Annotated in this window: 205 protein-coding genes, 3 tRNA genes and 4 pseudogenes (2 of these 212 cut by a window edge); 97 read left to right on the plus strand and 115 right to left on the minus strand. The window is 63.2% G+C overall.

Going from position 1 to position 229,415, the window contains the following annotated elements; all coding sequences use genetic code 11:
* Positions 1-392 carry the 3' end of a sulfite exporter TauE/SafE family protein gene (locus tag FAZ95_RS10360; protein WP_137332365.1) on the plus strand. Its footprint begins 403 nt before the window's first position, so the window shows 392 of its 795 coding nt (coding positions 404-795); its start codon lies beyond the left edge, outside the window; it ends in the stop codon at positions 390-392.
* A gap of 143 nt (positions 393-535) precedes the next feature.
* On the opposite strand, the gene FAZ95_RS10365 is transcribed toward FAZ95_RS10360, so the two are convergent.
* On the minus strand, positions 536-1,021 hold the full coding sequence (locus FAZ95_RS10365) for a Spy/CpxP family protein refolding chaperone (RefSeq protein ID WP_137332366.1): 486 nt from the start codon (positions 1,019-1,021) through the stop codon (positions 536-538).
* 403 nt (positions 1,022-1,424) lie between these two features.
* Between FAZ95_RS10365 and panE the strand changes: the two genes are divergently transcribed.
* From panE to FAZ95_RS10380, 3 genes are all read left to right on the plus strand, one after another.
* Positions 1,425-2,384, plus strand: a complete 960-nt coding sequence (panE, locus tag FAZ95_RS10370; protein WP_137332367.1) for a 2-dehydropantoate 2-reductase — start codon at positions 1,425-1,427, stop codon at positions 2,382-2,384.
* 51 nt (positions 2,385-2,435) lie between these two features.
* Positions 2,436-2,900, plus strand: coding sequence for an Lrp/AsnC family transcriptional regulator (locus tag FAZ95_RS10375; RefSeq protein WP_137332368.1), 465 nt, complete (start codon positions 2,436-2,438; stop codon positions 2,898-2,900).
* Between the two features lie 240 nt (positions 2,901-3,140).
* On the plus strand, positions 3,141-4,262 hold the full coding sequence (locus FAZ95_RS10380; RefSeq protein ID WP_137332369.1) for a saccharopine dehydrogenase family protein: 1,122 nt from the start codon (positions 3,141-3,143) through the stop codon (positions 4,260-4,262).
* 209 nt (positions 4,263-4,471) lie between these two features.
* On the opposite strand, the gene FAZ95_RS10385 is transcribed toward FAZ95_RS10380, so the two are convergent.
* Both FAZ95_RS10385 and cydX read right to left on the minus strand, forming a co-directional pair.
* Positions 4,472-5,092, minus strand: a complete 621-nt coding sequence (locus tag FAZ95_RS10385) for a P-loop nucleotide/nucleoside kinase family protein (protein WP_137332370.1) — start codon at positions 5,090-5,092, stop codon at positions 4,472-4,474.
* On the minus strand, positions 5,089-5,241 hold the full coding sequence (cydX, locus tag FAZ95_RS10390) for a cytochrome bd-I oxidase subunit CydX (RefSeq protein ID WP_137334502.1): 153 nt from the start codon (positions 5,239-5,241) through the stop codon (positions 5,089-5,091). The genes FAZ95_RS10385 and cydX overlap by 4 nt, the downstream gene beginning before the upstream one ends.
* A gap of 171 nt (positions 5,242-5,412) precedes the next feature.
* Between cydX and FAZ95_RS10395 the strand changes: the two genes are divergently transcribed.
* Together FAZ95_RS10395 and FAZ95_RS10400 are read left to right on the plus strand one after the other, a co-directional pair.
* Positions 5,413-5,874, plus strand: coding sequence for a DUF2846 domain-containing protein (locus FAZ95_RS10395; RefSeq protein ID WP_254699868.1), 462 nt, complete (start codon positions 5,413-5,415; stop codon positions 5,872-5,874).
* Between the two features lie 284 nt (positions 5,875-6,158).
* Positions 6,159-6,400: pseudogene (locus FAZ95_RS10400) on the plus strand (transposase domain-containing protein); the annotation flags it as partial.
* Between the two features lie 42 nt (positions 6,401-6,442).
* Here the strand turns inward: FAZ95_RS10400 and FAZ95_RS10405 are convergent.
* From FAZ95_RS10405 to FAZ95_RS39265, 4 genes and pseudogenes are all read right to left on the minus strand, one after another.
* Positions 6,443-7,666, minus strand: a complete 1,224-nt coding sequence (locus FAZ95_RS10405) for an MFS transporter (RefSeq protein ID WP_175425561.1) — start codon at positions 7,664-7,666, stop codon at positions 6,443-6,445.
* A 1-nt stretch (position 7,667) separates the two neighbouring features.
* A pseudogene (locus FAZ95_RS10410) lies at positions 7,668-9,238 on the minus strand (carbamoyltransferase C-terminal domain-containing protein).
* Positions 9,235-10,332, minus strand: a complete 1,098-nt coding sequence (locus tag FAZ95_RS10415; RefSeq protein WP_137332373.1) for a SagB/ThcOx family dehydrogenase — start codon at positions 10,330-10,332, stop codon at positions 9,235-9,237. Before FAZ95_RS10415 ends, FAZ95_RS10410 begins: the two are co-directional and overlap by 4 nt.
* A gap of 74 nt (positions 10,333-10,406) precedes the next feature.
* Entirely contained in the window at positions 10,407-10,562 is a 156-nt protein-coding gene (locus tag FAZ95_RS39265; protein ID WP_175425562.1) for a hypothetical protein, read from the minus strand.
* A gap of 205 nt (positions 10,563-10,767) precedes the next feature.
* Here FAZ95_RS39265 and FAZ95_RS10420 point away from each other — a divergent pair.
* Together FAZ95_RS10420 and FAZ95_RS10425 are read left to right on the plus strand one after the other, a co-directional pair.
* A protein-coding gene (locus tag FAZ95_RS10420) for an IS5 family transposase (RefSeq protein ID WP_137332374.1) occupies positions 10,768-11,720 on the plus strand; the annotation gives its coding sequence in 2 pieces (ribosomal slippage) (positions 10,768-11,566 and positions 11,566-11,720; 954 coding nt in all).
* Between the two features lie 391 nt (positions 11,721-12,111).
* Entirely contained in the window at positions 12,112-12,696 is a 585-nt protein-coding gene (locus FAZ95_RS10425) for a cupin domain-containing protein (protein ID WP_137332375.1), read from the plus strand.
* 82 nt (positions 12,697-12,778) lie between these two features.
* Here FAZ95_RS10425 and FAZ95_RS10430 read toward each other — a convergent pair whose 3' ends face one another.
* Positions 12,779-13,075, minus strand: coding sequence for a YciI-like protein (locus tag FAZ95_RS10430; protein ID WP_137332376.1), 297 nt, complete (start codon positions 13,073-13,075; stop codon positions 12,779-12,781).
* Positions 13,076-13,117: 42 nt separating this feature from the next.
* Positions 13,118-13,813, minus strand: a complete 696-nt coding sequence (locus FAZ95_RS10435) for a GntR family transcriptional regulator (RefSeq protein ID WP_137332377.1) — start codon at positions 13,811-13,813, stop codon at positions 13,118-13,120.
* Positions 13,814-13,990: 177 nt separating this feature from the next.
* Between FAZ95_RS10435 and FAZ95_RS10440 the strand changes: the two genes are divergently transcribed.
* From FAZ95_RS10440 to FAZ95_RS10465, 6 genes are all read left to right on the plus strand, one after another.
* Entirely contained in the window at positions 13,991-15,211 is a 1,221-nt protein-coding gene (locus FAZ95_RS10440) for a pyridoxal-phosphate-dependent aminotransferase family protein (protein ID WP_137332378.1), read from the plus strand.
* A gap of 74 nt (positions 15,212-15,285) precedes the next feature.
* Complete coding sequence (locus tag FAZ95_RS10445; protein WP_137332379.1) at positions 15,286-16,554, plus strand: MFS transporter; 1,269 nt, start codon at positions 15,286-15,288, stop codon at positions 16,552-16,554.
* 46 nt (positions 16,555-16,600) lie between these two features.
* Positions 16,601-19,651: an FAD-binding and (Fe-S)-binding domain-containing protein gene (locus tag FAZ95_RS10450; protein ID WP_137332380.1), complete on the plus strand. Its 3,051-nt coding sequence runs from the start codon at positions 16,601-16,603 to the stop codon at positions 19,649-19,651.
* 200 nt (positions 19,652-19,851) lie between these two features.
* Positions 19,852-20,580: an NAD-dependent epimerase/dehydratase family protein gene (locus FAZ95_RS10455; protein ID WP_137332381.1), complete on the plus strand. Its 729-nt coding sequence runs from the start codon at positions 19,852-19,854 to the stop codon at positions 20,578-20,580.
* Positions 20,577-21,032: a GNAT family N-acetyltransferase gene (locus FAZ95_RS10460; RefSeq protein ID WP_137332382.1), complete on the plus strand. Its 456-nt coding sequence runs from the start codon at positions 20,577-20,579 to the stop codon at positions 21,030-21,032. Before FAZ95_RS10455 ends, FAZ95_RS10460 begins: the two co-directional genes overlap by 4 nt.
* 26 nt (positions 21,033-21,058) lie before the next feature.
* Positions 21,059-21,727 carry an FMN-dependent NADH-azoreductase gene (locus FAZ95_RS10465; RefSeq protein WP_137332383.1) on the plus strand — a complete coding sequence of 223 codons (669 nt, stop codon included), beginning with the start codon at positions 21,059-21,061 and terminating at the stop codon, positions 21,725-21,727.
* On the opposite strand, the gene FAZ95_RS10470 is transcribed toward FAZ95_RS10465, so the two are convergent.
* Positions 21,714-23,582 carry an ABC transporter ATP-binding protein/permease gene (locus FAZ95_RS10470; RefSeq protein ID WP_137332384.1) on the minus strand — a complete coding sequence of 623 codons (1,869 nt, stop codon included), beginning with the start codon at positions 23,580-23,582 and terminating at the stop codon, positions 21,714-21,716. The genes FAZ95_RS10465 and FAZ95_RS10470 overlap by 14 nt on opposite strands.
* A gap of 59 nt (positions 23,583-23,641) precedes the next feature.
* The gene (locus tag FAZ95_RS10475) at positions 23,642-24,517 is read right to left on the minus strand and encodes an extracellular solute-binding protein (protein ID WP_137332385.1); all 876 of its coding nucleotides are present in this window, start codon (positions 24,515-24,517) and stop codon (positions 23,642-23,644) included.
* 304 nt (positions 24,518-24,821) lie between these two features.
* On the opposite strand from FAZ95_RS10475, the gene FAZ95_RS10480 reads away from it, so the two are divergent.
* The 5 genes from FAZ95_RS10480 (at position 24,822) to FAZ95_RS10500 (ending at position 28,448) form a co-directional block, all read left to right on the plus strand.
* Positions 24,822-25,316, plus strand: a complete 495-nt coding sequence (locus tag FAZ95_RS10480; RefSeq protein ID WP_137332386.1) for a molybdopterin-dependent oxidoreductase — start codon at positions 24,822-24,824, stop codon at positions 25,314-25,316.
* A gap of 98 nt (positions 25,317-25,414) precedes the next feature.
* Entirely contained in the window at positions 25,415-25,942 is a 528-nt protein-coding gene (locus FAZ95_RS10485) for a nitrogen fixation protein NifQ (protein ID WP_137332387.1), read from the plus strand.
* 97 nt (positions 25,943-26,039) lie between these two features.
* A complete protein-coding gene (locus FAZ95_RS10490; protein ID WP_137332388.1) occupies positions 26,040-26,534 on the plus strand; it encodes a GAF domain-containing protein in 495 nt (164 codons plus the stop codon).
* 66 nt (positions 26,535-26,600) lie between these two features.
* The gene (locus FAZ95_RS10495; RefSeq protein WP_137332389.1) at positions 26,601-27,203 is read left to right on the plus strand and encodes a TetR/AcrR family transcriptional regulator; all 603 of its coding nucleotides are present in this window, start codon (positions 26,601-26,603) and stop codon (positions 27,201-27,203) included.
* Positions 27,204-27,290: 87 nt separating this feature from the next.
* Positions 27,291-28,448: an iron-containing alcohol dehydrogenase gene (locus tag FAZ95_RS10500; protein WP_137332390.1), complete on the plus strand. Its 1,158-nt coding sequence runs from the start codon at positions 27,291-27,293 to the stop codon at positions 28,446-28,448.
* Between the two features lie 132 nt (positions 28,449-28,580).
* Here the strand turns inward: FAZ95_RS10500 and FAZ95_RS10505 are convergent, their stop codons facing one another.
* The 5 genes from FAZ95_RS10505 to FAZ95_RS10525 all read right to left on the minus strand — a co-directional run bounded on the left by FAZ95_RS10505 (position 28,581) and on the right by FAZ95_RS10525 (position 34,237).
* Positions 28,581-29,510, minus strand: coding sequence for a Gfo/Idh/MocA family protein (locus FAZ95_RS10505; RefSeq protein ID WP_137332391.1), 930 nt, complete (start codon positions 29,508-29,510; stop codon positions 28,581-28,583).
* Between the two features lie 61 nt (positions 29,511-29,571).
* On the minus strand, positions 29,572-30,660 hold the full coding sequence (yjfF, locus tag FAZ95_RS10510; protein ID WP_254699869.1) for a galactofuranose ABC transporter, permease protein YjfF: 1,089 nt from the start codon (positions 30,658-30,660) through the stop codon (positions 29,572-29,574).
* On the minus strand, positions 30,657-31,694 hold the full coding sequence (locus FAZ95_RS10515) for an ABC transporter permease (RefSeq protein ID WP_137332392.1): 1,038 nt from the start codon (positions 31,692-31,694) through the stop codon (positions 30,657-30,659). Before FAZ95_RS10515 ends, yjfF begins: the two co-directional genes overlap by 4 nt.
* A complete protein-coding gene (locus tag FAZ95_RS10520; protein ID WP_137332393.1) occupies positions 31,691-33,205 on the minus strand; it encodes a sugar ABC transporter ATP-binding protein in 1,515 nt (504 codons plus the stop codon). Before FAZ95_RS10520 ends, FAZ95_RS10515 begins: the two co-directional genes overlap by 4 nt.
* A 66-nt stretch (positions 33,206-33,271) precedes the next feature.
* Positions 33,272-34,237, minus strand: coding sequence for an ABC transporter substrate-binding protein (locus FAZ95_RS10525; protein ID WP_137332394.1), 966 nt, complete (start codon positions 34,235-34,237; stop codon positions 33,272-33,274).
* A gap of 407 nt (positions 34,238-34,644) precedes the next feature.
* Between FAZ95_RS10525 and FAZ95_RS10530 the strand changes: the two genes are divergently transcribed.
* Together FAZ95_RS10530 and FAZ95_RS10535 are read left to right on the plus strand one after the other, a co-directional pair.
* A complete protein-coding gene (locus FAZ95_RS10530) occupies positions 34,645-36,387 on the plus strand; it encodes an IlvD/Edd family dehydratase (protein WP_137332395.1) in 1,743 nt (580 codons plus the stop codon).
* Positions 36,388-36,702: 315 nt separating this feature from the next.
* Positions 36,703-37,113: a VOC family protein gene (locus tag FAZ95_RS10535; protein WP_254699870.1), complete on the plus strand. Its 411-nt coding sequence runs from the start codon at positions 36,703-36,705 to the stop codon at positions 37,111-37,113.
* A 39-nt stretch (positions 37,114-37,152) separates the two neighbouring features.
* Here FAZ95_RS10535 and FAZ95_RS10540 read toward each other — a convergent pair whose 3' ends face one another.
* Complete coding sequence (locus tag FAZ95_RS10540) at positions 37,153-37,770, minus strand: LysE family translocator (protein WP_137332397.1); 618 nt, start codon at positions 37,768-37,770, stop codon at positions 37,153-37,155.
* Positions 37,771-38,005: 235 nt separating this feature from the next.
* Positions 38,006-38,467, minus strand: a complete 462-nt coding sequence (locus FAZ95_RS10545) for an NUDIX domain-containing protein (protein WP_175425563.1) — start codon at positions 38,465-38,467, stop codon at positions 38,006-38,008.
* A gap of 317 nt (positions 38,468-38,784) precedes the next feature.
* On the opposite strand from FAZ95_RS10545, the gene FAZ95_RS10550 reads away from it, so the two are divergent.
* Positions 38,785-39,525: a hypothetical protein gene (locus FAZ95_RS10550; RefSeq protein ID WP_137334504.1), complete on the plus strand. Its 741-nt coding sequence runs from the start codon at positions 38,785-38,787 to the stop codon at positions 39,523-39,525.
* A 199-nt stretch (positions 39,526-39,724) separates the two neighbouring features.
* On the opposite strand, the gene FAZ95_RS10555 is transcribed toward FAZ95_RS10550, so the two are convergent.
* A complete protein-coding gene (locus tag FAZ95_RS10555; RefSeq protein WP_137332398.1) occupies positions 39,725-40,033 on the minus strand; it encodes a hypothetical protein in 309 nt (102 codons plus the stop codon).
* A gap of 146 nt (positions 40,034-40,179) precedes the next feature.
* Positions 40,180-41,706, minus strand: a complete 1,527-nt coding sequence (locus FAZ95_RS10560; protein WP_137332399.1) for a sensor domain-containing diguanylate cyclase — start codon at positions 41,704-41,706, stop codon at positions 40,180-40,182.
* Positions 41,707-42,034: 328 nt separating this feature from the next.
* Here FAZ95_RS10560 and FAZ95_RS10565 point away from each other — a divergent pair, with 328 nt between their 5' ends.
* Both FAZ95_RS10565 and lhpH (FAZ95_RS10570) read left to right on the plus strand, forming a co-directional pair.
* Positions 42,035-43,159 (plus strand): branched-chain amino acid ABC transporter substrate-binding protein, encoded by a 1,125-nt coding sequence (locus FAZ95_RS10565; RefSeq protein WP_137332400.1) that lies wholly within the window; start codon positions 42,035-42,037, stop codon positions 43,157-43,159.
* A 37-nt stretch (positions 43,160-43,196) separates the two neighbouring features.
* Positions 43,197-44,204, plus strand: coding sequence for a trans-3-hydroxy-L-proline dehydratase (lhpH, locus tag FAZ95_RS10570; RefSeq protein ID WP_137332401.1), 1,008 nt, complete (start codon positions 43,197-43,199; stop codon positions 44,202-44,204).
* Between the two features lie 44 nt (positions 44,205-44,248).
* Here lhpH (FAZ95_RS10570) and FAZ95_RS10575 read toward each other — a convergent pair whose 3' ends face one another.
* Genes FAZ95_RS10575 through FAZ95_RS10585 form a run of 3 tightly spaced genes read right to left on the minus strand, consistent with a single transcriptional unit; the run spans position 44,249 to position 48,490 of the window.
* Complete coding sequence (locus tag FAZ95_RS10575; protein WP_437437725.1) at positions 44,249-45,730, minus strand: efflux transporter outer membrane subunit; 1,482 nt, start codon at positions 45,728-45,730, stop codon at positions 44,249-44,251.
* 32 nt (positions 45,731-45,762) lie between these two features.
* On the minus strand, positions 45,763-47,355 hold the full coding sequence (locus FAZ95_RS10580; protein ID WP_137332403.1) for an MDR family MFS transporter: 1,593 nt from the start codon (positions 47,353-47,355) through the stop codon (positions 45,763-45,765).
* On the minus strand, positions 47,348-48,490 hold the full coding sequence (locus tag FAZ95_RS10585; RefSeq protein ID WP_137332404.1) for an HlyD family secretion protein: 1,143 nt from the start codon (positions 48,488-48,490) through the stop codon (positions 47,348-47,350). The genes FAZ95_RS10580 and FAZ95_RS10585 overlap by 8 nt, the downstream gene beginning before the upstream one ends.
* A 141-nt stretch (positions 48,491-48,631) precedes the next feature.
* Between FAZ95_RS10585 and FAZ95_RS10590 the strand changes: the two genes are divergently transcribed.
* The 3 genes from FAZ95_RS10590 to grxC all read left to right on the plus strand — a co-directional run bounded on the left by FAZ95_RS10590 (position 48,632) and on the right by grxC (position 51,312).
* A complete protein-coding gene (locus tag FAZ95_RS10590; RefSeq protein ID WP_137332405.1) occupies positions 48,632-49,393 on the plus strand; it encodes a CerR family C-terminal domain-containing protein in 762 nt (253 codons plus the stop codon).
* Positions 49,394-49,570: 177 nt separating this feature from the next.
* Positions 49,571-50,965, plus strand: coding sequence for a dihydrolipoyl dehydrogenase (locus FAZ95_RS10595; protein ID WP_137332406.1), 1,395 nt, complete (start codon positions 49,571-49,573; stop codon positions 50,963-50,965).
* A 92-nt stretch (positions 50,966-51,057) separates the two neighbouring features.
* Complete coding sequence (grxC, locus tag FAZ95_RS10600) at positions 51,058-51,312, plus strand: glutaredoxin 3 (protein ID WP_137334505.1); 255 nt, start codon at positions 51,058-51,060, stop codon at positions 51,310-51,312.
* A 112-nt stretch (positions 51,313-51,424) separates the two neighbouring features.
* Here the strand turns inward: grxC and bamE are convergent, their stop codons facing one another.
* Together bamE and FAZ95_RS10615 are read right to left on the minus strand one after the other, a co-directional pair.
* Positions 51,425-51,805 (minus strand): outer membrane protein assembly factor BamE domain-containing protein, encoded by a 381-nt coding sequence (bamE, locus tag FAZ95_RS10605; protein ID WP_175425564.1) that lies wholly within the window; start codon positions 51,803-51,805, stop codon positions 51,425-51,427.
* Positions 51,806-52,195: 390 nt separating this feature from the next.
* On the minus strand, positions 52,196-52,858 hold the full coding sequence (locus FAZ95_RS10615) for a DUF3313 domain-containing protein (RefSeq protein WP_137332409.1): 663 nt from the start codon (positions 52,856-52,858) through the stop codon (positions 52,196-52,198).
* A 207-nt stretch (positions 52,859-53,065) separates the two neighbouring features.
* Between FAZ95_RS10615 and FAZ95_RS10620 the strand changes: the two genes are divergently transcribed.
* The 4 genes from FAZ95_RS10620 (at position 53,066) to FAZ95_RS10635 (ending at position 57,298) form a co-directional block, all read left to right on the plus strand.
* Entirely contained in the window at positions 53,066-53,665 is a 600-nt protein-coding gene (locus FAZ95_RS10620) for a TetR/AcrR family transcriptional regulator (RefSeq protein WP_137334506.1), read from the plus strand.
* Positions 53,666-53,827: 162 nt separating this feature from the next.
* On the plus strand, positions 53,828-55,096 hold the full coding sequence (locus FAZ95_RS10625; protein ID WP_137332410.1) for a paraquat-inducible protein A: 1,269 nt from the start codon (positions 53,828-53,830) through the stop codon (positions 55,094-55,096).
* A 1-nt stretch (position 55,097) separates the two neighbouring features.
* Positions 55,098-56,717: a PqiB family protein gene (locus tag FAZ95_RS10630; RefSeq protein ID WP_254699903.1), complete on the plus strand. Its 1,620-nt coding sequence runs from the start codon at positions 55,098-55,100 to the stop codon at positions 56,715-56,717.
* Positions 56,714-57,298: a PqiC family protein gene (locus FAZ95_RS10635; protein ID WP_217497437.1), complete on the plus strand. Its 585-nt coding sequence runs from the start codon at positions 56,714-56,716 to the stop codon at positions 57,296-57,298. The genes FAZ95_RS10630 and FAZ95_RS10635 overlap by 4 nt, the downstream gene beginning before the upstream one ends.
* An 18-nt stretch (positions 57,299-57,316) precedes the next feature.
* Here FAZ95_RS10635 and lhpH (FAZ95_RS10640) read toward each other — a convergent pair whose 3' ends face one another.
* The 15 genes from lhpH (FAZ95_RS10640) to FAZ95_RS10710 all read right to left on the minus strand — a co-directional run bounded on the left by lhpH (FAZ95_RS10640) (position 57,317) and on the right by FAZ95_RS10710 (position 70,390).
* A complete protein-coding gene (gene lhpH, locus FAZ95_RS10640; RefSeq protein WP_137334508.1) occupies positions 57,317-58,324 on the minus strand; it encodes a trans-3-hydroxy-L-proline dehydratase in 1,008 nt (335 codons plus the stop codon).
* Between the two features lie 59 nt (positions 58,325-58,383).
* Positions 58,384-59,643, minus strand: a complete 1,260-nt coding sequence (locus tag FAZ95_RS10645) for a metal-dependent hydrolase family protein (RefSeq protein WP_137332412.1) — start codon at positions 59,641-59,643, stop codon at positions 58,384-58,386.
* Between the two features lie 10 nt (positions 59,644-59,653).
* Positions 59,654-60,949, minus strand: a complete 1,296-nt coding sequence (locus tag FAZ95_RS10650) for an MFS transporter (RefSeq protein ID WP_137332413.1) — start codon at positions 60,947-60,949, stop codon at positions 59,654-59,656.
* Between the two features lie 151 nt (positions 60,950-61,100).
* Positions 61,101-61,937: a LysR substrate-binding domain-containing protein gene (locus tag FAZ95_RS10655; protein ID WP_254699871.1), complete on the minus strand. Its 837-nt coding sequence runs from the start codon at positions 61,935-61,937 to the stop codon at positions 61,101-61,103.
* A gap of 195 nt (positions 61,938-62,132) precedes the next feature.
* Positions 62,133-62,834 (minus strand): hypothetical protein, encoded by a 702-nt coding sequence (locus tag FAZ95_RS10660; RefSeq protein ID WP_137332415.1) that lies wholly within the window; start codon positions 62,832-62,834, stop codon positions 62,133-62,135.
* 20 nt (positions 62,835-62,854) lie between these two features.
* Entirely contained in the window at positions 62,855-63,880 is a 1,026-nt protein-coding gene (locus tag FAZ95_RS10665) for an asparaginase (protein WP_254699872.1), read from the minus strand.
* A gap of 13 nt (positions 63,881-63,893) precedes the next feature.
* Positions 63,894-64,223: a non-heme iron oxygenase ferredoxin subunit gene (locus FAZ95_RS10670; protein WP_137332417.1), complete on the minus strand. Its 330-nt coding sequence runs from the start codon at positions 64,221-64,223 to the stop codon at positions 63,894-63,896.
* Positions 64,220-65,158 carry a dihydroorotate dehydrogenase gene (locus FAZ95_RS10675; protein ID WP_137332418.1) on the minus strand — a complete coding sequence of 313 codons (939 nt, stop codon included), beginning with the start codon at positions 65,156-65,158 and terminating at the stop codon, positions 64,220-64,222. Before FAZ95_RS10675 ends, FAZ95_RS10670 begins: the two co-directional genes overlap by 4 nt.
* Positions 65,152-66,036: a dihydroorotate dehydrogenase electron transfer subunit gene (locus FAZ95_RS10680; protein WP_254699873.1), complete on the minus strand. Its 885-nt coding sequence runs from the start codon at positions 66,034-66,036 to the stop codon at positions 65,152-65,154. Before FAZ95_RS10680 ends, FAZ95_RS10675 begins: the two co-directional genes overlap by 7 nt.
* Complete coding sequence (locus tag FAZ95_RS10685) at positions 66,033-66,632, minus strand: nuclear transport factor 2 family protein (protein WP_137332419.1); 600 nt, start codon at positions 66,630-66,632, stop codon at positions 66,033-66,035. Before FAZ95_RS10685 ends, FAZ95_RS10680 begins: the two co-directional genes overlap by 4 nt.
* Entirely contained in the window at positions 66,633-67,889 is a 1,257-nt protein-coding gene (locus FAZ95_RS10690; protein WP_137332420.1) for an NAD(P)/FAD-dependent oxidoreductase, read from the minus strand.
* Entirely contained in the window at positions 67,886-68,260 is a 375-nt protein-coding gene (locus FAZ95_RS10695; protein WP_137332421.1) for a cupin domain-containing protein, read from the minus strand. The genes FAZ95_RS10690 and FAZ95_RS10695 overlap by 4 nt, the downstream gene beginning before the upstream one ends.
* The gene (locus FAZ95_RS10700; RefSeq protein WP_254699874.1) at positions 68,257-68,610 is read right to left on the minus strand and encodes a cupin domain-containing protein; all 354 of its coding nucleotides are present in this window, start codon (positions 68,608-68,610) and stop codon (positions 68,257-68,259) included. Before FAZ95_RS10700 ends, FAZ95_RS10695 begins: the two co-directional genes overlap by 4 nt.
* Before the next feature lie 91 nt (positions 68,611-68,701).
* Complete coding sequence (locus tag FAZ95_RS10705; protein WP_137332423.1) at positions 68,702-69,094, minus strand: hypothetical protein; 393 nt, start codon at positions 69,092-69,094, stop codon at positions 68,702-68,704.
* A 15-nt stretch (positions 69,095-69,109) separates the two neighbouring features.
* Positions 69,110-70,390 (minus strand): aromatic ring-hydroxylating oxygenase subunit alpha, encoded by a 1,281-nt coding sequence (locus tag FAZ95_RS10710; RefSeq protein ID WP_137332424.1) that lies wholly within the window; start codon positions 70,388-70,390, stop codon positions 69,110-69,112.
* Positions 70,391-70,800: 410 nt separating this feature from the next.
* Between FAZ95_RS10710 and FAZ95_RS10715 the strand changes: the two genes are divergently transcribed.
* Positions 70,801-72,177, plus strand: coding sequence for an MFS transporter (locus tag FAZ95_RS10715; protein ID WP_137332425.1), 1,377 nt, complete (start codon positions 70,801-70,803; stop codon positions 72,175-72,177).
* 105 nt (positions 72,178-72,282) lie between these two features.
* A complete protein-coding gene (locus tag FAZ95_RS10720; RefSeq protein ID WP_254699875.1) occupies positions 72,283-72,927 on the plus strand; it encodes a maleate cis-trans isomerase family protein in 645 nt (214 codons plus the stop codon).
* Between the two features lie 22 nt (positions 72,928-72,949).
* On the opposite strand, the gene FAZ95_RS10725 is transcribed toward FAZ95_RS10720, so the two are convergent.
* From FAZ95_RS10725 to FAZ95_RS10755, 7 genes are all read right to left on the minus strand, one after another.
* Complete coding sequence (locus FAZ95_RS10725; protein WP_437437726.1) at positions 72,950-73,555, minus strand: TetR/AcrR family transcriptional regulator; 606 nt, start codon at positions 73,553-73,555, stop codon at positions 72,950-72,952.
* Between the two features lie 236 nt (positions 73,556-73,791).
* Positions 73,792-74,913 carry a porin gene (locus FAZ95_RS10730; RefSeq protein WP_137332428.1) on the minus strand — a complete coding sequence of 374 codons (1,122 nt, stop codon included), beginning with the start codon at positions 74,911-74,913 and terminating at the stop codon, positions 73,792-73,794.
* A gap of 225 nt (positions 74,914-75,138) precedes the next feature.
* Positions 75,139-75,858 carry an ethyl tert-butyl ether degradation protein EthD gene (locus FAZ95_RS10735; protein WP_137332429.1) on the minus strand — a complete coding sequence of 240 codons (720 nt, stop codon included), beginning with the start codon at positions 75,856-75,858 and terminating at the stop codon, positions 75,139-75,141.
* A 42-nt stretch (positions 75,859-75,900) separates the two neighbouring features.
* Positions 75,901-77,337, minus strand: coding sequence for an amidohydrolase (locus FAZ95_RS10740; protein WP_175425688.1), 1,437 nt, complete (start codon positions 77,335-77,337; stop codon positions 75,901-75,903).
* Between the two features lie 11 nt (positions 77,338-77,348).
* Positions 77,349-78,836, minus strand: coding sequence for an amidohydrolase (locus FAZ95_RS10745; RefSeq protein ID WP_175425565.1), 1,488 nt, complete (start codon positions 78,834-78,836; stop codon positions 77,349-77,351).
* Between the two features lie 99 nt (positions 78,837-78,935).
* Positions 78,936-80,249, minus strand: coding sequence for an MFS transporter (locus FAZ95_RS10750; RefSeq protein WP_254699876.1), 1,314 nt, complete (start codon positions 80,247-80,249; stop codon positions 78,936-78,938).
* 151 nt (positions 80,250-80,400) lie between these two features.
* Positions 80,401-81,351, minus strand: coding sequence for a LysR family transcriptional regulator (locus FAZ95_RS10755; RefSeq protein ID WP_137332432.1), 951 nt, complete (start codon positions 81,349-81,351; stop codon positions 80,401-80,403).
* A gap of 186 nt (positions 81,352-81,537) precedes the next feature.
* Between FAZ95_RS10755 and FAZ95_RS10760 the strand changes: the two genes are divergently transcribed.
* Positions 81,538-82,974, plus strand: coding sequence for an amidohydrolase (locus FAZ95_RS10760; protein ID WP_137332433.1), 1,437 nt, complete (start codon positions 81,538-81,540; stop codon positions 82,972-82,974).
* 68 nt (positions 82,975-83,042) lie between these two features.
* Here the strand turns inward: FAZ95_RS10760 and FAZ95_RS10765 are convergent, their stop codons facing one another.
* The 3 genes from FAZ95_RS10765 to FAZ95_RS10775 all read right to left on the minus strand — a co-directional run bounded on the left by FAZ95_RS10765 (position 83,043) and on the right by FAZ95_RS10775 (position 84,577).
* On the minus strand, positions 83,043-83,297 hold the full coding sequence (locus tag FAZ95_RS10765; protein WP_254699877.1) for a DUF4148 domain-containing protein: 255 nt from the start codon (positions 83,295-83,297) through the stop codon (positions 83,043-83,045).
* Between the two features lie 303 nt (positions 83,298-83,600).
* Positions 83,601-83,777: a hypothetical protein gene (locus tag FAZ95_RS10770; protein ID WP_175425480.1), complete on the minus strand. Its 177-nt coding sequence runs from the start codon at positions 83,775-83,777 to the stop codon at positions 83,601-83,603.
* 152 nt (positions 83,778-83,929) lie between these two features.
* Positions 83,930-84,577 carry a TetR/AcrR family transcriptional regulator gene (locus tag FAZ95_RS10775; RefSeq protein WP_137332435.1) on the minus strand — a complete coding sequence of 216 codons (648 nt, stop codon included), beginning with the start codon at positions 84,575-84,577 and terminating at the stop codon, positions 83,930-83,932.
* Positions 84,578-84,842: 265 nt separating this feature from the next.
* Between FAZ95_RS10775 and purU the strand changes: the two genes are divergently transcribed.
* From purU to FAZ95_RS10800, 5 genes are read left to right on the plus strand one after another with little or no spacing between them, the layout of a single operon-like run.
* Positions 84,843-85,715 (plus strand): formyltetrahydrofolate deformylase, encoded by an 873-nt coding sequence (gene purU / locus FAZ95_RS10780; protein ID WP_137332436.1) that lies wholly within the window; start codon positions 84,843-84,845, stop codon positions 85,713-85,715.
* A 23-nt stretch (positions 85,716-85,738) separates the two neighbouring features.
* Entirely contained in the window at positions 85,739-86,989 is a 1,251-nt protein-coding gene (locus FAZ95_RS10785) for a sarcosine oxidase subunit beta family protein (protein ID WP_137332437.1), read from the plus strand.
* 12 nt (positions 86,990-87,001) lie between these two features.
* A complete protein-coding gene (locus FAZ95_RS10790; RefSeq protein ID WP_137332438.1) occupies positions 87,002-87,331 on the plus strand; it encodes a sarcosine oxidase subunit delta in 330 nt (109 codons plus the stop codon).
* On the plus strand, positions 87,318-90,317 hold the full coding sequence (locus FAZ95_RS10795) for a sarcosine oxidase subunit alpha family protein (RefSeq protein WP_175425566.1): 3,000 nt from the start codon (positions 87,318-87,320) through the stop codon (positions 90,315-90,317). The genes FAZ95_RS10790 and FAZ95_RS10795 overlap by 14 nt, the downstream gene beginning before the upstream one ends.
* 19 nt (positions 90,318-90,336) lie before the next feature.
* Complete coding sequence (locus tag FAZ95_RS10800; RefSeq protein ID WP_175425567.1) at positions 90,337-90,903, plus strand: sarcosine oxidase subunit gamma; 567 nt, start codon at positions 90,337-90,339, stop codon at positions 90,901-90,903.
* 128 nt (positions 90,904-91,031) lie between these two features.
* Here the strand turns inward: FAZ95_RS10800 and FAZ95_RS10805 are convergent, their stop codons facing one another.
* Complete coding sequence (locus FAZ95_RS10805) at positions 91,032-92,162, minus strand: branched-chain amino acid ABC transporter substrate-binding protein (protein ID WP_137332441.1); 1,131 nt, start codon at positions 92,160-92,162, stop codon at positions 91,032-91,034.
* 306 nt (positions 92,163-92,468) lie between these two features.
* Between FAZ95_RS10805 and FAZ95_RS10810 the strand changes: the two genes are divergently transcribed.
* The 5 genes from FAZ95_RS10810 (at position 92,469) to FAZ95_RS10830 (ending at position 97,871) form a co-directional block, all read left to right on the plus strand.
* Positions 92,469-93,059 carry a TetR/AcrR family transcriptional regulator gene (locus FAZ95_RS10810; RefSeq protein WP_175425568.1) on the plus strand — a complete coding sequence of 197 codons (591 nt, stop codon included), beginning with the start codon at positions 92,469-92,471 and terminating at the stop codon, positions 93,057-93,059.
* Positions 93,060-93,151: 92 nt separating this feature from the next.
* Complete coding sequence (folD, locus tag FAZ95_RS10815; RefSeq protein WP_137332443.1) at positions 93,152-94,009, plus strand: bifunctional methylenetetrahydrofolate dehydrogenase/methenyltetrahydrofolate cyclohydrolase FolD; 858 nt, start codon at positions 93,152-93,154, stop codon at positions 94,007-94,009.
* 174 nt (positions 94,010-94,183) lie between these two features.
* Positions 94,184-95,326, plus strand: a complete 1,143-nt coding sequence (locus FAZ95_RS10820) for a porin (protein WP_137332444.1) — start codon at positions 94,184-94,186, stop codon at positions 95,324-95,326.
* Positions 95,327-95,595: 269 nt separating this feature from the next.
* Positions 95,596-96,843, plus strand: coding sequence for an aromatic ring-hydroxylating oxygenase subunit alpha (locus FAZ95_RS10825; protein WP_137332445.1), 1,248 nt, complete (start codon positions 95,596-95,598; stop codon positions 96,841-96,843).
* The gene (locus tag FAZ95_RS10830) at positions 96,840-97,871 is read left to right on the plus strand and encodes an FAD-binding oxidoreductase (RefSeq protein WP_137332446.1); all 1,032 of its coding nucleotides are present in this window, start codon (positions 96,840-96,842) and stop codon (positions 97,869-97,871) included. Before FAZ95_RS10825 ends, FAZ95_RS10830 begins: the two co-directional genes overlap by 4 nt.
* A gap of 12 nt (positions 97,872-97,883) precedes the next feature.
* Here FAZ95_RS10830 and FAZ95_RS10835 read toward each other — a convergent pair whose 3' ends face one another.
* Positions 97,884-98,726, minus strand: coding sequence for a LysR substrate-binding domain-containing protein (locus tag FAZ95_RS10835; protein ID WP_137332447.1), 843 nt, complete (start codon positions 98,724-98,726; stop codon positions 97,884-97,886).
* A 432-nt stretch (positions 98,727-99,158) separates the two neighbouring features.
* Between FAZ95_RS10835 and FAZ95_RS10840 the strand changes: the two genes are divergently transcribed.
* The 7 genes and pseudogenes from FAZ95_RS10840 to FAZ95_RS40880 all read left to right on the plus strand — a co-directional run.
* Positions 99,159-101,582, plus strand: coding sequence for a GcvT family protein (locus tag FAZ95_RS10840; RefSeq protein WP_137332448.1), 2,424 nt, complete (start codon positions 99,159-99,161; stop codon positions 101,580-101,582).
* 18 nt (positions 101,583-101,600) lie between these two features.
* On the plus strand, positions 101,601-102,350 hold the full coding sequence (locus tag FAZ95_RS10845) for an electron transfer flavoprotein subunit beta/FixA family protein (RefSeq protein WP_137332449.1): 750 nt from the start codon (positions 101,601-101,603) through the stop codon (positions 102,348-102,350).
* A gap of 11 nt (positions 102,351-102,361) precedes the next feature.
* Positions 102,362-103,303 carry an electron transfer flavoprotein subunit alpha/FixB family protein gene (locus FAZ95_RS10850; protein ID WP_137332450.1) on the plus strand — a complete coding sequence of 314 codons (942 nt, stop codon included), beginning with the start codon at positions 102,362-102,364 and terminating at the stop codon, positions 103,301-103,303.
* The gene (locus FAZ95_RS10855) at positions 103,269-104,423 is read left to right on the plus strand and encodes a glycine betaine ABC transporter substrate-binding protein (RefSeq protein WP_254699669.1); all 1,155 of its coding nucleotides are present in this window, start codon (positions 103,269-103,271) and stop codon (positions 104,421-104,423) included. Before FAZ95_RS10850 ends, FAZ95_RS10855 begins: the two co-directional genes overlap by 35 nt.
* Before the next feature lie 52 nt (positions 104,424-104,475).
* The gene (locus FAZ95_RS10860; RefSeq protein ID WP_137332451.1) at positions 104,476-105,402 is read left to right on the plus strand and encodes an ABC transporter permease; all 927 of its coding nucleotides are present in this window, start codon (positions 104,476-104,478) and stop codon (positions 105,400-105,402) included.
* Entirely contained in the window at positions 105,399-106,229 is an 831-nt protein-coding gene (locus tag FAZ95_RS10865) for a quaternary amine ABC transporter ATP-binding protein (protein ID WP_137332452.1), read from the plus strand. Before FAZ95_RS10860 ends, FAZ95_RS10865 begins: the two co-directional genes overlap by 4 nt.
* Positions 106,230-106,241: 12 nt before the next feature.
* Positions 106,242-106,325: pseudogene (locus FAZ95_RS40880) on the plus strand (tyrosine-type recombinase/integrase); the annotation flags it as partial.
* Positions 106,326-106,342: 17 nt separating this feature from the next.
* On the opposite strand, the gene FAZ95_RS10870 reads toward FAZ95_RS40880, so the two are convergent.
* The 5 genes from FAZ95_RS10870 to FAZ95_RS10890 are packed head-to-tail and all read right to left on the minus strand — an operon-like array spanning position 106,343 to position 111,879.
* Positions 106,343-107,812, minus strand: coding sequence for an NAD-dependent succinate-semialdehyde dehydrogenase (locus FAZ95_RS10870; RefSeq protein WP_137332453.1), 1,470 nt, complete (start codon positions 107,810-107,812; stop codon positions 106,343-106,345).
* Between the two features lie 11 nt (positions 107,813-107,823).
* Complete coding sequence (locus tag FAZ95_RS10875; RefSeq protein WP_137332454.1) at positions 107,824-108,843, minus strand: dihydrodipicolinate synthase family protein; 1,020 nt, start codon at positions 108,841-108,843, stop codon at positions 107,824-107,826.
* A 55-nt stretch (positions 108,844-108,898) separates the two neighbouring features.
* Complete coding sequence (locus FAZ95_RS10880) at positions 108,899-109,969, minus strand: ornithine cyclodeaminase family protein (protein WP_254699670.1); 1,071 nt, start codon at positions 109,967-109,969, stop codon at positions 108,899-108,901.
* A gap of 19 nt (positions 109,970-109,988) precedes the next feature.
* On the minus strand, positions 109,989-110,966 hold the full coding sequence (locus tag FAZ95_RS10885) for a LysR family transcriptional regulator (protein ID WP_137332455.1): 978 nt from the start codon (positions 110,964-110,966) through the stop codon (positions 109,989-109,991).
* Positions 110,953-111,879 (minus strand): LysR family transcriptional regulator, encoded by a 927-nt coding sequence (locus tag FAZ95_RS10890; RefSeq protein WP_137332456.1) that lies wholly within the window; start codon positions 111,877-111,879, stop codon positions 110,953-110,955. The genes FAZ95_RS10885 and FAZ95_RS10890 overlap by 14 nt, the downstream gene beginning before the upstream one ends.
* A 304-nt stretch (positions 111,880-112,183) precedes the next feature.
* Between FAZ95_RS10890 and FAZ95_RS10895 the strand changes: the two genes are divergently transcribed.
* From FAZ95_RS10895 to FAZ95_RS10945, 11 genes are all read left to right on the plus strand, one after another.
* A complete protein-coding gene (locus FAZ95_RS10895) occupies positions 112,184-113,098 on the plus strand; it encodes a SphA family protein (protein WP_137332457.1) in 915 nt (304 codons plus the stop codon).
* 56 nt (positions 113,099-113,154) lie between these two features.
* A complete protein-coding gene (locus FAZ95_RS10900) occupies positions 113,155-114,315 on the plus strand; it encodes an alpha/beta hydrolase family protein (RefSeq protein WP_137332458.1) in 1,161 nt (386 codons plus the stop codon).
* A 31-nt stretch (positions 114,316-114,346) separates the two neighbouring features.
* Positions 114,347-115,300 carry a VOC family protein gene (locus FAZ95_RS10905; RefSeq protein ID WP_137332459.1) on the plus strand — a complete coding sequence of 318 codons (954 nt, stop codon included), beginning with the start codon at positions 114,347-114,349 and terminating at the stop codon, positions 115,298-115,300.
* Between the two features lie 19 nt (positions 115,301-115,319).
* The gene (locus FAZ95_RS10910; RefSeq protein WP_137332460.1) at positions 115,320-115,676 is read left to right on the plus strand and encodes a Rieske (2Fe-2S) protein; all 357 of its coding nucleotides are present in this window, start codon (positions 115,320-115,322) and stop codon (positions 115,674-115,676) included.
* Positions 115,677-115,712: 36 nt separating this feature from the next.
* Complete coding sequence (locus tag FAZ95_RS10915) at positions 115,713-116,843, plus strand: FAD-dependent oxidoreductase (RefSeq protein WP_137332461.1); 1,131 nt, start codon at positions 115,713-115,715, stop codon at positions 116,841-116,843.
* 15 nt (positions 116,844-116,858) lie between these two features.
* Complete coding sequence (locus tag FAZ95_RS10920; RefSeq protein ID WP_137332462.1) at positions 116,859-118,049, plus strand: MFS transporter; 1,191 nt, start codon at positions 116,859-116,861, stop codon at positions 118,047-118,049.
* Between the two features lie 18 nt (positions 118,050-118,067).
* Complete coding sequence (locus FAZ95_RS10925) at positions 118,068-118,883, plus strand: cyclase family protein (RefSeq protein ID WP_137332463.1); 816 nt, start codon at positions 118,068-118,070, stop codon at positions 118,881-118,883.
* Complete coding sequence (locus FAZ95_RS10930) at positions 118,880-119,470, plus strand: cupin domain-containing protein (RefSeq protein ID WP_137332464.1); 591 nt, start codon at positions 118,880-118,882, stop codon at positions 119,468-119,470. The genes FAZ95_RS10925 and FAZ95_RS10930 overlap by 4 nt, the downstream gene beginning before the upstream one ends.
* Positions 119,471-119,587: 117 nt before the next feature.
* Entirely contained in the window at positions 119,588-120,607 is a 1,020-nt protein-coding gene (locus FAZ95_RS10935) for an IS110 family RNA-guided transposase (RefSeq protein WP_137332465.1), read from the plus strand.
* A 288-nt stretch (positions 120,608-120,895) separates the two neighbouring features.
* Entirely contained in the window at positions 120,896-121,903 is a 1,008-nt protein-coding gene (locus FAZ95_RS10940) for a fumarylacetoacetate hydrolase family protein (RefSeq protein WP_137332466.1), read from the plus strand.
* The gene (locus tag FAZ95_RS10945) at positions 121,900-122,850 is read left to right on the plus strand and encodes an NAD-dependent epimerase/dehydratase family protein (RefSeq protein ID WP_137332467.1); all 951 of its coding nucleotides are present in this window, start codon (positions 121,900-121,902) and stop codon (positions 122,848-122,850) included. Before FAZ95_RS10940 ends, FAZ95_RS10945 begins: the two co-directional genes overlap by 4 nt.
* Before the next feature lie 148 nt (positions 122,851-122,998).
* Here FAZ95_RS10945 and FAZ95_RS10950 read toward each other — a convergent pair whose 3' ends face one another.
* Together FAZ95_RS10950 and FAZ95_RS10955 are read right to left on the minus strand one after the other, a co-directional pair.
* Positions 122,999-123,424: a hypothetical protein gene (locus FAZ95_RS10950; protein ID WP_137332468.1), complete on the minus strand. Its 426-nt coding sequence runs from the start codon at positions 123,422-123,424 to the stop codon at positions 122,999-123,001.
* Between the two features lie 96 nt (positions 123,425-123,520).
* Positions 123,521-124,576, minus strand: a complete 1,056-nt coding sequence (locus tag FAZ95_RS10955) for a LacI family DNA-binding transcriptional regulator (RefSeq protein WP_137332469.1) — start codon at positions 124,574-124,576, stop codon at positions 123,521-123,523.
* 227 nt (positions 124,577-124,803) lie between these two features.
* Between FAZ95_RS10955 and FAZ95_RS10960 the strand changes: the two genes are divergently transcribed.
* The 7 genes from FAZ95_RS10960 to FAZ95_RS10990 all read left to right on the plus strand — a co-directional run bounded on the left by FAZ95_RS10960 (position 124,804) and on the right by FAZ95_RS10990 (position 133,646).
* Positions 124,804-125,949, plus strand: a complete 1,146-nt coding sequence (locus FAZ95_RS10960) for an ABC transporter ATP-binding protein (protein ID WP_137332470.1) — start codon at positions 124,804-124,806, stop codon at positions 125,947-125,949.
* A gap of 20 nt (positions 125,950-125,969) precedes the next feature.
* Positions 125,970-127,205, plus strand: a complete 1,236-nt coding sequence (locus FAZ95_RS10965; protein WP_137332471.1) for an ABC transporter substrate-binding protein — start codon at positions 125,970-125,972, stop codon at positions 127,203-127,205.
* A gap of 16 nt (positions 127,206-127,221) precedes the next feature.
* Entirely contained in the window at positions 127,222-128,172 is a 951-nt protein-coding gene (locus FAZ95_RS10970; protein WP_137332472.1) for a carbohydrate ABC transporter permease, read from the plus strand.
* 15 nt (positions 128,173-128,187) lie between these two features.
* Positions 128,188-129,039, plus strand: coding sequence for a carbohydrate ABC transporter permease (locus FAZ95_RS10975; RefSeq protein ID WP_137332473.1), 852 nt, complete (start codon positions 128,188-128,190; stop codon positions 129,037-129,039).
* Between the two features lie 87 nt (positions 129,040-129,126).
* Positions 129,127-131,130 carry a beta-galactosidase gene (locus FAZ95_RS10980; protein WP_137332474.1) on the plus strand — a complete coding sequence of 668 codons (2,004 nt, stop codon included), beginning with the start codon at positions 129,127-129,129 and terminating at the stop codon, positions 131,128-131,130.
* A gap of 426 nt (positions 131,131-131,556) precedes the next feature.
* On the plus strand, positions 131,557-132,438 hold the full coding sequence (locus FAZ95_RS10985) for a tyrosine-type recombinase/integrase (RefSeq protein ID WP_137332475.1): 882 nt from the start codon (positions 131,557-131,559) through the stop codon (positions 132,436-132,438).
* 5 nt (positions 132,439-132,443) lie between these two features.
* Positions 132,444-133,646, plus strand: a complete 1,203-nt coding sequence (locus FAZ95_RS10990; protein WP_137332476.1) for an IS91 family transposase — start codon at positions 132,444-132,446, stop codon at positions 133,644-133,646.
* A gap of 609 nt (positions 133,647-134,255) precedes the next feature.
* Here FAZ95_RS10990 and FAZ95_RS10995 read toward each other — a convergent pair.
* From FAZ95_RS10995 to FAZ95_RS11010, 5 genes are all read right to left on the minus strand, one after another.
* On the minus strand, positions 134,256-135,656 hold the full coding sequence (locus tag FAZ95_RS10995; RefSeq protein WP_254699671.1) for a sensor domain-containing diguanylate cyclase: 1,401 nt from the start codon (positions 135,654-135,656) through the stop codon (positions 134,256-134,258).
* A gap of 229 nt (positions 135,657-135,885) precedes the next feature.
* Complete coding sequence (locus FAZ95_RS39270) at positions 135,886-136,044, minus strand: hypothetical protein (RefSeq protein WP_175425569.1); 159 nt, start codon at positions 136,042-136,044, stop codon at positions 135,886-135,888.
* Between the two features lie 198 nt (positions 136,045-136,242).
* The gene (locus tag FAZ95_RS11000; RefSeq protein ID WP_137332478.1) at positions 136,243-137,727 is read right to left on the minus strand and encodes an ISNCY family transposase; all 1,485 of its coding nucleotides are present in this window, start codon (positions 137,725-137,727) and stop codon (positions 136,243-136,245) included.
* Between the two features lie 325 nt (positions 137,728-138,052).
* Positions 138,053-138,379, minus strand: a complete 327-nt coding sequence (locus tag FAZ95_RS11005) for a helix-turn-helix domain-containing protein (protein WP_137332479.1) — start codon at positions 138,377-138,379, stop codon at positions 138,053-138,055.
* Positions 138,363-138,617, minus strand: coding sequence for a type II toxin-antitoxin system RelE family toxin (locus tag FAZ95_RS11010; protein WP_137332480.1), 255 nt, complete (start codon positions 138,615-138,617; stop codon positions 138,363-138,365). Before FAZ95_RS11010 ends, FAZ95_RS11005 begins: the two co-directional genes overlap by 17 nt.
* A 404-nt stretch (positions 138,618-139,021) precedes the next feature.
* On the opposite strand from FAZ95_RS11010, the gene FAZ95_RS11015 reads away from it, so the two are divergent.
* From FAZ95_RS11015 to FAZ95_RS11040, 6 genes are all read left to right on the plus strand, one after another.
* The gene (locus FAZ95_RS11015; protein WP_137332481.1) at positions 139,022-139,387 is read left to right on the plus strand and encodes a hypothetical protein; all 366 of its coding nucleotides are present in this window, start codon (positions 139,022-139,024) and stop codon (positions 139,385-139,387) included.
* Between the two features lie 352 nt (positions 139,388-139,739).
* Entirely contained in the window at positions 139,740-140,078 is a 339-nt protein-coding gene (locus tag FAZ95_RS11020; RefSeq protein ID WP_137332482.1) for a DUF4148 domain-containing protein, read from the plus strand.
* 294 nt (positions 140,079-140,372) lie between these two features.
* Complete coding sequence (locus tag FAZ95_RS11025; protein ID WP_137332483.1) at positions 140,373-140,861, plus strand: adenosine-specific kinase; 489 nt, start codon at positions 140,373-140,375, stop codon at positions 140,859-140,861.
* Positions 140,862-140,988: 127 nt separating this feature from the next.
* Positions 140,989-141,792, plus strand: a complete 804-nt coding sequence (locus FAZ95_RS11030; RefSeq protein ID WP_137332484.1) for a 2OG-Fe(II) oxygenase — start codon at positions 140,989-140,991, stop codon at positions 141,790-141,792.
* Between the two features lie 194 nt (positions 141,793-141,986).
* A complete protein-coding gene (locus tag FAZ95_RS11035) occupies positions 141,987-143,102 on the plus strand; it encodes a CHASE domain-containing protein (protein ID WP_137332485.1) in 1,116 nt (371 codons plus the stop codon).
* Positions 143,103-143,210: 108 nt separating this feature from the next.
* Positions 143,211-143,864, plus strand: a complete 654-nt coding sequence (locus FAZ95_RS11040; RefSeq protein WP_137332486.1) for a phosphoribosyltransferase — start codon at positions 143,211-143,213, stop codon at positions 143,862-143,864.
* 133 nt (positions 143,865-143,997) lie between these two features.
* Here the strand turns inward: FAZ95_RS11040 and FAZ95_RS11045 are convergent, their stop codons facing one another.
* From FAZ95_RS11045 to FAZ95_RS11100, 11 genes are all read right to left on the minus strand, one after another.
* Positions 143,998-145,302, minus strand: a complete 1,305-nt coding sequence (locus tag FAZ95_RS11045) for an MFS family transporter (RefSeq protein WP_137332487.1) — start codon at positions 145,300-145,302, stop codon at positions 143,998-144,000.
* A 260-nt stretch (positions 145,303-145,562) separates the two neighbouring features.
* Positions 145,563-147,248: a SpoVR family protein gene (locus tag FAZ95_RS11050; RefSeq protein ID WP_137332488.1), complete on the minus strand. Its 1,686-nt coding sequence runs from the start codon at positions 147,246-147,248 to the stop codon at positions 145,563-145,565.
* Positions 147,249-147,319: 71 nt separating this feature from the next.
* On the minus strand, positions 147,320-148,585 hold the full coding sequence (locus tag FAZ95_RS11055; RefSeq protein ID WP_137332489.1) for a YeaH/YhbH family protein: 1,266 nt from the start codon (positions 148,583-148,585) through the stop codon (positions 147,320-147,322).
* Between the two features lie 132 nt (positions 148,586-148,717).
* Complete coding sequence (locus FAZ95_RS11060) at positions 148,718-150,640, minus strand: PrkA family serine protein kinase (protein ID WP_137332490.1); 1,923 nt, start codon at positions 150,638-150,640, stop codon at positions 148,718-148,720.
* 651 nt (positions 150,641-151,291) lie between these two features.
* The gene (locus FAZ95_RS11070; protein ID WP_137332492.1) at positions 151,292-153,814 is read right to left on the minus strand and encodes a penicillin acylase family protein; all 2,523 of its coding nucleotides are present in this window, start codon (positions 153,812-153,814) and stop codon (positions 151,292-151,294) included.
* Positions 153,815-153,928: 114 nt separating this feature from the next.
* Positions 153,929-155,743: a methyl-accepting chemotaxis protein gene (locus FAZ95_RS11075; protein WP_137332493.1), complete on the minus strand. Its 1,815-nt coding sequence runs from the start codon at positions 155,741-155,743 to the stop codon at positions 153,929-153,931.
* A 222-nt stretch (positions 155,744-155,965) separates the two neighbouring features.
* Complete coding sequence (locus FAZ95_RS11080; protein ID WP_137332494.1) at positions 155,966-156,994, minus strand: LacI family DNA-binding transcriptional regulator; 1,029 nt, start codon at positions 156,992-156,994, stop codon at positions 155,966-155,968.
* Positions 156,995-157,238: 244 nt separating this feature from the next.
* Positions 157,239-158,276, minus strand: a complete 1,038-nt coding sequence (locus tag FAZ95_RS11085) for an ABC transporter permease (RefSeq protein ID WP_137332495.1) — start codon at positions 158,274-158,276, stop codon at positions 157,239-157,241.
* The gene (locus FAZ95_RS11090; protein WP_137332496.1) at positions 158,273-159,853 is read right to left on the minus strand and encodes a sugar ABC transporter ATP-binding protein; all 1,581 of its coding nucleotides are present in this window, start codon (positions 159,851-159,853) and stop codon (positions 158,273-158,275) included. Before FAZ95_RS11090 ends, FAZ95_RS11085 begins: the two co-directional genes overlap by 4 nt.
* Before the next feature lie 205 nt (positions 159,854-160,058).
* Complete coding sequence (locus tag FAZ95_RS11095) at positions 160,059-161,012, minus strand: sugar ABC transporter substrate-binding protein (RefSeq protein ID WP_137332497.1); 954 nt, start codon at positions 161,010-161,012, stop codon at positions 160,059-160,061.
* 164 nt (positions 161,013-161,176) lie between these two features.
* Positions 161,177-161,458 carry a hypothetical protein gene (locus FAZ95_RS11100; protein ID WP_137332498.1) on the minus strand — a complete coding sequence of 94 codons (282 nt, stop codon included), beginning with the start codon at positions 161,456-161,458 and terminating at the stop codon, positions 161,177-161,179.
* Positions 161,459-161,858: 400 nt separating this feature from the next.
* Here FAZ95_RS11100 and FAZ95_RS11105 point away from each other — a divergent pair, with 400 nt between their 5' ends.
* The 3 genes from FAZ95_RS11105 (at position 161,859) to FAZ95_RS11115 (ending at position 163,728) form a co-directional block, all read left to right on the plus strand.
* Entirely contained in the window at positions 161,859-162,167 is a 309-nt protein-coding gene (locus tag FAZ95_RS11105) for a PsiF family protein (protein ID WP_137332499.1), read from the plus strand.
* Between the two features lie 245 nt (positions 162,168-162,412).
* Positions 162,413-162,856, plus strand: coding sequence for a hypothetical protein (locus tag FAZ95_RS11110; protein WP_137332500.1), 444 nt, complete (start codon positions 162,413-162,415; stop codon positions 162,854-162,856).
* 284 nt (positions 162,857-163,140) lie between these two features.
* Positions 163,141-163,728, plus strand: a complete 588-nt coding sequence (locus tag FAZ95_RS11115; protein ID WP_137332501.1) for a BPSL1445 family SYLF domain-containing lipoprotein — start codon at positions 163,141-163,143, stop codon at positions 163,726-163,728.
* 121 nt (positions 163,729-163,849) lie between these two features.
* On the opposite strand, the gene FAZ95_RS11120 is transcribed toward FAZ95_RS11115, so the two are convergent.
* The 10 genes and pseudogenes from FAZ95_RS11120 to mltG form a co-directional block, all read right to left on the minus strand.
* Positions 163,850-164,917 (minus strand): glycosyltransferase family 4 protein, encoded by a 1,068-nt coding sequence (locus FAZ95_RS11120; protein WP_137332502.1) that lies wholly within the window; start codon positions 164,915-164,917, stop codon positions 163,850-163,852.
* 320 nt (positions 164,918-165,237) lie between these two features.
* Positions 165,238-165,568: pseudogene (locus FAZ95_RS11125) on the minus strand (AAA family ATPase); the annotation flags it as partial.
* A gap of 11 nt (positions 165,569-165,579) precedes the next feature.
* Complete coding sequence (gene otsA, locus FAZ95_RS11130) at positions 165,580-167,022, minus strand: alpha,alpha-trehalose-phosphate synthase (UDP-forming) (protein WP_137332503.1); 1,443 nt, start codon at positions 167,020-167,022, stop codon at positions 165,580-165,582.
* Between the two features lie 17 nt (positions 167,023-167,039).
* Positions 167,040-167,396 (minus strand): Rap1a/Tai family immunity protein, encoded by a 357-nt coding sequence (locus FAZ95_RS11135; protein WP_137332504.1) that lies wholly within the window; start codon positions 167,394-167,396, stop codon positions 167,040-167,042.
* A gap of 105 nt (positions 167,397-167,501) precedes the next feature.
* Entirely contained in the window at positions 167,502-168,281 is a 780-nt protein-coding gene (locus FAZ95_RS11140; protein WP_137332505.1) for an ankyrin repeat domain-containing protein, read from the minus strand.
* A gap of 51 nt (positions 168,282-168,332) precedes the next feature.
* Positions 168,333-169,124 carry a TatD family hydrolase gene (locus FAZ95_RS11145; protein WP_137332506.1) on the minus strand — a complete coding sequence of 264 codons (792 nt, stop codon included), beginning with the start codon at positions 169,122-169,124 and terminating at the stop codon, positions 168,333-168,335.
* Between the two features lie 72 nt (positions 169,125-169,196).
* Positions 169,197-169,715: a GNAT family N-acetyltransferase gene (locus FAZ95_RS11150; RefSeq protein ID WP_137332507.1), complete on the minus strand. Its 519-nt coding sequence runs from the start codon at positions 169,713-169,715 to the stop codon at positions 169,197-169,199.
* 91 nt (positions 169,716-169,806) lie between these two features.
* A complete protein-coding gene (locus FAZ95_RS11155; protein WP_137332508.1) occupies positions 169,807-170,838 on the minus strand; it encodes a DNA polymerase III subunit delta' in 1,032 nt (343 codons plus the stop codon).
* Positions 170,839-170,887: 49 nt separating this feature from the next.
* Entirely contained in the window at positions 170,888-171,514 is a 627-nt protein-coding gene (tmk, locus tag FAZ95_RS11160) for a dTMP kinase (protein WP_137332509.1), read from the minus strand.
* A 3-nt stretch (positions 171,515-171,517) separates the two neighbouring features.
* A complete protein-coding gene (gene mltG, locus FAZ95_RS11165) occupies positions 171,518-172,528 on the minus strand; it encodes an endolytic transglycosylase MltG (protein WP_137332510.1) in 1,011 nt (336 codons plus the stop codon).
* 78 nt (positions 172,529-172,606) lie between these two features.
* On the opposite strand from mltG, the gene ygfZ reads away from it, so the two are divergent.
* Positions 172,607-173,683 carry a CAF17-like 4Fe-4S cluster assembly/insertion protein YgfZ gene (gene ygfZ, locus FAZ95_RS11170; RefSeq protein ID WP_137332511.1) on the plus strand — a complete coding sequence of 359 codons (1,077 nt, stop codon included), beginning with the start codon at positions 172,607-172,609 and terminating at the stop codon, positions 173,681-173,683.
* Between the two features lie 10 nt (positions 173,684-173,693).
* Positions 173,694-174,518 (plus strand): NRDE family protein, encoded by an 825-nt coding sequence (locus tag FAZ95_RS11175; RefSeq protein WP_137332512.1) that lies wholly within the window; start codon positions 173,694-173,696, stop codon positions 174,516-174,518.
* Positions 174,519-174,590: 72 nt separating this feature from the next.
* On the opposite strand, the gene FAZ95_RS11180 is transcribed toward FAZ95_RS11175, so the two are convergent.
* The 6 genes from FAZ95_RS11180 to FAZ95_RS11205 form a co-directional block, all read right to left on the minus strand.
* The gene (locus FAZ95_RS11180) at positions 174,591-175,046 is read right to left on the minus strand and encodes a GNAT family N-acetyltransferase (RefSeq protein ID WP_137332513.1); all 456 of its coding nucleotides are present in this window, start codon (positions 175,044-175,046) and stop codon (positions 174,591-174,593) included.
* Positions 175,047-175,101: 55 nt separating this feature from the next.
* A complete protein-coding gene (locus FAZ95_RS11185) occupies positions 175,102-176,061 on the minus strand; it encodes an alpha/beta hydrolase (RefSeq protein WP_137332514.1) in 960 nt (319 codons plus the stop codon).
* A 2-nt stretch (positions 176,062-176,063) separates the two neighbouring features.
* Positions 176,064-176,939 (minus strand): SDR family oxidoreductase, encoded by an 876-nt coding sequence (locus tag FAZ95_RS11190; RefSeq protein ID WP_137332515.1) that lies wholly within the window; start codon positions 176,937-176,939, stop codon positions 176,064-176,066.
* Positions 176,940-176,950: 11 nt separating this feature from the next.
* Positions 176,951-177,949 (minus strand): NADP-dependent oxidoreductase, encoded by a 999-nt coding sequence (locus FAZ95_RS11195; RefSeq protein ID WP_137332516.1) that lies wholly within the window; start codon positions 177,947-177,949, stop codon positions 176,951-176,953.
* Positions 177,950-177,979: 30 nt separating this feature from the next.
* Complete coding sequence (locus FAZ95_RS11200; RefSeq protein WP_137332517.1) at positions 177,980-178,477, minus strand: PaaI family thioesterase; 498 nt, start codon at positions 178,475-178,477, stop codon at positions 177,980-177,982.
* Between the two features lie 76 nt (positions 178,478-178,553).
* Positions 178,554-179,507, minus strand: coding sequence for a patatin-like phospholipase family protein (locus FAZ95_RS11205; RefSeq protein WP_137332518.1), 954 nt, complete (start codon positions 179,505-179,507; stop codon positions 178,554-178,556).
* Positions 179,508-179,899: 392 nt separating this feature from the next.
* On the opposite strand from FAZ95_RS11205, the gene FAZ95_RS11210 reads away from it, so the two are divergent.
* Positions 179,900-181,870 (plus strand): APC family permease, encoded by a 1,971-nt coding sequence (locus FAZ95_RS11210; RefSeq protein ID WP_137332519.1) that lies wholly within the window; start codon positions 179,900-179,902, stop codon positions 181,868-181,870.
* On the opposite strand, the gene FAZ95_RS11215 is transcribed toward FAZ95_RS11210, so the two are convergent.
* The 5 genes from FAZ95_RS11215 to FAZ95_RS11235 form a co-directional block, all read right to left on the minus strand.
* Positions 181,764-183,116: a tetratricopeptide repeat protein gene (locus tag FAZ95_RS11215; protein ID WP_137332520.1), complete on the minus strand. Its 1,353-nt coding sequence runs from the start codon at positions 183,114-183,116 to the stop codon at positions 181,764-181,766. The two genes, FAZ95_RS11210 and FAZ95_RS11215, sit on opposite strands and share 107 nt — an antisense overlap.
* 215 nt (positions 183,117-183,331) lie before the next feature.
* Positions 183,332-184,510: an acetyl-CoA C-acyltransferase gene (locus tag FAZ95_RS11220; RefSeq protein ID WP_137332521.1), complete on the minus strand. Its 1,179-nt coding sequence runs from the start codon at positions 184,508-184,510 to the stop codon at positions 183,332-183,334.
* 105 nt (positions 184,511-184,615) lie between these two features.
* A complete protein-coding gene (pncA, locus tag FAZ95_RS11225; protein WP_137332522.1) occupies positions 184,616-185,242 on the minus strand; it encodes a bifunctional nicotinamidase/pyrazinamidase in 627 nt (208 codons plus the stop codon).
* A gap of 74 nt (positions 185,243-185,316) precedes the next feature.
* Positions 185,317-187,413, minus strand: a complete 2,097-nt coding sequence (locus tag FAZ95_RS11230) for a 3-hydroxyacyl-CoA dehydrogenase NAD-binding domain-containing protein (RefSeq protein ID WP_137332523.1) — start codon at positions 187,411-187,413, stop codon at positions 185,317-185,319.
* Between the two features lie 209 nt (positions 187,414-187,622).
* Positions 187,623-189,278 carry a 3-(methylthio)propionyl-CoA ligase gene (locus FAZ95_RS11235; protein WP_137332524.1) on the minus strand — a complete coding sequence of 552 codons (1,656 nt, stop codon included), beginning with the start codon at positions 189,276-189,278 and terminating at the stop codon, positions 187,623-187,625.
* A gap of 104 nt (positions 189,279-189,382) precedes the next feature.
* On the opposite strand from FAZ95_RS11235, the gene FAZ95_RS11240 reads away from it, so the two are divergent.
* The 5 genes from FAZ95_RS11240 to FAZ95_RS11260 all read left to right on the plus strand — a co-directional run bounded on the left by FAZ95_RS11240 (position 189,383) and on the right by FAZ95_RS11260 (position 193,403).
* Positions 189,383-190,939: a protein adenylyltransferase SelO gene (locus FAZ95_RS11240; protein WP_137332525.1), complete on the plus strand. Its 1,557-nt coding sequence runs from the start codon at positions 189,383-189,385 to the stop codon at positions 190,937-190,939.
* A 143-nt stretch (positions 190,940-191,082) separates the two neighbouring features.
* Positions 191,083-191,511: a peptide-methionine (R)-S-oxide reductase MsrB gene (msrB, locus tag FAZ95_RS11245; protein ID WP_137332526.1), complete on the plus strand. Its 429-nt coding sequence runs from the start codon at positions 191,083-191,085 to the stop codon at positions 191,509-191,511.
* 183 nt (positions 191,512-191,694) lie between these two features.
* Positions 191,695-192,225: a septation protein A gene (locus tag FAZ95_RS11250; protein ID WP_137332527.1), complete on the plus strand. Its 531-nt coding sequence runs from the start codon at positions 191,695-191,697 to the stop codon at positions 192,223-192,225.
* Between the two features lie 3 nt (positions 192,226-192,228).
* Positions 192,229-192,543: a BolA family protein gene (locus FAZ95_RS11255; protein WP_137332528.1), complete on the plus strand. Its 315-nt coding sequence runs from the start codon at positions 192,229-192,231 to the stop codon at positions 192,541-192,543.
* Between the two features lie 80 nt (positions 192,544-192,623).
* Positions 192,624-193,403 (plus strand): peptidylprolyl isomerase, encoded by a 780-nt coding sequence (locus FAZ95_RS11260; protein ID WP_137332529.1) that lies wholly within the window; start codon positions 192,624-192,626, stop codon positions 193,401-193,403.
* Positions 193,404-193,481: 78 nt separating this feature from the next.
* Here FAZ95_RS11260 and FAZ95_RS11265 read toward each other — a convergent pair whose 3' ends face one another.
* Both FAZ95_RS11265 and purL read right to left on the minus strand, forming a co-directional pair.
* Complete coding sequence (locus FAZ95_RS11265; protein ID WP_437437739.1) at positions 193,482-194,036, minus strand: GNAT family N-acetyltransferase; 555 nt, start codon at positions 194,034-194,036, stop codon at positions 193,482-193,484.
* Complete coding sequence (purL, locus tag FAZ95_RS11270) at positions 194,033-198,103, minus strand: phosphoribosylformylglycinamidine synthase (RefSeq protein WP_137332531.1); 4,071 nt, start codon at positions 198,101-198,103, stop codon at positions 194,033-194,035. The genes FAZ95_RS11265 and purL overlap by 4 nt, the downstream gene beginning before the upstream one ends.
* A gap of 377 nt (positions 198,104-198,480) precedes the next feature.
* On the opposite strand from purL, the gene FAZ95_RS11275 reads away from it, so the two are divergent.
* The 3 genes from FAZ95_RS11275 to pgi all read left to right on the plus strand — a co-directional run bounded on the left by FAZ95_RS11275 (position 198,481) and on the right by pgi (position 203,411).
* Positions 198,481-199,782, plus strand: coding sequence for an FAD-dependent oxidoreductase (locus FAZ95_RS11275; protein WP_137332532.1), 1,302 nt, complete (start codon positions 198,481-198,483; stop codon positions 199,780-199,782).
* 140 nt (positions 199,783-199,922) lie between these two features.
* Entirely contained in the window at positions 199,923-201,512 is a 1,590-nt protein-coding gene (locus tag FAZ95_RS11280) for an NAD(P)H-hydrate dehydratase (protein ID WP_137332533.1), read from the plus strand.
* Positions 201,513-201,788: 276 nt separating this feature from the next.
* The gene (gene pgi / locus FAZ95_RS11285; RefSeq protein WP_137332534.1) at positions 201,789-203,411 is read left to right on the plus strand and encodes a glucose-6-phosphate isomerase; all 1,623 of its coding nucleotides are present in this window, start codon (positions 201,789-201,791) and stop codon (positions 203,409-203,411) included.
* 100 nt (positions 203,412-203,511) lie between these two features.
* Here pgi and FAZ95_RS11290 read toward each other — a convergent pair whose 3' ends face one another.
* Positions 203,512-204,198 carry an ABC transporter ATP-binding protein gene (locus FAZ95_RS11290; RefSeq protein WP_137332535.1) on the minus strand — a complete coding sequence of 229 codons (687 nt, stop codon included), beginning with the start codon at positions 204,196-204,198 and terminating at the stop codon, positions 203,512-203,514.
* 85 nt (positions 204,199-204,283) lie between these two features.
* Here FAZ95_RS11290 and FAZ95_RS11295 point away from each other — a divergent pair, with 85 nt between their 5' ends.
* Positions 204,284-204,913, plus strand: coding sequence for an arylesterase (locus FAZ95_RS11295; RefSeq protein ID WP_137332536.1), 630 nt, complete (start codon positions 204,284-204,286; stop codon positions 204,911-204,913).
* Between the two features lie 159 nt (positions 204,914-205,072).
* Here FAZ95_RS11295 and FAZ95_RS11300 read toward each other — a convergent pair whose 3' ends face one another.
* From FAZ95_RS11300 to tig, 8 genes are all read right to left on the minus strand, one after another.
* A complete protein-coding gene (locus FAZ95_RS11300; RefSeq protein ID WP_137332537.1) occupies positions 205,073-207,004 on the minus strand; it encodes a SurA N-terminal domain-containing protein in 1,932 nt (643 codons plus the stop codon).
* Positions 207,005-207,091: 87 nt separating this feature from the next.
* Positions 207,092-207,168: transfer RNA gene (locus tag FAZ95_RS11305), tRNA-Asp, on the minus strand.
* Between the two features lie 336 nt (positions 207,169-207,504).
* Positions 207,505-207,580: transfer RNA gene (locus FAZ95_RS11310), tRNA-Val, on the minus strand.
* A 61-nt stretch (positions 207,581-207,641) separates the two neighbouring features.
* A complete protein-coding gene (locus tag FAZ95_RS11315) occupies positions 207,642-207,914 on the minus strand; it encodes an HU family DNA-binding protein (protein ID WP_007585907.1) in 273 nt (90 codons plus the stop codon).
* Positions 207,915-208,181: 267 nt separating this feature from the next.
* The gene (gene lon / locus FAZ95_RS11320; protein ID WP_137332538.1) at positions 208,182-210,599 is read right to left on the minus strand and encodes an endopeptidase La; all 2,418 of its coding nucleotides are present in this window, start codon (positions 210,597-210,599) and stop codon (positions 208,182-208,184) included.
* A gap of 184 nt (positions 210,600-210,783) precedes the next feature.
* The gene (gene clpX / locus FAZ95_RS11325) at positions 210,784-212,055 is read right to left on the minus strand and encodes an ATP-dependent Clp protease ATP-binding subunit ClpX (protein WP_137332539.1); all 1,272 of its coding nucleotides are present in this window, start codon (positions 212,053-212,055) and stop codon (positions 210,784-210,786) included.
* A gap of 193 nt (positions 212,056-212,248) precedes the next feature.
* Positions 212,249-212,902: an ATP-dependent Clp endopeptidase proteolytic subunit ClpP gene (gene clpP, locus FAZ95_RS11330; protein WP_136896416.1), complete on the minus strand. Its 654-nt coding sequence runs from the start codon at positions 212,900-212,902 to the stop codon at positions 212,249-212,251.
* Between the two features lie 145 nt (positions 212,903-213,047).
* Positions 213,048-214,400 carry a trigger factor gene (gene tig, locus FAZ95_RS11335; protein ID WP_137332540.1) on the minus strand — a complete coding sequence of 451 codons (1,353 nt, stop codon included), beginning with the start codon at positions 214,398-214,400 and terminating at the stop codon, positions 213,048-213,050.
* Positions 214,401-215,007: 607 nt separating this feature from the next.
* Between tig and FAZ95_RS11340 the strand changes: the two genes are divergently transcribed.
* Both FAZ95_RS11340 and FAZ95_RS11345 read left to right on the plus strand, forming a co-directional pair.
* Positions 215,008-216,150 (plus strand): glycerate kinase, encoded by a 1,143-nt coding sequence (locus tag FAZ95_RS11340; protein WP_137332541.1) that lies wholly within the window; start codon positions 215,008-215,010, stop codon positions 216,148-216,150.
* Positions 216,151-216,249: 99 nt separating this feature from the next.
* A complete protein-coding gene (locus FAZ95_RS11345) occupies positions 216,250-216,702 on the plus strand; it encodes a MarR family winged helix-turn-helix transcriptional regulator (protein ID WP_137332542.1) in 453 nt (150 codons plus the stop codon).
* A gap of 72 nt (positions 216,703-216,774) precedes the next feature.
* Here FAZ95_RS11345 and FAZ95_RS11350 read toward each other — a convergent pair whose 3' ends face one another.
* From FAZ95_RS11350 to FAZ95_RS11360, 3 genes are all read right to left on the minus strand, one after another.
* On the minus strand, positions 216,775-217,770 hold the full coding sequence (locus tag FAZ95_RS11350; RefSeq protein ID WP_254699672.1) for a 2-dehydropantoate 2-reductase: 996 nt from the start codon (positions 217,768-217,770) through the stop codon (positions 216,775-216,777).
* A 5-nt stretch (positions 217,771-217,775) separates the two neighbouring features.
* Positions 217,776-218,531, minus strand: coding sequence for a class II aldolase/adducin family protein (locus FAZ95_RS11355; RefSeq protein ID WP_137332543.1), 756 nt, complete (start codon positions 218,529-218,531; stop codon positions 217,776-217,778).
* 301 nt (positions 218,532-218,832) lie between these two features.
* Positions 218,833-218,919: transfer RNA gene (locus FAZ95_RS11360), tRNA-Leu, on the minus strand.
* Positions 218,920-219,171: 252 nt separating this feature from the next.
* Between FAZ95_RS11360 and FAZ95_RS11365 the strand changes: the two genes are divergently transcribed.
* On the plus strand, positions 219,172-220,005 hold the full coding sequence (locus tag FAZ95_RS11365) for a squalene/phytoene synthase family protein (RefSeq protein ID WP_137332544.1): 834 nt from the start codon (positions 219,172-219,174) through the stop codon (positions 220,003-220,005).
* 25 nt (positions 220,006-220,030) lie between these two features.
* Here FAZ95_RS11365 and FAZ95_RS11370 read toward each other — a convergent pair whose 3' ends face one another.
* From FAZ95_RS11370 to FAZ95_RS11380, 3 genes are all read right to left on the minus strand, one after another.
* Positions 220,031-221,269 carry a DUF1501 domain-containing protein gene (locus tag FAZ95_RS11370; protein WP_137332545.1) on the minus strand — a complete coding sequence of 413 codons (1,239 nt, stop codon included), beginning with the start codon at positions 221,267-221,269 and terminating at the stop codon, positions 220,031-220,033.
* A 111-nt stretch (positions 221,270-221,380) separates the two neighbouring features.
* On the minus strand, positions 221,381-223,063 hold the full coding sequence (locus FAZ95_RS11375; RefSeq protein WP_137332546.1) for a DUF1800 domain-containing protein: 1,683 nt from the start codon (positions 223,061-223,063) through the stop codon (positions 221,381-221,383).
* 210 nt (positions 223,064-223,273) lie between these two features.
* Positions 223,274-223,633 carry a hypothetical protein gene (locus FAZ95_RS11380; RefSeq protein WP_437437698.1) on the minus strand — a complete coding sequence of 120 codons (360 nt, stop codon included), beginning with the start codon at positions 223,631-223,633 and terminating at the stop codon, positions 223,274-223,276.
* A gap of 220 nt (positions 223,634-223,853) precedes the next feature.
* Here FAZ95_RS11380 and ompR point away from each other — a divergent pair, with 220 nt between their 5' ends.
* The 3 genes from ompR to FAZ95_RS11395 all read left to right on the plus strand — a co-directional run bounded on the left by ompR (position 223,854) and on the right by FAZ95_RS11395 (position 226,680).
* Positions 223,854-224,588: an osmolarity response regulator transcription factor OmpR gene (gene ompR, locus FAZ95_RS11385; RefSeq protein WP_437437699.1), complete on the plus strand. Its 735-nt coding sequence runs from the start codon at positions 223,854-223,856 to the stop codon at positions 224,586-224,588.
* Between the two features lie 45 nt (positions 224,589-224,633).
* A complete protein-coding gene (locus FAZ95_RS11390; protein WP_137332548.1) occupies positions 224,634-225,983 on the plus strand; it encodes an ATP-binding protein in 1,350 nt (449 codons plus the stop codon).
* A gap of 190 nt (positions 225,984-226,173) precedes the next feature.
* Positions 226,174-226,680, plus strand: coding sequence for a peroxiredoxin (locus tag FAZ95_RS11395; RefSeq protein WP_137332549.1), 507 nt, complete (start codon positions 226,174-226,176; stop codon positions 226,678-226,680).
* A 35-nt stretch (positions 226,681-226,715) separates the two neighbouring features.
* Here the strand turns inward: FAZ95_RS11395 and ispF are convergent, their stop codons facing one another.
* Together ispF and ispD are read right to left on the minus strand one after the other, a co-directional pair.
* Positions 226,716-227,204, minus strand: a complete 489-nt coding sequence (gene ispF, locus FAZ95_RS11400; protein ID WP_137332550.1) for a 2-C-methyl-D-erythritol 2,4-cyclodiphosphate synthase — start codon at positions 227,202-227,204, stop codon at positions 226,716-226,718.
* A 52-nt stretch (positions 227,205-227,256) separates the two neighbouring features.
* On the minus strand, positions 227,257-227,991 hold the full coding sequence (ispD, locus tag FAZ95_RS11405) for a 2-C-methyl-D-erythritol 4-phosphate cytidylyltransferase (protein WP_137332551.1): 735 nt from the start codon (positions 227,989-227,991) through the stop codon (positions 227,257-227,259).
* Positions 227,992-228,223: 232 nt separating this feature from the next.
* Between ispD and mfd the strand changes: the two genes are divergently transcribed.
* Positions 228,224-229,415 carry the 5' end (the start) of a transcription-repair coupling factor gene (gene mfd / locus FAZ95_RS11410; protein ID WP_137332552.1) on the plus strand. The gene runs 2,297 nt beyond the window's last position, so the window shows 1,192 of its 3,489 coding nt (coding positions 1-1,192); its start codon is at positions 228,224-228,226; its stop codon lies off the right edge, out of view.

Raw genomic sequence — 229,415 nt, forward strand, 5'->3', positions numbered from 1 at the left:
CGCGGCTCACGCTGTCGCCCAGGTGGGCCAAGCCCGCGGGGCTGGCCATCGGCTTCGGCGCGGCGGTGATGGAAAGCATTGCGTCCGTGCCGGGCCCGCTGCTCGCGATGTACCTGATCGCAACCGGCGCCACCGGCAGGGCGTTTACGAAGCAGATCGCGATCATTCTCGTCATCTCGATCGTCACGCTCGTCGTGGCGTTCGGCGGCGGCCTGCATGCAAGCTGGGTCGATCTCGCGATTTCGGCGCTTGCGAGCGTGCCCGTCATCGCCGGCATCGTGCTCGCGCGGCCGTTGCGCGACCGGCTGCCGCCCACCGCATTTCGAAGCGTGGTGCTCGTGTTTGTCGTCGCGGCCGCCGTGCAGATGATCTGGAAGTCGGGCGTGCTGTAAGGAGATAAGAAAACGCCCGCCGAAAGGGGCGGGCGTTTGCGGCAAGCATTGAAGCGCCAGGTGCGTAAGGTGCGCGTTTGGCGGCGCCGGCGCGAAGATCGTCTCGTCACCTAGCGGGGCTGCGCACCGGCGTCTTCAACGCATTACTGCTCGGCAACGTCGTCCGATTTCGACGACTTCGCAGCATGGCCCTTCTTGCCGCCATGCTCCTTGCCGTGCTGACGGAACGTCTCGTCGGCCAGCTTCTTCTGATCCGGCGAGAACGAGGTGTAGAGCGGCTCGAACGCGGCGACGAGCTTGGTCATGCCGTCGGCATGCGCCTGCGCGATTTGCGTGTACTGCTTCATGTCGTCGAGCGCCGACAGGTTCTTGTCAGCCGTGCGCTGACGGTACAGGTTGCCCATCGTCTCGCCGTTCTGGCGCATCACGTCGGCAAACTGCTGCCACTGCGTTTCCTGAGCCGGCGTGATCTTCAATTCCGAGTGCAGCGTGGCAATGCGTTGTTCGGTCCGAGCCTCATGTCCCGCCGTTGCCGACGCGGCAACCGGCGCTGCGGCGGGTGCCGAAGCCTGCGCGAAAGCGCCGCTCATGGCGAACGTGGAGGCGAGGATAACCAGTGCTTTTTTCATTGAAACTCCTACTTGACGTGTGGGATGGAACCCCGGCGAAGCGGTGCGTTGCCGTTAGGCACGGCCTTTCGCACCGGCGTTCTTCGCCGATCGCGCTCTTTGTATCACGATATCTCCCCAATACGGCCGGAATGCGACAACTGCTTACAACCGAAACGAATTACAACGGAAACAAGTCGGACTGAGACGGTTGAGCGGCTCGCCGCCATGAAAATGACGTCACTGTCGCCGCCGTCGTGCGGCCGGAAGCGTCATTCGCGAAGGAAATTGAAAGCGGACGGGCCGTGCCGGCACCTCCCGGCGTGACGCCTGACTTTATATTACAGTGGTCATCTTTCGGCGCGCGGGCCCGCCATGTCTCACCGACGGTGTTCGCGCAAACCAGCAAGTGAGAGGAACGACGATGCGAATTCTCGTAGTGGGCGCCGGCGCGACCGGCGGATATTTCGGCGGGCGGATGGCGTTGGCTGGCCAGGATGTGACGTTTCTCGTGCGCGAGAAGCGCGCCGAAGCGCTGAAGCGCTCGGGGCTCGTCATCAAGAGCCCCAAAGGCGACGCCACGCTCACGAAGGTGCAGACCGTGCTCGCCGACCGCATCGACGCGCCCTACGATCTCGTGCTGCTCAGCTGCAAAGCCTACGATCTCGACAACGCGATCGAGTCGTTCGCGCCGGCCGTCGGCCCGTCGACGGCCATCCTCCCGCTGCTCAACGGCATGCGCCATCTGGACGTGCTGCGCGAACGCTTTGGCGCGTCGAGCGTCTTGGGCGGCATCTGCCTGATCTCGGCGACGCTCGATGCGAACCGCGCGATCGTGCAAATGACCGACATGCATGCGATCGGTTTCGGCGAACTCGACGGCAGGCGCTCCGAGCGAGTGGAAGCGATCGCGAAGGCGCTCGGCGCGGGCGGCTTCGATGTCGACGCGAGCGAAACCATCGTTCAGCAGATGTGGGAGAAGTGGGTCTTCCTCGCGACGCTCGCGGCGACCACCTGCCTGTTCCGCGCGACCATCGGCGACATTCTGAACGCACCGGATGGCCATGCCGCGATCGCCGCCGTCTTCGCCGAATGCAGCGCGATCGCGCAAGCCAACGGCTATCCGATGCGCGCGCCGTTTGCCGAGCGCACGAAGGGGATGCTGTTCGGGGCGGGTTCGCCGCTGTCGGCGTCGATGATGCGCGACATCGAGAACGGTCAGCGCACCGAGGGCGATCACGTGCTCGGCGATTTGCTGGCCCGCGCGCATGGCGCTTCACAAGTGGAAGGCGGGCTGTCGGTTCTGCGCATCGCGTACAACCACGTGAAGGCGTACGAAGCGCGGCGCGCACGCACGGCGGCCGCGGCGTCCACGGCGTCGTAAAGCCGGGCGATAATCCGGCTCTTCCACCGACAAAGCCCCGCTTAACCATCGATGAGACCTCCGCGCCTCGACCAGCTCGACGAACTCGATCGCAACCTGGTTGCCTTGCTTCAGGCCAACGCACGCGAAAGCGTCGCGAATCTCGCGCGCCAGTTGGGCGTCGCGCGGACAACCGTGATCGCGCGCATCGAGCGGCTCGAGCGCACGAACGTGATCGCGGGCTACAGCGTGCGGCTCGGCCAGGACGTGCTCGACGCGAGCATCTACGCGTACGTCGGCATCATCCTCGCGCCGAAGTTCGGTCCCGATGTGTTGAAGCGCCTCTCGAAGATGCCGGAGGTGCAACTGCTGTGCGCGGTCAGCGGCGAGTTCGACTACGTCGCCTGGCTGCGCGCCGATTCGCCCGACCGCCTCAACGACTTGCTCGATCAGATCGGCGGGCTCGAGGGGGTCGAGCGCACGACGACGTCGATCATCCTTGCGCGCAAGATCGACCGTGGAATGATCGGCGGGTAGGCGTTTCCGAACTCGCGGGCGCTCTCGCGCCACCGTCCGCGTTTGCACAATTTTTACGCATCTTCGTCGGAATGACGAAGTTCGTCGTCATTCCGACGAACTTCGTAGTCAGAGCGCAGCATTTTGCGTCTATAAACTGTTTTTGCGCATCCCTACACTGTGTGCAGAGTTTTCACCCGCCGCCTTTTACCGCAGGCGGCGGAAACCATCCACGACACACAGAACAATCAGGAGAAGCGCATGAAAGTTGCCATCGTCGGTGCCGGTTTGATCGGCCACACCATTGCCCACATGCTTCGGGAGACGGGCGACTACGAAGTCGTCGCATTCGATCGCGATCCGCAGGCGCTTGCCAAGCTGTCCGCCCAGGGCATTCCCACCGAACGCATCGACTCGGCCGACGCCAACGCGCTTCAGAACGCGGTTCAGGGCTTCGACGCACTCGTCAACGCGTTGCCGTACTACCTTGCCGTCAACGTGGCGGCCGCCGCGAAGGCCGCGGGCGTCCACTATTTCGACCTCACCGAAGACGTGCGCGCGACCAACGCGATCCGCAGCCTCGCCGACGGCGCGACGCACGCGTTCATGCCGCAGTGCGGCCTCGCACCGGGCTTCATCGGCATCGCCGCGCACGAGCTCGCGAACCGCTTCTCGGAGATTCGCGAAGTGAAGATGCGTGTCGGCGCGCTGCCCGAGTTTCCGACCAACGCGCTCAAGTACAACCTGACGTGGAGCGTCGACGGCCTCATCAACGAATACTGCCAGCCGTGCGAGGCGATCCGCGACGGCCGCACGCAATGGGTTCAGCCGCTCGAAGGTCTCGAGCACTTCTCGCTCGACGGCATCGAGTACGAAGCGTTCAATACGTCGGGCGGTCTCGGCACGCTGTGCGAGACGCTGTCGGGACGCGTCGAATCGCTCGACTACAAGTCGGTCCGCTATCCGGGCCACCGCGCGCTGATCCAGTTCCTGCTCGAAGAGCTGCGCCTCGCGAGCGACCGCGACACGCTCAAGTCGATCATGCGCCGCTCGGTGCCGTCGACCGCGCAGGACGTCGTGCTGATCTTCGTCACCGTGACGGGCATGCGCGACGGCCAGCTCGTACAGGACGTATTCACGCGCAAGATCTTCGCGAAGACGGTGTACGGCGTGCCGATGAGTGCGATCCAGATCACCACGGCAGGCGCGATGTGCGCGGTGCTCGACCTGTTCCGCGAAAAGAAGCTGCCGCAAAGCGGGTTCGTGCGCCAGGAGCAAGTGTCGCTCGCCGACTTCCTCGGCAATCGCTTCGGCAAGCTGTACGACGGCGCGAGCACGCTCTATGAGGGCGCGACGACGCTTAAGGCGGTGGAAGCCGCTTGAGGAGGGTCGCTTGGGAAGGGCAGCTTAAGAAGCTGTGTGCTGGTGTTATCTGAGAGAAGCGAGCGCGTCGGGTTCGGCTGAAGGGCCGGAACCGCGCGCCCTGCGAAAAGAAGAATTCGGCCACGTACTCGCTATTGAGTACGTGGCCGTTGCGTTTTCCAGGCGAGGCTTTTGCCGCTTGCCGTGATGGACAGGGGTTGAGTGCGGCCTTAGGCGGGGCCAGGCGGCATCATCGTCGCCGGCCGCGACGGCGTCTGCACGATCTCACGCAGCAGCGCATCGAAATCGGCCGTGCTCGGCGCGGTATTGTCGAACATGATGAGCCCCTCGCGCGCCACGCCGCTCGGCACGAAGCGGCGCTGCCGGTACTCGTCCCAATGCGAGAGCTTGTACGCGTCGTTCGGATTGGCGCGCGCGACGATGCGCGCATGCGCGGTCTCTTCGGACGTGAGCACCCAGACGATGCGGATCACGACGTCGTCCGCGACGCCGAGCCATTGACGGTCGAAGAGCCGGCGGTCGCGAATCTCGCGTGAAAGCGGTCCGATCACGACCGCGCTGATGCCGAGTTCGAGATTCTCGCGCGCGGTGTCGATGAGGCCCCGGTACTCGGGGTCGCGCAGATGCTGGAGAAAGAGCGGGCTGTCGCGGTCGTTCGCGTCGCCCGTCAGCGCCTGCATCGCGGCGGCGCTGTAGTGGCCGTAGAGCGTGTCTTTATCGAGCAGGCAGAACGCGCCGCCCGTTGCGCGCATCAGCGGCCCGATCAGGCGCTTGGCGATCGTCGTCTTGCCCGTGCCCGCGTGGCCGCAAAGGAAAACCAGATAGGTCACGAATGCTTGTCCTTGGCGTCGCTTGCCTGAGCGTCGGCGCCTTCGGCGGCATCGTGTGCGAAGGTATCGTTCGCATCGAGCCACATCACGTTGATGATGCCGAAGCCGAGTGCGACGCCGATGCCGAGTATCCAGGCGAAGTACCACATGGCGTTCTCCTTGATGGGGTCACGTTCGATCATGATCAAAGTCGCCTGACCGCGCAATAGGGAAAGGCTTAGGGCCTGTGCGCGCGGACGGACGCACGCGCGCACGGCGAGCCGCTACACTCTCTCGCATTCGACAAGAACGACGGGGGCGGCATGCGCAGGCAAACGGCAATGAAGGCGAGGGCGGCGCGGCGTCCGAGCACGGCGGGGGCGATCGCGGCGGCAATCATCGCCGCTTCGCTCACCACCGCGACGCTCTTGGCCGGCTGCGAGGCGACGCCGGCGGCGCCCGTCGCATTCAGGCTAGTGCCGGCCGACCGCATCCTCACGCCGGTTCTCACTCAGCCGGCCGCCGACAAAGTCGCCGTCGACGTGCGCCGCGAGCGCACCGACAACGTGATCGTGCGGTTTCGCGACGCGCTCGTTTATGTCGACGGCGTGCAGGTCACCGATCTGCAGAACGGCGAGCATGTCGTGTTTTATCTGAGCCCGGGCGTGCACCGGCTCGCGGTGTCGACCCAGTTCGATCCGGTGATCGAGATTCGCTTTACCGTCGATGCCCGCTATACGAATGTCGCGAGCGTGGCGTTCGACAAGGACCATCGCATCGGCTTGCGGCGCGTGCCGCATTAGCGAGCCGCCTCCGCGGCGAATTTCGGCGCGGGCGTGATCAGGCATTTTGGCGAGTCGGCGTGCGTTTGCACGCGATTCCCGGCGCCTTTGCGTTAACATGCGGCCGCTTGCCGTGCGAACACCTATCTTCGAGGAGGGGCATCCGATGAACTCAGCCCGGCCTTTGGGGATCAACGGAACGGAAACTGCACATAAGCGCGCTCACCCAGCTTTAGTTCGATTCCCAGTTCGTCCGGTGGGCGCTTTCTGATCTCGCTGACCAGTCTTCGTGTTGTTTCCGCTCAATGGGCAAGAAGAACTGGATGTTCTGCTGGACCGAACTGGGCGCCCGGCAGATCGGCATCGCGCAAAGTTTGTTGGTGACGTGCAAGCTGTGCACGACATCGATCCCTACGAATATCTGGTCGACGTGCTGCAGCGCGTGGGTCAGCATCCGGCTTCACGCGTGCATGAACTCACGCCGCGGATGTGGAAATCGCTCTTCGCCGACAACCCGCTGCGCTCGCCCCTGCATCAGATCGCTTGAGATCGAAAGTACGTCGGTAAATTACCGACTACGAACCTGTTGTTACCCCTCCGGTTGCAGAATCCTTAAGGGAAATACACTGGCACCCACGCAGGCGATGCATAGTCCCACCGCACCCGCACCGATAAATGCCCAAGGAGTACCGAAGTGTTGGGCAATCCACGACCCAACTATCGGGCCGCCGACCAATGCACAAAGTTGTAGGCTACGTACCGTCGATGAAAGGACGCCAAGCATTTCTCGCGGCGATTCCGTTTGCAGCGAGATTGAATAGGCCATCACGCCACCGGCATAACAGAATCCATTTAATAGCCATAACACACAAAGAACAGGCAAACTGAGCCGCTCATAGGAAATCCCTAGAATTCCTGCTGCGATGACAGTCATGCTGAATCCGCACAGAAACACCAGCATAACGCGAAATTCGTTCGTACGAACCAGCATCCGCTTCAGGACAAGTGCACATGCAATTGCGCCAGCGGCGGTGCAACTGACAATTGTTCCAAAAGCACTGGCCGGAAGACCATGCTCTCGAAGCAAGAGGACCAGTATTGAATCATACAATCCAAGCGTAAGTGAAAGAGCAAGCATGAGAGTCAGGGTGACAGTGAAGCGCGGTTTTCCTAGGATGGTTTCCCAAAGCACTGGAAAATTTGGCAGACGATTTCTGGCCTCATGATCTGCAGACTTCCATCCAATAGTCGAGCCAATTCGTACAGTACAACCCACCGACGCACAAGCCAGCACGGCTGTGAATAAAAATCCCCCTCTAGAATGAGAGACAACCGCCAAGGCTGCACCGAGCAACGGCGACGCAATTTTGGTACATTGATCAACTAATGAGGTTAATGTCGTCGTCGATACAATCTGTTCGTCAGTTAGCAACCGCCGGACGAGAATTTGCTCGGCAGGCACACCACCCAGATTGCTGACGCCCTTTAGAAGTACCATAGTAATAAAGAAGCTCTCGTTGGGTGCAATGGCAAGCAGAAGTGAGGTAATAAGCCTTCCGGTCGAACTCGCAAGCATGACGAGTGCTGGGGAATTTCGATCGGCCAAAACACCGATGAACGGGCCAAGCAGGAGGCCTGGTAAGCCATAAAGTGCAGCTGCGATTCCAAGGGTACGAGGCGCGGCATTATAGTTAAAAGAAAGCACTGAAAAGATCAGCGTGAAGTCGATCCAAATCGCGATGGAGTTGAAAAGACGAGAGGCAAAGAATGAGAGGTAGCCTTGAACACTAAAAAGCGATCGCATTGTTCTCATTTTATGCCGATCTCGCATCCTGATTATTCAAATAAAGCTTATTTTTAACAACAAAGCCGTCCAGCCCACTCTCCCTGGCATACCTTGCCAAGTCACTAGTCTTATTAATAAATCCGGCGCCATTGAAATTAAGCGATGTATTGCACAGGACGCCATATCCAGATATGCGCTCAAAAGCCTTCAATAATGAATATATTTTTTGATTCTGCGACGAATCACCGTCTGAGGACGGGCTGAGCCATCTACATGGGTAATCGCTTGAAGTTGCGGATTCTGTACTTGTGAAAAAAATAGCATGTGGGGGCTTGGTCGGCCGATTTTGAAAAAACGACCAGCACTTTCCTCCAGACAGATGGGGGCGATCGGCCTGAAGTTCTCCCTGCGTTTGATGACGTTTAATCGGTCAAGCGTGTGCTTCGAGAATGGTGCGGCCAGAATGGACCGATTGCCAAGAGCTCGTGGACCTATCTCTGCCCGGTCTTGTGCCCACCCAAGGATTGCCCCTCGATGCAGAAGCTCCGCAATCTCGGAGAACACCATTTGCTTAAGAGCGAATCCTTCGATAACGTGTACATCGTCGTCGAACATTTGGCCAGCATATACGCTCCACTGAATCTTCGCGTCACCGGACAGGCGATGTTGGGCATCGATGGCTGTGCCTATCGCTGACCCAACGTCATTTGGGCAGGGGGGGACGAAAACATCGCTGAACAGTCCACTGTTTAGCCAGTTACTGTTCCAGTCACAGTTCAGTCCGCAGCCACCACTAATGAGAAGAGGAGCATTGTCTAGTACGAAGGGCCGTATCCGTTCGAGAAATGTGTCGAAGATTGTGTCCGACAAATGCTTTGCAACCTGCTTGAATTCAGGGCTTTCAACCCCTATGTTGAAATATGGTGAAGACTGAAAGAGCGATTTATCCAGATAATCGAGAGCAGATGCCGGGTTTAGTATTGCATGTAGAAAGTCGTCCTCGACATGTGTCTTTGTGGCGCACCGTCCAAAGGCGGCCAGTGCCATCAGTTTTCCCGCATCGCCAAGCCTGACCTGACCACGACGCAGCATGAATGTCGGGTCTGCCACGCCATAGGCGAACGCGTAGCGGATACCGGGATCGGACATTACGTCACACAGCTTCGTAATGTGGACATTTCTGTCAATTCGATAGAAGGCGCCAATGTGTCCTTCCCACACGAGTGCGTAACACGGCTGACCTTGCGGGAATGGAGACAGCCCATACGCACACATCAGATGAGACCGTTCATGTGATGAAGTGACAAACCTAACACGTTGTCCTAAAAAATTGATTTCCTTCTGCTGTGGTGGCTCTACGCCTATGTATCCAGCACCGATTTTTTGTCCACGCGGGTCAATCCCGGTAGCCCAACCACTCAGTGCGATTACGTCCGGGATCCCATAAGTTGCTGATAGAGAATCGATTAGTAGTTCGGCACCAACTGGCGCGTAACGGGGCCGTGAGTCTTTTTCAGCCTCGTAGGAATATTTCAGAACGCGGTCTTCAATGCAGGAAATGTGACCGTCGTGGCCAGGTTTCAAGGCAAGAATAATCATTCAGAGCTTCCCCGCTGACGCTCACGCATACGGTCAAGCGCACGCAGTGCTTCGGGCGCGAACGGAGTACCATTTCCGATTCCCGCGCCGAAGAAAAATAGTACTGATTCGCGCATTTCGTCAACTGCCAGCAACTTGTTGATTTCTCTATCGAGGAAATATCCAGTTAGCCAAGAGTCCAGTCCCAGTCCTGTAGTCACTAACTGAAAGGTTTGTGCCAGGCATCCGACGTCGAGTAGCGCGACCCTGTAGGCTCTCGAGTGTGGGTACTTCCACCACATCTTGTCGAAGCAGGATGTTACGAATACTCCAAAGGCTAAGTCCTTTGCAAACATTTGTGCGCATAGGAGGCTGCCTATGGTCTCGCCGTCGATGTCGGGAGTAACTAACGTTAGTTGGTGCGAGAACGATCGGTAATGGTATATGCCTGCTGCGAGCCCTTTTACGTTCAGTGCTACTAGATAAGCCTCACTTGGCTGAAGCGATCCTCCAGATGGAGATGTACGTCGATACCCTACCGGTAATAGACCAGCTTCCCGCATGTCTTGACGGGTATCGCCGTGGACCGCACCGAAAGTCCAATAGAGGGAATTGGCCACGGTCTGGAGCGTTACGGGACTGGGGGTAAACGAGCGTGAAGTCTTGCGGGCCATTAGTGCATCCGCAAGTGTTGGAACAACTTCGAAATGTTTGTCCGGAGCAGGGAGGGCGATCGGATCGCCGTCGCGAGCATATCTGGTCTCTGGCACCTTATCAATGATTGACGCACAATACGCGACATACCCCTCGTAGCTGTCATCAACTGGTAGATTTGCGCCTTCGTCAAGGACGATCTGGGTACCAACATGGAATATGTGTGATAAGCAGTCCCAGCCCCATTTTTTGAAATCCCGGCCGTCTTCCTTGAAAATTCCACTGTTGGCGATATCCGAATCGACAGATGAATTCGATATCGCGGAGCCGTTCGAAATTTCCAGGATTCTCTGGATATGCTGATGTCCAATTTCGTATTGAGAGTGGGAGCTATAATCCCACAAAATCAGCTTTCCGTTAATTATCCTTACAAAGATAGTAGGGTCCTGCTTCAATGCCATGTCGCTCGCCCTCCCTTGAATACTATTCGGCGCGAGACGGTCGACTGAAGCCGACCGCCTATATTGCCCACCCTTTATTTCAGGGGCGCACCGAGTGTGTTGTAGGCATCGTTGGACTGAAACGACAGGGTTGGCTCGATCGCGATTTTTTGCATTACAGGCGCGGCAAGGCTGTTATATGCGTCATTGGACTGAAATGAGAGGGTCGGTTCGATGTTGATTTTTTGCATGATGAAAATCCTTAGTCTCAGATTAAGTGAATATATCGTGCGCCCAAATATCAATCGACGCATTCATATGTTATGGAGTGCTTAATTTGAGATAAATAGGGAAAATACTTAAGTAGTCAACCTAGTGTCGTTGCTAAGGAACCTCTGCACAACTCGGCTGCGGTTGCGCTTGCTATGAATCGTCGAGCCAGCGAGCATGTAGCACATGAAACAAACTGACCTTGGCCTGAACTTGTCGACGCGCAAGCGCGAATTCCTGGATGAGATGAACCGGGTGGTGCCGTGGGCCGATCTGGTGATGCTGATCGCCCCATATGCGCCGGAAGGCAAGCGCGGTCGTCCGCCGTTCGCGGTCGAGGCAATGCTGCGCATCCACTTCCTTCAACAATGGTTCGGCCTGTCGGATCCGGCGATGGAAGAAGCGCTGCACGACGTGCCGCTGTACCGCGAGTTTGCAGGGCTGGACAACTGGACGATGCGCTTGCCCGACGAGAGCACCATCCTGCGGTTTCGTCACCTGCTGGAGAAGCGCAAGCTGGCTGCACAGATTCTCGCGCTGGTCAATGACATCCAGCGCGATAAGGGATTGATGCTGCGCGCGGGCACGGTGGTGGACGCGACGCTGATCAGCGCGCCGAGTTCGACCAAGAACGCTTCGGGTGAACGCGACCCGGAGATGCATCAGAGCAAGAAAGGCAACCAGTGGTATTTCGGCATGAAAGCGCACATCGGCGTGGATGCCGAATCCGGGCTGTTGCACACGGTGCGTGGCACATCAGGCAACATCAGCGACGTGCTCGAAGCCAACAGCCTGCTGCATGGCGAAGAAACCGACGCGTTTGGCGATGCGGGCTATCAGAGCGTACACAAGCGCCCGGACGCCCGGGCCGGCGTGAACCGGCACGTGGCGATGAAGCCGGGGCGTCGCCGTGTTCTCGACAAAGGCAAGCCGCTTGACGCGCTCATTGATCAGGTCGGGCGAATCAAGGCCCGCATCCGGGCCAGGTCGAGCATCCATTTCGAGTGAACAAGCGACAATTCGGCTACACCCAGGTTCGCTATCGAGGGTTGAAGAAGAACACCGCACAACTCATGACCTTGTTCGCACTGTCCAACCTGCGGATGGCGCACGGCGCGCTGCTGGCGGCCGGAGTATGAGCGCGCTTCTCGCTCGTGCCGATGCCTGGCTCATAGCCCGCGAATGCCGCTCGGAGCCTGCCGGACAGCTTCGCTCTGGGCCGATAGGTCGGCATCGTGGCGCATTCAGCTCCCTGTTAAACGATCAAGCACACTCCATTCGGGTTTGTGCAGAGCATTCCTAATGCCATTAAGATTGAAGAGGCCCAACGCACCGAAAGTGGTTCTGTCGCAATAAGGAATATTGCAATTTTATAACCACCAAATATTGTGGTTTGATCATCAACTCGCACCGTTATCTGGTAGTTAAGTGAATTACGAATTCCTTATTGCGACAGAACCCGGCGCCGGCCCACGCTACGAAACACTGATCCACCGTCACGTCGCGGACGCCACAGAACCGTCAGCACTTATGTGCACTTTTCGTTCCATTGATCCCCAAAGGCCGGCCCGTCACGCAAAACATCAGCTCATCGAGCGATTCGGACTGATCCCGCATCCCGAAGGCGGCCATTACCGCGAGACGCATCGCGATCCCGCACGCGTCGCGAGGATCACGGGCACAAACGACGAGCAACGCATCGTGACTAGCGAGGCTTCGCGTTCGGCCTCGACCTGCATCTACTACATGCTCTGCGACGGCGCGTATTCGGCGTGGCACCGCATCCGTTCGGACGAGATCTGGCATTTCTACGCGGGCGACCCGCTCGATGTGCACGTGCTCGATGACGCCGGGCAACTCGTCACGCACCGACTTGGCAACGCGCTGCTTCGCGATGACGCGGTTTTTCAGGCGGTCGTGCCGGGCGGGTGCTGGTTTGCCGCGGAATGTCCCGCTCTCGAGGGTGAGGCGGAGGCGGGTTTCGCGCTCGTCGGCTGCACGGTGGCGCCCGGGTTCGAGTTCAGCGAGTTCGAGCTGGCCGATGCCGATGCGCTGGTCGCCGCGCATCCGAGCCACGCGGCGCTGATCCGGCGTCTCACGCCGCGCGTGCTGTGACGGGCTGGGCGTCGATGTGCTGCTTTGGCGGTGTTTCAGGAATGCGGGGCGGCTTTGATCCGCTTTTGATTCGCTAATCCACCTAGCGCACCGGCGTTGACGCGTGCTCACCGACCACGGTCGTCCACGGCCTCACTTTCCAGCTCGTGACCAGCCCGTTGCGAACATACGGATCGCGAGCCACGAACGCTTCGGCAACCTCGGCCGATTCCCCTTCGAACAGCAGCACCGCACCGTCTACCGGGTCGGCCAGCGCTCCGGCCAGCAGCAGCTCGCCGCGCTCCACAGCCTGCCAAGCGAGCTCGAGATGTTCCGCACGATATTGGCCGCGACGTTCCAGATAATCGGCTGCGACCTCGTACATCAGCAGGAAATGCATGGGTTTTCTCCCGGTGGATGTGTTGACGCGCGTTTCTGTGGGTTATGACTCCGATCCCACCTGCATCACCGCGTCCCGCTTATCGAGCAAGTGCTGCCGCAGAATTTCGGCGAGCCGCTTGCCGTCGCGCGTTTCGAGCGCCTTCAGCATTTCCTCGTGGTCGTGCACCGCGCTGTCCCACTTCTGCGCATGAAAGTTCGAACGAAAGCGCAGCGCCTGCAGCCGCCGGTTGATCGACATGTAGGTCTGGCGCAGCACCGCATTGCGCGCCGCTTCGTTGATCCGGTTGTGAATTTCCTGATTGCGGCTGTAGTAGCCGGGCAGGTCGTTTTGCGCGCGGCACGCGAGCATCGCGTAGTGCAGCGCTTTGATCTCCGCCAGTTCGGCCGGCGTGATCCGCTGGGCCGCCAGTTCGCCTGAGAACGCCTCCAGGCCGCTCATGACCTCGAATGTCTCCCAGATCTCGGCGTCGGTCATCTTCGACACCGTCGCACCGCGGTTCTGCGATATCTCGATCAACCCTTCAGCCGCAAGCACTTTCAACGCTTCGCGCAGCGGCGTGCGCGAAATGCCGAGCCGCTCGCACAACTCTCGTTCATTGAGCTTCATGCCCGGGGCAAGCACGCCTTCGACGATGAATTCGCGCAGATGGTCGACCACGGTGTCGTGCAGGCGCTGCCGCTCGACTTTCGGCAGGAGTCCCAGGGGCGCCGCAGCTTCGGAATTGGTGGATTGCATGCAAAATCCTTTATCTAATATTTCCGATATCTTACCGCAGGCCCCATTTTTCGCGCGGAAACCCGCGTCGGGAATACCCTGATCATATATCTCAAATTTTGCCTTTCCTCGCGTCGGTGTCGCTGATACAGTATTTTGCATGCAAAATTCAATCGTGCTTCATGTGAGGAGAACAAAGTGCTGACACTCGATTTTCATCCTGCTGGCCGTCATTTTTTGCAAATCCCGGGGCCGAGCCCGGTGCCCGACCGCATCCTGCGGGCGATGAGCTACCCGACCATCGACCATCGCGGTCCCGAGTTCGGCGCTCTCGGGCTGCAGGTGCTTTCGGGGATCAAGAAGATCTTCAAGACGCAACACCCGGTGGTGATCTATCCGGCATCGGGCACGGGTGCCTGGGAAGCGGCGCTCTCGAACACGCTGAGCCCCGGCGACACCGTTCTCATGTACGAGACCGGGCACTTCGCGACGCTCTGGAAAAAGATGGCGGAAAAGCTCGATCTCAAGCCCGAGTTCCTCGGCCTGCCGGGCATCGAAGGGTGGCGGCGCGGCGTCGACGCCGCGCGGATCGAAGCGCGTCTGCGAGCCGACACCGCACACACGATCAAAGCCGTGTGCGTCGTGCACAACGAGACGTCGACCGGCGTCACGTCGAACATCGCGGCGGTGCGCCAAGCGATCGATGCGGCGGGACACCCGGCGCTGCTGTTGGTCGACACGATCTCGGGTCTCGCGTCGGCCGATTATCGGCATGACGAGTGGGGCGTCGACGTGACGGTTTCCGGCTCGCAAAAGGGCCTGATGCTGCCGCCCGGCATCAGCTTCAACGCGATCTCGCCGAAGGCGATCGAAGCGAGTCAGACGGCGAAGCTGCCGCGCAGCTTCTGGGATTGGAGCGAGATCGTCGAGATGAACAAGACCGGCTATTGGCCATACACGCCAAACACGAATCTGCTGTATGGCCTCGCGGAATCGATTGAGATGATCCTCGGCGAAGGACTCGACAACGTGTTCGCGCGTCATCAGCGCCTCGCCGAAGCGTGCCGCCGCGCAGTCCGCGCATGGGGGCTCGAGATCCAGTGCGCCGATCCCACGGTCTACAGCCCGGTGCTGACTGGCGTGATGACGCCGGAGGGCATCGACGCGGACGCAGTGCGCAAGACGATCTATGACCGTTTCGACATGTCGCTCGGCACTGGCCTCGGCAAGCTGAAAGGGCGCATGTTCCGCATCGGCCACCTTGGCGACTGCAACGACCTCACGCTAATGGCGACCCTTTCCGGCTGCGAGATGGGCCTGAAGATTGCGCGGGTTCCGTTGGCGGCGAGCGGCGTGGTCGCGGCGATGGATTACCTCGGATCGAACGCTGCGAAGCCGAATTTGAAGGCGGCTGCCTGAAGCTGACGTCGGGCACAGCATGAGGTTGGCCTAAGCGCGAAAGCGCTAAGGCTAACTGACTAAGGAGACAAACGATGAAACGCATTCGTGCGAGCAGTATCGTGTTGTTGATGTTGTGTGTGATGTATTTCATTACGTATCTGGACCGCGTGAACGTCAGCACCGCAGCGGCCGGGTTCGGCAAGGAGTTCGGCCTCTCGAAGACGGAGATCGGGCTCGTCTTCTCCGCGTTCGCGTATCCCTATCTCGTGTTCCAGATCATCGGCGGCTGGGTCAGCGACCGCTTCGGCGCGCGCAAGACGCTGATCTTCTGCGGTGCGCTGTGGGCGTCCGCAACAGTGCTGACCGGCTTCGCGGGCGGCCTCGTCTCGTTGCTCGCCGCGCGCGTGCTGCTCGGGTTCGGCGAGGGCGCAACGTTCCCGGCGGCGACCGCGGCGATGTCGCGTTGGGTCGCGAAGGAAAAGCGCGGCTTTGCGCAAGGCATCACGCACGCGGCGTCGCGCGTGGGCAATGCAGCGGCGCCCGCTGCGGTTGTCTTTGTGATGGCGGCATATGGATGGCGCGAATCGTTCTATGCATGCGCGGTGCTAAGCTTTATCTGGGTAGTCGTTTGGGCGATGACGTTCACCGAATACCCGAAGGACCATCCGCGCATCACGGAGCAGGAACTGGCCGTGCTGCCCGCGCCGAAGCCGAAAGCGGCGAGCGTGCCTTGGGCCAAGCTCTTCAAGCGCATGGCACCCGTCACCATCGTCTATTTCTGCTATGGCTGGACGCTGTGGCTTTTCTTGAGCTGGATTCCGCAGTACTTCCTGCACAGCTATCACCTGAACCTGCAAAAGTCGGCGCTGTTCGCGTCGAGCGTGTTCTTCGCCGGCGTGCTCGGCGACACGCTCGGCGGCATCGTCACCGACAAGATCCTCACGCGCACCGGCAGCCTGAAGCGCGCACGCAGCTGGATGGTCGCGATCTGCATGATGCTGACGCTGCTGTCGTTAATTCCGCTCTTTCTTTCGCACGACCTATACGTGTCGCTGGCGTCGCTGTCGGCGGGATTCTTCTTCTCGGAGATGACGATCGGGCCGATGTGGGCGATTCCTATGGACATCGCACCCGAACACTCGGGCACCGCAAGCGGGATGATGAATACGGGATCGGCGCTCGCGGCGATTCTGTCGCCGGTATTGTCTGGATTCCTGATCGACAAGTTCGGCAGTTGGGAGCTGCCGTTCTTCGGCAGCATGCTGTTGATGGGAATCGGCGTCGTGCTCGCGTTCCGGATGCAACCGGAGACCAAGTTTGCCGTCGAGCCGGCGGGGCATGTGGGTGAACTGCACGCGTAGCGGATTCTCGTGCGACTCCTGAACATTCAGCGCTAGTAGGAGTGTCATGAAACAGCATGTTGCTTCGCTCGTGGCCCAACCGATCAAGCTGGTTCCGTCCGCCGCCCGGCATAGCGGTTCGCTTGCCGTCAAGCTCGCGAAGGAACTGCGCGGCGACGTCTACTTCGATGCCGCGAGCCGCGGACGGTATGCCACCGATGCCTCGATCTATCAAATCATGCCGATCGGCGTCGCGGTGCCGCGCGACCAGGCCGATGCGCTCGTCGCGCTCGATATTGCCCGCGACCTGAAAGTACCGGTTCTCGCGCGCGGCGCCGGCACGAGCCAATGCGGGCAAACGGTCGCCGAGGCGCTCGTCATCGACAACAGCAAATGGCTCAACGCGGTCGTCGATTTCGATGAGGCCGCGCGCACGGTGACGGTCGAGCCCGGCATGGTGCTCGATCACCTGAATGCATGGCTCAAGCCTCACGGGCTGTGGTTTCCGGTCGATGTATCGACGGCCGCGCAATGCACGATCGGCGGGATGGCGGGCAACAACTCGTGCGGTTCGCGCTCGATCGAGTACGGCAACATGGTGCACAACGTGCTCTCGATCGATGCGGTGCTCGCGGACGGCTCACAGCACCGGTTCGGTCCGATGATCGAGGCGGGCAGCGCGCCGCGCATGCAGGCGATCGTTGGCGCGCTCACGCAAATCGCGACGCGCGAACGGCAGGAAATCGCCGAGAGGATGCCGAAGGTGCTGCGGCGCGTCGCCGGATACAACATCGATCTGTTCGACTGCCAAAATCCACGCGCCTATACCGATGACGGCTCGGCGAATCTCGCGCATCTGCTCGTCGGCTCGGAGGGCACGCTTGCCTACAGTCGCCAGCTGACGCTGAAGCTCGCGCCGCTGCCTGCGCACAAAGTGCTTGGCGTCGTGAACTTTCCGACTTTCTACCAGGCGATGGAGCTGACGCAGCACATCGTCAAGCTCGGGCCGACGGCGGTCGAACTGGTCGATCGCACGATGATCGATCTCGCGATCGGCAATCCGGCGTTTCGCCCCGTGATCGAAAGTGCGCTGACCGGCGATCCGCAGGCCATTCTGCTCGTGGAATTCGCCGGCGAGAGCCGCGATACGCTGCTTGCCCAGCTGGACAAGCTCGTCGAATTGATGGGCGACCTTGGCATGCAAAATTCGGTCGTCAAAATGCCGGATGCCGGCGCGCAAAAGGCACTGTGGGAAGTGCGCAAGGCGGGCCTGAACATCATGATGAGCATGCGCGGCGACGGCAAGCCGGTGTCGTTCATCGAAGACTGCGCGGTGCCGCTCGAGCATCTGGCCGAGTACACGAGCCGCTTGACCGACGTCTTCCACAAGCACGGCACGGAAGGCACTTGGTACGCGCACGCAAGCGTGGGGACGCTGCACGTGCGGCCGATTCTCGACATGCGTCGCGACGGCGCGCAGAAAATGCGTGCCATTGCCGAAGAGGCGGCCGCGCTCGTGCGCGAATACAAGGGCGCTTATTCGGGCGAGCACGGCGACGGATTGTGCCGCGGCGAGTGGGTCGCGTGGCAATACGGTCCGCGCATCAACGAGGCGTTTCGCGAGATCAAGCGGCTCTTCGATCCGGAGAACCGCTTCAATCCGGACAAGATCGTGAACCCGCCAAAGATGGACGACGCAGTGAACTTCCGCTTCGCGCCGGGCTATCGCGAAGCGCCGCTCGCGCCGGCGCTCGATTGGTCCGCATGGAATGTCACGCGCAATCCTCTGACGGGCGAGGAGAGTGCGCCGGGGACGGGTGGCGACCTGTCGGCCGGGCTCGCGAAAGCGGTCGAGATGTGCAACAACAACGGGCATTGCCGCAAGTTCGACGCGGGCACGATGTGTCCGAGCTATCGCGTGACGAAGGACGAGCAGCATGTCACGCGCGGCCGTGCGAATACGCTGCGGCTCGCCATCTCGGGTCAGCTTGGGCAGGACGGGCTCGCGAGCGCCGAGGTCAAGGACGTGCTCGATCTGTGCGTGTCGTGCAAAGGCTGCAAGCGCGATTGTCCGACCGGCGTCGACATGGCGCGCATCAAGATCGAAGCGCGTGCCGCGTGGGCGAGCAAGCACGGCATGCGGCTGCGCGAAAAGATGGTGGCGTTCATGCCGCGCTATGCGCCGCTCGCGAGCCGGTTCGGTGCGGCAATCGGGTTCGCGGAATCGGTGCCGGGGTTGTCGGCGCTGGTGAAACGCGCGTTCGGGTTCGCGCCGCAGCGTTCGTTGCCGCGGTTTGCAAAGCCGTTCCTAAAGAACGGACAAGCGAATGCGCAAGCGTCGTGGCCGTTGCGTGAAGACGGCAAGGAGGTGCTGCTCTTCGTCGATACGTTCAACAACTACATGGAGCCGGAGAATGCGCGGGCCGCGCAACGCGTGCTCGAAGCCGCTGGCTATACGGTGTACTTGAGTGCAAGCGGGGACGGCAAGCCCCTCTGCTGCGGACGCACGTTCCTCGCAGCGGGACTCGTTAACGAAGCGAAGGCCGAAGCACGCCGCACCCTGGGTACGCTCAAGCCTTTCATCGCACGCGGCGTGCCGGTCGTTGGGCTGGAGCCGTCTTGTCTGCTGTCGCTGCGCGACGAGTTTCTCGGCTATGGATATGGCGACGAAGCCAGGCGTCTCTCCGAGCACGCCTTTCTTTTCGAGGAGTTTCTGGTTCGTGAGCAACAGGCGGGACGGCTCGAACTCAATCTGAAGGCGCTCGACACGGACCGGGCGCTCGTGCACGGTCACTGCCATCAAAAGGCGTTCGATGCGTTTAGCCCCGTGCAGACCGTGCTCAAGTGGATTCCGAAGCTCGATGTCTCGACGGTCGAGTCTTCCTGCTGCGGCATGGCGGGCAGCTTCGGTTACGAGGCCGAGCACTATGCAACATCGATGGCGATGGGCGAGCTGTCGCTCTTGCCGGCGGTGCGCGAGGCCGGTGCCGACGTGCTCATCGTCGCCGACGGAACGAGTTGCCGGCATCAGATTCACGACGGGGCGAAGCGGCAGGCAATGCATGTGGCGCGGGTTCTCGAAGCGGCGTTGACGGAGGGGGGCACGCGGCTGTCGTAATTCAACGTTCCGGCTGATTACCCTGGCGGCGATGTCGCGGCTTGTCCGCGAATCCCGCCATTTTTTTATCGAACAGTCTCGTGATCGATAGCTGTCTCGGGCGATCCGCGATCTTTGTCAGAGTTCGAACATAATATTCGAGCTCTGATACCATTCGACCTGAACCCGCTGCAAAGTCGCGGCGCAAGGAGGTTGAATTCATGAACCGATGTCTGTTTCTCGCCGGCGCCACGGGCGCCATTGGCAGGCGTCTTGCACCGCTTTTTGTGGCGGACGGATGGCGCGTGATCGGCACGACTCGTTCGAAGGCGAAAGTCACCGCGTTACGGGCGATGGGCGTGGAGCCCGTCGTCGTCGATGTATTCGATGCCGTAGCGCTTGGCGAAGCGGTGAAGGACGCACGTCCGGATGTGGTCATGCACCAGCTGACCGACTTGCCGCCCGGCCTCGATCCCGCGCAGATGGAAGCGGCCAGCGCGCGCAACGCACGCATTCGCGAGGAAGGCATGCGCAATCTGATCGACGCCGCCCTTCGTGCAGACGCCAAGAAACTGATCGCGCAGAGCATCGCCTTCGCCTACTCGGAAGGTCCGCTGCCGCATCATGAGACCGATCCGCTGAACGTCGACGGGGAAGGGCGCGCGGGCGTTTCGGCGCGTGCGGTCGCCAGCCTCGAAACACAGGTGCTCGAAGCGCCGCTAGGGGGCATCGTGCTGCGTTACGGGCGGCTCTACGGCCCGGGGACGGGCTTCGATACCGCAACGGGCGCGGGGCCGGTCCATGTCGATGCGGCGGCTTACGCGGCGTATCGCGCCGTCGCAGCGGGCGTACCCGGCATTTACAACATCGCCGAAGACGACGGCGCCGTATGCAGCGACAAGGCAAAACAATGGCTCGGTTGGAATGCGAGTTGGAGGAGCGGACAATGACACACACCACCGAGGTGAAAACACCCGCCCTAGACATTCGCTACGCCGACACCCAGGAGGACGTGACGCTTTGCTATGCGTTGATGAGGCAGTTGCGTCCGCATCTTGCTTCAGAGCGTGAATTCGTCGAACGCTGGCGCCGCCAATCCGCGGACGGCTATCGCTTGCTCGCGATATGGCAGGGCACGCAGCCGGTCGCGCTCGCGGGCTTCCGAGTGCAGGAGAATCTGATTCATGGCCGCTTCTTCTACGTGGACGATCTCGTGACCGACGAATCGCAGCGCGGCTCGGGTCAAGGGCAGCTGTTGATGGACCGCCTGAAATCCGAGGCGCGCTCGCTCGATTGCGCGAAACTCGTGCTCGATACGGCGCTCGCCAATTCGCTCGGCCAGCGTTTCTATTTCCGTCAGGGGCTGCTCGCCAGGGCTCTGCGTTTCTATTTCGATCTTTGACCGCAAACGGTAAGAGGAGTCAGAGCATGAGCGTTTTGTTGCACATCAGTGCGAGCACGCGCGGTGACGCATCGCATAGCCGCCGGGTTGGACGTGCGCTAGTCGAGGCATTGAGGCACGCGGCGGACGTCAGGCTTGTCACGCGCGACTTGGCACGCGAGCCGGTGCCGCACGCGGACGCGGCGTATTTCGACGCGATGCTGATGCCGCAAGCGGAGCGGGGCGCCAGCGAGACCGCGGCGCTCACGCTGTCCGAAACCTTGATTGAGGAACTCGAAAGCGCCGATGCCCTCGTGATCGACACTCCCATGCACAACTTTACGGTGCCTTCGGTGCTCAAGGCGTGGGTGGATCAGGTCGTGCGTGTCGGGCGCACGTTCAACACCACGCCGAACGGCAAAGTGGGATTGCTGCGTGATCGTCCGGTGTTCGTCGTCGTTGCTTGCGGCGGTTCGGTGGCGGCGTCCGACACGCACACCGAATCCGACGCGACAACGAGCACCGGCTCGCATCGAGGGCAAACGGATTTCATCACGCCGTATCTGCGCTACGTGTTCGCGACGATCGGCATCACCGACGTGCGCACGCTGAGGCTGGAGGCATTGCGCCGCTCGGAAGCGGAGTTCGCGCACGCCGAGGCGTTCAGCGCGCGATGGATCGCGGCGCAGGCCGCGGAATTCGCTAAGTCGCACTAACCGTTTTTTCGAGCGCACTCTCGCGGGCTGCGCCGATCGCCCAGACCGAGACGCCGGCCGGGTCGATATCGAAGCGATGCTGCGTATCGACTTGCCAACGCGGGTTGTCACTCGCCACGTCGAAGCGCACGCCGCCGATTTCGATTCGCACATAGCGCTCGCCACGCCGCATTTCGACGGCCTCGATCGTCCCGGTTTGCGCGCCGTCCGGGGACGCGCAGATCGCATGCGACGACACGCGCCACATCACGCGCTGCCCGGCGGCAAGCGCTTCGTCCGTCACCGGCACTACCCAATCGCGGCCGATTTGCACCTCACCCTGCGCGCGCACGATGCCTTCGCCGACATTGCTCAAACCGAGCAGGTCGGCCACACGCATCGTCGCGGGCTTTTCGAATACCGCTTCGATCGGCCCTGCTTGCAGCAGACGGCCGTGTTCGATGACGAGCACTTCGTCGGCAAGCAGGGCGGCTTCGTCCGGGTCGTGTGTGACGACGATCGTCACTGCGGCGATCTCGCGCTGCAACGCGCGCAGCGACTGCTGCAGACGGCGGCGGCGCGGCGTATCGAGCGCGGCGAACGGCTCGTCGAAGAGCAGCAGCTGACTGTGCCGCGTGAGCGCACGCGCGAGCGCCACGCGCTGCCGCTGACCGAACGAGAGCTCGTGCGGCAGACGCGCGACGAGCGTCGCGAGCCCGAGGTGCTCGACCCAGTAGCGCGCGCCGGCCGTGTCGGCATCGACCGGAAAAGCGAGCTGCTGCGCGACCGTCATATGCGGGAACAGGCCGTAGTCCTGCGGCATATAACCGATCTGGCGACGCTCGGGCGGCAGCGCGCCAAGATCGGTTGCGCCGAGCCGCAGCGTGCCGTTCTCGTTGCGCTCGAGCCCCGCGATCACGCGCAGCGCAAGCGATTTGCCCGATCCCGACGGGCCGATGATCGCGAGCCGGCGCGTCGCCGCCGTGTAGGCAATGTCGAGATCGAACGGACCCAGGCGGCGGGTCAGGCGGAACGCGAGCCGCAGATCGTCGGCGGCAGCGCGCGGTGCGCGACCCGCGGGCGACACTTCGTCGTCGCCATTTTCGGCGGGCAGTACACCGATGCGCTGACGGCGGGTATAGATCGACAGCGCCGCGCAGACGATCGCAATCACGAGCGTCGGCAACAGGAGCGGCATCATCGCCGGCAACCCCTGGCCGCCGAACACGACATACGTATAAACCGGCAGCGAATACGGGTGATACGCGACCATGACGGTCGCGCCGAATTCGCCGAACGCACGCAGCCATGCGAGCGCAAGACCGGCGCTGATCGCGGGCCACGCCACCGGCAGCGTGACCCGAAGAAAGCGGCTGCCCGCGTGATGGCCGAGCGTCGCGGCGACATCGTCCAGCACCGGATCGACAGCGGTGAACGCCGATTTCGCCGCGATGATCAGGAACGGCGCCGCCACAAACGTTTCCGCGAGGACGATGCCCGTGAACGAATCGGTCAGGATGCCGCCCGTGAGGCGGCCGACGGGGCTATACGGCCCGAACAGGAACAGCAGCAGCACGCCGCTCGTGAGCGGCGGCAGCGCGAGCGGCAGCTGCACGACGAAGCCGAGCAGCGCCACTTTGCGCGAACGGGAGCGCGCGAGGAAATAGCCGAGCGGCACGCCGCCCGCGAGAATGACGAGCGATGCGACGCTCGCGCTTGCCGCCGACACGGCGACCGCCGACCCCATCGCCGTCCAGTCGACGCTCGCCCAATCGGCGCTGCCCAATTGCGGCACGCTCGCGACGAACGGCGCGCACAGGTACACGGCGAGCAGTGCGGCAAGCCAAAAGAGGGGGCGGGCAGCGAGTGACTTCATGACTTCCTGACCGGTGTCGGCGATGGCGGCGGCGATGATGACGGCAAAGCGCAGTGAGCTTAGCGCGCCGCGTCGATCATGGCTTGCACGGACGACGGAATCGCCTCCGTGCTGCCGGCCACGGCCGGCTTGACGACATCGACGCCATGCTCCGCAAGCAACGCGCGGCCCTTCGCGCTCAACAGGAAATTGACGAAACGCGCGGCGCCAGCCGTGTTTTGCGCGTCGTTGAGAATCGTCAGCGTGTAGCTCGCCTTCGCTTGCAGTTCAGGCGCCGGACGGATCGCCGGAATCTTCAGATCCGAGGTCTCGGTCGAGTAGAAGAAGCCCGCGTCGAGCTGCCCCGACTGCAGGCGCCCGACGAGCGTCTCCTCGGGCAAGACCTGCGCCGGGTTTTCCGTATCGCCGAGCGTCTTCTGCACGAGGTCGGGCTGACGATACAGATCGGCGGCCTTGGTCACCATCTCGACCGTGAACGCGCCCTTCGGATCGAGCTTCGGATCGGTGCGGCCAATGCGGATGCCCGGCTCCTGCAGGACCTGATCCCAGCGCTTGGTCTTGAAGTCCGCGGCGAACTTGCTCTTCGGGTTGTAGCCGATCATGAGCGGCGACTCGGCGAAGTTGACGTACCAGCTCACGTGATCGCCGTTGGCCGCGCCCATCAGGCTGGTATTGACCTTCGGGCTCGCGCTGATGAAGACGTCGCCGCGACGCAGCTTGCCTTTGATCTCGTTGGCGATCTTGTTCGACCCAGCCGCGTAGCCGCGGAATTGCAGGCCCGTTTCCTTTTCGAAGGCGGGGCCGACGCTGCGCTCCATCAGGTTGACGAGCGACCCGGCGTACAACACGTTCACGGTGTTCCCTTGTGCGAATGCGGGCGCGGCTGACAGGGCGCCGGCGACGAGCGCGGCGGCGGTCACCAACTTGCGAATCATTGTTTTTCTCCGTGGCGTTATAAAGGACGCAATATTACGCTTGCTCGAGCGCATTTCGCATGCGTAAGGCATGTCTTCGGCGCGCTGCTGCGACGATTGGCTGCACTTGCCCGGGGCCTGGAACCGCCCGGATTGCGGCGTCGGCGCTGATTCAAGGCCCCAACCCCACGCTTGGAATACAAGATTCAATATGTTGAATATGGTGTGGCGAGTGCGGTGCCGGTTTATGCATCGAGCGTAATATATGCATCGACATAGCGGTAGCCCGGAATGCCCGTACTGATCAGCAAGGAAAGAAAGCGCCATGCCGACGACGATGAATGCTGCAAGCGCACTGGACGAACCCACCGTCGAGTCAGCCCTTTCGATAACGGGCCAGGTTCGCCAGCCGCTTTCGCTCAGTCTCGATGACTTGCGTGAGTACGAAAGCATCGTCGCCGCGCCTTTCGATTTGCGCTGTTTCACCACCAAGCGCTTTATCCGCAACGTCGGCGGGTATCGGGGCGCGCGTCTGACGGACCTGATCGAAAAAGCGGGCTTGCTCAACGAATCGCCGACCGATTTCAAGCGGATGGTGTTCATCGCCGCCGCGCACGACGGATATGCGGTCACGTTCTCGTGGCACGAGCTGTTCAATACGCCGATCGGCGAAAACGTGCTCGTCGCGTACGAATGCGATGGACGGCCGCTTGCGGTCGAGGAGGGAGCGCCGATCCTGTTTTCCGGCTCGGATCGCCATTCCGCGCCGCGCCACGTGAAGCGGCTCGCGCGCATCGTTGCGCGTTTGCTGGCGCCGTGACATCCGAAACCGCACCATCCGGAGCCTCCGGCAAGCTTGCGCCGAGGCTTGAGGATGACGCCCTTGCAAGCGCTTGTGCGGCACGAATTGCCGCTTTGATGTCGAATGCGACGGACGCGAATTCACCGGACACGCGTCTTTTTGCCAAGCTGATCGCGGCGCGCGAAATGCGCCGCGAGACCGCGCTTCTGGGACTTTCGCCGAACCAACTGCGAGCACTGTTCGCCCGGCACTTTGCGGGGGAACCGGCGCCGTTCGGCGGCGTCGCTGCCGTACTTGGCGATGCCGCCCAAGCAGACTTCGTGAGCGCGCTGCGCGCAATGCTGCTGAGCTATGCCAGCGCGACGGTCGACCTCGGCGATGCGCAATGCCTCGCTTCGATCATCGCCCATGCATGCCTGCGCCCCGATCACCTATGGCGAGACCTCGGTCTAGCTGGGCGCAACGACGTCACTTTCATGCTCGAACGCTATTTTCCGGCGCTCGTCGCGGGCAATGTCGCGAACCTGCGGTGGAAGAAATTTCTCGCCCAGGAACTCGCGTTGTCACAGGGGAGGGAACCGGGGCCAGCGCCAGGCTGCCCCGGTTGCGAAGACTACGGGCATTGCTTTCCGCACGCGTCGTGATGTGCATTCGCCCGGGTTCAGCACAGTGCCTCAAGCTGCCGTAAACTGCGGCTCTCCCATTGCCGCCGTTTCTCCTCTTTTTGCAGGCACCGCTCCCATGTTTTCCGCATCTGTCGATTCCCAATTGCCCAAAGCCGAGCTGTACCAGGAACTGGCCGTCCAGGCCCGCGCGCTAATCGGCGGCGAAACCAGCCGGATCGCTAACGCCGCGAATTTCTCGGCGCTCGTGTTCAACGCGCTGCCCGACCTCAACTGGGCGGGCTTCTACTTCTTCGACGGCAACGAACTCGTCGTCGGTCCGTTCCAGGGCAAGCCGGCTTGCGTGCGCATCGCGCTGGGCAAGGGCGTCTGCGGAACAGCCGCGGAAACGCGCCGCACGCAGGTCGTGCGCGACGTGCATCAGTTCGAGGGCCACATCGCTTGCGATTCCGCGTCGCAATCGGAGGTCGTCGTGCCGCTCGTCGCCGCCGACGGTAAGCTGATCGGCGTCTGGGACGTCGACAGCCCGCTCATCGCGCGTTTCGACGACGAAGACGCAAAGGGGATGGAAGCGCTGTGCCGGGTTTTCGTCGAAGCGGGCTGGTCGGCCTGACCAACGTGGTGCGGCGCAATATTGCCTCTAGACGACCGGTCTAATTTTCGGATATCATCCGTTTCGATGAAATCCGCGAACGCCGTCGAAATGCGGCAGCACATCCTCGACACCGCACGGCCGATCATGCTCAGCAAGGGCTTTTCGGCTGTCGGCTTGAACGAGATCCTGTCGGCTGCCGGGATTCCGAAGGGCTCGTTCTATCACTACTTCGAATCGAAGGAAGCGTTCGGCGGGGCCCTGCTGGAAAGCTATTTCAGCGCCTATCTCGAGCGCATGGACGAACTGTTCGTGCGTCCGGGCGGCACCGCCGCCGAGCGCCTGATGAGCTACTGGGAGGATTGGCGCGATGACCAGGAAAGCGACGATATCGCGTGCAAATGCCTGGTCGTCAAACTAGGCGCGGAGGTGTGCGATCTGTCCGAGCCGATGCGCGCGGTACTGCAGGAGGGTACCGAGCGGATCGTCGCCCGGATTGCCGGCTGCATCGAAGCGGGGGTGGCCGACGGCTCGCTGAAGGACTTCGACGACCCGCATCGCACCGCCGCGACGCTTTACGAACTGTGGCTCGGCGCCACGCTGCTGGACAAGATCGGCTACAACCGGCAGCCGCTCGACGCCGCCATGGCGGCGACGCGCATCATCCTTAACCTTCCCGGACCGCTATAAACGACAGGGCAAGCATGCCCGCCCAGGAGACGCCATTTTTTTGCCGCAAAGACTAGACGACCGGTCTAATTGATGGAGAAATACCAGATGCAGAATTTTGAATACCACAACCCCACCCGCATCGTATTCGGCCAAGGCGCGATCGCGCGCGTGAACGACCTCGTGCCGGCCACGGCCCGCGTGCTCGTGCTGTACGGCGGCACGAGCGCGAAGAAGAACGGCACGCTCGACGAGGTCAAGGCAGCGCTCGGCGCGCGCGAAATCCGCGAGTTCGGCGGCATCGAGCCGAATCCGACCTTCGAAACGCTGATGGAAGCCGTCGCGGTCGTGCGCCGCGAGAAGCTCGACTTCCTGCTGGCGGTAGGCGGCGGCTCGGTGATCGACGGCACGAAGTTCGTTGCCGCCGCGGTGCATTTCGAAGGCGACCCGTGGACGATCCTCGAAACCCATGGTGCGAACGTGACCGGCGCTTTGCCGTTCGGCTCCGTGCTGACGCTGCCCGCGACGGGCTCCGAAATGAACAACGGCGCCGTGGTAACGAGAAGGGCGACGCAAGCGAAGCTCGCGTTTCGCCACGTGTCGGTGTTCCCGCAGTTCTCGGTTCTCGATCCGACCAAGACCTACACCTTGCCTCCCCGGCAGATCGCGAACGGCGTGGTCGACGCGTTCACGCACATCGTCGAGCAATACCTGACTTATCCGGTGAACGGATTCGCGCAGGACCGCTTTGCCGAAGGGTTGCTGCAGACGCTGATCGAAATCGGTCCGAAGGCGCTGGCCCATCCGCACGACTACGCGATCCGCTCGAATCTGATGTGGGTGGCGACGCTTGCGCTGAACGGGTTGATCGGCGCCGGCGTGCCGCAGGATTGGGCAACGCACATGGTCGGTCACGAGCTGACCGCGCGTTACGACATCGATCACGCGCGCACGCTCGCGATCGTGCTGCCGTCGATGCTCCAAGTGCGCCGCGACAGCAAGCGCGCGAAGCTCCTGCAATACGCCGAACGCGTTTGGCAGATCACGTCAGGCGATGACGACGCGCGCATCGACGAAGCGATTGCCCGCACGCGCGCGTTCTTCGAAAGCCTCGACGTGACGACGCGCCTTGCCGACTACAACGTTGGCGCGGATGCGATCGACGGTCTCGTCGCGCAATTGGAGGCGCACGGCATGACGCAGCTCGGCGAGCACAATGACGTCACGCTCGACGTGAGCCGGCGCGTGCTCGAAGCTAGTCTCTAAGAGGCGTCGCAGGCCACCTCCGGCGGCCTGCGTTTCAGACAGATGCGCGAGCACCGCTTTCAGCACGGTCTCGCGCATCACTTCTTTCCAGTACGCAAGCGCGGCGTTGTCCGTCGTCGCCTCGCCGGGAAGTCAGTCCTCGAATGGCTCGATTTCGCGCCGACGCCCGAGAAGGAATGCATCGGCGACATGCCGGAACGGGCGCACGTCGACGTCTTGCGCGCCGTGATCGATCAGCCAGCGGAAGCGTTCGTAGAGACCTGGATACTCGCGCTCCGGTCCTACATTCATCGGCTCACCGGCGATCCGCAGGCGCTTGCCGCCCTCGGAGAGTTGCAGCGCGCCGTCGTCGGTCAGCACGTCGATTTCCCACTGTTCGACCGGGCCATGGCGCCAATCGAGGTCGACGTAGACCGGCACGCCGCGCTCATCGGCGAATTCGAGTTCCGCTGCGATCGGCGTTTGCACATTGGACGGCACTGACAGCAGCGCCGAGCGCAGCACGATCTCGCGCGGCAGGATGCGCGTCACGATCGATAGCGCGTTGATGCCGGGATCGAAGACACCAAGGCCGCCTGGTTCCCAGATCCACGCCTGACCGGGATGCCAGCGGCGCACGTCTTCTTTCCAGCGGACTTCGACCGAGCGGATCGTGCGATCGGCGAGCCAGTGACGCGCCGTTTCCACCGCGGGGGCGTAGCGGGAATGCCACGTTGCGAAGAGCGTGCGTCCCGCGTCGACGGCCATCGCGCGCAGCACTTCGACTTCGTTGAGACTCGCGCCGGGCGGCTTTTCGAGCATCACGTGCTTGCCCGCTGCCAGCGCGGCGCGCGCCTGCTCATAGCGCACTTGTGGCGTCGCGCACAGCGACACGGCATCGAGCGACGGTTCTTCCGCCAGCAGGGCGTCGATGTCCGCATAGTTGCGAACGCCATCGACTTTTGCGTTGCGGCTCGCGCAAGCGATCAGCTGGAAGCCGTGGCTGGCGGCAATGGCAGGCAAGTGTTGGTCGCGCGCAATCTTGCCGACGCCGACAATCGCAATCGAGAGTTTGGTGTTCATCGTTAAGTCAAGGTTATTGATGTCCCCAGTGCAGCGCGAGCGGATTCGCTTCGCGCGGCACTCAGCTTCGCGGGGCCATCGCGGCGAAATCGACTTTGTCGCCCGCGTCGGGATTCGGCCGGCGCGGCTCGGCATGCGTCTTCACTTCGGCGCCGAGCCCTGTGCCGTTCGACTTGCGGCGCGCCGCGTGCCGTTCGATCACGCGCTGCAGCAGACAGAACACGCACAGCAAAGCGCCGATCACGATGCGCGTCCACCACGAGCTGAGGGTGCCGTCGAAGGTGATCAGTGTTTGTATCGTGCCGAGAATCCCGACGCCGAACACCGACCCGATCACATAGCCTACGCCGCCTGTGAGCAACGTGCCACCGATCACGGTCGCCGCAATCGCGTCGAGCTCCATGCCCTGCCCCTGGAGGCCGTAGCCCGACAACAGGTAAAGCGTGAACACCACGCCGCCGAGCGCCGAACAGAAACCGCTGAGCGCATACACGCCGATCTTCGTGCGCGCGACCGGCAGCCCCATCAAGAGCGCCGAGCGCTCGTTGCCGCCGACCGCATACACGTTGCGCCCGAAGCGCGTGAAGTGGGCGACGTAGATCGCGACCGCGAGCGTCGCGATCGCGATCAGCGCGCCCGAAGTCAGCGAGCCGCCGCCGATGTGCACGCTGAACGCCGAGAGCGCATGAAAGGTCGGTTCGTTGATCGTGATCGATTGCGTCGTGATCAGGAAGCACGCGCCGCGCGCGAGGAACATGCCGGCGAGCGTGACGATGAACGGCTGCAGCCGGAAGAAATGGATCAGCGCGCCCATCGCGGCGCCGTACAGCGCGCCGAACAGCAGCACAGGCGGAAGCACGGCCCATACCGGCCAATGAAAACGCTCGGCGAGCACCGCGCAGAAGATCGTTGTGAGCGCAACGACCGCGCCCACCGACAGATCGATCCCGCCCGACACGATCACGAACGTCATGCCGATCGCGACGATCAACAGGAATGCGTTGTCGACGAGAAGGCCGAACAGCACCTGCAACGAGAAGAATCCGGTGTACATCACCGAGCCGAAACCGAAGAGCGCGGTGAACAGCGCCACGGTGACGACGATCGGCAGCGTGCGGGGATCGACCAGGCGGCCCACGACATTTTTCATTTTGCGCTCCCCGTAAGCGGCCTCGTGGCACCAAAGCCGATGACGCGCAACAGATATCGAGTGAAGAGTGCGCGCGCGCTCGCCGATTGAATCACGCTGACGAGCAGCACGACCACCGCTTTGACGACGAGCGTCGCTTCCGGCGGTACGCCGATCGAGTAGGTCGTATAAGTGAGCGTCTGGATGATGAGCGCGCCGACCACCGTGCCCGCGAGGCTGAAGCGCCCGCCGAGCAGCGAGGTGCCGCCGAGCGTCACCGCGAGGATCGCATCGAGCTCGAGCAAGAGGCCCGCGTTGTTGCCGTCCGCGCTGCGCACGTTCGAGCTTGCGATCACGCCGGCAATCGCCGCCGTGAGCCCCGAGAACACGTAGACGCTGAAGACGATCGCGTTCGAGCGCAAGCCGACGAGACGCGTCGCGACCGGATTGATCCCGATCGAGCGGATAAAGAGCCCGAGGGCCGTGCGGCTCATCAGCAATGCGGTGACGGCTGTCGCGCCGATCGCGATCCAGACGGAGCAGGGCACGCCTGCGAGATAGCCGTCGCCGAGCACGAGATAGCCATGCGCGTCGATCGGGATGATCTGGCCGCCCGTGAGCAACTGCGCGACGCCGCGGCCGGCCACCATCAGGATCAGCGTCGCGATGATCGGCTGCATGCCGACGAACGCGACCAGGAGCCCGTTCCAAATACCGGCGAGCACCCCCACGCCGAGCGCGGCGAGCACGGCCGTGCCGACCTGCGACGGATCGGCGGCGAGCACGGTAGCCGCGGCGGCGCCCGCAATCGCCACGATCGCGCCGACCGAAATATCGATGCCTTTGGTCGCGATCACGAGCGTCATGCCGAGCGAGACGATCACGAGCGGCGCGCCACGGTTCAGGATATCGATGGGTGCGCCGAACAGATGCCCTTCGAGGATCGAAATCGCGAGGAAATTCGAACGATGCGCGAGATCGAGCAGGATCAGCAACACGAGCGTGATCACAGGCCAGAACAGCGAATGCCGGAGCATCGCCTTGAGTGATTTCATTCAGCGTCTCCCGCAATCAACCGATAGACCTGGTCTTCCGACAACGCATTGCCCGCGACTTCCGCCACCTTGCGGCGATCGCGCAGCACCGCGATCCGGTGGCTCACGCGCACGACCTCGCTCACCTCCGACGAGATGAACAGAATCGCGAGTCCTTTCGCGCACAACGCGAGCACACGGTCCATGATTTCGAATTTCGCGCCGACGTCGATGCCGCGCGTCGGCTCGTCGAGGATCAGCATTTTCGGGTCCGTCGCGAGCCAACGCGCGAGCAGGACCTTTTGCTGATTGCCGCCGGAGAGCAGGCCGATCGGCTGTTCCGCATCGCTCGCTTTGATGCCGAGCTTGGCGATGTAGTCGTCGGCGATCGCGCGTTCTTTCGCGCGGCCGAGCACACGCCACCAGCCGCGTCGCGCCTGCAGCGCAAGAATGATGTTCTCGCGAATCGAGAGCGCCGCAATGATGCCTTCCTTCTTGCGGTCTTCCGGGCAGTAGCCGATGCCTTGATGCACCGCGTCGCGCGGCGAGCCGAGCTTCACCGGCTTGCCCGCGACGTTCACGGTGCCCGTATCGGCACGCTCGGCGCCGAACAAAAGGCGTGCGGTTTCCGTGCGTCCCGAGCCCAGCAAGCCGGCCAAGCCGAGAATCTGCCCAGGCTGCACGTCGATATCGACGGGACTCATCAGTCCGCGCCGGCCGACGCCGCGCATCTCGACGAATGGTGGCGCTTCGCTCTTGGAAACGGGCGCTTCGGTCGCGGCATGCTTGAGACGCTCGCTCATCCGCTCGTGGCCGACCATCTTCGAGACGAGCCGTTCGACCGGCAAATCCTTCGCCACGTATTCGCCTTCGCGCTCGCCGTTGCGCATCACCGTGATGCGGTCGGAGATCGCGTACGTCTGCTCGAGAAAGTGCGTGACGAAGAGAATCGCGTAGCCCGATTGCTTGAGTTTGCGCAGCACGTCGAAGAGGCGGGCGACTTCGCTGTCGTCGAGGCTCGACGTCGGCTCGTCGAGAATCAGCACGCGCGCATCGACGGACACCGCGCGCGCGATCGCCACCATCTGCTGCACGGCGATCGGATACGCGTCGAGCGATTTGGTCACATCGAGCGAGACGTTCAGCTCGGCGAGCGCGGCTTCAGTGCGCGAGTGGATCGTCTTCCAGTCGATCATTCCGCGCCGCTTCGGCTGGCGGCCGGCGAACACGTTCTCGGCGACCGACAGGTTGGGGCACAGATTGATCTCTTGATACAGCGTCTGGATGCCGGCCGCTTCGGCTTCGAGCGGCGTGGCGAATTGCACGGGCTCGCCGCCTAATCGCACCTCGCCCGCATCGTGCGCGTGCACGCCGGTCAGCACGTTGATCAGCGTCGATTTGCCCGCGCCGTTCTGACCCATCAAGGTGTGGATTTCACCGGGAAAGAGCCGAAAATCGACGCTCTTCAGCGCGTTGACACCCGGAAACGATTTGGTGATGCCGATGGCTTCGAGAATAGGCGCGTCAGTCATAGGCTTGGCAAAAAAGAGTCGCGGGCCGGCTCGCCGCTAGATCGAGCCGGGCCCGCGAGAAGCGCCTCAATACTTGCGTTGCGGCAGGACCTGCGCCGCGACACTCATCGGGAACACCGTTTCGTTGGTCACGATGCGCTTGGGCAACTGCTTGCCCGCGACGACGTCCTTCACGGCCGTCATCAACTGTGGTCCGAGCAGCGGGCTGCATTCGACGTCCACGTTGATCTTGCCTGCGATCATCGCTTCGAAGCCGCCCTTGGTCGCGTCGAACGAGACGACGTTCACGTCCTTGCCCGGCTTCATGCCGGCTTCTTCCATGGCCTGGATCGCGCCGAGCGCCATGTCGTCGTTGTGCGCGTAGACGACGTTGATTTGCTTGCCGTAGGTCTTCGCAAACGCTTCCATCACCTGCTTGCCGCCGGCGAGCGTGAAGTCGCCGCTTTGCGACGCGATGATCTTGAACTTCGGATCGTTCTTGATGATCTCCATCAGACCCGAGTGACGGTCGTTGGCCGGGGCGGAGCCGACCGTGCCTTGCAGCTCGGCGATATTGATCGGGCCCGGGTCGTTCTTGTAGTGCTCTTCGAGCCATCGGCCGGCGCGGCGGCCTTCTTCGAGGAAGTCGGAGCCGATCATCGTGACGTAGAGCGATGGATCCTTCACGTCGATCGAGCGGTCGGTGAGAATCACCGGGATGTGTGCGTTCTTCGCTTCGGTCAGCACCGGCTCCCAGCCCGATTCGACCACCGGCGAAAATGCGATCACGTCGACTTTCTGCGCGATATATGAGCGGATCGCCTTGATCTGGTTTTCCTGCTTTTGCTGCGCGTCGGAGAACTTCAGGTTGATGCCGGCGTCTTTCGCGGCCTGCTTGACCGACACCGTATTGGCCGTACGCCATGCGCTTTCGGCGCCGACCTGGGCGAAGCCGAGCGTGATTTGTTTCTCTTGTGCGTAGCTGCCGAGGGCCACTAGCGCGAGCGCCGACCCGAAGAGCGCGCGAAGCGCCAGGCGTCTGATGTGTTTCATTTCCGTCTCCGATTTATTGGGTTTATTTCGGCGCGGTGTATCTAAGTCCGGCATCAACGGTAGAGCAATGTGATGACGAACGTGAGCGCCACTTTCACAACAGGCCCGATGGGCGAATGCTGTTCCGGACGCATGCTTCCCGAACGGTCAGCAGACGCGGCAATAGACATACTATATGCAGCGACTCAGTCGGTTTCGACTAGCATTTTCCCTACCTTGCCCCCATGAATAGTCATGCTATTCATGTAGTGTATCTCGCGCTCGATTCCGCTAAATAGCGGGATTTCGATCAAACAGCGCGAATCAAGGTGCCAGGTGCCGATTAGAAAGTTTAACTAGAACGAATTGTCTACCCGCCAAGGGTTTAATTAATAGTATGACTATCAAGGGCAAGTCGAAACGAAAACATGACCAACAAACAACGCAAGCTCCGCTCCGCCCAATGGTTCGGCAACGCCGATAAAAACGGCTTCATGTACCGCAGCTGGATGAAGAACCAGGGCATCCCCGATCACGCGTTCGACGGCCGGCCGATCATCGGCATCTGCAATACGTGGTCCGAGCTCACGCCGTGCAACGCGCACTTTCGCAAGCTCGCCGAGCACGTGAAGCGCGGGGTGTTCGAGGCGGGCGGCTTTCCCGTCGAATTCCCGGTGTTCTCGAACGGCGAATCGAACCTGCGGCCCACCGCGATGTTCACGCGCAACCTCGCGAGCATGGATGTCGAGGAGTCGATCCGCGGCAATCCGATCGATGCGGTCGTGCTGCTCGTCGGTTGCGACAAGACCACGCCGGCGCTCTTGATGGGCGCGGCCAGTTGCGACGTGCCCGCGATCGTGGTGTCGGGCGGGCCGATGCTCAACGGCAAGCATCAAGGGCGCGATATCGGTTCGGGCACGGTCGTGTGGCAACTGAGCGAGCAGGTGAAGGCGGGCAAGATCACGCTGCACGAGTTCATGTCGGCGGAGGCGGGCATGTCGCGCTCGGCGGGCACCTGCAACACGATGGGCACCGCCTCGACGATGGCCTGCATGGCCGAGGCGCTCGGCGTCACGCTGCCGCACAACGCGGCGATTCCGGCGGTCGATTCGCGCCGCTATGTGCTCGCGCATCTGTCGGGCATGCGTATCGTCGAGATGGCGCTCGACGATGTGCGGCTCTCCAAGCTCCTCACGCGCGAGGCGTTCGAGAACGCGATTCGCGTGAACGCGGCGATCGGCGGCTCGACCAACGCGGCGATTCACTTGAAGGCGATCGCGGGGCGCATCGGCGTCGAGCTGCAATTGGACGATTGGACGACGATCGGACGCGGCACGCCGACGCTCGTCGATTTGCAGCCCTCGGGGCGCTATCTGATGGAGGAGTTCTATTACGCGGGGGGCTTGCCTGCGGTGCTGCGGCGGTTGGGCGAAGCGGGGCTGCTGCCGCATCCGGATGCGCTGACTGCGAACGGCCATACGCTCTGGGAGAACAGCCAAGCCGCGCCGATCTACAACGACGAGGTGATTCGTCCGCTGGAGAAGCCGCTCGTGCCGGACGGCGGACTGTGCGTGCTACGAGGCAATCTTGCGCCGAACGGCGCGGTGCTCAAACCATCGGCGGCAACGCCGTCGCTCCTGAAGCATCGCGGCCGCGCGGTGGTGTTCGAGAACTTCGACGACTACAAAAAGCGCATCGCCGATCCCGAGCTCGAGGTCGATGCGAGTTCCGTGCTCGTCATGAAGAACTGCGGGCCGAAGGGTTATCCGGGCATGGCCGAGGTCGGCAACATGGGCCTGCCGCCGAAACTGCTCGCGCAAGGGGTGACCGACATGGTGCGCGTCTCCGATGCGCGCATGAGCGGCACGGCGTACGGCACGGTGGTGCTGCACGTCGCGCCCGAAGCGCGCGCGGGCGGCCCGCTCGCCGTCGTGCGCAATGGTGACTGGATCGAGCTCGATTGCGAAGCGGGGCGCTTGCATATCGATATCGATGACGCGGAAATGACTGCACGACTCGCCGAATGGAAGCAGGCACAAGCGCGCAAGCCCGGTGAAACGAGCGGCTATGCGCAGCTCTACGTCGAGCACGTGCTGCAAGCCGACGAGGGCTGCGACTTCGATTTCCTGGTGGGCTGCCGAGGCGCCGACGTGCCCGCGCATTCGCATTAGGACGCTAGAGCACCAGGCGCGGATGATCTGGACGAACATCGCCAGATCGTTCGGATCGAGCGCTATATTTATCCAAAAATGGACTAAACAAATCCTGTTTGGTCGTCTAGTGTGAGACGACTTCAAGCCCCATACTGATGGAGTCGCACAGTAAGAGGCCGTTTCTGGACCGCCGGTCAAAAGCACGGGCGGGTTGGCCGATCCGCCGTGCGAGCGGACAACGTTGCGATCGAGTGTGTAAACGCCATCCACTGATTGCAAGAGGAGCGTTAAATCGCTAACTCCACCAAGCCGCGCGCCATCGGCTTCAACCATGTGGCGCTAGAAGTTGGCGATATCGAGGAAGCGCTGGCATTCTACGGAAGCATTTTCGACTTTCAATTGCGCGGCAAGAGCAAGACAATGGCCTTCATCGATCTTGGCGACCAATTCATCGCGTTGCAGGCGGGACGCAAACAGCCCCCCGATGATGGCCGGCATGTCGGCCTCGTTGTCGATGACAAGGAGGCGGCGCGCGCCGCCCTCAATGCCGCGGGTGTCGAGCCGCTCGATGGTCCGTTTCTGGATTTCCGCGACCCTTGGGGCAATCGCATCGAGATCGTGGGCTATGACAATATCCAGTTCACCAAGGCTCCGAACGTTCTGCGCGGCATGGGCCTGACGCAATTGACCAAGAACGAAAGCGCGAAAAAGGAGCTCGCGGAAAAAGGAATGGCGGAGAGCTAGAGTCCTTTATTGGCGATGGTCTCGTTTCTGAGCACTTTGCTATCGAATCGCCTGCCGGATTCCGAGCGCAATAATCACGCCGCCACAGGCTCGGTCGATCCATGCCTTGGCGCGGCGATACGCCGTCGCAACGGTTGCATGAGAGAGAACAAGCGCGACTGCTCCGTACCAGCATGTCGCAATTGCACCAACAGTAGCGAGCATGGCAAAGAACGTTGGCGTGGACACGTGGGCGGGCGCCGCCGAGGAAAACACGGCTGCGTAAAAAGCAATGGACTTCGGGTTCGCAATGTTTGTCGCGACGCCCTGCAGGAAAGCGGAACGGAATCCAGGCGCCTTCAGAGGCTGAGGTGTAGTTGCATGACTTGCCCCTGCCGATGCAACTAGCCTCAGCCCAAACCAGATCAAATACGCCGCGCCGGCGAGCTTGATGCTCATGGCAAGCCACGGGAAGATGGCGAACGCCATCCCGATACCCAAGATGGCACAGGTCGCCCAAAATAGATTGACCGTCACGATTCCGGCGACAAGCGCGAGTGCATCAGAGCGTCTGCCTGAAACTGCTTTGTGAACGACTGCGACGAAGTTCGGGCCGGGTATGACGACACCAACTGCATAAACAGAGAAGACCGTTGCAACGGCGGAGGAATCGATCACTTGTACCTCGGGAGGATTGTGGTCGTAAGGAGCAAAGAGAGCGCTTCAACGGTCACTATTTTGAACCATGCCGCGATAGAGCATTATTGATCGGCTGTCGCTGCACTCTCTGGTACCCGTTCGATCCATCGCGTGACTAGCGTATGTAGCCGGGTGACGACTCAGCGACTAAAGCTGGCTTTACCTGGCCGAATCAGGAAGCCGAGTCGACCGGCTAGGCCACCCCTCCGCACGCTTAGAATGCCCGAAACAAATCGTCTTTGGGATACGGTAGTGCCAGTTCCGGCATGTCGTGCCTTCCGAAATACCGGATGGATTTGGTTTCGGCGTCCGTGGGGACTCCGGAACCACCGATAATCGCGCACTGAAACAGCGTCACGACACACTCGACGCGGTCGCCGCTTGGATACGTGTATCGGAACGCCCGGCCGCCGAATACGCCGAGAATGCCGTGGATGCGGACCGCGTATCCCGTCTCCTCCATGACTTCCCGGATGATGGCTTCCTGCGGGCTTTCTCCTAGCTCAATTCCGCCCGCGGGCTGACTCCATGCCTCATCTGACGATTTTTCCTGTAGGAGCAACTTGCCTTCGTGATCGTGAATCACAGCTGCAACGGAGGGACTCAATATCAGATCGCTACCGACCTTTCTCCTCAGCCGACTGATGTAGCTTTCGTTATCAACATGCAGTGACACCGTTACCCCCCATGGATTTGTTGTTGTCCGATTGTGGACGATGTAGGCGGTGAACAGGCATCTTCGGATGCCTGAGATACGATCCGGGAATATCCGTCGAACGGCGGCAGTACTGCAAGCAGGACACACGACGGATGATCAACATGGACATCAACGACACGGCCGTGCACGCGGATTGGCAGCCAACACGACTGGCCCGATGGATCGTCGTTCGACTGAAAAGTACCGACGTATCCGGTGCCATCGCGGCACGCGTTCGGCGCAGGGGGCGCGATCTTTCGGAGGGCCGTCTGCCCCACCCGCGAAGTGGGGGTGGCATGCAACCCGTTCTGCGCCGCGTTCAGCTCGGGTCGGGCCTGGTCATGTTGACCTATCTCTTTCTCCACCTGCTGAATCACGCGCTCGGGATCTGGTCGCTCGACCTTGCCGGACGTGGTCTCCTACTGGCGCTGCGGCTCTGGCGCAGCGTGCCGGGGACGATCGCGCTGTACGGTGCGGCGTCGCTGCATTTTGCGTTGGCGTTGCGCACGATATACGAGCGCCGCCGCTGGGCGATGGCGCCCGCCGAATGGATCCGCCTTTGGGCTGGGCTCAGCCTGCCACTGCTCCTTATCCGCCATGCGGTGACCACTCGACTCGCGTCTTCGCTGTATGGCTTCGAGCCTAACTACGAGCGCGTGATCATCGTGCTGCTATCGAGCGGTACGCAAGGGCTGCAGCTTGCGCTGCTCGCGCCCGGCTGGATACACGGATGCCTCGGAGTGTGGTTCCGCTTGCGCCACTATCCGCGGGTTCGCCGGATGAAGTACGCGTTGCTGGCGCTCGTCGCCCTGTTGCCGCTGCTATCCGCTGCGGGCTTTCTCCACATGACCCGAGCCGTGGAGGGGAAGAGCCTCAAGCTTCCGGCCGCTGATCCGAAGCTGGCGACCCATCACTTGGCACTTGACGCATGGCGCCACGATCTCGTGACCCTCTATATCGTCCTGATTGTCAGTGCGTTGACCTTAGGCCAGTTGCGCAACTGGCTTGAAAGCCGAAGACTGCAGAAGTCGCACTGAATGATTTGCCACAAGCGATGGCGAGGAAGAGGCTCGGGGAAACAAAAGGCCGCGGTCCGTGAGGGCTGCGGCCTTTGGGTCGATCGTATTGACTAGCGTCTGCTAGTCGCGACCCTGTGGCGCCAGTCACAATTACGCTTGGCCTACGTGACTGAAGCGCTTGTGCTTACTTACGCCCGGCTGTCATCCTTAACTGCTGTTAATAATTCGTTGGCGACTTTGTGGTCGGGGTCGCCAGCGTGTTGTTGGTCCCGAAAGCGGCGGCGCCGGGCGTCGCGCTATTGTTCGTGCTGTTTTGCTGGCCCGAATTCGGCGACCCGGCACCCATACCGTTGTCCGAGTTGGTGGCGCCAGGCGTGCCGTAGCCGCTCGTTGCATTGGCCGGCGTCGGTGCAGCGACGGGCGACTTTGTGGTCGGCGTCGCTAGCGTGTTGTTCTGTGCATAAGCACCGCCCGACAGTGCGAGTGCGGCGACGGCCGCGATTAATGTGCTGCTTGTCTTCATCATGATCCGTTCCTCGTTGATTGGACTGGAATACCGACACAGACGATCGCCGCCTGCTTGACCGTGATTTGAGCAATCACCGTGCCGCGTGCTCCTATCCGCACTGAAACGATGTGCGGCGCCGCGAGCGGCTTTCGTCAGCGCATAGTTTAGGCGCGTACGTCAAATGCTGCTTTGCCGCTGCCGGTGCGTGTATGCGCGCGCCAAACCGGGCTCGCCTTGACGCGATTGCACTCCTTGGCCTCATACATCGCGGCGTCGGCCTTGCGGACCAGATCGTCGGCCGTCTCGTTGGACTCGAGCACGGCTACACCGCAGCTTGCCGTCATCCGGTAAGGCTCTTCTTGCAGGACGACAGGCTCGTCCAACGCGTCCGTCACTTGTTGAACGATCGACGCTGCAACCTCGCCCGCATTCGGCTCGGCGGTTTGCACGAGCACCAGGAACTCATCGCCGCCGACGCGCCCGATTCGTCCGTGCTCTCCAACCGCGGCGCGCAGCCGGTCCGCGAGCGCAGCGAGCACGGCATCCCCGGCCTGATGCCCGCGCGTGTCGTTGAGTTGCTTCAAGTTGTCGAGGTCGACGAAGATCACCGCCACGTGACCCACCGCGTCGGGCGCGGCGACTGCTTGCTCCACCAAGTCGGAGATCCGGCCGCGATTGAGAAGCCCGGTGAGCCGGTCCACGCGCGAAAGCCGCTCCAGCGCTTCGCGGCCCGCCAGCAGCTTGCGGATCAGCGTCATGATCCAGACGGCAAAGCCGACCAGCATCGCCGAGATGGCGATGGCCATCGTCACGTAGACGCGCCGCATCCGGTAGTAGTCGTCGAGCACATCGTCGACCGACAGTCCCGCGACGGCCAAGAGCCCATACTGGTCGATCGTGCTGCCCGCGAAGATCCGCTCGACGTGATCGAACGGATCGACAAACGTCGTATCGGGTTCGTGCAACAGGACGTCGTAACCCGCAGGCAGCGATTGTCCCGCCGTGCTGTGCGCATCTTCCGCGCGGCGCGAGAGCATGAAACCATGACGCGACAGCACCGCGATCATGCCGTGCTCGCCGAGCGCGGTGCGATTGTAGAAACCGTCGGTGAGGTAGGCCGGGTCTTCGGAGACGACGACCACGCCGTCGAAGCTGCCGTTCGCGTTGTTCAAGCGCCGCGTCGCCTGCACCGACCAATGCTTCGAGATGCGCCCGATCACCGGCCGGCTGATGAAGAGCCCGACATCGGGATTGAACCGGTGCACGCGAAAGTGCTCGCGGTCGCTCAGGTCGACGTCGCCGCTCGCGGAGAGCGTCGACATCACGACATGCCCATTGGGGCCGACGAGCGTCACCTGCAATGCGGTATCCGAGCTGATGAGGCCATGCGTCTCGTAGCTATGCAGGTTGAACGGCTGCGATGCGTCGTGCGCGCTCTCGTAGCCATACTTCACGAGTAGCGCGATCTCGTCGACGTCGTGAATCGTTTTCAGTGTGTGCGTGCGCAACGAATCGGCGAGCGTGCTCGCGGCGAGGTGCGCGTCGCGCAGCACCGCGGCCTTTTCGATTTCGAGGCGCAAGAGAATCGTCCCCCACAAGACGCACAGGACGAGCCACGTCAGCACCGGGATCAGAAACAGCGCCCGGGGCTTCTGATCGTCCCGCTCAAACACTCGCACGGTCGGGCGCATGCGCTCCTCGTAATGACTTGTCTAGCTCTTGAGTGTGAGCGTGCCGGGAAAACCCTGGTGCGTTGAAAAGAGCCGGATTATCCGCTCGATTCGATGCATTGGCGCCTTGCAGCGTCTATTTGTTCGACGAATAGGCGCTAGTCCGCACGTTTTGTCCCCCGGTGGGTGGCGTCAGCCGCGTCCGCGCGATGGCCTTCGCCGCCAATCGTCATACGGTTGCGCGCAAGGCCATGCTGCGCGGGTGACGACCGCATTTACCCTTCGTTGCGTTACCGCCGCTCAGCGCCTACATTGCTTCTTCCAAACACAAATAGGAACAGGAGACAGCATGCGCCACTACCTTGCCACTGCTTTGGCCGTCATGTCGGCCACGGGGATGATCGCAAGCGCCCACGCACAGGAGGTCGTGACGATCGGCCACTCGGCGCCGCTCACCGGGCCGCAGTCCGTGAACGGCAAGGACAACGAGAACGGCGCACGGCTCGCGATCGAAGACCTCAACAAAGCAGGCATGACGGTTGCAGGCAAGAAGGTGACCTTCAAGCTCGATTCCGAGGACGATCAGGCGGACCCGAAAGTCGGCGTCCAGGTCGCGCAAAAGCTGGTGGACAGCGGCGTCGTTGCCGTGATGGGCCCGTACAACTCGGGCGTGGCGATTCCCGCTTCGCGCGTCTACAGCGGGGCCGGCGTGCCGATGTTGCCGGTCGCGTCGAACCCGACCTTGACCAAGCAAGGCTTCAAGAACATCTTCCGGATCGGCGCAAGCGACGTGCAATTGGGCGGCACGATGGCGACGTTTGCGGCCGGCACGCTGAAGGCGAAGACCGCCGCGATCGTCGACGATCGCACCGCCTACGGACAGGGCGTGGCCGACGAGTTCGCGTCGGTCGCGAAGGCGCACGGCATCCAGATCGTCGATCGCGAGTTCACGAACTCGCAAGCCACCGATTTCCACAGCATCCTGACCACCATCAAGGGAAAGAACCCGGATGTGATCTTCTTCGGCGGCTACGCGGCACAGGGCGCGCCGATGGCCAAGCAGATGATCCAGCTCGGCTTGCGCGCGAAGCTGCTCGGCGGCGACGGCATCTGCTCGGCGGACATGGGGCACGTGGCGGGCGACGCGGCGTCGATCGTCTACTGCGCACAAGGCGGCGTGTCGCTCGACAAGACCGCCGCGGGCCGCGACTTCCTCAAGCGCTACAAGGACGCGTACCACACCGACACGCAGGTCTACGCGGTCAACTACTACGACGGCGTGAAGATGCTGGCCGACGCGATGGTGAAGGCGGGCACGACGACCGACAAGGCCAAGCTGACTTCGGCGCTCGCGAATGAAGACTACAAGGGCGTCGCGGGCACCTACTCGTTCGACGAGTACGGCGATCTCAAGGGCGCGCCTACGACGGTCTATGTGATCAAGAACAGCTTGCCTGTACCCTATGGCGAATAAACCCAGGCATCCCCGCGTCGCTTAACGAAACTCACTCATGAAAATCACCCGATCCATTTCGACGGTAGAAGTCCATACAGGTGGCGAAGCATTCCGAATCGTGACGAGCGGCTTGCCGCGCATGCAGGGCGATACGATCGTCAAGCGCCGCGCATGGCTCAAAGAAAACGCTGACGAGATCCGCCGCGCGCTGATGTTCGAACCGCGCGGCCACGCCGATATGTACGGCGGCTACCTCACCGAGCCGGTCAGCGAACACGCCGACTTCGGCGTGATCTTCGTCCACAACGAAGGCTATAGCGACCATTGCGGACACGGCGTCATCGCGCTCGCGACCGCGGCTGTCGAATTGGGTTGGGTGACGCGCACGAGCCCCGAGACGCGGGTCGGGATCGACGCGCCGTGCGGCTTCATCGAAGCGTTCGTCAAGTGGGATGGCGACCATGCGGGGCCGGTGCGCTTCGTCAATGTGCCGTCGTTCATCTGGAAGCAGGACGTGACGGTCGAGACGCCGTCGTTCGGCAAAGTGACCGGCGATATCGCGTATGGCGGGGCCTTTTACTTCTATACCGATGGCGAGCCGCATGGGCTCGCAGTGCGGGAGTCCGACGTCGAGCGCCTCATCCGGTTCGGCGCGGAGGTCAAGGAAGCGGCCAACCAGGCGTTCCCGGTCGTGCATCCGGAGATTCCGGAGATCAATCACATCTACGGCACGATCATCGCGAACGCACCGCGTCACGCGGGTTCGACGCAGGCGAACTGCTGCGTGTTCGCAGATCGTGAAGTCGACCGGTCGCCGACCGGTTCGGGGACCGGAGGGCGCGTCGCTCAGCTATACCTGCGAGGGCGAATGTCGAAGGACGATACGCTCGTCAACGAGTCGATCGTCGGGACCATTTTCAAGGGACGCGTGCTGCGCGAAACGACGGTGGGCGATATCAAAGCCGTGATTCCGGAAGTGGAGGGCAGCGCCCATGTGTGCGGCTTCGCGAACTGGATCATCGATGAGCGAGACCCGCTCACGTATGGGTTTCTTGTGAGGTGAGCTTGCACGGTCTTGGGCGCCGAGGCTGGCGGTAATCGCCAGCCTCACTCCACCCGAGTCTGCCAGCCGAGCCCAAGGCTCTTTTGCAGCGACACGAAGTCCTTCAGCAATTCGGCTTGGCCCGCAACCACATCTTGCTGCGCGGAAAACTGCGTGCGCTGCGTATCGAGCAAGTCGATCAGCGTGGCCACGCCGGCCGTGTAGCGCTGCTGCATCAATACAGCGGAGCGATCGGCGGAACGCTGGACCTGCTCAAGACGCGCCAGATGCTCACGCTGATGGCCGTAGCGCGACAGCGACGTATTCGCGTCTTGCAGCGCCGCGAGCACCGTGTGCTCGTACTTCGCGCTCGCTTCGTCGCGCGATGCCTCGGCGCCGCGCACGGCGGCGGCCGTGCGCCCGAAGTCGAGCGCGTTCCATTGCAAATAGGGCGCGCCGATCCACGAGAAGTTTTGTTTGCGCAAGAGATGCCCCGGATCAGCCGCCGTGAATCCCAAGTCGCCGAACAGCGTCACCTTCGGGAAGTAATCCGCGACGTGCTCGCCGATTTGCGCGTTGCTCGACGCGAGACGCCGCTCGGCCGCACGGATATCGGGGCGCTGCTGCAGCATCGTGGCCGGGTCGCCGACCGCCACCGTCGCGGGCAGCGCCGGCAGCGGCTGCGGCGCGGACAGTTCGGCATCGAGCGCACCGGGCGCTTGTCCGGTCAGCACGGCGAGCTGATCGAGCGATTCGACGATCTGCGCTTCGAGCGGCACCAGTGCGGCACGTGTGCTCTCGACCTGGCCCGACAGGCGCTCGACGTCGACATCGGCCGCCGTACCGCGCGCGCGGCGCTCTTCGGTGAGCGTGAGCATCTGCTGCTGGAGATCCGCCGAGCGCTGCCCCAACGCGAGCCGCCGCTGCACGTCGCGCAGATCGATATACGCCTGCGCGACCTCCGCCGCGAGCGAGACTTGCGTATCGGCGAGATCGGCATTGACCGCGTCGGCTTCGGCCGATGCCGCCTCGATTGCGCGCCGCGTGCCGCCGAACAGATCGATTTCCCACGAGGCATCGAAGCCCGCGGTGTACAGCTGCAGCGGGCCGCCGCCGGAGCTCTGCGACGAGCCGCTGCCGGACTGGAAGAAGGAAGCCAGGTCGGGCTCGCGAGTGCGCAACGCCGCGACAGTCGCGGAACTCTTCGGCAGCTCGTTGGCCTGTTGTTGCCGCAACTGGGCGCGCGCTTCGCGCAGACGCGCCTGTGCCGCGTGCAAGTCGGGGTTGTGCGCGAGCGCGGCGTCGATCAGCGCGTCGAGCTGCGGATCGCCGAGCGTGCGCCACCATGCGCTCGGCGCGCGCGTCGCCGCGGCACCCGTGGCCGGCGTGCGCACGAACGTGTCGGCCTGCGCGGCGCTCGCCGCGACGGGCGGGGCGCCGCGATAGTCGGGGCCGACCGTGCACGCGGACATCGCCCACGCCGCGAGCAGCGTGAGGGGCAACGACGGAAGGAGCGAAGGAGAGCGGCGAAATGACATCGGTGACATCGGTGGATAGGGGCAAGAAATTCGATGAGACGTCAATGGCCGGATGACGACGCGCCTGCCCCCGGTGCAGCCGACGACCTGAGCAGCAGCGCGAGCGGGATGCACGCGAGGAGCGCGATCGCGAGCACGTAGAACGTCTCCGAATAGGTGATGACGGCCGCTTGCTGCTGAATCTGCGCGGCGAGCTGGCCGAGCGCCTGCATCTTTGCGTAGGCCATGTCGCCTGTCTGCGCGAACCAGCTTGCGGCGTTCGCGGCGATGCGGTCCTGACCGAGCACGGAGTTGGCCGTGAGCGATTCGCGGATCGCGGCGGTATGAAACGTGCTGCGCCGGTCGATGACGGTGCCGATGATCGCAAGCCCCACCGACCCGCCCAGATTGCGCGCCATGTTGTAGAGCCCCGCGGCATCGCCCGAATCCTCGCGTGACACGGCCGCCATCGACGCCTGGTTGAGCGGCATCATCGCGAGCATCTGACCGACGCCGCGCAGCAATTGCGACCCGTAGAAGTCGTGGCCGACGCTTTGCGCCGTGAGGCTGATGTCGAGCAGGCAACTCCCCGCGAAGCACAACAGGCCGCCGATCACGAGCACGCGGAAATCGACCTTGCCGAGCAGGCGCGGCAGGATCGGCATCATCAGGAACGCCGGGACGCCGGAGATCAGCATGATGCCGCCCGACTGTTCGGCGTTATAGCCCGCGATCAGGCTCAGGAACTGCGGCACGAGATACGACACGCAATAGAGCCCGGCGCCGACCGCGAACACGATGACGATGACGCTCGCGTAGCGCAGGTTGCGCAAGAGCGAAAGGCGCATGATCGGCTTCTTCGCCACGAACTGCGAGATGCCGATCAGCAGGAAGCCCAGCGCCGTGAGGCAACTGAGCACGACGATCTGATTCGATTCGAACCACTGCTTGCGCTGGCCTTCCTCGAGCACGACGGTCAGCGACGAAAGCCCGATCGACAGGCCCACGATGCCGATCCAGTCGGCGTTGACGAAGTCGTGCCAATGCGGCTTGTCGGCCGGCAGGCCCGCGATCAAGAGCGTGATCAACGCGAGGCAAACCGGCAGGTTGATGAAGAAGCACCACGCCCACGAGATGTTTTCGGCGAGCCAGCCGCCGAGCACCGGACCGAGCAGCGGACCCAGGAGCACGATCAAGCCGAACACCGTCATGCCGATCGGCATCTGCGCGCGGGGCAGGCGAGTGCGGATGATGGTCTGCGCGGTCGGGATCATCGCGCCGCCCGTGAAGCCCTGTCCGATGCGCCCCGCGATCATCACGGGCAGCGTGTGCGAAAGGCCGCACATCATCGAAAACAGAATGAACAGCACCGCGTTGGCCAGCAGAAAATTGCGCAGGCCGAACACGCGCGTGAGCCACGCGGCGAGCGGAATCATCACGATTTCCGACATGAGATAGCCGGTCGAGATCCACGTGCCCTCGGTGCCCGTCGCGCCGATTTCGCCCTGGATCTGCGGCAGCGCGGAGTTCGTGATCGAGATGTCGAGCGTCGCCATCAGCGCGCCGAGCGCGCCGGCGGCCACCGCGATCCAGTCGGCCGCGCTGGCGCGCTCGGGGTGGGGCGCGGCGCCTTGCGTCGCGGCCGCGTTAGCCATGGGCGTTCTCGGCGGCGATCCGCTTGTCGCCTTCGCGCGCCGAGCGGGTATCGACATCGACTGTCACCGACAAGCCCGGCAGCAGCACGGCGCGCGTTGCCGGCCCCGTCTCGACGCGAATGCGCACGGGCACGCGCTGCACGATCTTCGTGAAGTTGCCGGTGGCGTTCTCCGGCGGCAGCAGCGCGAACTGCGCGCCGGTGCCGGGCGCGAAGCTGTCGACCACGCCATGCAGTTCCTTGCCTGGCAGCGCATCGACGTGCAGCGTCGCGGGCTGGCCGACGCGCATGCGCCCGACCTGCGTTTCCTTGAAGTTGGCTTGGAGATAGAGGCTCTGCACGGGCACCACCGTCATCATGCGCGTGCCCGGCTGCACGAATTGCCCGACGCGCACGGTGCGGTCGCCGACGCGTCCCGCAATCGGGCTGTAGACCGTCGTGTCGTTCAAATCGAGGCGCGCCTGACGGATGCTCGCACGCGCCGCTTCGAGCTGCGCGCGAGCCTGCGCGATCTGCGCCGTGGTGGCGCCGATCTGCGTCTGCGCGGCGGCGACGGCCGCGGCGTTCGCCGCGAGCGTGGCGCGTGCCTGATCGCGCGTGTTGACGAGGCTCGCGAGCCGCTCGTGGGTTTCCGCGCCGGTCGCGGCGAGCGGCGCATAGCGCTTCACGTCGTCATCCGCGTGCTGCGCGCTCAAGCGCGCGACCTGCTCCTGCGCCTTCGCTTGGGCGACGTTTGCTTGCTGCTGCTGAATTTCGGCTTGCGCGCGCTGGATGTCGGCCTCGCGCGCATCGATGGTCGCTTCGGCCTGATCGAGCGATGCCTGATACTGCCGGCTGTCGAGCCGCGCGAGCGGCGCGCCGGCCGGGACCGCCTGATTGTCGGCAACGAGCACGTCCGTGACATAGCCGCTGACCTTTGGCGCGATCGTGACGCTGTCGGCCTGCAGGTAGGCATCGTCGGTGCTTTCGATGAAGCGCCCGACCGTCCACCAATGCGCGAGCCAAAGCGCGCCCGCGATCAGCGCGACGATGCCGGCGATGAGGAGAAAGGGGCGCCTTTTGGAGCGTTGCGGGCCGGATGGTCCGGTCTCCTGCGAAACGGTGCTGCGCGGCGGGGCTTCTGTTGTTGCGGACATGACGTCGATCTCGTTAGGTGAAGCGAAGCGCGCACAAATTATTCCACCCGGAACAATTGTGTCAAGTGATATATTTTTGCGGTAAGGAATGTGGTATTCAATATGTGGAATGTTGAATTCGAGGGGAGGGGAATTCGTTAAATGAGCGAAACCAAGCGCCTGCGCCGGCCGGCGGAAGGCGGATATGCGCGCGGCGACGAGACCCGCATGCGCATCATCACGGCGGCCATCGACTTGTTCGGCGAGCACGGCTTCGCCGCCGCCTCGACGCGCGACATCGCGGCGCGCGCCGGCGTCAACGCGCCCGCGCTGCAGTACTACTTCGAGAACAAGGAGGGCGTGTATCGCGCCTGCGCCGAGTATTTCGCCGACCAGGTGCGGACGACCTTCGAGCCGGTCATCCGCAGTGCTTCAGAAGCGCTGGAAGGCGGCGCTGACGTCGCGCAGTTGATCGACGCGTTCATCGCGATCCAGGAGCGGATCGCGGACAGCATGTTCAAGATGCCCAAGTCGCCGAGCCAGCGGCTCTTCTTCGTGCGCGAACAAGGCGGACACGAGCCGCCGATCGCGTCCGAGATTCTGCAGGAGCGCGTGCGCGGGCCGTTGAATACCGTGAGCGTGGCGCTGCTCGCGAAAATTACCGGCACCTCGCCCGACGATCCGGTGACTCGGATCCGCGTGCTCAGCCTTTTTGGCCAGTTGATGCTGTTCCATCTGTCGCCGCGCTCGGCCCTGCATCACTTGGGCTGGCAGGAAATCGACGCGGAAAAAGGCGAACTGCTCAAGGGCACGGTGCGCGTGCAAACGCGCGCGCTGCTGGAGATGTGGAGCGCGGAGCGTGAGGCGAGGGAAGCGATGGCCCCGACGCCCGCGCGCAAGAAAATTCCGAAGACGCGTGGTTGAAAGCGAGCCGCGCCAAGCCTCAGTCGCGTGAGACGATCGAGCATGATATTGAACCGTTGCGGCATTCACGCACTCACGAGTCATCCCTACACTGCTGTCATGTCGTAACGGATGACTGGCCGAAGAGGCCCGAGCGGCCATCCGTTACATCCCGGCAATTCGAGTAGGGATACGGAAATGCGCACCATTCAATCAGACGTCGCCATCATCGGCGCAGGCACCGCGGGACTTGCCGCGTACCGCGCGGCCAAGGCGGAAGGGGCTTCCGCCGTCATCATCGAAGGTGGCCCGTACGGCACGACCTGCGCGCGCGTCGGCTGTATGCCGTCGAAGCTCCTGATTGCAGCCGCGGAGGCGGCACACTCGGCAAGCCACGCGGCACCGTTCGGCGTCGATATCGGCAGTGTGCGGATCGACGGCGAGGCAGTGATGGCGCGGGTGCGTCGCGAGCGGGACCGGTTCGTCGGTTTTGTCGTCGACGGCGTCGAGGCGCTGCCGAACGAAGACCGGCTCGTCGGTCATGCGCGCTTCATCGACGACCAGCTGCTCGAAGTCGGCGACCACACGCGGGTGCAAGCGAAGCGTGTGGTGATCGCCACCGGCTCGAAGCCCGTGATCCCGGACGTGCTGCAAGGGCTTGGCGACCGTGTCGTCGTGAACGACGACGTGTTCGACTGGCAGACGTTGCCGCGCAGCGTCGCCGTCATGGGACCCGGCGTAATCGGACTCGAGCTCGGGCAAGCGCTCGCGCGACTCGGCGTGCGGGTGAGCGTCTACGGCGCGCGTGGGGGCGTGGGACAGCTGACCGATCCGAAGCTCGTCGAGGCGGCCCGCACGATTTTCAGCGAAGCGTTTCATTTCGAGCCGCGCGGCACGATGCTGTCCGCGACGCGGGTCGAAGAGGGTGTGCGGCTGCGCTTTCAGCGCGCCGACGGGACCGTCACCGAGGACACTTACGAGTACGTGCTCGCGGCCACCGGACGCCGGCCGGACGTCGCGAAACTGGGGCTCTCGAACACGTCACTCGAACTGGATGAGCACGGCGTGCCGCGCTTCGATCCCGAGACGCTGCAGGCCGGCACGCATCCGGTGTTCATCGCCGGCGACGCGAATGGGATCGTGCCGCTGCTGCACGAAGCGGCCGACGAAGGACGGGCCGCCGGCCGCAACGCCGGACGCTATCCGGACGTGACGCCGATCGAGCGCAGGGCGCCGCTCGCGATCGTGTTCTCCGATCCGCAGATCGCGCTGGTCGGCGCGCGACATCGGAACCTGCCGCCCGAGACCTTCGTGACCGGCGAGGTGAGCTTCCAGGACCAGGGCCGCAGCCGCGTGATGCTGAAGAACCAAGGGCTCGCTCATGTCTATGTCGACCGCGTGACGCGGCGTTTCGTCGGTGCGGAGATGCTCGGGCCGGCTGCCGAGCACATCGGCCATTTGCTGGCGTGGAGCCTGCAGATGGGGCTGACAGTCGACGAGATGCTGGCGATGCCGTTCTATCACCCGGTTGTCGAGGAAGGTCTGCGCACAGCGCTGCGGGATGCTGCGGCGAAGCTCGCCGCCGACGCTTGAAGCATGGCGTCTGGATACGCAAGCACCAGCAAATAGACTCAGCATCACGCCGCGCGCCGCAGCGCGTTTTCTCTGCAAATATCGGAGTTTCTATGTCTACCGTGACCATCTACACCAAACACGGCTGCTCCTACTGCGAATCGGCAAAGGCGCTGCTCCACCGGAAAGGCGTGGTTTTCGACGAGGTGAATCTCGACGGCAAGGCCGACGTCGCCAAAGCGCTGTTCGCTCGGCTCGGCCGACGCACCGTGCCGCAGATTTTTATCGGCGAGACGCACGTCGGCGGTTGCGACGACTTATATGCGTTGGAACGGCAGGATCGGCTCGATGGGCTTTTGGCGGTTTGAACCGGGGCTGGCGCGAACGCGACATAGCTGGCCACGGGCCAGCTAACCCACCGCCTGCGCGAAGAAGCGCCGCGTCGTTGTATTGAGACGGACGCTGGGATCGTCACAACACTTACTGCTCTCGATGCATCACCGGGCCGAGCCTCGAGGAAGCGGTATTCACGGTATTCAATATGCCGTCCGGTCCGAATTGGAAGCTGATCGTGGAACTGCGGGGGGTCGTGCCACCGACAAACGGCGCGATGGCTGGAATCCATTGCGCCGTAGCCGATTGGGGTTCGGTGAACGCATAAGTCAGGTACGTCGATCCATCCGGCAATGTGGACGTCGCCGACGGCGTGCCCAGTCTCGCAACCACCTGCTGCTGCGTCGTCACTCCGAGCCTGAAGTCAGCTATATCGTCGGGTTTGATCACCTGATCCGTCGAGACGCAGCCGACCAGCAAACAAACGTACACGACCGACAGAATCATCAAGGGTCGCAGGCTTTTCATACCTATTCCTTCGTCGAATACTTGAATCGGCTTGGTGTACATCGACGTCTGACCGGGTCATCGTGGGGCGGCGTGAAGACCTGAAGAGAAACCTACCACGAACGTGATGTAGCCAATGCCTAAGAAAACGCCGGCCAGCGTGCCATACACGTTCCTGGCGACGGCACCGCTTCGGAAATGAAACGGAATCCCCACCAGAAGGTACGCGACCGAAAAGACGACGGTGACCATCAAAGGAGGGGGCGCGAATGAAACAACAAGATCAGCTAAAGCGTGCATTCGCAAACCTCGGAGAAGCCCGGAGCCGCCGCCTTCTCTGCGCGGCGAGTTCCGGTGACTCATACGGTGCAGGCACTGAGCGCCAGGCAAAATCTTTAGCCGGCGCGTTTCTCAATGAAGCTGGGCGACCAACCCGTCAGCGCCTTTGTCCAGGCCGGTCTTCGCCGCACCCAATGATCCGAAGGCCGCCACGAGGTTCATTGCATTCGGGTACTGCTTCGAAATATAGGCCTTCAGCAGGTGGCCGTTGCTGCTGTCATAGATTTCCACGGCATAGGAAACCGAGCCGCTGAATGCACCTTGGCCGCCACGGACCGACTGCACGCCGTTGTAGAGATTACCCGCAAGGTCGAAATGCATGAACTGCCCGACAAAGGGCGTTGTCTTTTCTGCGCCGGTCAATGTCAGCTTGACGCGCAGCGTGTTAGGGCCGGGCTGCTTCGCGAGTTGGAACCGTGTGGCCAATTTCTCCGAAAACGTCTTTCCCATGTAGTCGGCAAGCTCGGCCCGGTCGTCGCCCTTCATGTCGCCGAACTGGTTGTCGCTGCCCTGATACACGACGACCGGGTCCAGCAGAACCTGCGTGTATCGCGACCAGACCACAGGGGCTGTGTATTTGTAGGGCACCTTGCTTGAATCGTCATCGCGGTTTTGCTGCAACTGCGAGGAAGAGGGGATACCTGTATAGGGGACAGGCTGCACGCCGGCGCACGCGGCCAGGGTCAGCACTGCCGCGGCGGTGAAAAGAAGCGAGGCGACGTTTTTCTTGGGCATTTTGCATTCCTTGAGGGGCAATTCGAGCTAGGGAGGCCCTCTGTTCTGGGCGGAACCAACGAGACCGAACAGTAGCACCGCGCTTATTTTTTGTAAACCGTCTATCCGGATTGTTTTTTGAGTCGACGACACGCTACAATCCACCCGTCCGGCTCAGTGAGCCCCAACGCCACCGCCGCAATCGTCGCGACATCATCAATATCGACAATGGATAACCAGACCCGTTCGGAGATTTCCCGCAGGAAGGCAATTGACGCCGCGCTTACCATTTTGACGCGGGACGGTGTCGGCGGACTGACGTTCGATTCGCTGTCGCGAGAAAGCGGCATCAGCAAGGGCGGGCTCCTGCATCAGTTTCGTACGCGGCACGGTGTGCTGTGCGCACTGCTTGACTATCAGCGACAGCAGTTCGAGCAGATCAAGCGTGACTATCTGGAGAAGGAAGGCGCGACCAAGGCTGAACCGATTCTGGCGGCCCACATCGCGATCTACCGGGAAGCCATCAAACAGCCGCGTTCCGTTGCACGGGCCGGTCTCGCAGCGCTGATCGAAAGTCCGAATTTGCTTGAAGACGTCGAGACGACGGATGCCGAGACCATTAAGGCGTTGCAGGACGAAGCGGTCGATCCGGATTTGTCGCTGTTGCGATACTTCGCTGCCAGCGGCCTCGCATTTCACACGTTGATGGGCATGTCGCCGTTGAGCGAATCGGCTCGCAACAGACTGTTCGGCCGGCTCCTCGACGAAGAGAGCTGGCAAGCTCAGGCGTCGCCTCCCAAACGTCGTTCCAAGCGCTCCGCGGGCTGACCAGCGTCCCGTGCGAATGTAGAGGGCAGAGTCCGTCTGCCCGATAGTCTGGTTTAAAAACAAACCGTCTACCCGGTTTTATAGCTTGAATTGCGCTGTTAGCCTGGCACCTCTCATGAGTTGCACCGCAGTGGGGTGCGTGCTCGAAGCCGGATATCGAAGATGAATGAAGCGAAACTTATCGCGTGTCACGAATGTGATTTGCTCCAGTGGAAGGCGCCGCTATCCGAATCGGGTACTGCGCGCTGCCCTCGTTGCCGCACGATCCTCTATCGAAGCCTGCCGGCAACGTACGATCGCGCATTGGCGCTCACATTGGCTACCGCAGTCTTGTTTGCGGTTGCCAACTGTTTTCCGATCGTCGAGCTTTGGGTCAAGGGCGCATTTGTCGAAACGACGCTGTTCGGAGCGGTTTCGTCGCTGTGGGGCGACGGCATGTGGCCGTTGGCAGGTCTTGTCTTCGTGACGACGATCCTGATGCCTTCCCTGAGCATCGCGGCAATGGTCTATCTGCTTTTGCCGTTGCATATGGGCGGTTCGCCTTACCGCGCCGAGTTTGTTCTGCGCGCACTCAGACACGTTACGCCTTGGGGGATGGTCGAAGTGCTCATGCTCGCCATGCTGGTCGCGATCGTCAAACTCGAGCACTTTGCGACCGTCGTTCCGGGTTTCGGGATCTGGGCATTCGGCGCGGTGATGGTTCTGTTTGCCGCTTCGGCTGTTTCGTTCAATCCGGCTGATGTATGGGCACATATCGACGGCGTGTCAAATGAGAACGTCGTGTCGCTCGTACCGGAGAAGAGTGGCACGACGCCGACTGCGGCTCGTGCCGGTCTATTCGTGTGTCACGACTGTGGTCTGGTGTCAAAGCCGCTCGCTCATGCCCATGTGGGGATCTGCCCGCGTTGTGGCGCGGTATTGCACTTGCGCAAGCCCGGAAGTCTTGCACGCACTTGGGCATTTCTGGTGGCCGCAATGGTCCTCTACATTCCAGCCGTCCTACTGCCGGTCATGGTGAGTACTACCGTATTCGGCACTCGATCCGACACGCTCCTGAGCGGTGTCGTATTGCTCTGGAACGCCGGCTCATGGGCGCTTGCCATTGTCGTTTTCATAGCGAGCATCGTGGTGCCCATGCTCAAAATCGTGTCACTCGCGTATCTCGCCTGGAGCACGCAGCTGCGCTCCCCCAGCGTCCCGCAAAAACGAACACATATCTACCGCGCAGTAGAGCTTGTCGGCCGCTGGTCGATGCTCGATATCTACGTCATCACCATTCTGGTCGCGCTCGTCCAGTTCGGTCCGGTGGCGACGATCGAAGCGGGTCCTGGAGCGATCGCCTTCGGGGCGGTGGTCGTGTTGACCCTATTCGCCGCCTCGTCGTTCGATCCGAGGCTGATATGGGACGCACTAGAGTCAGAGGGTGAATAAGGTGTTGGGTCAGAACGATCACGAAAACGCAGCAACCTTTCCGACAGCCGTCGCTGTGAAGCGGTCGAGGTGGCGAGTACAGGCCGTGTGGCTCGTGCCGCTGGTGGCCGTCTTGATTGCGGGCGGCTTGGCCGTGCAGTCGATCATGCAAAGAGGCCCAACCATCACCATCAGCTTTGCCACAGGTGACGGTATCGAGGCCGGTAAGACAAAGATCAAGTTCAAGAATGTCGACATTGGCGTAATCAAAAGTCTTGCGCTTTCCGATGATCACAAGACAGTGCTGGCCAGTGCTGAAATGTCTCGCAGCGCTGCCGGCATGCTTGTCGACGATACCCGCTTCTGGGTCGTTCGACCGCGCATTGCGGGAGGCACGGTATCGGGCATCAGCACATTGATATCCGGCTCTCACATCGGCATGGACATCGGGACTTCGCAAAAGGCGCGACGCAATTTTGTCGGTCTCGAGTCGCCGCCGGTCGTGGCCTCTGGCACGCCAGGCCGAGAGTTCGTGCTCAAGAGCGCCAACATCGGCTCGCTCGATATCGGCTCGCCCGTATTCTTTCGGCGGCTTCAAGTCGGCCAGGTCATCTCGTATGCGCTTGACCCCGACGGCGCGGCAATGACCCTGCACGTCTTCATCAATGCGCCTTACGACAAATTCGTCACGAACGACACCCGCTTCTGGCACGCCAGCGGAGTGGATGTGACGCTGGACACGAGCGGCGTGAAGATCGACACCGAATCCATGGTGTCGATCCTGGTCGGCGGCCTTGCATTCGAGAACCCGCCGGAGACGGCCATCCGGCGTGAGGCTGGGGCGCTCCAACAGTACGAACTGTTTGCCACACGCGCTGAGGCGATGAAGCCGCATGACACGATCGTCGATAAATATGTGTTGAACTTCAAGGAGTCGGTGCGCGGATTGACGGTTGGCGCACCCGTCGACTTCCGGGGGATCGTCATTGGCGAGGTAACGGCGATTCACGCGCACTTCGATCGAGCGACCAAGGAGTTCAGTATTCCCGTCGAGGTGAACGTTTATCCGGAGCGCTTGATCTCGCTCGACAACTGGGAATACAACCTTGGAAGCACATCGCCGGAACGAGAGCAGTTTGCGGACTACTTGATATCAAAAGGGCTGCGGGCGCAGTTGAGGACAGGGAGTCTTCTTACCGGACAACTGTATGTCGCGTTCGACTTCTTCCCCGCCGCGCCGAAAACGAACGTGGACTGGAGTCAAAAGACACCACAACTGCCAACGGTGCGGGGTAACTTGCAGGGCTTGCAGGAATCCATCACCAGTCTCGTCGCGAAGCTCAATGAGATTCCGTTTGATGGGATCAGCAGGGACCTGCGCAAAACGCTCGGTGATGCGGACACGCTGCTGAATACGATCAATACGGATATTGCGCCTGACGCAAAAGCGACGCTGGCGGCCGCGCGAGAGGCGCTTACGTCGGCCAATCGCACGCTGCAAAGCGACTCTCCGTTGCAGCAAAGCACGGCCGAAACCATGCAGGAGGTGTCACGGGCGGCAGTCTCCATTCGCTCGTTGGCGGAATATCTCGAACGTCATCCGGAAGCGCTGATCCGTGGCAAGACCGAGGACAAACCATGAGCCGATATCGTGCGTTCGCTTTGGGGATGATCGTGTCGACCCTTTTGGCGGGATGCGCGACGTCGCCGGCCTCCAGGTTCTATACGCTGAGTCCCGTTCAAGTTGCCGAACCGCGGCCGAGTGTCAAGCCGATTGCGATTTCGATCGGTCCGGTTACGGTTCCGGAGCTGGTCGATCGACCGCAAATCGTCTCTACGATTGACGCGAACCGTGTGTCCATCGACGAGTTCGCTCGCTGGGCCGATCCGCTGAAGCGTCAGATTGCGCGCACGCTGGCGGCGGATCTCATGCAACTCATGCCCGGTTCCATCGCGTCGGCGTTTCCGCAGCGTGCGAGTGACAACAGCTATCGGGTATCCGTCGACGTACAGCGCTTTGATTCGCCAACCAGCGGCGACGTGACGTTGGCGGTGATCTGGTCGGTGCGCCCGCCAAAGGGGAATGCAGTCGAAGGGCACTCGATTGTTCGCGAGGCCGTAAGCGGGTCTGGATACGATGCGTTGATCAGGGCGCATAGTCGGGCGCTCGCGTCGGTGGCCAAGGATATTGCTGTAGCGATGCAGTCTGCTTCAGGTCAGTGAAACGACACGGAGTGGAACCTAGCGAACCAGGAAGCCGCCCTTGAGCGAATCGCGCGAGTCGACAATCCAGTTCGCGAATCCGCAGATGAACGCGGATCCTGCGACTTCCGGAATGACCGCCTTGAACTGCGCGAGCTGTGTCTCGCTGACGACTTTCGCCTTGAAGATCGAACCGATCACCGATTCATTGACGAGTTCGTCGCCCATGCGGATCTGGTTTCGGAGATAAAGCTGGGCAACGCGGCCAGCAGTGCCTGAACCCGTCGGCGACCGGTCTACCTCGCGGTCGGCGAACACGCAGCAGTTGGCCTGGGTCGAGCCCGGGAAGCGCGGCGTGCCGTGGATGATGGTGCCGTAGATGTGGTTGATTTCCGGAATGAGCGGATGCTCGACCCTGACGTCGCGGTTTGCGGCAATTTTCACTTCCGAGCCGAACTGCTTGAGCTTCTCAACCGAGGACTCGCGAATTTCCAGACCGAAGGGTTCGCCACTGGTGTAGAAATAGAACGCGCCGCCGAACACGATGTCGCCGGTTACCTTTCCAAATGTCGGCGTGTCGACGGTCAGGTCGTGCATGAAGATGAACGACGGCACGTTAATGAAGCGTACCCCTGACGCATGCTCGCCATCCCATCGGACAAACGCTTCGATGAATCCACAGGGCGCATCGATGCCGACCCGGGTCTCCGGTTCCGTGCGCGTGACCCACCCCAGTTCGACGGCAGCCGTTGCGAGCGCAATCACGCCGTGTCCGCAATGGTCGCTGTAACCCTCGTTGTGCAAAAAGATGATTCCAAAGTCGGCGGCCGGCGTGACAGGCGGAGTCAGGTAGCCGCCGTACATGTCCGCATGACCGCGTGGCTCCCACATCAGAGTCTTGCGAATGTCGTCGATGTTTTCCCGCGCCCACGCTCGACGCTCGACGATGCTGTTGCCTTCTAGACGAGGCAAACCGGACGTAACGATACGGAAAGGCTCACCGCCCGTATGGACCTCGACCGTGCTGATGGTTCTGCTGAACTTCATGCCGTGACAAATATCGAATAAAGAATCAACGCGCGACACCGGAGGCGCGCGCAACGTATTCACTCTGTGACGACTTCGAGCAGCCGGCCTGCTTCCTTCACGCACACGCCGGCCTTGATGACGACCGGGATATGCTCGCCCTGTCCCAGCAGAAGGGAAATGTCTTCCACTGGGTCACCGTCGATCACCACCAAGTCGGCGATCGCACCGACCGACACGGTGCCTCGCAAGCCGGCTTCGCGGGTGATTTCGGCGGCAACGCAGGTCGCGGAGCGAATGGCTTCGACGTTGCCCAGGATCTCTGCTCTGACTGCGAACTCGTCGGACTGAAAAGCGTGCAACTCGCCCAGCATGTCCGAACCGAAGCCGACCGTCACGCCTTCGCGCGCCATGAGGGCAAGCGCCTGTCGGCCGACCGAGCGTGCGCCGTCGATCTTGGCAAGCGACTCGGCAGGAAAGCCGAGCGCGGACCCTTGCTCCATGAGACGTTCCAGGGTAGCGAGCGTAGGCACCACAGCCACACCACGCTTGGCCAGCAGGCGAGCAGTCTCCTCGTCGATGAGATTGCCGTGCTCGATACATTTGACGCCGCACTCGACCGCGCGCCTGATGGCTCGGGAGGTGTAGGCGTGAGCCATCACATAGGTGCCGGCAGCTTCCGCCTCCTGGACCGCGGCACGGATTTCCTCCTCCGAGTACTGCGTGTTCGAGATGGGATCGTTAGGCGAAGCAACCCCGCCCGACGCCATGATCTTGATTTGCGAAGCGCCTTTGAGGATCTCTTCACGCACGGCGAGTCTCATTGCGTCGACACCATCCACCACACGGGCGATGGCACCCTGACGGCCGAGGCATCCGCAGGCATCGTCGAGCCGATCATTGCGCTGACGGAAGTCCCCGTGGCCGCCAGTCTGCGACAGCGCCTTGCCCGACGACAGGATGCGCGGCCCCGGAAGCACACCGCTGTTGACGGCCTCGCACATCCCGAAGTCCGCGCCCCCGGCGTCACGAACGGTGGTGAATCCGCGGTTCAGCATGCCGCGCAGAATGGGCAGCGTTTTGAGCGCGGCGAGGAAGTTCGGCATCAGCGCGTTGGCGCCCAGATTCGTGTGCGAAGCGACGACGTGAACATGCAGGTCGATGAATCCGGGCAGCACGGTGCGCCCGGGAAGGTGCATTCGACGTGCATTGGCGAACGACACCGGTACGTCTCCGATCGCCGAAATCTTTCCCTGGCTGATGCAGACGTTGACATTCGTGCGGCGTTTTTTCGTTGCAGGGTCGAAGACGTTGACCCCTTCGAGTATCAACATGCTCATGGGTATTTCCTCAAGACTGGTGCGGCTTCATCAGCCACGTGCCGAACAGGCTGACCACGGCGGCGAAGATGATGTAATAGGAAGCGGACCCGGCGTCTCCCGTGAGTTGGGTGAGCCAGGTGATGATGAAGGATGCGAAGCCGCCGAAGAGGGTGACCGCGCCGTTATAGGCCAGCGACAGTCCGGTCGTGCGGACGCGGCTGGGGAACATCTCCGTGAAGAGGGCGAGGATCGGCCCGGTGTATGCAGCAATCAGCACACCGAAAACGACCTGGAACGTCAGCAACGTGGCGAAGTCGGGCGACTTGATCAGATGCGAAAACAGTGGGTAGCACGCGACCAGAATGACGAATGCAGCAATCGAGAGCACACGTTGCTTCCCGATTCTGTCCGACAGCGCGCCAAATATCGGCGCCATGACCATCAGCACGACGCCGCTGATGATGCCCGACGTGAAACCCTCGCGCTGGGACATATGCAGATACTTCACGACGTAGGTCGGGATGTAGAACAGGATGACATACGTGCAGACCGTCCACAGCACCACCATCAGCAGGCTGGAGAGCACCTGGCGCGGCTGCTCGCGAATGACGTCGCGCAGCGGTGTGCTCGCATGATGCTTCTCCGATACGAATTCGGGTGTTTCTTCGATTCGCAGGCGGATGTAGTAGCCAACCGGCGCCACCAGCATGCCGACGACAAAAGGAATGCGCCAACCCCATGCAGTCAACGAGTCTACGGACATGCTCGACGTGATGAGCGTGCCGGTCAGGCTGCCGATGACCACGGCGAAACCGATGCTCGTCTGAATCCAGCTGGAATAGAAAGCGCGCCGCTCAGGTGGCGCATGTTCGGTCAGGAACGCAGTCGCGCCACCCATTTCACCGCCTGCGGACAGTCCCTGCAGCATCCGCGCAATCACGATCAAACAGGGCGCTGCGATTCCAATGGATTCGTAGGTCGGAGCAAAGGCGATGATGGCCGAGCCGAGTGCCATGACGAGCATGGCAAGGGAGAGGGCACGCTTACGGCCCTTCTTGTCAGCGTAGATGCCGAACACGATGCCGCCGACCGGGCGCATGACGAAACCCACGCCAAAGGTCGCCAAGGCAAGCAGCAGGGACGTCGTCTCATCTCTTGCGGGGAAGAACAGCTTGCCGATGGTTGCCGCAAAGAACGCATAGCCGGAGAAGTCGAACCACTCCAGACCGCTTCCGATGACAGTAGCCAGAATCGCCTGCCGGCGAGTTACTGTCCGGACCGGTAGTTCGCCAACCAGAATCGTGTTTGATGCACCCGTTGCCATGAAGACCTCTCCGAAATGTCGTCTAGCGAGGTGAGCGTTCGCGAATCGTCACGCAACCAATCTAATTTTTGACGTGACGATGTGCTAACGCTAATTTCGCAAACGCGATTGCAAAAAACGCAACCGTATCCGGAGAGATGCCGCAGTGGTGTCAAGCAGGGATTGTTTGACCGATCACCCAATCTCTAAAACGACGGACGGCAGAGGTCTCCGCGCGTTCGGATGGCCAGGTGACGAAATATGAACCTCCCATGGTGGCGTGAGCATCCGACGCCGTCACGAGCGCGCCATGCTCGATAAGCGGGTCGATCACCCCGTTCCATGCGAGCGCTATGCCTTTGCCGTGCGTCGCAAGCTGCACGATAAGAGGATAGCTGTTGACGATGATCGTCTGATTCAGCGCTGCCCGTTCGAGCCCTGTGCGTTCAAACCAGCTGTGCCATGACATCCAGCTCCGCTCCGCGTCTTCCAGCACCAGTAGCGTGCAGGACAACAGTTCAACCGGCGCGAGCTTGCGGCCATCCAGATAGGTCGGCGAGCAGACCGGAAACACCCGCTCGTCGAAAAGCTTCCGTGTGTGCGTACCTGGCACTTCCGCGTTGCGCAGATAGAAGATGCCGACGTCGTACTCGCCTGGCGAGACCACGCCGAAATGGTCCCGCACGATGATGCGCAGGTCGACATCGGGATTGGCATCGATAAAGGAGCCGATTCTCGGCGCAAGCCAGAAAACGGAAATGCCGGCTGAGCAGGAAACCGTGAGGCGAGACTTGACGACGCGGGCCATCAGGCTCGACGTCGCGCTTGCGCACAATTCCAGCATCCGTCGCACGTCCACAGCGTAGGTTTCGCCGGCTGGAGTCAGCCTGAGAGCGTTGTGCTCCCGCACGAACAGCCTCCGACCGAGGAACGCTTCGAGCTGTGATATCTGGCGGCTTACGGCACTGGTTGACAGATGCAGTTCCTGCCCTGCGCGCGTGAAGCTCAAGTAACGGACGCTGGCTTCGAACGCCTGCAGACACGCGAGTGGAGGGAGCGGTGATAGGGCCATGGTGCTCGGCGAGCAAGTCAGGTTTGCACGAGCGGAGGATAGCCTATCTTTGCCGAGAATCAGAAATGGTAGAAACGCCACCGCCGAAGAATTGCGGTGGATCGACGCCGAACGACACGCCATGAGGACGCATCAGTCGAGCAAGTAGGTTGTCGTCGCCATCGGGTGATGAATATTGCTTCCCTCAAAGGACGGAAACTTCTCGAAGTCGGCGCGCATCTCGTGGCGAACCGGTGAGTTCATCGCGGCAGTGATTGCCGCGGCACTGTCGAACACGAGCTTGTTGCGCTGCATGTAGTGGACGCGTGTCCACGGCATCGCGTCGATCCAGTCGACGCGTGTAAAGATCTCGATCTCGCGCACACCCTCGAAGAATTTCATGATCTGCGGATGATGCGCCAGGTAGTAGTTGAGCCACGCGTCGAAGTCGGCGGCGTGCCCGGGGTAGTGGACCAGGAAGCTGCACGGCAACGTTCCCGGTGTCACGCGCGGTTGCGGATCGAGCACCGGGAACGGCCGTCGCACCATCGCTTGCTGTGTGACGGCGCAGCCAGCAAGACTCGGGTACCCGTTACGGGCCACTATCTGCAAATGGCCGTCGGCCGCAATCGCCGCTTCGAGCGCCGACAGCGTGTCGAAATCGAGTTGCAGCGCGAACTGCGGAGACGGGCCGTCGTCGGTGTAGAAATCCTTCGCAGACTCGGGCGTGTAGAGGCGCGCACGGCGCAGTTGCGGGGTGCCCCTGATGATCTGCGCAATCGACTCGAAATCCCGGGCGTCGATCCTCGCATCGTGATCGGCGTTTTCGAACGTGACGAGGTAGGAAAATTGCATCGTTGAAGTCCGTCTGAAGTTCAGGCTGCGAGCAGCAAGCGTTGCAGAGCACTGCGCTCGCTCGTGTGCGTGAGCGCGAGCATCAGGAAAATGCGCAGCTTTTGCGGCGCGAGGTCACCCCCGGCCAGGATACCGTCGACCTCGAGAAATCGCTGTGGCGGCACGTAGCCGCGGGGCGAACGCGTCGCCTGGACGACGACTACGCCTTGCCGAACGGCGTCTGCCAACGCCGGCGTCTGTCCCTTCGCCGGACGTCCCGGTGCGAGCCCGGCACTGACGATGCCCCGTGCACCTGCCGCCACGCATGCGTCGATCATCACGCGATCCACGCCCGCATAGGACAAGACGATATCGACTCGCGGCAACGCCTCCAAGGCGTCGAGAGCGAACGAGGGCAGTTGGCCCGGCTCACGGCACAGGCGCCGCCGCCAGATCACCCGCGCGTCGGCGTCGACCCAACCGAGCGCGCCGAACGGCGGCGCTTCGAAGGCCGCGAGTTCGAAGCTTGCCGCCTTGCCGACATCGCGGGCCGCGAAGATCTGGTTGTTCATCACCACCAGTGCACCCGCGCCGCGCGAGCCCGGCGCGGCCGCGACCGCGAGGGCGGCGCGCAGGTTCGCGGCAGCGTCGCTGCCGTCGGTGTTGGCGGGACGTTGCGCGCCTGTGACGACAATCGAAGCCTGAGCCGGGGCGGTGAGATCGAGGAACCAGGCAGTCTCTTCGAGGGTCGCCGTGCCATGCGTGACGACGAAGCCATCGAGCGTCGGATCGGCGCTCGCGTGCTCTGCAATCAGACGTGCAAGTTCGAGCCAGTCAGCGGGTTCGATTGCCGTACTGCCGAGCATGCGGAACGGAATCGGTACGAGGTCGACATCCGGCGCGAGTTCGCCCATTTGCTCAATCAGCGTGCCGATTGGATGGACGACGCCGCTTTCGCCGTACTCGACCCAATCGAAACGGTGCCGCCCGTGCATCGCAAAGGTTCCACCCGTGCCGATCACGGCGATCCGAGGGCGGTGAGCCGCAGGCAGCGAGGAGACGGTCATGGTCGGCATCCTTTCAATCGGCGAGCCGCACGAAGAGCGTGTCGCCTTCGACGCGGGTTTCGTGCGCACGCGCGTCGCGCGTGAGCGGCGGCGTGAGGGCTTTGCCGCAGCGCACGTCGAAGAGTCCGGCATGCAGCGGGCATTCGATTTCGTGTCCGTCGAATTCGCCGTCGCTGAGCAGCGCCTGGCCGTGCGTGCAGATGTCGTCGATCGCGAACACGATCCCTTCGACCCGGAACAGCCCGATTTTCACGCCATCGATCTCGACGCCCTTGCAAGCGCGCTCGCCGAAGAGGTCGCCCAGCGTGCCGATGCAGTGCCAGGTATCGGTTACGGTAGTCATAGTGCGGCCCTCCTTTCGAGCATCATGGGTTCGTGCATCTGCATCGCGCCAATCAGGTCGCGAACGTGTGCGAGTCCGCGTCGCGCGCAGAACGCGGTCAGATCGTCGATCAGCTTCGGCATCGCGTTGGGCGACAGGAAGTTGGCGGTTCCGACCTGCACGGCGGTGGCGCCGGCGAGCAAATACTCGACCGCGTCGGCCGCGTCGGTGATCCCGCCGCAGCCGATCACGGGTATCGAAACGGCCTGCGCGCACTGATACGCGAGGCGCAGCATGATGGGCTTGGTCGCACGCCCGGTTAGTCCGCCCATCAAATTGGCGACCTTCGGACGAAAGGTCTCGACGTCGATCGCCATCGCCAGGATCGCGTTGCTGACGACGAGCGCGTCGGCACCGGCTTCTTGCGCGGCCAGTGCGACTTCGACCACGTTGGCTGCGTTCGGCGTCATCTTTGGCCAGATCGGCAGCGTCGTGGCCGCCTTCATCGCGCGCACCACTTGGTAGGTCGCTTCGGGGTCCATGCCGAACGCCTGGCCGTCTTTTTTCAGGTTCGGGCACGACACGTTCGCCTCGATCGCGGCGACGCCGGGCACGGCGATCTTGCGCGCCAGCCGGCCGAAATCTTCGGCCGTGTTAGCTGATACGCTCGCGATGAGAGGGGGCGTGTAGCGCCGGTAGAACGGCACCACCTCGCGCACATAATGCTCGGCGCCTTTGCTCGGAATGCCGATCGAGAACAGGGTGGCGTCCCGGAATTCGGCGACGCGCGGCGGCGGATTGCCTTCGCGCACGTCGTCGGTGATGGTCTTGGTGACGATTGCGCCGAGCCGGTTCAGATCGAACACGTTGGCGAGTTGCTCGCCGAACGTGCCCGACCCCGGCATCACGGGATTCGCGAGCGTGAGCCCGCCGATGTTGACGCTCAGATCTACCATGAGACTGTCTCCTGCAGGTCGAATACCGGGCCATCGCAGCACACGCGCCGGTAGGTGAGTTGAGTGTCAGCGCCGGGCTTGCGGAACGCCCGCACGCAGGCAAAGCAGGCGCCTAGCGCACAGCCCATGTGTTGCTCGAGCGCGGTTTGGCCCGGGATGCCGAACGCCTTGGCAAGCTGCTGCAGCAGGATCAACAGGCGGTTGGAGCCGCACGTGGCCAGCAGGTCGAACGGCCGCTGCGCATGCACCTCGCGGATCAGCTGCTCGACGTGCACGACGTCGCTATTGTTTTCGTCATCGGTCACGATCCGAATCTGGGCGCCCACTTCGCGCAGGTAGTCCGCCGACATCACGAGGCCGCGCGAGCGGGCACTCAGCAGCGCGGTAACCGCAGCGCCTTGCGCCACCGCGAACTCGGCAAGCGGTGCGAGGGTCGCGAGCCCGACGCCGCGGGCGAGCAGCAGCACGTGCTGCGCGCCTTCGGGCAGCGTGAAGCCGCGGCCGACCGGTCCGAGCGCGTCGAGCGTATCGCCGGCCTCGAGGAACGCCAGACCGCGCGTGCCGACACCTTGCACCTTGTACAGGAATTCAATTTGACCGCGATCCGGCGATACGCGATAGAGGCTCATCGGGCGGCGCAGGAACGCGGTCTGGTCGTCCGCGGGCGGGCACGCCAGATGGAAGAACTGGCCCGGCTTTGCCGTGAGCGCGGTAGGGGGCGCGTCGAGCACCAAATGTTTGTATTCGGGATTGACCCATTCGTTGCTGACCACCCGGCACAGGTTCTCTGCGACAGGGAACACCGGATCGCTTGCGCACGAAGGCGACTCGTCCTCCCGCAAGCGGATGTCCGATATCGATATAAGCTGCTGCATCATTTCCTCTCAGGGCAACCGGGGCCGGCGCGTAACGCGTCGAGCCCCGCAAATGTGGGGGAGAGCGGGAGGGACAGGTCGCTTGCCTGCATCATCTGCAACTCGGCGAAGCGCATCTCGCAGATTCGCCAGATTCCGTCCGCCTCGCGCCGGTAAGCCTCGTCGGTCACACCGGCAAGGAACACCGCGCTGGTGTCGTCATCGCGCAGCGCGAGTTGCCAGAGCCGCCAGTTCGCGCGGGCGCTATCACCGTCGACGACGATCGACTCGCCGTTGTAGAAGTGGATCGCGAAACGCCACGGCGACCGCATGAACCATTGGCGCAAGGCCTCGCGGCCGATTCGTTTGTCGCCGAAGCCTTCGCCGCCGTGCCAGACCGCGTCCTCGGTGAAGCATTGCGCCTGCTGCGAGGCGACTGCGCTCATGGTTCGCTCGTCGACACGTCCGTAGCCGTCGCTCGTGTACTTCGCGTCCGCCAGCGCGGTGTAATGGGCCTTGAGCTCGCGAATCGCCTCGATGGCCTCGAGCTTGGCTACACGCGACGCCAGGTCGTCGTGTTGCGGTGGTTCTGTGGTGGAGCGGGTGGGTTCGCCGTTCATTCAAACCATCCCTTTCAATGGCATCGCCGGATCGGCAAGCTGTTCGAGCGGAACCTTTGGGGCGCGGCCGAGCAATGCTTCCAGGTAACGGCGATCGCGGCCCTGGTCGATCATCACGCCGCCCGTCACGCGGCCGTCGCGCAGCAGCACCACGGTGGCCGGGCCCAAGTCCGCGTTCCCGCGGACGATTGCCGTATCGCCTGTGTCCGGCAGGCCGACGACCTGGATGTTGTGGCCGAATTGGTCGGTCCACATCCACGGAATTTCGACGTAGGGATCCGTGCGTCCAAGGATGAATTCGGCCACCGCACGTGCCTGGTTTTCGGCGTTGCGCCAAGTCTCCAGGCGCACATTGCGGCCATAGTGCGTGTTGAACGTGCTCGCCACGTCTCCCGCCGCATAGCACCAAGGCGCGGCCGGGCTGCGGCAATACGCGTCGACAGGCACACCTGCGGCGCCGGCGATGCCGGTTCCGTCGAGGAACGTGAGGTCGCATTCGATGCCGACCGCGATCAACACGAGGTCGACGTTGATTTCGCTAGTGCATCCTTCGCGCGACGCCAGAACGCTCAGCGCCCGCCCGCCGGTGCCGCGCGAGATGGCTTCGACCCGGACCCCGGTCTCGATCGCGACGCCGTGTGCTCGATGCAGCGCCGCGATCCATTCGCTGACCACCGGCGGCACGCTGCGCGCCATCACGCGGTCGCCCGCCTCCAGCACCGTGACGGACACGCCGAGCTCGGAGGCACTCGCCGCGACTTCCATGCCGATGACCCCCGCACCGATGATTGCGAGCGACTGTGCGCTCCGCAAAGCCTCCTTGAGCGCGAGCGAATCGTCGATGGTGCGCAGGTAGACGACGCCCGGCAGTTCCGCGCCTTCAAGAGCGAACCGCCGCGCCGCGCCGCCCGTTGCGATGATGAGTTGGTCGAATTCGAGCTCAACGCCGTTGTCTAGCAGCAGGCGGCGTTCGGCGGCGATGAGCCGCTGTGCCCGCGCGTGGTGACGCTCGACGCCGGCATTGCCTGAGCCCCTCGTCCAGAAGGTGTGTGGCGTCAGGGCGAGATCGTCGGGGGACGTTCGGCCGAGCAGGAGTTCCTTTGACAGCGCGGGGCGTTCGTACGGGACGTGTGCTTCGTCGCCGATAAGCGCAATGGGGCCGTCGTGTCCCATTGCGCGCAGGTGCTGCGCGACGCGGCCACCTGCATGCCCGGCGCCGACGATTGCGACGCGGCTTACGGGGGAAGGGGCGTTCATGCGGAGACTCCGGGCAGCGCTGGAATCTTGACGACGACGCGGTAAGCCACGCCGCGCGCCGATCGGCAGCGCCAGCGCCGCGTTGCGCCCGGCGGGATCAGAATGGCTTCGCCCGCTCTCAGCACGTAGCGCTCGCCTGCGGCCTCCACTTCGAACTCGCCGTCGAGAATGGCGCCAATCTCCTCGCCGAGCGCGTGCTCAGCCGCTTCGATCGATTCGTCCGTGTCGAATACGCGGATCGACACGTCGAGCGCTTCGCCGCTTGCCGCATACATTGCCTTCGGGACGCTCGGTTCGGACCAGCGCGATCCGGCATCGAGGCGTACGCAATGGGCGCCATCCTCGGCGGGTTTGTCAGGGATGTGAGTCATGCGTGCCCCCGATCTCGATCCGCCAGCGGGTAATAGGGCGTGGCCTGGTCTTGCTGACCATATTCCTCGCGCGGCGGCGTCACGACGTTCAGCCGGAGGCTCACGCCCGCCGGCTCGAAACGGTTGACCCCGTAGTGGCTGCAACCCGCGGGGATGAGCGTCGCGTCGCCCTGGTTCATGACCGATTCGCGATCCGCTTCTGCACCCACCTCGAAAATCGAGCACGAACCGCTCACTTGAAGCGACGCTTCCTCGCCGTGGCTATGCGCTTTCGCCGACAGCTCGCGCCCAGCCTTCTCGACGAACTTGACGACAGCGACGCTGACAGACTGGCCACGGAGCGTCTTCATGTATAAGCCGTCCGCGACGACCTCGTTGAGACCGTCATCGATTGCAAATACGCGGCATTGGGTCATCTTCAATCTCCAAGTGCTAAGCCGCTTAAAGAGCCGGGCGCAACACGAACGTCTCGTCGGCCGCAAAGCGGCGCGGATCGTAGCCGTCGACAACCGCGGGCTGCCGGTAAAACTCGATGACCGGCGCGATCTCGGCAAGCGACAGCAGAAGCTGCATGAGTGCTGTCGCTTCAGCCGGCAGCGCATTCACGTCTAAGGCGTTCAGGTGGGACACGATCGCGTCGACGTGGGCAAGCATCGCGTCGCTGAAGGCGACAATGTCGGCCATCGGAGTCTGATGGCGCCGGATATTCCGCTCGGTTTCGGTAGGCAGCGCCCAGACACTCACGAACGGCCGCAGCGCGGCGAAGGGTTCGGGCAGCACGGCCTCGGGACGGCTCGAGCGGGCGGGGACGATGACAATGGGTTGTTCGTTCATGGCAGTGAGTCTCGTTCAGGCGGCGCGGGAGGCCAGCATCCGTTCGATCACGTGATAGTTGTGTCGCACGAGCAGTTCGTGGTCCTGGAGGATCATGTGTTTCTTCGCGCCGGTCTCGGCGGCGCGCTGGGTACGCTCGAGCGTGCTGAGGTCTTCGAGCAGCACGTCGCGCAGCGCCACCTTCATGTATTCGAGGAAGAAGCGCCCGCCCGCGGTGGTCATCTCCGGGTAGTAGACGCGTGCTTCGAGCAGGGTCTTGTTGTGCGCGATGGGCCTGAAGTTGTAGGCCTGGCAGTAGTTGGGGCGCAGCGACAGGTAGAAATCCGGAAACACGACGTTGATGTCGAAAAGCCAATTGGGGCTCTTGGTCCAGTTGATGCCGGAGGGCAAGGCGTCGAGCGGAAAGTCGTGCTTCGCGCTGCCGATGCCGGCGCGCAGCGCGGCGGCCGAAATCGGGCGAGTCTTGGCCGCGGTGGCAAGCGCTTCCTCGGCCGCGGCGCCGCCCGAGGTGACCGCTTTCGGATTGCCGTAGACCGATTTCTGGTTGCCTGCGAGCGACAGGCGCCGGTGAAATTCACCGCACAGCGCGTCGAGCGGCGGCATGCTGCCGCCCGCGCTCTTGTCGATCGCATCGGCGATCGAATGGCCGTGCACATAGGCGACGTGGTACGCCTCCTGGAATGCATCGAGCGCGAGCTTCCAGTTGCAATCGACCACGGTGCTCCATCCGAAGCCAGTCGTGAGCTTGTCGAACGGGTAGCCCTCGATGTTTCCGAACATCGGCCGCAGGAAGTCCGCGAGCGAGAGCTGCGGCTCGGCTTCCATGTTGACGAAGATGAAGCCCTGCCAAACGTCGCAGCTCACCTGCGTCAGCCCGTACTGCTCGCGGTCCAGGCCGAAGAAGCATTGCTCGTCCGGCACGCCCGTGAGCTTGCCGTCCAGGTCATAGGCCCAGCCGTGGAACTTGCAGAAGAACTTGCGCGTGTGGCCGCACTTCTCATAGGCGATCTGATTCAGCCGGTGTGCGCAGACGTTGTGCATCGCGCGGATCTGCCCTTGCTTGTTGCGCACGACGATGATCGACGTATCGCAGGCGGCGAGATCCTTGACGAAATAGTCGCCGGGATTGGGGATTTCCTCGACGCGGCCTACGTGCAGCCAAGTCTTCTTGAAGATTTCCTGTTTCTCGCGCTCGTAGTACTCGCGGGAAATGTAGGGTTCGACCGGGATCGTGCCCGTCCCGAGTTCCGGGTAACGCTCTGTGAGCGTTGTTGCCGGCATGTCTGTGCGATCCATGCTGTTCCTCTGACTAAAAGAGCGCGGGTGGCGCGCCGTCTAATAATGAATGGCATTCTGTTTTTCAAAAAAGCGAATGTCAAGTGTTTTTGAAGCGGGCAAGTGAGGGTGCGGGGGGATGGCAGGGACGGTCGCGTGTGCTTTGGATCGACCTGAGAAATGTGCAGACATGTGGCCGGATGGCGCGCGCGGCCAATCGCGGCTTCGGGCTGGTGGAAACCCCTAAATTGAAATCTTTGACAACGCAAAAAGAGAGTGTGATTCTTTATTAACCGAGCGAAATCATTGGCCTTGAGGTTTGGCAACCACACGGCAGCGCACGTTGCTCACCCGTCCTTGGCGTTGACTCAGATGCTGCTGCGGGAATCCTTTCATTGACCTATTGTTAGAAGCCGCCCCTGGAGAGTTGCATGCCTATCTCAAGTGAAAATGCGCACAGGCGATCGCCTGTTCCCGCGCCGAGAACCACGTATCTCGTCTTGTTCCTCTGTTTCTGCGCGATCGTGGCGGAGGGGTACGACGTCGGCGTGATGGGCACGGTCGTGCCAGCCTTGATGACCGATCCGAACTGGCGCTTGACGCCTGTGCAGATCGGCGCAATGGGCAGCGCCGCGCTCTTTGGGACGCTCTTCGGGTCCTATTTCATCAGCGTCGTCAGCGATCTCACGGGCCGCAAGCTGCTCCTGATCGGCTGCGTGGCGCTGTTCTCCCTTTCGATGCTGGCGGCCGCTGCGGCGCCGACGCCCATCGTCTTTTCGGTGGCGAGATTCGTCGGCGGGCTGGGGCTAGGTGGCGTGATCTCGGTGGCCGCCGCATTGACGGTGGAGTACTCGCCCTCACACCGGAAGAATCTCAACTTTGCGCTGATGTACTCGGGGTATTCGTTCGGGGCACTGTTGTCGGCGCTCGTCGGCATCGCGTTCCTCAAGGGATTCGGCTGGCGATTCGTGGTCGGCGTTGGGGCGGCGCCGTTGCTGGCGCTACCGTTATTCATGCGCTTGCTGCCGGAATCGTTCGAATTCCTGGTGGCGAAAGGGCGGCTCGAGGACGCGCGCAAGCTGGCGCGCCGGCTTGGCATGGCGGGTGACATCGCGGCTGTCCGCGCGACGGAGGCGCCCAAGGTGTCGGTCAAAGACGTGTTTGCCGAAGTGTTTTCGACGCACAACCGATGGGCGACCCTGAGCCTGTGGCTGGCGCAGTTTGCGGCCGTGACGGTGATCTACGGACTCGGTACCTGGTTGCCGCAAATCATGCACAAGCTCGGCTACGACCTGGGATCGAGTCTGTCGTTCCTTGCGGTGTTCATGCTCTCATCGGCGATAGGCGGCATCCTGATCGGCCGGATCGCCGACCGGCGCGGTGCGCGTTTGACGCTCGTCGCATGCTATGTGATTGGCGCAGTGTCGATCGCTGCGCTCGCTTTCAAGGGCTCCTTGCCGGTGAATTACGCGCTGGTGGCATGCGCGGGGTTCGGCAGCATCGGCGTCGCGATGGTGCAGCTCGGCTATATCGCGAACTACTACGCCGCACATGCGCGCGCGAGCGCGACCGGTTGGGCGGTGGGAGTCGGGCGCTTCGGCGCGATGAGCGGGCCGTTGATTGGCGGCGTGCTCGCTGCGCAGCATCTCGACGTGGCGTGGAATTTCTATGTGTTCTCGGCTGCGGCGTTACTCGCTGCCTTTGCGATTTTCATCACGCCAGCGCCTGCGCGGCTCAGATTGCCCGGTAAGGTGGAGAACGAAGAGGGCGTATGTCTTGCATCTGGCGCCGCGTCGCAAGGCCAATAATTTATTTCGGACGAGTAGATCAAAGTGAGTTGTGGTTTCGGAACGCGCGCACGCATCGGGCAGCTCTACCCATCCGGTGGCCTGTGTGACTATGAGATGCAATTGATGGCCCCCGATGGGGTGCAGTTCCTCACGTCGCGATTGCCATTTCGACGCTCATCGCTAGCCGATGACGCCGCCTTGCTCGAAGACCTGGAAGTTCACGCATCGCTGCTTGCGGACGCGCGTGTCGACTTGATCGCGCTGAACTGCACCGCCGCCGGAGTGGTGGCGGGCGCAATGCATATCAATCAGCGCATCGAGGCGGCGACAGGGATTCGCGCGGTGACGACCGTCGAGGCGGTGCTCGCTGCGCTCGATGCGGTAAGTGCAAAGCGGGTCGCGCTGCTGACGCCGTATCTGCCGGAAGTGGTGGACGCCGAAAGGCATTTCCTTGGCCGGCACGGCATTGAGGTCGTTGCCGAATACGCGGAATCCCGGGCTACGCCCTTTGAGCAGGGCATGATTCCCCCTGAGCGTTGGCTCGAGTTATCCGAACGATTGCAGGCAGCGGCGGCGACAGCGGATGCGCTGTTGATCAGTTGCGCGGGCATCCAGTTGGCGACGCACATGGACGCCATCGAGAAACGCTTCGGGCGCCCCGTGGTGGCAAGCAATCAGGCATTGCTGTGGTATTGCCTGCGCGTGCTCGGCATCAAAGAGCAGCGCGCCGGTTATGGCGCGCTGCTCGCTGGCGATTTCGACCGATAGGAGAGGGCATGCCGCAGCGCCGTTAGCGGGCCGCCACACCCGGCGAACGTGATCGCGCCGTCCTGGTGCCTTCCGTATCGGCGCTGCCAAGCAACATATCCGTCATGAGGTCGGCGATCTTTTCGATGTCCCTCAAGTCCCCGATACGCTGATTGATGACGAAGCCGTCGAACGCCATCCAGACGATGTGCGAAAACAATCCTTCGCGGACCATCTCCGCCCGTTCCGGCGGCAGGATCTCGATCAGCAGCTCGTTGAGGAACTCCTCGACCTGGATCAGCAAATTGACGGGCTTGCCCATGCCCGATGGCGCGCTCGAAAGCGCTTCGATCAAGGCGTTCGCAAAGCAATGATCGGCTGCCGGAATGTCAGACCAGATGCCGGTAAAGACACGATTCAGGCGCGTGCGGGGCGTGCGCAGCTTGACGACCGATTCGCGCAGCGCCTGCAACTGATCGTTCAGCCAGGGCTGATAGATCTCGTAGAGAATCAGCAGCTTCGAATCGAAATAGACGTACAGATTCGCGACGGTCATGCCCGCGGTGCGGGCGATCTCCGACATGGTCGTGGGCGTATAGCCTTTGCGGCAGAACAGGTCGAACGCGGCCGCGAGGATCGCTTCGCGCATTCCGGCTTTCTTGACTTGCGGCACCTTCGTTCTCTCTATGCGGGTACGGCGCAGCGGACAGTTTTCAGAGCCACGCCGTACCTGATTGACCAAAGAAACTCATTCTAACAAGCTCGCCGTCAATAAACGCATGACGCTCATTATTTTCGGCGGTGAGGCGCGATGCACGGCTGGCTTGCGGGCGAATGCGCCTGCGCATTCCTGAGACTGCGCGAGCATCATCACGACCGCGGCCCTCAGAATTTCTTCCGGATCCCGACCAACGCCAGAAACTGGCTATTGTTACTGGACATCGACGTTTCGTTGAGAATCCAGGCGTGGGCGCTGCCGGCGGCTCTTTGGTAGACGAGGTTGCTGTAAAGGTCGCAAGTCTTCGACAAGAAGTAATTGATGCCTACCGCGCCTTGGTTGTAGTGGGTGTTGCCGTTGGCGGCAACGGTGCTCCTCTGGTTCGTGTAGAGATACTCGGCGGTCAATACCGTGGCCGGCGTGAGTTGATAGCGCACGCTGGTTTCGTAGTTGTTGAACCTCAGGACTCCGCCTACCGTGGCGTCGAACGCAGCATGCGTATAGACGAAATCCCAGAGCAGGGAGCCGAATGTGTACCCTGCGCCCACGCCCCATACCGTGTGCTTCGCGATGCCGCCGGCCGCAATCGTGGGCAGCGCGCCGTACGTATTGTCGGAAGCTTCGGCGCCTACCGTATTGATGCCGGGTCGATTGACGGTGAAGAAGCCAGCGTCGAGGTGCAGGTAAGCGTTCACGTAGTCGGCGCTGGCGCTCCACAGGCGGTTTGTATTGATCTGGCCAGCGAGGTTAGAGAACGCGTACATGCCCTTTGCCGTGAAGCCGGCAATGGTCGGCGTTGTGTATTTGATGGCATTGTTCGGGCGGAATGTGGCGTTCATGTCGTCGCTGTCGTACGGATGGAACGTGTAGCCCGACATGTAGTAGGCAGCCATTTCGTTACCCAGGTCTTCCTGGAACGGCAAGTACTGGCGGCCGGCGGTCACCGTGCCCCAGCTGTGGTTGCCGATGCCCACATAGGCACTGCGGCCGAACATCCGGCCGCCTTGTCCGAGCGTGCCGTTCTGAATGTTGAAGCCGTTTTCCAACCGGAAGGTGACCTTCGTTCCGCCGCCGATGTCCTCGTATCCGAGCAGCCCCCACCGGTTTGCCGACATGGCGCCGGGCAGCGCCTGCACGCCGTGGTTGATGTGGCCATTGGTGGAGCCGAGGTTGGTGGTGTAGCCGATCGCCGAATCGACGAGGCCGTACAGCGTCACGCTGCTTTGCGCATGCGCGGCGCTTGCAATCGTGCCAAGCATCGTGGCGATGGCAAATGCTGTCTTTCGCATTTCAAGAATCCTTTCGAAGTGCCGCTTGAATCGCCCCAAAGAGGTTCCGCTCGGAGTCCGGCGTTTTAGCGCGATTCGCTGACTGAATTGAGATTTCCAATCCACCTAATCTTTTAATTAGGTATGCATAATTATTTGTATGTGATGAGAGACGGCGTGCGGAACGGGTTTAGATCATTTTTCTCCTTTTGGGTGGATAGCCGGCCTATTTGAGCGGCCTGAAAGCTATGCGGGGACGGCGTTGGTGATCTGGCTTGGTGCGACTACCGTGGTCGACATCGGGTAGTGGCGGGCTCCTCCGGAAAACGCTGGAAACCGGGCATTGTCCTCGCGCATACGCGCACGCACGGGTGAGGTCAACGCTTCCGATAGCGCTTGCGATGAAGGAAAGGTCAGCATGTTCCTCTGCATGTAGTCCGCGCGCGTCCACGGCATGGAATCGCACCAGTCCACGCGCGTAAATACGTTGACTTGGCGCACGTTCGGGTAGTCGAGCATGATTTGCGGGTGATGCGCGACGTAGTAGGCGAGCCATGCATTGAAGTCTTGGGCGGCGCCGGGGTAGTGCACGAGATAGCTGCAGAACGAGGTGTCGCCATCGGCTTTCGTCAGCGGAAGGAAGGTCCGCGTGAGCATGGCTTGATGGGTGACTTCGGTCGCCTGGAGCGCCAGCCAGTCATCGGATCGCGCGAGCCGCCAGAGGTAGCCGCCTTCGGCGACTTGGGCTTCGAGCGCCTCGATGCAAGCGAACTCGAGCCGCAGCGCGAGTAGTGGCGCAGGTCCGTCATCGTGATAGGTCGCGATACCGGCGGGGGTATACACCTCGGCTTTCAGCAATTCGGGCGTGGCTTGAATCTTCTCCACAAGCCGCTGTTGATGCGCTGCGCTAACTTGCGCATCCGGATTGCGCTCGTCGAGCGCCGTGATGAAGTAGGAAAACGTCATGAGTGAAGTCCGATGATGTTCTTGATAAACGGCGAACTGCTGTCAAGCCAGGTTTCTTTTTGACGCACGGTTGCGCAAAGGCGGTGCGAGCACCGCATCCGGAATCGGACATGTGTAGGGGCGTCCCCCGGTGCGCCGGGCATGTTCCGTTTTCGCAGCGTCGATCAGCGAGGGTTCCGTCAAGAGGTCGACCGCCGTGGCGGCGAGCACCTTTGCCGCATGCAGCATCCCCTTGTGCGCGGCGGGCAGCTTGCCTTGCGTTACGAGTTGCCAGGTGTGCATGTTGGTGCCCACGGCATAGCAAGCGCCCAGGTATTGGGTTGTCGGCACGATCTGGCTTACGTCCCCGACATCGCTGGACCCGGTTAGCGAGCCCGGTTCGTCGGCAAGCGGCAGCGGTATATCGGCGAGTCCGCTGGTGTCGGCGGGTCCTCGGTAGGCATCGAGGCATTCGTGCAGATCGCCCGCACTGATGGACTCGGCAAGCCGCGCGGCAAACATGCGATCGGGCTTGTCGAAGGGAGGAGGGCCAAGCCGTTCCAGGTTCGCCATCGTCAAGGCTTCAATCGTCGCGTTGCGCAGGACCTCGGAGCATGCGCGATCGATTTCGACATCGACGGTCGTTTCGGTCATCCATGCGGCGCCGGTGCCAATGCGCCGAACGCGCTCGAACAGATCGCGCGCTTGCTCGATGTCAGGCGCGCGAATCACATACAGGGCTTCCGCCGCGGCCTGGACGACATTTGCCGCAGTGCCGCCGGCATCCGTGACGGCGTAGTGGACACGCGCCTCGGCGGGCATGTGCTCGCGCAGAAAATTCACGCCGACGTTCATCAACTCGACCGCATCGAGGGCGCTGCGCCCAAGATGGGGAGAGGCGGCAGCATGCGATGCGATGCCGGAAAAGCGAAAGTACGCCTGAATGACGGCAAGCGATTTGTATTTGAAGATTCCGGAAAACGGGCCGGGGTGCCAGGTCAAGGCAAAATCAATGTCGTTGAACACGCCTTCGCGGGCCATGTAGGTTTTGCCCGCGCCCCCTTCCTCCGCGGGACACCCGTAATAGCGCACGATGCCGGGCAAGCCTTGCAAAGCGAGGTAGTCGCGCGTGGCGACTGCGGCGAGCATCGCGCCGACACCGAGCAGATGGTGGCCGCATCCGTGACCGCTGCCGCCGGCGCAAACCGGGCACGCTTGCGTCGCAGCGGCTTGCTGGCTCATGTTCGACAGCGCATCGTATTCGCCGAGAAAACCCGCGACAGGGCCTTCATCGCCCGCTTGCGCGACGAACGCCGTGGGCAGGCCGCCGAGGTTTCGCGTGATGCGAAACCCTTCGCGCTCGAGGATTTCGATTTGAGCGTCGACAGAAAGGTATTCTTCCCACCGCGTTTCCGCCAGGTCCCAGATCCGATCCGAGAGACGGATGTATTCGTCGCGTTTGGCTTCGACTAGTTGATCGATGAGCGAGATTTGCTGCATGTTTTCGCGCTTCACGCATTGCTCCCCGAGTATTGAACCGGAAACGAACCACGTACCGAGTTTGCCGGCGCCCGGTCGCGCTTCTTCGGGACAGGTGGCGGCACGTCGGCAGGAATGGGGCACACATAGGCTTCCACAGTGGACTGCTCGTGCAGTTCCGCCTTGGCGTCGTCGAGCAACGTGGGACTCGCATAGAGGGCCGCAGCCGTCGCGGCCATGACCTTGGCCGTTTGCTGCATGCCTTTGTGTGCGATCGTCGACTTGCCCTGGGCGACGAGCTGCCAGGAGTGGAACGGCGTGCCCAGTGCAAAGCACGCGCCGAGGCAGCGGGCGGTCGGGACAACCCAGCTGACGTCTCCGACGTCGGTCGAAGCAGGCAATAGCGACGGCATCCATTCCGCAGGCAGCACGCTGTCGTGCAACGCGCCGGCGAGCCGTTGCGCGCCGAAAATCGACAGGCTGCCTCGTGCTTCCGCGGCTGAAATGGCAGCCTGCATGCTCGTTGCGAAACGGTGATCGTCGGCATCGAAGGGCGCTGGTCCGATCGCGAGCATGCGCTGGTACATCAGGTCGGACAAAACCTTGTTGGGCCGCATGTTCGACATGGCCTTTTCCACCCGGCGCTGCACAGTGGTGTCCGTCATCAATGCGGCTCCGTCTGCAATCTTGTTCAGACGGTCCAGCAGCGAGTTGATCGTCGACAAGTCGGGCGCCCGCAATTGATAGACGACTTCGGCGCGCGCCTGCACCACGTTCGGCGCGGAGCCTCCGGCGTCGTGGAGCGCGTAGTGCAGGCGAGCGTCGCTGGGCATGTGCTCGCGCAGATAGTTCGCTCCGACGTTCATGAGCGTCACGGCGTCCAGCGCGCTGCGCCCCAGGTGAGGAGCGGCCGCGGCGTGAGCCGCGACGCCGGAAAACGTGAAGCGCGCGTGGAGCGTCGCGAGGGTCGTCATCGCATCGATCGCCTGGATGCTTGCCGGATGCCAGGTCAACGCGGCGTCGAGATCCGCGAACACGCCGGCCCGCGTCATGAACGTCTTGCCGGCGCCGCCTTCCTCGGCGGGGCAACCGTAGTACCGCACGCGTCCTGGAAGCCCGGAGGCCGCGAGCCAGTCTTTGATGGCAAACGCCGACAGCAGCGTTGCGCCACCCAGCAGGTTGTGGCCGCAACCATGTCCGCTGCCCGCGTCAACCGCTGGTTGCCGCGTGGCGGTATTGGCCACCTGGCTCAAGTGGGGGAGCGCGTCGTATTCGCCGAGAAATCCGATGACGGGGCCGCCGTCGCCTGCTTCGGCGACGAACGCGGTGGGAATGCCGGCGGCCTCGCGGGTAATGCGAAAACCGTGGCGCTCGAGTTCGCGTATTTGCAACTCAGCAGATTCGTGCTCCGCATAGGCCGTCTCGGCAAGGTCCCACAGCCGGTTGCTCAGGTGGACGCACAGGTCGCGATACGCTTCGATCCGAGCACAAATCTCTTGATCGATTTCACTGAGTTTCACGAGTTCTCCTGTTTCTTCAAAGCATGAGGGGGCCACCTGCCCTTGCAGGGCAGTGATTCAGAAGCGAATGCGAATCGCTGATTAAGCTGGCGGTCTGCTCTAGATTCCCGCTCTCGCGCGGAGCATGTCGTCGCGTCCCGCTGTCGAGCGATGCCGCGCAAAGAGCGCCAGGACGCCTAGCAGCGAAATCGCGTTCGCGGCCAGCAAATACCATGCGGGCGACATCGGATCTTGCGTGACGGTGGCGAGCCAGGCGACCACGACTTGAGCGCTGCCGCCGAAGAGCGTGGTCGGCACGCTGAAGCAGATGGAGACGCAGGTGCTGCGAATCGCGCTCGGAAAGATCTCGGGAATGAAGCACAGTTGAAACGGCGCCATCAGGACCCGCAGCAGCGTGAGGCCTCCGACCATCAGGAAGAAGACGCTTGCGGTCCCGCTTTGCGTCACCCAGGCGAATGCGGGGAGGATGGCCATCACCGTCAGGACCTGCGGCAATACCATCCACTTCCGGTTGGGAAACCGGTCATAGATCAATCCGGCGGCAAGCGATGCGACGATTCCCACGCCGCCGGTGATGAAACCTACGAGCATCGACGTCGAAGCCGGGAAATGCAGTACCCGCATGCCATAGGTCGTCATGTAGTACCCGACCACATACACCGTGATCGTCGGCCCGATCAGCACGCTGCACGCGATCAGCAAATCGGAAAGATGATGCCGGACAATGGAGCTCGCCAGTTCCGCCGTATCGTTGACGGCGGTTTCGGTATCGAGGGTCTCGTTCAGCCGGCGGCGGATGTAGATTCCGATCGGCGCAATCAGGAGGCCGACGACGAACGGCACGCGCCACCCCCATGCGGCCAGCGCGGAAGCCGAGAGCGTCGACGAAACGACATAGCCGACCAGGCCGCCGAAGAGCGACGCGACGCCTTGCGTCGCGAGCTGCCAGCTCGTGTAGAAACCGCGCCTGTTCGCAGAGGCCATTTCGAGCATGTACGTCGTCGCGGGGCCCATTTCCCCGCCGGCCGAGAAGCCTTGCAAGAGGCGGCCGATGACGACCAGGACCGGCGCAGCCATCCCGATTGCCGCGTAAGACGGTGTGAATGCCAGGATCGCGGTGCCGGCCGCCATCATCGCGATGGTGAGGGAGAGCGCGGCCTTGCGCCCTGCGCGGTCGGCATACGCACCGATCACCACGCCGCCGATGGGACGGGCGACAAAGCCCACGCCGAACACGGCAACCGAAGCGACGACCTGGCTCGCCGCTGAAAACGCCGGGAAGAAGGCCTTGCCGATGTACACCGCAAAGAACGCGTAGACAGTGAAATCGAAGAACTCCAGTGCGTTGCCCAACACCACTGCGATGAAGTCCCCAACCGATGAAGCACCGCCGCCGTTTGCTTGATTTGGCACACCCGTCTCCGAATTGGTTTTCCGCGGCACGGTCGCCGTCGGTTGAAAAAATAATGACATTCGCTGTTCGTAGAGTCAACGTGTCAAAATAAATTTTGGACTACGTATGAAAAAGCTAATTAATAAGCGGCGCGACAGGTGCGGCGACTGTCTACAGCAAGCACTCGACAGAATGAAAGAGACGGCGCTTGCGCGGATCGTCGGAATTCATCGAGTCGCGAATCACGCTCTTCAGGCACTCGACGAAGCATTTCGCTGCCGCGCTGAGCGGCGCGGCGCGGCGGTACACCAGGCTGGTCTCGGATTCGGCGATGGAGTCGACGAGCGGAAGCACCGACAGTCCTTCCTTGCTGACGAGCTGTTCGGCGAGCGGCCAAGGCATCAGAGTCAACATATCGGTGCTGGCGACGAGTCCCAGCGCAATCGCGCTCGAATGCGAAATATGAATGCGCGGTTCATGGGCACGACAGTACTCGCCGAAAGCATTGTCGCCGGCGATCTCGTCGGCAAAGGAGTCGCGATTCAAGATCCACTCCGCATGTGCCAGTTCTTCCAATGACCGGCAGCCTGCCAGCCGATGTTCGGCTCGCGCGACGACCGCATAGCCGGTGCGGAATAGTGGAACATGAATGAACTCGTCGGATTGATTCATCGCGTTGACCCTGCCTATCGAAAGATCGAGCGTCCCGTCGCGCAGCTTCGGCATCGATACGGTCGCCAATCCTTCGAAGAATTCAAGCTTGACCTCTGGCATCTGCGTTTGAAACGCGTTGATGACTTCTCCTAGCAGCGTCAGCGCGACCCACGACACTGCCGCTATCGAAAGCGTGCCGTGCCGGCTGCCCGAGAGCCGCTCCATCTCTTGCCGCGCACGCGCCAGTTGCCCGACGGTCAGCCTTGCGTGGCCGAGCAGCGTCTGGCCGGCTTCGGTAAGCGTCACGCCAGTCGCCTCGCGAACGATCAAGGTGACGTTCAGATCTTCCTCGAGTTCGCGTATCGCCTTCGTGATGGCGGCCGGCGAAAGCCCGCTTGCTCGGGCGGCGTTTCGAATGCTGCCCGTATCGGCAATCGCAACCAGTGCGCGCAGTTGATGAAGTTTCATGTGCAATGTATGACATCAAATTTTTGCGGGAGGAGACAACCGGGAGTCAACGACAACACTTTTCTTCACCTGCAAGCCAGCCTCTTGCCGACGTACTCTACGCCGACCGCCGTTTGGCAGGTGCGGGTCTGGTCGCAGCCCGCTCATGTTCAAACGGACTGTCCATCTTGAACAACGGGAGGTGATGTGGAGCACGTCGCACGCGTGAAGGACCTAGTCGAGGCGAAGCAGGAGCGGTATATCGAACTTGCCAACGAAATTTGGGCGCTGGCCGAGATGCGTTATAGCGAGCACCGTTCGGCGGAGCTTCATGCGTCGATGATCGAAGACGCCGGTTTTCGCGTGACACGGGGCGTAGCCGGGATGCCGACGGCGTTCGTCGCCGAAGCCGGCAGCGGCGGGCCGGTCATCGGGTTTCTTGGGGAATACGATGCCTTGGCGGGATTGAGCCAGGAAAGCGGCGCGCTGGTCTGCCGTCCGGCTGCCGACGGAGCCACCACGAACGGCCACGGCTGCGGCCATCATTTGCTCGGGACAGGCGCACATCTCGCGGCGGTTGCGGCGCGTGACTACTTTGCCGCGAACGGTATCGAGGCGACGGTCAGGTTCTATGGATGTCCCGCCGAGGAGGCCGCGGCGGGCAAGACGTTCATGGCGCGCGCCGGGTTGTTCGACGATCTCGATGCGGCGCTGAGCTGGCATCCGTCGGTTGCGAACTCCGTGTTCATGAATGCCACGCTCGCCAACGTGCAGGCGTACTTCCGCTTTCACGGGAAGGCCGCCCATGCGGCGCTGGCGCCGCACCTGGGGCGCAGCGCACTGGACGCGGCGGAGCTCATGAACGTCGGCGTCAACTATTTGCGCGAACACATGCCGGACCAGGCGCGCGTCCACTTTGCGTACATCAATTCCGGCGGCATTTCGACCAACGTCGTACCTGTGTTCGCGGAGTTGTTGTACACGGTGCGTGCGCCACGCAGTGAAGACGCGCGCGAGCTATTCGAGCGAGTCAAGCGGATCGCCGCCGGCGCCGCATTGATGACCGGCACCCGGCTTGAAATCGTTTTCGACAAGGCCTGCTCGAACGTGCTGCACAACGACACGCTCGACGCCGTATTGGACAGGAATATGCGGGCGCTCGGCGGTTTTGACGTCAGTGACGACGATGTTGAACTCGCCAGGCAGATTCAGCAGACGATCGCGCCCGACGATTTCGAAAACAGCTCGCGTCATTTCGCGGCGGCGCTTCGGGACCCGCGGCCGATCGTCACCGAAGTCCAGCCATATCGGGCCGACATGGTGCGTCCGGTCACGGGCTCGACCGATGTCGGCGACGTCACGTGGGTGGTGCCGACGACTCAATGCCTAACCGCGTGCTTTGCGTGGGGAACGGGGTTTCATTCCTGGCAAATGGTTTCGCAAGGGAAGGCGACACTGGCGCATCGGGGCATGTTGATGGCCGCGCAGACGCTGGCCGCCACGGCAATCGACCTGGTTCGCCGGCCCGAAGTGCTGAGTGAAGCGAAAGCGGAACTGCACGAAAAGCGCGGTCGACAACCTTATCTGTGTCCCATTCCGCCGGAGGTTTTGCCTCCGCCCGCACGCACTCAGACGTCGAGCTAACCTGACGTTTCCCTAAAGCCTCGTATCCCGGCTATCGGGCTTCGGCTAATGCCGAAGCCCGCAATCCGTTACTGCGCAGGTTCCGCCGAAATCCCTTGCGCCGCACGTTTCGCAGCGAGACGTGTCTCGGCGGCGATAACGTCGTTCGGGTAGGCGTTGTACCGGGCCGAATTGGCTCGATATCCCGTTGCCACCAAATCGGCGAGTTCCTGCTTGACCTGTGCGCGAGTGACTTGCTCGCCGTTCGACACTTGGGCGAATGCGGCGCTAGGAAGCAACACGAGTGCTGCCGCGATCGTCGACATTGTTAGAGGCATGTTCATGGTCACACTCCCAGCGAGGCGTTGAAGGAGGGCGGATTGGCCTCGCCTCACGAAGTATAGGTGTCGATGTGCGGCATCGGAAAGGCAGCGGACGCAACAGATTGAATCGCGCCAAGCAATAGCGTGCTGAGGGTGGAGCGCTCGAATCAAAGAATGTACGTGGGAAATAAGTGCAATTCCTTTGATGCCTCAAACCGAAAGCTGAGGCTCGCTCGGTTTTTCGTCTTCCAGAGGCCCGGAGCTACGGGTAACGGTGACGGCCGAAGAGCGACAGCCGATCCCACGCAACAAAATAAAAACGCATCACACAATCGTACTGCTAAGAGAATTTTTCTTATCACGAGAGCGTTCTTTTGCCAAACCCTTCACAAGCAGGTCCTGCAGCGTCAGATGGCTCGGGCGGCCACGCCTGCCTGACACCAGTCCCGCCACGCCGGCCGCGCGATAGCGCAGCACGAGCCGCTCAACCTGCCGCACCATGATTCGACTCTCCGTTGGTCTCGAAGATGTCGAGGACATCTAGGCAGATCTCGCGGGTAGTCTCGACCCGATGATTTAATTGTGTAGTGCGAAGCGTGCGCCGAGCCTAATACTCGAACGTATCCGACCGGCATTGCCGTGACGAGCCGCTTTCATTCGCGCCGCAGCGATCCCGCCTGCACGATGATTTGCACCAGCACGTCGAGCTGACCGTCGATTTCTTCCTGCGCAACATCGAACAGGTCGAACATGGCCATTCCTCGCAAGCTGGCAAAGACGAAGCCGGCAAACTGTTGCGGATTGGCATGCTGCGCTTCGATTTCGGGGAAGCAGGTGACGAAGCGCGCAAAAAAGATCGGGTCCGACCGTGCGCGGTTCGCGTCGATGCGGGCGAACAGCTCCGGTGAGGACTTGCAGCCGAAGAACAGGCTCCATGCCGCAACGTAGCTCGGAACCCCATAAATCGTCTGCCATGCCAGGCGCACGAATTCCCTGGCCCGTTTCTCGAGGGGCAGGTCGAGGGGCGGCCACACCACGCCATCGTCGGACAACGGCGCCATCACTTCATCGATGAGACGTTCCATCAGCACCTGACGACTGGCGAAATGGTGCTGCAAGGCGCCCAACGTAACGCGAGCCCCTCGCGCAATGTCCTGGAGATTGGTGGCGCGAAACCCCTTCTTGTACAGCAGGCGCATGGCGGATTGGATGATGCGCCGGCGCGTCGCGTCGCTGCGCTCTTCCTGCGTGCGGCGCGGCGAAGTCCGCCGGGACGGCTCTGGTTTCGATACGGTGCTCATAAGCTCATGGTTTGCGTTCGTGCGAACGAAGTGTATTACAGCGCAGCGTCGGCTCCAGGCTCTCGCCAGTCAACCGAGGGTATACCTCAAACAAGTAACAATAATTTTTTATTGTTATTGACGGCGGGTCTCCCTATACTTGCCTCGACGTAACGTTGAACCGTCGGCTAATGGTCTTGCAAGCAGCTTCACGTTCTGGCGCGATTAAAAACAATAAATATTTATTGTTTGTAGTGTGCCTTCCACTTGGTTTCAGGAAATCGACATGTCCACCGCAGCCCAACCCAAGACGTCTGACTATCTGTTCACCTTCGAATGCCCCGACCGCCTGGGCATCCTCGCGAAAGTGTCGACCCTCCTGTTTGAGCAGGGCGCGTTCGTCACGGAATCGTTCCACTACGGTGACCCGCGCACGGAGACGTTTTTCGCGCGCATGGTCTTCAACGACCATGTGCTGAAGACGTCGATCGACGGCTTGCGATCGAAGATGGCAGAGCTTGCGTCGGCACTGGATATGACGTTCACGCTGCGCCCCGCCGGCTATCGCCCGAAGGTGCTGATCGCCGTCTCGAAATACGATCACTGCCTGAACCTGATCCTGACCAAGTGGCGTGCCGGAGCGCTCGCCATCGATATCGTCGGTGTCGTGTCGAATCACAACGATTGCCGCAGCCTCGTCGAGTGGTATGGGATTGCCTTTCACCACTTTCCGATCACCCCGGAGACGAAGCCGCAACAAGAAGCGCAGATTCTCTACCTGTTTGAGCGGTCCGGCGCGGAGCTGCTCGTACTCGCCCGCTACATGCAGATTCTGTCCGACGAGATGAGCCGCAAGCTCGAAGGCCGCGCCATCAATATCCACCATTCCTTCCTGCCGGGCTTCAAGGGGGCGCGTCCGTATCACCAGGCCCACGATCGTGGCGTGAAAGTCATCGGCGCGACGGCGCATTTCGTGACGAGCGACCTCGACGAAGGGCCCATCATCGCCCAGGAGGTGAAGCCCATCGACCACACCTATACCGCCGAAGACATGGTGCTGGTCGGTCACGATACCGAGGCCGTGGCCCTCGCCAATGCGGTGCGTCTCTTTAGCGAAGGCCGCATTTTCCTGAACGGTCATCGCACTGTCGTTCTGTAGTCAAGCTGCGCAAGAGGTCTCGCTTGGAACACTATTCATTCTGGTCGCTCGCGAAGCATGCGCTGTCAAAACACCGCAACTGGACGCCGGCGTGGCGTTCCCGCGAACCCAAATCGCGGTATGACGTCGTTGTCGTCGGTGGTGGAGGTCAGGGTCTCGCCACGGCGTATTACCTGGCGAAGAACCACGGCATTACCGATGTCGCGGTGCTCGAAAAGGGCTGGCTGGGAGGCGGCAATACCGGACGTAATACAACAGCCATCCGCTCGAACTACTTCTATCCCCAAAGCACGAACTTTTTCGAGCGCTCGCTGCAGTTGTACGAGGGCCTGAGCAAGGAGCTGAACTACAACATCATGCTGAGTCAGCACGGTGCGCTGACGCTCGCGCACAGTCCGCATCAGATGGACGGGCTCGAGCGGTGGTCCAACTCCATACGGTTGCAGGGCATCGATGCCGAGATGCTCGATCTCGACCAGATCCGGGAATTCATGCCAGTGTTGGACACGAGTCCGAACGCTCGCTACCCGATTCTTGGCGGGTTCATTCAGCGTCGCGCGGGCGTGGCGCGTCATGACGCGGTTGCATGGGGCTATGCGCGCGGCGCGGATAACCTCGGGGTCGACATCATTCAGAACTGCGAGGTAACGGGCCTGCGCATGAACGGAAACCGGATCCGTGGCATAGAAACGAAGACTGGCTACATTGAGGCCGACAAGGTCGTCATCGCGGTCGCCGGCCATTCGTCGGTGCTCGCCAAGATGGCTGGCATGACCTTGCCGATCAACAGCGTGGCGTTGCAAGCGATGGTCAGCGAGCCCATCAAGCCGGTCCTAGATGGCCTTGTCGTGTCGCCCCTCGTGCACTGCTATGTGAGCCAGTCGGACCGTGGCGAAATCCTGATCGGCGGCCGCGCAGATGCCTACCCTTCGTACGGCCAGCGCGGCACGCTTCCCGCTCTCGAAGACACATTGAGCGCCGCACTCAATCTGTTCCCGACGTTTAGCCGTCTCAAGCTGATGCGGCAATGGGCCGGCATCGTCGACATCTCGCCCGATTCGAGTCCGATTCTCGGCAAGACGCCCGTTACGGCGCTGTACATCAGCACGGGTTGGGGGACGGGCGGCTTCAAGGCCATTCCCGTCGGTGGAGAAACGCTTGCCTATACCGTCGCCAATGATCGCCCCCATCCTCTCATCGAGCCGTTCGGGATGGATCGCTTTGCGACGGGGCGTTTCGTCAATGAAGCCGCAGCCGCCGGCGTGGACCATTAAGCGAGAAGAATCATGTTGCGAATTCCGTGCCCATACTGCGGCAGCACGCGAGACGAAGACGAGTTCACTTTCGGCGGACCGTTGAACCGCGTGCGTCCTGCCGAGCCGCGGGAACTCTCGGACCCGCAATGGGCCGACTACCTTTTTTCGCGCGAGAACGTGCGTGGGAACACCCTTGAGCGTTGGCGCCATACGTTCGGCTGCCGGCAGTGGTTTGGCGTCGAGCGCGACACGGTAAGCCACGCATTGCGCGATGTGTTTACCTTCGACGCCGTTTCGCGAAACGGCGAGCGTGGCGAGAGTGGTAAGCGAACCACAGGAGGTGTCCATGAAGCCGCTTGAGCGTGTGCCGGTGTTCGGACGGCCGGCAAACCCGCCGCGCCGGAAGGTGGCGTTCAGCTTCGACGGAAAGCCGCACGAGGGGCTCGAAGGGGATACGCTTGCCGCGGCGCTGCTTGCCAACGGCATCGATATCGTTGGTCGCAGTTTCAAGCTGCACAGGCCCCGCGGCATCATGGGCAGCGGCGTCGAAGAGCCCAACGCTCTCGTGCAGCTCGAGTCGGGGTCATTCGACGAGCCCAATGTCCGCGCGACCATGATGCCGTTGTATCCGGGCCTGCAGGCGGCCAGCCAGAACGCTTGGCCGAATGCGTGCAATGATGCGCTCGGCGTCATGGACCGTTTCGCGAGCCTGCTGCCCGCATCGTTCTACTACAAGTCGATGATGTGGCCGAACTGGCGCTTCTACGAGCGCTTTGTGCGTCCTATTGCCGGGCTGGGCAAGGCGCCGAAGCTGCCGGATGCGCAGAAGTACCAAAAGCGCAATGTCCACGGCGATCTGCTTGTCGTCGGCGGTGGTCCCGCTGGGCTTGGGGCTGCGCTGGCCGCCGGCCGCGCGGGTCTGCGCGTCATTCTCACCGACGACCAGGAGAAGTTTGGCGGCGGCTTGCTCGCGGAACGGTTCTCCGTGGATGACGTGCCGGGCGTGCAGTGGGTCGAGGAGGCGGTTGCTCTGCTCGAGCAGATGCCTAACGTGCAGCTCCTGCCGCGCACGAACGTTAGCGGCTACTACGAGAACAACTTTCTCGTGGCGGCGCAGCGCGTCGGCAATCATCTTGGCCCGAACGGACAACAAGGACGGCTGCGCGAACGCCTGTGGCGTATTCGCGCTCGCTCGGTGGTGCTGGCGACAGGCGCGATCGAGCGTCCGCTAGTTTTCGCCAACAACGATCGCCCCGGCATCATGCTCGCGTCGGCAGTCAGGCGGTATGTCAACCAGTTTGGCGTGGTGCCTGGCTCGCGTGTCGTGATCGCCACGAACAACGACGACGCCTACCGCACCGCGATCGACTTGCACTCCGTCGGAGTGAAGGCGATCTGTGTCGTCGATACGCGAGCGAAAGTCGGAGACGAACTGCGCGGTGATCTTAAGGCTCGCGGTATCTCGCACTACGTCGGGTATGGCATTCGCGATGTCGTGGGCAAACGCAGAGTCAAGGCGGTCGAGCTGTCGCGGCATCTTGGCGACGGCAATCTTGCTGATGCGACCATGACCGTAGGGTGCGATCTCGTCGCCATGTCGAGCGGCTGGACCCCGACCATCCACCTCTTCAGCCAGGCCGGAGGTTCGCTGGAATACAAGGACGCGCTGGCCTGCCTGGTGCCGCTCTCGTGTTCACAATCCGTTCGTGTCATCGGTGCAGCGAATGGCGACTTCTCGCTGCCTGAGTGCATCGAGGCAGGCATCAAGGCCGGAGAAGCCGCGAGCGAGCAGCTTGGTGCTGCGCTCGCCGTCCGCGCGCAAGTTCCGAAAACGCATGCCGCCGAGCACGAGTCGCTGAGAATCGAGCCGTTCTGGTTCACGAAGAGCGCACCCACTGACAAGCAGTGGCTCGATTTCCAATACGACGTCAAAGTGTCCGATGTCGAGCTCGCAATGCGCGAGAATTTCCGCTCGGTCGAGCACGTCAAGCGCTATACGACGGGCGGCATGAGCGTCGACCAGGGCAAGTCGAGCAACTTCAATATCCTTGCCGTCATGGCGGAGTTGAGCGCGCGGCCGATCATCGAGGTCGGTACGACGCGCTTCCGTCCTCCTTATCAGCCAGTCACGCTGGGTGCGTTTGCGGGAAGCACGGTCGGCGAGTTGTATGCCCCGTGGCAGACGCTGCATGCGGCGTCTTCGCATGCTGCTGCTCAAGCGCGCTTCGGGGACTACGGATGGCGCAGGCCCGAGTACTACCCGCAAGGCGACGAGGACGTCATGGCTGCAACGCGGCGTGAAGTGCTTGCCGTCCGTAGCGGCGTGGGGATGTTCGACGGTTCGCCGCTCGGCAAGATCGAAGTGAAGGGGCCGGACGCAGCGACGTTCCTGAACCGTGTCTATGTCAACAACCTGGCCAGCCTGAAGGCGGGCTCGGCGCGGTACGCGATGCTGACCAACGAAAACGGCGTACTCATCGACGACGGCGTCGTGGTACGGCTCGCGGAGGACCATTACCTCGTCCATGCGACGAGCGCTGCGGTCGGCCGTGTGTTCCTCCTGCTCGAGGAATACCTGCAGTGCGAATGGCCCGATCTCCTCGTGCATATCAACAACGTCACCTCGCAATGGGCGAACGTGACACTGTCGGGACCCAAGGCACGCCTTGTCCTTCAGCAGTTCGAATCCGATATCGACTTCTCCGCCGAGCGCTTTCCGCACATGCACTTTCGCAGCGGCACGTTTGCGGGCGTGCCGGTTCGCATACTCCGCGCGAGTTTTACCGGCGAAGTGACGTATGAGATTTCGGTTGGAAGCCGCTACGGCAGGTCGCTGTGGGATCGCATCGCGAAGGTTGGAGAGCCGTTCGGCATCGCCCCATACGGCATCGAGGCGCTCGAGGTGATGCGCACCGAAAAAGGCTACTTGCACGTGGGCGCCGATACCGACGGCAACTCGAATCCACTCGATATCGGCTGGTCGAAGATCATCGAAAAGAAGACCAACGACTTCATTGGCCGAAGATCACTCCAGCGGCCCGCAGACAAGGCGAGCGGACGACTTGAATTCGTAGGTCTCGAGTCGGTCGACCCGAAGGTTCCGCTTCCCGTGGGCGGACACTTCGTCGATGCCGCCAGTCCCAAGGCACCGGCTCCCTCCGCTGGCTATGTGACGTCCGCCTGCCTGAGCCCGATGCTGAACAAAGCGATCGGGCTCGGCATTTTGCGCAATGGGGCATCCCGCCTCGGCGAGGTCGTGAACATCTATGCGCAGGGCAGGATGATTGCCGCGCGAGTCGTTCCAACCGCACATTTCGATCCGAAAGGAGAGCGCCTCAATGGATAGGCTCGTCGCGCGTTCGACAGTGTCGCCGCAGTTCGTCAGCGAAAGCGCTTTTCCCATCCGCGCGGGATCCTTGCAGATTTCGGCGTTGCCGCTCGCCGGCATCGTCCGCGTGCAAGGGCGCTCCGCTGATGAAGCATTCCGCTCGAGCGTCGCCGCAGCACTCGGTCTTCGACTGCCTGAAGGGGAAGCGATATCGATGGGCGCCGAGGCAAGGCTTGCCTGGGCCGGTCCCAACGAATACCTCTGCTACTGCGCTCTCGCGGACGAAGACAAGTGTGTTTCGGCGCTGACAGCGGCGTTGGCGGGGCAGTTTGCGACCGTGACGCTGGTATCCGATAGCAGGGTTGGTTTCCTCGTCACGGGAAGCAATGCGACCGCGTTTCTCTCGAAAGGATGCTCCATCGACATGCATCCCGTCGCCTTTCCGGCCGGCCGCGCAGTGACGACGCGATTCGCGGGCCTGCCCGCCGTGTTGATGCGAGGGGAGGCGGACGACTACGCAATTTACTTCGACGTCGCTTACGTCGAGTTCGTCCTCAAGTGGTTGTTGGATGCGGCAGAGGAGTTTATGGCGCCAGCTCAGTGAGCTTCGGTTGCGCTGCGCTGACGAAAAGGAGGCTCGCTGTTCTAGGCGAGCCTCCTTTTATTTGAAGAAGGCGATTGAGCGCGTGCCATCGGAGGAAACATCGTGACGGCACGCCTGCGTATCCAGGGCTACTTGAGCGATACGGTCGTCATCGGAGAAAACTTGCCGCTCTTTGCCTCGTAGAGAGTCACGTTGGCCGCGCGAAGGTCGCCCTTTTCATCGAAAGCGATCTTGCCGGTCACGCCTTCGAACGTGACCTTCTTCATGGCGGGAAGATAGTCCGCTGGTGCCGTCGAATTCGCGAGCTTCATGGCGTTGATGAGCGCCCATGTGGCGTCGTAGGCATAAGGCGCATAGAGCACCACCGAGCCGTATTTCTTGAACTTCTGCTCGAACGATTTGCCTTTGGGCATGCTGTCGATAGGTTCGCCCGACTCGGCCGACACGGTGCCTTCAGCGGCTGCGGGGCCGGCCAATTCGATGAACTTGTCCGTCTCGATTGCCGAGCCCACGAGGGGCATCGTCATCCCGAGAGCAACCATCTGTTTGCGCAGCGGGCCGGCTTGGGCGTCGACGCCGCCGTAAAAGATGGCCTGAGCATCTTTCGCCTTGACGGCCGTGAGGATGCCGCGAAAATCGATCGTCTTGTCGGTGACGAACTCGCGGTCGACGACGTCGACGCCTGCCGCTTTCAATTCGTTCGCCACGACGTCGGCCAGCCCCTGGCCGAAGGACGTGCGGTCATCGATAATCGCGACCCGCTTGTAGCCCTTCGTCTTTGCCATGTATTGCGCGACCACGCGCCCGACATAGCTGTCGTCGCCGATCACCCGGAATGCCGTGGCGAAACCCTGGCGCGTCAGGATGGGGTTGGTCGCCGACGGCGACACCTGAGGGATGTCGGCGCCGGCATAGACCTTCGACGCTGGAATGGTGGCCCCCGAATTCAGGTGTCCGACGATTCCGGCGACCTTCTGGTCAACCAGCTTTTGGGCGACGTCGACAGCGGTCTTCGGGTCGCCTGCGTCGTCCTGGGAATCAATGTCGAAATGGACCGGAACGCCTTTGATCTTGATACCGGCCGCGTTTGCGTCCTCGATCGCCAGCCTGACGCCGTTCTCCGCATCTTTGCCCACGTGCGCGACCTCACCGGTGAGAGGGCCGGCATATCCGATGGTGACCGTCTGGTCGGCGTACGCGCCGGAAGTTGCGCTGGCCACGCAGGCCAGCGTCAAAGCACTTCGAATTGCCACTCGCATGTGATTCACCTCACTCCTGAGTCGGTGTTGTAAGTCGGGCCCGAAAGATTTGCCAGATTCGGAATTATTGTACAGTTATGTACATAAAAGATAGATCCGCAAAAAACATTGGGCAACGTTTTTTTGCCGTGGTGGCGTAGTGGTTTACGCACCCTCGGAGGGCTCGGCACGTCGTCGGGAAGGCGATGCAGTCATGCCGCATTCCTGAGGCGACAGTGGAGCCGGCAATGCTATGCTTGCGAGCAAATCTGTCGACATCTAATGCGAAAGTCTGTGGAAATGGCGAGTGAAAAACCGACGAAAAGGATGACCAAGGCCGCGCGGCCAGTCGTGGACCGCGAAGTCTGGCTCGATGCTGCGCGCGCGATTCTCATCGAGCAGGGCATCGACGCAGTCAAAGTCGAGCCGCTCGCGGCGATGCTCGAAATCAGCCGCTCCAGCTTCTACTGGCACTTCAAGAATCGGAAGGAATTGCTCGATGCGCTGGTCGAATATTGGTCCGAGGTGAACGACCGGGTTCTGAGGTCGATGGTCCAGCCGCACGAGACGGATCCCAAAGAGCGCGGGCAATTGGCTAAGTCGCGCTTGCGTCAGCTGATCAATCTGTTCATCGACGAACGCCAGTTCTCTTCGGAATTCGACATGGCCGTGCGCGAATGGGCGCGAAAGGATCCGGCCATCGCCAAGGAAGTCGCCCGCATCGACCGGCAGCGCATCGCGCATCTTCAGAAGATCTTTCAGGACATGGGGCACACCAAGCCGGATAGCCTCATCCGCGCAAAAATCCTGTACTTCCATCAGTTGGGGTACTACCTGACGGGCATCAAGGAAAGCGAGGAGGTGCGCAAGCGCGTCGCTCCTCGCTATCTCGAGGTGCTGAGCGGCATCAAGCTCTAATTTTCGCGCTTGACTCAATGTACGGTTGTGTACATTATCGCCGGGACCAGAGGCAACCTTCGAGCCTCTACGGACATCGTGCGGAGCGGAAGATGAGTCAAGCGAAGATGATCGACGGTGTGGCGGTAGCCAAGCAGTTGCGCGAGGAGGTATCGAGGCGTGCGGCGGCCTTGGCTGCAAAAGGGACGACGCCGGGTCTCGCCGTGGTGCTCGTTGGCGATGACGCAGCCAGCGCGGTCTATGTGCGCAACAAGGTCAAGGCGTGCGAGCAGCATGGCCTGTTTTCCACGCTTGACCGCATGCCGGCAACGGTAACCGAAGCCGAGCTTCTCGAACGGATTCTTCAGCTGAACGCCGACCCCAAGATTCACGGCATCCTCGTGCAGCTGCCTCTGCCGGCACACATCGATAGTCATAAGGTGATCGAGGCCATCGCTGCCGAGAAGGACGTTGATGGCTTCCATGTGGCAAATGCCGGTGCGCTGATGACCGGCCGACCGCAATTCAGGCCCTGCACGCCGTACGGGGTGTTGAAAATGCTCGAGGCCTACGACATTCCGATTTCAGGCAAGCATGCCGTAGTCATCGGCCGCTCCAATATTGTCGGCAAGCCAATGGCGCTCCTGCTGCTCGAGGCCGGCGCAACGGTGACGGTCTGCCACAGCAAGACAGCGGACCTGAGCCGCCACACCAGGTCGGCGGACATCGTCGTGGCGGCGGTCGGCAAGAGAAATATCTTGACGGGCGAGATGGTGAAGCCGGGTGCGACCGTCGTCGACGTCGGCATGAACAAGAACGACGCAGGCAAGCTATGCGGCGACGTCGAATTTGCTTCGGTAAGCGAAGTTGCCGGCCATGTCACGCCCGTGCCGGGCGGCGTCGGCCCTATGACGATCACCATGTTGCTGGTCAACACGCTGGAGTCCGCTGAGCGAAGCGCTCGCGGATAACCCGCTTTCTTCGAGCTTGCATTCGTTTTTGAATGCATTGTATGAAATACTTTGGATTGCAGATAGATTTTCGTCTTTTTAGTCTCCAGACAGCAATACTTCACGGGCTCTCGGCTTGACGCAAGCCAGGGGCCGATAAATCCAATGAAGCGAACTGCGTGTCTGGAGATACCGATGAAGAAGTCCTTGCTTGTCCTCGCCTTAGCGACTGCATCAGCCTCGCAGGCGTTTGCGCAGTCAACGGTAACGTTGTACGGCGTTATCGACGATGGCATCAACTACACAAACAATACCGGTGGGAATCACAACTTCGAAATGGCGTCCGGTTACGGCTACGGCAGCCGTTGGGGCCTAAAAGGCGCGGAGGACTTGGGCGGCGGATTGAAAACTCTCTTTACGCTCGAGAACGGTTTCGACAACAATAGCGGGCGGCTCAATCAGGGTGGGCGCATGTTCGGCCGGCAAGCCTTTGTCGGGCTTTCCGACAACTACGGCTCGGTGACCCTTGGGCGTCAGTACGATTCCGTTGTGGATTTCCTGGCCCCGACCACGGCGAACGGGAATTGGGCCGGATTTCTTTTCGCTCACCCGTACGACAACGACAACACCGACAATTCGTTCCGAGTCGACAATTCCGTCAAGTACACGAGCCCCAATATCGGCGGCTTCAAATTTGGCGGCTTGTATGGATTCAGCAATACCGCCGGACAGTTTTCCAATAACCGGGCCATGAGCGTCGGCGCCAGCTACGTCGGCGGCGCGTTCACGATTGGCGTGGGGTATATGGACGTCGACAACATTGGAATGGGGTCAACGGGCGCGGTGACGGCCAATGACGCGAGCTTCTTTGCCTCGAATCAGCGCGAGTTTGGCGCCGGCATCAACTACAAGATTTCGCAGGCCACGTTGGGCTTTGTTTATACGCACTCGAGAATCGAGAATCCAACGGGCAACGGATACTTGACGCCCTCCAATTTCCCAGCCGGAATCTCGGTCCACTCGCTCACGTTCGACAATTTCGAAGTTAACGCTCAGTACTATTTCACCCCGGCGTTCTTCGCGGGCGCTATGTACACCTATACGAGCGGCCGGTATGACGCCAGCAACGGAAGCTCGAAGCCGAAATGGAACATGGTCGGCCTGGTGGCGGATTACTACCTGTCGAAGCGAACCGACGTCTACGTGCAGGCGGTGTATCAGAAGGTGTCGGCTTCGACCGGAACCTTCCTCGATACGGCGTACATCTCAGGGACCGACAACTCTTCCTCGACCAACAAGCAGGCCGTGGTCCGCATCGGCATGAAACATCTTTTCTAACGCCAAGTCTTTTTCGCTGCTCGCTGCTCGCTGCTCGCTGCTCGCTGCTCGCTGCCGTGCATGAATTCATGGCGGGCAGCGGCAGTGCGCCGATGTGGCCGTTCGATCCTCCGCGTTGCGTTCATTGCGGCATGTGCGCCAATGCATGACCTCCAAAAATGCATGCTGACCATCAGTTTTCATGGTTTGCAAGCTCGCTGCGGAGCGATTCAAATCGGTATAGGTAGCCACGTTCCGTGGCGCATTCAAAACGCACACAGAACCTCATCATGCTGTCGAACAATCAACTTCTTTCCCTTGTCGAATCCCGCCAATCCGGGCGGTCGTTGCCGCAGCCGTTTTACACTGACCAGGCAGTGTTCGAGCGCGAACTGGAACTGATTTGGGAGCGCCAGTGGCTCTTCGCCGGCGTTGCCGCGCAAATTCCGAAGCCGGGCAACTGGTTCACACTCGAGGTCGGTCGCAGTTCGATCGTCGTCGTTCGCGACCGCACCAAGGCGATCCGGGCTTTCTATAACACCTGCCGCCATCGGGGTTCCCGGATCTGCGCCGGCGAGAAGGGTTCTTCGGGGACGTTCACGTGCCCCTATCATCAATGGACCTATGGGCTCGACGGAAAACTGCTGTTCTCCAAGGAGATGGGGGAGGACTTCGATCCGTCGGAATTCGCGTTGAAGGCTGTGCATTGCGAATCGGTTGAAGGCTATATCTTCATCTCTCTCGCGGAAAAGCCGTCACCGTTCGAGCATTTTCGCGAGCAGGTGTCGCCGTATCTCAAGCCTCATGGGCTCGACAACGCCAAGGTGGCGTTCGAATCGACCATCGTCGAGAAGGCCAACTGGAAGCTCGTAATCGAGAACAACAGGGAGTGCTACCACTGCACCGCAAGTCACCCGGAACTCCTGCGCACGATTTCCGAATTCGACGGACCGACGGATCCGCGATTCGGCGGGGAATACGCCGAAAAGTGCCTGAGGGATGAAGCACGCTGGACGGCGTCTGGTTTGCCGCATCAGCCGATCGAGACCGACGAGGGCTACCGCCTTGTCCGCGTAGCGATGGAGCGGGGGCTTTCCTTCACGATGAGCGGCGAGCTGGCCTGCAAGAAGCTGTTGGGCACGAATCAGGACGAGGACGTGGGTTCGCTGCGTTTGCTGCGCTTCCCCAACACGTGGAACCATGTGCTGTCGGATCACGCCATTGCCTTCCGGGTGCTTCCGCTCAGCGCTACGGAAACGCAGGTTACGACGTGGTGGTTGGTCAACGGGGATGCTGAGGAAGGAAGGGATTACGACCTCGAAGACCTGACTGCCGTCTGGAAGGCCACGAACGCTCAGGATCAGCGGCTCGTCGAGACCAATCAGCAGGGGATCAACTCGAAGGGCTATCAGCCGGGACCGTACTCGCCGCTCGTCGAGCGCGGCGTCACCGAGTTCATCGATTGGTATCTGGCCACGTTGGCGTCCGAGCTGAGCAATGCGCCAAAGACGATTCCCGTGGAGTGCATCGAGGCATGATGGGGCGTGCGTTCACTGAGGCGACGTGCGTCGGCATCGTCCGCGAGAACTGGAACGTGAAGACGTTTCGGTTCTCGCCGGCTCGGTCGCAAGAGCCCTTTTCCTTCGACGCCGGACAGTACGTCACGCTGGGCCTCGATATCGACGGCGAGAAAGTCTACCGCTGCTATACGGTTTCGTCGGCGCCGCGCGCCGAGCGGGGAGACGCGTTCGAAATCACGGTCAAGCATGCGCCGGGTGGAGTGGTCTCGACTTGGCTTCACGAAGCGCTCACGGTCGGCGCAAGCCTGGAGGTCTCCAGGCCGGCCGGTGATTTCGTGTTGCCGCAGAACCATTGGGAGCCGTTGCTGTTCGTTGCCGGCGGCGTCGGCATGACCCCGCTCATCGCTATGGCGCGATCCGTCCACGCGCAAGGCCAAAATACGGACATCGAGTTTCTGCAGTTTGCTCGCACGCCTGACGATATTCTCTTTCGCAACGAATTGCGCGAGATGGCCCGTTCGTCGCGTGGCATCGCTCCGCATTTCTTCGCATCGCGGGGGAGCGGCGCGGAGTGTGTCTCGGGGCGCCTGGGCAGAGACGTTCTTGAGCAGGCGGTTCCCGACTGGGCTTCGAGGCAGGTGTTTTGCTGCGGACCTGATTCGTTCATGTCGGCCATGCGCAGCCTATTCTTGGAGAGCGGCGGTACGCCAGCACGATTCCATCAGGAAAGCTTTGTGCTGCCCGAGTCGGCGCCGGTACACGTACCGGCGTCGATCGGCATTCCGAGCGTTCGACTGTCGGAGTCCGGCTTGGATGTGACGTGCGCACCTGGCGCGACCATTCTGGATGCTGTCCATGCGTTGCCGAGCGGGCCAAAGATTCCCAACGCCTGCCGCTCCGGCGTCTGCGGGACCTGCAAGCTCCGCAAGCTCGAAGGGCAAGTCGAGATGCACCACAACGGCGGCATCACGGACGAAGAAGTGGAAGAAGGCTACATCCTGCCGTGCTGCTCGGTGGCGCTATCCGACGTCACCATCGAATACTAGGCGCCGGGAACATCACGTCCAGATGCTGCGCTTGCCGAAATCGGTGAGCCATTCAAGGAGGATCTTGGCGGGCATGCTGAGCTCCTCATTGTCTGCGTAAATGATGTATTCGCATAGGCCGGTCTTCAGCGAAATATCGAGCGGCCGAACGAGGAGTGTTTCCCTGTCCTCTTGCGGAACCCCATAAGCCCAGGCGAGCGCGACTCCCTTTCCGTTGCAAGCTGCGCGATAGACGAGGTCGTAATTGGACAGCGTCAGGTTCTTTCGCACCGCGCCGGGCTGCACGCCGGCATTTTCGAGCCACGTGTCCCAGGAATTCGACACGGCGGTGTCCGAGTCGTATTCGATGAGCTCGCACTCCATCAGGTCCCGCACCGTCCGGATGTCGTGCTTCTGCAAATACAAAGGCGCGCAGACGGGGAAAATCTCCTCTTCGAACAACTTGACCTTCGTGAGGTTCGGCCAGTGCCCGTCGCCATACCGGATGGCGAGATCGATAGGCTCGTGCCATGGGTCGACCGGCGAATTGCTTGCCAGCACGCGAATGTCGATATGCGGATGTTCGCTGCGAAATTCAAAGATGGCCGGCATCAGCCAGAAGTTCGCCATGGCGTTGCTGGCCGCAATGGTCACGGTACTGGTATCGAGCGCCTCGATCATCGTCACGGCGCGGCGAATCGTGTTCAGGCTCTGGGCGATGGCTTGCTGGAAGATGAGCCCGGCGCGCGTCAGCTGAATCTCCTTGTGCCGGCGATTGAAGAGCGGCACGCCCATGCGCTCCTCTAGCACCTGAATCTGCCGGCTCACGGCGCCCTGCGAGAGGTGAAGCTCCTCCGCCGCCTTCGTGAAGCTCATCAGTCTCGCCGATGCCTCGAAGGCGGAAATCGTGTTCAAAGGCGGTAAACGCTTGCTGCGTGACGTGGCCAATTTGCGAACTCCGGGAACCGGTGCATTCCGGCATCTGGCCCGAGGGCCTCGGAGCAATCACTTTAAGGCATTCAAAATTTGTGGACTACGGGATCGTATCCGTCGGCGGCTAAGGACATTCCCTAGGGGCGCTGATCCAACACCCACAAGCCACACAGAAAATTCACGTCAATTCAGGGCATTGACGGCCAATTTCCGCTTGCATCAAAAATCGCATGCATAACCTCAACTCTTTTGAGTTTCCGCCTGTTTTCTGGCTGCCTAAGTTTGAGCCATCGAAGCTTGCTACCTGTGTCGCCAACGCTGCCCGCACATGTGATGCCCTTCGAGAGAGTCAAACTGTTCCAACGTGGCGGAAAAATGAAATCTCACTATCAGGCTGTGGTGATTGGTGGGGGCGTGGTGGGTTGCTCCGTTCTCTATCACCTCACAAAGTTCGGCTGGAAAGACGTTGCGCTGCTCGAGCGCAAGGTGTTGACCGCGGGCTCCACGTGGCACGCTGCGGCAGGTTTTCATGCGATCAACAGCGATCCGAATGTCGTCCGGCTGCAGACGTACACCATCGCGCTCTACAAAGAGATTCAGGAAGCGGGCGACCAGGACGTCGGCTTGCATGTGCCCGGCGGCATCACGATTGCAGCCACGCCCGAGCGTTGGGAGTTCTTGCGCACGGAATGGTCGCGGCATCGCTTCATGGGCGTCAATAGCGAGCTGATCACGCCATCCGAAATCAAGGCGCGCTGTCCTCTCGTCGATACCACCGATGTGATCGGCGGCCTTTGGATGCCTGACGAGGGTCACCTCGATCCGTATGGCGCGACTCACGCCTACGCGCGGGCGGCCAAGAAGCAGGGCGCCGAGATTCACCAGCATACGAAGGTCGAGAGCCTGCAGCAGCGTTCCGACGGCTCATGGGATGTCGTTACCGATAAGGGCGTGATTCATGCCGAGCATGTGGTCAACGCCGCGGGCTTGTGGGCTCGAGAGGTCGGCATGATGGCGGGCGTCAAGCTGCCTCTCATCCCGATGGAGCATCACTACCTCATCACCGAGGCGATTCCCGAGCTGCAGGCATTCGGCAAGGAAATTCCGGTGGTCGTCGATCTCGACGGAGAGATCTACATGCGGCAGGAGCACGCCGGCGTGCTGTTCGGGGTGTACGAAAAGAACTCGACGCCGTGGTCGCTCTCGGGGACCCCTTGGGACTATGGCGAAACCGATTTGCTCCAGCCGAATCTCGAGAAACTCGAGAACGAGCTCATGAAGGGATTCGAGCGTTTTCCGAGCGTCGGCAATGCCGGCATCAAGCGCATCGTCAACGGCCCCTTCACGTTCACGCCCGATGGCAACCCGCTCGTCGGGCCGGTGCGCGGCAAGCGAAACTACTGGGCCGCCTGCGGCTGCATGGCGGGTTTCAGCCAAGGCGGCGGCATGGGGCTCGCGCTTGCGCAATGGATGATTGACGGCGAACCGCAGGACAACGTGTTCGGTTTCGACGTCGCGCGCTTTCCGAAGCTCACGCAGAACTTCGTGACGGCCAAGGCCAAGGAATTTTACGAGCACCGTTTCTACCTCGCGCGTCCGAACGAGCAGTGGCCGGCTGGCCGCCCGATGAGGACGACGCCGCTTTATGAGCTTCAGAAACAAAAGAACGCGGTATTCGGCGTCAGCTATGGCCTTGAAACGCCGTTGTGGTTTGCGCCGCAGGGCGAGAAGGCGTTCGAGGTCCCGACGTTCAAGCGTTCGAATGCGTTCGACGTGGTTGCCGCCGAGTGCGCAAACGTGCGCGAGAACGTCGGTCTTTTCGATGCGAGCGGATATGCGAAGTACGAGGTGACGGGACCTGGGGCTCACGCATGGCTCGACCGGATGTTCGCCTCCAAGATTCCGGCCGTGGGCCGGGCGCGGCTGGCGCCGATGCTCGGAGAATCGGGGCGCCTCATGGGCGACCTGACGATCTTGCGTCCGGCGGAAAAGACCTTCTTCGTGACAGGCTCCGGGTATCTGCAGGAGTGGCACATGCGGTGGTTCGAAGCGCATCTGCCATCGGATGGTTCCGTACGCATCGAAAACCGCAGCGATGCACTCTCCATGCTCGCGGTTGCCGGTCCCAAGGCATCGGCGCTTGTCGAGCGCTTGGTCGGCCATGCAGCCGTCGAGCTTGCGAAGCCTCTGCTTTCCGTCACCGCCGCGGAAGCCGGAGTCATACCGGTGACGATGGCGCGCATGTCGCTCACCGGCGAGTATGGCTATGAACTTTACTGCGAGTCGACCTATGTGCGCTCGCTCTACGAGCAGCTTTTCGCAGCGGGCAGCGACCTCGGGCTGCGCGAATACGGCGTCTGGGCCTTGCTGTCGATGCGCCTCGAAAAAGGATTTGGAATCTGGTCGCGCGAGTTCGGCCCCGAATACACGCCTTTCATGAACGAGCTCGCGCATTTCGTGGACCTCGGAAAACCCGAGTTCATCGGTCGCGAAGCCGCGTTGCGCGCGAAGGACGAAACCCCGCCCCACCGCCTCGTCATGCTCGAGATTGCCGCCACCGACGCAGACGCGAGCGGCTTCGAACCCATCTGGCTCGGCGAGAAGGTGGTGGGCTTCACGACGTCAGGCGGCTACGGTCACACCGTCAAGAAGAGCCTGGCCATGGGCTACATCGAGACCGCGCAAATCGATGCCGATGCCACCTACGAGGTGCACGTTCTCGGCGAGCGGCGGGCGGCGAAGCTGTTGTCCGAAATTCCTTATGACCCGAAGGGCGCACGCATGCGCACGGCGAAGTAACCAGCCAGGAAAATAGCCATGAAGATACTCGTGGGCGTAAAGCGGGTCGTGGACCCCAATGTGAAAGTGCGCGTGCGCAGCGACCATGCAGGCGTCGACCTCGCGAACGTCAAGATGACCCTCAACCCGTTCGACGAGATCGCTGTAGAGGCGGCGATCCGGCTGAAGGAGCAGGGCGTCGCGACAGAGGTCATCGTCGTCTCGTGCGGGACGGCTGCGTCGCAAGAGGCATTGCGAGCCGCTTTGGCGATGGGCGCCGATCGCGGCATCCTCGTTCAGACGGAAGCGGAATTGCAACCGCTCGCCGTAGCGAAGCTGCTCAAGTCGATCACCGAGAAGGAAGCCCCCGATCTCATCCTGCTCGGCAAACAGGCGATCGATGACGATTCGAACCAGACGGGCCAGTTGCTGGCCGCGCTGCTCGATTTTCCGCAAGCGCCGTTCGCCTCGGCGATCGAACGGCGCGGCGCGCAACTGTTGGTCACCCGCGAAACAGACGATGGTTCCGAGACGGTGGAGATGTCGCCGCCCGCCGTCGTCACCGCTGACCTGCGTTTGAACGAGCCGCGCTACGTCACGCTCCCGAATCTGATGAAAGCGAAGAAGAAGCCGCTCGACACGCTGGATGCAGCGAGCCTTGGCGTGGACATCGCCCCGCGATTCAAGACCGTCAGCGTGGAAGAGCCGCCGCCGAGAAAAGCGGGCGAACGGGTGCCGGATGTTGCAGCCCTGATCGCGCGTTTGCGTGCCGTGTCCACTTCGATCTAGGGAGATCCTCCATGGCGATTCTTGTTGTCGCGGACGTCGTCGACGACGTCCTGCTTGCTTCGACTTTCAGCACCGTCACGGCTGCGCGCGAAATCGCGAGCCATACCGGGACGGAAGTGCACATCCTGTTGGCGGGGCATCGGCTCGATGCATCCGTCGGATTGGCCTCGACGCTGGGTATCGATCGTGTTCTCGTCGCGTCTTCGGAGGTGCTGGCCGACCGGAACCCCGAGAGCATGGCGGCCACCGTGCTCGCGCTCGATTCGCGAGGCTATACGCACTTTCTCTTCAGCGCGAGCAACTTCGGCAAGAGCGTGGCGCCGCGCGTCGCCGCGACGCTCGATGTCGCGCAGTTCTCGGATATCACCGCCGTGCGCAGCGATGCCGTTTTCGCGCGGCCGATCTATGCGGGGAACGTGATTGCCACCGTCGAGGCGCTCGACAAGATCAAGGTGATCACCGTGCGCTCCGCGGCCTTTGCGCCGGCTTCGGGCGCCGCAGCGGCGGCGATCGAATCGTGCGCCGTCATCGAGCACCCGAAGCGGACCCGAGTCACGGCGCGCCATGCCGACCAGTCGGACCGACCGGACCTCGCGTCGGCGAAAGTCATCGTTTCGGGAGGGCGCGGGCTCGGCAGCAAGGACAGCTACGACATCATGCTCGCGCCGCTTGCCGACAAGCTGGGCGCGGCGCTCGGCGCGTCACGCGCGGCGGTCGACGCGGGATACGCGCCCAACGACCGCCAAGTCGGGCAGACGGGAAAGATCGTGGCGCCCGATATCTACATCGCAATCGGCCTTTCCGGGGCCATCCAGCATCTGGCGGGCATGCGGGATTCGAAGACCATCGTCGCCATCAACTCGGACCCGGATGCCCCCATTTTCGGCGTCGCCGACATCGGTCTCGTTGCCGACTTGTTTGCGGCGGTTCCGCAATGGTTGGCCGCGAGCTGATCGCACAGCGCGCGGCCGACGCAACACGAGAAGTCCGGCAGGAAGCAAGCAATCCGTCAAACCACACGAGGCAATCATGAACTTTCAGAAGTTACTCTGCTATGCGGCGATGGCCGTCGGCGTTGCCGGCTTTTCCGTTTCGGCATCGGCCGCCACGGCGTCGCCGTGGTGCAGTTCCGGAAAACCCATTCGCTTCGCTGAAATCGGTTGGGACAGCGGGAAGTTCTTCACTGAAATCGCGCGTTACGTCATCGAGAAGGGCTACGGGTGCAAAACCGAAACGGTGGGCGGATCGAACTCCATCACGACCGGCGCGGTTGCAACCAACGATCTTCAGGTGTTCGTCGAATACTGGAACGGCCGGACAGCCGCGGTCGAAACGGCGGCCAAGGAAGGGAAGATCAAGGTTATCGGCGACCTCGTGAAGGGCGGGAGCGTGGAAGGGTTTTACGTTCCGGAGTACGTCATCAAAGGCGACCCCAAACGAGGCATCAAGCCTGTCGCGGCGGACCTGAAATCGGTCGCGCAACTGGTGAACTACAGCAAGGTGTTCACGGACCCCGAGGACCCGTCGAAAGGCAGTGTTCTGAACTGCCCCATCGGCTGGCAATGCGAGTCTGACAACACCCAGAAGCTCAAGGCCTACAAGCTGGACCAGAGCTATACCAACACGCATCCCGGAACGGGTGCTGCGATGGATGCAACCATTGCCTCGGCATACGAGCGAGGCAAACCCATCGTCTACTACTACTGGCAACCCTCGACGCTCCTGTCCCGCTACCCGTCCATCCGTCTCGACGAGCCTGCGTTCAACGAAGCGTGCTGGAAGACCATCAACAACAGCAAGGACGAAAGCCCCTGCCCGAGCGCGTCTCCGGTCACGAATCTCAAAGTGTTGGTCTCCGCGCCTTTCGCCTCGGCCGATCCCGTCGTGACGGATTTCCTCAGCAAGATTTCGTTGCCGATGCCGGCGGTCAGCCAAGCCCTATCGAGCATGGGTTCCGCGAAGATCGACCCGCGTACGCTGGCCATCGAATACTTGAAAGCGAATCCGCAGGAACTCGCCACATGGGTTCCCGCAGACGTGGCGCAGAAGGTGGAAGCGTCGATTTCAAAGTGAGCATTTTGTCGCCGGCTCCGTTGCGGAACCGGCGGGAAGCGGAGGCGGTGCCGTGAAGGACATTTTCATATCCGTGAATCTCGCCGATGCGATCAATCGGGAATTTACGCAGATCGTTCAGAAGTACGCCGATCAGTTCCATCAGGTCAGCCTGTGGCTGCTGGTCTGGGTGCTCAATCCGGTCGAGCACGGTCTGCAGGCCACGCCGCCGCTTGTCGTGCTCCTTTTTCTGGGTGCGCTGACCTGGCTAGGCAGCCGTCGGATTGGGACAACCGGCGTGATGGTGGCGCTGACCTACGCAATTGGGTGCCTGGGGTTGTGGAACAAGCTGATGTCGACGCTCTCCGTCATGCTGGTCTCCCTGCTCGTGACGATACTGATCGGCATACCCATGGGCATCGCGATGGCGAAGTCTCGCGCATTGCGGCGCGTATTGAACCCGGTGCTCGACATGATGCAGACGCTGCCTTCGTTCGTGTATCTCATACCCGTGCTGATGCTGTTCGGTCTCGGACGCGTTCCGGCTGTGTTCGCCACCACGGTCTACGCGCTTCCACCCCTGATGCGGCTGACCGAGCTCGGGTTGCGCCAGCTTCCCGAAGACGTGCTCGAAGCGTCTCAGGCGTTTGGCGCGACCCCGCTCCAGCAGCTCTTCAGCGTGGAGTTGCCGCTTGCGCGGCCCTCGATCATGGCGGGTTTGAACCAGGCCGTCATGATGTCGCTCGCCATGGTCGTGATCGCCTCGATGATCGGCGCGAAAGGGCTTGGCGAAGACGTGCTGGCGAGCATCAACAACCTCGACATGGGGCAGGGCGTCCAGGCCGGCCTTGCTATTGTCATGCTGGCGGTGGTGTTCGACCGCGTGACTCAGGAGTGCGGCCGCTCGCGCCGCGAACGTCAGCGCGCGGCAAAAGCGAATACGTCCCGCAAGGCGAGCGCTGCAGCCGCCGAAGAAAGACATCAGGAGGCGCAGGCATGAGCGCGACCTTACTCGAGCTGCGCAACGTCTATAAGATTTTTGGCCGCGATTCCCGGAGCGTGCGCGCCGCGCTCGATGCGGCGCGCAAAGGGGCCGCCCGTCCGGACATACTCGAAAGCACGAACTGTACGGTCGCCGTGCGCGACGTGTCGCTCGACATCATGGAGGGCGAGATCTTCGTCATCATGGGGCTGTCGGGGTCGGGCAAATCGACGCTGGTGCGGCACTTCAATCGCTTGATCGAGCCGACCTCGGGGCAGTTGCTGTTTCGCGGCAAAGACATCCTCAAGCTATCCACGACTGAGCTGCGCTCCGTTCGCCGGCACAACATCGGGATGGTGTTCCAGAGCTTCGCGCTTTTGCCGCACAAGACCGTCATCGAGAACATCGTCTTCGGCCGGCTGCTTCGAGGCGACTCGAAGGCTGCCTCGGTTGCGGACGCGCAGAAGTGGCTCGATGGCCGCATGGGGCTCGCAGGATATGGCGGCAAGTTTCCCGACGAGTTGTCCGGCGGCATGCGTCAGCGTGTCGGTCTAGCGCGCGCGCTGGTTTCGGACCCTGACGTGCTGCTGATGGACGAGGCATTTTCGGCGCTCGACCCGCTGATCCGCTGCGACCTGCAGGATCTGCTTCTCGAGATGCAGTCGGAGTTGAGGAAGACCATCATCTTCATCACGCACGATATCGACGAGGCGCTGAAGCTCGGTTCCCGCATCGCTGTCATGAAGGATGGGGAGGTCGTGCAAGTCGGCCGCCCGGAAGAAATCCGCAACAATCCGGCGAACGACTATGTGCGCCGCTTCTTCATGAAAAGCATGGCGGCTTGATACCCTCCGTTGGCCGATACGTTGCGCCGTGCGAACCCGGACTGGATGCGGCACACCCATGCGCCGCACGCGCTCGCCTGCGGCGCATGGCTCACGCGCGCGTTCCTCCAGGATCAAGCCGGAATCAGCCCATCCCAGCACAGATATTTGATTTCCACGAACTCATCGATGCCTAGATGCGAGCCTTCGCGCCCTAGGCCGCTCTGTTTCACCCCGCCAAACGGTGCGAATTCGTTCGAGATCAGCCCGCAGTTGATACCCACCATCCCCGATTCGATGCGCGCCGCGTTGTGCCAGATGCGCGCGGCATCTCGGCTATAGAGGTAGGCGGCGAGCCCGTATTCGCTGTCGTTGGCCATCGCGATCGCTTCGTCGTCGGTGTCGAAGCGAAACAGTGGAGCTACCGGGCCGAACGTTTCTTCGCGAGCGATCTTCATCGCGGGCGTCACGTCGGCTAGTACCGTCGGCTCGAAGAAGAATCCACCGAGCGAGTGCCGTCGGCCTCCGTGCAGCAGCCGGGCGCCGTTGGCGAGCGCATCGCTCACGTGCTCTTCGACCTTCGCTACCGCGGCTTCGTCGATCAGCGGTCCGAGTTCCACGTTCGGCTCCAGGCCGTTGCCGATGCGTAGTTTCGCGACGCGCTCGGCGACACGCGCGGCCAGCGCATCGTAGACCCTCGATTGCACGAGCACGCGGTTCGCGCTGATGCACGCCTGGCCCGTATTGCGAAATTTCGCGGCCACGATGCCGTTAGCGGCGGCGTCGAGATCGGCGTCGTCGAACACGATGAAGGGGGCGTTGCCGCCCAGCTCCATCGAGCACTTCTTGATCGTCTGCGCGGCCTGCGCGAGCAGCGTGCGGCCGACCTCGGTCGAGCCGGTGAACGTGATCTTGCGGACCAGCGGATTGGCCGTCAGCTCGCCGCCGATGGCCCGCGTATCGTTGCCGGTCACCACGCTGAACACGCCGGACGGCACGCCGGCGCGCTCCGCCAGCACGGCCAGCGCGAGCGCGGTCATCGGGGTCTGGCTCGCGGGCTTGACCACCATCGTGCAGCCCGCGGCGAGCGCAGGTCCGGCCTTGCGAGTGATCATCGCCGCCGGAAAATTCCACGGCGTGATGGCGGCGCAAACGCCGATCGGCTCGCGCAGGGCGATGATCCGCTGCGTTTCCTTGGCGCCGGGAATCACGTCGCCGCGCACGCGCGTCGCTTCTTCGGCGAACCAGCGCAGAAACGAGGCCGCGTAATCGATCTCGCCGCGCGCTTCTGCGAGCGGCTTGCCTTCCTCGAGCGTGATGAGCGTCGCGAGGTCTTCACGGTGCTTCATCGTCAGCTCGTACCAGCGTCGCAGCACCTCGCCGCGGTGCTTTGCGGTTGTCCGCCGCCAGGGGCCAAAGGCTTCGTGAGCGGCGTCGATCGCGCGCCGCACTTCCGGCTCGCGGCAACGCGGCAGCTCGACGAGCAACGATTGATCGGCGGGGTTGCGCAGGGCGTAGCGGCCGTGCGGCGTTTCACCGATCCATTCGCCTGCGATGAACGCGCTTTCGCGCCACAACGCAGCGTCTTTTAGCAGATGTTTCATCGTCGGTTTCCTCAGCAGGTGAAGCGGCCCGCCATGAAGGCGGAATCCAGATCGGAGGTCACGGGCAGTCCCGAGGCCACGAGCCCCTGGCGCAGCGTCTTCATGATCCGGTCGGGCACGCGCATCGCCGGCGCGCGCAACGGGCCGCCGTTGAAGCCGGCCAGCCAGTCCTGGTATTTCCACATCGTGCGGTTGAGCACGCCGGTGCCGCCCGCATAGGTCTGCGCCGCGGCGCCGTTCGCGCTGCGCGCCGGATTGACCTTCCAGTACATCGCCATCGCCTCTTCCCATTGTCCATTGCGCGCGAGCTCGAATGCCTTCGGGTAATAGCTGCTCATCCAGGCGGTGTTGCTGGTGCCGGAGAACTGGAGCTTCATGAGGCTCATCAGCGGAATCGCGTCGCCCTCGATCGGGCAGCTGATCACGACTTCGTCGCGGAAGTGGTGGTACATCTCGCAGATGCCGGCCGGCAGCGGAAAGCCTTGCTCCGATTTGATGGCGACGATGTTGGGGCAATCGTCCAGCAGGCGGCGCACCAGATCCACCTGCATGCCGGCGGGATGCACTCGCTCGAAGCCCCAGAGCGGAATCGGGAACAGCATCACCGCGAGGTGGGTGGCGTCGCAGAAGGTCTTGGTGTAGGCGTAGATTTCCTGCTCGGTGGTCGGCCAGAACTGCGGCGGGTACGACAGCAGGACGATGTCGGCGCCGGCTTCCTCCGCGAGCTTCACGGCTTCGATGTTCTCGGCTAGCGTGCCGAACGCGGCATGGAAGAATAGGCCGAGCCGGTCGCCCGCCGTGTCGCGAGCCCAAGCCGTGAACTGTGCGTTCTCTTCCGGGGTCATCGCCACTTCGCTGCACAGCAGCGTGTAGCGAAAACCGAATTCCATAGCGAGTTCGATGTCGTGACGAATGCCGCGCTCATTGAGCCGTTTGAGGTCCGCGCTATAGCTCGGGATCGTGACGGCCGAGCAGCCGGTGAGATGTTCGCGCGCCCAGGCGCGGGCGTCGGACTTCTTGTAGCTAGCCATGAAGAAGAGTCTCCTTGAGTGAGTTCCTGAACCAATTCGTGGGCGATGGAAAGGCCTATTTCGCAACGGGCGAGATACTGGCCGGAAGCGGCACGCCGACGCCTTGCTGAACGGCGCGCGCCAGCAGCATCTCGGCAATCACGACATCCTGGAGTGCGGACCCGACCGACTTGTAGACGACGATGTCGCCATCGGCGCGGCGCGGGACGATGCGCCCCGCCGCCAGCGCGTTCAGGGAGACGAGCCGGTCCGCGAGCACCACGCCGGCGCGCGTAGCGGCGATGGCGTCGCCAGTGTCGTGCTCGACCTCCTCGGGCATGTCGGCGACGATACAGGCGGCGCGCGCCATCGTGTCTTCGTCGACCTCGCGCTGCTCGGGCAAGGTCGAGCCCAGCGAGACGACGGTGACGCCGGGCGGCAGCCAGGCCCCGCGCAGCACGGGGGATTCGTCGCGGCTGCGCGCGGCGCAAATGACGACGTCGGCGTCTTGCACGGCGGCCTCGGGGTTGTCCGCGGCCGCGATGTCCATGGTGTGGCGGAAGCTTTCGGCGAAGCGCTCGCGGCTTGCTGGCGTCGGGCTAAAGACGCGCACGTTGTGCAGCACGCGCACGGCGCCAAGGCAATCGAGCGCGCCGCGCGCCTCGAAGCCCGACCCGATCACCGCGACACGCAGCGGCCGGTCCGGCGCCAGCAAGGTGAGAGCGAGTGTGGCGGTGGCGGCGGTGCGCAGTCCCGTCACGCGGTTGCCGTCGATCAGCGCGCGCAGCGCCATGGTCCGCTGGTCGAACAGCGAAATCAGATAGCTGGCGCGACGCTCGCGCGTATTGGCGGCGATCAGCTTGCAGCCCATGTGCCCGCCGCTCGGCGAGACGGCGGTCAGGCTGCGCAGCCACATACCGTCGCCGCGCGCCATCGAACGCGGCGGCACCATCGCGTTGGAGACAGGCTTCGTATAGGCGTCGGAAAGCGCCGCGACGGCCGAACGCCAGTCGGCGAGCGAAGCGACGTCCGCATCGCTCAGGAAAAGCGTGGGGGAGGAGGGTGCTAGGGTGACGGCGTCTGACATGGCGTGGGCCTGGAAGTAAGTGGCCGGCACACGATAGAACGCGCTGCCCGTTTCGGGCACTGCTTAGCGTCGAAAGCAGCTATGACGAAGATCGATGGCTGGCGTCGCTGCCCTCAAGTGATTCGGCCAGGCTGCAAAGAAGGCGACGCACGGCGCGGGTCGCTCGCGTATGAGGGCGGCGCGGCGACTCGGCAAGCACGACGAACCGTTCGAGGACGGGCTCGACGATGCGCGACGAGGCGAGCCGCGCGTCGAGCTTGCCGGGCAGCACCGAGGCGATCGCATAGCCTCCGCCGACGGCCGCGACTTCGTATTGCAGCCGCACCGAGTCCACTTCGACAGCGGTCTGCAGCGTCATGCCATGCTGCGCGGCGAGACGATCGAGCCGCGCGCGCAGCAGGTGCGGCCGGCCCGGCACCACGAGAGGCAGGCCTGACAGCGCGGCGAGAGGCACGTCGCCGGCCCCGACGAGGGGATCGCCGCGGCGGCCGATCAAATGCAGTGGCACGCGCGCGAGCACGTGGCAGTCGCCGATGCTCGCTTCGTCCTCTTTCAGCACCGTGGCCATGTCGAGACGGCCTTCGCGCAGATGCTCTTCGAGCTGCGCACTGGCGGCTTCCGTGAGATGAAGCCTGACCGCCGGCAGTTCGGCGCGCACGGCCGCAAAGAGCGGCCCCGCGATATGGTTCACCGCCGACGGCAGCAATCCCAGCAGCACCTCGCCGGCGGGCTGGCCGCGGGCGCTGCGGATGTCGTCGGCGAGCGCATCGGCTTCGGCCGCGAGGCGCGTGACGCGCGGCAGCATCTGCTCGCCGAACTCGGTGAGGACGACGCCGCGCCCGGTGCGGCGAAACAAGCGCTCGCCGCATTGCTGCTCGAGCTGCGCGATGTTGCGGCTGACCATCGACTGCGGCATGTCGAGCGCCGTCGCCGCCTTGCTCAGGCTGCCTGACGCCGACACTTGCAGGAACACGAGCCAGCGCGGATCGACAATGGTCGGCGCGCCGGCCGAAGCCTGGCCGGCTGGACCCGCTTGAGCCGGCTTAGCGAGCGACATGGCGCGCCGAGTCCATCATGGCGACGGCTTCTTTCAACAGCCCGCGCAACCACGTGAGCCCGGGGTCCGAGGTGCGATGCTTGTGCCATTGCATGGCCTGCTCCATCGTGGGGACGGTCACCGGCACGTCGCGCAGCACGATCGGCAGGCTGCGTGCGGCCACTTCGGCGAGCCGCCGGTGCATGGTGGCGATCCGGTTCGTGCCGGCCAGCAGATAGGCGGGCGACACGAAGCTGTACGTGCTCGCTTCCACGCGCCTCACGACGCCGAGTCTCTGCATGAACCAGTCTTCGAGTGCCGTTTGCCCGTCGCCGACTTGCACGACGACATGCCCGGCCGCCATGTAGCGCTCGCTCGTCATCTCGCCCTTCGCCAGGGGGCTCCGGTCCCACACGACGCAGGCGTACGTTTCCTCGAGCAGCACCTCGACGGGATGCTCGGTCGAACAGTACTCCTTGGGGATGATCAGCAGATCCGCCTCGCCGCGCTCAAGCACTCGGTGGGGATAGGCAATCTGCGGGCGCAGCTCGAAACGGATGCCGGGCGCTTGCTCGTAGGCGAGTGCGAAAAGGTGCGGCATCAGCGTCGTCATCGTGTAGTCCGAGACGAACAGGCGGAACAGGCGATTCGCCTGCGCCGGCACGAACTCGGGCTGGGCCGCCACCGTCGCGTCGACGCGCACGAGGATGTCGCGCACGGCATCCTTGAGCGCCTCGGCGCGCGGCGTCGGCTCCATCTTGCGGCCGACCTGCACCAGCAGCTCGTCGCTGAAGTACTCGCGCAACCGCGACAGGGCGTTGCTCATCGCCGACTGGCTCAGGTGGATCTTTTCGGCGGCCCGGCTGATGTTCTGTTCGCTCAAAAGAGCGTCGAGCGCCACGAGCAAGTTGAGGTCGAGCTTGTTGAACCGCATGCGTGCTGTCTCCGTTCTCCTTTTTGTCGGCGTGTTGCCGCGCCGTACGCGATATCAGGGTTTAGCCTGAAAGTATTGACGCCATCCATATCGCCAATGGATCGAATCCATTTTTAGGATACCTCGGCTCATCTTAACCTACGCCACATCTCGAAGCGACATCAGCATGAGCATCGCATCGGGAGACCAGCGTCAGGGCATTTTCGGATCGAACGTACCGCTGTACCTCGGCCGTCCGCACCACGCTTTCCACTATTAAAGAGACGCCAAGCGGCGCGATTGCGCGCTAGGCAGAGGAGACAGCATGTCCACGAAACTGATCGCGGCCGTCGCCGGCTGCGCCGTGTTGGCCGCCGGTTCGATGAACGAGGCCCAAGCTTTCGAAGGCGGCGTTTCGCCGTATCCGGCGGGCGCCGTCAGCACGAACATCGCCAACCTGCCGCCGATCCCCGGCCTGTTTGCACTCGAGCAGTTCAATTACAGCTTTGCGAACGGCCTCTACGGCAACGACGGCAACAAGCTGCCGATTCCGTTCCATACCTCGGTGTTTTCGGAAACCACTCGTCTGCTGGCGGCGTACCCGTTCCACCTCCTCGGCGCGAACGTCTATACGCAGTTGGTCGTTCCGGTCGTGTCGCTGCATAGCACCGTCTTCGGGCAGTCGAGCACGCAGAACGGCCTCTCCAACATCACGCTGACACCGGTGTTGCTGCAATGGAATCTCTCGCAGAACCTGGCGATTGCGTCAGGCATCGACGTCGCATTCGAAACGGGTTCCTACAGCCCGGTCAAGACGAGCGTGGCGGTGGGCTACACCTCGGTGCAGCCGGTGATCTCGGTTCGCTACAACGTTCCCAACGGCATCGACCTCGGCCTGTCGAACCGCTTTCTGCTCAACCAGAAGAACGGCACGACGAACTACAGCTCGGGCGATGGCTACGTCGGCGAGTTCGAGGCCGGCTGGAACTTCGGACCGTGGAAGCTCGGCGTGGTCGGCGCGTACCTGAACCAGTTCAGCGACGACAAAGCGGACGGCGTGAACGTGGGCAACCGCATGAGGACCTTCGGCATCGGTCCGTCGGTCGTCTACGACGCCAGAAGCTGGAACGTCAACCTCAACTATCAGCAAGGCGTCTATGCCGCGAACACGGCCAAGAGCAGCAGCGTCTGGCTGAACATCGCCATTCCGCTGTGGCCGGGCTTCGGGCGGAAGGGCTAAGCATTGTCATAAGCGCCGTCATCTAGCAATACGCAATTTCAACCAAGGCAATCAGCATGTTTCGCTACTTTCCTACCAACTACGTCTGGAATCTGTCCGTCAATCTCGCCATCGAAATGGGCGCGCGCATCGGCGAAATCGAGGACATGTGCGGGCCGCTGCAGGAAGCGGCCAAGCAGCCGGACGTCGACGGCACGCGCGCGTTTCGCGAAGCGTGGGTCGAGAAGGCCGATTGTCTCTGCGATCTCGCGCAGGAGGACGAAGCCAAAGGGCGGCTGCTGTCGGCCGGCGAGAAATACAAGCGCGCGGCCATCTACCTAATCACGGCCGAACGCATGCTGGCGCACGATGAACCGGGGCGCATCGAGCTCTACCGGCGCTCGCTTGATACGTTCGACAAGGGCATCACGCTCTCCGGCGATAACTGCGAGCGCGTCACCGTTCCGTACGGCGACAAGCATCTGTCCGGACTCCTCGTGAAAGCCAAGAATGCTGGCGCGCGCAGCCCGCTGCTCGTGCAGGTGAACGGGCTCGATTCGACCAAGGAAATGAAGTACTTCGTGGGCTTGCCCGCATGGCTGGCCGCGCGCGGCGTTTCGTCGCTAATCGTCGATCAGCCCGGCACCGGCGAGGCACTGCGCCTGCATGGTATGCACGCCGTCTACAACTCGGAGGTCTGGGCGAGCAAGATCGTCGACTGGCTCGAAGGCCGCGACGACGTCGATCCGAAGCGGATCGGCATGGAGGGCGTGTCGCTTGGCGGCTACTACTGCCCGCGTGCCGTCGCCTTCGAGCCGCGCTTCGCGTGCGGCGTGGTGTGGGGCGCCAATCACGACTGGCGCGACGTTCAGAAGAAGCGCCTGCAGCGCGAAGGCAATTTCCCGGTACCGCATTACTGGAAGCACGTCTGCTGGGTTTGGGGGGCGAAAGACATCGACGACTTCATGCGCATCGCCGAAAACGTGTGTCTCGACGGCGTGCTCGATCGCATCAAGGTGCCGTTCCTTGTCACGCATGGCTCGAAGGATTCGCAGATCCCCGTTGCCTGGGCGCATCGCACCTACGAGCAGCTCGTGAACAGCCCGAAGCGCGAGCTCAAGCTCTTCACCGAGCGCGAGGGCGGCGTGCAGCACTCGAGCTTCGACAACTCGATCAACGCGGGGCACTTCATCGCCGACTGGATCGCCGAAACGCTTGGCGGACGCACCGCGCTCTGACCCATCCACCTTTTTAAAGCACGCATAACTCATGAACATCATCGGACCCGATACGCTGATCTTCGGCGTGGACGACGTCGCCGCCTGCAACCAGTATCTGCTCGACTACGGCCTGCTGCCGGTTCGGAGCGACGACGCCGGCGGCCGCTTCGAGGCGCTCGATGGCACGGGCATCGAAATCGCACGCCGCGACGATCCCGCGTTGCCGCCCGCACTCGACACGGCAAGCATGCTGCGCAAGACGACTTACGGCGTCGCCGATGCCGCGACGCTCGATGCCATCGCCGAGGAGCTGCGCCGCGACCGCGAAGTGCGCAAGCTCGCGGACGGGTCGATCGAATCGGTCGACGACATGGGCTTCGCGATCGGCTTCCAGGTGACTACGCGCCGCTCTCTCTTCCTGGCGGCCGAGCCAGTGAACGCGCCGGGTGCGCCGGCGCAGCGCGCGCCGAATGTGGTGGCCGTGAGCGACGACGCCGTGCTCACGCCGCGCACGCTTTCGCACGTCGTCTACTTCGTGCCCGACGCCGCCAAGGCCGAAGCGTTCTACGTGGAGCGTCTCGGCTTTCGCTGCACGGACCGCTTCACGGGCGTCGGCCCGTTCCTGCAGCCGGCGGGCACGCTCGACCATCACACGCTGTTCATGATCGAGACGCCACCGTTCATGAAGGGCTGCGAGCATTTCACGTTTCATATGGGCGGGCCGACTGAGGTTCTGCAGGCGGGCACGCGTTTCGTCGCGAAGGGCTACCAGTCGTTCTGGGGCCCAGGGCGTCACCGCTTCGGCTCGAACTGGTTCTGGTACTTCAACAGCCCGCTCGGCTGCCACGTCGAGTACGACGCCGACATGGACCTGCACGACGAAGCGTGGGCCGCGCGCGAGGCACCGTTGGGCGCCGACGCCTCGCAATTGTTCTTGTTCCAGCACCGCGAAAAGTGGGCGCCGGGCGGTCCTCCGCCGGGGGCTGCGGCCAAGGCGGATTAAATACGCACTTCGTTCGGCTATGAGTCATCGCTCGAATCCGGTTCGCCTCGCGCACGTCGACGAACTACGCGACCCCGGCGCGCGGGGCTTCGATCCCGACGGCCTCGGGCGCGATACGCTGTTCGTTGTGCGCCGCGGCTCGCAGATTCGCGCGTATCGCGACGCGTGCCCGCATTTTTTCGGCGAAACGCAGATGGCGTGGCGCAAGGACGCCTACCTGAACGGCGACGGCACCCGCATCGTCTGCCACGCGCACGGCGCGCAGTTCGATATCGCGAGCGGTGAGTGCCTGCTCGGTCCTTGCCTCGGTCAGCGGCTGACGCCCGTCGAGATCGAAGTGACGAGCGACGGCGACATCGTGCTGGCAGCAACGTGACACATCAATACCAGACGTAAGTAAGGAGACACCCAGATGACATCCCCTCTTCAACATGTCCTCGTCATCGGCGGAGGTTTCTCCGGCATGGCGACGGCGATCCAGTGCGCGAAGCTCGGCCTCACCGTCGACCTCGTCGAGATCGACCAGGGCTGGCGCTCGTATGGCGCGGGCATCAGCATCGGCGGGCCGACGTTGCGTGCGCTCGCCACGATCGGCGTGCTTGATGCGTTCTTAGCGCGTGGCTACGGCGGCGACGGCGTGAACCTGTTCACGGCAGGCGGCCAGCCGATCGGCACGCTGCCGACGCCGCGCGTGGCTGGGGACGACGTTCCCGGCGGCGGCGCGATCATGCGTCCGGTGCTGGCCGACATTCTCGCCAAGGCCACGCGTGCGGCCGGCGTGCGCGTGCGGCTCGGCTGCACGTTCTCGCAGATCGAGCAGCGCGACGGCCAAGTGCACGTGGCGTTCACGGACGGTACGCAGGGTAGCTACGACCTCGTGGTCGGTGCCGACGGGCTCTACTCGAAAGTGCGCGACACGGTGTTCCCCGATGTACCGAAGCCGCGCTACACGGGCCAAGGCGTGTGGCGCGCCGTGGTGCCGCGGCCGGCCGAGATCGTGTGCGCGACGATGTGGCTCGGGCAGAAGGTCAAAGCCGGCGTCAATCCGGTCTCGCAGGAAGAGATGTACATCTTCGTCACCGAGGACCGGCCGACCAACGAGTACATCGATCCCGCCGAATGGCCACGCATGCTGGCCGATCTGCTGGCGCCGTTCGGCGCGCCGCTGATCCAGTCGATCCGCGCGCAGATCGGGGCGGAATCGCGAGTCAACTATCGCCCGCTGGAAAGCCTGCTGTTGCCGCAGCCATGGTTCAGCGGCCGCGTGGTGCTGGTCGGCGATGCGGTGCACGCCACGACGCCGCATATGGCGGCGGGCGCAGGCATCGGCATTGAGGATGCGATCGTTCTTGCCGAGGAGTTGGGGCGGGGGGCGACGTTGGAGACCGCCTTGCAGGCGTTCCAGGCGCGCCGCTGGGAGCGCTGCCGCATGGTGGTGGAAAACTCCGGGCGTCTCGGCGAGATCGAGATCGCGGGTGGCGACAAAGAAGAACACAAACGCATCATGCGCGAGACGCTCATGAGTCTCGCACAGCCGATCTGATCGAACGGAGACACGATGGAAACGAACCTTTCCCCCACGACGCCGGCACATGCCGATCTGGCGGCCTCGTCCGACGCAGCGGCACGGCTTGGCGTGCTCGGCGGCGCCGCGCTGATGATCGCGCATTGCGCCGGTATGGTCGATCTGGTGGCTTTGCCGGTCTGGGTCGGCACCCTGATCGGTGCCTATAAGCTCGATCCGCAGCAGGCGGGTTTGCTCGTTACGCTGTTCCTGGCCGGCGCCGTTCTAAGCAGCCTGTTCTTCTCGCCGCGCTTGAATCGGTTGCCGGCACGCGCGATGGCGACCATCGGCTTTGGCATCGCAACGCTTGCGTTTCTCGGCATCGTGTCGGTGTCGAGCGACCGCTATCCGATGATGGCGGTCCTGCACGCCGTCGCGGGCATCGCCGTCGGATGCAGCCTGAGTTTCACGCACGGCACGATCGGACGCAGCCGCAATCCACATCGCTTGTTCGCGATCGCGGGCCTCGCGCTGGGCATCTTCGCGATCGCGTTTCTCGGCGCTACGCCGGGGCTGATCGCGATGCATGGCGGACCGGCGCTGTTTCGCGTCTTTGCCGGCGTCATGGGCGTTGCTACGGTCGCGTGCGCGCTCGCGTTTCCGTCGATTCACACGTCGCGCAGCATGGCAACGGTCGACGAGCCTCGTTTTGCGCGCGCCGTCTGGTTCGGCATGGTCGGCGTCGGCTGCATGGCGCTGACGCAGTCGATGCTGTTCAGCTTTGTCCAGCGCATCGGCCTCGACCGCGGCTTCGGCTTCAGCGCCGTGACCGCGACGCTGATCGCGCTCGGCCTCGTCAACCTGTTTCCCGCTCCGGTCGCGGGGCTGCTGGAAACGCGCGTCCTGGGCCGCAAGGTTGTGCAAGCGGGACCCATTGTGCAGGCCGTGCTCGCGCTGATCATCACGCAAAGCGTCACGTTCGCGCCGTATGCGGCGGCCACCTCGGTCTTCGCTGCCGTGATGATCTTCACGCACACCTTCGCATTCGGCATGCTGGCCCGCATCGACCGCACCGGCCGCGCCGTCGCCGCGACGCCGGCCATGCTGATGACGGGCGCCGCGATCGGTCCGGTGTTCGGCGGCACGCTGGTCAAGCAGTCCGGCTACGGCAGCCTCGGGATCGTGGCAGTGCTGATCGCCGCCGCGGCCGTGTTCTGCTTCTCGCGGCTCGAGCGCCGTCCTTAAATCCGAAGGAGTCTGAACATGAAGCCCGCTCGACGGTTTGTCGATCTCTCGATCTATCTGGAGAACGACATACTCTCCGATCCGCCGCCGCTCGCGCCGAAGATCACTTACCAAAAGCACGGCGACACGCTGCCCGAATTCATGGCAATGCTGCCGGGCACGAAGCCCGAGGACTATCCCGATGGCGAGGCAGCTGCTGCGGAGTGGGTCACGCTGACGACCCACAGCGGCACACATCTCGACGCGCCCTGGCATTTCCATTCGACGATGGATGCGAGCCTGGGCGAGGCGAGGCCTTCGATCACGATCGATCAGGTGCCGCTGGAATGGTGCTTCCAGCCCGGCGTGAAGCTCGATTTCCGGCATTTTCCGGACGGCTACGTGGTGACCGCCGCCGACGTCGAGGCCGAGCTGGCGCGCATCGGCCATGAGCTGGAGCCGCTCGATATCGTCGTCGTGAATACGCGGGCCGGCTCGCGCTACGGACACGGCGACTACGTCAACGCGGGTTGCGGCATGGGCTACGAGGCGACCATGTATCTGCTGGAGCGCGGCGTGCGCCTGACGGGTACCGATGCATGGAGCTGGGACGCGCCGTTCTCCTATACCGCGAAAAAGATCGCGGAAACGGGCGATACGTCGCTGATCTGGGAAGGGCACAAGGCGGGGCGCGATATCGGCTATTGCCACCTGGAGAAGCTGCACAACCTCGAAGCCTTGCCGCCGGCCGGCTTCGTGATCAGCTGCTTTCCCCACAAGATTCGCGGGGCGTCGGCCGGATGGACGCGCGCCGTTGCGATCTTCGATAAAACCAACTCAGAGGCAGCAGCATGAGCTTTCCCACGATTCGTCGCGTGGTGACCGGCCACGATATCGCTGGCCGGGCAGTCGTCGCATCCGATGGCCCTTTGCCGACCGTGGTGGAAATCGCCGCGATTCCCGGCACCGTGTTCCACGAAGTGTGGAGTACCTCGGAAAGTCCCGCCGCCGTGAACAACGGCGCCGATCCCACGGTCGGCGCCCTGATGCTGCCGCCGCCGAAGCAAGGCACGCGGATGCGCTTCGTTGACATTCCGCCCGACACGCCTGAATTCCTCGCGCACGGCGCAGCCAAAATGCACGATGCGTTCAGCCAGGTCGGCGATGCCGAAGCGTCGACGGTGAAGGCCAACTCGCCGCATCCGCTGATGCATCGCACCGAGTCGATCGACTATGGCGTGGTGATCGAAGGTGAGATGACCTTGGTGCTCGACGACGGCGAAGTCGCGTTGAAGCCGGGCAGCGTGGTGATCCAGCGCGGGACCAATCATGCCTGGGCGAATCGCTCGGGCCGCCCCTGCCGGATGCTGTTCGTGCTGATCGATGGAGCCTACCATCCGGCGATTGCCGCCGCGCTTCATACGCTTGCAGAAGGAGAATGAAATGAACGCGTCCCACCCGAGAACGTGAGAACAAGAGAAGGTGGATCCTCACGGGCCACGGCATCGATGTACCCAGGTGGAAAATGCACGCATTTCCCGGCAACCGGAGGATCCACGATGAACAGTATGGCCGTGGGCGTCGATATCGCCAAGCAGGTTTTCCAGGTGCATTACGTCGATCAGGAAACCGGACAGATCGTGAACAAGCCGATCAGGCGAGCCAAGTTTTTGGAGCACTTCGCGAATCGAGGGCCCTGCCTGATCGGAATGGAAGCATGCGGTGGAGCGCACCACTGGGCTCGGCAACTGACGCAAATGGGGCACGTGGTCAGGCTGATGCCGGCCGAGTTCGTGAAGGCATTCAACATTCGCAATAAGAACGATGCGGCGGACGCGCGGGCGATCTGGCTGGCGGTGCAGCAGCCGGGCAAGCCGGTGGCAGTGAAGACCGAGATGCAGCAGGCGATGCTGGCGCTGCACCGGATGCGCGAGCAGTTGGTGAAGTTCCGCACGATGCAGAGCAACGGACTGCGCGGATTGCTGGCGGAATACGGCGAGGTGATGAGCAAGGGACGGGCGAAGCTGGACAAGGAAATACCGGCCGCGCTGGGCCGAATCGCGGAGCGCCTGCCCGCGGTGCTGATCGATACCTTGCGGGAACAGTGGAACGGGTTGACCAAGCTCGATGAGCAGATTGCGCAGATCGAGCAACGCATGCGCGAATGGAAAAAGCAAGACTTAGCAGTGCAAGCGATCAGCGAGATTCCCGGTGTCGGGCTGCTCACGTCAACGGCGGCGGTGGCGATGATGGGCGACCCGAAAGCGTTCAGTTCAGGGCGGCAATTTGCTGCTTGGACGGGGCTTGTGCCCAAGCAGACCGGGTCGGGCGGTAAGGTGAACCTGCACGGGATCAGCAGGCGGGGCGACACGTATCTGCGCACGCTGCTGATTCACGGTGCGCGAGCAGTGTTAGCGCATGCGAAGGAACCCGGCGAGTGGGTCGAGCAGATGAAGAAGCGGCGACCGGCCAATGTCGTCATCGTCGCGCTGGCCAACAAGATCGCGCGGACGATCTGGGCGGTGCTCGCTCATAACCGGCCGTACCGCAAGGACTACGTGAGCGTGAAGCCGACCTGATCGGCTCACGCGAGGTAGAAGATCAACGTTTAAACACAGGGTGAACGTCGAAAGGTTGCGCAGCTATCGAGTGTGATGACAAGCCAGGTAAGACCGGGGCCCGCTAAACCTGAATCGCACCAAGAGCTTTGAGCTCGTCAGGAGAATGAGGCGCGGGTCAGCGAATTTCATAGAGGCCCGCAGCAGCAGTACCGGCTGCATCAAGGCCGGATATAGAGCTGCAGCCCACCCTGTCCGTCAGAACACACGAGAACTGTTGCAAACGGGACGCGTTCATATAGAGGCGCGATGAAATTCGCCACCTTGCCCGAGGGCGGCGTCGATGGCTGCTTGCTGCTAGTGTCGCGCGACCTGAGCCATGCCGTGGAGACCGCCCCGATCGCGAGAACGTTGCTCGATGCGCTCGAGCGTTGGGATGAAGTCGCGCCTGAATTGCAGGCGCGTTACGAAGCGTTGAACGCTGGCCGTATGCCCGACGCGCGTCCGTTCCATCCGGCCGCGTGCGCCGCGCCGTTGCCGCGTAGCCCGCAGTGGTGCGACGGCTCGGCGTTTCTGAATCACGGCCGCTTGATGGAGCAGGCGTTCAATACGCCGCCGATTCCCGAGTTCGACACGGTGCCGGTCATGTACCAGGGCGCCAGCGATGATTTCCTCGGCCCGGCCAGCGACGTGCCCTTGCCTGACGAAGCGCACGGCATCGATTTCGAAGGTGAATTCGGCGTAGTGGTGGGGCGCGTGCCGATGGGCGTATCGGCTGCCGATGCACTTGAGCAAGTTCGCTTGATCGTGCAACTCAATGACTGGAGTCTGCGCGCCTTCGGGCCGCGTGAGATGAAGACTGGTTTCGGTTTTCTGCAGGCCAAGCCGTCGACGAGCTTTGCGCCCGTCGCCGTTACGCCCGACGAACTCGGCGAGTACTGGCGCGACGGCCGCGTGCATCTCGCTCTGCATGTCGAATGGAACGATCGCTGGTTCGGCCATCCGCATGGCCGCGAAATGAACTTCGGCTTCGGCGAACTCGTCGCGCATGCGGCGCGCACGCGCAGGCTGTCGGTGGGGACGATCGTCGGGTCCGGCACGGTGTCGAACGCCGACCGCAAGGCGGGCTCGGCCTGTATCGCCGAGCGGCGCGTGATCGAGATGATCGACGACGGGAGCGCGCACACGAGCTTCATGCGTTTCGGCGACCGCGTCAGGATGACAGCGCGCGATGAAGAAGGCGGCGCGCCGTTCGGCACGATCGACCAGCGGGTCGTGCGTGCGTCGCGCGCCGACGACGAGGAGGCGAGCTCATGAGAGTGCTGGTGACCGGGGCGGGCGGATTCGTCGGAACGGCGCTGGTTGAACGGCTGCTGCGCGAGGGTATCGCCGAGGCCGGTGATGTGTCGGAACTGCTGCTGGTTGATCGGCAAGCGGGCGAGCCGCCCGGCGACGCTCGAATCACGGCGCTTGCCGGCGATTTCAGCAGCTCGGAGATTCTTGAACCGCTGCTGTCGAAACCGGTCGACGTTGTCTTTCATCTGGCGAGCATGCCCGGCTCGCAGGCGGAGGCCGAGCCGGCCGAGGGCGACAAAGTGAATCTATGGGGCATGCTGACCCTGTTCGAACGCCTGGCGAAGCAAGCGACAGAGTATGGGCGTGCGGCTCGCGTCGTCTATGCCAGCAGCGTCGCGGCGTTGGGCGAGCCGCTACCGACTTCCGTGGACGAGCACACCGCGCCGCTCCCGACGATCAGCTACGGCGTGCACAAGCTCGTCGGCGAGCTGATCCTTGCCGACTGGACGCGACGCCGCAAGCTGGACGGCCGTTCGTTGCGCCTGCCGGGCATCGTGGCGCGTCCGGAGCTTTCCGCGGGACATGGCTCTGCGTTCATGAGCCAGATCTTCCGTATGGCGCAGCGAGGTCAAGCCTATACGTGCCCTGTTTCGCCATCGTCCAGCGTGTGGTGGATGTCTCGCCGATGCTGTGTCGACAACCTTCTACATGCCGCGCGCATGCCCGCGGAGGGTTTGCACTCGGGCCGGGTTTGGACGCCTCCGGTGCTGCATTTGTCGGTACAAGAAATCGTCGATGCGCTGGTCCGGCGCTTCGGCTCGTTCAGCATCGACTTCGCTCCGGTGGAAAGGATCGAGCAGCTCTTCGGACGACAGCCGCCGCTTACCGACGGTCGCGCAATCGAGGCCGGATTTCGCCACGACGGCGCGATTGACGAGCTTGTCGCGAACGCACTCGAGTTGGCGTAAGTTTATTTAGCAGCACCACAAATAAAGTTGTGCAGATTTATTGGTGGTGTACGGATACTCTTGCTTCGACGGCTTGGCTCAAGAGCGTCGTGACGGGAGCGTTCGGCGTGGCACATGCAATGGAGGGAAGGGCTAGAGATTTCCAGTATCAGCCGCAGTCCTGGGACAGTCCCGAACTGACTTCCGCCGTGCGGGAGCCGTTTCCCAGCCGGGCATCGAAGACCGATTGGACCGCGCAAAAGAAAACGCCCGCGTTCTGTCGCAGGCGTTTCCGTGGCCCCGCTACCGCGTCCCATGGGGAGATTTCGAGCCCCTTGCTGCTTTCAGGACCGGCTTCCGCGCGGCTCCCTTTCATTATAGGGCGCGCGTTGGGATATCCAAGCTCGCCCTTCGCCGGCCCGCTGGCGACAGCGTGGACCGTCATGCCTGACGTCATTTCGTCTCGGGCGCAAATGAAGCGAATGAAAGTTGCGTCCATCCGACCCTCCGTTTCCGGACATCCTTGCAAAAAAACGTCGCGCGCCACAGGGCCAGGCTCGCGCACGACATCCTGCCTGCCGATCTGATCGACCATCCCCGGCGCGATCGGTTGGAGGACTGCCTGACGCACGTCGCCTGAAGACGCACGGCAGCTTGCGCCGCCCGCGCGCATCGGCAAATGGCGGTGCCCTCAAGCAGCGCTTGTGGCCCGCTTGTTCACTGGCGCGGTGGAACCGCGCTTGACGAGAAAGGGCGTGGACGTCTCGACGACGCTCTTACCCCCGGAATGTCCCGACATCAACGCGAGCAACAGCTCCACGCTCTTGGATGCGATCTCCTCAGTGGGGATCGCAACGGTGGTAAGCGGCGGCCGAGAGCGTTGCGCAGGCTCGATATCCGTGATGCTCACGATCGACAGATCTCGCGGCACGTCCAGGCCGAAGTCGGCCGCCGCATTGAGTGCCCCTAATGCGGGAAGGTCATTGGACACGAATAACGCTGTCAGATCGGGGCGCGCTTTCAGCAGTTCGATCGTGGTGTCGTAACCGCTCTCGTAGCTGTCGCTCGCGAACCGCTCATCGGCCGCGCTGGGCCGAATGCCCGCGCCGCGCAGCGCGTCGCGATAGCCCCGGTAACGGCCGCGATGGATGCCTGTCTTGGGGCTGCCGATGACGGCGCCGATCCGCCGATGACCGAGCTCGATCAGGTGAGCGGTGGCGATCCGCCCGGCCGCCTTCGAATCGAATGCAACGCATGGAATACCCGGCGGTTCGTCGGGAAGCTCCCAGATGCTGATGACGACCGGGATGCCACGCACTTCGACTTCGCGCAACTGCTCGACGGCCAAGTCTCCGTGATTGGCGACCAGCACGCCATCCGCGAGCGACCCGCCGACTTCCTCCAGAAACCGCGTGCCGCCGTCTTGCTCATGGTCGGTGTTGCAGACCAGCAGGTATCGCCCGTGCCGAAGGGCCGCGAGATTCGTCGCGAGCGTGAATTCCGGGTAGAACGGGTTGGTGATACAGCCGAGCATCAGCGCCAGCGTCGGTGCCTTGCGCTCGACGAGCGCCCGCGCGGCCAGGTTGGGGCGATACCCCTCGCGTTCGGCAACCTCGAGCACGCGCCTGCGCGTTTCCTCGCTCACGCGCCCCTTGCCGCGCAACACGTTCGATACCGTCATGGGTGAAACACCCGCGTGTTCTGCAACGTCCTTGATGGTCGCCGCTGCGTCCCGTTTCTTGTCCATCCGCGTGAGCCGTCCGCCGTGGGGCTGTTAGTCTGAGACGCAATATAGCGTCAGGGCGGAGGCGGCGCCAGAGCCGGATATCCGGGCAAACCACGACGAAATTCGCGCTTGCAACGGCTAGGCGACCGGCGTACATTCCGCAAACACAATAGAACGTTTCTGGCGCGATGGCCCTTGGGGCCATTTTTCAGCGCCGAATGATTTAACGTTAAACCAAAGGCGGAGACATGGCTGCAATTACGTTGTCGGAAGTGTCCAAGGCGTACGGCGAGCATCCGCCGGTGCTGCGCGACATCAACCTGGAAATCGGCGCCAACGAGTTCTGCGTCTTCCTCGGTCCGTCGGGCTGCGGGAAGTCGACGCTGCTGCGGATCATCGCGGGACTCGAGGATGCGACGGACGGCGAGGTCAGGATCGCCGGCAAGCTCGTGAACGACGTGCCGCCGTCGCAGCGCGGCGTGGCGATGGTGTTCCAGAGCTACGCGCTGTTTCCGCACATGACGGTGGCCGAGAACATGGGCTTCGGCCTGAAGCTCGCCAAGACGCCGCGCGATGAAATCGAGCGCCGGGTCGGCAAGGCGGCGCAAACGCTGCAACTCGACGCGCTGCTCGAGCGCAAGCCGGCCGCGCTGTCGGGCGGGCAGCGGCAGCGGGTTGCCATTGGCCGTGCGATCGTGCGCGAGCCGGGCGTGTTCCTGTTCGACGAGCCGCTCTCGAATCTGGATGCCATGCTGCGCGGGCAGACGCGCGTCGAAATCGCCCGGCTGCACAACCAGTTCGCGCAGGCCAGCACGGTCTACGTCACCCACGACCAGATCGAGGCCATGACGCTGGGCGACAAAATTGTGCTGCTGCACGCGGGCAAGGACGCCGAGCGTTTCGGCAGCATCGCGCAGATCGGCGCGCCGCTCGACCTCTATCACCGCCCGAACAGCCGCTTTGTCGCGGGCTTCATTGGCACGCCGCGCATGAATTTTCTGGAGGCCAAGGTCGTATCGAGCGACGCGCTCGGCGTCGCGGTGCGGCTCAACGGCTCCGGCGAGATGTTGCGCGTGTCGGCGTCCGGCGCCGCGTTGACGGCTGCGCAGCCCGTCACGCTCGGCATTCGTCCCGAGCATCTGCAGGCTGGAGAACGGGCTGAGGCAAGTGGCGCCGAGGCGCCGCCGCAGGCCATCGTGCGCAAGGTCGCGCTCGTGGAGCGGCTTGGCGAGCAGAGCTATCTGCATCTCGACGATCCGGCCGGCGCGACATTGCTGGCGAAAGTGCAGGGCGACACGGCCAGCCACGCCGGCGACACGATTCGACTCACGGTGCCGGCGCCATGTTGTCACCTCTTCACAGCGGACGGCCGCCACGTGCCGCCGCTTCATTAAAAACAATCCGGAGACACTTCATGAAGACGATTCGCCGACTGCCGGCGCTTGCCGTCGCGTTAGCCCTTGCCACCGGCGCCCACGCGGGCACCTTGAACTTCAACGTCGCATTCAAGGGCGCCAATCAGCGCGCCCTGTGGGAGAGTGTCATCGCCGACTTCGAGAAGGCGAATCCCGACGTGAAGGTGAAAGCGAATTTCGTCGAGGAGGAAGCGTACAAGGTTCAGCTGCCGGCGTGGCTCACGACTGTCGCACCCGACGTCGTCAAGTGGCACGAGGGTGAGCGCATGGCGTACTACGCGAAGCGGGGCTTGTTCGAGGACCTGTCGACCGACTGGCAGAAGAACAGCTGGAATACGGAGTTCGCTTCGCTGAAGCAGGCGTCGTCTTACGCCGGAAAGCAGTACGCGGTCCCGACCGACTATTTCTCGTGGGGGCTCTTCTATCGCAAGGACCTGTTTCAGAAGGCCGGCATCGCGAGCGAGCCGAAAACTTGGGACGAATTTCTCGAAGCGTGCCGCAAGCTGAAAGCCGCGGGCATTGCGCCGATCGCTGTGGGCGGCCGCGATGCGTGGACGCTTGCCGCGTGGTTCGACTACCTTGACCTGCGGCTGAACGGCTACGCCTTCCACATGCAGCTGATGGCAGGTGAGGTGCCCTATACGGATGCCCGCGTCAAGAAGGTGTACCAGGCGTGGAAGACGCTCATCGACGAAAAGTACTTCATCGACAACCCGCTCTCGTACAGCCTCGATTCGGTGCAGCCGCTCTATATCCAGGGCAAGGCCGCGATGATGCTGATGGGGACCTTCCTCTCAGCCGGCTTGCCCCCGTCGATCAAACCGGAAACGGGCTACTTCCAGTTCCCGGTGGTCGATCCGAAGGTGTCGGTCGCCGAAGACGGGTCGGCGGAATGCCTCAACATCCCGGCTCGCGCCACGAACAAAGCGGACGCGCGGCGTTTTCTGGCGTTCGTCGCCCGGTCGGACGTCGACGGCCGGTATGCCGCCGCGTTCGGCTCGCTGCCGGCCAACAACCAGTCGCCGCTGCCCGACGATCCGATCGCGCGCAAGGGTTTCGACATCCTGTCGAAGACCAGCGCCGGCATCGCCCAGTTCTACGACCGCGACATGACCAAGGAGATGGCCGACGAAGGCATGAAGGGCATGCAGCGCTTCATGAGCGACCCGTCCCAGCTCGATTCGATCCTCGCTCACCTCGAGCAGGAGCGTCAGCGGATCTACTCGAAGTCGTAACCGGTCGAGGCCCATCATGCATCCGTTGCAGACCGCGCAGTCCACGCGTCCCGCGGCATCCGCAGGCGCGCAGCAAGAAAGGGGACGTGCCGCATCCCGCTCACACACCCGCGCGCCGCTCGCACGCCGGCGCATGCGGGCAGCGTGGTTCTTCCTGCTGCCCGCATGCCTGATGTTCGGCATCTACGTCATCTATCCGATCGTCAGCAGCATCGTCCTGAGCCTCTACAACTGGGACGGCATGAGCGAGAAGACCTTCGTCGGCCTGGCGAACTACGTGGAGCTGCTGCACAGCGAGACGTTCTACGTCGCGCTCAGGAACAACGTCATCTGGCTGGTGCTGTTCCTGCTCGCGCCGCCCATCGGGCTGGCCTTCGCGCTGTACCTGAATCAGAGCGTGCGCGGCATGCGGCTCGTGAAGTCGCTGTTCTTCTCGCCGTTCGTGCTGTCCGGCGTGGTCGTCGGTCTCGTGTTCAGCTGGTTCTACGATCCGTCGTTCGGCTTGCTGAAGGTGTTTGTCGGCCACGGCATCCCGGTGCTCGGCGACGAACGCTACGCGACCTTCGGCATCATCGCGGCGGCGCTCTGGCCGCAGATCCCGTTCTGCATGCTGCTCTATCTGACGAACCTGACCGGCATCAATCCGGAAATCATCGAGGCGGGGCGGATGGAAGGGGCGGGAGGCTGGCCGCTGCTGTGGCACGTGGTGTTGCCGCAACTCAAGCCGGCCACATTCCTCTCGGTGGTGCTCACCGTCATCGGGGCGCTGCGCAGCTTCGATCTGATCGCGGTGATGACGGGCGGCGGTCCGTTCGACAGCTCCACGGTGCTCGCGTACTTCATGTACGACCAGGCCATCAAGTACTTCCGCTTCGGCTATTCCGCCGCGATCGCGGTCGTGCTCTTTCTCATCATGCTGGTCTTCATCGTCTATCAGCTGCGGCGCCTGCTGCATGCGGATCGGTAAAGGAAAGGAACCGTCATGTATCCGATGCCCGTTGCAAAATGGAAGCCAGCAAGCCGAGGGCTCTACAAGGCTTCGCTGCCGATCGCGCTCGTGCTCTGGCTGCTGCCGCTCTTCGCCGTGATGGTGACGTCCGTGCGTTCGTCGAACGAGCTGATGGAAGGCAACTATTGGGGATGGCCACATCAGTTCGCGCTGTTCGAGAACTACCGGACCGTGCTCGTCGATTCGCCGATGCTGCATTACTTCGTGAACAGCTGCCTCATCACGATTCCGTCGGTGGTCGGTGCCATGGCGCTGGCGTCGATGGCGGGGTTTGCGCTCGCGACCTATCCGTTCAAGGCCAATGCCGCGCTGCTCGGCACCTTCGTAGCCGGCAATTTCGTGCCGATCCAGGTCCTGATGATTCCGGTCCGGCAATTGACGCTGAGTTTGGGTCTGTTCAACACCGTCGAGGGGCTGATCCTTTTTCACGTCGCGTTTCAGACCGGGTTCTGCACGCTCTTCCTGCGCAACTTCATCAAGGAGCTGCCGTTCGAGCTGATCGAGGCCGCGCGCATCGAAGGGGCGAACGAGTGGCAATTGTTCTACCGCATCATCCTGCCGCTCATTGCGCCGGCGCTCGCGGCTCTGGCCATTCTCGTCTTCACGTTCGTGTGGAACGACTACTTCTGGGCCTTGTGCCTGACGCAAGGCGATGATGCGGCGCCGATCACCGTCGGCGTCGCCGCGCTGAAAGGACAGTGGACGACGGCGTGGAACCTCGTGTCGGCGGGCTCGCTGCTGGCGGCGCTGCCCTCGGTCGCGATGTTCTTCGCGATGCAGAAGCATTTCATTGCCGGCCTGACTTTTGGGGCGACCAAGGGTTAGGGCGAGTTTCATTTCCGCGGTGGCACGAGCGCCTTAACCGTGCCGCTGCCCCAATCACTCAATTAGAACCGTTTCAGGACGATCCATATGAAGGTCGGAGTCGACTATTACCCCGAACATTGGGACCCCGCGATGTGGGAGCAGGACGCACAGCGCATGCAGGCAGCGGGGATTGGCATCGCGCGCCTTGCCGAGTTTGCGTGGTCCCGGCTGGAGCCCAGAGAGGGCGAATACGATTTCGGCTGGCTCGATACCGCCATTGCGACGCTGGCGCGTCACGGCATCGACATCGTGCTCGGCACGCCGACCGCGACGCCGCCGAACTGGCTCGTCGAGAAGCATCCCGATGTGCTGCCTGTCGACAGCAAGCGTCAGCCCGTGTATCCCGGCGTGCGCTGCCATCGCTGCTACAACAGCCCCTCGCTACGCCAGTACTCCGAGCGCATCATCGCTCGGCTGACGAAGCACTACGGCTCCCATCCGGCGGTGATCGGCTGGCAGACCGACAACGAGCTCGCCGCGAACGATTGTCATTGCGAACATTGCACGCGCGGCTTCCGTGCGTGGCTGCAGAAGAAGTACGGCAGCCTGGAAAACCTGAATCGCGAGTGGGGCACGGTGGTCTGGAGCGGCGAATACAGCTCGTGGACGCAGGTGACGACGCCGCTGGGCGGCTCTCCCCATCTGAACCCGTCCTTTCTGCTCGATTTCCAACGCTTCTCGTCGGATTCGGTGGCGGACTTTAACCGTTTCCAGGCGGTGTTGATACGCGCGAACAGTCCCGGAAAATTCGTGACGCACAACCTGTGGGGCTATCCCGTCACGACGGACTACTACGATTTGTTCGACAGCATGGATTTCGCATCGGTCGACTACTATCCGAGCACCGATCTCGCCAACGATGCGAAGTCGAAGGTCTACCACGGCGCGCTCACGCACGACCTGACGCGCGGCCTGAAGCGGAAAAACTACTGGGTCATGGAGCAGCTGAGCGGCACGCCGGGCTGTTGGCATCCAATGTCGCGCACACCGTTTCCGGGCATGATCCGCGCTCACGCGTGGCAGAGCGTGTCGCGCGGCGCGGACGTCGTGGTGCATTTTCGGTGGCGCACCGCGCGTATCGGGGCGGAGCAGTTCTGGCATGGCTTGCTCGATCATCACGGCGAGCCGGGCCGCCGCTTTGCGGAGTTCGAGCAATTCAGCAGGGAAACGCAAAAGCTCGCGCCTTTGTTGGAAGGCACGACGCTCAAGAACGACGTGGCCATGCTGTTCTCCCATGAGCAGCTCAATGCGCTTCGTATCCAGCCGCAGTCCGACGGATTCGACTACCTTGGCAACTTCAAGCAGATGCATGCCGCTTTTGTGCGGCTCGGGATCGGCACCGATGTCATCAACTGGACCGAAGCGATCGACGGCTACAAGCTCGTGGTTGCGCCGTCTCTCTACCTGCTTGATGACGCCGTAGCCGGCAAACTGCGCCGCTATGTCGAAAGTGGGGGCACCCTCGTGTTGACCGCGCGGACCGGCGTCAAGAACATGAACAATGTCTGCTGGCCTGGCCGTCTTCCGAATCTCGTCGGCGACGTGACCGGAGTGCAGGTCGACGAATACGATCCCGTGGGACGCGACACGCAGCACGTGGTGCTTTACGGCGACCAACAGTTCGACTGCGAACAGTGGTGCGACATTCTGGAGCCGCTGTCCGCCGAGACGATCGGGACCTACGCCAGCGAGTACTTCTCCGGCCGCGCGGCGGTGACGCGCAATCGCTTCGGCAAGGGCGTGTCGTACTACCTGGGCACCGTGCTGGACAATGACGCCTATCGCGCCTTCTTCCGGCGCGTGGCGGAGGAAACGTCCATCGACTTCGTGCCCGATCTGCCCGAGGGCGTCGAGCTGTCCGTGCGCAGTGGCAACGGCAAGCGGCTGCTTTTCGTGCTGAACCTGACGAAGGAGTCGAAGCGCACGTCACTGCACGTTCGCGGATTGGCAAGCGCGCTCACGGGAGGGCGCTGTGACGGCGTGATTGAGCTTGCCCCGGGCGGCGTCGAGATTTTCGTCGATGAGGAGGCTCACAGGTTCCAGTTCTGAGTCGCGCCCAATCGCGTGCGCCAGCGCTGAAGATTCGTGGTATCGCTCGTCTGCGCCATATTCAAGGCTTGGGTGACGAACTTGTGGATCGCGAGCTGACCGTTCCGCGTCTCGAGGACCTGGGGAGTCGCGGCGAGGAGGGCTGCGGTGCGCCGGATCCTCATGCTGCCGCGCGCACCCGACCCAATCCCGTCGCATTTTCAGTCGGGGTGGCTATTCTAACCAGGCGCGGCTTTCTGGCTCTCGTCTGGGGCTTAGCTCGTGGTCTGGGTGGCGGCGATAACCTCGCCTTGAACTAACCCGCTGACGCGGGAGGAGGTGGTCAGCCAGCGGCGTCGGCTTCGACATCGTTCATGGAATGGCTCCCCTCGAGTGGGACGATGGCAGTGCAGTTTGCTGCCTTGTCCCTTCTGAGTGGAGTCCGCCATGACACCCTTACGTCGACGCATGATCGTGGATATGCGCGTGCGCAACCTCGCCGCCAACACGCAGCGCGCCTACCTCCAGCAGGTGAGCGCCTTTGCCCAGCACTTCGGGTGTTCCCCTGAACTGCTGGGCCCAGAGGAGGTGCGCGACTGGCAAGTGCACCTGATTGAGGTCCTGCGGCGCTCACCCAGCACGCTGGTGGTGGCCACTGCGGCGCTGCGCTTTCTGTACAACGTCACGCTCAAACGCGACTGGTCAGTCGACGAGATCCCCATGTCGAGGACACCCCGCAAGCTGCCGGTGATCCTCAGTCAGGAGGAGGTCAACCAGTTCCTCGAAGCGATCCGCAGCGTCAAGCATCGTACCGTGCTGATGGCAGCCTACGCCGCGGGCCTGCGCATCTCGGAGGCCACCCGGCTGAAGGTCAGCGATATCGATAGCCAGCGCATGATGTTGCGCGTCGAACAGGGCAAGGGCCACGCCGACCGCTATGTGATGCTCTCGCCACGGCTGCTGGAGATCCTGCGCAATTACTGGTGCATTGGCCGGCCCCAGTACTGGCTGTTCCCGGGCCGCTTCGCGGATCAACCCGTGGGTGCCGACGTGATACGGCAAGCCTGCCAGGACGCGCGCCGCCGCGCCGGTATCAGCAAGCCCATCACGCCGCACTCCTTGCGCCATGCGTTCGCGACGCACCTGCTCGAATCCGGCACCGACGTGCGCACCATCCAGTTGCTGCTCGGTCATTGCAGCCTTGCCACCACCTCGCGCTATCTGAAGGTCGCAACCAGCACCGTCTGCGCGACGACCAGTCCGTTCGATCGCCTGCCTCACCGATCTGCCACTCCCATCTGCCCTGAGCCATCGCCCACCAACGACTGAGCGCGATGATGCGCGCCGCGCTGGAACTGGCGGACGTTCTGCGTCGACACGGCCCAACCTATCGGGAAGTGCATGCCGACTCGCTCAGCCGCGAACAGCGTCGCGTCATGAGCGCGATCGAGCAATGTCGTACCGCGGCGCTGGGTGGCCACGTCGAGCAGTGCGACACCTGTGGACATCAGCGCATCGCCTATAACTCCTGTGGTAACCGGCACTGTCCGAAGTGCCAGTCGCTCGCCCGCGCGCAATGGCTCGAGGACCGCCAAGCCGACCTGCTGCCCGTGCCGTACTTCCACGTGGTCTTCACCATCCCCGAGCAGATCGCGTCGATCGCCTTCCAGAACAAGCGGGTGGTCTACGACATCCTGTTCCAGGCCACGGCCGAAACGCTGCACACGATCGCGGCCGACCCACGCCATCTCGGTGCAACGATCGGTTTCATCGCGATCCTGCACACGTGGGGGCAGAATCTTGTGCATCATCCCCATCTGCACTGCGTCGTCCCGGGCGGTGGCCTCGCTGCCGACGGCAGCCGCTGGGTGGCCTGCAAACCTGGTTTCTTCCTGCCCGTGCGGGTGCTTTCGCGTCTGTTCCGGCGACTGTTCCTCGAGCGATTGCAGCATGCCTTCGACGTGGGCGAACTGCGGTTCTTCTCCTCGCTCGTGCACCTGGCGGAACGACGCGAGTTTGCTCGCTATCTTGCCGGTCCGCGGCACGCCGAATGGGTTGTCTACGCTAAGGAGCCGTTTGGCGGCCCGCAGCAGGTCCTCGACTATCTCGGCCGCTACACACACCGCGTCGCGATCTCCAACAACCGCCTCGTCGGCCAGACCGACGGGCGCGTCACGTTCCGCTGGAAGGACTATCGTCATCCGGGCAGGCCGCGCGTGATGCATCTGGACGCCCACGAATTCATCCGGCACTTCCTGCTGCATGTGTTGCCGCGCGGGCTACAACGCATCCGTCACTACGGCTTGCTCAGCAATCGCCTGCGTGAGTCTCGGCTGACCGTATGCCGTGATCTGCTCAACGTCGAGCCAACCAGCGAAGCCTGCGACGCGCCCGAACTTGACTATCGCGACCGCTACGCGGAACTCACAGGCCGCTCGCTCTACGTCTGTCCAGTGTGTTCGCGCGGGCGCATGCTGTGCATCGACCACTTGTTGCCCTATGCGGCGCCGCGCGCGCCACCGGCGAGTCCCCGATGAATCCCGATCCGCTCGCTCGCAACACCGACCCCTCCGCCTCCCGCCGGCGCCCTGGGATACGCTCGGCCAGATGTCGCGCACCCTCGCCTGAGACACTCCGCGTCGTCTCGTCATCCCTTGCGTTGTGCAGGTATTCCTTTCCCAAAGCGGGCCGCGAGCTGTTCGTCCCGGGCGCTGCGAATACGGTCGTCGTGAACACCACATGCGTGCTTCGATTCAACGCACATAGCCCAACCGTCTGTGGAGCGGTTTAGCTCAAAGAATTGTTAGCCAAGCACAGACGGCCCGCACGTCGTGCCAATGCGGGCCAGTTGCGCCGTCTGTGCTTCGCTAACAATCCTCTGCCTTATCGCGGGAATCCCCCCGTGTTTCGCGAAGGACGGGCAAGGGGCTGAGACGAGGCATGCATGCCGCTCCGGGTCTCACAGCGTTGCGCGTCTGCCGCAGCCGACGTCGAGCGCCCACGTGTAGCCCGACCGCGCGCGCAGATAGAATCCGGCACGGCAAGTTCACTGCATGGTGCTCGGCGAGCAGGTGAGGGGTGTACGCGCGGAGGATAGCCTATCTTTGCTGAGGACTCGGCTTGATCGCGTAGCGCGTAGCGGCGCACTAAGCGGTCAAGCCCGCTTCCTCGACCCGGCCACGCCCCGCTGCCTTTGCAAGATAGAGTGCGTGATCGGCAGCCTTGGTTAGATCCATCATCTCAGCGCCTATTTCGACAACCCGGGTGGCGACGCCGACACTGATCGTGACGTGGGGCATATGAGGTGAACCGGCATTGGGAATCGCCAGTGCGGCGACGGCGTCGCACATTCGCTTGCCGACGTGAGCGGCCGACGCCGCATCGGTTTCCGGCAACAGAACCACGAACTCTTCGCCACCGTAGCGCGCCACCAGATCGCTTGTGCCCCGCACTGTCCGTGCGAGGCATTCGGCAACGAGCAGAAGGCACCGGTCGCCTTCGACATGGCCGTAGTGATCGTTGAAATGTTTGAAGAAATCGATGTCGATCATCAGCAATGACAGCGTCGATCCGTCGTGGAGGGTGCGCTGCCAGTGCGTTGTCAGCGCGGCGTCGAAGGCGCGTCGATTGGCGACACCCGTCAGCGGATCTGTCGTGGCGAGCCGCTTCAACTCGTCAAGTGCTGCCGCAAGCCGCGAATGAAGAAAAGTATTTTCGACCAGCAGCAACAGAAGCACGAAGCTGGCTGCGCACATGCCGTAGATTCGACCGACATAGAACCCGAGGTCATAGCGCCCCCCGTTGAACACGACACTCAACGCGACATCGCAAATCCAGGCGCACTGCACCACCATAAGCCACAGGTCGATCGGCGAACGCCGTCGTTGCCGGTACAGCACCGCAAGGGCGAGGAGACAGATTCCCCAAGTCGATCCCGCCACCCATCGCATCGTCGGCGTGTAGTGGTTGTTTCGCATGATTTCAGGCAGCAGGTGCTCTCCTGCTGTTGCGAGGGCAGCCATCCCTGCTGCGAGGCAAAGCATGGCGCCGACGACGAACATCAGCTTGCCTGCTCCGACGATGTTTCCCTTTATTCTGGCCTGTCTCCTGTCGTTGAGCAGTGCATAGGCAATGACGAAGAACGGAAACCCGGCGTGCCAGAAGATATATATCCAGGCCGTGCTTTGCGGTCCCGCATTCAAGAGTCCTGTTGGCGAGAACAACCCCGGGAAGCTCAACATATGGAGCAGGGCGATCGCCGATGTGTACAAATAGCCGCTTGCCAATGCGCCGAGTGCCCGGGAGCGGGCGATCACGCATTGGCCGAACAGAAGGACCGAGGTGATCAGATCGTTAAGAATGAGCGCCGATTCATATACGGGGATAAACGCGGGCACCTGAGGCAGCGGTACCTTGGCGAACGGCGCGGCAATGAGAACGACGAGCAACGACAGCAGTGCAACGGCTGCGGGAAGCAGGCGCGAGCGCCTATTTACAGAATGCGGGTGCGGCGATCCAGCGTGCTCATCGACGAGTTCAGAAATCAAACTGTGTTCCGCCGTCATTGTTAAACAGGTTCGGTCGCGTCATGAGCGGATCAACCGCACGGTCATTGGCTTGCAGCGTCAGGTCTTCGCTTGAATCGTGCAAGACGCTGACTATGAGAGATTTAAATAGCCGGCGCAAGGGTCGAGCCGTAGGGTTTTGATGAAAATTCTGTGAGGAAATCCCGAACACTAATTTTAACGTGGACGTATTGCACGGTGAATGCCTTGGTCACGCGCCACGGCTCGCGCCAGGTGAAATCTGGCGTCGGCTAATGCCCAGCCGTTCCGCCGCGCGCCACGGCTTGAGCGTGCCGTCGGCCACGTTCTGAATGACTTTGAATCGGTCCAGCTCGCGCATCGTCATCGTTATCCGTTCTGTCGCAGCCATCAAAGCCTCCGGCGCCGGGAACACGGCGGTCGGATAGCTTACGCGGCACGAAAGCGGACATTTGAACTTAGCCAGAAGCGGACATTACAACTTAGCCGTTACACACAATGTCAACGCCAGATTCAAATGTCCGCCTTCCAGCTAAGTTCAAATGTCCGGCTTGTTGGGGTTCAGGGTTTGTTTCTCTTAGTTTTCAGCTCACGCAGTGTCGAAGGATGGAGTCTGAACGGGCAGGGCGCTCACGTCTGCTGCGATCGCTCTAGCAGACCGACGGCCAGGTTTGCGAGGTTGCGACTGCGCCTGTCTGCGTTGTGACAGCTCCACGACCACGTGCTCGACGTCAGCCTGCGTGAACTCGCGCTGCTTCTTCGTGCCAGCGCCGCGTTCCTTTGCTCGAACCGGCTGGCCCTGATTCGTGCGGGAAGGCGAACCGGAGATGCGCCGATCGTCGCGCTGGGCCTGAATGGCCTGCGCGACCTGCAGGACGTGACTCAGGCGCTTGTGCTCAACGACCGCGCCCTGATCGATCTCGGCCAACCGGTCATACTGCCGACAGGCCAATACTTGGCCATCAGCCCGGATCTCGATGCGTCCGTCCGGGTACTCCCACACGTCGATATACCGATGGATCAGCTTGCGGTTCGCGAGCGTGTCGTCCAGCAGATACATCACGCGGTCGTACTGCACCGTGAGTGACTTCGTGACACGGCGGGTCTCGCGCCACGTCATCAGCAGATCCAGATTCTCGTCAGTACGCAGTGGCCGGTGCGCATCGAACGCGCTCTTGGGCAGCTTCGCAAAGCGCGCGTTGTAGGCCGCCATGAAAGAGGGCGCGTAAGCATTAGCGTCTTCCACCGTGCTGATGCCGCGCAGCCGCAATTCCTTCACGAGCCGGTCCTGCAGCGTCAGATGCGCACGCTCGACACGCCCCTTGGCCGAGCTGCTGTTTGCGCAGAACGCGTCGATGTTCAGTTCGTACATCGCCCGGCCGAAGTGCGTCATGCTGCTGCCGGTTTCGTGGGCCTTCGTGCTACGAAATACGCTGGCCTTGTCGCTGTAGAACGCTCCCGGCTTGCCGTAACGCTCGAGGTACGCGCGCGTCGCCTCAAAGTAGCTGAAGGTCGATTCGCTCGCCGTGAAGTGCAGCGCCATCAGACGGCTCGTGGCATCGTCGACATACACCAGCAGCGTGCACGCCGGCGCCCGCTCTTCGAACCACGCATGCTCGCTGCCGTCGATCTGCACCAGCTCGCCCAAACACGCGCGGCGTGCCCGCGGCTGGTAGACCTTGGGCGGGCGCTGCGCGCGCGGCACCCAGAGGCCCGCGTCCGTCATCAGGTGCCGCACCGTTTCCTTGGACAGCGTCAGACCATGGCATTCGCGCAGCTTCTCGCAGGCCAGCGTCGGTCCGAAATCCGCGTAGCGCTCGCGAATGATTGCTAGTGCACGCAGCGCCAATCCTTCATCCAGCCTGCGGTTGCCCGGACGAGCGCGCCTGCGCGAAGCCAGGCTGGCTGGACCTGACTCACGATAGCGCTGCACCAGCCGTTCGACTTGCCGCACCGTCAAACCTAGCCGCTCAGCTGCCCGACCAGGCTTCAGGCCGGTTTCGACAATCGCCTGGACGACTTTGAGTCGGTCGAGTTCGCGCATGGTCAGTGTCACGAGTGCGGCTGGCTTCATGAGCGGCTCCTGCAATCGCGCAGAGAACCGCAAGCTTGCCAGCCATCGCAAAACACGACATTTGTATCTTGCTAGAACACGACATTCTCATATTGCTGTCACAGAAGAAATGTCGATAATTTATCTTATGTAAAATTAAGTAACTAACGTGGCCGGCAACTCTGACCGCGTCAGTCAGTGAATGCCATCGCGCCGCGTCTTGGTGCCTCGTCCGACTTTCTCCCCCTGACCGACGGTCTTTCGGTTCACCAAATCGCGGAAGCCCTGCGCTGCTGCAAACGCAGTGTGCGCAACTGGATGGCTGGTCGCTCGCCGATGCGTGCGTTTAGAAGTCGAGTTGACAGGGTTTAATACCTAGTGCGACCGCGATCTTTTCGCGCGACGATTTGCGCAAACGCTCGCTCGCTTCTTGTTGCGCATATGCGGATTGCGTAATGCCGAGTCGGTTAGCGAGTTCCGCCTGCGTGAGACCAAGATGCTCGCGCCAGGCGCGAACCGGCGTCGCACCATCGACGGTGCGGCACACGACCGCATGCGGGATCATGCCCCGTTCTGCACCGTGTTCTGCGACGTAATCGGCATAGGGGATCACGACGAAGGCCGGATTCCCATCCGGTCCGTTGATGATTTGAATGTTAGTAGGTGCGTTCATCGCGTTTCCTCACTTCCTCGATTTCAACGATTCGTATCGCCCCATCCCAATTAAACAGGCCCCAGTAGTTGCCGACCCGAAGCCTGTAGCCGTATTCATGATTCGTCAGCACCTTTACATTCTGGCACTCGGGCATCGAAGCCAGCGTATTTACGCCGTCGCGGATTGCGACTTGGTGCTGCCGGTCTAGTTTGCGCAATTGCTTCGCCGCTTTCGGGGTCCAGTTGATCGCATTCATTAGTTAATTATAAGAAAAATATAAGTTTTTGCAAGAGCCAACGTTGGCCGCACCTCGGCCAGCGGTCCTTACCGCCCACCTCGCCGGAAGCGGGACCGGTGGCGGACGCTCGTCGGATCGTCGCGCACTTCCAGCTATTAAAAACATGGGCGGATCCCCCCAGATTCAAACCCTGCTCCCGCCACAAAATCGCACCGGATCTGCGAGCCCCCGGCAACGACGTCGTTCCTCCCCAACTGACTCGCGGTAAAACTCGCGCCCGCATTCTCAGCGGCCCTCCGGGCGAACCCGAGTCTGTACGGCAGACCCTCCTGCTTGTCCTAATGACGTGTTATTGTCAAAGCGAAGGACCATGGGTTCGCCTAGCGGCGGCCCGAACGCAAGTCACATTCGCGAGCGTCGCTATGAGTGATGTACGCCAACACCTAAGTCCGAACGACCGTGTCGAACTGCTTTGCTGGCTGACGTGCGGCAGCCTCGGGGCCTATTACTTGAACGAGGAATGGCCGCAAGCGCCATTTCACGTGCAGGCGGCGCACAAGTGGCTGGACCGCCATATGCGCGACGCGGACTGGCTCAGCATCGCCAAGCTGTCCGCGCTCGCGATCGATATCGCCCGGATGCACGCCAGATTCGTCGATGCCGACTGGGCCCGCGAGGCGGTCGAAGAAATTCTCGATACCGATGACCTGAACTTCGAGGCCAAACTCGTCCAGCAGGTACTCGAGGATTGCCGGCGCGCGCTGACGGATAAGCGTCCCGCCGACTGAACCCGGCATTCCCACCGGCCGCGAGGCGCACGCGGCGCCCTGCGCGTCGATCGGCCATTTCACGGGCAAAGAAATCTTTGCCGACCCCATTTTCCTTCGCCCCTGACACCGGCAGCGATCCTCGTGCGCTTTCGCGCGACGCTCTTTTTTAATCGATCGCGGGAAGAAAACGCGAGGTGCCGCGGTTTACCCAGTCAAGTCCGGAGTTTTCGGACTCGACGTGACCAGGGCGATCGACCCACCCAGTTCGCGATAAAAACAAAAAACAGCAACCGGGAATAAAGCCGATTCAAGCTGTGTTCACCCTGATGTAGCAAGCGAAATTTGAAACCATTCAATTTAGGAGTTCGAAATGAACAAGCGTCTCGTCATCGCTCTTTCCATGGCCCTCGTTGCGTCGGCCGGCATCGCGACCAGCGCATCCGCTCAGGAAAAGACCCGCGCCGAAGTCCGTCAGGAATTGATTCAGGCCGAAAACAACGGTTCGCGTTTCGTTACCGACACGTCGTATCCCGACGTCAATCCGATGTTCGCGCAACAAGTCGCCCGCACCCAGCAAAAGGCAAGCGGCGCCGGCTCCGAGATGTCGGGCTCGAGCGCGGCCGGCAAGGCTGCAGCGCCGGCGGCCGGCAAGACCGAGTCGACCTGCGTCGGCCCGAACAGCTTTTGCACGCTCTACTTCGGCAGCTGAATCGGCCTGGAAGATCCAACGTGACTCGCGCGTATGGCAGCCGGCTTCCGTTATCGAATCATGGGCGCTCAATCGAACGTCAGGCGCCCACGATTCCTCAACACACTGGCTTCCTTTCCGCGCGCACATGAAATCCGGTTGAAGCCCACCCGCCCCGCTCAGGCTTTTCTTCGCAGCTCGCTTTCTCTCGCTTCCGCTTCGTACTACGCTTGATGTGTCCGAGGATTCGCAGTCTCCCGCACGAGCACGTAGCCCTACGTGTAACGATGCGGACATCAACGAGCGAGGTCCAACATGCATCAATTGCTCACCGTATCCATCTCGAAGCCCGAAACCACCAACTTCATTCTGGGGCAATCGCACTTCATCAAATCGGTGGAAGACATTCACGAGGCGATGGTCGGCACGGTTCCCGGCATCAAGTTCGGCCTGGCGTTTTGCGAAGCATCCGGCAAGCGCCTCGTGCGGCACTCGGGCACGGACGCCGAATTGACCGAACTCGCGTGCAAGAACGCATTGTCGATCGCCGCTGGCCACAGCTTCATCGTCGTGCTCGGCGACGGCTATTTCCCGGTCAACGTTCTGAATGCGATCAAGGCAGTGCCGGAGGTCTGCCGGATCTTCTGCGCGACGGCAAACCCGACCGAGGTCGTCATCGCCGAGACGGGCCAGGGACGCGCGATTCTTGGCGTCGTCGATGGGTTCCCGCCGCTTGGAATTGAAAACGACGAAGATGTGCAATGGCGCAAGGAACTGCTGCGCAAAATCGGCTACAAGGCGTGACACGCCCTTGAACCGATGCTATTGCGATATTCGCGCGCTTGGAATTTGACAGCAAGAGTCGGAGTGCGAGGCGGCGGCTGCGTCCGTAGACTGTGCGAATGATCAACGCAACGCACAGGTCCCTCACATGAACACACCACTCCCCTCTACCCGTTCGCGCTTGCGCACGAACGGGCGCCTCGACGCGCCTTCGGCTTTTACCCTCCTTTCCGCCGCGTCGCCAAACGCGATCGCACAGCGCGTGGATTCGTTCGATTGGTCCCGTATCGAAGATGAGCTGGGTCAGTACGGCTGCGCGACGCTGCCCGCGCTGCTGACAGCCGATGAATGCGATGCGCTGACTGCCCTCTACCCGCGCGACGACATCTATCGCGGCCGCGTGGTGATGGAGCGCCACGGTTTCGGCCGCGGCGAGTACAAATATTTCGCGTACCCGTTGCCGGAACCCATCGCGGCCCTGCGCTCGACGATCTACTCGCATCTCGCACCGGTCGCGAACCGCTGGAACGAGGCCATGCGCATGGCCACACGCTATCCGGCCACGCACGAAGCGTTCATCCGGCGCTGTCATGCCGCCGGGCAGCAGCGCCCCACTCCGCTGATCCTCGAATACGGCGCGGGCGATTACAACTGCCTCCATCAGGATCTGTACGGCGAGCATGTGTTCCCGCTGCAAGTCGCGATTCTGTTGTCGCAGCCGGGCCGAGACTTCACCGGTGGCGAATTCGTGCTGACCGAGCAGCGTCCGCGCATGCAGTCGCGCGTCGAGGTCGTGCCGCTCGCGCGTGCCGACGCGGTGATTTTCGCGGTCAATCATCGTCCGGTTCAGGGCTCGCGCGGCGTCTACCGCGTCGCGCTGCGGCATGGCGTGAGCCGTCTGCGTTCGGGGCGGCGGCATACGCTAGGTGTGATTTTTCACGACGCGCTTTGACGGCCCGCGCCCTCCCCGCGAGAGTCGCTCGCGCGTCCGCCAGAGGCTCGCTGGCGGGCAATCCGCAAAACGCGCACAATTTCCCCTTGGACAAACCCGCGGCCCTCGCACGGGAACAGAATAAATCCGTCTTTGCCGTCAAGCCGCTCGCGGAGCGGCCGCGGCTCCAAGGACCTCACTAGCCACCACACCGCATGACCGCTTACGGAAAAACCTCGGGTCACGATGTGCCGAACCCGCCGCCCGCGCGATTCGCCACGCTCGTCCGGCTTCCCGCATTCGCCGCCGTTGCCACCTTTATCGTCGCGCTCGCCGCGGTGATCGGCACGTGGCGGATCGTGCACGACCAGCTCCAGCGCGCCGCGCTCGCGCGCTTCGAGTGGCGCGCGGCGCAAACCACCGTGGACTTGCGCAACAAGCTCGGCGCCTGCGAGGAAATCCTGCGCGGGGCGAGCGGCCTCATCGCGGTGACTGCCGTTACCTCGGCTACGCCGCCGGTTGCGGCTCAGCTTTCGGCTTCGCCCGCGGCTCCCGTTTCCCCGGACGCTTGGCGCCGCTATGTCTCGCACCTCGATCTCGACGAAAAGCAGCCCGCCGTGCGTGCGCTGGGCTATGCGACGGCAACATCGGACGGCGTGGTCCGTGTCGCGGCCGACATCAAATCAGACAGCGCACCCGAAGCCAAAGCCGCCGCCGACAGCAGCGTATCTGCGAGCGCGCTCGTGCCGGTCACGCTCATGTATCCGCAGCGCTCGGAAGCTGCGCCGCTCGCCTACGATCTCGGCCGCGATCCATCGCGGCGCAGCGCGTTGCTGCGTGCGGCCGATACCGGACAACCCGCGCTCATCGCGCACCCGGTCGCGTTCGATACCCGTACCGATTCCCGTCGTCCGCGCTTCGAGCTCTATCTGCCGGTGTACCGAAGCGCGAGCCTGTCCGCGACGAAGGAGGCGCGGCGCGCCGACGTCGCGGGCTTCGTCGTCGCGCATCTCGACGCCGAGTGGCTGCTCGGCAGCCTGGAGGTCCACGAACGGAACATCGACCTGCAGGTGTACTCGGGGGCGCCGGCGAACCTCCTGTACGCGACCTCCGATGCTCTCGACAACGCGCCCGCCCAAACACTCTTCAGCCGAACCGAGACGCTACGCTTCGGCGGCGAGCCGCTTACGCTCATCTATACGACGGACGACCGCTACCTGGGCTTCGGCGACACCGTCAGCACTGCGCTCGTGCTGGTACTCGGCGTGCTTGCGTCGGTTTTCATGGCCGCGCTGGTGTATCTGATCGCGCGAGAACGTCCAACGGCATAGCACACGTCGCAGGTCCGAACCCGGCGCAGGGTTTGCCGCGCACGGCGCCGAACGCTTTCGCGCACGGCGGCTACCATAGAGACACGAGCGTTGCGCGGTGGGGGCATCATGTACAGCTTGTTCAGGGATCGATCCGAAGCGGGCCGTATTCTTGCGGCTCATTTACGAAACGAAGGGGCGCAATCCGATGCCGTCGTCCTCGCACTGCCGCGCGGCGGTGTGCCGGTCGGCTTCGAGGTCGCGACGGCGCTCGGCGGCGAACTCGATGTGCTCCCCGTGCGCAAGCTCGGCGTGCCCGGCGAGCGCGAACTCGCGATGGGCGCGATCGCGGCGGGCGGCGCCATGTACGTCGATCACGGCACGATGGTTATCGCACGCGTCACGCAGGCGCAGTTCGAGGCGGTGCGTGCGGAGGAGCAAATCGAACTGGCGCGGCGCGCGGCGCTCTATCGCGGCGAGAGCGCGCCGGCCCAAGTCGAAGGACGCGTCGCGATCATCGTCGACGACGGCATGGCGACCGGTTCCTCGATGCAAGCCGCCGTGCGCGCCTTGCGCCAACAGCATCCGGCGCGCGTGATCATCGGCTTGCCCGTCGCGCCGCTCGGCGCGGAAGCCGATTTCAGCGGCATCGTCGATGCGTTCGTCTGCGTGGCCAGTCCGTCGAACTTCTTTAGCGTCGGCCAATACTACGAAGACTTCAGCGAGACCACCGACGACGAAGTCCGCGAACTTCTCGCCCGCGCGCGGGCGCGCAAGTCATAGCGGGCAGGTCCGCCTCACCCCTGCTTGCCTGGCGCCGCTAACGCGCCGCGCTCGAAGGTCCTGCGACCCGCACGCCGATGCGCCGTCAGCCAAGCGGTCGCGACGCGATCATCACTATCTCGCAAGCGGCCGATCAAGGTTCGTGCCGCAGGTACCCTTCGCGGCTCGGATCGCGCATGCGCCACGACACGAAGCAAGAGACCGCGCATAGCGCAGTGACGTACCAATAGAACGCCGTTTCGTGACCGATCGACTTCATCCACAGCGCAACGTATTCGGCCGAGCCGCCGAAGATCGCATTCGCCACCGCATATGACAACCCGACACCGAGCGCGCGCACTTCCGGCGGGAACATCTCGGCCTTGATCAAGCCGCTGATCGACGTGTACAGGCTGATGATCGCGAGCCCGAGCACGACGAGGCCGAATGCGGCGTATGGGTTCGACACGTCCTTCAGCGCATGCAGCAGCGGCACCGTGAAGGCCGTGGCAAGCATGCCGAACCCGATCATCGACTTGCGCCGCCCGATCTTGTCCGACAGCGCGCCGAACACCGGCTGCAGCAGCATGTAGACGAAGAGCGCGCAGGTCATCACGTTGCTCGCGGTTTTCGCATGCATGCCCGCGGTGTTCACCAAATACTTCTGCATGTAAGTCGTGAACGTGTAGAAGATCAGCGAGCCGCCGGCGGTGAAACCGACCACCGTCAAGAAAGCGCCTTTGTGCTTGAACAGGCCGCGTATCGTGCCGGCCTCCTTGCGACTGCGCGTTTCGGCGCTGGTGGTTTCATCGAGCGACTTGCGCAGGTAAAGCGAAACGAGCGCGGCCAGTGCGCCTACAACGAACGGGATGCGCCAACCCCAAGCCTTGAGGTCTTCGGTCGAAAGCAACTGCTGCAAGATGACGAGCACGAGCAGCGCACAGAGCTGCCCGCCGATCAGCGTCACGTATTGGAACGACGCGAAGAAGCCGCGGCGCCCTTTCAAAGCGACCTCGCTCATATAGGTCGCGCTCGTGCCGTACTCGCCGCCGACCGAGAGCCCCTGGAACAGCCGCGCGATCAGGAGCAGCGCGGGCGCGAGCGCGCCGATCTGCGTGTAGGTGGGCAGCGCGGCGATCACGAGCGAGCCGCCGCACATCATCAGCACAGAGATCATCATCGCGGTGCGCCGACCGTGCTTGTCGGCGATGCGGCCGAAGAACCAGCCGCCGATCGGGCGCATCAGAAAGCCCGCCGCGAACACGCCTGCGGTATTCAGCAGCTGAGTCGTCGGGTTGCCGCTCGGGAAAAAGGCCGGCGCGAAATACAGCGCGCAAAACGAATACACGTAGAAGTCGAACCATTCGACTAGATTGCCCGAGGAAGCGCCGACGATCGCACGGATGCGTCGGCGGGTGTCGTTCGGGCTCAGGACATTTTGTTCGGTGACATCGGTCATGCGGCGGGCTCCTTGGTGGTCTCAGACGGGGTTGGCGCGAGACGTGCGTTGTTGGCGCTGCCTCATCGTTACATTTGTATTTCAATAAGGCTGCAAATTCTAAACAAACGAAAGAAATAGTGTTAGCTAATCGTCATGAATCGACGGGCGGCGGCAGGTGCCCGGGCCCGCGCGCGAACCGTACAGACGAAAAAAAGCCAGCCCGAAGGCTGGCTAGATTGAACATTGGATAGCTTGACTGAGACGGCTTTAGTGCAACATCAGGCCCGAATCGTAGGCGGCGTATAGCGGCAGTCGTACCGTTTCCTCACGGTGCCGTTTTCGTCGACGCTCTCCAGATACACGTCGAACTGCCACAGCCGAGCCATGTGCTTGAGGACTTCGTCGCTGTCGTTCGCCAAATGGCGATTGTCGCTCATGAAATGCCGCAGCGTGAGGCTGCGGTCGCCGCGCGTATTCACCGACCACACCTGGATGTTCGGCTCGCGGTGATGCATATCGTATTGGCGGGACAGCGCCTGCCGCACGTACTGATAACCGCTCTCGTCATGAATCGCGGAGACTTCGAGCGCATCGCGCATGTCGTCGTCGAGCACCGAGAAAAGACGCATATCGCGGATCAAGTGCGGCGACAAGTATTGCGCGATGAAGCTCTCGTCCTTGAAATTGCGCATCGCGTAGTGCAGCGCTTCGAGCCAAGGCGTGCCGGCCATCTCCGGAAACCACTTACGGTCTTCTTCGGTCGGCGATTCGCAGATCCGGCGAATGTCGCTCATCATCGAAAAGCCGAGCGCGTAGGGGTTGATCCCGCTGTAGTACGGCTTGGTCACGGGCGGCTGATAGATGACGTTGCTGTGCGAATGGAGGAACTCCATCATGAAGCCGTCTTCCAGCAAGCCTTGCTGATAGAGCGTGTTGAGCAACGTGTAGTGCCAGAACGTCGCCCAGCCTTCGTTCATCACCTGCGTCTGCCGCTGCGGATAGAAGTACTGTCCGATCTTGCGGACGATGCGGATCACCTCACGTTCCCACGGCTCGAGCAGCGGCGCGTTTTTCTCAGCGAAATACAACAGGTTTTCCTGCGGCTCGGGCGGGTAACGCCCTTCCTCTTCTTCCGCTTCCATCTGCTTCTTGATGGGCAGCGTGCGCCACAGTTCGTTGACCTGCGACTGGAGATACGCCTCGCGCTCGCGGCGCAGCGCCGATTCCTTCGCAAGCGAGAGCTTCTGCGGCCGCTTGTAACGGTCGACGCCGTAATTCATCAGCGCGTGACACGAGTCCAGCAGTTCTTCGACGCGATCGAGCCCATAGCGCTCCTCGCACTCGGCGATGTAGTTCTTGCCGTAGACGAGGTAGTCGATGATCGCGTGCGCATCGGTCCAAAGACGGAACAGATAGTTGCCCTTGAAGAACGAGTTGTGCCCGTAGGCCGCGTGCGCAATCACGAGCGCCTGCATCGTCATCGTGTTCTCTTCCATCAGATACGCGATGCAGGGGTTCGAATTGATCACGATTTCGTACGCCAGCCCCATCTGGCCGCGCCGATAGCTCTTCTCGGTGGCGAGGAAATGCTTGCCGAACGACCAGTGCCGGTAATTGACCGGCATGCCGACGGACGCGTACGCATCCATCATTTGTTCGGCGCTGATGACTTCGAGCTGGATCGGATAGACATCGAGCTCATATTGCTCCGCAACATGCGCGATGTGCGTGTCGTATTCCTCGATAAGCTCGAAGGTCCAGTCGGACGGGCACGGCAGAGGCCGTCGGTCGGCAACGTTCATACGGACTTCCCTTTGCCCCAGTTCGGGCGCTTCGGTTTGCCCTCGCGTGTCGGTGCGGGTGCCGGGCTCGCGCTGCGCGTGCGGCTGATGCGCATGCGTTCCTTTTCGGCGGCGCTCCGGCTGATAGCCGCGCGCCTCGTTATGCAGGTGCTTAGTGGTCATGCCGCCTCCCGCCGGGCCGTCCCAAGGGAGGCGGCGGCCCCGGGGCAGCGAACCAGAGTGAGCGTGGGAGCTCATGCTTCCACCTGCTTTTCGAACAACTCTCTGAACACAGGGTAAATGTCAGCTGCCGTCTCGACCTTCTTCATCGCGAGGTGCGGCTGCGTCACTGCAAGCTGCGCATATTCAAGCCACAGGTTCTGCTCCTCCGGCGCCACTTGAATATAGGCAAAATACCGTGTCTTCGTCAGGATGTCATCCTGTAGGATCTTACGGCATTTCGGCGAGTCGTCGGTCCAGTTGTCGCCGTCCGACGCCTGGGCTCCGTAAATATTCCATTCAGTCGGCGAGTAGCGCTCCTCCTGCACCTTGCGCATCAGCTCGAGCGCGCTCGACACCACCGTGCCGCCGCTTTCGGTCGAATGGAAGAACGTGTCTTCGTCGACCTCCTCCGCGCGCGTGTGGTGACGGATGAACACCACTTCGATCTTTTCGTAGTTACGTTTCAGGAATAAGTACAGCAGGATGAAGAAGCGCTTGGCGAGATCCTTGCGTTGCTCGTCCATCGAACCCGACACGTCCATCAGGCAGAACATCACCGCCTGGCTCGACGGCTGCGGCTGCTTCACGCGATTCACGTAACGCAAATCGAACGGATCGATGAACGGAATGCGCCATATGCGTCCGCGCAAATGATGGATCGCTTCCTCGAGCAGCTTGATCTCTTCGCGGTGGTCGCCGGGGTCGTTCGTCAAGTCCTCGAGCTGCTGTTCGAGTTCGCGCAGATTGTTGACGAGCGGCGCACCGAGCGCGATGCGCCGGCCCAGCGCGCTGCGCAGCGACCGCACCACGTCGATATTGTTCGGCGTGCCTTCTGCCGCCCAGCCCGCCCGGATGCTCTTCCACGTCGGCACGGCAAGCAAATGGGTCTTGACGAGACGCGGCAACTCGAGATCGTCGAAGAAGTACTGCATGAACTCGTCGCGCGAGAGCTCGAACACGAAGTCGTCCTGCCCTTCGCCTTCGTTGCTCGCCTGACTGCCGCCGCCTCCGCTGCCGCCCTGCGGGCGAGGGATCTTGTCGCCACGGATATAGTCCGAGTTGCCCGGATGCACCATTTCGCGCTTGCCGCCGGGGCCGTGCCTGAACGACGGCTCCGCGATGTCCTTGCGCGGAATCGTGATGCTCTGGGTGTTCTGGATGTCTTTAATGCTGCGGTCGCGCACCGCCTCGGAAACGGCACGGCGGATATAGCTTTTCACGCGGCGCAAGAAACGCTCGCGATTTGCAATGCTCTTGTTCTTGCCTGCCAGCCTGCGGTCGATGATTTGGTGAAGCACAGCCGGTCTCCCGCTTGGAGTTCTCGAGCACGAGGCGCGGGTGACGGCGCGGGACTAGGTTTTAGGCCCGCGCGGCTCACGCCTCGCAAGGGGCTCGCGCGGACGCCCCGCGCGAGCCGTGCGCGCGTCGGCTCATGACGACTTCCGAACGCGCAGATACCAGTCGCACAAGAGCCGGACCTGCTTCGGCGTATAGCCCTTGGTGACCATCCGATTGACGAAGTCTTCGTGCTTGCGCTGTTCCTCCGCCGATCCTTTCGCATTGAACGAAATGACAGGCAACAGTTCCTCCGTGTTCGAGAACATCTTCTTTTCGATCACGACACGCAGTTTCTCGTAGCTGATCCAGGCCGGATTCTTGCCGCCATTGGCCGCCCGCGCGCGCAACACGAAATTGACGATCTCGTTGCGGAAGTCCTTCGGGTTGCTGATGCCGGCAGGTTTCTCGATCTTTTCGAGCTCTGCGTTCAACGCGGCGCGATCGAAGCTCTCGCCCGTGTCGTGATCGCGGAACTCTTGATCCTGAATCCAGAAGTCCGCATACGTCACGTAGCGATCGAAGATGTTCTGCCCATACTCGGAATACGACTCCAGATACGCGGTCTGAATCTCCTTGCCGATGAACTCCGCATAGCGCGAGGCGAGCACGTCCTTCACGTAAGACAGGTACTTCTGCTCGGTTTCCGGCGGGAACTGCTCGCGCTCGATCTGCTGTTCGAGCACGTACATCAGGTGCACCGGGTTGGCGGCGACTTCGGTCGAATCGAAGTTGAACACACGCGACAGGATCTTGAACGCGAAGCGCGTCGACACACCGGTCATGCCTTCGTCGACGCCCGCGAAATCGCGGTACTCCTGATACGACTTCGCCTTCGGATCGGTGTCCTTGAGATTTTCGCCGTCGTACACCTGCATCTTCGAGAAGAGGCTCGAGTTCTCCGGTTCCTGCAAGCGCGTGAGCACCGACAATTGCGACATCATCTTCAGCGTGCCCGGTGCGCAGACCGCCTGGCTCAGGGAAGAGTTGCGGATCAGCTTCTCGTAGATCTTGATCTCTTCCGACACGCGCAGGCAATACGGCACCTTCACGATGAAGATACGGTCGAGCAGCGCCTCATTGTTGCGATTGTTCTTGAACGCCTTCCACTCGGACTCGTTCGAGTGCGCGAGGATGATGCCGTCGAACGGGATCGCCCCGAAGCCTTCCGTGCCCTTGAAGTTGCCTTCCTGGGTCGCCGTCAAGAGCGGGTGCAGCACTTTGATCGGCGCCTTGAACATTTCGACGAACTCGAGCAAACCCTGATTCGCGAGGCACAGGCCGCCGGAGTAGCTGTATGCATCGGCGTCGTCCTGGGCGTACTGCTCGAGCTTGCGGATATCGACCTTGCCGACGAGCGAGGAGATGTCTTGATTATTCTCGTCACCCGGTTCGGTCTTCGCGATGCCGATCTGCCGAAGGATCTGCGGATAGCGGCGCACGACGCGGAACTTGCGGATGTCGCCGTTGTATTCGTGAAGACGCTTGACGGCCCACGGGCTCAGAATGCTCTTCAAGTAGCGGCGCGGTATACCGTATTGCTCTTCCAGGATCGGGCCGTCTTCGTCGTAGTCGAAGAGCCCGAGTGGCGACTCGTTCACGGGCGAGCCCTTGATCGAGTAGAACGGCACGCGCTCCATCAACTGCTTGAGACGCTCCGCGATTGATGATTTCCCGCCCCCGACAGGTCCCAGCAGATAGAGAATCTGCTTCTTTTCTTCAAGCCCTTGAGCCGCATGCCGGAAGTAGGCGACGACCTGCTCGATCACCTCTTCCATACCGTAGAACTCACGGAACGCGGGATAGACCTTGATCACTTTGTTCGCGAAGATCCTCGATAGGCGAGAGTCGTTGCGAGTGTCGATCTGTTCGGGTTCGCCGATTGCCGTCAGCATGCGTTCGCCAGCTGTAGCGTACGCGGCGGGATTGTCTTTGCAGAGCGCGAGATACTCTTCGAGTGAGAACTCCTCTTCCCGTGTTTTCTCGAAGCGGTTCGCGAAGCTGCTGTAGATATCCATGCTACCTCCTCGCCGAAGTCTGCGATCGATGCCGCGCGCGGTGCGCAAAATCGGAAACGACATCGCTCGAATTCATCCTAAACCCTTTTAAATTTTTTTTCACGAACAACATTGTGAAAAGCGCATGGCGTCATTCCCAGCTTGGAAACGCAGATTCGGTCACCTACAATCTTGTTCCCGGATCTTCACTGCCACCGCGTTCCTGCTCTTACTTGAGACAAAACTTTTTGTGCTTGGGACGGTGACGCAGTGCAAGAATTTCGCCTGTACGCCAGCGTACTTTCGTTGCAGGTCTCGTGTTGCCACGCGTCTGCCATCCCACATAATTCCCACGCTGCCGATGTGCGCTTTGCAGCGCTCGCACACACGCTGGCACACGTCTTCGCAGTCTAGGCCCCGCACGTTTTTTGTCCGACTTGCGATAGGTCTCCTCGCCTGCCTCCTTCCTACCTTATACGCGCGACACGCCGTTTCCGATTACACGGTTTGTCGATTGGTTACAGTTTTTTTCTGCGTGCTGTCGCGATGCTGAAATGGTGCATGCGCGAGCGTCGCTTTCCGTCGCTGCAGCATCGATCGACACCTCTTTTTCACGGTTTGTCGGCGCTACGCCGAGTCAAGCTCGAAGGAACCTTCCACTCGATTGCACGCTCATCGAAGCGGCGTGAGCGTGAGCCGATGGACATCGGGTCCCGGCAAGAACGGGCTCGGCTCCCCGCGCTCCCATGCGCGGTGGCCGGCCAAAAAATATGGCGACAGCGGATGTCCCGATGCACCGCCCGGCATCTCGAGAATGCCGTCTTCCTCGTGACCAGGCGACACCGCGAAGCGCTCGGATGCGCCGAACGACGGGTGCTGAACGCGCGGCATGTCGATGTCGCCCGGCATCGGATCGGCCGGCGCGCCGAGCCATCCGCGGACCGATTCCGGCAGCAGCCGCGCGAACGGGTGATAGAGCGCGAGGCGATTGCGCTCGCCCCAGCTCGCATCGTCGAGCGTGGCGTGATGGCGCACATTGCGGGCGATCGTCGCGTCGATGCGATCGAGAACGAACGCGCGCCAATTCGTATCGCGCGACGGCACCCATGCATGCTGTTGGGCAAGCGCTTCCATGACCGGCTCCAAGCGCGACGATGCACGTCCGGCAGTCGGCGAGGAAAGCCACGGCATGACGCCTTTCGCCTGCGACGATTTCGGCCAGCGTTGCTGCATGCGCGCATCGAGCGGGCCGAACCATGCCTCGTAGAACGATTGATAGAAATCGCGCACGAGCGTATAGCCGGCCGCATCGCTATCGGCGCGTCCGTTCCAAGCGCTCACGATACGCTTGAACGCCGCACGCTGCGGATGATCGCGCAACGCGTCTTCATCGAGCGTATCGAGCGCGAGCTCGCGCCAATAACGCACCCATAGCGCACGGTCGTCGAGCTGAATCGCGAGCAGATCGCGTTCGTCGAAACGCTCGCGGGCGAACAGATCGTCGCGGATCTGCGTGGCGCGCGCACCCATGTCGGCGCCGCTGTCGCCGATCTTGTGCTGTTCGTGCACGTCGCCGAGCTGGGTATTGTTCGCGGTCCACAAACGGCCTTGCGGTGGATCGATCACGTGCGGAGTGTTCGCGGCAGGCAAGCGCTCGAACCGCGACGCCGCCGATGTGGCGCCGGCCGGAACCGGTAAGCCTTGCGAGTCGAACATCGCGTCCGGCAAGGGCCCCGCGAGCGTCCAGGCGATATGGCCACCGCGATCGGCGACGACGAGGTTCTGCGTCGGGATGCCGCTCTCCTGTCCGGCCGCCAATGCTTGCCTGACGTCACGCGCCTGTTCCATTCGGATCAGATTCACATTGACCGCGCCGGGCAGATACGCGGCCCAGCGCACCGCGTATGTGCGCGCCGCGTGACCGCGGGTCGTACTCCCCTTGTCCGCGTCAACCTCGAGCATCGGCCCCCAGCGCGTCTCGCGCACCGGGAGTTGCACGGAGGGCGCGCCCTTGACGGCGATCGTTTCGACATGCTCGTCCGCGCGTTCCCATTCGCCGCCCGGCCCGCGATAGCGCAATGGATCGGCCGGATCGCGTTCGATCTCCACCAAGTCGATGAAATGTCCGTAGCTGTTCGTGAACCCCCACGCCACGTCGCCGTTGCTGCCCGCCACGACGAGCGGCGTGCCCGGCAAGCTCACGCCGGAAAGGCGCCGGGTGCGGCCCCGGGTTGGGTCCGTCTCGTCGGGGAAATACAGCGTCAGCCGGTACCAGATGTTCGGCAGGCGCAAGCCGAGATGCATGTCATTCGCGACCAACGCTCGCCCTCCCACGCCATGTGCGGCATCGACGGCCCAGTTGTTGCTGCCGATGGCCGCCGAGGGCGGAATGAAAGCCTCGGCGTGCGCGGTCGTGGCCGTTGGCGACTTGTCGTCGAGCCAATCGGGGCGGGTCGCGGGAATGACCGGCGGTCCCGCAACGGTCGGCTGGCCGTCGAGCGGTGCGTCCCAGCGGCTGCCGGAAGGCGTCAGGAACGCGAACAGGTCAGGCGGCATCGCATCGCGGAGCGCCGCGCGCGCGAGGATGTGCGGCACTTCGCCCGCTTGGAGGTCGAGGTACATCGCGTAGACGACGAGCAGCGTATCGGCGGGCCGCCACGGCTGCGGCGCCGCGCGCAGCATCGCGTATTCGAACGGGCGCGCGGAGAGCGATGCGAGGCCGGCGTTGACGCCGGCCGTATAGCGGCCAAGCAAGGCGCGCTCGTCGGCCGGCAGCGCCGCGACCGCTATCTCGGCTCGGGACCGAAAGCGGTTCAGCCGGTTCTGCTCGTCGATCGCGAGCGCGTCGCCGCCGATCAGCGCGGCCAGCTCTCCTGCCGCGACGCGGCGCAGCAGATCCATCTGAAAGAAGCGGTCCTGCGCCTGGGCGAAACCGGTGGCGAACGCGACGTCGGCACGGGTGGCGCCGCGAATCGTCACGACGCCCTGCGCATCGCGCGAGATCGTGACGGGCTCGGAAAGGCCCGCTTCGGCGCGGGTTCCGTCAAGCTGGGGAAGGCTTGCGCGCAGGAAAAGCCAGATTCCCGCTGCGCAGACGATGAGGATCAGCAGAATGGCCGCGACGCCGATACCGGCGATCCGGGTGATCCGGGTGATCCGGAAGGAAGAACGGCGGGCTTCGGTGCGCAGCAGCATAGGCAGGCATCCCCGGGCAGGTCGGTTGGCGCAGCGGCACGATGGCGCTGCGCGCATTTTAACGGGGACGTAAGACGGCTACGTCCCCTGCGCCCAGGTTGCCGCCCTGGGCGCTTAGAACGTCTCCCAGTCGTTGTCGGAACCGCCTGCTGCAACTGCTGCGGCCCGTGCGGGCTGAGACGCGGGCGCGGCCGGCTTGTGGGCGGCGCGCGCAGGGCCTTTCGCCGGCGCCGAGGCGAGCATGGGAGCCGGCTCAGCCTTCGGCGCGGAGGCTGCTGCCGCACGAGCCGCGGACAGCGCCGGTGCCGGCGCCGCCGCCGTCACACGCGCGGCGGGCTTGGCGCGCGACACGGCACGAGCCGGCGATGCCGCCACAGCAGGCGCCGCATAGCCGTCGTCGAGCCGGAACACGGCCACCGTCGAGCGCAGCTTGCTCGCCTGGTCTTCGAGCGATTGCGCCGCGGCCGCCGCTTCCTCGACCAACGCCGCGTTCTGCTGCGTCACTTCGTCCATTTGCGTGACCGCGCGCGCCACTTGGTCGATACCCGTGCTCTGCTCCTCGGACGCGGCGGCGATTTCGCCCATGATGTCGGTCACGCGCTGCACCGCGCCGATGATCTCTTCCATCGTGCGCCCCGCCTCGTCGACGAGCGCCGACCCCGTACGCACGCGCTCGACCGACGTATCGATCAGCTCCTTGATTTCCTTGGCCGCCGCCGACGAACGCTGCGCCAAGCTGCGCACCTCGCCCGCGACGACCGCAAAGCCGCGCCCGTCTTCGCCCGCGCGGGCGGCCTCGACCGCCGCGTTCAGCGCAAGGATATTGGTCTGGAACGCGATGCCTTCAATGATCGCGATGATGTCGGCGATCTTGGCCGAGCTTTGGTTGATGTCGCCCATCGTGCCGACGACCTGCCCGACCACCGCATTGCCCTTGTTGGCGATCTCCGATGCGTTCGCCGCCAGCGCGCTCGCCTGCCGCGCGTTCTCGGCGTTCTGACGCACCGTGCCGGTCAGCTGGTCCATGCTGGACGCGGTTTCCTGCAGCGCGGACGCCTGCTCTTCAGTGCGCGACGACAGATCGACGTTGCCCGCCGCGATCTGCTTGGTCGCCGACGCAATCGATTCGCTGCCCGAGCGCACCGAGCGCACCGTGTCGGTCAGGCTCTTTTGCATCTTGCCGAGCCCTTCGATCAAGAGCCCCATTTCGTCGTGCGAGCGCGCGACGATTTGCCGGCGCAGGTCGCCCGCGGCGATCGCATCGAAGTGGCCGAGCGCTTCGTCGAGCGGGCGCGCGATCGCGCCGCGCAGCGTCGTATACGACAGCAGCGCCGCGCCCAGCCCCGCGATCAGGAAGGCGATCGTCACGAGGCGAAACGTCCCGAACGCCGATTGCGCGTCCCGGTAGCCCTGGTCGGCCTGCGAGAACTGCAGCTGGCGCAGCGCGTCGTCGGCGTTTGCGAGGTCGTTGTAGGCCACCTGGATGCGGTTCGCGAAATCGATGAACTTGTCGTGATCGTTCGCCTGGATGACGGGCGCTTCGGAGTCGAGCAGCTGATGCAGGGCGTCGCGCTTGGCCGATACGTCCTGCGCGAGCTTGTCCTCGTTGGCGTCGCGCGGCAGATCGAGGTATTTCTTCCACCACATGTCCGAATTCGTGCGCATGAGCTTCGCGCGCTCGAGGGTGGCGGCCGCGTCCGGCGTGCCGGCCTGGAACGCGGCGCGGTCGAGCGCCAGGCGCTCGCGCGCCGCGTAGACTTCCGCGTTGCCGATGTTGACGGCGCTCGGCATCTGGTTCGTATAGGTGTCGCGGTAGGCGTCGTTCGCGCGGCCCATGCCGAACAGGCCCAATACCCCGAGCGCCAGCAGCGGCGCGGAAAGGAACGCCATCGTCAAACCGATGCGTGCTTTGATCGAAATGCTCTTCATGGTGTTGCGAAGTCCTTTAACGCATCGATGGGGAATCGGAGTCGTGCGGGCGCGCGCATGACGCCTGGCGAATAGGCGCGATTAGACGCCGCGCTCTAGCCACGTTTACGGCGCGAACGCAGTGGACTTGAAGCACTTTTTACCGTATGAAGAATGGGCGTGTCACAGGCTTATAACTTTTACAAAGCCCGATTTTGCGAACGCCCCGCCAGGTGCGCCCTGCTAAGCGCAGAGCTCGATGCGCCCCGGCTCCACATAGGCGGTGGTCGATTCACGCAGCACGAGACGCGGCGAGACCACGCGGCGGCGAGTCGGCCCGCCGGAGTCGCTCGTGATGCGCTCGATCAGCGTCTGAGCGGCCGTCTCGCCGAGCGCTCGCACGGACTGCCCCACCGTCGACAGCGCCGGATAGGTGTACGCGCTGAACTCGATATCGTCGAAGCCGATGATCGAGCAGTCCTGCGGCACGAGAATGCCGCGTTCGGCGGCCGCGCGCAGCGCGCCGATACCCATCATGTCGTTGCACGCGAAGATCGCGGTCGGGCGCACGGTATCGAACAGCTGGCCCGCCGCCAGATGGCCGCCCGCGCCGGAAAAGTCGCTTTCGACGATCGCGCCCGGCGCGATCTCGATGCCGCGCTCGGCCATCGCGCGGATGAAGCCGTGCACGCGCATCGCGCTCACGGCCGTTGAAACCGGTCCTGTGATGCAGCCGATTTTGGCGTGGCCGAGTTCCAGCAAATGCTTGGTGGCGAGATAGGCGCCCTTTTCATGGTCGATCTGCACGAGATCGGCCGCGAGCCCTTCGATGTTGCGATCGACGATCACGAGCGGCTCGCGCGCGTCGGCCAGGCTCTCCGCGAGCACGGCGTCGTCGCCGGCGGACGCGATGATCAGCCCGTCAATGCGCTTCTCCTGCAGCACGCGCAGGTAGCTGCGCTGCTTGGCGGGGTCGTCGTCGGAATTGCAGAAAAACACGCAGTAACCCTTGCGCGCGCAACCATCCTCGATGCCTCGCGCGAGTTCGGCGAAGTAAGGATTCGTGCTGTTCGGCACGACCAGGCCGATCGTGGCCGTCGCGCGCGCCTTCAGCGAACGCGCAACCGCCGACGGCACGTAGTTGAGCTGGCTGATCGCCCGCTCGACTTTCGCGCGCACGTCGGCCGACACCGGCCGCGAGTTGTTCACCACATGCGACACCGTGGTGAACGATACGCCAGCCACGGCCGCCACATCCTTGATCGTCGCCATAACCCGTTTCTCTCTCGCTTGTTTTTCTTGCCGGCAGGCGGGCCCTGAACGCTAGTGGCCGCCCATCACCTTCTACACCTGCCTCATTACGCTCTGCTTGCGCCGTTGCGCGGCCTTATGACTGCATGTTTGGCGGCCGCGCCGTGGAATGCCCCGTATTTCCATTCCGCTATATCGGCAGATTATTCGAATGGCTGAACCGTCTGATGATGCCCGATGTCGATTCTTTACAATGTTTGTCGTGTCACTTACGCTTGCGCCGGCTTCGGTACGTGTCGAGCACTACGGCGACCACGATCACCGCGCCCGTGATGATCCGCTTGGTCGGCTCGTTCGCGCCGATCTGCGCGAGCCCCGCGGCCAGCACCGAGATGATCAGCACGCCAAAGAACGTGCTGATGACCGACCCGCGCCCGCCCATCAGGCTCGTGCCGCCGATCACCACGGCCGCGATCACCTGCAGCTCGGAGCCGACGCCGGCGTTCGGGTCGGCGGCTTCGAGCCGCGAGATCTGGAACAAGGCGGCCAAGCCCGACAGCGCGCCCATCAGCGCGAACACGACGACCTTGTACGGACGCGGATTGACGCCGGCCAGGCGCACCGCTTCCTCGTTGGTGCCGATGCCGACCAGATACCGGCCGAACACCGTGCGCGTCAACACGAGCTGCGCGACGATCATCACGACCACGGCGATCAGGAACGCCGGCGAGATGCCGAGCGCGATCGGGTTCGAGAGGAAGTCGAACGCGTCGCCGATATAGGCCGTGCGCGAGTTGGTCATCTGGTAGGCGAGCCCGCGCGCCGCCTCGAGCACCCCGAGCGACACGATGAACGACGGAATCCGCCAGCCGACGGTCACCGCGCCCGTCACTGTGCCGGTCAGCGCGGCGGCCGCGAGGCCGAGCAATGCCGACGGAAACGGCCCCCAACCCCATTTCAGCGCGGCGACGCTCACGACCGACGCGCCGAGCGCGAGCACCGAGCCCACCGACAAGTCGATCCCCGCGATGATCAGCACGAAGGTCATGCCGACCGACATCACGACGAGGTCGGGAATTTGATTGGCGATCGTGCTGAAGGTGTCGTAGGTCAGAAAGTGCGAGCTCAGCACCGAGAACAGCGCGATCATCGCCAAGAGCGCGCCCGCGAGCCCCAGATAGTTCGAGAACCCCAGCCGCGTGCCGGCCGGCGCGGTACGCTCGGCGCCGCCGCTTTCGGCGGCCGCGCCCGCTACGCTTGCCCCACCGTTTGCGCCGCTCTTCGGCGCCGGTTGGTCGGTCATGACAGACTCCCTGCATGTTGCGTGTCGTGCGGGTGCAGCAGCGCGTCGCGTCCGCTGTAGCCCGCGAATGCGGCGGCCAGCAACGCGTCCTGCGTCCAGTTTTCCCGCGTGAAAATGCCCGTCATCCTTCCTGCCGACATCACGCCGATCCGGTCGCAGATCAGCATCAGCTCGCGCAAATCGCTCGACACGACGACGAGCGCGCGGCCTTCGCGCGCGAGCGTGCCCATGAGACCGTAGATGTCGAACTTCGCGCCGACGTCGATGCCGCGCGTCGGCTCGTCGAATAGCAGGACCGTGGTCGCGCGCGCGAGCCAGCGGCCGATCACGACCTTCTGCTGGTTCCCGCCCGACAGCTCGCCGACCGGCTGCGCCGGCCCCGCCGCGCGCACGTGCAGCGCATCGATCTGGGTCTGCGCGAGCGCCGTTTCGCGGCGCGCATCGACGACCCCGCGCTTGGCCACGCCACGCAGATTGCCGAGCGAGATGTTCGCGGCGATCGGCTGCGGCAGCAGCAATCCTTCGCCCTTGCGATCCTCGGTGATGAGCGCGATGCCATGCTTCACGGCATCGGCCGGCGACGCGATATCCACCGGCGCAAGCGGCCGGCCGATCGACACCGTTCCTCGATCCGCGAGATCGGCGCCGTAAATCATGCGCATCAGCTCCGTGCGCCCCGCGCCGATCAGCCCGCTCACGCCGAAGATTTCGCCCTCGCGCACGTCGAACGAGACGTCGCGCACCACCTGGCCGCGGCCGAGCTTGTCGACTTTCAACAGCGGCGCGCCGATCTTGCGTTCGCCGAGATCGATCCGCTCGCCGATCTCACGCCCGACCATCAGCGTGACGATGCGCTCGCTCGTCACGTTCGCCATGCGGTCCGTGAAAACGAGGCGGCCGTCGCGCAGCACGGCGACGCGATCGGCGATGCGCGCGAGCTCCTCCAGGCGATGCGAGATGTAGACGAGCGCCACGCCGCGCTCCTTGAGCCGCTCGATCTGCTCGAACAGCAAATCGACTTCGCGCGCGGTCAGCATCGCCGTGGGCTCGTCGAGGATCAGCACGCGGCAATCGCCGATCAGGTTGCGCGCGATCTCGACCATCTGCTGATGGCCGATGCCGAGCTCGCCGACGAGCGTGTCGGGATCGATCGCGTCGAGCCCGACCTGCGCCATCGCAACGCGCGCGTCTTCGCGCAGCTGCCGCCGGTCGATCCAGCCGAGCGCTTTCGGGCCCGTTCGGGGCAGGTGATTGAGAAACAGGTTCTCGGCCACCGAGAGGGTCGGCAGCAGATTCAGCTCCTGCATGACCATGCGCACGCCGAGCGTCTCGGCGGCCGTGCGGCTCGCCGGCGCATACGGCTCGCCCGCGAGCCGCATCGCGCCCGTGGTCGGCTCGGTGAGCCCGCCGATGATCTTCGACAGCGTGCTCTTGCCCGCGCCGTTCTCGCCCGTCAACGCCAGCACTTCGCCCGCGAACAGGTCGAGCGCGACGTCGGCCAGCACCGGCTCGGCATAGGTCTTGCCGATGCCGGTCACGGACAGCACTGCGGTCATTTCGTCGTGGGTCGAATCCATCGCGAATCGGCGGTCGCCATGAAGGCTATCTTGAAGATAACGGCAATGCCGCATCTTTCTTGAGCATTTGTTGAATTAGCCGGAGCGCCCGGGACTCCGCGCCGGCTAGCTGCAGGACTCGCCAAGACAGGCCGGTCCGGCGTGGACCCGCCTCGTCCGTCGAGCCGGCAGGGCGCCCCTTCGAGGCACCCGCCGGCCGTCGGCGTCACTTGGTGACGAGATCGACCGGCGTCTCTACGACGCTCGACAGATCCGCTTGCTTCTTGTGCTCGGCAAGCCCCTTGAGCGCGGTGTCGATGCCGAACACGGCCTGCTTCGCCGCATACTGGTTGGCGGTCGCGAGCACGCGGCCATCCTTGAGCATCGGCTTGATCGCGTCGATGTCGTCGTAGCCGACCACGTACACCTTGCCCTGCTTGCCGGCCGCGCGCACCGCCGAGACAGCGCCGATCGCCATATTGTCGTTGCCGCACAGCAGCGCCTTCAGGTTCGGATACTCGTTCAGCATCGCGGAGGCGACCGCGTTGCCCTTGTCGATCTCCCATTCGCCCGACTGCACCGAATCGATCTTCGCGCCCACCTTCTGCATCGCATCCTTGAAGCCGGCCGTGCGCTGCTGCGCGTTGGTGGTCGTCGACACGCCTTCGACGATGCCGACTTCATCGCCCGCCTTCAGCTTCTTCGCGAGGTAGTCGCCGACCTTCTCCGCGCCCTTGCGGTTATCCGGCCCGACGAACGGCACGTTCAGGTCCTTCGACTTCAGCACGTCGGGGTCGAGCCGGTTGTCGATGTTGACGACGATGATCCCGGCATCGACGGCCTTCTTCACGACCGGCACGAGCGCCTTCGAATCGGCGGGCGCGAGCACGATCGCGTCGACCTTCGAGACGATCATCTGCTCGACGAGCTGGATCTGGGCAGCCGTATCGGTCTCGTTCTTGATGCCGTTGGTGATCAAGTCGAACTTGTCGGCGTTGTGCTTCTGATAATCCTTCGCGCCGGTTTCCATGGTCAGGAAGAACTCGTTGGCGAGCGACTTCATCACGAGTGCGACTTTCGGCTTCTTTGCGGTCTGAGCGACGGCGGAAAACGGCATCGCCGCGCTGGCGGCCAGCACGACGGCGGCGGTCAGCACGCGGCGACGAATGCGGTGATCCATGCAAATCTCCTTGGTTTATGGGCTCGGGACGAGCCGTTTTTTGATGTGCTCGGGACCGCCTATGCTGTACCGTTATTGCGACGCGCGCAAGGATAGAGCGCGAAGTTTGGGGTTTCTGCTACAAAAAGCGAGAAAACGGAGCGCGGGCGCCGCGTACCGCGCGGCTACAGCCCCTCGACCGACTGGCCGTCCACCTTGCCGTCGATGATGTCGCGCGCGTACTGCACGCCGGTCTCGTGCGCTTCGATTTGACTGTCGAAGGGATCATGCTCGGGCACGCCGAACATTTCGGACTTCCCATGCTCGCCGCTCAATTGACGCGAAATGGTGACGACGATATCGAAGCGCCGCGGCCCATCGGGCACTTCGTCGCTTTCCTTGGCGCGGCGCAGGGCTTGGACCGCGATCGCAAAGCCTTTGTATTGCTCCGACTGAGGAACCCGCATCGCAAACTCCATGTGTCCATTTGGATGGAATGCTCCCGTCACGCCTCGCCGTCGACCGCCATGCGGCGCCCCGGTGACGCGCGCCCGGGATGCCTGTGGATGCACGCAAGACCCGTTCCGTTCGAATCGCCGTTGATCCGCAGCCTAATCGCGGCAGCGATACCGCTCAGGCAATCAGTATGCGTGCCGCATGTCGATCCGAGCGTCTTTCAACACGTGAATTACCGGCCAATTTGAAGAATTTACGCGCGGCCTTTTCGATTTGTCATTTCTGGCTTTTATTGGGATAGCTTTGCCATAATGCGACGGCGCTCAGCCCGCTCGAGCCGTTTGCGACCGGAACGCAAGCCTGTGCGCGGTCGCGTCGCCAATAACGCTAATCACCCGTTTGGAGTGTCGAATGAAGATCCGATCCGCTATCGCCCTGTCCGCGTTTGCCGCCGTTCTCGCCGGCGCTACGCTCGCCTCGCCCGCTTTCGCGCAAAACAGCCAGCAATCGAAAATGACGATGTGCAACCAGCAGGCCGGCGACAAGAAAGGCGATGACCGCAAGGCGTTCATGAAGGACTGCCTGTCGAAGAACTCGACCGCCAGCGCGAAGCCGATGACGCAGCAAGAGAAGATGACGATGTGCAACAAGCAAGCCGGCGATAAGAAAGGCGACGACCGCAAGGCATTCATGAAGGATTGCCTGAGCAACAAGGGCTAAGCACGAGCCGTTTCCGCACTCGCCGGGCTTGGCCCGGTCCGGCCTGAACGCAGCCGCGCCGCCGTGCGGCTGCGGCCGCTCCTGCCCTGCATCGTTCTGCCGTCGCCGCGCCCGCGATTCGTGATGCGGCGATATGTCGCATTTTCTTCTATGATGGCTGCGAAGACGGCCCGCACCCCTAATACGACTATGCGCCATCGGGCCGCCGTCTCATCGTTGATGCGTGATGCATTGCGGAGGCTGGAATGGCATGGAGACAAAACCGCTGGTTCAGGCGGTGGCTGATCGTCATCGTCTTTTGGTTGGTGCCGGTGATGATCGTCGCGGTACGTGAGATACAGGACGAGATGGCCTATAACACGGTCGACCTCAACAACGCGCTCACGACCTGGACCTTCACCGACGCCCAACGCGCCGCAGGCGCCCCGGCCCGCTGTCACGGCAAGCCGGACGAGGCGCGCTCGGCCGGCTGCCCGGCCGACGTCCTGGCCGCCAATGCCCCGCGGCAACAGGAAGCCATCAACTTATACGCGGTCAGAAAAAGCACGCTCGCGAGCTATCTCTGGCACGCGTTCGTCGGTTATTGGGTGGTGCCGGCAGCGTTCATTTTTGCAGTCGGCCTGGTGATCGCGGGCATCCGCCGCGCCTTGCGCCGGCCGCCCGCTGTTAAGAGTCCGGTGAATCATTAAGCCGCTCATTCAGCCAACTCGCGCTGGGCATGGCGTCTGCTTGCTCATCAGGCACGCGAAGCGCCGCCTTCCGAGAACCCCGGACGCACAAATATTGCGCGAAATGGGAGGTTTTGCGAACCGGTCCGAATTACCGAAACGAACTATCGATCCGCTGCAAGTCCCGTCCAGCAAGGCTTTTTGAGATGAAATCGGGATTCGAAAACTTGTCTCTGTGCTATAACGCTTCGTACAAACCTCTCATTTGATGAGGTTTTTCCTGAAGATTCACGACGGAGAAAACGATGCAAAAACGCAAATTGATGCTCAAGGCAGCAACGGCCCTCGTAGTGGGCAGCCTCGCGCTGGCCGGCTGCACGACCACGCCGAACACGCCCGATAACAGCGCGACCAACGCTTCCAAGCGCCAGTCGATCAACGCGAGCGTGGATGCCACGATGTCGCGTCTCTATGCGACGGTGCCCGGTTCGCGTGAGCTCGTCGGCAAGGCCCGCGGCGTGCTCGTGTTCCCGTCGGTCATCCAGGCCGGCCTGATCGTCGGCGGTCAATATGGTGAAGGCGCGCTGCGCGTGGGCGGCAGCACCGTCGGCTACTACAGCACGGCCACCGGTTCGCTCGGCTTGCAGGCCGGCGCGCAGTCGAAGGCGATCGTGTTCCTGTTCATGACGCAGGATTCGCTCGACAAATTCCGCAACACGGACGGCTGGTCGGCCGGCGGCGACGCCTCGGTCGCGCTCGTGAAGATGGGCGCGAACGGCGCGATCGACACGAACACCGCCACCTCGCCGGTCGAAGTGTTCGTGCTGACGAACGCGGGCCTGATGGGCGACCTGTCGCTGCAAGGCACGAAGGTCTCGCGCCTCAATATCTAACAGGCGTTGCGGGTGCGCCGGGAAGCGAAGCAGACATCCCGGCGCGGTACGCAGAAAAAGAAACGGCGATGCATTGTGCATCGCCGTTTTCATTGGCGCACGGATGGGATGGCCGGCGCGCTCAGTTCGAGGTCGTATCGATCACCTTGAAGCGCGAGCGCTTCTGCGCGCGAATCACGGCCTGGTACGCCTCGAGATACTGCTTGGCCATGCGGTGCGACGTGAAGCGCTCCTCGAAGCGCTGGCGTACGCGCTTGCGCGGCACCGTATGCAAGCGGTTCACGGCCGCCACGGCGCTGATCTCGTCTTCGACGATGAAGCCCGAGATGCCCTCGTCGATCACCTCCTGCACCGCGCCGCGATTGAACGCGATGACCGGCGTACCGCAGGCCATCGCTTCGATCATCACCAGGCCGAACGGCTCCGGCCAATCGATCGGAAACAGCAGCGCATGGGCGCCCGACAGAAATTCGGCCTTTTGATGATCGGCAATTTCGCCGATGTACTCGACGTGCGGCAGATCGAAGAGCGGCTTGATGTCGCGCTCGAAGTATTCGCGATCGGCGGCGTCGATCTTGGCCGCGATCCGGATCGGCAGGCCGCAGCGCGAGGCGATGCGGATCGCCGTGTCGACGCGCTTTTCCGGCGAAATCCGGCCGAGGAACGCGAGGTACTTCTGCTCGACCGGCTGCGGCGTGTAGAGCATCTCCGGCAGGCCGTGATAGACCGTCGTCAGCCATTTGGCCTGCGGCAGCGGCGCGCGCTGGGAATCGGAGATCGAGATCACCGGCGCCGTGTTGAAGGTGTCGAACACCGGCTGCTGCTCGGGCAGGTCGAGCCGGCCATGCAGCGTCGTGACGAAGGCCGTGTCCTGCCGCTTGAACAGCGAGAACGAGTAGTAATCCATGTGGAAGTGCAGCACGTCGAACTCTTCGGCCTGCCGCCGCACCATCTCCATGAGCAGCATGTGCGGGGCGATCCGGTCGCGAATCGCCGGGTCCAGGCGCAAGGCGCGCGGCCATACCGGTTCGAGTTTCGCGCTCGTCTGGGAGTCGCCGCTGGCAAACAGCGTCACTTCGTGGCCGAGATCGACCAGCGCCTCCGTGATGTACGACACGACGCGCTCCGTGCCGCCGTAGAGCTTCGGGGGCACCGACTCGGTCAGAGGGGCGATCTGCGCAATCTTCATCTTTCTGGCTCTCCATGTCCGGACGGGCACGCCGTCGCAGGTAGCGGCTCTCGCGGCCGCTGGGTTCCCGGGGGGCTCGGCAGCGCGCCGTTTTGGCCCTGGCCGTATTGGCTCGGGCCGTCTTGGCCGCTACCCACCCGCTTCTTCGGTTCATTTTGGCTCGATTATCGCGGATCGGGCGCAAACCGACGGGAAGTATTGCACTTCCTCGGTCCTGTTACAGTCGCGAAACATCCGGATTCGGGGTCGTTCAGGGCCAGCGCACGGTCATGCCACAGCCCGGCGCCAGGCCGCCTTTAGCGCGACGGCCACCTCCACGCCGGCAGGCCGAGGTCGATCGCGTAGCCGAACTCGTCGCCGGCGAAGCCGAGCTTGAGGCTCACCGGGTCCATGCGGACCGTCCCCTGGACCGGCTGGTCGCCCGCCAGCATCGCGCTCGGGGCCGGCCCACAGCGTCGATTGCAAGCCGCCTTCGCGCGCCAGCGACGGGATCACCCCGCCCTGCGCCGTCTCGGCCAACAGACGCAGCGCGCGGTACACGCTCGATTTGCCGCTGCCGTTCGGTCCGGTTACGACGTTCAAGCCGCCAAGCGGGATCAGCAGATGGCGCAATGAACGGTAATTGGCGATGGCCAGCGTCGTCAGCATCATGCGGCGGGTTTTTAGCTCTGGTTGTCCGTGCCGCGCGCCGCGGGCGGCGTCGGCTGCGGCGCCGGTTCTGAAATCGGCGGCACGCCGCGCAAATCGGCGAGAAACGCGTCGCGCCAGACGCCGAGATTGTTTTCGCGCAATACCGCCATGCTGGCCTGATGGCGGCGCTTTCTCTCGGCGAGCGGCATCGACAGCGCGCGCTGCAGCGCCTCGGACATGCCCGTGATGTCGTGCGGATTGACGAGCAGCGCGGACGTCAGCTCGTCGGCCGCGCCCGCGAAGCAGGACAGCACGAGCACGCCGGGGTCGTCCGGATTCTGCGCGGCGACGTACTCTTTCGCGACGAGGTTCATGCCGTCGCGCAGCGGCGTGACGAAGCCGACCTGCGACTCGCGAAAGAGCGACATCAGCTTCAGGCGGTCGTAGCGCTGGTTCAGGTAGCGGATCGCCGTGTAGTCGAGGCCCGAATAGCGGCCGTTGATGCGCCCGGCTTCGTACTCGAGGTGCTGACGGATCTGCTGGTAGGTGTCGACATCCGAGCGCGTCGGCGGCGCGATCTGCACGAGCGTCACGTTGCCGCGCCACTCTGGCGCCTTCTCTAGCAACTGCTCGAACGCGCGAAAGCGCTCGACAAGGCCCTTCGAATAGTCGAGCCGGTCGACGCTCATGATGAGCTTGCGTCCTTCGAGGCTTTCCTTGAGCTCCAGCACATGCTGGCGGCTTTCGTAGCGCTCCGCCTGCTCGGCGATCTCGTCGGGAAACACGCCGATCCGGTAGACGCCGGTGCGCAGGGTCCGGCCGAACGCCTCGACCTGCCCGCCCGGCCCCACCGTGCCGCGCACATGCCGGACGATGTAATCGTGAAAGGCCGTCTGATCGGTTGCCGTCTGAAAGCCCAGCAAGTCGTAGCAGCACAGCGACTTCACGAGCTCTTCGTGAGGCGGCACGTTGAGCAGGATCTGCGGCGACGGAAACGGGATATGCAGGAAAAAACCCAGCCGATTGCCGACACCTTGCTGGCGCAGCGCCTCGGCAAACGGAATCAGGTGGTAGTCGTGGACCCAGACGATGTCGTCGGGTTCGAGCAGCTTGATGAGCTTGTGCGCGAGCCACGCATTGACGCGCCGGTAGCCCGCATACTCGTCGCGCTCGTAGACGGCGAGATCGTTGCGATAGTGGAACACCGGCCACAGCATCGCGTTCGAAAAGCCGCGGTAGTACTGGTCGTAGTCGCGGCGCGGCAGGCCGACCGTGGCGAAGGTCACCGCGCCGTCCACTTCGAGGTTCGGTCCGGCATTCGCGACCGCCTCGCTGACGACGTCCCCGCTCCAGCCAAACCAGACGCCGCCCATGTCCTTCAACGCGCCGAATACGGCGACCGCGAGGCCGCCCGCCGAGCCCTTGGTTTCCGTCGGCGTTGCCACACGGTTGGAGACCACCACCAAGCGGCTCATGGCGTCATCGGTTCAGCTCATTCGTTCGGCTTGCACGGGAACGCCTTGCCAAGCCCAAGCGCGATCACCGTGCTCGCGTTGTAGTTCACGGAGTTCGGATTTTCGGCGACGTATTTGCGCACCGCATCGGTCATCTGCTGCGTGCGCGTGTCCGGCGGCAGGCAGAAATACTGGCCGACGCGCGGTCCGGTGGTACCGCCGATGGCGTCGATCGTGTTGTACACGCCGTCTGCGGCGCCTTCGATATAGGCTGCGCACGCGCTGCGCGATGCAACGTCGGTCCTCGTGCACAGCTTGTTGAGGTCGCCTCCCGTGAACGCGGCTGCCGTCAGCGGCACGGCCAGCGCGCCGGCGCATATCAAAGCCCGCAGCATGGTTTTCCTTTCATTTGAGCGGTGTATTGCGGTGTGGGGATCGGCGCGCTTTGTCGGTCCAGGCGCCGATTCAGTGAGCGCGGCGAGCGCCGCGCTGCAACTTCGTTATTTTGCACTGTTTTGTGACGGGGCAGAGGCTCCGGACGGGGTCGTCTGCATGTTCTGCAGCCGCGCCGCCAAGCCCTCGGCCACGTCCTTCGCGTGATATTGCTTCGCGAAATCGAGCGCGGTCAGGCCGAGCTGATTCTTGACGGTCGGATCGGCGCCCCCGTCGAGCAGCACCTTGACGGTCGTGATGTGGTTGCCGCGCGCGGCCATCATCAGCGGCGTCGTGCCGTTCGGCGAGCCGGCGTCGATGTAGGCCGAGTGGTCGATCAGGAGCTGCACGACCTCGTCCTGGCCGTTCGTCGCCGCGTAGTGCAACGGCGCCCAGCCCTTCTTGTTGACCTCGGCGCCCTTGCTGATCAGAAGCTTGACGAGGTCCACGTCGCCGTTCAGCGCGGCGAGCATCATCGCGTTCTCGCCGGCCGAGTCGAGCTTTTCGAGGTCCGTCTTCGGGTTCGCGATCAGTGCGGCGGCGACGTTGTCGGATTTTTCGCGCGCGGCGATCACGAGGATCGGCATGCCGTATTGGTCGACGAGGTTCGGGTCCATGCCGTTCGCGAGCTGCTTGTTGACTTCGCTGACGTCGTCGAACTTGACCGCCTTGATCATCGTATCGGTCGGCGTCGCAAACGCGTTCGGTGACGCGAGCGCCGCGCACATCAGGCCGCCCGCGAGCGCGAGCGTCAGGCGTCCGGCGCGGCGGCCGATCCCAGGGCGCCGCGCGCCCGAGCGGTTCGAAAGGGTGGCGACAGCGTGCGATTCAGTCGTGATATTTTTCATGTTAAACTTTAATTTCCTTCCCCAATGCTTTGATAATAATGGCGTTTTCGATCAAGCTGCGGCGGGCGCCGCGCGCTTGATCAGGCGGAAGAAGTTCTGCGTCGTGGCAGCCGCCAGCTCCGCTTCCGGCATCTCGCGCTGCTGCGCGATGAAGCGTCCGACATAACTTACGTACGCAGGTTCATTGGGTTTGCCGCGATATGGCACCGGCGCCAGGTACGGTGAGTCTGTTTCGATCAAAAGACGCTCGAGCGGCACGCGCCGCGCGACGTCCTGCACATCGGTCGCGTTCTTGAACGTGACGATGCCCGACAGCGAAATGTAAAAATTCTGCGCGAGCGCGCGCTCGGCAATCGCCCACGGCTCAGTGAAGCAATGCATCACGCCGCCCGGCACGCCCGCGCGTTCCTCTTCCATGATCCGCAGCGTGTCGTCGGCCGAAGAACGCGTATGGACGATGAGCGGCTTCATCGTCGCGTGCGCAGCGCGGATGTGAGTGCGAAAGCGCTCGCGCTGCCACTCCATGTCGTCGATCGTGCGGCCTTCGAGGCGGTAGTAGTCGAGACCGGTTTCGCCGATCGCGACGACCTTCGGATGCTCGGCCAGCTCCACCAGCTCGGCGACGCTCGGCTCTTTCGCATCCTCGTGATCGGGATGCACGCCGACCGACGCAAACACGTTGTCATACGAACGTGCGATATCGAGCACCGCCGGCAGCGTCTCCAGATCGACCGACACGCACAGCGCATGCGTGACCGAGTGCGCGCGCATGTTTTCGAGCACTTGGGGCAGGCGGTCGCCGAGACCTTCGAAGTTGATGTGGCAGTGCGAATCGACAAACATCGTGGGTTCCTGTGCTGCGTAAGGATGAGACTGCGGGATGAGACTACGTGGCGCGCGCTTCGAACAAGAGGGTCAGACCGCCGCCGCTTTGCCGTCCGCCAGCCGCCGCCCGAGGATCACAAGATCGCGCTCGACGCCATCGAGCACCGCCACACGCGGCAGGCGCCCCCACTCGTCGAAGCCGAAATGGCGAAAGAGCGCAAGGCTTGGCGCATTGTGGCCGAAGATGAAGCCGAGCACCGTATCGATGGAAAGGCTCGGGGCCACATCGAGCGCCGCGACGAGCAGCTTCTTGCCGAGTCCCTTGCCGCGCGCGCTCTCATCCAGATAGATGCTCACTTCGGCCGTGCGCGAGTAGGCGGGCCGCCCGTAGAAATCGGAGAAGCTGAGCCACGCGATCACCCGCCCCGCCTCTTCGACGACCCACAGCGGGCGCGCTTGCGGCCCATGCGCGTGAAACCATGCTGCGCGGCTTTCGACCGAGACCGGTTCGAGATCGGCCGTCACTTGGCGTCCCGCCACGGTCGAATTGTAGATGGCGACGATTGCGGGCAAATCGTCGAGCGTGGCGTCGCGGTAGAAATGGCTCATGGGAATCGGTTCTGAAAAAGGAACGAGGACGGCGGCCTTGCTGCTTCAAGCGACCGGCGACTCAGCCGGCCTCGGCCGGCTGTCAGGCACGTCATACAAACAGCTCGCGGTAGCCGATAAACAGCTCTTCGAAGACAAGGCGCGCGTTCAGCGGATGGTTCTCGACCGCGCGCTGACGCGTGACCGTCCGCATGAAACGCGCGAACGCGTTCGCATCGACCTGCGCCGAGCAGCGCGCGAGCGCGGCCGACGCCGCCGGGAAATAGCGCGGCGAGCCCGCCGTGCGTTCGGCGAGCAAATCGTAGAGCCAGCGCTGCATCCAGCCGATCACGACCGGCACCGGCAGCTTTTGCAGCGTCTCGCCGCACGCGAAGGCGTCGCAATCGGCACCTGCGGCGAGCTGCTTCAAGGTCCAGTCGCGCAGCACGCGGTTTTCGTCGGCGGCGAGCGCCAGCGCCGCGAGCGGCGCACCGCCCGCTTCGGCGAGAAGCGCCGCCGCGTCTTCGATGCCTTGCGCCGAGAGCCATTGCACGGCCGCCTCGGGAGCCGGCGTCGACATCGGCCATTGACGGCAACGGCTCACGATCGTCGGCAGCAGCCGGTCGACGCGTGCCGACACCATCAGGAACACGACCCCGGCGGGCGGCTCCTCCAGCGTCTTCAGCAGCGCGTTCGACGCCGCGACGTTGAGCGCTTCGGCCGGATACACGACGACCACCCGCGCCCCGCCGCGATGCGAACCGACGCCGACGAAATCGAGCAGTGCACGCACCTGCTCGATCTTGATCTCCTTGCTCGGCGTCTTGGTCTTCTTGCCGTCGTCGGCATCCGCTTTTTCGTCAGCGGCGGCCGCGGCAGCCGGGCCCGCCTCGGCGGCCAGCGCTTCCGGCAGCAAGATCCGATAGTCGGGGTGATTGCCTTGCGCGAACCAGTTGCAGGCGACGCACGCCCCGCAAGGCTCGCCATGTTGAGCAGGCGATTCGCACAAGAGCCCTTGCGCGAGATGTTGCGCGAAGCGCAGCTTGCCGATGCCGGCTTGGCCGTAGAGCAAGAGCGCATGCGGCCACTGCGCGCGCAGCTGTTGCAGGCGGTTCCAGTCGTCGGTTTGCCACGGGAAAATCATGTTGGGCTTTCGTTCGCTAGACGGTTGGTCGGGGGAATACGGCGGCGGATCACGCCGCGAGGCTCGCGATGACGCCTTCGAGCGTCGCCTGGATGCGCGGAATGCTCTGCGTCGCGTCGACGATCGCAAACCGGTGCGGCGCCTCTTCCGCGCGCCGCAGGTATTCGGCGCGCGTTCGCGTGAAGAACGCGTCCGTTTCACTCTCGAACTTGTCGGGCGCGCGCGCCGCGCCGCGCCGCTCGCTCGCGGTATCGGTCGGTACGTCGAACAGCACGGTCAAATCCGGACCGAAGCCGCCCTGCACCCAACGCTCGAGCGCTTCGAGCTTGTCTCGCGGCAAACCGCGGCCGCCGCCCTGGTACGCGAATGTCGCGTCGGTGAAGCGATCCGAGAGCACCCAGTCGCCGCGCGCGAGCGCCGGCTCGATCACTTGCGCCAGGTGTTCGCTGCGCGCCGCGAACATCAGCAGCGCCTCGGTCTCCAGATTCATCGGCTGATGCAGCAGGATCTCGCGCAGCGCTTCGCCAAGCGGCGTGCCGCCCGGCTCGCGTGTGACGACCACCGCGCGCCCCGAAGGTGCCAGCAACGCTTCGAGGCGCTTGCGAAACCAAGTCAGGTGCGTGGTCTTGCCCGCACCGTCGATGCCTTCGAACGTGATGAATTTCCCGCGCGTCATCGTTTACTGACCTCGAATGTATTTGTCGACGGCCTTGTTGTGGTCGTCGAGCGTGTCTGAGAATTGGCTGCTGCCGTCGCCGCGCGATACGAAGTAGAGCGCGCTGCTCGGCGCCGGATTCATCGCCGCCTGCAGCGAGGCGGCCCCCGGCAACGCGATCGGCGTCGGCGGCAGGCCGGCGCGCGTGTACGTATTGTAGGGAGTGTCGGTCTGCAGATCGCGCTTCTTCAAGTGGCCGGAATACGCGTCGCCCATGCCATAGATCACCGTCGGATCGGTCTGCAACGGCATGCCGATGCGCAGCCGGTTGTCGAACACCGCCGCGACGAGCGGGCGGTCGCCCGCCTTGCCCGTTTCCTTTTCGATCAGCGACGCCATGATCAGCGCCTCATAAGGCGTCTTGTAAGGCAGCCCCGGCGCGCGCGCCGACCATGCCTCGGTCAAGCGCAGCTTCATGAGCTTGTAGGCGCGGCGGTAGATGTCGACGTCGCTCGTGTCCTTGTCGAACAGATACGTATCGGGAAAGAACAGACCGTCGGCGTTCGTCAGGCCCGTTTCGGTCGCGCCGATCGCCGCGAGCAGATCGGCATCGCTCATGCCCACGGTGTCGTGCTTGACGGCCGGGTTCGAGTCGATCTCGGCGCGCATGCGCTTGAACGACCAGCCTTCGATGATCGTCGCGACATACTCGTTGACGTCGCCGCGCACCATTTTTTGCAGCAGATCGTACGGCGTGATGCCGGTCTTGAATTCGTAGTTGCCCGATTTGAGCTCGCTTTGGAGGCCCAGGACGCGCGTCATCGCGATGAACAGCTCGGGCTCGACCGGCACGCCGCCGCGATTGAGCTGCAGCGTGACGCTGCGCACGGTGCTGTGCGGCTTGATCGTGACGTCGAGTTCGGGCTGTGCGAGCGTGAGCGGACTCACCGCCCAATGGTAGCCGCCGGCGGCGGCCGCGCCGGCAAGCACGACAACGGCTGCCCCGAAAACGAGGCATTTCTTCAGAAGGGACATGCGGAACGTGACTCAGGTGGACCTCATATAATAACTGCTCGCCTACGCCAAAGTCAGGATTGACTGCTCACCGATTCCATGAATGTCCCCAACGCTTCAGCGACACCCGCGCCGGCCGTGACGGCACCTAATGCGGCCAACCCGGCAGCGGCCGCTCCGTTGCCGCTCCTGCCCCGGCCTGCGGCCGCCGAATTCGAGGCAGTCCTCGAGCGCGGCGCCTACACGACGCTTACGCAGTTCGGCGTGATCGACGTGCACGGCGACGATGCCGCGAGCTTCCTGCATAGCCAGCTCACGAACGACGTCCAGCACCTCGATGCCGCCACGGCGCGCCTTGCCGGCTATTGCTCGGCGAAGGGACGCCTGCTCGCGTCGCTCCTGAGCTGGCGCACGGGCGACACGATTCGCCTCTTGATTTCGAAGGATCTGCAAGCGGCGGTGCAAAAGCGCCTGTCGATGTTCGTGCTGCGCGCGAAAGCCAAGCTCGCGGACGCGAGCGGGCAGCTGACGGTGGTCGGCCTTGCGGGCGACGTCCGGAAAGCGCTGTCGCATGTTTTCGACGCGTTGCCTGATGCCGTGCACGTGCAAGTCGACGGCCCTGCGGGCTCGTTGATTCGCGTGCCCGATGCGGCCGGCCGCCCGCGCTATCTATGGATCGGGCCGCAGGCGGAAGTCGCCGCGCGCCTGCCCAAGCTGGAGGGCGCGCTGACGCCGGTGTCGCCTGCTGTTTGGGACTGGCTCGACATTCGCGCGGGTGAGCCGCGCATCACGCAGCCGGTGGTCGAGCAGTTCGTCCCGCAGATGGTCAACTTCGACGTGCTCGGCGGCGTGAATTTCCGCAAGGGCTGCTATCCGGGGCAAGAGATCGTCGCTCGCAGCCAGTACCGAGGCACGATCAAGCGGCGCATGGCGCTCGCGAACGTCGCCGGGGAGTTGGCCGAAGTCCGCGCGGGCAGCGAACTCTTTCACTCGGACGACCCGGGCCAGCCGTGCGGACAGATCGTCAATGCGGCATCGGCGCCCGAAGGCGGCGTCGATGCGCTCGTCGAGATCAAGCTCGCGGCGCTCGAAGGCGGCTCGGTGCATCTGGGCGCGGCCGAGGGCCCCGCGCTGCGTTTCCTGACATTGCCGTACTCGTTGCCGGCCGAAGTGTGAGGTCGGCGCAATGTGCCTGATCGTCTTCGACTGGCGGCCCGCTGCCGTTCACGGCCCGCTGCTCACGCTGACCGCCAATCGCGACGAATACTTACGGCGCACGGCCGATCCGCTCGCGTGGTGGGCTGATGCGCCTGCTCTCCTCGCCGGACGCGATCTCGCAGCGGGCGGGACCTGGCTGGGCGTGTCGCGCGACGGACGTTTCGCGGCGCTGACCAACTACCGCGCGCCGAACGACATGCGCCCGGACGCGCCCACGCGCGGCACGCTCGTATCGGCGTATCTGCGGGGCGCCCCGCTCGCGCCGCTCGACTACCTTCATCGCGTCGCCGAACACGGCGCGGCCTACAACGGCTTCAATCTGCTCGCCGGCGATTTCACGCGGCGCGAACTGGGCTGGTATTGCAACCGATCGTCCGCCGCGCCGATCCTGCTCGATACCGGCGTGCACGCGATCTCGAACGCGGTGCTCGATACGCCGTGGCCGAAGCTCGTGAGAAAACGCGATGAATTGCGCCGGCTGCTCGAGCGCGATCCGGCGCCGCCGCTCGCTTCGCTGATTGAATTGATGCGCGACCCACGCACGGCTCACGACGACGAATTGCCGTCGACGGGCCTCCCCCTGGAGCGGGAACGCGCGCTGTCGGCGGCTTTCATCGAGACACCGGAATACGGCACGCGCGGCACGACGGCGCTGCGGGTGAACGCGCGCGATGCGGGATTCTCAGTCGATATCGTCGAACGCAGCGATGACGACGGCACGCATCAACTCGTGCGGCCCGGCAACTTCGAGCGGTCGTTTGCCTTCGAGATCGAGCGAAACGCACTCGGCTAAAGCGCGCTCGCGCAGCGTTTCGTCCCATGAGCGGCTATCGCGCTGCACGCGCGCTCATTGAGCACGAAACCCTCAAGCCTCCGCCTCCGGCCCGCGCAGCACGCGCACCATCTGGACGTGCGGTATGCCGGCCTCCACGAACTCCTCCCCGATGACCGCGAAGCCGTGCCGTAGATAAAACGACACCGCGGAACGCTGAGCATACAGCTCGACATGCGCGTCGCCGCGCTGCTGGGCATGGCCGATCAGCGTTTCGAGCACGCTCGAACCGACGCCGCCGCGCCTCGCTTCCCGAAGCACCGCCACACGGCCGATCGCCCCCGTCGCCAGCAAGCGGCCCGTGCCGACCGGATGACGCTCGCCGCGCCGCTCGCTGTATGCGACGGCATGCAGCGCATCGGTGTCGGCCGCGTCCCATTCGAGGTCCGCGGGAATTTGCTGCTCGCGCACGAAGACGGCGTCGCGCACGCGCGCGGCGTCGAGACCGAGCGTCGCCCAGTCGCCTACGTGCAGGATGATCTTGCTCATCGACCTCTCCCCGGCGCACGCGCGTCACGCGCGGCACACGCCGTCTTTGCCAACGTCAATCCGTCTCGAACGCGATGCGCAGCGCCGCCGCCGCTTCGGCGTGCGCGCGCGCCACCTCCGGCACGAAGCCGCCCATCTTGAAGAATTCGTGAATCATGCCCGCATAGCGCTTGAGCGTCACGACGTTGCCCAGCGCCGAGAGCTTCCCGGCGTACGCCTCGCCTTCGTCCGAAAGCGGATCGAATTCGGCCGTCGCGATCCACGCGGGAGCCAAGCCGCTGAACGACGGCGCAGCGCGCGTGCCGTCGAGCGGCGCGAAGCGCCAGTCGTCGCGATCGGACGCATCGCGCAGATACTGCCCGAAAAACCACTGAATCGTCTCGCCGGACAATAAAAAACCGTCGCCGAGGCGCAGATGCGAATCCGTCTCCTGGTGCCCGGTCGTGCCGGGATAGATCAGGAGCTGCAGCGCGAGCCCGAGCCCGGCGTCGCGGGCGAGCACGGCGCACACCGTCGCCAGCGTGCCGCCGGCGCTGTCGCCGCCGACGGCGAGGCGCGTCGCATCGACGCCGTACGTCAGCGCGTTTTCGGCGAGCCAGCTGAGCGCGTCGAAGGCATCGTCGACGGCGGTCGGAAACTTGTGCTCGGGCGCCAAGCGATAGTCGACCGACAGCACGGCGCAACGCGCATCGCGCGCGAACATGCGGCACAGCGCGTCGTGCGTGTCGACGCTGCCGACCGTGAAGCCGCCGCCGTGGAAGTAGACGAGCGCAGGCGCCGGTTCCGCCCAGCTCGGCTCGGCAGGCTGATAAAGCCGCGCGCGGATGTGCGCGCCGTCGCGCGTCGGCACCTTGAGATCGTCGACGGAGAACATCTTCGCCGCAGCGATTTCGAGAATCGGCGCGCTCTTCTCATAGGACGCGCGCGCGGCCTGCGGCGTCAGGTCGTGATAGGCGGGACGCTTCGCACGCGCAATCATGTCGAGCACCTGCCCGACCTTGGGGTTGAGCGGCATCGTTAATCGCGGACTTCGGGTTTGAGCGCGGGTTTGAGCGAATACGGATCGGTCGGCGCGCGCATCTGTTCGATATCCTCATGACGCAGCCGCACGCTCTCCAAAATGCTCGGATGCGTGATGATATAGAAACGCCGCTCGCGAATCGCGTCGAACGTGAGCTCGGCGACATCGTCGGCCGACAGCTTGCCGCCGCGTACCGCCTTCTGAAGCTGCCTGCCGGCGAGGACCTGCGACGCCGTCACGGGCGCATCGTTGCGCAATTCGGCTGGACGCGCGCGCTCGGCATCGGCGATGCCGGTCGGCACGAAGGCCGGGCACAGCAGCGAGCAGCCCACGGGACCGCCCGCATTGCGCAAGTCGTGAAAGAGCGTCTCGGTCAACGCCACGACCGCGTGTTTCGACGCGTTGTAGATGCCCATCGACGGCGGCGACAGCAAGCCCGCCACCGAGGCCGTGTTGACGATATGCGCGGGCTCGTTCTGCCGCAGCATGATCGGCGTGAAGACGCGTACGCCGTGCGCGACGCCCATCACGTTGACGCCGAACACCCAGGCCCAGTCGTTCGCGCTGCTTTCCCACAGGAAGCCACCCGCGCCGACGCCCGCGTTGTTGAAGAGCAGATGCGCCTTGCCGAAGGCGTCGAGCGCGCGTTGCGCGAGCGCTTCGACCGCGTTGCCGTTCGACACGTCGGTCGGTACGCCGATCGCTTCGACGCCCTGCGCGGTGAGCGCGTCGACGACCTCGGCAAGCGCGCGCGCATCAACATCCGCCAGCACGAGCTTCATGCCGAGCGCGGCGCCCTTCGCCGCGAATGCCCGGCCGAAGCCGCTCGCCGCGCCGGTAATGACCGCGACCTTGCCTGCGAAATGCTCCATCTCGTCTCCGATCAAATCAGCTTGACGAGCTGCTTGCCGAAATTCTTGCCGGTCAAGAGCCCCATGAACGCTTCCGGGGCGCTTTCGAGCCCTTGCGAAATCGTCTCGCGATACTGCAGTTTCTTTTGCGCGACGAGTCCGCCGAGTTCGCGCAGCGCTTCGGGCCAGACATCGAGGTGCTCGAGGATGATGAAGCCCTGCACCAAAAGGCGCGAGCGCAGGAGGATGGAGGGCTGCGTAATCGGTGTGGGCTCGCCGTTGTAGCCCGCGATCATCCCGCAGAGCGCGATCCGGCCGAACGCATTCATGCGCGCGAGCGTGGCGTTGAGCACTTCGCCGCCGACGTTCTCGAAGTACCCGTCGATGCCGTCCGGCGTCGCCGCCTTCAGGTCTGGGTACAGATTGCCGGCCTTGTAGTCGACGCAGGCGTCGAAGCCGAGCGTCTCGACCACGTAGCGGCATTTGTCGGGCCCGCCCGCGATGCCGACCGCGCGGCACCCCGCCAACTTGGCCAGCTGCCCCACGACGCCGCCGACCGCGCCGCTCGCCGCGCTCACGACGATCGTCTGCCCGGCGCGCGGCGCGATGATCTTGTTCAGGCCGTACCAGGCCGTCACGCCCGGCATGCCGACCACGCCGAGATAGGCGGAAAGCGGCACGTGCGTGTCGTCGACTTTATGCAGGCCGACGCCGTCTGACGTGCCGTACTCCTGCCAGCCGAGCGCCCCGACCACCTTGTCGCCGACGGCGAACGCGGGGTGGTTCGATTCGACCACTTCGCCCACCGTGCCGCCGATCATCACTTCGTTGAGCGGCTGCGGCTCGGCATACGACTTCGCATCGCTCATGCGTCCGCGCATGTAAGGGTCGAGCGACAGATAGTGATTGCGCACGCGGACCTGACCGGGACCGAGCGCGCCAAGGGGCGTTTCGACGAGCTTGAAGTTGTCGGGCGTGACCGCGCCTTGCGGACGCGATACGAGCAGAATCTGGCGATTGGTTTGGGTCATGTCAGTCATCCTCCTTCGTTGTCTTTGGTGTCAGCCGTCGCTCGGACCGGGCTTGACGGGTGGCGCGCGGCGCCGGCGCTGCTCGACGACATCGCGGCCCACGGCGAGCCGGCGCATGTACTTGAACGTGCCGAGCGCCTTCGCGACGAAATGGCCTTCGCTGTCGCGGACCTCGCCTTCGCAATAGGCCATGGTGGTCGAACGGTGCAGCACGCGGCCGAACGCGCGCAGCTCGCCGCGGCCCGGCTGCATGAAGTTCACTTTCATTTCCACGGTAACGACGCCGACGCCCTCATCCGCGAGACTGCGTGCCGCGGTGGCGAGCGCGACGTCGGCGAGCGTCATCGTGATCCCGCCGTGCGCGACGTCCCAGGTGTTCAAGTGCGTGTCGGCGAGCGTCAGCGCGAGCTCGCTCGCGCCGTTCGCAGCCGTTACGAGACGCACGCCGAGGTGATCGACGAACGGACTTTCGATGGCGGGCGGCGCCTGCGAGACGTTGGGCTTGGCGGGGTTTTGGGGATCGCTCATCGCGGGATTCTTGATGATGGTTGCAGCAACTCGCGAAATGATAACCGCATCCCTACACCGGGCAACGAAGGCGGGTTCAATCCAACCCCAAGTGCGCCCGGATCGCCGGCATCATCCGCTCGACGGCCGCGCGACCCTCGGCGATCGCCGGCGCCGCGCGATGAAAATCGAAGATGCTCATGCCGCCCAAGCGCGGCTGAATCAGGATGTCGGCCGGCTCGCCCGCGAGGCGGCTGCGCGTGATGCGCACCTGCATGATGTCGATGCTCTGCGCCATCGAGCTCAGCACTGACGGCACGCGTGCGCTCGGCTCGGGCGACGTTTCCGCGTCGCCGTCGACATAGTCAGGATTGGGCTGCAGCCACTTCGGCCACGGCTTGCCGTTGCGCCGCAGGCTGCCGGGCGGCGGCGCATCGGGATCGACCGCCGGCGGCTCGCCAACCAGGCCGCCCAGATCGCGCCCGTTCAAAAGGTCGTTGGTCAGATCGATCGCGATCACGAAATCGGCGCGCATCGCGCGCGCGGCGGAAACCGGGACCGGGTTGGACAAACCGCCGTCCACGAGCCACACGCCCTCGTGCCAGACCGGCGTAAACAGACCCGGAATCGCGATCGACGCGCGCACGGCGTCCACGACACTGCCGTCCTGCAGCCAGATCTCGCGGCCCGTATCGAGCTCGGTCGCGACCGCGGCATACGGCATCTTCAGCGCGCCGATCTCCGATCCGTTGAATCGATTCGCGAAGACCTGAATCACCTTCTTGCCGCCTAGCAGGCCGCCCGAAATCTGCAGATCCAGAAGCCGCACGACAGTCTGCCAAGTCAGGCGCGACACCCATTCCTCGAGCCAGTCGAGGTCGCCGTTCGCGTACACGGCGCCGACGAGCGCACCGATCGACGTGCCGCACACGACGTCCGGCCGAACGCCGGCTTCGAGCAGGGCGCGAATCGCGCCGATATGGGCCCAGCCTCGCGCGGCGCCGCCGCCCAAGACGAGTCCGATGCGGGGCGCGCGGGTCAGACGTCGCATAGCGCGCCCTCCCGCCTGCTCATCACCCCCAAGTCGGGAAAAGAAACGCATGACAGGCTCAAATTCATCGTTATGTCCGTATTGTGACTCTGGATATCGAACCGCGCTGGCGCGCGTCGCAGCGGTGCGCTGCCTGCCGCACATACGATGCGGCTCGAAGCGTGCGTGATGGGTGCACATCGACCGCTCGCGGTTAATGCAATCCTTGCCGCTCGAAATCGTACACAAACGATTCCCGTGCTGCCTTGAACCGGGCTACTAATCAGGCGCCAAAAGCTGGCGCGCCACGTCCTCACGGCTTTCAAATCGTCAGCTTCCAGTAGACCGGGTATCGCCGACTTGGCATGCGTTACCGATCTGCCCTACATTTCGAGGCAAAACCGGGAGACCCCATGGCCGCCTTCGGCAAGATGTGGCAGTTGATCGTCGGCAAACCGCTCGATCCGCTCGATCCCCGCACACGCCACGCGATCGCCGTGACGCCGATCCTCGCCTGGGTCGGGCTCGGCGCGGACGGTCTCTCGTCGTCGTGCTACGGCCCCGAGGAGGCCTTCCTCGCGCTCGGCCATCACACGCCGCTCGCGCTCTTTCTCGCGGTGGCCACGGCCGCGACCGTCTTCATCATCGCGCTCGGCTACAACCAGGTCATCGAGCTGTTCCCCACCGGGGGCGGCGGCTATCGCGTCGCGACCGCGCTCTTGGGGCCGCGGCCCGGGCTCGTGTCGGGCGCGGCGCTTCTCGTCGACTACGTGCTGACGGTGGCGACATCGCTGGCGAGCGGCGTCGATGCATTCTTCAGCCTTTTGCCGGTCGGCGCGCAAGAATTCAAGCTCGCCACCGAATTGATCCTCATCGTGCTCATGACGGGGCTCAACTTCCGCGGGATGAGGGAATCGATCCTCGTGCTGCTGCCGATTTTCATGGGCTTCGTGGTGCTGCATCTCGGGCTCATCGTGTACGGCGTGGCGGTGCACGGCAATCACCTGGGCGGCGTCGTGCCGGGCGCGTTCAGCGAAGCGCACAGCATGTCGCACGCGTTCGGTCCGATCGTGGTGATCGCGCTCCTGATGCGCGCGTTCTCGCTCGGCGGCGGGACCTATACCGGTCTCGAAGCCGTGTCGAACAACGTCAACATGCTCGCCGAGCCGCGCGTGCCGAACGGCAAATGGACGATGTTCTACATGGCGACCTCGCTCGCGTTCACCGCCGGCGGCATCATCCTGCTCTACATGCTCTGGAATGCGCAGCCAGTCGAAGGACAGACGCTCAATGCGGTGGTCTTCGGCAGCGTGATCGACCATATGGGGCTCGGCTCGTCATTCGCGCGGCATGCGCTGCTCGCGGCGGTCCTCGCGTTCGAGGCGGGCTTGCTGCTCGTCGGCGCGCAAACGGGCTTTCTCGACGGGCCCGCGGTGCTGTCGAACATGGCGTCGGATTCCTGGGTGCCGCGCCACTTCCGCGATCTGTCGACGCGGCTCGTGCGGCAGAACGGCATCATCGTGATGGGCGTCGCGAGCCTGTTGATTCTTGGCTGGACACACGGCAACGTCGACGTGCTCGTCGTGCTCTACAGCATCAACGTGTTCCTCACGTTCAGCTTGTCACTCCTCGGCTTATGCACGTATTGGTGGCAGCACCGCCGCGAAGGCAAGCATTGGCTCACGCACTTTGCCCTCTCGGCGCTTGGCCTGTCGGTGACGGCGACAGTGCTCGTCATCACGCTGATCGAAAAATTCACGGCGGGCGGTTGGCTGACGGTGCTGGTCACGAGCGCGGTGATCGCGCTGTGCTTTCTCATCAAGCGTCACTACACGGATACGCGCGCGCAGCTCGCGAAGGAAGATGCGCTCTTCGCGGGCGCCGCGCCCACCGTCGCCGAACCGGGCCCGGGCAAGCCGGACCCGTCGCTGCCGACCGCGATCCTGCTCGTCGGCAAGCATCGCGGCGCGAGCATGCACGCGCTCCTCTGGGTGAACCGGCTCTTTCCGGGGCACTTCAAGAACGTGATTTTTCTGGCGGTCGGCGAAGTCGATGCGAAAGCCTACGAAGGCGCGGAGCATTTGGACCGCTTGCAGAAGACGATCTCGACGGCGCTCGAGTATTACGTGGCGCACTGCCGCCGCAACGGCATGGCGTCGGATTATCGGATCGCGTTCGGCACGCATCCGATCGGCGAATTCATGAAGCTCGCCGAGACGACCATGGACGAGTTTCCGAACAGCGTCTGCTTCGCGAGCAAGCTGATCTTCAAGCGCGTCAACTTCCTGACGGCGTGGCTGCACAACCAGACGCCGGTCGAAATTCAGACACGCTTGCATCTGCAGGGCAGGCAGATGGTGTTGCTGCCGATGAACGTGGGGTGAGCCGGTCGCGCACCCGCGCGATCGCCTCGCGCACATCCGGATCGGATTTCCCAGTCGCCTCGTCCACTTGCTGATAGCGCTTCAACGCGGCCTCGAGATTCCCGGAACGTTCCTCGCAAGCAGCCACGTTGAACGCGACCGACGTGTTGGCCGGATTCGATGTCACAAACGACGACCACCGCGGACACGCATGGTCGAAGCGTCCCGCGCGCGCAAATTCCAATGCCCGGTTGAAAGGCTCGACGGAGCGCGGGTCGAGTCCTGCTATGTCGTCCTTGTACTTTATCGCGGTCTTTTGCTCGTAGGGTGCGATATCCTCGCGCACCTGCAGCCACGCTTCGCTCATCGCCTGCGCCTTCAACGCCTGATCCGACGCTTCGACGCCCGCATCGTTGCACCACGTCGAACTCGCCGACGTGGTTTTGGTTTCGTTATAAATGACTTTCCCTCGCCTGAACGCAACCAGGCGCGGGGTCAGCTTGAACGTCAGCGTCTTGGTGGTGCAGCGAACCTCTTTCGTGTCGCAATCCGAGACCTTGCCCGACGGGCAAAACGTGCGTGCCGCAGTGGAACTCGTTTGGACGATCGGAAGGATATTGGCCGAGCCGCTATAGACCGCATCGGCGCGCGTTAATGCGCCGTAAGTCTCCACGGACCTGGCGTTCCCCTTCGAAGCCGTTTTCGGAGCGAGGCTCGAGATCGCCCCCGCAAGCTTCGAGACCGACGCGGGAACACCCGGGATGGCTCCGGAAGCATTCGGAACCGATGGCGCACTCAGGTTCGAAGCAGCAGTGCGGGCGAGGCTTGATGCCGACGGCACATTGACGTTTGCCGCAGACAAGGCGTTGAGACTCGACAGCGAGTTCAGCGCAAAGTTCGCGACTGATTTCGGATCGAGACCAGCCAGCGACTGCGGGTCAAGGCCAGACACCGACGGCGAGCCGTTACCCGATAACGACTGCTGCATCAAATCCACGACCGCCGGGTCCATCTCGCGCCATTCATAGATGGTGAAATACGAGCGCCCTTCGTAGCGGACCGACGCGAGCAGGCGCTCGAAATCGTCCGTTGCCTCAGCGCCGACGTTGCCGTCCATCGGAAGCAAGGCGATGCGCCGATAGTGAGCCGCGTCGGACCTTGCTCCATATTGGTTCACTGTGGCAGGCTTCGTCGGCGTTGCGCATCCAGCCAGCAAAAACGCGCTCGCGAGCCCGATCGGACTCACGATGCGTTTCAAGATATCCATGCGCGGATTCGATACGACTCGGGACAAGAACGGCAGCGGTCTCATAAGCGATTGCGATTAAGCACGATAAGGCACGAATTTCACGAACCCCAATCGTAACTTGCTAAACGCTTACTCAATCTCGGAATTGCCCTGACGCTCGCGGCATATCGCAACGTTCCCGCCATATGCCGCTCTTTTGTCCCGCACTGCCGACCTGGTTCAACCTCGCGCGGCTAGACGATCTCGAACAGTCCCGCCGCGCCCTGCCCGCCGCCGATGCACATCGTCACGACCACATGCTTCGCGCCGCGCCGGCGTCCTTCGATCAGCGCGTGCCCCGTGAGCCGCGCGCCCGACACGCCGTACGGATGCCCGACCGCGATCGCCCCGCCGTTCACGTTCAGGCGCTCGTTCGGAATCCCGAGCTTGTCGCGGCAGTAGAGCACTTGCACGGCGAACGCTTCATTGAGTTCCCACAAGTCGATGTCCTCGACTTTCAAGCCGGCTTGCTTCAACAGCTTCGGCACCGCGAACACCGGACCAATGCCCATTTCGTCCGGCTCGCAACCCGCTACCGCAAAGCCGCGGAAGATGCCGAGCGGCTGCAAGCCTTCGCGTTCGGCCACCGTCGCGTTCATCACGACGCAGGCCGACGCGCCGTCCGAAAACTGGCTCGCGTTGCCCGCGGTGATCACGCCGCCGGGCAGCGCGGTGCGGATCTTCGAGACGCCTTCGAGCGTCGTATCGGCGCGGATGCCTTCGTCGGCGGCAATCGTCACCTCCTGGGTATAGAGACGTCCGGTTGCCTTGTCGGCGACGCCGGCCAGCACCGTCATCGGCACGATCTCGTCGCCGAACTTGCCCGCCGCCTGCGCAGCCGCCGCGCGTTGTTGCGACTGCACGCCGTACTCGTCCTGCCGATCCTTCGAAATGCCGTAGCGCTGCGCGACGTTCTCGGCCGTCTGCAGCATCGACCAGTAGATCTCGGGCTTGTTCTTCTGCAGCCAGCCTTCGGCCATCATGTGGCGATTCATCTCGTTCTGCACGCACGAGATCGACTCGACGCCGCCCGCCACGTAGACGTCGCCTTCCCCCGCGATCACGCGCTGCGCGGCCAGCGCGATCGTCTGCAGGCCCGACGAGCAGAAGCGGTTGACCGTCATGCCCGGCACGCTGACCGGCAGCCCGGCGCGCAATGCAATCTGCCGCGCGATGTTGGCGCCCGTCGCGCCTTCGGGATTCGCGCAGCCCATCACGACGTCCTCGACGCGCGCGGGATCGATCCCGGCGCGCGCGATCGCAGCCTTCGTGACATGGCCGCCCATCGTCGCGCCATGCGTCATGTTGAAGGCGCCGCGCCACGATTTCGCGAGGCCGGTGCGTGCGGTCGATACGATTACAGCATCCGTCATGTGTCTCTCCAGTGTCGGCCGGAGTCAGCGCCTAAGCGCTTACTCTGGTCCCATGCAAAGCTATCGAAATTTGCTCTGTACGTGATTGAGGGGTGCGCGTGCCGCTCATGCGAGCACGTCGTCCGCGCTTAGCCTTGCGATGCCTGCCTCGCGCATCGCTTGCCAGGCTTTATCGAGCGAGCCATCGAGGTCGATCGCGCGGCAGGCATCGTCGATCACGGCGACTTCGAAACCGGCCAGGCGCGCATCGAGCGCGGTCCACGCAACGCAGTAGTCGGTGGCCAGCCCGCAGCAAAAGACGCGCGTCACGCCGAGATCGCGCAGATAGCCGGCGAGGCCCGTGCGCGTCGTGCCGTCGGCTTCGAGAAACGCCGAGTAGCTGTCGATGTCGCGGTGATGACCCTTGCGGATCACGAGGCGCGCGTGCGCAATGTCGAGGTCGCGATGCAGCGCGGCGCCCGGCGTGCCCTGCACGCAATGCACGGGCCACAGCACTTGCTGCCCGTACGGCAGCGCGATCGTCTCGAACGGCCGGTGCGGCGGGTGATGCACGGCGAACGAAATGTGCTCGTGCGGATGCCAATCCTGCGTCAGCACCACGTGCTCGAAGCCCTTCGCCAGCCGGTTGATCACCGGCACGACCTGATGGCCGTCGGTCACGGCCAAGGCGCCGCCCGGCATGAAATCGTTCTGCACGTCGACAACGAGCAGCACCTGGTCTGCGCTTTTCATCGTGTCACCTCGTTAAAGATCGGCGCGTCGAAGCACGCTTTGGCTTGGCGGCACGCCGTTCACCGCTCGGCAGCTCAACCGTTGAAGCCCCGGCCCGCGGCCGCCAGCTCCGTGATAAGCGGTGCGATCTGCCACGCGTCGCCATTCGGCTGCGCCGCGTAACGCGCCATCGCGCGCTCGACGTTATAGAGGCCGACCGTATCCGCATACAGCATCGGGCCGCCGCGCGAAAGCGGAAAGCCGTAGCCGGTCAGATAAACCATGTCGATGTCGGATGCCTTCGACGCGATCCCTTCCGCCAAGATCTTCGCGCCCTCGTTGACGAGCGCGAACACGAGCCGCTCGACGATCTCGTCGTCGCCGATCTTGCGCCGCGCGCGGCCGACCTCGTTCGAATACGCGACGATCATCTGGTCGACGAGCGCCGAAGGGCGCGCGTTGCGGTCGCCGGCCACGTAGTCGTACCAGCCGCCGCCCGTCTTCTGCCCGAAGCGCCCCGTCTCGCAGAGACGATCGGCGATCTTCGAGTAGTGCATGTCCGGCTGTTCTTGATAACGGCGCTTGCGGATCGCCCAGCCGATGTCGTTACCCGCGAGATCGCTCATGCGGAACGGTCCCATCGCGAACCCGAAGCGTTCGATCGCGCCGTCGATTTGCGCGGGCAGCGCGCCTTCCTCCAGCATGAAGAGCGCCTGACGCACGTATTGCTCGACCATCCGATTGCCGATGAAGCCGTCGCAGACCCCCGACACGACCGCCGTCTTCTTGATCTGCTTGGCGATTTGCATGACGGTGGCGAGCGCGTCCTTCGCCGTGTCTTTGCCGCGCACGACTTCGAGCAGCTTCATCACGTTCGCGGGGCTGAAGAAGTGCATGCCGACGATGTCCGCGGGACGCTTCGTGAACGCCGCGATCTTGTTCAAGTCGAGCGTCGACGTGTTCGATGCGAGGATCGCGCCGGGCTTCGCGACTTCGTCGAGGCGCCGGAACACCTGCTCCTTCACGCCAAGCTCCTCGAACACGGCTTCGACGATCAAGTCGGCGCCGGCGAGGTCGTCGTAGGAAAGCGTCGGCTTGATCAGCGCCATGCGCGACTCGAGCGCTTCCTGCGTCAGCTTGCCCTTCTTGACGGTCGTTTCGTAGTTCTTGCGGATCGTTGCCAGGCCGCGCTCAAGCGCTTCCAGCTTCGTCTCCAGGAGCGTCACCGGCAGCCCGGCGTTCACGAAGTTCATCGCGATGCCGCCGCCCATCGTGCCCGCGCCGATCACCGCGACTTGCTTGATCGCGCGCACGGGGGTGTCCGATGGAACATCAGGGATCTTGCTCGCGGCCCGCTCACCGAAGAATGCGTGGCGCAATGCGCGGCTTTCGGGCGTCTGCACGAGCGCCACGAAGCATTCGCGCTCGAACGCGAGCCCCTGGTCGAAACCCTTCAGCACGCCCGCTTCGATCGCGTCGATGCATTTGCCCGGCGCGGGAAAATGTTTGGCGACCGCGGCGACGCTGTTGCGCGCGAACTGGATGAAGCCGGCCGCATTGTCGTGCTGAATCTTGCGATCGCGCAGACGCGGGTGCGTTCCGCCCGCGCCCATGTCCCTAGCCGCCGCGCGACGCGCAAAGGCAAGCGCGGCTTCGAGCACGTCGCCTTCGGCCATCTCGTCGAAGAGGCCGCTTTGCGCGAGCTTCTCCGACATCACGGGTACGCCCGACACGATCATGTTGAGCGCGGCTTCGAGACCGATCGCGCGCGGCAAACGCTGCGTGCCCCCTGCGCCGGGCAAGAGGCCGAGCTTCACTTCCGGCAGCGCAATCTGCGCGCCCGGCACCGCCACGCGATAGTGCGCACCGAGCGCGAGCTCCAGGCCGCCGCCCATCGCCACGCTATGAATCGCCGCGACCACCGGCTTGGCGCTGCCTTCGACAGCGCGAATCACCGTCGCGAGCGTCGGTTCCTGCGTGGCTTTCGGCGTATTGAATTCGGTGATGTCGGCGCCGCCCGAGAACGCCTTGCCGGCGCCCGTCAGCACAATTGCGACGATGGCAGGATCGCGGTCCGCGCGCGCGAGGCCGTCCATGATGCCGGCACGCGTGGCAAGTCCGAGTCCGTTTACCGGGGGATTGTTCAGCGTGATGACGGCGACGCCGTCGCGAGTCGTGTAGTCCACAGCCATCTGTCTGCCTCCAGTGAGGGCGCACGGGCGCCCGAGTGCGTCCGGGTACGCGGATCATTGTCGGCGTACCGGCGAGTGGAAGCTAGAATACACAAAAACGAACGACCGTTCAATTTGTAAAAATACTGGCGCCTGCCAGCGTCTGCATGCGGTTCTTGACTCGAACGCAGGGTGTATGAAAGCGCGCCCGGCGCCGCTCGAAAGCGCCTTTACGCCACCCCTGCCGCCCCCGCATTCGCAGTCGGCAGCACGTGATCGCGCAGCATCTCGCGCAGCTTGAGCTTCTGCAGTTTGCCGGTCGCCGTGTGCGGCAACTGTTCGAGGAAGACGACGTCGTCCGGAATCCACCATTTCGCGACCTTGCCTTCGTAGAACGCGAGCAGTTCCTCGCGCGTCACGTTCTCGCCCGCGCGCTTCACGACGACAAGCAGCGGCCGTTCGGTCCACTTCGGATGCGCGCACGCGATGCAGGCCGCTTCGGCCACGGCCGGGTGCGCGACCGCGACGTTCTCGACGTCGATCGAGCTGATCCACTCGCCGCCCGATTTGATGACGTCCTTGCTGCGGTCGGTGATCTGGAGGAAGCCGTCGGGATCGAGCGTCGCGACATCGCCGGTCGGAAACCAGCCGTCAACGAGCGGCGACGCTTCGCTGCGAAAGTAACGGTCGATCACCCAGGGGCCGCGCACGTGCAGGTCGCCGAACGCGACGCCGTCGCGCGGCAGCTCGCGCCCTTCGTCGCCGACGATCTTCATGTCGACGCCGAAGATCGGGACGCCCTGCTTCTCCGTCAAGCGGCGCTGCGCCTCGAGCGGACGTTGCGATTGCTCCCAATTCAGCCGCACGAGCGTGCCGAGCGGCGACATCTCCGTCATGCCCCAGGCGTGGATCACGTGCACGCCGTACACGTCTTCGAACTCGCGCAGCATCGCGGGCGGGCATGCTGAGCCGCCGATCACCGTGCGCTCGAGCGACGAAAAGCGCTTGCCTGCTTCGCGCACGTACTGGAGCAGGCACATCCAGACGGTCGGCACGCCCGCCGAAAACGTCACGCGCTCCGTTTCCATCAGATCGAAGAGCGACTTGCCGTCGAGATCCTTGCCTGGGAAGACGAGCTTCGCGCCGGTCAGCGGCGCTGCGTGCGGGATGCCCCAGGCGTTCACGTGGAACATCGGCACGACCGGCAGCACGGCATCGCGCGCGGACACACCCATCGCGTCCGGCAGTGACGCGCCATACGCATGCAGCACCGACGAGCGGTGCGAGTACACCGCGCCCTTCGGGTTGCCGGTCGTGCCCGACGTGTAACAGAGATTGGAGGCCCAACGCTCGTCGAGCACGGGCCAGTCGAAGTCGCCATCTTCGCCGGCGAGCAGCGTTTCGTAGCTGAAGGCAGGTGTAGCCATCGACGGCAGATGCGCCTCGTCGGCCAGCGCGATCCAGCCTTTGACCTGCGGACATTGCGGCGCGATGACGTCGATCAGCGCGGCAAACGTCGTGTCGAACAGGACGTAGCGGTCATCGGCATGGTTGACGATGTAGGCGATCTGCTCGGGAAAGAGACGCGGATTGATCGTGTGGCACACCGCGCCGAAACCGGTCACGCCGTAGTACGCCTCGAGATGGCGATAGCCGTTCCAGGCCAGCGTGCCGATGCGCTCGCCGGGCGTCACGCCAAGCCGGATCAGCGCCTGCGCGAGCCGCTTCGCTCGCTGTTCGCAATCGCGGTACGTGTAGCGATGAATGTCGCCCTCGACGCGCCGCGACACGATCTCGGTATCGCCCGCGTAAGTCGCGGCATGCTTCAACAGCGACGATACGTTGAGCGGCACGTCCATCATCTGACCCAGCAACGGCGTTGTCATTTCCGTTCGTCTCCTCGTTATTGCTTTGTATCGGCCGGGATTGGCCGGCCCAGCGCGCCTACGGGCGCGGCCTTACAATATCGGCTAATTCCGAGGCGCTCAACATGTCGTTTTCCCCAAGCAGTACCGGGCTGTCGGAGCGGATGTCGTCGGTCGCGGACGCGATCGGCAACACGCGCGACGGCTCGTTCGCCCAGCTCGGCACATCGTTCCTGACCCGCCTGCCCGCGGCGCCGCTCAACGCTCCCTATGTGGTCGGCTTCTCGGCCGAAGCGGCACGCATGCTCGGCTTCGATCCATCGATCGCCGATGACGCCGCATTCGCCGCATACTTCTGCGGCAACACCACTCGCGAGTGGCCGTCGCAAGCGCTGCCTTACGCCTCCGTCTATTCGGGGCACCAGTTCGGCGTGTGGGCCGGCCAGCTCGGCGACGGACGCGCGCTCGGACTCGGCGAAGTCGAGCACGGCGGCGCTCGCTACGAGCTGCAATTGAAGGGCAGCGGCCGCACACCCTATTCGCGCATGGGCGATGGGCGCGCGGTATTGCGCTCGTCGATCCGCGAGTTCCTGTGCTCGGAGGCCATGCACCACCTCGGCATTCCGACGACGCGCGCGCTGTGCGTGATCGGCTCCGACCAGCCGGTGCGCCGCGAAGAGATCGAGACCGCGGCCGTCGTCACGCGCGTCGCGCCGAGCTTCGTGCGCTTCGGTCATTTCGAGCACTTCTATTCGAACGATCGTGTCGACGCATTGCAGGCGCTCGCCGATCACGTGATCGACCGCTTCTTTCCGCAATGCCGCGAGGCGGACGATCCCTACCTCGCGCTGCTGGGCGAAAGCGTGCTGCGCACCGCCGATCTGATCGCGCAATGGCAGGCAGTCGGCTTTTGCCACGGCGTGATGAACACGGACAACATGTCGATCCTCGGCGTCACGATCGACTACGGTCCGTTCGGCTTCGTCGACGGGTTCGACGCCAACCACATCTGCAACCACTCCGACACGTCCGGCCGTTACGCGTACCGGATGCAGCCACAGATCGCGTACTGGAACTGCTTCTGCCTGGCGCAAGCGCTGCTGCCGCTCTTCGGCGCGCGTTACGACGAAGCGTCGCGCGGCGAGCGCTCAGTCGAAGACGCGCAGCGTGTGCTCGAAGGCTTCAAAGACCGCTTTGCGCCGGCGCTCGAAAAACGCTTGCGCGACAAGCTCGGCTTGGCAACCGAACGCGCCGGCGACGACGCGCTCGCTAACAAGCTGCTCGAAATCATGCACGCGAACCGCGCGGACTTCACGCTGACCTTCCGCCATCTTGCGCGCATGTCGAAGCACGACGCGAGCGGCGACGCGCCCGCGCGCGACCTGTTCCTCGACCGCGCCGCGTTCGATCTCTGGGCGAACGACTATCGCGCGCGGCTGTCCGAAGAAACACGCGACGACACAGCACGGCGCGAAGCGATGAACCGCGTGAATCCGAAATACGTGTTGCGCAACCACCTCGCCGAAACGGCGATTCGCCGCGCGAAGGAAAAGGACTTTTCGGAGGTCGAGCGGCTCGCGGCCGTGCTGCGCCGTCCGTTCGACGAACAGCCGGAATACGAAGCTTATGCCGCGTTGCCGCCCGATTGGGCGGGGTCGCTCGAGGTGAGTTGCTCGTCATGAGGCCGTGAGCGCTGCCGCCTGCTCCCGAAATCGAAACCGAATGCTCAGCTGATACGTACATACGAACTCGACTTGGCGCCGCATCGACGAGGCGTTTTCCGACGCCCCGCCGCGACGCCTCACTCCACGGAGACAAACCGACCATGAACCGCCCCCTCGACGACGATCGAACCCAGCCCACGCATCCGGAGCAAAAAACCGACGCCGAATACCGCAGCGAGCTCTCCGACATCGAATACCAGGTGACCCGCCACGCCGCGACCGAACGTCCGTTTACCGGCCGTTACTGGGATCATTGGGACCGCGGCATCTACGATTGCGTCTGCTGCGGCACCCCGCTCTTCGAATCGGATACCAAATTCGACGCCGGCTGCGGCTGGCCGAGCTACTTCAAGCCGCTCAACGGCGAAGTGATCGAAGAACTCACGGACCGCTCGCACGGCATGCTGCGCATTGAAGTCCGCTGCAAGAATTGCGGCGCGCATCTCGGGCACGTGTTCGAGGACGGTCCCGCGCCGACGGGCCTTCGGTACTGCATCAATTCGGCTGCGCTACAATTCGACCCCAAGTAACGTAGCGCGCCCGCCTCGGCGCCCGGCTGACAGACGGCCCTCGCCGCGACATACCGCCGAGCGGCAGACGCCCGGCAGCGGATGCCGGCACACACGCTGTCGCCTTCGCCGAGGCTTACGCCCCACAGTCATCCGCGTCGCCTGCTGGCCGGCAGGCGACGCTCATCGACATTCCAACTATCAATGAAATTTCTGTTCGATCTGTTCCCGATCATCCTGTTTTTCGTCGCGTTCAAGCTGTGGGGGATCTTTACCGCCACGGCCGTGGCGATCGTCGCGACGTTGCTGCAGGTGGCATGGGTTGCGTTCCGGCACCGCAAGGTGGACACGATGCTCTGGGTGAGCCTGGGCGTGATCGTCGTGTTCGGCGGCGCCACACTCGTGCTGCACAACCAGAAGTTCATTCAGTGGAAGCCGACCGCGCTCTACTGGCTGTTCGCGGTCGGGTTGATCGTCGCGCGTTACGCGTTCCAGAAGAACCTGATCGAGAAGATGATGGGCAAGCAGCTCACGCTGCCCGGAGCGATCTGGGACAAATTGAACGTCGCGTGGGCGCTCTTCTTTGTCGCCCTCGGCGTCGCGAACTTGTATGTCGTCGCCAATTTCACCGAATCGCAATGGGTCAACTTCAAGCTGTTCGGCACGACGGGCGCGATGGTCGTGTTCATCGTCGCGCAAAGCCTGTGGCTCGCGAAGTATTTGAAGGAGGAGTGAACGATGAGCGAGTTTTTGAACGCGTCTCCCGCCGAGCGCATCGCGCTGATCGAAGCGCGCTTGACGGCCGCCCTCGCGCCGGTTTCTCTTAGCGTGAGCGACGATAGTGCGCAGCACGCCGGCCATGCCGGAGCCTCTGCCGGCGGCCATTACACGGTGACGATCGTCGCCGCGGCGTTTGCCGGCAAGGCCCGCGTGGCGCGGCACCGCTTGGTGTATGATGCGCTGGCCGATGCGATGCAGCGCGGCATCCATGCGCTTGCCATCATGGCTTATACGCCCGAGGAATTTGCCGCATTGTCCTCGACGTCGTCGTAGGTGCCACTCGCGATTTTGCTCGCTCCGTTGTCCGCTCAGTTGCCCCTCAGTCGCCCAATTAGGAACGTTAGGAACTTCCGATGACCTTGAAGAAATCCCATCTCTGGGTACTGCTCGCCGCCTTTGCGGCTGCGCCTGCTTTCGCACAGAACATCGCCGTCGTGAATGGCACGCCGATCCCCAAATCGCGCGCCGATGCGCTCGTCAGCCAGCTCGTGAAGCAGGGTCAGCAAGACTCGCCGCAACTGCAGCAGGCCGTGCGCGAAGAACTGATCAACCGCGAAATCCTGATGCAGGAAGCGATCCGCGAAGGCGTGCCGTCACAGGCGGACGTCAAGGCACAAGTCGCCGTCGCGCAGCAGACCGTCGTGCTGCGCGCGCTGATCGAGAAATTCGTGAAGGACAACACGCCGACCGACGCGGAAGTCAAAGCGCGCTATGACGACCTCGTGAAGCAAGCCGGCGGCCGCGAATACCACCTGCACCACATCCTCGTCGACAACGAGCAGCAGGCGAAAGACCTGATCGCGAAGATCAAGGCCGGAGCGAGCTTCGAAGACCTCGCGAAACAATATTCGAAGGACCCGGGATCGGGCAAGAACGGCGGCGACCTCGACTGGGCGAATCCGAATTCCTACGTGCCGGAATTCGCGGCAGCGGCGGAAAAGCTGCAGAAAGGCCAGATGACCGACCAGCCGGTGCATACGCAGTTCGGTTGGCACGTCATTCGCGTCGACGATATTCGCGACATCGCTCCGCCGCCGCTCGATACGGTGAAGACGCAGATCGTCCAGCAGATTCAGCAGGAAAAGCTGCAGGCGTTCGAAGAAGGTCTGCGCAAGCAAGCGAAGGTTCAATAACGTTTCGCTCGTTGCTGGAACAGAAAAAGCCACCCGAGGGTGGCTTTTTCTATGCGCTGACGAATCGACGTGACGCGCTCAATCCGGATAGAACTCCCGGTGATAGCGCGCTTCACCCGTCGGCAGCGAAGCATCGGCGCCATCACCGCCCGCGAGACTCATCGCCATGAAGTACTCAGGGGGTACGCCGGGAAACACGATGCCTGGTTCGTGACGAAAGCCGAACCGTGTGTAGTACGCCGGATCGCCAAGCACGACGCAGCTTCGAGCGCCCTGCTCCCGCACCGCCTCCAGACCCGCTTGAATCAACGCGCTGCCGATTCCTTGCCCTTGACACTCAGGGCAGACGGCCACCGGCGCGAGCCCGACACACTTGCCCTCATCGCGCGAGCCGATCTGAACCGGCGAAAACGCAATGTAGCCAACGATCTTCCCGGCCAATTCGGCAACCAGCGAAACCGTCAGAGCGCCATCGTCGCGCAACGCGTCGACCAGCAGATGCTCGCGCCGATCGCTATGCGGTTCGTTCTCGAAGGCGGTGCGCACCACCTCCGAGATCGCGGCGCGATCGGCGGCGTCCGCAATACGCTCTGCGCGGATTTGCAGCGCGGCCCGATTCGACACGCCGGTCAGCCGATCCAGCGGCGCGCGTTCTGGAACACACGTATCCACGGGCTCGCGTCACCCCAGCCTTCCGGATGCCAGCTCATCTGCAACGTGCGGTGCACGCGCTCCATGTGCGGCATCAGCACGCTGAAGCGGCCGTCCGGCGTCGTCACCGACGTAATGCCGGCCGGCGATCCGTTCGGATTGAACGGGTAGCGCTCGGTTGCCTGACCGCGATGATCGATGAAGCGCATCGCGATGTCGACACGCGCCGCATCGCCCTGCTGCGAGAAATCCGCGAAGCCTTCGCCGTGCGCGATCGCGACCGGAATGCGCGAGCCTTCCATGCCGGCAAAGAAGATCGACGGCGACTTCTGGACTTCGACGAACGAGAAGCGCGCCTCGAATTGCTCGGACTTGTTGCGCGTGAACTTCGGCCACGCTTCGGCGCCCGGAATGATCGACGCGAGGCTGCTCATCATCTGGCAGCCGTTGCAGATGCCGAGTGCGAACGTGTCCTTGCGGTCGAAGAAGGCGGCGAACATGTCGGCGAGCATCGGGTTGAAGCGGATCGTCTTCGCCCAGCCCTCGCCCGCGCCCAGCACATCGCCGTACGAGAAGCCACCGCACGCGACCGCGCCCGCAAAATCGGCGAGCGTCGCACGGCCGGACAGCAAGTCGCTCATGTGGACGTCGTGGGCGTCGAAGCCGGCGCGATCGAACGCGTAGGCCGTCTCCAAGTGCGAGTTCACGCCTTGTTCGCGCAGGATCGCCACACGCGGGCGGGCACCCTTGCCAACGAACGGCGCGGCGACATCTTCATTCGCGTCGAACGTCAGATGCGGCGCGATGCCGGGGTCGTCCGCTTCGAGCAGTGCGTCGTATTCGGAGTCGGCGCAGGCCGGGTTGTCGCGCAGACGCGCGATACGCCAGCTCACCTCGCTCCACGCGCGATGCAGTTCCGTGCGCGGCGCTTCGTAGATCTTCTTCGCATCGCGGTAAATCTCGATCGCGTCGCGCTCGTTCAGCTTGCCGATCACGTGCGAGCAGGCGCCGAGGCCATGCTCGCGCAGCACGCCGAGCACGGCGTCGCGATCCGCTGCGCGCACCTGAACGACTGCGCCCAGCTCTTCGGTGAAGAGCGCGCGAACCGTCAGATCCTCGCGGCGGCCGCTCGTCTGCTTCGCCCAATCCTTTGCATCGCCGTAGTCGAACTCGTGCTGCGAATCGAGCGTGAGCATATCGACGTTGAGCGACACGCCGACGTGCCCCGCGAACGCCATTTCGCAGACCGTCGCCCACAACCCGCCGTCGGAGCGGTCGTGATAGGCGAGCAGCTTGCCGTCGGCGTTGAGCGCCTGGATCGCCGCAAAGAAACGCTTGAGGTCTTCGGCATCGTCGACGTCCGGCACGCTATCGCCGACCTGCTGCGTCACCTGCGCGAGAATGCTGCCGCCCAAGCGATGCTTGCCGCGTCCGAGGTCGATCGCGATCAGCGTCGTATCGCCGGCCACGCTCGGGCGCTGCAATTGCGGCGTCAAATGACGGCGTACGTCTTCGACCGGCGCGAATGCCGAGATGATCAGCGAAACGGGTGCGACGACTTCTTTCGCGACGCCTCGATCGTCCCACTTCGTCTTCATCGACAGCGAATCCTTGCCGACCGGGATGCTGATTCCGAGCGCCGGGCACAGCTCCATGCCGATCGCCTTCACGGTATCGAACAGCGCGGCGTCCTCGCCGGCGGTGCCGCACGCGGCCATCCAGTTCGCCGAGAGCTTGAGCTTGTCGAGCGATGCGATCGGCGCCGACGCGATGTTCGTCACCGCCTCGCCGACCGCCATGCGGCCCGAAGCGGGCGCGTCGATCACGGCGAGCGGCGTGCGCTCGGCCATCGTCATCGCTTCGCCGCGGAAGCCGACGTAGTCGGCGGCCGTGATCGCACAATCCGCGACCGGTACTTGCCACGGGCCGACCATCTGGTCACGCGCCGTCGTGCCGCCCACCGAGCGGTCGCCGATCGTGATCAGGAACGACTTGCTGGCGACAGTCGGGTGCTTCAAGACGGAAACCGCGACTTCCGACAGCGCGAGGCCCGTCACGTCGACCGGCTCGCGCTTGGCCGCGACGCGCTTCACGTCGCGATGCATGCGCGGCGCCTTGCCGAGCAGCACTTCCATCGGCATATCGACGGGTTCCTGCTGGCCCTCGGCGTCGGCATCGACCAATTCCAATTGCCGGGCTTCGGTCGCCACGCCGACGACGGCCAGCGGACAGCGCTCGCGTTCGCAGATCGCTTCGAACATCGGCAGATCGGCGGGCGCAATCGCGAGCACATAGCGCTCCTGCGCTTCATTCGACCAGATCTCGCGCGGCGACAAACCGCTCTCTTCGAGCTGAACCTTGCGCAGTTCGAAGCGTGCGCCCTTGTTCGCTCCATCGACGAGTTCCGGGAACGCGTTCGACAAGCCGCCCGCGCCGACATCGTGGATGCTCAGAATCGGGTTTTTGTCGCCGAGCTGCCAGCACGAGTTGATCACTTCCTGCGCGCGCCGCTCGATCTCAGGGTTGCCGCGCTGGACCGAATCGAAGTCGAGTTCGGCGGTGTTCGTGCCGGTCGCCATCGAGCTCGCGGCGCCGCCGCCCATGCCGATGCGCATGCCAGGGCCGCCGATCTGGATCAGGAGCGAGCCGGCAGGCAGGTCGTGCTTGTGCGTGTGCTGATCGGAGATATTGCCGATGCCGCCCGCAATCATGATCGGCTTGTGATAACCGCGCACCTGGCCGCCGACGTTCTGCTCGTAGACGCGGAAATAACCGCCGAGATTCGGCCGGCCGAATTCGTTGTTGAACGCGGCGCCGCCGAGCGGGCCGTCGATCATGATTTGCAGCGGCGAGGCGATGCGGTCCGGACGGCCGTAGGCGTCGTGCTGATCGGCGGGATTGCGCTGCGCCGGCGGGACTGCCGCATCGCGCGCGTTTTCCCACGCTTGGCGCGCCTCGGGCAGCTCGAGGTTCGAGACCGAGAAGCCCGTGAGGCCCGCTTTCGGACGCGCGCCACGGCCCGTCGCACCTTCGTCGCGGATCTCGCCGCCCGCGCCCGTTGCTGCGCCCGGGAACGGCGAAATCGCGGTCGGGTGATTGTGCGTCTCGACCTTCATCAGCGTGTGCGTGAGCTCGACGTGACGACCATAGCGCTCGCCCGGCTCGCCCGCCGCACCATTGGCTGCCGCCGCGCGCGGGAACCAGCGCTCCGCCATGCCGCCCGCCATGATCGCCGAGTTGTCCGAGTAGGCGACGATCGTGCCCTGCGGGTTCAGCTTCTCGGTGTTCTTGATCATCTGAAACAGCGAGATGTCTTGCGGCTCGCCGTCGATCGTCCATTGCGCGTTGAAGATCTTATGGCGGCAGTGCTCGCTGTTGGCCTGCGCGAACATCATCAACTCGACGTCGGTCGGATTGCGGCCGAGCTTGCCGAACGCATCGACCAGGTAGTCGATTTCGTCGTCCGCGAGCGCGAGGCCGAGTTCGGTGTTCGCCGCTTCGAGCGCGCCGCGTCCGCGCGCCAGGGTATCGACGGTCGAAAGCGGCTTCGCAGGCAGTTCGTCGAAGAGGTGCCGGGCATCGTCGCGCGAGGGCGCCACGCTTTCCGTCATGCGGTCATGCAGCGCCGCCGCCACGGCGGCGCGCGCCTCGTCGGAGAGCGCCTTCTTGCCGCCGAGCAAGCCGCTTTTCAGAATCACGGTGTACTCGATCCCGCGCTCGATGCGGCGCAAATGCGTCAGACCGCAGTGATGGGCAATGTCGGTCGCCTTGCTCGCCCACGGCGACACCGTGCCGAAGCGCGGCACCACGAGGAAGGTTTCAGCCGCGCCGCGCTCGCTGCCCGCCTCGACCGGTGCGCCGTAGTGCATCAGAGCCTCGATCTTCGCGCTGTCTTCGCTCGTGAGCGTCTCGGACGAATTGACGAAGTGCAGATATTGGCCGCGAATGCCGACGATGTTGCTGTCGATTTTCGCAAGCGTTTCGAGAAGGCGGGTTTGACGGAAATCGGAAAGGGCCGAAGCGCCGGGGAAACACGAGAAGTGGGCCATGGACTAGACGTGACGTCGATGAGTCGCGCGTGGGGGCGACGTGAGGCGAAAGGAAGACCGAGATTATACCTGGAAGTGGCCCCCGAAAAGCTGGCCGAATGGCCTAGGACGCGTGGCGCGACGCGGCTTGCCGGGCGGTCTCGAGCGCGCGGACAACACCCCGGCGCCGCCGGCCGGCCCTGATCTCGACGCGCGTCGCCCCGCGCCGGGCGACGCGTGCACGCCACGCCCGCCGCCGTCCGCGCGACCGGCCGGGTGCGTTTGGCGGTATCATGCACGGCTTCATCCGTCGGCGCGCCACCTCGTGAGAGCGCCGCACGTCACGCGAACGCGGGAATCAGGAAGCGCGCCTCGCGCTCCTTCGCATCGAATCAGTCATGGATGTCATTGTCATTGGCGGCGGGATCGTCGGGGTCGCCACCGCATATCAGCTGCGCGCGGCTGGGCACCGCGTGTGCGTCGTCGAGCGCCACGCGACCGTCGCGCAAGGCGCGACCTACGGGCACGGCGGCGCGATGCTGCCGACACCGCTCGACGTCTGGTTCGGCCCGACCTTCATGCAAAGCCGGCGTGCCCCGAAAAGCGGCATCGTGTTCAAGCCTGGCTTCAACTCGGGCGCGCGCCGCTTCATGCGCCGGCTCGATCAATTGCAAGCGCCCGACGCGTTCCGCGAACACTGCCTGCGCCTGAAGCCGCTCATCGACGCATCGCGCGAGGCGATCGCCGATATCGAGAACCGCTTCAAGCTCGAATTCGAACAGCAAAGCGGTGTGCTGCACGTGGTGCGCCATCAGCGTGAATGGGAACAGCTGCAAAGCGCGCTCGACCTGCTGCGCGAATTCGAAATGCAACATCATGTGCTGACGCCGGCCGAATGCGCGGCCGTCGAGCACTCGGTGCCGACCGAGCCCGAATTCGCGGGCGGCGTGCTGTTCGAGACCGAGCGCACGGCGAACTGCCCGCTCTTCGCCAAGCTCGTCAAGCAGGTGCTCGACGAAAACGGCGGCGTCGAGTTCAAGTTCGGCCGCAGCGTCACGGCGATCCGTGTCGACAATCAACGCGCTGCCGTCGAGCTCGCGCCCCGCGAAGGCGAGTCCGCACACTCGCGCGAGGTAGACGTGATCGCCGCGGACGCCATCGTCGTTGCCGCCGGTGCGGGCAGTCTCCCGCTCATCCAGCGGCTCGGGCTCGACTTGCCGCTGCACCCGTTGCGGCTGCACGCCCTGACCGCGCCGATCGCCTACGAAGAACGCGCGCCGCATCTGGCCGTCGTCGACGCGATCAAACGCATCACGATGTCGCGCATGAACCAGCGCCTGCGCATCGCGGGCGGCGCCGTGATGCAAGGCGTGCGGGAGAGCACCAAACCGCTTGCCGAACCGCTCACGAAAGCCGCCCTGACGCTCCTCGGCCAGGCCACGCACGACTGGATTCCCGGCGCCGCCAAAATTTCGGCGGCGCTCGCGTGGGAAGGCGTGAAGCTGCTCTCGCCGGACGGCCTGCCGGTGGTCGGACAAGCGTTGCATCCGCGGCTTTTCGTCAATTTCGGCCACGGGCCAGCCGGCTGGGGGCTCGCGTGCGGGTCTGCTAAAGTGGTGGCAGATCTTGTTTCCGGCAACGCGCCCAGCATGCCGCCCGATACGCTCGCGGCGCTCCGCCCCGATCGTTTCGCGAGCTGACCGTGCGGTTTCGGCGGCAACCCGGCTCGCGGACCTGAGGCACCAGCCAGGTCCGGTCCGGGGGCACCCTGCTTCAACTGGGCCCAGCCGGAGGCGTTTTTCGCACGTGTCCCCGCTTGTCCCCGATGGCGCCGCTCGACATGACCGCTACCGCTCCGCTCGATTCGGCTTCACAGCCGCTCCTGTCCCCTCACGACCGGCCCCTGCCGCTTTACACCGTCGCCGAACTTCGCGCGCTCGAAAAGGCAGCCGAAGCGGCACTTCCCGCGCACACGCTGATGGCGCGCGCCGGCGCGGCCGCCGCGCGTTTTCTCGCCGATCGCGCAACGCACGACGGCTCGTCGGCCGAACATCGCCCCATTTGGATCGTCGCCGGGCCGGGCAACAACGGTGGCGACGCGCTCGTTGCCGCAGCCGAGCTGCATCGCGCGGGCATCGCCGTAGAAGTGTTCATGCCTGTCGAAGTCAAGCCGGACGACGCGCGCTGGGCGCTGAGCGTCGCGCGCGCGTCTGGGGTACCGATTTCGGCCGCACCGCCAGCGTCTTTCGATGCCTATGGCTGGCTGGTCGACGGGATGTTCGGCATCGGCCTCGCTCGGCCGCTCGAAGGTGTGTTCGCGCAAGTGGCCGAGCGCCTGAGCGAACGCTCGCGGGCTTCCGGCCGCGTGCTGGCGCTGGACGTCCCTAGCGGCCTTGACAGCGACACCGGCAATGCAGTCGGCCCAGGCGCGGTTGTAACGGCCACCGAGACCATCACGTTCATCGGCGCGAAGCCGGGGCTCTACACGGCGTCAGGCCGCGATCTCGCGGGTGCGGTGACCGTCGCGCCGATCGGCCTCGACGTCGACCTGAACACGGGCGCGACCGGCCCGATCCGCCTGAATGCGCCGGCGCTCTTCGCCCCCTCTTTCCCCGCCCGCGCGCACGCCACCCACAAGGGCACGTTCGGCAGCCTGGCCGTCGTCGGCGGCGACACCGGCATGTGCGGTGCACCGATCCTCGCTGCGCGCGCCGCGCTCTATACCGGCGCGGGCAAGGTGCACGTCGCGTTCATCGGCGTCGGCGGCCCGGCGTACGATCCGCCGCATCCGGAGCTGATGCTGCACTCGGCCGACGCGCTGCGCCTCGACACAATGGACGCCCTCGCGATCGGCTGCGGCATGGGCGACACACGACGCGCGGCCGAGGCGCTGGGCCGCGCGTTGCGTCTCGATGTGCCGAAGCTCATCGACGCCGATGCGCTCAATCTCGTCGCGCGCGAAGCGGAGCTGGCCGCCTGCGTTGCCGCTCGCGGCATGGCCGGCGACGCCTGCGTGCTGACGCCGCATCCGCTCGAAGCCGCGCGCCTCTTGGGATGCGACGCCGCGACGATCCAACAAGACCGGCTCGCCGCCGCACGCGCGCTCGCGACCCGCTTTTCGAGCGTGATCGTGCTCAAAGGCGCGGGCACGGTGATCGCCGCGCCGGACGGCCGCGTCGCGATCAATCCGACGGGCAGCGCGGCGCTCGCGACGGGCGGCACGGGCGACGTGCTAGGCGGCATCATCGGCGCGCTGCTCGCGCAACGGCTGCCGCGGTACGAGGCGGCACTGGCGGGCGCCTATTTGCACGGCCTCGCCGCCGATACCCTGACCGAACGCGGGCAAGGCCCGGCGGGCCTCACGGCGGGCGAACTCGCGCCGGTCGTGCGTGAACTGCTCAATCGACTGATTTATTCGCGGCCCGCTTGACGATCCTTTTGAACGCAGCGGCACGGCGCATGCTCCCCGTGCCAAGTGCACGCCGTTCACCATCGAGGCATGCGCGCCGACACACGACGCCGCTATACTGACCGACTGCGCCGTACATCGACCGCGTCCCGAGCCCGCGCTTCGGACGCACGATCCATCCAAGCACGATCCAAGCACGAGAGCGTGCGCGGCGCAGCGCTGCTTCACGACGACGGACCGCGCGCCAAGCCGGATGCGCGGTCCTCCCTTCGAGCCCCTTCGTAAGACGGACAGTTTATGACGCTGAATACGCTTCCCTCCTGGTCCTCGCTGCAAGCACACTACGAACAGATTCGCGACGCGCGCCTGCGCGACTGGTTCGCGGCCGGCCAGGATGCCTCGCCGACGCGCTCCGAGCGCTTCACGTTCGAAGGCGCGGGCCTTGCCGCCGACTTCTCGAAGAACCGCATCACCGACGAAACCCTGCGCCTCCTGGTGACGCTCGCGCGCGAAGCGGGCGTCGAGGCGCGCCGCGACGCGATGTTCGCGGGCGAAATCGTCAATCCGACCGAAGGCCGCGCGGCGCTCCACACCGCGCTGCGCGCGACGAGCGCGAGCGCCCCGTTCCACGCGGAAGTCGCTGCCGAACGCGCGAAGATGGCCGCGTTCGCGAACCAAGTGCGCGACGGGCATTGGACCGGCTACACCGGCAAGCGCATTCGTCACGTCGTCAACATCGGCATCGGCGGCTCGGACCTCGGGCCGAAGATGGTCGTCCACGCGCTGCATCATCTCGCGACGCCCGAGATCGCCACGCACTTCGTCTCGAACGTCGACGGCGCCGATCTCGCGCGCGTGCTCGAACAAGTCGACCCGGAGGAAACGCTCGCGATCATCGTCTCGAAGACCTTCACGACGCTCGAAACGATGACCAACGCGCTTTCGCTGCGCGACTGGTTCATCGCCAAAGGCTGTCCTGAGAGCGCGCTGGCGAAGCACTTCGTCGGCGTGTCGGCGAACCCGAACGAAGTGGTCAAGTTCGGCATCGCGAAGGAGAACGTGTTCGAAATGTGGGACTGGGTCGGCGGACGCTATTCGCTCTGGTCGGCGGTCGGCTTGTCGATCATGATCGCGATCGGCCCCGATCAGTTCGACGAACTGCTGGCCGGCGCCAACGACATGGACGAGCACTTCAAGAACGCGCCGCTCGAACGCAACCTGCCGGTGCTGATGGGACTGATCGGCATCTGGTATCGGAACTTCTTCGGCTCGCAGAGCTATCTGGTGGCGCCATACTCCGAAGCGCTGCACTTTCTGCCGTCCTATCTGCAGCAGCTCGAGATGGAGAGCAACGGCAAGTCCGCGCGGCTCGACGGCGCATTCGTCGACTATCCGACCTCCGCGGTCACGTGGGGCGAGCCGGGCACCAACGGCCAGCATGCGTTCTTCCAGATGCTGCACCAGGGCCCGACGATCGTGCCGATCGACTTCATCGCCGTGCTCACGCCTGAGCATCCGCTCGCGAGTCATCATCCGAAGCTGCTCGCGAACTGCTTTGCGCAAAGCGAAGCGCTGATGCTCGGACGCACGCTCGAGGAAGCGCACAAGGTGGCCGGCCCGGACAAGCCCGAGCTCGTGCCGCACCTGGTCTTCCCCGGCAACCGCCCGACGACGACCCTGCTGCTCGACGCGCTGACTGCCCGCTCCCTCGGCGCGTTGATCGCGCTCTACGAGCATAAGGTGCTCGTGCAGGCATCGGTCTGGAATATCAACCCCTTCGATCAGTGGGGCGTGGAGCTTGGGAAGATTTTGGGCAAGGTCGTCGAAGCGGATCTGACTGCCGCATCGGTCGACGAGAAGAAGCACGATTCGTCGACGTCGGCGCTGATCGCGCGCGCTCGCGCGGCGCTCAAGCGCTGACGTTCTTTCTAGCGCGCGACGAGTAGCGGGCGAGGCAGCCGCGTGGCCCTCGCCCGTAGCGTATCGGCGCTCATCGAGAGCGCCGTCTTATGTTTGCCGCTCAAACGATGCGCCCCGCGTCGATCGTCACCGTCGTATCGCAGCGACGCGCCAGCTCGACATCATGCGTCACCAGCACGAGCGTCGCGCCATTCGCACGATTCATCTTGAACATCAAATCGATCACCGCGTGACCGGTCGCGGCGTCGAGACTGCCTGTCGGTTCGTCGGCGAAGAGAATCGCCGGATGCGTGACGAATGCGCGCGCGAGCGCAACGCGCTGCTGCTCACCTCCCGACAACAGCTTCGGATAGTGCGTCGTCCGCTTCCCTAAGCCGACGTGCTCGAGCAGCTCGCGCGCCCGCGACGACGCATCGCGCGCCGACATCCCGCTTTGCAACTCGAGCGGCAGCATCACGTTCTCGAGCGCCGTGAGATGCGGCATCAGTTGGAACGACTGGAACACGAAGCCGACCGAGCCGTTTCGCAAGCCCGCCCGCTCGTCTTCCGAAAGCGTCGTCAGTTCATGGCCGAGCAGCCGAACCGAGCCCGAGCTCGCGCTGTCCAACCCCGCGAGCAAGCCGAGCAGCGTCGACTTCCCCGAGCCCGACGCGCCGACGATCGCCACGCTGCTGCCCGGCATGATCGACAAGTGGATATCATCGAGAATCGTCAGCTCGCCGGTGGCATCCTTGACCCTCTTGGACAAACCCCGCACTTCAATGATCGGATCGGTATTTTTCAGCATGAAGAAGCGTCGATTGAATTTGCGCCCCCGCTCATCGAGCAAGCGGCGTTCCGCGTGCCGTGCATTGTGCGCCACGCTTTGTACCATGCTTGCCGGCACCGCGTTCGGCCCGGCGGCCGTGCATGCCGCGCTCGCCGCCAATGGCGCGCCCGCCAAGCCTGTGATCGTCGTGCTCGGCGACAGCATCTCGGCCGAATACGGGCTGCCGCGCGACACCGGCTGGGTGGCGCTGATGCGCCAGCGTCTTGCGGATGAGCGAATCGATTATAGCGTCGCGAACGCGAGCATCAGCGGCGACACCACGAGCGGCGGACGCGCCCGCATGCCCGAATTGATGGAGCGCCTGAAGCCTTCCATCGTGATCGTCGAGCTCGGCGCCAACGACGCGCTGCGCGGCGTCCCGCTTTCGACGACCGAAGACAACCTGCGCACGATCATCGAACAGGCGCGCCAAGGACACGCGAAAGTCGTGCTGATCGGGATGTACGTCCCCCCGAATTACGGCCTGGACTACACGCAGAAGTTCCACGGTCTCTACGGCACGCTATCGAAGGAAATGCACGTGCCGCTGGTGCCGTTTCTGCTCGCCGGCATCGAGAACAAACCGGAGATGTTCCAAGCCGATCAAATTCATCCGACGCAGCAGGCACAACCGGCACTGCTGAATAACGTGTGGCCGACACTCAAGCCGTTATTGCACCCGGCGACTCGGTAAGAAGTATTACGAAACGCCGACATTTTGCGCCTATCACGCCGGATCCGATTCGCTGAACGGACGGCAATAAAAAAGGTTCTTCACGTCGAGTCGTGAAGAACCTTCTTTTATAGCGTGCCGCGATCGCAAGCGCCTCTAACGAAGCGCTTGGACCGAAGATCATTCGCCGCCGCTCTGCGACGAACCGAGATTGCCGTACAGCTTGACCTTCGAGCGCGCGCGCAGCGAATCGATATACGCCTGCATCTCCAATTGCGCGTTCGCCTGCGCAATCTGCTGCTGGGCAGCCGCGAGCTTTTGCGGATCGATCGCCGGACCCGGCAGCACAGCGTTCACGCGATAGATCGCATAGCCGTCAGCACCGAGATCGACGCCGACGTACGCCGGCAACTTCTGCGCATCGGCCTTGAATACGGCGCTCAACACGGCAGGCGGCACGCCTTGCGCGTCAGCGCGCGACACTTTCACTTCAGGCGAGAAACCCGTGGTCGACTTCGACTTCTGCAAGTCGGCGAGCTTCGCCGCGCCGTCCTTGCGCGCCAATTCCACCGACTGTTCGGCGATGTACTTCTGCCGCACCGCGTCCTTGATCGTGTCGAGCGCCGGTACCGCGGCCGGTTTGTAGTCGGTCACGCGTGCGGCGATCAACGTGCTGTTGCCGACATCGATCGCCTGCGTGTTGTTCTTGTCCTTCACCGAATCGCTCGCGAACACGGCGGCCAGGAACTTCGCATTGTTCAACGGGCTATCCGGCGGCATCGTTGCGTTGGGCTTCGGCGAGACGGTCGCCGTCTGGATCGGCAGCTTGTACTTGTCGGCGGCGGGCTGCAGGCTCTTTGCCTGCTCGTAGACGGTCGACGTGAAGCCGTCGGAGTCGTCCGAGAACGTCTTGGCAGCGAGTTGCGTCTTCAAGTCCTTCACGATGTCGTCCTTCACCGAGTCGAACGGCTTCGTCAGGGACGGCTTGACGTCCGTCGCCTTCAAGATGAGGTAGCCGACATCGGTCGTCACCACATCGCTGATTTCATCCTTCTTCAGCTTGAATGCGGCATCGTCGAACGCGGCGCCGCCGGCCATCATCTTCGGGCCGAAGTAGCCGAGATCGCCACCCTTCGCTGCCGACAACGGATCTTGCGAATTCTGCTCCGCGATCTTCGCGAACTGGTCGGGATGCGCCTTGACCTCGGCGAGCAACGCATCGGCCTTTTGCTTGGCCTTTGCCTTCTCATCCGCGCTCACGCCTTGCGGCGCCGAGATCAGGATCAGGCTCGCGCGCATTTGCGGCTGCGTCTCGTAGCGGGCGATGTTGTCGTCGTAGTACTTCTTCAAGTCGGCATCGCTCGGCTGGACCGACGCAGCAAGCGTCGCCGGCGACAGCACGAGATATTGAATCGTCGCCGTTTCCGGTGTTGCAAAATCGTTGCGATGGCTGTCGTAGTAGGACGCGAGTTGAGCGTCGGTCGGCTGCACCTTCGACGCATAGTCGCTCGCGCGCAGCACCAACCCCTGCACGGCGCGCTGCTGCGAAGCGATGTCAGCCAGATGCTGAGCGAGGCTCTTCGGCGTGAATGCGCTCGCTTGGATGCTATCCGGAATCTGCTCCATCGAGAGGCCGTAGCGCACACGCTCGTCGTATAGCTCCGGCGTCATGCCTTGCATCGCGAGCAATTGCTTGTAGCGGTCGACGTCGATCGAACCGTCCGGCTTGCGCAGCGACGAAATCACCGGGTCAGCGAGCAGCGCACGGCGCACGGCATCGTCGGATGCCGTCAGATGCTCGCGTTGCGCCTCGTCGGCGAGCGAGCGCTGTTGAATCAAGCTATCCAGAATCTCTTGCCGACGCTCGGGCGTATCGATCATCTTCATGTCGAATTGGGCGCCAAGCATCTGGCGCGCCTGATCGATTTGTTGGCGCAACGTGTTGTCATACTCGACACGCGTGATCTTGCGTCCGTTGACACTCGCGACATTCGCGCTTTCGTCGAAGAACCCACGGAAACCCTGAATGCCCACGAAGCCCAGCCCCGGCACGATGACGAGGATGAGCATGAACATCATCAGGCGCTTGTGATTGCGAAAGAAGTCGAGCATGCGTGAAGGAATGCGTTTGACAAAACGCCCGATATTACAACAGCGGGCAGAAAAAAAGGCGAACCGAAGTTCGCCTTCTAGGCAGACTGGCGGAGTGGACGGGACTCGAACCCGCGACCCCCGGCGTGACAGGCCGGTATTCTAACCGACTGAACTACCACTCCTTGAACTTGCGCGCTGCGTTGCAACGTGAGCGAGTCGCCCTTTGCGTCTAGCCTTCTTTCGAGGCATCCGCTCGGGGAAACGAGCAGTATACGACGAAAAGGGGACTGCGTCGAAGCCTTTGTCGGCTTCGGACCGCACTGGCCGACCCATACATCCGATCCATGAACTGGATCAACTCGATCCCACGTAGAACGAAGTGTTTGCCGTGTTCGAATGCGCCAACGCATCCGCGCCATGTCCGATTACGACGACAATAAAAAACCCGCAGAGCCAATAGCCTTGCGGGTTTCTAGCACTACCGGACGACGCGCTGTACCGTCGCGGGCGAAACGGAATGGTGGGTGCTGAGAGGCTCGAACTCCCGACCTACGCCTTGTAAGGGCGCCGCTCTACCAACTGAGCTAAGCACCCATCCCGTGTTTCGCAAGCGCTGGCTAACGACCGAAGCAAACCTCGTCAACCAGCGAGCCCGCTAGTTTAGCGCATCTTTCAGAGCTTTGCCAGGCCTAAACTTCGGAACTTTTGCTGCCTTGATCTTGATCGCCGCGCCGGTGCGAGGATTGCGGCCCGTGCGCGCCGTGCGCTTGCCGACGGCAAACGTACCGAAACCGACGAGCGTTACCGAGCCGCCCTTCTTCAACGTGCCTTTGACTCCTCCAATCACCGCATCGAGCGCACGTCCCGCTGCCGCTTTCGAAATGTCGGCTTGTTGCGCGATGTGGTCGATTAATTCCGTCTTATTCATTCCAAGCCCCCGAGAATGGTTGTTGGGCAATCATGAAAAAAGCGCCATCAGGCGCGGGAGAATAGAGCACAGCAGGCGCTGAGCCTGCCCATTAGAAGTGGACGAAACACCCCTGTCAACAAGGGTTGCGCCGGATTTGGAATACCTTTTTTAGATTTGTTTGACAGCGTTGCATGGGACCCAAGTAAGCGCTAAAGCGCCAACTTGGGTCGACACAAAAAAAGCCCGGGGGCAAGCCCCGGGCTTTCGGTCCAGAACGACTGTCGTTCAGTGCTTCACGACTTCGGCAGCGCCGGCATCCGTAGCCGCTTCGGCGACGGGCGTCGCTTTCGGCTCCTCTTCGGGCAACGGCTCGGGCACCCGCTCGAGCGCGAGTTCGAGCACCTTGTCGATCCAGCGAACCGGCACGATTTCGATCGCGTTCTTCACGTTGTCCGGAATTTCCGTCAAATCCTTGACGTTTTCTTCCGGGATCAGCACGAGCTTGATGCCGCCGCGGTGCGCTGCGAGCAGCTTTTCTTTCAAGCCGCCGATCGGCAGCACTTCGCCGCGCAGCGTGATTTCGCCCGTCATCGCGACATCGGCACGCACCGGGATACCCGTCAACACCGACACCAGCGCGGTCGTCATCGCGATACCGGCCGACGGACCATCCTTCGGCGTTGCGCCTTCCGGCACGTGGATGTGGATGTCCTGCTTCTCGAACGCCTCGTCCTTCACGCCAAGACGGCGCGAGCGCGAACGCACCACGGAGCGCGCAGCCTCGACCGACTCCTTCATCACGTCGCCGAGCGAACCCGTGCGGATCACGTTGCCCTTGCCCGGCATCGCGGCCGCTTCGATCGTCAGCAGATCGCCGCCGACTTCCGTCCAAGCGAGACCCGTGACCTGACCGATCTGGTTTTCCTTCGCCGCGAGTCCGAAGTCGTACTTGCGCACGCCGAGGAAGGTGTCGAGATTGCTGCTGTCGACCTTCACCGCGCCTTCCGCCCTCTTCAGCAGAAGCATCTTCACGACCTTGCGGCAGATCTTCGAGATTTCACGCTCGAGCGAACGCACGCCCGCTTCACGCGTGTAGTAACGAATGATGTCGCGAATCGCCTCTTCCGCGACCTCGATCTCACCTTCCTTCAGGCCGTTGTTCTTCTTCTGCTTCGGCAGCAGGTAGCGCTGCGCAATGCTGACCTTCTCGTCTTCCGTGTAGCCGGACAAGCGGATGACTTCCATCCGGTCGAGCAACGGCGGCGGGATGTTCAGCGAATTCGACGTCGCGACGAACATCACGTCCGACAGATCGAAATCGACCTCGACGTAGTGATCGGCGAACGTATGGTTCTGCTCCGGATCGAGCACTTCGAGCAACGCCGACGACGGATCGCCGCGGAAATCCATGCCCATCTTGTCGACTTCGTCGAGCAGGAAGAGCGGATTGCGCACGCCGACTTTGGTCAGGCTCTGCAGAATCTTGCCCGGCATCGAACCGATGTAGGTACGGCGGTGACCGCGAATCTCGGCTTCGTCCCGCACGCCGCCGAGCGCCATGCGCACGAACTTGCGATTGGTTGCGCGCGCAATCGATTGGCCAAGCGACGTCTTGCCGACGCCCGGAGGCCCGACGAGGCACAGGATCGGGGCCTTCACCTTATCGACACGCTGTTGCACCGCGAGGTACTCGAGAATGCGTTCCTTCACCTTCTCGAGACCGAAGTGATCTTCGTCGAGCACGCGTTCTGCATTCGAGAGGTCGTTGTTGACCTTGCTCTTCTTGCGCCACGGCAGGCCGATCAGCGTATCGATGTAGTTGCGCACGACCGTCGCTTCAGCCGACATCGGCGACATCAGCTTGAGCTTCTTCAGCTCGGCATCGGCTTTCTTCTTGGCTTCCTTCGGCATGCGCGCGGCGCTGATGCGCTTCTCGAGCTCTTCGAGATCCGCGCCCTCTTCACCTTCGCCCAGTTCCTTCTGGATCGCCTTGACTTGCTCGTTCAGGTAGTACTCGCGCTGGCTCTTCTCCATCTGACGCTTCACGCGCCCACGGATGCGCTTTTCCACCTGGAGAATGTCGATCTCGGCTTCGAGCTGTGCGAGCAGATGCTCGAGGCGCTCGACAACCGGGAACATTTCGAGGATGTGCTGCTTTTGATCGAGCTTGAGCGGCAGGTGCGCGGCGATCGTATCCGCCAGGCGGCCAGCCTCATCGATACCCGACAGCGACGTCAGAATCTCCGGCGGAATCTTCTTGTTCAGCTTCACGTACTGATCGAATTGCGACACGATCGCGCGGCGCAGTGCTTCCGTTTCCGCGCTGTCGGCGTGGTCGGGTTCGAGCGGCATCACTTCGCAAGAGAACTGCGTCTCCTGCTCTTCGATCGACAGCGTCTTGGCACGCTGAAGACCCTCGACGAGCACTTTCACCGTGCCGTCGGGCAGCTTCAGCATTTGCAGGATGTTCGCGATACATCCCACTTCGTACATGTCTTTTTCGGTCGGCTCATCCTTGGCCGCCGTCTTTTGTGCAACAAGCATGATGTGCTTGCCGCCCTCCATCGCCACCTCGAGCGCCTTGATCGACTTCGGGCGGCCGACGAACAGCGGTATCACCATGTGCGGGAAAACGACGACATCTCGCAGCGGCAGCAGCGGGAGCGTGGTGCGCTCCGAAGGAAGGAGTTGGGTTCCTGACATTTCGTTTCCCCATGAGTGGAATCAGTTCTTTCAGTAATTGAGGCCAGCGCTACGTATTGCAAGCCATCGCGAGTGGGAAAAATTCAGTGCAGTCAATAAACAGTCAGTGTCACCCACAAGATAAACGAAAAAAGCCGCCCACGTTGCCATGAACGGCTTTTTTATGAAACTCACCGAAAGCCGATCAGTTGGAACCCGCCACTTTCGGCGCGTCCTCATAGATCAATAACGGTTTGCCGTCGCCGTCGATGACATTGTCATCGATGATGACCTTGCTGACCCCTTTCATCGCCGGCAACTCGTACATCACATCGAGCAATGCCTGTTCCAGAATGGAGCGCAACCCGCGTGCGCCCGTTTTGCGGCGAATCGCCTTGCGCGCCACGGCCTGCAGCGCCGCCGGCCGAATCTCGAGCTCGACGCGCTCCATCGCAAACAACTTGTGATATTGCTTGACGAGCGCGTTCTTCGGCTCGACGAGAATTTTCATCAGGGCGGCCTCATCGAGCTTGCCGAGCGTCGCGACGACCGGCAGGCGACCAATCAATTCGGGGATCAGACCGAATTTGATCAAGTCTTCGGGCTCGACTTCGCGAAGCACTTCGCCCGCGTCGCGATCCTGCTTGCTTTTCACGGTTGCGCCGAAGCCAATGCCGGTCTTTTCCGTACGGTCGGTAATGACTTTTTCCAAGCCGTCGAACGCGCCGCCGCAGACGAACAGGATGTTGGTCGTATCGACTTGAATGAAATCCTGGTTCGGGTGCTTGCGGCCGCCCTGCGGCGGTACCGACGCCATCGTGCCCTCGACGAGCTTCAGAAGCGCCTGCTGCACGCCCTCGCCCGACACGTCGCGGGTGATCGACGGGTTATCGGACTTGCGGCTGATCTTGTCGATTTCGTCGATGTAGACAATACCGCGCTGCGCCTTGTCGACTTCGTAGTTGCAATTCTGGAGCAGCTTCTGAATGATGTTTTCGACGTCCTCGCCGACATAGCCGGCCTCGGTCAGCGTCGTTGCATCCGCGATCACGAACGGCACGTTCAGAAGGCGCGCGAGCGTTTGCGCAAGCAGCGTCTTGCCCGAACCGGTCGGGCCGATCAGGAGAATGTTGCTCTTCGACAGCTCGATGTCGTCTTTCTTGTCGAGGTGCTTGAGCCGCTTGTAGTGGTTGTAGACCGCCACAGCGAGAATCTTCTTCGCGCGTTCCTGCCCGATCACATATTGATCGAGGATGTCGCGAATTTCCTGCGGACTCGGCAAGTCCGATTTGGACAGGCCCGTGTCGCTACCCGCGCCCGCTGCTTCGTCGCGAATGATCTCGTTGCACAGATCGATACATTCATCGCAGATGAAGACCGACGGGCCTGCAATCAGTTTCTTGACCTCATGCTGGCTCTTGCCGCAAAACGAGCAATACAACAGCTTCTCGCTGTTCGAACCTTTCTTGTCCGCCATGGATATATGAGCCTCCGGACACTCGAATGACATGGTACGCCGTTTCCCGACCTCTCCAAATTCGGGGTCGGTACATATTGGCGAAACGTGCGTATGACGGCGTCTTGCCGCCGGCGCTCAGACCTATTATCGACTATTTCATGGCGCCGCTTGAGTCGGCATTCGCCCTATTTAGGGACGAATGCCGACGGTATCAAGGGCGTTTGTGCATCACTTGGTCGACGAGCCCGTAAGCCTGCGCGTCGTCGCCCGACATAAAGTTATCGCGGTCGGTATCGCGCGCAATGCGCTCGACCGGCTGCCCGGTGTGGTGCGCGAGCAACTGGTTAAGCCTTTCCTTCAAATAGAGAATCTCGCGCGCCTGAATTTCGATGTCCGACGCCTGACCGCGCGCACCGCCCAGCGGCTGGTGGATCATCACGCGCGCATTCGGCAGCGCGAAGCGCTTACCCTTCGCGCCCGCAGCCAGCAGGAACGCGCCCATGCTTGCGGCAAGACCCATGCACAGCGTGGACACGTCCGGCTTGATGAACTGCATCGTGTCGTAGATCGCCATCCCGGCCGATACCGAACCGCCCGGGCTGTTGATGTACAAGTTGATGTCCTTGTCCGGGTTTTCGCTTTCGAGGAACAGCAACTGCGCAACCACGAGATTCGCTGTCTGGTCGTTCACTTCGCCGACCATGAAGACGATGCGCTCTTTCAGGAGCCGCGAGTAGATGTCGTACGAACGCTCGCCTCGGCCGCTCGTTTCCACGACGATCGGAACGAGCCCGAGCGCCTGCGCTTCCAGATCCCGCGGCGCGTGGGAGGCCAACGTGTCCAGCAATTGAGCGCGTGAGGTCATGCAATGGGTCCTTGTTCGGAATTAGTCTTGACGGCCAAGCAAAGCGGCGAGCGACTCTGCGGCAGACACTGCACGCCACGCCACAACAGAAAAAAATGGCGTGCGGGCCGTCGCTCCGACAGCCGGCACGCCGTTGCATCGACGCTTAAGCTTGCGCTTGCGCCGTTGCGCTTGCCAGCGCTTCGAAGCTCACTTCCTTGTCCGTCACCTTGGCCTTGCCGAGCACGAATTCGACGACGTTGCTCTCAACGACGTACGCTTCCATTTCAGCCAGGCGTTGCTGGTTGGAATAATACCAGCGGACGACTTCCTTCGGGTCTTCGTAGCTTTTCGCGAATTCGTCGACTTCGGCACGGATCTGCTCAGGCTTCGCTTCGAGCTTGTTTTCCTTCACGAGCTCAGCGAGCACGAGGCCGAGCTTCACGCGGCGCTCGGCTTGCTCCTTGAACATTTCCGCAGGAATCGGCGCGCTGGCCGCGTTCGGCACGCCGCGTTGTGCGAGATCCTGGCGCGCCATCTCGACGAGACGCTCCTGGTCTTGTTCGATCAGTGCGTTCGGCACGTCGAGTTCGGCGATCTTCAGGAGCGCGTCCATCACTTGATTCTTGACGATGGCCTGCGTGCGGCGCTTCGCTTCGCGCGCGAGGTTTTCCTTGATCTCGGCGCGCATCTTCGTCAGATCGCCGTCGGCGATGCCGAGCGACTTCGCGAATTCTTCGTTGATCTCCGGCAGGTGCGGCCATTCGATCTTCTTCATCGTGATCGTGAATTGCGCCGTCTTACCCGCCACGTCCTTGCCGTGGTAGTCCTCGGGGAACGTCAGGTCGAATTCGCGCGCTTCGCCGACCTTCAGGCCCGTTGCCGCCTTTTCGAACTCGGGCAGCATGCGGCCTTCGCCCAATACGAAGCCGAAGTCCTCGGCGCTGCCGCCTTGGAACGCGACGTCGTCGATCTTGCCGACGAAGTCGACCGTCACGCGATCGCCCTCTTGTGCCGCGACGTCCGCGCCGCCGTCACCGTGCTCGCCGGCTTCGCCGCGCGCGTGGAAGTGCACGCGCTGCTTACGCAGGATGTCCAGCGTACGGTCGACTTCGGCTTCCGAGATCGTGGTCACGGTGCGCTCGATTTCCGCTGCTGCCACATCGCCCAGCTTCACTTCCGGATAGACCTCGAACGTGGCGTCGAACGCGAACGCTTCGTCGCCGGCGCCTTCCTTCGGGCTGAAGCTCGGCTGGCCCGCCACGCGCAGGTTCTCGGCGCGGCTGATGTCGAAGAATTGCTTGCCGACCTTGTCGCTCAGCACTTCGGCCTCGACCTGGCCCGAGTACTGTTGCGTCACCATCTTGAGCGGTACCTTGCCAGGGCGGAAACCCGGCATGCGAACGTTCTTCGCGAGTTGGCGGATACGCGAATCGACTTCCTTCTGCACCACCTCTTTCGGCAGGGAAATCGTTACGCGGCGTTCGAGCTTGCCGAGGTTTTCTACAACGTTAGCCATGGCTTCAATCGTCCTAAAATTATTCAAGCGAATCAGTTATCTATACCGCGCCGTGCCGATGTATCGCGCTGGATTTTGCGCGGCGGCGGGGCGTTCGCATGTGCGTTGCGCCACCAGGCAAAACCTGGCGCGCCGCATGCGTCGCAAACCCGCCACCCGGGCATTACCCAACGTCTTTCGTCTATCGCTCGGGCAGGTTTCTCGCGGGCGGCGTTCTCGCCGCCTTCCTGCTATTTGCCTCTGACGGTTACCGCCTAGTCTCGGACTACTCGGACTCGTCACCGGCTTTTCGCCCGCTTCCCTTGCTGCGGGCAGCACGGTTTGGATCGGAAGAATCGAATATTCTAGCAAACTATTCATCCGGCAAGCCCAGATTCAGAGTTCGCACGCATAGCGCGCACGGAATCGAGCGTTGTTCCGACTGTTTTTACCTCTTGCGGGCTAATCAAACCGGCCGGCGGCGCGCAATATAGCGGCAATTGCGGCTATGCCGTCCGGCTTATTCGGGGATGCCTGTGCGGCTGATAAGCTAGCGCACGAGGTCGCAACCGCGTCCAACGCTGCGCCGGCCTCGTTTTGCAACAACTCCAATCAATCCAGAGACACCATGTCGAATCCAACGCCCTCGCCCGTCGTCGTCATCGCTCCCGATTCCTTCAAAGGCTCGCTCTCCGCCGAGCAGGTTGCGCAAGCCATCGCTGACGGCATCCGGCGCGCGCGACCGGACGCCGTGGTGCGCCTGTGTCCGATGGCCGACGGCGGCGAAGGCACGCTCGACGCGATGCTCGCGCGCGGCGGCGAACGGCGCGTCCTGCGCGTGCGCGGCGCATCGGACGCAGCACGCGACGCCGCCACCGGGCTCTTGCCCGACGGCAGCGCGATCGTCGAGACGGCCGAGATCGTCGGCATCACCGACGAAGTCGGTATGAGCGTGCCGGTCGAGGCGCGCGACTCGCGCGGCATGGGCGAAGCGATTCGCGCGCTGCTCGACGCCGGCGTGCGCAAGTTCTTCGTCGCGCTCGGCGGCAGCAGCACCAACGACGGCGGCGCGGGCCTCCTGGCCGGCCTCGGCGTGAAGTTCTTCGACGCGAACGAGCGCGAGCTCGCGCCGACGCCCGACCAGCTCGCCGGGCTCGCTCGCGTCGATGTGTCGAATCTCGATCCGCGGCTGGCGCAGGCGTCGTTCGTGGGCATGTCCGACGTCGACAATCCGCTGACGGGCGAGCACGGCGCCACCGCCATCTTCGGTCCGCAGAAAGGCGTCAAGCCGGAACAGGTCGCAGCGATCGATCGCGTCCTCGCCCGCTTTGCCGATCTGATCGAGCCCGCGCTCGGGCGCACGGTGCGCAATCAGGCCGGCGCGGGCGCAGCGGGCGGGCTGGGCTTCGCGCTGCACCTGCTCGGCGCGCACTTCGAGCCGGGCGCGGAGGTCGTCGCGACGCAGGTCGGGCTCGACGCCGCCCTCGAAGGCGCGAACTGGCTCATCACCGGCGAGGGCCGCTCCGATGTGCAGACCCTGCACGGCAAGGCGCCCTACATCGCCTGCCGCCACGCGCGCGCGGCGGGCGTGGCGGCGACGCTCTTGTCGGGCGCAGTCGACGCGGCCGCGCTGCCTCGGCTGTCGGAGCACTTCACTGGCTGCTTCTCGCCGGCGCCCGGTCCGATCACGCTCGAGGTTGCGATTCGCGACGCTGCGCGGCTGCTTGCGAACGAGGCCGAGCAGCTCACGCGCTTGAAGTACGGTTCATGAGGTGCGTGACGTTCGCGAAATAGTGCGTTGACCGGCCAACCGGATGCAGCAACAATTCCATCGCTAGCCGCATCCACCAAGACGACCAACGGGAGCACTATGAAGGCCGCCGCCAAAGCCGGGCTCGATCAGTTCTTGACCTATCGCATGCATGTGCTGAACAAGTTGTCCGACCGCGGAATTAGCGAGCTCTATCAGACGAAGCTCGACATCACGCTTCCGGAAGCGCGCGTGATTGCATCGGTCGGTTCGTTCGGACCGTTCTCGATCATGAACCTCGCGAAGCATGCGAACCTCGACAAGAGTCAGGCAAGCCGGGCCGCCGAGGCGCTGATCAAGCGCGGGTTGGTCGAGCGGGAAACGAGCGTCGAAGACGGCCGCGTCGTGCTCATTTCGCTGACGGAAGAAGGCCGCGCGCTCTATCGCAAGGTCATGCCGATCGCGCGCAAGTGGAACGCCGATTTGTTCGATTGCCTCGACGAGAAAGAACGCGAAGCGTTCGGGAACGCGCTCAACAAGGTGATCGCGAGAGCGTTGACCCATGACGATTGACGCAGCGTTCGCACAATAGAAAAGCGCGCCTCGGCGCGCTTTTTCTTTGAAGATTCAACTCCGGCTCGCCGGTCATAACCCACTATTCGCCGCACGTTGCCGCAGCAGACCGAGCACGGCGTCGCAGTAGGGTGTTGGAACGCCAAGCTTGCGGCCCAACTCCGGAAACACGCCGAGTATCGGCTCGATTTCGAGTGGCCGCCCGGCCTCCATATCCTGCAGCATCGAGGTCTTGAACGCACCGAGCTTGCGTGTCACAGCGACGCGCTCGGGCGGCGTCATGCCCGTCGACAACCCGAGCCGCGCGCCGATCGCCTCGGCCTCCTCCATCATCCTCAGCACGAGCGCATGCGTGAGCGGATCGTCCAGTAGACGATCGGCCGTCGAGCCGGTCAATGCGGAGAGCGGATTCATGTTCATGTTGCCCCACAGCTTCGCCCAGATCTCCGTGCGAATGTCGCCCGATTCGACCGCGTCGAAGCCTCCGGCCGCGAGCGCCGACGTCAGCTCCCGCGCACGCTCGACGAGCGGCTCGCGCGACGCGCCGACGATCAGCCGGTTGCCGCGCCCGCGCCGGATCACGCCAGGCGCATCGGAAGACGACGACAAATGCACCACGCAGCCGATCGATTGGGCACAAGGCAAGGCGGCCGACACCACGCCGTTCGGATCGACGGCCTCGATGGTTTGCCCCGAAAGCGGCCCATCGACGCCGTCGAGAAACCACCACGGCAAACCGTTCATCGCCGCCACGATCGTCGTGTCGGGGCCCACGAGCGGACGCAGGCTCGCCGCGATGTCCGGCAACGCCTGCGCCTTGAGCGCGATCACCACGCAGTCCTGCACGCCCAGTGCCGCGGCATCGTCGCTCGCGTCGACGGCGACGCTGGTCTCGTTGTCGCCGTCGACGATGCGAATGCCGTTTGCGCGTATCGCCGCGAGCGTCTTGCCGCGCGCGAGCACGCTGACGTCGTGTCCGGCGCGCGCGAGCGCCGCGGCGAGCAATCCGCCGATCGCCCCTGCGCCGACCACGGTCGTCCGCATTGCCTGACCTGCTTGTGGCGCCATGACTGTCACTCCTTGTAAGACGGATCGATGCGCTCGACCTGGCGCAGCAGCGCGTCCAGCACGTCCTGGCCCGCACCGAATTTCGGATCGAATTGCAGCGAGTCGCGCGTGCAGCGCGCGGCGACCTCCGGCGTGATGTGCCGGGCGGGGCCCAGCGCCGCGGTCGCAAGCTGAATCTCGCACGCGCGATTGAGCGTCCACAGACGCGCAAACGCCTGCGCGATCGTCGTGCCGATCGCCAGCAGACCGTGATTGCGCAGAATCAGAAGCCGCTTGTCGCCGAGGTTGGCGACGAGGCGCGGCCCTTCGTCGGCACGTACCGTGATGCCCTCGAAGTCGTGATACGCGACCATCCCTTCGAGCTGCGCGGAATAGAAGTTCGAATTCTCGAGGCCGGCCTCCGAGCACGCGACGGCGAGCCCCGCCGTGGTATGCGTGTGCATGACGCAATGCGCGTCCGGCAGCGCCCGATGAATCGCCGCATGCACGACGAAACCGGCCGGGTTCACGCGATGCGTCGATTCGCCGACCACGCGTCCGTCGAGATCGATCTTGACGAGATTCGACGCGGTGACTTCCGTGTAGTGCAGACCAAACGGATTGATCAGGAAGTGCGTGTCGGGGCCGGGCACGCGCAAGGTGATGTGGTTGTAGATCAGCTCGGTCCAGCCGAGCATCGCGAAAATGCGGTAGGTGCCGGCCAATTGCACGCGCAATGTGCGCTCGTCGGCGGCCTGGTTTGCGGGTTCCGCAACATCCATCTCGATCTCCTGTCGATCAGAGTTAGCGCTTTAGCGCCTACTCGGGTCCCATGCAAAGCTCGCACGCTTCGCGTGCAGCACGTGAGAACAGTGCTTCGACCGGAGCAGAATAGGTCAAATTAGTTGCGCGCGCAACCAATTTGACGCGATGCTGCGCCACGCGGAAAAACCACGCGGATCACGTTCGCCAACTGGAATCGCAGGAAGAAGCAGACAGCACAAGCCACACGCGCATGAGGCGCGCGGGCCTTGCAAAATCCAATAAAGGGGACAAGCGGAGTATTTCGACCGACAGAAGTCGTGGTGCGAGGGAGGGGACTCGAACCCCTACACCCTTGCGGGCGTCAGGACCTAAACCTGGTGCGTCTACCAATTTCGCCACCCTCGCAACCGGATGCCACGCATTGCACGCGGCGTCCGCTGTATGGCGCGCTTTTCGGTGCTCGCGCCCGCCCCTCGCGGGCCGGACAAGCGGGTCGGTCAAACCCCCGCATCGAAAAGTGCAAGCGCGAGATTCTAACTGATTCACACCGCGTTGTCTGCAACTCTCGACACGCCTCGATGCTAGAATCCCCGACTGCCCGCAAAGCGACATCGTGCCTCTTGCGGCGCAATCCGCATCCTCCAAGTCCCCGCTCAAGTGAATTTCGACGAATATTGCCAGCAAAAAGCGGCGCCGCCCGGCTCGAGCGCGTACTACGCGCTGCGCCAGGCGCCGCTCGCGCGCCAGCCTCTTCTCACCGCGCTCTTCGCGCTGCGCCGCGAGCTCGAAGAAACCGTGAAGGAAACGAGCGACCCGACCGTCGGCCGCACCAAGCTCGCGTGGTGGCAAAAGGAGACGGCGGCGCTGGCCGCTGGACAGCCGTCGCATCCGGTGTCGCTCGCGCTCGCCGCGCACTGCAGCGACGTGCGGGCGGAAGAAGGCGCGCTGCAAGCGCTCGTCGCCGGCTTCGAGATGGATCTCGATCAGGCGCGCTACCTCGATTTTCCGAATCTGCGCCGCTATATCGAGCACGTCGGCGGGACCTTCGCGGGGACGGTCGCGCGTGCCACGGCGCGCGATCCGCTAAGCGCCGAGCGATGGGCCAAGCCGATCGGCAATGCGCTGATGCTCGCGCAGTTCGTGCAGGAGCTGGGCAATGACGCGCGCCATGGCCGCATCTATATTCCGATCGACGAACTGCAGCGCTATCAGGTGACGGCGGCCGATCTGATCAACCGGAAATACAGCGCGGCGTTCACCGAACTGATGCGCTTTCAAACGAGCCGTGCGCGCGACGCGCTGAAGGCGGCGCTGGCCGGCATTCCGATCGCCGAGCGCGGCACGCAGCGTACGCTGCGCGCGCAAATCGCGCTTGCGCTGTCCGTGCTCGAAGAAATCGAACGCGACGGCTACCAGGTGCTGCACCAGCGCATCGCGTTGACGCCGATCCGCAAGCTGTGGATCGCGTGGCGCGCGGCGCGCAAAGGCTAGCCGGCGCTCGTTGCGCGGCGCGGCGCTAGACCCGCAGCAACGGCAGCGGCTCGAAGCGCTGTCCCAGCACGCTCGACGCGTCGAGCCCCCACCACGGCCCGAGCACGGTCGCATAGATCTGCCGGAAGTCCACCCCGACAGGCAGATTGCCGTTTCCATCCAGCCGGGCGAGATCGGGCGCCACGCCGTAAAGTCCGCCGCGCACGAGTCCACCCGTCACGAAGTGCGGCGCGACGGTCCCGTGATCCGTGCCGTTGCTCTCGTTCTCGCGCGGGCGCCGGCCGAACTCCGCGTAGGTCACGACGAGCGTATTGTCCCAGCGCCCGAGTTCCACCAGCGCCGCGCGCATCGACGCGAAGCCGTCCGCCAGTTGCTTGAGCAAGGCCGCCTGTTGACCGGGCTGGTTCTGGTGCGTGTCGAAACCGTTCAAGGTCAGGCGGATCACCGCGACGCCCTGCCCGGCTTTCGGCCGTCCCTGCGGCGTATCGCAGGCGGCGAGCACCTGCATCGCCGTCTTGATCGAGGTACCGAATGCGCCGCCGGGAAAGGCCGTCTTCAGTTGATACTCGCCGTCGCGCGCCGCACCGTTGACGGCGGGCCGCAAGCGGTCGGCGGCTTTCACGATGTCGTTCTCGACGTCGAGAATGTGCTCGAGCTCGGGGTTGCGTTCGTGCAGCGAGACAGGCGTCGCAAGACGCGAGGCGCGCACGAACTGCGTTGGATTCACGAGCGCGATCGCACGCGCACCGTTCGTCAGCGGGCCCATTTCGGCGCTGCCGATCACCACGCCGTCGGCCGCGAACGTCGACGGCACCGGCGCCTGCGCGAATGCGCGCGTCAGCCACCCTTCCCGCAAATATTCGTCGGAGCGCGACGCCGTGTCCCAGATCTCGATCGACCGGAAATGCGACAGGTTCGGTTGCGGATAGCTGACGCCTTGGACGATCGCCAATTGCTTGGCTTGCCAAAGCGGCATCATCGATTGCAGCGACGGATGCAGCGCAGTGCGATCGTCGAGCTGAATCAGCTGCTCGCGCTTGATGCCGATGTTCTTGCGCAGCGTCCGGTAGGCCGGATCGGCGTAGGGAACGACGGTGTTCAGCCCGTCGTTGCCGCCCTTGAGCTCGACGAGGATCAGCAGGTTGCGGTACGTTCGCGGCGACGCGCCGGCGGCATTGCGCGGCGGCTCGCCGGCGAACGACTTAGGCAACCAAAGCGAAACGCCGGTCGCGGCGGTTGTCGCCAGAAAATCGCGTCTCTTCATGCTGCACCTCGTTCGATTGTCGCGTCGCACGCGGCGTGCCCACACTCGGCCGCGGCGTTTCCATCGTTGTCGCTCGTTTCGTGTACGTGCTCGCCGAGCGCGCGCACGGGCTTATTTGAGCTGATATGCCGGGTCCATCAACAACGCCTCGAGATAGGCGCTGCCGGTCGAATCGGTATCGATCGCATCGACAGGCGGAATCGGCAAAACCGCATGCTGCAATTGCAACTCGACCGACAAGCCGGGCTTGCCGCCCGGCGCGGCGCCGAATTGCGCGAGCCAGCCGTCCAGGTCGAAGCGCATGCCGCCCTGCCCGGCTTTGGCCATCGCTTTCTGCGCCTGCGTGCTGGCCGCCGGCATGGTTCGGCTTGCGGCAAGCATGCCGCCACCGGCCGTGCTCATACCGCCAGCGCCGACCGCACCCGAGCCGGCCGCGCCTAGGGCGGCCCCGCCTATCTTCATCGGATGCGGCTTACCCGCTTCGGTCGCTCGGAACAGCTGCTCGACGAATTGCTTGCGTGCGAGCAGCGTCGAGCTGTTGATCCACGTCTGCCCGCCCGGCCACCCCTTCACGTTAGGCGGATAGAACAGGTTTTCACCGAAGTTCCGAATGGCGCCGGCGAACGGCTCGGTGCCGTCGTAGGCCACGTCGAATTCGCGCAGCGTCCCGACGACGAACTCAACCGGCGACTTCACCAGCACGCCGCGGTTGTCCTCGTTCCAGAACGCATCGGAAAGGAACAGCCCGCGCAGCGCCACTTTGATATCGTAGTGGCTCGCCCGGAAGCGATCGGCGATCGGCTCGATCTGCGCCACATCGGGCGTCTCGGAGACGAATTCGCGCCAAAGCTCGGTGGCCACGAGCGTCGCCGTCTCGGGCTGGGCGAGCAGGATGTCGAGCACTTGGTCGCCGTCGAGCGGGCCCGTTTGGCCGAGCACCGTCTTCAAGCCGTCGTCATGCAACTGCGGCCGGAAGACGAATGCCTGCGTGTCCGGATCGACGCCCCAGCCGGTGTACGCACGCGCGGCTTCCGACACGTCTCGCTGCGAATAGTGGCCCTCGCCGAGCGTGAAGAGCTCCATCACCTCGCGCGCGAAGTTTTCGTTCGGTCTGCCTTTGCGATTGCTCGCGCCGTCGAGATAAAGCAGCATCGCCGGGTCTTTCGCGACGTCGTGCAGCATCACCCCGAAGTTGCCGAGCGCTTCGCGCCGCAACAGCTCGTCCTGCGCGAGCATCACCTGCGGATAGCCGACCTTGTCCTGGCCCGACGTGAAGTGGTTGTGCCAGAAGAGCGTCATGCGCTCGGTGAGCGGCGACGGCGTGACCACCATCTCGCGGACCCACCACGCGCGCAGCGCTTCGTAGCGCTGGCCGCGCGTCTGCTGCTCGGCGCGGCGCTCGTCGGGTGTCCATTCCTTCTGCTCGGCGCGCGTCGGAATCGGCTCGCCGGCCCAGACCGGCAATGGTGTGACGGCTTGCGTGCGCGCGCCCGCGAGCACCTTGTCGACCGCCTGCTCGCGCGAGAGGCCAACGTATTGCGCGACTTCGTTGGAGTCGGGCGCGAAACCCACGCGGGTCAGGAAAAAGCGCGCGTCGTTCGCGTCGAGAAGCGCCTGATCGGGACCGTCGGGAGCGACGACGTGCGCTTTGTGACGCTTCGCCTTGAGCGGATGAACGGCGCTCGCGGCTTGCGCTTGCGCGTCGCGCACCGTCAGCGCCGAGAGTCCGGCCGCGAGCGCCAGGACGCATACGGTCACCGATAGCCTGATCGTCAAAGCGGATTGGATTTTCATCGTCTGTCGCTCAGAACATCTGATTGATAGTCTGGCCCGGACCGCACGAATCGCTACGGGAATTGTGCTACTCAACGGCGCGTTTCGCCGTTAAGTTGACGATGAAATTGCTACGAAATTTTTCGATGACGACAGGCATTCAATTCGCGCAGCCAAACGTTTGCGAATTGAAATTTTCGAATCGAAATGCGCCATATCCGCTGAATCGAATCAGCGCTTGTAAAGCTCGCGTACAGCGTCTTCAATATGTTGGCGCAGAAGGCGGCGCTCTTCTGGCGTCATGTGGCCGTCGCGGCGCTGTCGATCGAGATCGGGTGGGACGGCCGCACGCACGATGGCGTCGGACGCGGAGTGATCAGGCGGTACGGGGTGATCCGCACGGACGGGCTGAGCCACTTTGCGGCGAGTTGCCTGATGCCATTGGGAAGGATGTTCGCTGAACGACTCGGCGTGAACCCAAACCGGGCTGGCCGCGCTGGCAAGACCGCCGGCCAAAGCTAGCGCGACCATTTTGATGCGCGCATTCGGCCAAACCCCTCCGGTCATCTTGTTCCCTTCGTCGTGCGGCAACCGGCTACCTCGAATTACTTGTGCGAACCCGCTGAGAAAGTCGGGTGTATCGGATGATGTGAAATGGGTGATATGGATTGAAGTATCTACCGAACGGCCGGGTTCCGTAAAGGAGTGTACGCAAGCATGCTTTACGCCGTGCCACATGCCAGGTAAATTTTGTAACTGACTGTAACCCCAGAAATCCCGCGCCCGCGCTCACCTTTCTAATCGCGCTAAGATGCCGACCATGGAAACCAAAAACCCCTCGAAAATCCTCGTAGTCGACGACGATCCGCGCTTGCGCGACCTGTTGCGGCGCTATCTCGGCGAACAAGGCTTCAATGTCTACGTCGCCGAAAATGCGCCGTCGATGAACAAACTTTGGGTTCGCGAGCGTTTCGATCTGCTCGTGCTCGACCTCATGCTGCCCGGCGAGGACGGCCTGTCGATCTGCCGGCGTCTGCGCGGCAGCAACGACCGCACGCCGATCATCATGCTGACCGCCAAGGGCGAAGACGTCGATCGCATCGTCGGCCTCGAAATGGGCGCCGACGACTACCTGCCGAAACCTTTCAATCCTCGCGAGCTCGTCGCACGCATTCATGCAGTGCTGCGCCGCCAGTCGCCGTCCGAACTGCCGGGCGCGCCGTCGGAGACGACCGAAGTCTTCGAGTTCGGCGAATTCGCCTTGAATCTCGCCACGCGCACGCTCACGAAGTCCGGACAGGAGATTCCGCTCACGACCGGCGAGTTCTCCGTGCTCAAGGTGTTCGCGCGCCATCCGCGTCAGCCGCTGTCACGCGAAAAGCTGATGGAGCTCGCGCGCGGCCGTGAATACGAAGTGTTCGACCGCAGCCTCGACGTGCAGATCTCGCGTCTGCGCAAGCTGATCGAGCCCGACCCGAGCAGCCCGCGCTTCATCCAGACCGTCTGGGGCCTCGGCTACGTCTTCATCCCCGACGGCGCGGCTTGAGGCGCTCCCGTCGTACTCGCCACACTCACTCGATAAGAAGGGCCCATGCGCATCGACCGGCGCCTTATGACGCACGCGTTCGGCGGGCTCTTCTGGCGAACCTTTCTGCTGATCGCACTGCTCATCGCAGTCAGCCTGGCCGCGTGGTTTCAGAGCTTTCGCGTGATCGAGCGCGAACCGCGCGCCCAGCGCGTCGCGTTGCAGCTCGTTGCGATCGTCAAGCTCACGCGCACCGCACTCCTTTATTCCGATCCCGACCTGCGGCGCGCGCTGCTGCAGGATCTGGAGAGCAATGAAGGCGTGCGCGTCTATCCGCGAGAAACCACCGACAAGTACAAGCTGCAGCCCGACGAGTCGCTCAACCGGCTGATCGAGCATGACGTCCGCGGGCGCCTGGGCGAAGACACGATCATCGCGCAATCGGTCAACGACATCCCAGGCGTGTGGATCAGCTTCAAGATCGACGACGACGACTACTGGGTCGCCCTCGACCGCGATCAGCTCGATAACGTGACCGGCCTGCAATGGGCCGGCTGGGGTGTTTTCGCGCTGGCGCTATCGCTATTCGGGGCGGCGTTCATCACGAGTCTCGTGAACCGGCCGTTCGCGCGTCTGGCAATCGCGGCGCGCAAAGTCGGCTCGGGGCAATCGCCCGAGGCGCTGCCCGAGCGAGGCATGGGCGTGGCGGCCGAAACCAACCGCAGCTTCAACCAGATGGTGCGCGACCTCGAGCAGCTCGAGGCCGATCGCGCCTTGATGTTGGCGGGCATTTCGCACGACCTGCGCACGCCGCTCGCGCGTCTGCGTCTGGAGACCGAGATGAGTCCGTCCGACCAGGCGACGAAGGACGCGATGATCGACGACATCGAGCAGATGGACATGATCATCGGCCGCTTCCTCGATTACGCACGTCCGGTGCAGCGCATGCCGGAACCGGTCGACCTTTCGTTGATCGTGGGGGAAATGGCCTCGCGCCTGGCAGGCGAAGACGGCGTGCGGCTGATCACGCGGCTCGCGCCGTCGGCAGTCATCGAAGCCGATGCGACCGATGTGCGGCGCGTGGTCGGCAATCTGCTGGAAAACGCCCGCAAGTACGGCCACAGCGAGAACGACGGCATCCCGCACATCATGCTCGAGACCCGCGTGTCGCATTCGCGCGTGGAGCTGTCGGTGCTCGACGAAGGCCCCGGTATCCCCGAGGATCAGCTGCCGCTCGTCACCCGTCCGTTCTACCGCGTCGATACGGCGCGCACGCAGGCGAGCGGCACCGGCCTCGGCATGGCGATCGTGCAGCGGCTCGTGGGCCGCCACCGCGGCGCGTTGCGGTTGCGCAACCGGTCGCCGGGCCCGGGACTCGAAGTCACGATCGAGTTCCCGCTCGCCCGAGGCGGCTGAGCGCCCCCTCCGGTACGGGAGCCGTGGCGACGCCAGCGAACGGCCCGTCATCGTACGACGATACTGGTAGACAAAATCTACCAATTTGAGAAATTCAATAGAGCCAGAGATTGACCCATTCATCGCTGCCGTTACACTGAGCCAGTCGCTCGATTCGGTAGTTTTCTCAACTTCACAGTGGAGTAGCCGCATGAAGACCGTGGGCGACAAACTCGAGGCATTCACCGTTACGGCCGCCAAGCCCGGCTTTAACCACTACGAAGAAAACGGCCAATCGGCGTTCGAAGAAATCACGGAAACGTCGTTCTCGGACAAGTGGAAAGTCATCTATTTCTACCCGAAAGATTTCACGTCCGACTGCCCGCGGGAAATCATCGAATTTGCGAAGCTGCAGAAGGACTTCGCCGAGCGCGACGCCGTGCTGCTCGGCGGCAGCGCCGACAACGAGTTCGTGAAGCTGGCCTGGCGCCGCGAGCACAAGGACCTAAGCAAGCTGAACCACTATGCGTTCGGCGACGTGAAGGGCGAACTGATCGACCAGCTCGGCGTGCGCGACAAGGAAGCCGGCGTCGCGCTGCGCGCGACCTTCATCGTCGACCCGGACAACACGATCCAGCACGTTTCGGTAAACAACCTGGACGTCGGCAGTAACCCAAAAGAGATCCTGCGGATTCTGGCCGGTCTGCAAACCGGCTAGCTGGGCGCGTGCGGCCGCGCCCCAGCCGCAACCGCTCAGCCCTTCGGGGCCCGCAACAGCAGCACCGCCGCCTGAGCCTCGATGCCCTCGCCTCGGCCGAGATAGCCGAGCTTCTCGTTGGTCTTCGCCTTCACATTCACGCGATCGAGCGGCAAGCCGAGATCTTCGGCGATATTCGCGCGCATCGCGTCGATGTGCGGGGCGAGCTTCGGCGCTTGCGCGATCACGGTGCTGTCGACGTTCTGGATCGCGAAACCCGCCTCGGCGATACGCTTCGCGCACTCGCGCAGCAGCACGCGGCTGTTCGCGCCGGCAAAACGGGTATCGGTGTCCGGAAAGTGGCGGCCGATGTCGCCGAGCGCGGCCGCGCCGAAGAGGGCATCGGTGATCGCGTGCAGCAGCACGTCCGCGTCCGAGTGGCCCAGGAGGCCCCGGTCGTAAGGCACCGTCACGCCGCCGATGATGAGCGGGCGGCCCGGCACCAGCGCGTGCACGTCGTAGCCTTGTCCGATTCTGAAATCCATCCGTGAGTCCGTTTATTCGAGTGAGTTGCGGAAAATGAGGCGGGAAATGCGGTCAGGCGCCCGCTGCGGGGCGGCTTGCGGTGCGGCTGAGGATCGCCTCCGCGAGATCGAAGTCTTCCGGATACGTGACCTTGAAGTTGCGCAGGCTCCCCTGCACGAGACGCGGCGCATGGCCGAGCCATTCGATCGCGCTCGCTTCGTCGGTGAGGTCGTGGCCGTCCTGCTGCGCGCGCAGGATCGCCTCGCGCAGCATGCCGACGCGGAACATCTGCGGCGTCTGCGCCTGCCATAGACCGTTGCGCGATTCCGTGCGGGCGATGTGCTCGCCGGTTTCGACATCGACGCGCTTCAACGTATCGGCGACCGGCAACGCCATGATGCCGCCGACCGGATCGTCCTTCAGTGCGGCGATCAGCGTGCGGATCAGCGCCGGCGTAATGCCGGGGCGCGCGGCGTCGTGCACGAGCACCCAGTCGGCGTCGGTCGCGCCGAAGTCGGCGAGCGCGGACAGGCCGTTGAGCACCGACGCCTGGCGCGAGGCCCCGCCGCAGCGGCGCACCGCGAAGCGCAGGCCGGCGAAGCGGCGGGCGTCGAAGTGCTGGTCGTCGGGGGCGATGACGACGAGCGTCTGCGCGAATTCGCTGCAGGCGTCGAAGGCGGCCAGCGTGTAGTGCAGCAGGTCGCGGCCGGCGACGGTCCGGTATTGCTTGGGCATCGGCGCGCCGGAACGGCTGCCGGTGCCCGCACAGGGGATCAGGGCGAAAAGACGCGGGGTTACGGAAGTCACTGGGTTCGATGCGGTCGCAGGAGATGCGCGCCGCGAAGTCAAAAGTAAAGGACGGATTTTATAATAGGCGTTCGCCTGATTGCTTTAGACCGGCGTAGACTTCCCGCTTTCGCTTGTGCCGGGTGTCGCGAGCGCCAGCGCCCGCGGATCGCCAGCGAGTGTTTGCGCGTGAGATCGCTTGCGAGTTTCGCCTGTGAGTTTCGCCTGTATTAACGGCCGCACCTCTTCATCTATGTCCCCAAACGCCGCACCGTCTTCGTCGTCTTCCTCGCCCGTGGCGCTCGTCAAGGCCGGCCAGCGCTTCGCCTTCGACGGCACGCACGGCTCGTCCGACGCGCTCCTGATCGCCCGCTACCACCTGAGCTGGCGTGACGAGGTGCCGCTTCTCGCCGTGGTCTGCGCGAGCGCCGTCGACGCGCAGCGGCTCGCGCAGGAAATCGCCTATTTCGCGCCGAACGCGCGCATCCGCGTGCTGCCCGATTGGGAGACGCTGCCGTACGACACGTTCTCGCCGCACCAGGACCTCGTGTCCGAACGCCTCGCGACGCTGCACGATCTCGGCGAGGGCCGCTGCGACATCCTGCTGGTGCCCGCCACGACCGCGCTCTACCGGATGCCGCCCGCTGCGTTCCTTGCCGCGTATACGTTTTCGTTCACCCAAGGCGAACGGCTCGACGAGTCGAAGCTCAAGGCGCAACTGACGCTCGCGGGCTACGAGCACGTGAGCCAAGTCGTGCGGCCCGGCGAATACTGCGTGCGCGGCTCGCTGATCGACCTCTATCCGATGGGCTCGCCGCTGCCGTACCGGATCGACCTGTTCGACGACCAGGTCGACTCGATCCGCGCGTTCGATCCCGACACGCAGCGCAGCCTCTATCCGGTCGGCGACGTGCGTCTCTTGCCCGGCCGCGAATTCCCGTTCGACGAAGCGGCGCGCACCGCGTTTCGCAGCCGCTGGCGCGAGGAGTTCGAAGGCGACCCGAGCCGCTCGCCGATCTACAAGGACATCGGCAACGGCGTGCCGTCGGCGGGCATCGAGTACTACCTCCCGCTGTTCTTCGACGAAACGGCCACGCTCTTTCACTATTTGCCGGAACGCGCGCAGCTCGCGTTCGTCGGCGATCTGGACAGCGCGATCCGGCGCTTCACCGCCGATACGAAGCAGCGCTTCAACTTCCTGTCGCACGACCGCGAGCGGCCGATCCTCGAACCGCAGCGCCTGTTCCTGACCGACGACGATTTCTACACGCTCGCGAAGCCGTTCGGGCGCCTCGTGTTGCCCGCGAACGGCGGCGGCGCATGGGCGACCCCCTTGCCGAATCTCGCGATCGACCGCCACGCGGACGATCCGGTCCTCGCGCTGCGCGCCTATCTGGACACGACGCCGAACCGCGTGCTGTTCGCCGCCGAATCCGCGGGCCGCC

The organism is Trinickia violacea (assembly GCF_005280735.1).
Classification (GTDB): Bacteria; Pseudomonadota; Gammaproteobacteria; order Burkholderiales; family Burkholderiaceae; genus Trinickia_A; species Trinickia_A violacea.

Bases quoted from the DNA above. Each gene is read 5' to 3' on its own strand.
- FAZ95_RS10775 (WP_137332435.1), bottom strand. From the start codon at position 84,577: ATGAGCACCGTATCGAAACCAGAGCCGTCCCGGCGGACTTCGCCGCGC.
- FAZ95_RS11355 (WP_137332543.1), bottom strand. From the start codon at position 218,531: ATGGATGTTGCGGAACCCGCAAACCAGGCCGCCGACGAGCGCACATTG.
- FAZ95_RS11220 (WP_137332521.1), bottom strand. From the start codon at position 184,510: ATGACGGATGCTGTAATCGTATCGACCGCACGCACCGGCCTCGCGAAA.
- FAZ95_RS11290 (WP_137332535.1), bottom strand. From the start codon at position 204,198: ATGCTGAAAAATACCGATCCGATCATTGAAGTGCGGGGTTTGTCCAAG.
- FAZ95_RS11315 (WP_007585907.1), bottom strand. From the start codon at position 207,914: ATGAATAAGACGGAATTAATCGACCACATCGCGCAACAAGCCGACATT.
- FAZ95_RS10740 (WP_175425688.1), bottom strand. From the start codon at position 77,337: ATGCAGCAAATCTCGCTCATCGATCAACTAGTCGAAGCCAAACGCGAC.
- FAZ95_RS10580 (WP_137332403.1), bottom strand. From the start codon at position 47,355: ATGGCTAACGCGGCCGCGACGCAAGGCGCCGCGCCCCACCCCGAGCGC.
- FAZ95_RS11110 (WP_137332500.1), top strand. From the start codon at position 162,413: ATGGCATGGAGACAAAACCGCTGGTTCAGGCGGTGGCTGATCGTCATC.
- FAZ95_RS10980 (WP_137332474.1), top strand. From the start codon at position 129,127: ATGAAGGTCGGAGTCGACTATTACCCCGAACATTGGGACCCCGCGATG.
- FAZ95_RS10945 (WP_137332467.1), top strand. From the start codon at position 121,900: ATGAGAGTGCTGGTGACCGGGGCGGGCGGATTCGTCGGAACGGCGCTG.
- FAZ95_RS10970 (WP_137332472.1), top strand. From the start codon at position 127,222: ATGCATCCGTTGCAGACCGCGCAGTCCACGCGTCCCGCGGCATCCGCA.
- FAZ95_RS11115 (WP_137332501.1), top strand. From the start codon at position 163,141: ATGCAAAAACGCAAATTGATGCTCAAGGCAGCAACGGCCCTCGTAGTG.
- FAZ95_RS10365 (WP_137332366.1), bottom strand. From the start codon at position 1,021: ATGAAAAAAGCACTGGTTATCCTCGCCTCCACGTTCGCCATGAGCGGC.
- lhpH (WP_137334508.1), bottom strand. From the start codon at position 58,324: ATGAAGTTCAGCAGAACCATCAGCACGGTCGAGGTCCATACGGGCGGT.
- yjfF (WP_254699869.1), bottom strand. From the start codon at position 30,660: ATGAAAAATGTCGTGGGCCGCCTGGTCGATCCCCGCACGCTGCCGATC.
- FAZ95_RS11340 (WP_137332541.1), top strand. From the start codon at position 215,008: ATGTCGAATCCAACGCCCTCGCCCGTCGTCGTCATCGCTCCCGATTCC.
- FAZ95_RS10925 (WP_137332463.1), top strand. From the start codon at position 118,068: ATGAAGCCCGCTCGACGGTTTGTCGATCTCTCGATCTATCTGGAGAAC.
- ispF (WP_137332550.1), bottom strand. From the start codon at position 227,204: ATGGATTTCAGAATCGGACAAGGCTACGACGTGCACGCGCTGGTGCCG.
- FAZ95_RS10635 (WP_217497437.1), top strand. From the start codon at position 56,714: ATGAGCCGATATCGTGCGTTCGCTTTGGGGATGATCGTGTCGACCCTT.
- FAZ95_RS10475 (WP_137332385.1), bottom strand. From the start codon at position 24,517: ATGATTCGCAAGTTGGTGACCGCCGCCGCGCTCGTCGCCGGCGCCCTG.
- FAZ95_RS11240 (WP_137332525.1), top strand. From the start codon at position 189,383: ATGTCGTTTTCCCCAAGCAGTACCGGGCTGTCGGAGCGGATGTCGTCG.
- FAZ95_RS10405 (WP_175425561.1), bottom strand. From the start codon at position 7,666: ATGAGAACAATGCGATCGCTTTTTAGTGTTCAAGGCTACCTCTCATTC.
- FAZ95_RS10830 (WP_137332446.1), top strand. From the start codon at position 96,840: ATGATGGGGCGTGCGTTCACTGAGGCGACGTGCGTCGGCATCGTCCGC.
- FAZ95_RS11080 (WP_137332494.1), bottom strand. From the start codon at position 156,994: ATGGCGACGATCAAGGATGTGGCGGCCGTGGCTGGCGTATCGTTCACC.
- FAZ95_RS10990 (WP_137332476.1), top strand. From the start codon at position 132,444: ATGATGCGCGCCGCGCTGGAACTGGCGGACGTTCTGCGTCGACACGGC.
- panE (WP_137332367.1), top strand. From the start codon at position 1,425: ATGCGAATTCTCGTAGTGGGCGCCGGCGCGACCGGCGGATATTTCGGC.
- FAZ95_RS10690 (WP_137332420.1), bottom strand. From the start codon at position 67,889: ATGAACGCCCCTTCCCCCGTAAGCCGCGTCGCAATCGTCGGCGCCGGG.
- pgi (WP_137332534.1), top strand. From the start codon at position 201,789: ATGACGCTGAATACGCTTCCCTCCTGGTCCTCGCTGCAAGCACACTAC.
- FAZ95_RS10765 (WP_254699877.1), bottom strand. From the start codon at position 83,297: ATGAACATGCCTCTAACAATGTCGACGATCGCGGCAGCACTCGTGTTG.
- FAZ95_RS11280 (WP_137332533.1), top strand. From the start codon at position 199,923: ATGACCGCTACCGCTCCGCTCGATTCGGCTTCACAGCCGCTCCTGTCC.
- FAZ95_RS11135 (WP_137332504.1), bottom strand. From the start codon at position 167,396: ATGCTGCGGGCTTTGATATGCGCCGGCGCGCTGGCCGTGCCGCTGACG.
- FAZ95_RS10845 (WP_137332449.1), top strand. From the start codon at position 101,601: ATGAAGATACTCGTGGGCGTAAAGCGGGTCGTGGACCCCAATGTGAAA.
- FAZ95_RS10550 (WP_137334504.1), top strand. From the start codon at position 38,785: ATGCAACCCGTTCTGCGCCGCGTTCAGCTCGGGTCGGGCCTGGTCATG.
- FAZ95_RS39270 (WP_175425569.1), bottom strand. From the start codon at position 136,044: ATGGCTGCGACAGAACGGATAACGATGACGATGCGCGAGCTGGACCGA.
- FAZ95_RS10935 (WP_137332465.1), top strand. From the start codon at position 119,588: ATGAACAGTATGGCCGTGGGCGTCGATATCGCCAAGCAGGTTTTCCAG.
- FAZ95_RS10450 (WP_137332380.1), top strand. From the start codon at position 16,601: ATGAAACAGCATGTTGCTTCGCTCGTGGCCCAACCGATCAAGCTGGTT.
- FAZ95_RS10615 (WP_137332409.1), bottom strand. From the start codon at position 52,858: ATGCCCAAGAAAAACGTCGCCTCGCTTCTTTTCACCGCCGCGGCAGTG.
- FAZ95_RS11260 (WP_137332529.1), top strand. From the start codon at position 192,624: ATGACCTTGAAGAAATCCCATCTCTGGGTACTGCTCGCCGCCTTTGCG.
- FAZ95_RS10625 (WP_137332410.1), top strand. From the start codon at position 53,828: ATGAATGAAGCGAAACTTATCGCGTGTCACGAATGTGATTTGCTCCAG.
- FAZ95_RS10835 (WP_137332447.1), bottom strand. From the start codon at position 98,726: ATGAGCTTCACGAAGGCGGCGGAGGAGCTTCACCTCTCGCAGGGCGCC.
- FAZ95_RS11345 (WP_137332542.1), top strand. From the start codon at position 216,250: ATGAAGGCCGCCGCCAAAGCCGGGCTCGATCAGTTCTTGACCTATCGC.
- FAZ95_RS10865 (WP_137332452.1), top strand. From the start codon at position 105,399: ATGAGCGCGACCTTACTCGAGCTGCGCAACGTCTATAAGATTTTTGGC.
- FAZ95_RS10755 (WP_137332432.1), bottom strand. From the start codon at position 81,351: ATGAAACTTCATCAACTGCGCGCACTGGTTGCGATTGCCGATACGGGC.
- FAZ95_RS10470 (WP_137332384.1), bottom strand. From the start codon at position 23,582: ATGAAGTCACTCGCTGCCCGCCCCCTCTTTTGGCTTGCCGCACTGCTC.
- FAZ95_RS10790 (WP_137332438.1), top strand. From the start codon at position 87,002: ATGTTGCGAATTCCGTGCCCATACTGCGGCAGCACGCGAGACGAAGAC.
- FAZ95_RS11250 (WP_137332527.1), top strand. From the start codon at position 191,695: ATGAAATTTCTGTTCGATCTGTTCCCGATCATCCTGTTTTTCGTCGCG.
- FAZ95_RS10675 (WP_137332418.1), bottom strand. From the start codon at position 65,158: ATGGTAGATCTGAGCGTCAACATCGGCGGGCTCACGCTCGCGAATCCC.
- FAZ95_RS11295 (WP_137332536.1), top strand. From the start codon at position 204,284: ATGCTTGCCGGCACCGCGTTCGGCCCGGCGGCCGTGCATGCCGCGCTC.
- FAZ95_RS10380 (WP_137332369.1), top strand. From the start codon at position 3,141: ATGAAAGTTGCCATCGTCGGTGCCGGTTTGATCGGCCACACCATTGCC.
- bamE (WP_175425564.1), bottom strand. From the start codon at position 51,805: ATGAAAAGCCTGCGACCCTTGATGATTCTGTCGGTCGTGTACGTTTGT.
- FAZ95_RS10805 (WP_137332441.1), bottom strand. From the start codon at position 92,162: ATGCGAGTGGCAATTCGAAGTGCTTTGACGCTGGCCTGCGTGGCCAGC.
- FAZ95_RS11210 (WP_137332519.1), top strand. From the start codon at position 179,900: ATGGCCGCCTTCGGCAAGATGTGGCAGTTGATCGTCGGCAAACCGCTC.
- FAZ95_RS10810 (WP_175425568.1), top strand. From the start codon at position 92,469: ATGACCAAGGCCGCGCGGCCAGTCGTGGACCGCGAAGTCTGGCTCGAT.
- FAZ95_RS11140 (WP_137332505.1), bottom strand. From the start codon at position 168,281: ATGAAAAATATCACGACTGAATCGCACGCTGTCGCCACCCTTTCGAAC.
- FAZ95_RS10960 (WP_137332470.1), top strand. From the start codon at position 124,804: ATGGCTGCAATTACGTTGTCGGAAGTGTCCAAGGCGTACGGCGAGCAT.
- FAZ95_RS11045 (WP_137332487.1), bottom strand. From the start codon at position 145,302: ATGACCGATGTCACCGAACAAAATGTCCTGAGCCCGAACGACACCCGC.
- FAZ95_RS10950 (WP_137332468.1), bottom strand. From the start codon at position 123,424: ATGGTCGATCAGATCGGCAGGCAGGATGTCGTGCGCGAGCCTGGCCCT.
- FAZ95_RS11185 (WP_137332514.1), bottom strand. From the start codon at position 176,061: ATGCCGCTCAACCCCAAGGTCGGGCAGGTGCTCGACATGATTGCGCGT.
- FAZ95_RS10575 (WP_437437725.1), bottom strand. From the start codon at position 45,730: ATGTCACCGATGTCATTTCGCCGCTCTCCTTCGCTCCTTCCGTCGTTG.
- FAZ95_RS11200 (WP_137332517.1), bottom strand. From the start codon at position 178,477: ATGAGCGATCCCCAAAACCCCGCCAAGCCCAACGTCTCGCAGGCGCCG.
- FAZ95_RS11300 (WP_137332537.1), bottom strand. From the start codon at position 207,004: ATGCTCGACTTCTTTCGCAATCACAAGCGCCTGATGATGTTCATGCTC.
- FAZ95_RS11155 (WP_137332508.1), bottom strand. From the start codon at position 170,838: ATGATTTTCCCGTGGCAAACCGACGACTGGAACCGCCTGCAACAGCTG.
- FAZ95_RS10890 (WP_137332456.1), bottom strand. From the start codon at position 111,879: ATGCGGTTCAACAAGCTCGACCTCAACTTGCTCGTGGCGCTCGACGCT.
- pncA (WP_137332522.1), bottom strand. From the start codon at position 185,242: ATGAAAAGCGCAGACCAGGTGCTGCTCGTTGTCGACGTGCAGAACGAT.
- FAZ95_RS11100 (WP_137332498.1), bottom strand. From the start codon at position 161,458: ATGCGGGTTCCTCAGTCGGAGCAATACAAAGGCTTTGCGATCGCGGTC.
- FAZ95_RS11050 (WP_137332488.1), bottom strand. From the start codon at position 147,248: ATGACCACTAAGCACCTGCATAACGAGGCGCGCGGCTATCAGCCGGAG.
- FAZ95_RS10685 (WP_137332419.1), bottom strand. From the start codon at position 66,632: ATGAACGGCGAACCCACCCGCTCCACCACAGAACCACCGCAACACGAC.
- FAZ95_RS10930 (WP_137332464.1), top strand. From the start codon at position 118,880: ATGAGCTTTCCCACGATTCGTCGCGTGGTGACCGGCCACGATATCGCT.
- FAZ95_RS10500 (WP_137332390.1), top strand. From the start codon at position 27,291: ATGCAGAATTTTGAATACCACAACCCCACCCGCATCGTATTCGGCCAA.
- grxC (WP_137334505.1), top strand. From the start codon at position 51,058: ATGTCTACCGTGACCATCTACACCAAACACGGCTGCTCCTACTGCGAA.
- FAZ95_RS10590 (WP_137332405.1), top strand. From the start codon at position 48,632: ATGAGCGAAACCAAGCGCCTGCGCCGGCCGGCGGAAGGCGGATATGCG.
- FAZ95_RS11085 (WP_137332495.1), bottom strand. From the start codon at position 158,276: ATGACCGACCAACCGGCGCCGAAGAGCGGCGCAAACGGTGGGGCAAGC.
- folD (WP_137332443.1), top strand. From the start codon at position 93,152: ATGAGTCAAGCGAAGATGATCGACGGTGTGGCGGTAGCCAAGCAGTTG.
- FAZ95_RS10495 (WP_137332389.1), top strand. From the start codon at position 26,601: ATGAAATCCGCGAACGCCGTCGAAATGCGGCAGCACATCCTCGACACC.
- FAZ95_RS10505 (WP_137332391.1), bottom strand. From the start codon at position 29,510: ATGAACACCAAACTCTCGATTGCGATTGTCGGCGTCGGCAAGATTGCG.
- FAZ95_RS10700 (WP_254699874.1), bottom strand. From the start codon at position 68,610: ATGAAGACGCTCCGTGGCCAGTCTGTCAGCGTCGCTGTCGTCAAGTTC.
- FAZ95_RS10895 (WP_137332457.1), top strand. From the start codon at position 112,184: ATGTCCACGAAACTGATCGCGGCCGTCGCCGGCTGCGCCGTGTTGGCC.
- FAZ95_RS11235 (WP_137332524.1), bottom strand. From the start codon at position 189,278: ATGACAACGCCGTTGCTGGGTCAGATGATGGACGTGCCGCTCAACGTA.
- FAZ95_RS10425 (WP_137332375.1), top strand. From the start codon at position 12,112: ATGTGCACTTTTCGTTCCATTGATCCCCAAAGGCCGGCCCGTCACGCA.
- FAZ95_RS11075 (WP_137332493.1), bottom strand. From the start codon at position 155,743: ATGAAGAGCATTTCGATCAAAGCACGCATCGGTTTGACGATGGCGTTC.
- FAZ95_RS10770 (WP_175425480.1), bottom strand. From the start codon at position 83,777: ATGGTGCGGCAGGTTGAGCGGCTCGTGCTGCGCTATCGCGCGGCCGGC.
- FAZ95_RS10905 (WP_137332459.1), top strand. From the start codon at position 114,347: ATGAACATCATCGGACCCGATACGCTGATCTTCGGCGTGGACGACGTC.
- FAZ95_RS11350 (WP_254699672.1), bottom strand. From the start codon at position 217,770: ATGGCGCCACAAGCAGGTCAGGCAATGCGGACGACCGTGGTCGGCGCA.
- purL (WP_137332531.1), bottom strand. From the start codon at position 198,103: ATGGCCCACTTCTCGTGTTTCCCCGGCGCTTCGGCCCTTTCCGATTTC.
- FAZ95_RS10650 (WP_137332413.1), bottom strand. From the start codon at position 60,949: ATGGCAACGGGTGCATCAAACACGATTCTGGTTGGCGAACTACCGGTC.
- FAZ95_RS11205 (WP_137332518.1), bottom strand. From the start codon at position 179,507: ATGCGACGTCTGACCCGCGCGCCCCGCATCGGACTCGTCTTGGGCGGC.
- FAZ95_RS11370 (WP_137332545.1), bottom strand. From the start codon at position 221,269: ATGAAGAGACGCGATTTTCTGGCGACAACCGCCGCGACCGGCGTTTCG.
- FAZ95_RS11120 (WP_137332502.1), bottom strand. From the start codon at position 164,917: ATGAAGATTGCGCAGATCGCCCCTCTGACCGAGTCGGTGCCCCCGAAG.
- FAZ95_RS10940 (WP_137332466.1), top strand. From the start codon at position 120,896: ATGAAATTCGCCACCTTGCCCGAGGGCGGCGTCGATGGCTGCTTGCTG.
- FAZ95_RS10965 (WP_137332471.1), top strand. From the start codon at position 125,970: ATGAAGACGATTCGCCGACTGCCGGCGCTTGCCGTCGCGTTAGCCCTT.
- FAZ95_RS10520 (WP_137332393.1), bottom strand. From the start codon at position 33,205: ATGACTGACGCGCCTATTCTCGAAGCCATCGGCATCACCAAATCGTTT.
- FAZ95_RS11390 (WP_137332548.1), top strand. From the start codon at position 224,634: ATGCGCATCGACCGGCGCCTTATGACGCACGCGTTCGGCGGGCTCTTC.
- FAZ95_RS10565 (WP_137332400.1), top strand. From the start codon at position 42,035: ATGCGCCACTACCTTGCCACTGCTTTGGCCGTCATGTCGGCCACGGGG.
- FAZ95_RS10680 (WP_254699873.1), bottom strand. From the start codon at position 66,036: ATGATGCAGCAGCTTATATCGATATCGGACATCCGCTTGCGGGAGGAC.
- FAZ95_RS11005 (WP_137332479.1), bottom strand. From the start codon at position 138,379: ATGAACGCACCTACTAACATTCAAATCATCAACGGACCGGATGGGAAT.
- ygfZ (WP_137332511.1), top strand. From the start codon at position 172,607: ATGAATGTCCCCAACGCTTCAGCGACACCCGCGCCGGCCGTGACGGCA.
- FAZ95_RS10515 (WP_137332392.1), bottom strand. From the start codon at position 31,694: ATGAAATCACTCAAGGCGATGCTCCGGCATTCGCTGTTCTGGCCTGTG.
- FAZ95_RS10820 (WP_137332444.1), top strand. From the start codon at position 94,184: ATGAAGAAGTCCTTGCTTGTCCTCGCCTTAGCGACTGCATCAGCCTCG.
- FAZ95_RS10595 (WP_137332406.1), top strand. From the start codon at position 49,571: ATGCGCACCATTCAATCAGACGTCGCCATCATCGGCGCAGGCACCGCG.
- tig (WP_137332540.1), bottom strand. From the start codon at position 214,400: ATGGCTAACGTTGTAGAAAACCTCGGCAAGCTCGAACGCCGCGTAACG.
- mltG (WP_137332510.1), bottom strand. From the start codon at position 172,528: ATGTCCCTTCTGAAGAAATGCCTCGTTTTCGGGGCAGCCGTTGTCGTG.
- FAZ95_RS11070 (WP_137332492.1), bottom strand. From the start codon at position 153,814: ATGCTGCTGCGCACCGAAGCCCGCCGTTCTTCCTTCCGGATCACCCGG.
- FAZ95_RS10915 (WP_137332461.1), top strand. From the start codon at position 115,713: ATGACATCCCCTCTTCAACATGTCCTCGTCATCGGCGGAGGTTTCTCC.
- FAZ95_RS10715 (WP_137332425.1), top strand. From the start codon at position 70,801: ATGCCTATCTCAAGTGAAAATGCGCACAGGCGATCGCCTGTTCCCGCG.
- FAZ95_RS10620 (WP_137334506.1), top strand. From the start codon at position 53,066: ATGGATAACCAGACCCGTTCGGAGATTTCCCGCAGGAAGGCAATTGAC.
- FAZ95_RS10710 (WP_137332424.1), bottom strand. From the start codon at position 70,390: ATGGATCGCACAGACATGCCGGCAACAACGCTCACAGAGCGTTACCCG.
- otsA (WP_137332503.1), bottom strand. From the start codon at position 167,022: ATGAGCCGCTTGGTGGTGGTCTCCAACCGTGTGGCAACGCCGACGGAA.
- FAZ95_RS11190 (WP_137332515.1), bottom strand. From the start codon at position 176,939: ATGGAGCATTTCGCAGGCAAGGTCGCGGTCATTACCGGCGCGGCGAGC.
- FAZ95_RS11375 (WP_137332546.1), bottom strand. From the start codon at position 223,063: ATGAAAATCCAATCCGCTTTGACGATCAGGCTATCGGTGACCGTATGC.
- FAZ95_RS10825 (WP_137332445.1), top strand. From the start codon at position 95,596: ATGCTGTCGAACAATCAACTTCTTTCCCTTGTCGAATCCCGCCAATCC.
- FAZ95_RS10870 (WP_137332453.1), bottom strand. From the start codon at position 107,812: ATGAAACATCTGCTAAAAGACGCTGCGTTGTGGCGCGAAAGCGCGTTC.
- FAZ95_RS10695 (WP_137332421.1), bottom strand. From the start codon at position 68,260: ATGACTCACATCCCTGACAAACCCGCCGAGGATGGCGCCCATTGCGTA.
- FAZ95_RS10490 (WP_137332388.1), top strand. From the start codon at position 26,040: ATGTTTTCCGCATCTGTCGATTCCCAATTGCCCAAAGCCGAGCTGTAC.
- FAZ95_RS10455 (WP_137332381.1), top strand. From the start codon at position 19,852: ATGAACCGATGTCTGTTTCTCGCCGGCGCCACGGGCGCCATTGGCAGG.
- FAZ95_RS10665 (WP_254699872.1), bottom strand. From the start codon at position 63,880: ATGACCGTCTCCTCGCTGCCTGCGGCTCACCGCCCTCGGATCGCCGTG.
- FAZ95_RS11175 (WP_137332512.1), top strand. From the start codon at position 173,694: ATGTGCCTGATCGTCTTCGACTGGCGGCCCGCTGCCGTTCACGGCCCG.
- FAZ95_RS10985 (WP_137332475.1), top strand. From the start codon at position 131,557: ATGACACCCTTACGTCGACGCATGATCGTGGATATGCGCGTGCGCAAC.
- FAZ95_RS11195 (WP_137332516.1), bottom strand. From the start codon at position 177,949: ATGACCCAAACCAATCGCCAGATTCTGCTCGTATCGCGTCCGCAAGGC.
- FAZ95_RS10670 (WP_137332417.1), bottom strand. From the start codon at position 64,223: ATGACTACCGTAACCGATACCTGGCACTGCATCGGCACGCTGGGCGAC.
- cydX (WP_137334502.1), bottom strand. From the start codon at position 5,241: ATGTGGTACTTCGCCTGGATACTCGGCATCGGCGTCGCACTCGGCTTC.
- FAZ95_RS11395 (WP_137332549.1), top strand. From the start codon at position 226,174: ATGAAGACCGTGGGCGACAAACTCGAGGCATTCACCGTTACGGCCGCC.
- msrB (WP_137332526.1), top strand. From the start codon at position 191,083: ATGAACCGCCCCCTCGACGACGATCGAACCCAGCCCACGCATCCGGAG.
- FAZ95_RS10435 (WP_137332377.1), bottom strand. From the start codon at position 13,813: ATGCAATCCACCAATTCCGAAGCTGCGGCGCCCCTGGGACTCCTGCCG.
- FAZ95_RS11035 (WP_137332485.1), top strand. From the start codon at position 141,987: ATGACCGCTTACGGAAAAACCTCGGGTCACGATGTGCCGAACCCGCCG.
- FAZ95_RS11060 (WP_137332490.1), bottom strand. From the start codon at position 150,640: ATGGATATCTACAGCAGCTTCGCGAACCGCTTCGAGAAAACACGGGAA.
- FAZ95_RS11090 (WP_137332496.1), bottom strand. From the start codon at position 159,853: ATGGATTCGACCCACGACGAAATGACCGCAGTGCTGTCCGTGACCGGC.
- FAZ95_RS10910 (WP_137332460.1), top strand. From the start codon at position 115,320: ATGAGTCATCGCTCGAATCCGGTTCGCCTCGCGCACGTCGACGAACTA.
- FAZ95_RS10730 (WP_137332428.1), bottom strand. From the start codon at position 74,913: ATGCGAAAGACAGCATTTGCCATCGCCACGATGCTTGGCACGATTGCA.
- FAZ95_RS10395 (WP_254699868.1), top strand. From the start codon at position 5,413: ATGAAGGCGAGGGCGGCGCGGCGTCCGAGCACGGCGGGGGCGATCGCG.
- FAZ95_RS10460 (WP_137332382.1), top strand. From the start codon at position 20,577: ATGACACACACCACCGAGGTGAAAACACCCGCCCTAGACATTCGCTAC.
- FAZ95_RS10725 (WP_437437726.1), bottom strand. From the start codon at position 73,555: ATGCGCGAAGCGATCCTCGCGGCCGCGTTCGACCTGTTCTGCCGCAAA.
- FAZ95_RS10560 (WP_137332399.1), bottom strand. From the start codon at position 41,706: ATGCGCCCGACCGTGCGAGTGTTTGAGCGGGACGATCAGAAGCCCCGG.
- FAZ95_RS10530 (WP_137332395.1), top strand. From the start codon at position 34,645: ATGACCAACAAACAACGCAAGCTCCGCTCCGCCCAATGGTTCGGCAAC.
- clpX (WP_137332539.1), bottom strand. From the start codon at position 212,055: ATGGCGGACAAGAAAGGTTCGAACAGCGAGAAGCTGTTGTATTGCTCG.
- FAZ95_RS10485 (WP_137332387.1), top strand. From the start codon at position 25,415: ATGTCGAATGCGACGGACGCGAATTCACCGGACACGCGTCTTTTTGCC.
- FAZ95_RS10480 (WP_137332386.1), top strand. From the start codon at position 24,822: ATGCCGACGACGATGAATGCTGCAAGCGCACTGGACGAACCCACCGTC.
- purU (WP_137332436.1), top strand. From the start codon at position 84,843: ATGTCCACCGCAGCCCAACCCAAGACGTCTGACTATCTGTTCACCTTC.
- FAZ95_RS11275 (WP_137332532.1), top strand. From the start codon at position 198,481: ATGGATGTCATTGTCATTGGCGGCGGGATCGTCGGGGTCGCCACCGCA.
- FAZ95_RS10885 (WP_137332455.1), bottom strand. From the start codon at position 110,966: ATGTCGCTCGCTAAGCCGGCTCAAGCGGGTCCAGCCGGCCAGGCTTCG.
- FAZ95_RS10375 (WP_137332368.1), top strand. From the start codon at position 2,436: ATGAGACCTCCGCGCCTCGACCAGCTCGACGAACTCGATCGCAACCTG.
- tmk (WP_137332509.1), bottom strand. From the start codon at position 171,514: ATGACGCGCGGGAAATTCATCACGTTCGAAGGCATCGACGGTGCGGGC.
- FAZ95_RS10735 (WP_137332429.1), bottom strand. From the start codon at position 75,858: ATGACGTTTTCCTACTTCATCACGGCGCTCGACGAGCGCAATCCGGAT.
- lon (WP_137332538.1), bottom strand. From the start codon at position 210,599: ATGTCAGGAACCCAACTCCTTCCTTCGGAGCGCACCACGCTCCCGCTG.
- FAZ95_RS11215 (WP_137332520.1), bottom strand. From the start codon at position 183,116: ATGGATATCTTGAAACGCATCGTGAGTCCGATCGGGCTCGCGAGCGCG.
- FAZ95_RS10975 (WP_137332473.1), top strand. From the start codon at position 128,188: ATGTATCCGATGCCCGTTGCAAAATGGAAGCCAGCAAGCCGAGGGCTC.
- FAZ95_RS11025 (WP_137332483.1), top strand. From the start codon at position 140,373: ATGCATCAATTGCTCACCGTATCCATCTCGAAGCCCGAAACCACCAAC.
- FAZ95_RS10660 (WP_137332415.1), bottom strand. From the start codon at position 62,834: ATGCAATTTTCCTACCTCGTCACGTTCGAAAACGCCGATCACGATGCG.
- FAZ95_RS11040 (WP_137332486.1), top strand. From the start codon at position 143,211: ATGTACAGCTTGTTCAGGGATCGATCCGAAGCGGGCCGTATTCTTGCG.
- FAZ95_RS10585 (WP_137332404.1), bottom strand. From the start codon at position 48,490: ATGTCCGCAACAACAGAAGCCCCGCCGCGCAGCACCGTTTCGCAGGAG.
- ompR (WP_437437699.1), top strand. From the start codon at position 223,854: ATGCCGACCATGGAAACCAAAAACCCCTCGAAAATCCTCGTAGTCGAC.
- FAZ95_RS10955 (WP_137332469.1), bottom strand. From the start codon at position 124,576: ATGGACAAGAAACGGGACGCAGCGGCGACCATCAAGGACGTTGCAGAA.
- FAZ95_RS11020 (WP_137332482.1), top strand. From the start codon at position 139,740: ATGAACAAGCGTCTCGTCATCGCTCTTTCCATGGCCCTCGTTGCGTCG.
- FAZ95_RS39265 (WP_175425562.1), bottom strand. From the start codon at position 10,562: ATGCAAAAAATCAACATCGAACCGACCCTCTCATTTCAGTCCAATGAC.
- FAZ95_RS10465 (WP_137332383.1), top strand. From the start codon at position 21,059: ATGAGCGTTTTGTTGCACATCAGTGCGAGCACGCGCGGTGACGCATCG.
- FAZ95_RS11255 (WP_137332528.1), top strand. From the start codon at position 192,229: ATGAGCGAGTTTTTGAACGCGTCTCCCGCCGAGCGCATCGCGCTGATC.
- FAZ95_RS10840 (WP_137332448.1), top strand. From the start codon at position 99,159: ATGAAATCTCACTATCAGGCTGTGGTGATTGGTGGGGGCGTGGTGGGT.
- FAZ95_RS10720 (WP_254699875.1), top strand. From the start codon at position 72,283: ATGGCCCCCGATGGGGTGCAGTTCCTCACGTCGCGATTGCCATTTCGA.
- FAZ95_RS10430 (WP_137332376.1), bottom strand. From the start codon at position 13,075: ATGCATTTCCTGCTGATGTACGAGGTCGCAGCCGATTATCTGGAACGT.
- FAZ95_RS10645 (WP_137332412.1), bottom strand. From the start codon at position 59,643: ATGAGCATGTTGATACTCGAAGGGGTCAACGTCTTCGACCCTGCAACG.
- FAZ95_RS11180 (WP_137332513.1), bottom strand. From the start codon at position 175,046: ATGAGCAAGATCATCCTGCACGTAGGCGACTGGGCGACGCTCGGTCTC.
- FAZ95_RS10900 (WP_137332458.1), top strand. From the start codon at position 113,155: ATGTTTCGCTACTTTCCTACCAACTACGTCTGGAATCTGTCCGTCAAT.
- FAZ95_RS10795 (WP_175425566.1), top strand. From the start codon at position 87,318: ATGAAGCCGCTTGAGCGTGTGCCGGTGTTCGGACGGCCGGCAAACCCG.
- FAZ95_RS11015 (WP_137332481.1), top strand. From the start codon at position 139,022: ATGAGTGATGTACGCCAACACCTAAGTCCGAACGACCGTGTCGAACTG.
- FAZ95_RS10875 (WP_137332454.1), bottom strand. From the start codon at position 108,843: ATGGCTAGCTACAAGAAGTCCGACGCCCGCGCCTGGGCGCGCGAACAT.
- FAZ95_RS10525 (WP_137332394.1), bottom strand. From the start codon at position 34,237: ATGAAACACATCAGACGCCTGGCGCTTCGCGCGCTCTTCGGGTCGGCG.
- FAZ95_RS10555 (WP_137332398.1), bottom strand. From the start codon at position 40,033: ATGATGAAGACAAGCAGCACATTAATCGCGGCCGTCGCCGCACTCGCA.
- FAZ95_RS10415 (WP_137332373.1), bottom strand. From the start codon at position 10,332: ATGGCATTGAAGCAGGACCCTACTATCTTTGTAAGGATAATTAACGGA.
- FAZ95_RS11230 (WP_137332523.1), bottom strand. From the start codon at position 187,413: ATGGCTGTGGACTACACGACTCGCGACGGCGTCGCCGTCATCACGCTG.
- FAZ95_RS11000 (WP_137332478.1), bottom strand. From the start codon at position 137,727: ATGAAGCCAGCCGCACTCGTGACACTGACCATGCGCGAACTCGACCGA.
- FAZ95_RS10705 (WP_137332423.1), bottom strand. From the start codon at position 69,094: ATGAACGAACAACCCATTGTCATCGTCCCCGCCCGCTCGAGCCGTCCC.
- FAZ95_RS10445 (WP_137332379.1), top strand. From the start codon at position 15,286: ATGAAACGCATTCGTGCGAGCAGTATCGTGTTGTTGATGTTGTGTGTG.
- FAZ95_RS11095 (WP_137332497.1), bottom strand. From the start codon at position 161,012: ATGGATCACCGCATTCGTCGCCGCGTGCTGACCGCCGCCGTCGTGCTG.
- FAZ95_RS10850 (WP_137332450.1), top strand. From the start codon at position 102,362: ATGGCGATTCTTGTTGTCGCGGACGTCGTCGACGACGTCCTGCTTGCT.
- clpP (WP_136896416.1), bottom strand. From the start codon at position 212,902: ATGACCTCACGCGCTCAATTGCTGGACACGTTGGCCTCCCACGCGCCG.
- FAZ95_RS11010 (WP_137332480.1), bottom strand. From the start codon at position 138,617: ATGAATGCGATCAACTGGACCCCGAAAGCGGCGAAGCAATTGCGCAAA.
- FAZ95_RS11145 (WP_137332506.1), bottom strand. From the start codon at position 169,124: ATGTTTGTCGATTCGCACTGCCACATCAACTTCGAAGGTCTCGGCGAC.
- FAZ95_RS10920 (WP_137332462.1), top strand. From the start codon at position 116,859: ATGGAAACGAACCTTTCCCCCACGACGCCGGCACATGCCGATCTGGCG.
- lhpH (WP_137332401.1), top strand. From the start codon at position 43,197: ATGAAAATCACCCGATCCATTTCGACGGTAGAAGTCCATACAGGTGGC.
- FAZ95_RS11030 (WP_137332484.1), top strand. From the start codon at position 140,989: ATGAACACACCACTCCCCTCTACCCGTTCGCGCTTGCGCACGAACGGG.
- FAZ95_RS11105 (WP_137332499.1), top strand. From the start codon at position 161,859: ATGAAGATCCGATCCGCTATCGCCCTGTCCGCGTTTGCCGCCGTTCTC.
- FAZ95_RS11150 (WP_137332507.1), bottom strand. From the start codon at position 169,715: ATGAGCCATTTCTACCGCGACGCCACGCTCGACGATTTGCCCGCAATC.